This is a genomic window from Mesorhizobium australicum WSM2073 (assembly GCF_000230995.2).
Classification (GTDB): domain Bacteria; phylum Pseudomonadota; class Alphaproteobacteria; order Rhizobiales; family Rhizobiaceae; genus Mesorhizobium; species Mesorhizobium australicum.
The window spans coordinates 5983461-6200534 of record NC_019973.1; the positions used below are offsets into that span (position 1 = coordinate 5983461).

Consider the following 217074-nt stretch of genomic DNA (forward strand, 5'->3'; position numbering starts at 1 on the left):
TCGTGCTGCAAAGCATCTCCTCAATCACCCGGTTGCGCCAGGACCCGCGGGATCAATCGGTCTGCCGACGGCCCCTTCGAGACGCTCTGCTTCGGCGGGAGCGCGGCAGAGCACGCTCGCGTAGGTGATCCTCCACTCCGGTGCGCGGTCGGTCACAAATACGACAACGAAGCGGGGACATCGGGGCGCCAGAGACACAACCGGCGGCCGCTCTGCCAGGCAAAGCAATTACTGCACGGCGCCCTGTCAATCCTCTTTCTTCTACCGGACCGTATTGCTTCGACCCGGCACAATTCCGAGCCTAAGTGCGGGATTTCGCCCAGGATGAAGGCAGCCAGTGCGGAAACCCGCACAAACGTCAGGGACACCGGTTGACCGAGCGTCTGAACCTGCACGATTGGGCGCGGGATTTCCACTTGGCACGACGCTTGCAGCCGAGACGACAGCAGCGCTCGACCGGAGCGCCGCGATGGGAGAAGCGCGGGAAGGGAGGCGGCCCACCCCGATCCGGTCAGGGAGAGAAAAGCTGTTGGCTCCACCGATTCGAAGCGCCGGTCCCCCAGCCCGCAAGGCCTTCTACGCCCAACTGTACGTGCAGGTGCTTACCGCCATCGCCCTCGGTGTCGCAGTCGGCTATTTGTATCCGGGCACCGGAGAGGCTCTGAAGCCGCTGGGCGATGCTTTCATCAAGCTCGTGAAGATGATTATCGCACCTGTGATCTTTCTAACCGTAACGACCGGCATTGCGGGCATGAACGATCTCAAGAAGGTCGGCCGGGTCGCCGGCAAGGCGATGATCTATTTCCTCACCTTCTCGAGCCTCGCATTGATGGTCGGTCTCGTTGTCGCCAATGTCGTTCAACCCGGCTCTGGCCTCGATATCGATCCGGCCTCGCTCGATGGCCAGGCCGTGCAGGGCTATGTGGCCAAGGTCCACGATCAGTCGGTGACCGGCTTCCTCATGAACATCATCCCGTCAACTATCGTTGGTGCCTTCGCCGAAGGCAACATCCTGCAGGTCCTGTTCTTCTCGATTCTGTTCGGCAGCGCTCTGGCGATGGCCGGAGACACCGGGAAGCCTGTGCTTTCCTTGCTTCAAGCGCTCCTCGCGCCGGTGTTCAAGCTGGTCGGCATCCTGATGCAGGCCGCGCCCGTCGGCGCTTTCGGCGCCATGGCCTTCACAATCGGCAAATATGGCATCGGTTCAGTGGTCAACCTCGCCATGCTGGTCGCGACGTTCTATTTCACCGCATTCGTCTTCGTGTTCGGGATTCTCGGCGCGGTTTGCCGATACAACGGTTTCTCAATCTTTTCTCTCGTGCGATACATCAAGGAAGAGCTGCTGCTGGTCCTGGCAACGTCCTCCTCGGAGGCTGCGCTGCCCTCGCTCATGGAGAAAATGGAGAAGGCAGGCGCCAAGCGTTCCGTCGTGGGTCTCGTCATCCCGACGGGATATTCCTTCAATCTGGACGGTACCAATATCTATATGACGCTTGCCGCCCTCTTCATCGCCCAGGCAACGAACACGCATTTGTCGGTTGCCGATCAGATTCTCCTGTTGGTCGTCGCGATGCTTTCCTCGAAGGGTGCCGCAGGTATTACGGGGGCTGGCTTCGTCACGTTGGCCGCCACGCTTTCCGTAATACCAACTGTTCCCGTTGCTGGGATGGCTCTGATCCTTGGTGTGGACCGCTTCATGTCCGAATGCCGAGCGCTGACGAATGTAGTGGGTAACGCGGTGGCTGCGCTCGTCGTCGCCCGCTGGGAAGGCGAATTGGACGAAGCGCGCATGAAAGCCGCCTTCTGCGGGAGCTTGCCGAGAGATTAAACCGGCCACCCCGCCCCAGCAAGATTGCTGCAGCGCGACCAATCAAGTCGCCGCGCTGTCATCAGCACGAAAGAATCGGCTCGCGGCTCTAAACAGCGCGTCGCGAGACACAAGATCAGAAGCGCCAATGCGGTGAATCAAGAAACATGGATGCCTTACGCAAACGAAACCGAGAGCGACGAATGCTCGGTTGCTCCTTGAGCGCTGTTCATTGGATAGGTTGCCGATCGTGGAGCATGTCGAAATCTTCATGTTGCCGCCCGGAACCGTCGCCGGGACAGGGCCGATGACACAGGGACAGCCGATCAGAATTGGCGCGACGGCCAAGCGCCCCACAATTGCCGATCTCGCCCGCGAAGCCGGAGTGAGCGTAGCAACGGTCGATCGCGTCCTGAACGATCGTCTTCCGGTGCGGGAGCGGACCGCGCGGCTGGTCCATGAAGCCGCCCACGCGATCGGCTATCATGCGGCGGGTCTCATCAAACAGCGCTTGCAACGGGACCTGCCGCAGTACCGGCTAGGCTTCATCCTGAGAAAGCCGGCCCAGCATTTCTACCAAGATTTCGCGCGCGAGGTCAAAGCAGCGGTTACTTCGGCCGAGACCTTCTATGGCATTCCGGTTATCGAATTCGCGCCTTCGCATTCGCCCGGGGAGCTGGCGGCTAGCCTCAAGAATCTTGGTAGGCGCTGTCACGCGATCGGCATGGTGGCGCCAGACCACCCTAAGATCACGGCGGCAGTCGAGGAGCTCAAGGCAAAAGGCATCCCGGTTTTCTCGCTGCTTTCTGACTTCGCCGCTGGCGTGCGCGAGGGCTACGTAGGTCTCAACAACCACCGGGTCGGGCGCACGGCAGCTTGGATGTTCTCCAAAGCCGCTAAACGGCCTGGCAAAGTGGCGGTGTTTGTCGGCAGCCACCGTTTCCAGAGTCATGAGCTGCGGGAAAGCGGCTTCCGTTCCTATTTCCGAGAGAACGAGCCAGCATTCGAGGTGCTCGATACGCTCTTGAACTTTGAGAAACGACAGATCACTTACGAGGCGCTACTGCATCTTATGCAGCGGGAACCTGAGCTCGTCGGGTTCTACGTGGCCGGCGGTGGCATGGAGGGTGCCATCTCCGCGCTCCGGGACGAGTGCAACGGTCAGGATCTCGTCGTGATCGTGAATGAAATCACGCCGGAGTCACGGGCGGCTCTCGCGGATGACATCGTCACGATGGCGCTCGCCACACCACTGCGCCGACTTTGCCATGAGCTGATGCTGCTGATGGACCGCGCCCTCAAGAACGGCACGGCGGAGACATCGGGCCAGACATTTCTGCCGTTCGATATCTATGTGCCGGAGAATATCTGAATGATGTGATTCCATCAGTGCGTGCTAATTTCCTATCATAAATGCAAGAATCGCTCGATTGACTAGCCTGCTCTAATCAGCTTTGTGCATCCGCCTGCGGTGGGGCGCGCGGAGAAGCCAGACAAGACTGGCGCCGCACTTGTTGAAGGAAAAGCCAAGCCCATGCGCCAGGTATCTCCCCGCTTTGCGCTGCAAGACATGGCGGCGCCTTCTGTCGACGTCAGTGCCATTTTCGCAATTGCGCGTGATCAGGGCCTGACCGATGTTCAAATCCGTGACCATCGTTTCAGCAATCCTGTTGCACGCGCCATTCCGGCTGCTGAGGTCCGCTCGGCCGCTACCGAAGCCGGCGTCACGATAATTTCGATGAACGCTTTGCAGCGCTTCGACGACTGGACTGCCACCCGCCGGGCGGAGGCGAGCAAGCTGGCCGACTACGCTGCGGCCTGCGGGGCCAAGACGGTCGTGCTGGTGCCAGTCAACCACGGCTCGCGCGCCAGCGCTGGCGAGCGCCATGACGGTCTCCGCCTCGCTCTAAACGCGCTCAAGCCGATCCTCCAATCGCGCGGGCTTATCGGCCTGATTGAGCCGCTGGGCTTTCGAACCTGCTCGCTCCGATCAAAGAGGGAAGCGGTCGAGGCCATTGCCGCGGTTGACGGCCAGACCGTGTTTCGCCTGATGCACGATACGTTCCACCACACGCTCGCCGGCGAGACCTCCTTGTTTGGCGAGCTTACCGGACTCGCGCACATTTCAGGCGTGAACGACCCGATGTTCTGGATTTACCCGGATCGCCTTCCTGGAGGTTCTGACAATGCCAGTCAGATCCAGGCGCTGCTTGATCATGGTTATGCGGGACCCTTCTCGTTCGAACTGGTAGAGGAAGTGTGCACGATGGACGAGCTCGCTGGCGCGCTTGCCGCCAGTATTGCTTTCATCCAGCGCGTGCTGTCGACGCGAAAGCAGTTGGTCGAAGAGGTAGAAAGCGAAATGGACGTGTAAAGCCTTGCGTGTTGTCACAGCGGAACAGCCATGCGAGCTGCCTCCTGTATCATTACCTCGCGCATCCAGACGCTTGCCGGATCGGTATTATGGAGTGCTGGCCATTGGACCGCTTCGGTGAAAGCAGGAAGCGGCAGCGGAAGTTCCACAATCTGAAGGGGGAAGGTTTTTTCGAAGTACTTAACCAGCCGGAAGGGCATGGTCGCAATACGAGCCGTGCCGGACACCATGGGTGGGATCATGCTGAAGCCCTGCACGGCCACCTCGACACGTCTTTTAAGACCATGCTCGAGTAAGAACCATTCCTCGACGGACGGCATCAGCGAACGTCCGAACCTGACCGAGACGTGCCTCATCGACAGGTATCTCTCGAATGTAAGCTGCCGTCTCAGCTGCCTGTTCGTGGGACAGCCGACGCATACGAGCCTCTCGTCGAACAAGGCCACGCTCGAATGCGCGCTCGACGTGAACAAATCTGGAAGAACTACAAAATCGACGTCGCCGCGCCCGAGGAGCTCATCGGGGCTATCGTTGACAGGCAGCAATTCGAAACTGACGGCGGGGGCTTCCCGGGCAACACGTTCCACGACTTTCTCAAAAAAAACGAGCGTGGCGAAATCGGAAATAGTGATCCTGAAGCGACGATCGGATCGAGCCGGGTCAAACGGATCGGAAGAAATAATCGTACGTTGGATGTGCAGCAGAGCGTCGCGGACTGCGGGGCCAAGTGCTGCCGCACGTGACGTCAGAATACGTTCGCGGCCGTTCATGCTGAACAGTTCATCGCCGAAAAAATCGCGCAGTCGGGCGACGGCCGCACTCATCGCCGGCTGACTGAGATTGATCCGGCGTGCCGCCGCCGAGAGATTGCGCTCGGCCAGCAATGCGTCCAGCACGACGAGAAGATTGAGATCAAGCCCCCTGAAACGCATTTCTGCGGCTATCCATCGAGTGGATACCTTCCATCGAAACAAACGATTTTATCATTGTGCTGAAATCTCGCATGGACAAACACCTGACGCACCGATCACCCGCTGCCTCTATGCCGTGATGAGCGTCTTAAGGACAACCCGAAAGGAGAAATTCTTCCATGCGCTCTGCCGTGCAGTGGAGGTTATGCTGGGAAAATAACTTGCAAGTGGCCGACCATGTCGAGCTCTCCGATTTCTTCCGAAAGACCTATGGACGAAACGGGGCCTTCGGCGCAAAGCCATTCGAAGGTAGCCGCAGTTGGGCCGGCGCAAGACCCGAACTCCGCCTTATTGCCAGCGACCCTGAGGGCGTAGCGGCACACATCGGCATACTGCGCCGCTTCATCAAGGTTGGCGACGTCGATGTTCTTGTGGCTGAGTTGGGCCTGTATGGCGTTCGTCAGGATCTTGAGAAGCTTGGAATCAGCTTTTCTATGCGCGCCGTATATCCCGTCCTGCAGCAGATGGGGGTTCCCTTCGGTTTCGGCACGGTTCGGCACGCCATGCGGAATCATGTTGAGAGGTACTGCAGAGAGGGCATAGCCACCATTGTGCCAGGCGTCCGGGTCCGTTCGAGCCGCGCAAATGTGCATCACGACCTGCCGTCCACGCGCCTGGATGACGTGCTCGTGTTGGTATCGCCAATTGGACGCTCGATGGACGAATGGCCTTCCGGCACGCTGATCGACCGCAACGGTCCGGAGCTGTGAACTTCGGGGCTGCATATCCGTCCCGAGTGGCTACGGCCTCCCAGCAACATTCTTCGCCATCGCAGCCTGCGCCGCAGGCCAGCCGGACTTATCCGGCTCTATGGGCGTTAAGCTTCTTCAGTTGCAGAAGTTTAATGGCTGGTTCCCCGACGCGCGGCTCAAGGAGTTATGTCGCGCACGTAAAAAACAAGCTGAAATGGAAAGAAACAAAATGTCTGATCAACTTATAACGGAAGTCATTGAGATAATCAGGAAGCGCATCGAATCGGAGAACGCCGAGGGAACGACTGCAGCATCCGTCGGCGAAATAACCACTGCGACGGAAGTGACTTCGCTCGGGATCGATTCACTGGGGTTGGCGGACGTGCTCTGGGACCTCGAGCAGGCGTACGGCATCAAGATCGAGATGAACTCGGCCGATGCGTGGTCTGATCTCCAAACTGTCGGGGACATGGTGGAAGCCATCCGCGGCTTGCTCAACAAGGCGGCTTGAATGGATCGCCGGGTCGTCATCACTGGACTAGGCGGGCTGTGCGGGCTGGGCACCGATGTCGGCTCCATCTGGAAAGGCATGCGCGAGGGCCGATCGGCCATCGGTCCGATTATCAATGCACAGCTTCACGGGCTGGAGGGCGCGATCGGCGCCGAGATCAAGACGCTGCCTGAGCACGACATTGAGCCCCGGCAGCTGCTCTCCATGGGACGTTTCAGCCTGCTTGCCGTGCTTGCAGCACGCGAAGCCATGCGACAGTCCGGACTCTCCTGCGATGAAGGCAATGCCCATCGCTTTGGCGCAATAGTGGGTGCCGGCTTCGGCGGCTACGATGCGACCGAGAAAGGCTACCGCGACGTCCTTTTGGGGGGAGCGTCCCGCGTTGAACTGTTCTCGGGAGTAAAGGCGATGCCGAGCGCGGCTGCGTGCCAGGTCAGCATGAGCCTCGGCCTTCGCGGGCCGGTCTTCGCCGTCACCACCGCCTGTGCATCGGGCAATCATGCGATTGCCTCGGCCGTAGACCAGATCAAGTATGGCCGAGCCGACGTGATGCTTGCGGGAGGCAGCGACGCGGCGTTCGTGTACATGATGATGAAGGCATGGGAAGCCATGCGCGTGCTCGCTCCGGACACTTGCCGGCCCTTCTCCGCGGACCGGAAGGGAGTGGTGCTGGGCGAAGGTGCGGGCATGGCCGTACTGGAAAGCTATGAGCATGCTACCGCCCGGGGTGCAACGATTCTTGCCGAGGTCGCGGGCATCGGTCTGTCTGCCGATGCCTCCCACATCGCCGCGCCGGCAGTTCACGGGCCGGAAGGCGCGATGCGCGCCTGCCTTGCCGATGCGAAACTGAATCCAGAGGACGTCGAGTACCTGAACGCGCACGGCACCGGCACCAAGGCCAACGATCAAATCGAAACGGCGGCGATCAAGCGAGTCTTCGGTGAGCATGCTCATTCGATGTCCGTCTCTTCCACCAAATCCACCCACGGTCACTGCCTAGGTGCAGCCAGCGCGATTGAAATGATCGCCTGTGTGATGGCGATTCAGGAGGGCGTGGTACCTCCGACCGCCAACTATCGCGAGCCAGACCCCGATTGCGATCTCGATGTCACGCCCAACGTGCCGCGCGAGCGTAAGGTGCGTGTGGCCATGAGCAACGCGTTTGCCATGGGGGGCACGAACGCAGTTCTAGCGTTCAAGCACGTATAGTGAGCGTCCATGTCGCCGCAAAGTCCTTCCGCGCGCCTTGCTGGACAGTCTGAACGCTCTCCCAGTGTCCACCAGTCAGCTCCAGGTGGTCAGATCGGTCGAGCCGCGTCTGGTCGTGCGGCCGATGCCGCCGCAACCCAATTGGTGCGTGAACTCACCAAGGCCGTTTGGCCAGGAAGCCAACCATCGAGCCGTTCCGGAAAAGGCGAAACCGAATTCGCCGGCCTGAAGAGAAGAGGACAAGATATGTTCGAACTGACCGGCCGCAAGGCGCTCGTCACCGGGGCATCGGGAGGCATCGGCGAGGCGATCGCCAGGATACTGCATGCGCAGGGCGCCATTGTTGGCCTGCATGGTACGCGCATCGAGAAGCTGGAGACGCTGGCCGCCGAGCTTGGGGACAGGGTCAAGCTGTTTCCGGCCAACCTTTCGAACCGCGACGAGGTCAAGGCGCTTGGCCAGAAGGCGGAGGCCGATCTCGAAGGGGTTGACATCCTGGTCAACAATGCCGGCATCACCAAGGACGGCCTGTTCGTGCGCATGTCGGACACAGACTGGGATACGGTGATGGAAGTGAACCTGACCGCAGTGTTCAGGCTGACCCGGGAACTGACCCACCCGATGATGCGCCGCCGCCATGGCCGCATCATCAACATCACTTCAGTTTCGGGTATCACCGGTAATTCGGGCCAGACCAACTACTCAGCTTCCAAGGCCGGCATGATCGGTTTCTCCAAATCGCTGGCGCAGGAGATCGCCACCCGCAACATCACGGTCAACTGCGTCGCCCCCGGTTACATCAAATCAGCGATGACCGACAAGCTCAACGACAAGCAGAAAGAGGCGATTATGGCAGCGATCCCGACCCGGCGCATGGGCACCAGCGCTGAAGTCGCGTCCGCGGTCGCCTACCTCGCCTCCAACGAAGCCGCCTACGTCACCGGCCAGACCGTCCACGTCAATGGCGGCATGGCCATGATCTGAGCACGGGGTAACCGGAGCCTACCTTGTCGTAGGCATCGCGCGACAGGCCTCACCGCCGGGGTTTGCAGGGCAAGTGCTGCTGCATGCGGATCAAACGTCTGCGGCGCTTGTCGTAGACGGTTTATCCCGCAGCCGGGCCACGGCTGCACTCATGGCCGGGCGAATGAGTTTGATACGCGTGCCGCGGCAGCGCAACAGGGACTCAAAGCCAGGCCACAGGCCTTTCCGGTCGGCATGGCGACCAAGATCCTTGCGCTCACCGATCCGCTCGGCACTTGTGTGCTTCGTCCCCCCTGTCAGGAGGCCGCTTCGATACGGGGTTTCGCCCGTCCATCGAGGGCGTCGCCTTCGGCGATCCGACGCCGACAAGGGTTCAACATCAACACCATCATTGCCGATCTGAACGACCGCGTCGCCAGGATCGTAATCCAGCACGATCCGAGGCGCGCCTTGCCGCCTCCTCTCGATCTGGAAGCGTCTGATCGAGAACTTCTTCTGCACCCAAGCGTATGCCAGGACAACTCCAACCAGAGCTTCGAAGCGAGCATCGACCGCAACCGCGGCATAACCCACCATGGGGCTCAGCAAACCTAGACCAAGGCCAGCCAAGCTGCGAATCCGGATGAGGTACCGACCCAAGACATGCACTTCGAGCTCCGCTCCTCGCTTCGGGCGTCTCACAGTCTGCAAGCGCAACACCTGCCGATCAGCTGACGATCCGTCGCCTCAGGCAACATGAGTGTGGGCGGTAACGGCCGACACAAGTCCAGGAGCGCTGGGGGCCTCTCGTGGATTCGCAGGAGTAGCAAGCCGGGATGCTTCCTGCACCATTATCTCCCGCATCCAGATGCTGGCCGGATCGCTGTTGTGGTTGGCCAGCCATTGGACGGCTTCGGTGAAAACGGGAAGCGGCAGTGGAAGTTCGACGACCTTAAGGGGGAACGTTCTTTCGAAGTGCTTAACCAGCCGGAGGGGCACGGACGAAATACGAGCTGTGCCGGACACCATTGGCGGCACCATGCTGAAGCCCTGCACCTCGACTTCGACACGTCTTTTTAGGCCGTGCTCGAGCAAGAACAGTTCCTCGATAGAGGGCTTGCGCCAACGTCCGAACCTGACGCAGACGTGCCTCATCGACAGGTATCTCTCAAATGTAAGCTGCCGTGGCAGCTGCTTGTTGGCGGCACAACCCACGCATACCAGCTTCTCATCGAAAAGCGCCACGCTTGGATGCGCGCCCGACATGAACATATCCGGAAGAATTACAAAGTCGATGTCGCCGCGCCGGAGGAGCTCGTCCGGGTTGTCATCGAGTGGCAGCAATTCGAACGTGACGGCGGGGGCTTCACGAGCGACACGCTCCACGACTTTTTCAAAAAAAACGAGCGTGGCGAAATCGGAAATAATGATCCTGAAGCGTCGATCGGATCGAGACGGGTCAAACGGATCCGAAGAAATAATCGAGGACTGGATACGCAGGAGAGCGTCGCGGACTGCGGGGGCAAGTGCAATCGCTCGTGAGGTCAGGATGCGCTCTCGACCGTTCATACTGAACAGTTCATCACCGAAAAAGTCGCGCAGCCGGGCGACAGCCGCACTCATGGCCGGCTGGCTTAGGTTTATGCGGCGTGCCGCCGCCGAGAGATTGCGCTCGGCCAGCAATGCGTCCAGCACAACGAGAAGGTTGAGATCAAGCCCCTTGAAACGCATGCCTGCGGCCATCCATAGAGTGGATACCTTTCATCGAAACAAACGATTTTACCAGTTTTGCGGAACGTCGCATAGGGACCTCACAAGAGATGTAAGCAAGCCCTAAAGGAACTTGATGCTTGCGTGGGTGCCGGACAGCATTTCTGGCGTACGCCTTCCGGTGTCGACCGGATCGCATGTCCAGTGCGGCTAAAGTTCACCGTGACCTGCGAAAGCCATATCGCGCCGGCTCGACGCGACAAGCTCCCCGTCATTACGCGCTTACCTCAGGAAAACAGGAACGGACAGAGGTCTTTCCATGCGCTCTGAAGTGCAGTGGAGGTTGTGTTGGGAAAACGAGTTGCAACGGCATGAGCATGTCGAGCTCTCAGACTTCTTGCACAAAACCTATGGAGGGACTGGCACCTTCTCCGCAATGCGATTCGAAGGCGGGCGGAGTTGGTTCGGCGCGAGGCCAGAGCTCCGAGCAATTGGTAGGGACACGCACGGTGTAGCGGCACATCTCGGTCTACTGCGCCGTTTCATCAAAGTTGGCGCAATCGACGTGCTGGTGGCCGAACTCGGATTGTACGGGGTGCGTCGGGATCTTGAGGGCCTCGGCATCAGCTTGTCCCTGCGCAGTCTGTATCCGGCGCTGCAGCAGATGGGCGTTCCATTCGCTTTCGGCACGGTTCGGCACGAAATGCGAAATCACATCCAGAGGCTCTGCAAGGTGGGGCTTGGGAAGATTGTGCCGGACGTTCGCATCCGCTCAACCTTGGCAGACATGCATCCCGACCTGCCGCCCACGCGCTTGGAGGACGATCTCGTCTTTGTCTCGCCGATTGGGCGGTCGATTGACGAGTGGCCGTCCGGCACCTTCATCGAGCGGAACGGTCCGGAGCTATGAAACATCTGGACTGCATATGTGAAATGTCCAGTCACTGCGCAGACGGCACCCAAGAGCGCAGCGTCTATCTCACGTTTGACGACGGTCCCGATCCCGTTTGGACACCGGAGGTCCTCGACGTGCTGGCGCAACACCGGACACCGGCGACATTCTTCCTGATCGGTGACGCGGCTGTAGACCGGCCGGAGCTTGTCCGGCGAATTATTGCGGATGGGCATGAAGTGGCCAATCACACGATGACTCATCGGGATCTGTCCAGATGCGAACCCGGCGAAGTTGAACGTGAAATAGTTGAGGCGAACAGCGCCATCAGGATGGCGTGCCCGCAAGCTGCGGTGCGGTACTTTCGTGCGCCCTATGGGAGCTGGACCAAAGAAGCTCTCAAAGCCTCGGCGAGCACTGGATTGGCACCCCTGCATTGGTCAGTCGATCCGCGAGACTGGGCTCGCCCCGGAGCGGACTTGATTGTCGATGCAGTTCTCGCCGGGGTCCGCCCGGGCGCGATTGTGCTCCTTCACGACGGGTGTGAGTGCTCTCGAAGCGATCCGCGCGACCAGACCGTTGTGGCGCTGTCCCGCCTGATCCCAGCGCTCCACGACCGCGGATTCACAGTCCGACCCCTTCCTCAACATCATTGAACAAACGAGATCCTATGGACCCGCTTACCACAGCCAGTACCGTCGCCGTTTCGTGTTACGCGCTGCTCTCGACCGTTTATAAAGGCATGCAAGCGGTTTATGCGCAGCCGGGACACGTTGCCTCGAGCTCGGACGACTTGCTCGCCTTCGACCTTTGGCCGAGCGTGGATGTCATTATCCCCTGCTACAACGAGGAGCCGCGCACACTTTCGGCCTGTCTGGCTTCGGTTGCAAACCAGGAATACGCCGGAAAGCTGCATGTCTATGTGGTTGATGACGGTTCTGGAAATCGCAACGCCCTCATGCCGGTGCATCACGCCTACGTGGACGACCCCAGATTCACCTTTATTCAGCTCCCCCACAACGTCGGCAAACGCAAAGCACAGATCGCCGCGATCCGTGGTTCGTCTGGAGATTTCGTGCTCAGCGTCGACTCTGACACGACTCTCGAGCCCGACGTGATCGCGAAACTTACGGCACGGATGCGGGATCCAGCGATCGGCGCCGCCATGGGCCAGCTGACGGCATCCAACCGGAGCGACACTTGGTTGACCCGGTTGATTGACATGGAGTACTGGCTCGCTTGCAACGAGGAACGGGCTGCGCAGGCCCGCTTTGGTGCGGTCATGTGCTGTTGCGGCCCCTGTGCAATGTACCGCCGCTCTTGTCTGATGTCGCTGCTGGATCAATACGAAACCCAGCTGTTTAGGGGCAAACCTAGTGACTTCGGCGAGGACCGCCATCTTACCATCCTGATGCTGAAAGCAGGCTTTCGGACCGAGTACGTTCCGGACGCCGTCGCAGCGACAGTCGTTCCGGACAAGATGGGGCCCTATCTGCGCCAACAACTACGCTGGGCACGAAGCACTTTCCGCGACACGCTGCTGGCACTGCGCCTGTTGCCGGGCCTCGATCGCTACCTCACGTTGGACGTGATTGGACAGAATGTCGGTCCATTGTTGCTCGCGGTCGCTGTACTAGCCGGGCTCGCAGAGCTCGCATTGACAGATACGGCGCCTTGGCCAACGGCAATTATCATTGCCGGCATGACGATCATTCGATGCACCGTGATAGCTTTCCGTGCACGCCAAGTCCGATTCTTCGGCTTTTCTCTGCACACGTTCATCAACATCTTTCTCCTACTTCCCTTGAAAGCTTATGCGTTGTGCACCTTGAGCAACAGTGATTGGCTGTCGCGCAAAAATGCCATCCAGCCCCATGGGAGCAAGAAGCCGATCATCGTCGCAAACCCGATCACCAGGGCAAATGGTACAGGCAGTCCGGGAATTGCCGGCTCGAATCGTACGGATCGTTCTCGCGATTCTGCACAGCTGGTTGAGCCTGGCGTTCTTCACAGCTCCGAGTGACCGAGTACTTGGGTAGAGAATACGTCGTGAGCTTAGGCATACATCCACGATCAGACCGAGAACCAGCCGAAAGCGACCGTAGCCTTCGACCCTATTTTGCGCGGCTGCGACACTCGTTTTCTCTCATTCCTCAAGGACCAGCACAGGTACCAGCTGCTCTGGACCAGAACCTCGAAAGTAAGCTGCCGGCCGGCCGATTGGCCTGTTTTCAGCCTGAGATAGACGTATGTCCAATGTAGCAATCGACCTTGACCAGGTAACCAAGTCATTTGGCAGCAAACTCGTTGTGAACGGGTTGTCCTTCACTGTGGGTACGGGAGAGTGCTTCGGCCTGCTGGGGCCGAACGGTGCAGGCAAGAGCACCATTGCGCGCATGCTCCTCGGCATGACCCGGCCCGACTCCGGTAAGATCACGGTGCTCGGAGTGCCGGTGCCGGGTCGAAGTCGCTTGGCCCGCAAGGGCATAGGTGTCGTTCCGCAGTTCGACAACCTGGACCTGGAATTCACGGTCCGCGAGAACCTGATGGTGTTCGGGCGGTACTTCGGCATGAGCACACGGAAGATTCAAGAGGTCGTTCCATCTCTCCTTGAGTTTGCCCGCCTTGAGAGCAAGGCGGACGCACGTGTGGGCCAGCTATCAGGCGGCATGAAGCGGCGTCTAACGTTGGCGCGCGCGCTGATCAACGACCCCCAACTTCTTATAATGGACGAGCCGACTACCGGCCTCGACCCGCACGCCCGCCACCTGATCTGGGAGCGGCTCCGTTTTCTGCTGGCGAGCGGAAAGACAATCATTTTGACCACCCACTTCATGGAAGAGGCTGAGCGGCTATGCGATCGGCTGTGTGTACTGGAGCGGGGACGCAAGATTGCCGAGGGCAGCCCTCATGCTTTGATAGACGAACATATTGGATGCAATGTGATCGAGATCTTTGGCGGCAATCCGCAGGAGCTGACTTCGCTAATCAAGCCGTACGTTCAGCGCATTGAGGTAAGCGGTGAGACCCTCTTTTGCTATGCGCCCGATCCAGAGCAGGTGCGTGTCCAGCTTCGCGGGCGCGCAGGTCTGCGGATTCTGGAGCGTCCACCAAGTCTGGAGGACGTCTTCTTGCGGCTAACCGGACGCGAGATGGAGAAGTGAAAAATGCGTGAAGGTCTTGCGGCGGCACTGCCCGCCAACGCGTGGAACTGGATTGCGGTGTGGCGCCGTAACTATCTGGCGTGGAAGAAGGTCGCATTTGTGTCGCTTCTCGGCACTCTTGCCGATCCTATGATTTACCTTTTCGGGCTCGGTACGGGGCTTGGACTGATGATAGGTCGGGTTGAAGGCGCCTCGTACATTGCCTTCTTGGCAGCCGGGATGGTCGCGACAGGCGCGATGACCGCATCGACCTTCGAAACAATATACGCGGTTTTCAGTCGCATGCGCGACCTGGGCACCTGGGAAGCAATCCTTCATACACAACTCACCCTGGGCGACATCGTTCTTGGTGAATTGGCATGGGCAGCCACCAAGGCCTTTCTGGCAGGTACCGCAATTACCATTGTTGCTGTTATGCTAGGCTATGCCGATTGGACGTCCCTGCCCTATGTGCTGCCGGTAGTCGCTCTCACCGGCTTCGCCTTTGCCAGCCTGGCAATGGTCGTCATCGCGCTCACCCCCAGCTATCACTATTTCATATTCTATCAGACGCTCGTCATCACACCCATGCTGTTCCTGTCTGGCGCGGTCTTTCCAGTCGGCCAGTTGCCAGGCGCCTTTCAGCGCGTGGCGGCCTTCTCCCCCCTGGCGAACTCTATCGACCTGATCCGCCCGGCAATGCTTGGCCATGTGGCAGACAACGTCGGGCTGCATATCGGCGCACTTTGTATGTACACGGTTTTGCCGTTCTTCCTCTCTGCTGCGCTCTTTCGCCGACGCCTGATGCGTTGACGCTGCTTACGACGGCACGAGAACGAGGGCCGCAATGCATCTTGAATTGGCCACCATCAAAGCTGTAGCCGAATTGAGTCCGCGTTCAAGACATAGCAGCCGAATTTCTGGTGCCCTGGTCTGCCCTAACCCTCGCGACCGCTACTAGCTGGAACCACATAGCAATGACACACCGCACGCCGATGCCTCAGCCTTTTGTTATCCTTGCGATGCCAAGGACTGGCACACATTATTTGGAGGAACTGCTAAACGAGCATCCGACCGTGCTGAGCAACGGTGAGTTGCTCAATGAGTACGACACCAATTGGCCCGGAAAGGATCGCCTGCTACGCACGGATCGTGAGCTCCTCGAACAAGCTTATTGGCGTTATCCCACGCCAGACTACAAGAACGTGACGCATATTGGCTGCAAGATCAACGAGCCCCAATTTCACGAACGTCCAGGTTTTTTTGCTGAACTGACCCGTTGGCCAGCACTCAAGGTCATACTCGTAACTCGAAACATATTGGAATCGCTTCGGTCCTTTGCACAGGCAAGGCAAAGCGGCCAATGGCTGAAATTCAGTTCGGACGCCGCTCGGCCGCCGCGCGTAAGATTGTCAATCGCTGATTGCGAGGCTTACTTCAAAGCCGCGGACAATTTCCACGCTCGCATCGAGCACTCCTTCACGACGAGCCAGCTGCTTGTAGTCGAATACGAGAGCCTCCTTCACGAACCCGCTGCTTGCTTGGGAAAGGTTTGGCATTTTTTGGGCGCACCGGCCGTTGGGCTCTCTGATCGCGCCGTCCTTCAGCGCCAGGAAACGCGAGCGCTGGACCAGACAGTGCAGAATTTTGATGAGTTGCAGCTCCACTTCGCGCATGGACCATACGCCCGGTTCTTTGACGTGGGTGGTCTGTGATTGGCCCGCTACGCCGACGGCAGTTCGCTTGCTGCGGGGCCACTCGATCCCTTCCATTGAAGGTTGAAATTACGAACCACCCGATGGCGCCTGCCGCAGTTCTCAACAGGAACGGCGGCCTTAGCGGTGCTTCCCTTCCTTGGGCATACCGCGTCGGCACCACGCGGCTTTTTCTCGTCAGTGGGCCCACGCTGGCAATTTCGAAACGTTGGGCCGGATTTTGGCACTGACGACACCCCTGCCAGAGTTTGACGATGTCTGATTGCGGTTGCAGGCGAGAAAGATAATGGAGCCCGTTCTAAGTCGAACGGCCTTGAGCCGGGCCAGCCGGTCCTTTTTGTCATAATAACATGGAGATCGAGATGTTGTGTCTAGGAGTGAGTGGCGGATTGGACAAAGTCCATGAAAACCGATTCCAGTTTGCGAATACATTTTTGCACGATGGTGCTGCGGTGCTCGTCCGAGACGGACACGTAATAGCGGCCGTTGAAGAGGAGCGCCTCAACCGGATCAAGCACTCCAACAAGCTCGCGAGTGGTGCGATTCAATACTGCCTCTCAGCCGCTGGAGTTCAGCTCAAAGACATCGATCGTGTAGCGTTTTACGCTACCGAAGCCTATTGTAACGCCGCCCTGGAGAAGATGCTTATTTCCCAGCCGGACGCCTCCATCCCTGTGGACGCTAAATTGATGGTACAGAAGCTGTTCGCGCAGGAGTTCGGCACCGAACTGGAGGCTTCGCGTATCTCATTCGTAAGTCATCATCAGGCGCACGCGGTAAGTGCTTTTGCAATGTCGGGCTTCGAACAAAGCCTGATTTTCGCGATTGATGGCTCTGGTGATTTCTTGTCGGGCCTCTTGGCGGTCGGGTCTGGCACAGAAATCCGGCAGCTCGAGAGTTTCCCAGAGAATAACTCTCTAGGCCTGTTCTATATAGAAACTATTCGTCATCTGGGCTACGGCATGTTCGACGAATATAAGGTAATGGGGCTTTCCCCATACGGCGATGCAGTTCCCTATCGCGAGCTCTTCGAGCAGTTCTATGAACTCTTGCCCAACGGTGGCTACCGCGTCCATCTGGACCGCATCGGCCCGACACTGCTCCGCAACATCAGTGTCAGGCGAAAGGGAATGCCATTCACACAGCAACATCGTGATGTGAGTGCCTCATTGCAGGAAGCGCTGGAGCGGATCGTGTTCCACATTCTCCGCCATCATCGTGAGGCGACCGGGATGAAGCGGCTGTGCCTCGCTGGAGGCGTAGCCCACAACTGCTCGATGAATGGCAAACTGCTGTATTCAGGGCTTTTCGAAGATATTTTTGTTCAACCCGCAGCGCATGATGCTGGGTGCGCATTGGGCGCCGCACTCATGGCATCTGCTGAGCTGGGGCACCCTGCGCCTCGCAAGCGGTTGCGGGAGGTCTATTGGGGGCCTGATCTCGGAAGCGACCAGGCCGTCGAGCAGGAACTTATTGCATGGGCCGGGCACATCGAGGTCGAACGCACCGATGATGTGGCCAGCAGTGCAGCCGACTTGATGGCCAATGGCGCGGTGATCGGCTGGGTGCAGGGCCGTTCGGAGTTCGGTCCACGTGCGCTTGGCAACCGAAGCATTCTTGCAGATCCACGACCTGCCGCAAACAAGGAGCGGATCAACGCAATGGTTAAGAAGCGCGAAGGGTATCGGCCCTTCGCGCCATCGGTGCTGGAGGAGGATGCGGCCGAATTTTTCGACCTGCCGGACACTGAATGCGAATTCCCTTTCATGAATTTCGTCGTTCGTGTGCGCGACTCTATGCGTGGCTTGCTCGGCGCCATCACACACGTCGACGGTACCGCGCGGCTGCAAACCGTATCGCGCAAAGCCAACCCGGCCTACTGGGACCTTATTAATGCTTTCAAGAAGCGGACGGGCATCCCAATTTTGCTGAACACATCCTTCAACAACAACGCCGAGCCGATCGTAGATTCAGTTGCAGACTCGATTGCGACCTTTTTAACGACAGAATTGGACGGACTTGTGGTCGGGCCGTTCCTCGTCAAGAAACGGGCTACCGCGCTGGAGGACTGGACTGCGCTCGCGGTTTCATTGCCTCCTCAGTTTAGTCTGCATCAAGTACGTGCTTATACAACGCAAGATCGCCAGGAGACGGTCTGCGAGATTCGCGCAGTCCACTCCCCTCGCGACGGTGTGCGCATTTCAAGTGAAGTGTACGCTCTGCTCATTCAGATCGAGGGCGAAGCCGTGCTGGGGGATCTCCTCAATCCAATCACGCTAGATGAAGCTAAGCGTCAAGCTCTCACAAAGGAGCTTCGTCAGTTGTGGGAGCAGCGCTGCATTCGGCTGCACCCCTCACAAGCTGTTCGCGTCCGTCAAGGCCCCGATCGTTTGCTGGAGCAGGCATAACAGGCCCACCAAAATGGCTCTTTTGGCTCCATGCCTTGGTCTGAACAGGAGCGGTGCGTTGTCCAGAATCGGACTGCTCACCAATGGGTGAGGCGACACCAAAGCCGGTTGGGGGTCAGTTTTTAGTGCCCTTTAACAGCAATGCTTGCTGATGCCTTGTGAAGGCGCCCGTGGTCGCCTGGTTGCCGGAGAGGCAACCAGGCGCGCGTCCTTCAGCATTCCCAAGCCCGACCGTCGACATCAACGCCAATCGGCCTTGAGAACGCGCCATCGATCGAACGCGAAAAGCAGGCTGGCCGGCCTTCAGGAGAAGGCCAGGGTAGCAAACTCGCACAAGAGGTGAAGCGGACGACTAAAGGCTCAGTGAATTCATGTGCGTACCATGCCACTAAGTGAACTCGCAAGATTTCCTCGGTCAGTACCGGGACCACGTTCCGACCAAACCAGATGACCGCCGCGGTACTCACGGAAGAAGGATTGGCCCCAGCGGTGGCCGCGGCGAGGAGTAGCTCCGGTCGGCCTCCGTACCACGCTCTGCCGCTGCCGGACGAAGCTCGATGCGAGTTCGACTCGGCTCGTGCCCTCCACTCTCCATGCGCGCCATTCTGCGCAGCTGTCCGCTCTTCGCCGCCAACTCAAGTCGGTTCACGTTTTGATAAGCCGGGCTAGCGTCGCTAGCCGGCCTTTCGGATGTAAGCCGTCCTGCACTGCCAGCGCAGATTGGATCGGCGCACTTGAGCAGCTCCTTTCAGTCCGGATGCCACCCGTCGCTGCGCCGTCGAAAACCAGGAAGATAGCTTTTGCATGCTGCGAGGAAGCACCACCTCCTCGGTTCGAGATGAAATAGCCTGCTTGCTTTTAGGTGCTCGTAGGCTGTTTTAGGATGTGCGTCGCCAGCAGGGCTTGCTCAAGCGATCGGATGCATATAGCTCGGCTACAGAAGAGCCGGCCAGACCTTCATTCCGTCGTCTGCCGCGACTTCCTGTACAATTCGTCTTCAACAAGGAACGACCTATGAGGCGGCAGCCCCGAGCATTCACGGTGGAGATCAGACAGAAGCGCAGTTCTCAAAAACGGAGTCTTTCAATCTGGAGCGATGTCGATCTCACCGCAGCAATGGCCGAGACAAGAAGGGAACTCGAGAAGATGGAGTTGCCAAATGGTCGCCCTGTTGACTCGAGTGTAGTATCGCTCAATGCTGAACACATGCACAAACCGCGAGCGGAGCATCTCATGACGAATTCCCTGGACGCAGGATCAGGAACAACTGCAACGCAACCGGCAGCCAAAGTGGAGACGCCTCTGAAGAAGAAAGCACAACGGTCGCCGAGAGCTAAGGTTGAGCCCAGGCCGCCTGCTCGGAAGAACGCGCCCAATGCGGCGTCGCAGGCGCAGCAAATACCAGCGGCGGCCGTGCGGACCGGACGCAAGATCTACTCTGAAAACGAGCGCGCTCAGATGCTTGCCCTTATACAGAAGTCTATCAGTGGCGGCGCCACCCATAAGAGCGCGGTCAAGCAGGCCGGCATCTCGGAACAGACCTACTATCAATGGAAGAGAGCTGCGCTGCCTGCATCGGTTGGTGATGATCTGAAGGACCTCGTCGCGCTTGAGGAAGAAAACAAGCGACTGAAGAGCCTGCTCGCGGAACGGCTGCGCAAGGAGAACGCGGAACTGAAGAGGAAGCTGGAGCTTGAATAACGCTGCGGTTGGGGTGGGCCACTCGCCCTTGGTCCGCCATCAGTTGCTCTTCGTCCGAAAACCGATAGCTCGCCGCCCTCCGCATCAGATCCGATCTTCGCCTTGCCGCCCATCGAACTGCCGCGGCCGCCCAAGGCGGTCCAATGGCCAGTTTTGACAATGGTGATGCGGCAAGCGCCTGCATCAGCGAGATACAGCGATCTCAAATGACTTCTCGGCTCAATCGCCTGCGCGAATTAGACTGGCACTCGCCTGAGAAGCCCGCGTCGGATGAGATCGATGCTGGAGGCAAATGCGCCTGCAAAGTCATTTAACGCATGGACCTCCTCCACAAGCTCAAAGGAGAAGGGGCCCGAATAGCCGCCATCGAGTAGCGTCCGGATTTGGCTGCAATTGTCCGAGCCGCCCAGGATGCGATCCGGGCGAATCCAGAAGGTTGGATCGTTTATGCTCGAAATGTGCACGAGACCGGTCAAGTCGCAGAAGAAGGACGTCTCGCGGGCAAGCGTGTGGTGGAATGTATCGTGGACAAGCCGGAAGGCGGACTGGCCATCAACCGAGGCAATGGCGATAGCCGCTTCTTTCTTCGACCGAAGTGAGGAGGTCTGGAACCCAAGCGGCTCGATAAGCCCAACAAGACCTCGCGACTGAAGTATTGGCTTTAGCGCCTTCAAGGCGACGCGGAGATTGCCTTGGCGCTCGGCATTGGCGGACCGCGAACCGTCGTTCACCGGCACCAGCATGAGCGCCTGGGCGCCGCAGGCGGCCGCATAATCGGCGAGCTTGCTGGCCTCGGCTTTGCGGGCGTGAGTCCACTCGTCGAATCGCTGCAAGGCGTTGACTGAGATAATCGTGACTCCCGCTTCGGCAGCGGCAGCCCGGACATCCGCCGACGGCTTGCCGCGCGCAACAGCCTTACTGCAAGGATCAGTCCTGACTTGCACGTCGGTTAGACCGAGATCGCGGGCGAGTGCGAGGAACGTCATGACGTCAAGCCCAGGTGTCGCCATATGGTCGAGTGCAAACCGAAGCGGCGCCACGCGCACGGATTGGCGTTCTTTCATCAAGGCGGCCGCCATTCGCGGCTCACTGGCCGTTTGGCGATTTTCAAGGCCGAAATGTTCGGCATAGGGAGGCGAGCCGGTCGAAGTCACCCGCTCTTTATTCATAGGATTGTCTATCATTGTGAGCCGACTTTCACGCAACGGGTACCACCGCGCCTCTTGAGACATTCATCTGCTAAGCGAAATGACCGAAGATGGATCCAGCCTACCCAGCCGCTTCTGCAGAGTGAGTACCAGGCCGCAAGGATGCTGAACCGCTCCGGAGCCAAACTGATGTGGCCGGCTGCTCCGCCGTAGCGAGGTGGACTGCCAGTGCAATCATAGCGCCTCCCCGACCTCTCCCTCAGGCGCTGATTCAATCCAGGACGCGCTGCTGTGCGGCCTTCAATGCCGCTGGGCACAAAGCCAACATGTCGGCGAGAGTATTGAACGCAATTGGGGCGACCGCCGGCGAGACTGCGGGCGACAACATAGAGTCGCCGAGCACCAGGCGTTATGGCGAGCACAAAAGCCGCGGCAAGGCGTAGGGCGAGTTGCGTCAGATTTGTCATGGGGTCGATACCAACGAAGTTTATGTTGCTAAGGGATGAAGGAGGCGACCTCACGGTCAGATGCCCGCTCGCTCGCTGCGAGGCCCGCAGCCACTCCGGCACGGTCGGCCGCGTTCCGATTCTGGCTCATCTTGCGCTTGCCCTCGATCCTCGTGATCGACATGCGCAGACCCACAATTCCGCGGAGTTGGGCCTGCACGAAATCCGACGGCGCATCCGACACCGCCCAGGGCGAGACGCGCTCACCCTCGTGGTGGTCGGTCAGGCGATTCACGGCCTCCAGCAGCCTCCCGGTGTCCTCGAAGAACTCGACCGGGCCATAAGCGTGGACGGTGACGTAATTCCAGGTAGGCACAACCTTCCCGGTTTCCTGTTTGGTCGCGTACCACGCCGGGGTCACGTAAGCCTCCGGCCCCATGAAGATGGCCAGACCGTCGCCCAGCGGGGGAACACGGCACTGTGGATTGGCCTTGGCGAGGTGGCCGTAGATCACGCCGTGCTCGCCCTCGCTTTCATCAAGCAAGAGGGGCAGCGGCGAGGCGAAGAGTCCTTCGGCCGTCGCGGTGACGAAGTTCGCCAGAGGAGATGCGCGGACGCTCGCCCGCAGGAAATCCATATCATCATCGCGGAAGGCGGGAGGGGTGTACATCGGGGAACTCCGTGTGTGCGCTGCAGGTCGGGATACCGGCAATCTGACCCTCAGGAAACAGCCAGTTAATTACAATTGAAGTCGTCCAGTTGGTGAAGTGACTTGGCGAGCCCAGATCATCGGGCCAACTATCTTAGTGGCCCAACAGTCGTAGAGGGCCGTGTGTCCAGCTTGCCCAGCAGGACCTGGGTGACGCCGAGCTGGCGCCGTCCTCCAGGGTTGGCGAAATCATGACACAGCATGTGCCGCCGAGCCGCTGGCGGCGTCGGCGGCAAGGTCGCGACCCGCAGATATGGCTGCGTACCGATCCGCTCGGGAAGTTAGCCTTCGAAGGAGGCGGAGAGCTCCCCCGACGGGTGAGCATGTGCCTCTCGATCGACATCTCTGATAGGCTTCCGTGCCGCCGGCCTGCCTATCAGGCGGCGCATGCAGGCCAGCTCAGCCTCGATGACAGGGACGGCACGTTCCTCAACCGACCCGCCTGGCGGAACTGGCGACCGAGGCTTTAGCGGTGGTGATTTCCTGTTCGTAGACCTTACACCCTGGTGCAAGCTCTCTCAGACCGCTCACGAGCATCTTAGCTGCGTCCTCGAGCGCTCCTTCCGGCATCGCTGCTAAGCTTTCCAAAATAAACCACATGCGGCCGCCCACCGTCTCCAACCGGGTGCGCGTGCCCTGCCGCCAGTTCCAGCGGCGACATGTAGCTGCCAGATCGTCGCGCCAGATGACCTCCCCCTTGGAAGGCTTTTCGACGACCGCTTCCCCATTCAAAACAGTGTGGAAGCACTCCGTTCCTTCCGCAATTGTCAGCCGTGGTTTACCGACATATGCATCGAAATTTTCGCCGCCGACGGGTATTGCGAAACGCAGGCTCACTGCATTGTAGAGGTCAACGACAGGATTTATCGATGGGATGCGGCCGTCCCTCTCCACCCGTTTTTTCAATGCGTGCGCCGAGCACGGCGTCCGGTTTGGTTTCGCTCCGAATCGGACGTATGCCTCCGCCCAATTGGCCAAGTGCGCTTCTCCCCATGCGGGTCCTCCCGCTCGGACGAAATCGCAAGCCTCTCCCAACACGTCTCGAGCCATGACGCCTCGCGCACTGTCCTGTGCATCAACAAGAATGCTGATAGCGCGAAAGTCAGGTGCGATCTCTGCTATTTCCTCGTCGATCAGCGGAAAATCCATCAACGCTTTCTCCTTTAAGCCGGCCGCACGGCGCCTTGCTTCCAGTGGATGTAAGAGTCTCGTCGAGAACTCTCTTCGCCAGGTCGCAGGGTCAGAGTACTGCCCGGGACCCGGAATGGCCGACAGGGCCAGTCACGGCAAGTCTTGCTGATCCAGTCTGCGATCGCTGCCGGCGTGACTCTGGGGTCACGAGCCAGGCCTGTGCACCGTCAGGCCGGTTATTGAGGATGTTGCCGAGTGCTCGCAAGGCTTTTTACCCGTTGGACAGCGCCAGTAAGGAGCCGAACGCCATTCTCGATCTGCCGAATGGTCAGGGCGGAATAGCCCATCACCAGTCCAATCCGGTCAGCACGGCCTTCATCTCGAATGTACAGTGATGAAATCGGATGGATGCCCACCCCGACCCGCCGCGCCTCTTCAACCAGGATGTCCTCCAGCGACCGAGAAAGATCCTTGAACCAGACGACGACATGCAGCCCTGCATCAGCACCCTCGATGACAATACCGTCTGCGAACGCGCGTTGAAGGACGGCAAGCAGCGCCTCACGGCGCTCGCCGTTGAGACGGCGGACGCGTCGCACATGGCTTTCATAACCACCGCTCTCGATAAGTGAGGCCAGGGCCTCCTGTTCGGCAACCGGAGAATGCCTGTCGAGAAGCTGCTTGGCCGTCGCAAAGACATCTTGCAACTCGGCCGGAACCACCAGGTAGCCGATGCGCAGCATCGGCGACAGTGTCTTGGAGATCGTCCCAACATAGATGACGGAACTGCGGTCTTCCAGCTTGTGCAACGGGGGCACCGGACGAATGTCGTACCGGTACTCGCCATCGTAATCGTCCTCGATGATATAGGCGTCGTTGCGCCGAGCCCATTCGAGGAGTTGATAGCGCCGCGAAATCGACAAGACGCCGCCGAGCGGGAACTGGTGCGACGGGGTGACATAGGCCAGCCGCGCCGGAATTTCCTGCAGCAGCTCCGTCTTTATGCCCTCGCTATCGACGGCGACGGCCACTGGAGTGGCTCCTGTGCTGGCAAAGACTAGGCGCGCCATTCTATAGCAGGGATCCTCGATCACGAAGCTGTCAGCAGGATCTAGCAGCAGACGCGCGCAAAGGTCCAGGCACTGTTGTGATCCACTCACGACGAGGATCTGCTCGACCCGGCAGCTAAGCGTTCGGGCGCGCCACAAATATCCCTGCAACGCCTGGCGCAAGCGATGCGAGCCGCGTGGATCGTGATAGGCCAGCCTTCCGGGACTTTGTGACATCGCCGCGTTCATCGCGCGCTTCCACGTCAGTGCAGGGAAATCAGATGGTGCGAGGTCGCCGTAGCGGAAATCGACCTTGAGACGGTTCGGGAGGTAGTCGGGCCGTGGCGGACTGGCGCGCAGTCGCTCGCCGTAACTGGAAAGGTGAATCGGGCCAGTCCTTTTCGGCACCGCGCTAGTCGCTTTACTCCCGACTAGCGAAGCTGCAACGCGAGGTCTTGCGCCTTGGATGACCTCAATGAAACCCTCGGCGACCAGCTGGTCATATGCCACCGTCACCGTGGTTCGCGACACACCGAGTTCATTTGCGAGGCCCCGGGACGACGGCAGCTGGCTGCCCGTTTCATAGATGCCGCCCAGGATCTGCTCGCGAAGAGCTTCGCAGATCTGGCGCGCGCCCAGACCTTGAGGGCGAGCTGTCGAAGCGGCAGGAGAAGGCTGGACCATTTCTTTCATCGCCAACTGAACGTTCCATCTGAGTTAGTGTGACGGCATTGTTCCCGAAATCAAGAGGGCTAAAGCCGATGGCCAGCGCCGAAGATTCGCTTGAAAACGAGGCAATATCAATGCCGTTCCGGAACGAGGTCGACCTCGCATTTGCCACCCGGGCCATACATCACGGCTACGATCCGGCCGGCTTTTCCAATTCCGTTCAGACGACTGTGTTTCTTACATTGACCTACGGATTTGAAAGCGTGGCAGCAAACGAAGCCGCCGCAGCAGCGGAAGACTCTACGCACGCGAATACAACCCGACGACTGAGGTCCTCGAAAAGCGGCTCGCCAATCTCGACGGAGCCGAAGCTGGGCTGGTACTCGCCTCGGGGATGGCGGCCTTCGGCACGCTGATCCTTTCGCCGCTTTCGCAAGGTGACGAACTCATCGTCCACAACACCGTTTATGCCAATACACTCGCCATGGTCGAACAGGGCCTGCCGCATTTTGACTAAGGTCGTTGCCCTCGACCTGTCAAATCCCAGTAATTCGATGGGGCCATCACCCGAAAGACTCGGCTCGTTTTCTTCGAGACGCCGATCAACCCGCTGAGCCGTATCCTCGACATCGCTGCCATTGCCGAACACGCCCATTCTCGCCGGGTGAAGGTCGCGGTCGACAGCACCTTCGCCTCGCCCGCCCTCCAGCGTCCACTGGAACTCGGAGCTGACATCGTGATCCATTCCCTGACCAAGTACATCAACGGACATGGCGATGCGCTTGGCGGTTTCATACTCGGCGATGCGAAGACATTGCACCTGTTGCGCGAAACTGGCCTGCGCTATCTCACCGGGGCAGCGCTCTCGCCCATGTCCGCATTCCTGATCTTGCGCGGGCTGAAGACACTCACGCTGCGTATGGAGCGTCACAGTGCCTTTGGGCTCGCGGTCGCCCAGGCGCTCGAGGCGCACCTGGCTGTGGCTTGGGTTAGCTATCCGTTTCTCCGCTCTCATCCCGAGCATAAGATCGCGCGCAGACAGATGTCGAACGGCTCAGGCATGTTGGCTCTCGGCCTCCAAACGGGGTTCGAGGGCGCGCGCCGTATGATGGACGGTCTCACGTTGATCACCAGGTCAGTCAGCCTTGGCGATGCTGACAGTCTCATTTGTCATCCGGCAAGCCTAACCCGCTCGCGCAAGTCAATCCATCTGCAAGGACGCGCCTTTGCCTGAAGCAGTCGGCGACGACCTCATGTGCCTGTCGGTAGGCTTGAAGACGCCGCCGATTTGATCACCGATCTCAACGCTGGAGGGGGTCTGATGCCCAACGCTTCACGCAATCTAACAGCGGGAGCTTCAGCATGGCTTTCCTGAGCGGCCTTTGGCCTTCCCAATAACGCCAAGCGATAGTGACGGCAGCGTCGATATCCTCGCGCTTCGAAAGCTCAAAGCGCGGCTTTGTGCAGCAAAGGTGGATTCCATCGGCCTGCTCGGCAGCACCGGCACTTACATGTATCTGTCGCGCGAGGAACGCCGCCGGGCAATTTCTGAAGCGCTGGACGAGACGGTGGACGAGTCCCGCTCGTGGTTGTGGGCGCTTTGCGCACCGATGAAGCGGTAAAATATGCAAGGGATGCGAAGGCCCTCGGCGCAGCCGCGGGATTGCTCGCCGCTGTGTCATACAGTCCGCTCACTGAGGACGAAGTTTTCGAGCATTTTTCGACAGTGGCGCGCGAAAGTGGCCTTCGTATCGTGATCTACGACAATCCTGGAAACACGCATTTTCGCTTCACGCCAGCACTCATCGCGCGTCTGGGACAGTTGCCTGAGATCCTCGCTATGAAAAACTCAGCGGACCGGGGCGATGCTATCGAAGGCCAACTTGCGCACCAGAAAGAAATTCTGCCGAAAGGATTCTCGATCGGCTACAGCGGCGACTGGAACGCCACGGCGGCCCTGATCGCGGGCGCCGACACATGGTACAGCGTCCTCGGTGGCATCTTGCCGGAGCCCTGCCTGGCGATCGTCAGAGCGGCTCGGCACGGCGACCACACAGAAGTACACCGGATAGACGCCACGCTGGCCCCGGTGTGGGAGCTTTTTAAAACGTTCTCGAGCCTTCGCATTGTCTACGCTATCGCCGAGCTCCTCGAAATCTGTTCCGCCCAGCCCCCACGGCCAATCAAGCCGGTTTCAGCGGCCGCGAAGTACCAGGTCGCCGAAGTCCCGGCCCGTTTAGGATCAGGTCCCCAATCGTAAGCCCCGCTTTCGAGCGGTGTGCTGACCACCGACGGATTACAGCTCTCGACCCCTACCCAGCGCGCTCACCGTGTGTGCCGAGGGAGCGCAGCACCTCCCGTCCCTCGGGATATGTGACCACATCCTTGCTCCAGCGGCTTGCGAGGCCAGCTCTCACTGCGGCACAGTGCCGGCAAAATGTCATCGTCCGAGCATGCTACTCCTCCTAATTGTGTCAAGTTTAAATCAAATTGTCCTGTGTATGTTGACCGTTGCGCGACACTGACCTCGTAGAGGGCTGACGCGGCGGCTACTGAGAGGTTAAATGAAGAGCGATTTTTCCGCGGCCCGGGTGCATTTAGATCGGGCATACCACTATCTTGGTGGTGATGACCCGATGAGCCAGACGGGGCGTGAAGCCTTGGACGCTATAATTGAGGCGGTCGCCTTCGAAGAATTCAAACAGCCCCGCCAACAGGCGGAGGTGCTACCATTTCCGGATGTGCGTCGCTTCTGAGACGATCGCTCTAGCTATTAACCTGGGGAGCAAATCCTCCCTGCTCCCCAGGCATAACCCGATGGGTAATAGCCATGAAGGCCTGGGGCGCGCATCCACGATGCCGGGCAGGCAGCGAACTCCATGGGCGGGGAACACGCGGTCGATTGGGCCAAGGTCCTGTCCGAAGCGCGGTGTTACGGCCCCGCGTTAGCCACGCGGTCGGCGATCTTTCTGTTGTGAATTTTACTATGCTTCCTGCGAGCGCCGAGATCGAGCGTTCAACCCGTAGGCCAAACTTCATCTTAGTGTTCGCTACAAAAAGAAGACGGAGCGCCCATGGATGCGCCGCCTGTATTGCGTTCGGAAAACGCATGTGAACTGCTGGGCTAGGGACTGGGCGGGTCTCGTAGATCGTCGATGTTAGGACTTCCTCTTCGGTTGTGGAGCGCGGGGCTCACAGCTGCGTAGTCGTAGGCTGCGATGAATACGAATATTTTGAGCGGCGCCGTCGGCCTGCATGTTGGACCTGATCGTGTCGCCCTCCGCCGCCGGAATGACGGCGCCACGTAGGACCGAGAATTTCGGATAGGCATCGACGAAAGCGCCCCGAAGGCCGTGTGATCCATGTGATGGCCCCGCCTCATCGACTCTACAAGTCCCGTTGTCGGTACGCGGGTGCGAGCCATCGTCCCGTCATTGTCCAGGGGGCAGCCCGTGATCTTTCCGGCCGGCGCGTCCGATGAATTCGAAGTGCGCATTTGGCTCGATGCGCCGCCTAACCAATGCAGATGTACTGAACGTTCCACCACAATGGTTGGGTCCGGAGCCTCGCCCCTCCAGATGACCGGCGGGGCGTCTCGTTGGTCCGTTTGGCGGCGACCTCGCCTCCGGTAGTCATGCGATATGCCGCGTAAGGCATAGCCAGATCGACGATTTCCTGCCTGGCTACGTCAACAAGCCCGAACTCAAGGCTTGGCCCTGAGAAACGCGTTGGGTAGTGGGTCAGTTTGAAATTCAGGCCGCATTTTTAGCGTAAAGGGACATCTAGAACCCGCTCTCGCTCGGCGACTTCGGCATCTGTCAACGATCCCATATAGAGACAGTTGGCAATTCGGTTCTTCTCCGTAGGGGAAATGCCGAATGCCTTATTCAATTTTGCCAACTGATCGACGCAATCCTCACGAAGGACCGCTTGCAGCTGCTCCTGCTCCGCCTCGTCTTTCTGACGCTGGTAATTGCGATATTCGCCGAAAAGGTAATAGCCGACGCCAACGATCACCGCGATGCAGGCGCCGGCAATTAAGAGGCGCAAACCAGAGTCGGCCTTGTCCATTTCTCGCCCTCCCCAAAACCGCTAGGAACGCTTTTTATATGTTCCGCGAACCATCGGCTTTTCGGCTTCCTTCGCTTCGATCAGCGCAACGATATCGCCGATCTCCCAAAGTTTGCCAGTGACGCCAGCGGCCATCGCCGGGGTCATTCGCAAGGTGGCATGGATGCGAACAAAATTGTAGTCCATGAAGTGAAGCGCCACGGCGTTGGCGTGGGCTTCCACCTTCTTGGAAAAGCCGTTGGTCAGCCGAGTGAAGCGGCGCATATGCATCCGCATGGTGAGGTTCTGGCGCTCAGCAAATGACGTGCTGACATGCTTGATGTTTGGATTGCCTTCGATCCGCTCTTTGTTCGCTCCGGTGCATTCGGCGGGGCTGTAACGGCCCTTTGCGCTGTCAGGGGAGGCGCCATAGAGCTTGATCAGCATGGCGTAGTCGATGTCGCCACCGAATGCACCTTGAACAGCCTCTAGATAGGCCCTGTGGCCATCGCTGGTCAGCTGGACGCGATTGGCGAGGCGGCGCGAAAGATCGTCCATGAAGCCCATCGCGTATTCGCTGTCGCGACCGCCGACCAGCCACGACATGACAAGCTTGGTGTCGGCATCGATGGCCGTCCATGTCCATGTGTCGCCAGCGCCTTCCGGGGCAGCCTTGGCCGTCGCGACGTTCTTCTGCTTGGCGTAGGTGAAGCTCCAGATTTCATCGACCTGCACTCGCTTGCTGGTCAGGTTGCGAAGGGTTTCATCCTGATACTGTGCGCAAATCGCGCCAGCGTCAGAGAGAAGTTTTGCCACCGTATTTTTGCTGGTACCCATGATGCGGGTAATCGAACGGATCGACTGACCTTCGCAGAGCATGTGAAGGATACCAGACCGGGCTTGGGCGTCCAACTTATTCATACTGACCATTATGCATAAGCGCTCTTGCTTTGCAACTATTATTACGCTATCCGGGATAAAGGGTATTGAGATTTTTTCTCCGGCGCTATATAAAAGGGACGTGAGGCATGGAGATCGAATTTGCCGATGATGACCTCGACAAACTGGACCATGATCCGAGTTTCGATGCGGGCTTTGGCCCTGACATTGTGCGTGGATTCTGCAAAGCGCTATGGGCATTGCGCGCTGCCGTCGACCAGCGGGACCTCTATCGCGGCGGACTCCGATTCGAGAAGCTTCAGGGGAGAAGGGGCCACCAACATTCGGTGCGGCTGACCAAGCAGTGGCGGCTCATCATTGAGATCGTCACCGACAACGAAGGCACCCGACTGCGGGTAATTGAAATAACGGATTATCACTGATGCCAAGGAATATGACCGATCGGACGCCAGCTTACACTTTCCCACCGGGCGAGTTCCTTAAGGACGCCTTGGATGAGTTGGGTTGGTCGCAGACAGAGTTTGCGGAGATCATCGGCCGCAAGGCCAATGTGGTGAATGAGATCATCATGGGTAAGCGCTCGATCACGCCAGACACGGCGCGAGAGATCGCTGCGGCGCTGGATACGACTCCGCAGTATTGGTTGAATTTGGAATCCGCTTATCAGCTGGCGAAAACGTCGCCGGCTGACGAGCGGATCGCTCGCGAGGCGGAGATGCGGAAGCGCTTTCCCGTCCGAGATTTGGCGAAGCGTGGCTGGCTTCCGCAGCGGCCCGGCGAGAGTATGGAAGCATCGGTTTGCCGCTTCTTCGGAATCGCTTCGATTGGCGATCCTATCACCGGATCGTTCGCCGCATGGAGGAAGAACAACGAAGATGTTTCCACTATCCAACTGGCTTGGCTTATCCGCGTAAAGCGCCTTGCGGAAGCGATGGTCGTGCCGAAGTTCTCGGAAACGCTACTGCGCGACGCGCTTGTCCAGCTTGAAGCCTTGATGGTTGACCCGGAAGAGGTCCGCCATGTCCCGCGCATCTTGCATGACTGTGGTGTGCGGTTTTTGGTTGTCGAACCGCTTCCCGGCTCGCGTATTGATGGGGTGTGTTTCTGGCTGGACAAAAACAGGTCGCCGGTCATTGCCCTGTCGCTTAAGGGTGGCGACCAGATCGACCGCTTTTGGTTTAATCTGCGGCATGAGATCGAGCACATTCTCAGGCTTGAAGGTCGCGATAATCCGGTCATCGACAACTTCGAAGATGACGACCGACTTACAGACGAATCCGAACGTGCAGCCGATGCGGCGGCGGCGGATTTCTGTGTGCCGAGACTGAAGATGGAAAGCTTCATTCGTCGGCATGACCCGATCTATTCCAAACCAGGGTTGATCGGTTTTTCGAAACTAGTGAAGCGCCATCCCGGCATCGTGGCCGGGCAAATACAAAAGCACCTCAACAGATGGGACTTATTCAAGCAGTACCAAGCCAAGGTGCGGCATGTCCTCATACGTACGGCGATGACCGATGGGTATGGGGTGACACCGCATCTGAAGGAGATTTGAAGCATGACTTACAGTAAGCAGATGCAGAAAATCGTTGCAGAGTACCGCATGTCCGGCGAGCCGTGGCCGGCAGGCACCAGAACAATGGCCGCTTGGGCTATCCGAACCGGACGATGGGAATTGCCGGAGTCGGCAGCAATCTCCAAATGCGCCGAAGATTTGCAGTCGGCCATGCGCGAAGATTACATCACCGACAAGCGCGGAAGAAAGGTTCGCAAACTGCATCCCGCCACGACCAAGTCAGGCGGAATGCAGATGGTTCTGTGGGACGATATTCGAACCGCCCCACGACACCATATGCAGATGTCGTTCCAGCAGCGCCGTCGCGGGATCGTCGGTGACGTTCGGCAGTTGAAGATCGATGTCGATAGCTACAATGATGCGAGGTCGGACGAAGAGCCTATCCAGATGGATTTCGACTTCACGATGGACTTGGCGGAAATCGAGGCAGCAGAAGCTGCCTAGTCGTCGCGCTTTCTCCAACGGGCCGATGCAGCTAGCCTTGCTGCATCGGCCCTTTCTTCTGCCGACATGCGGTCAGCCCGTACGCGGCCACCGATCTTACCGCCACGTCGCCCTAGCTCCACAGCGGCCTTGTTCTTATGATCTTCTTTGGCCGGCGCTTCGCCAGTCGCGATGTCAACAATCGACCTTGCCAACTGGTTAGGATCGCGCGGGCGCTTGGGCTTAGGTCCGGTTGGCATACTGGTATCCTTCTAGCCTGCGCAAATCCGCCTCGATTTCCTTAAGAATTTTCTTTCGCTTGGCGATCTCCTTAGCGTCGGCAGGCTTTAGGTCCATGCCTTCCACCCGCTCGATGCTATGGCGGACCGTGTCGCGCAACCAAGTCATTTCCTTAATGACGTCGAACATGCCAGTTCCTCATGCTTCGCGTTGAGCATATATAGGAGTTCGGCCTATCGTGCGACAGTCGGTTGACGTCGATTGACGGCATGGCAAATTTCAAACTGACCCACTACCACGCGTTTGCGGTGGATCGCCACGCGCGACAAGGTGATCGAGGCCGCCATGGCGGTCGGCGCACCACTTCGTCATGAATCTAACCGGCGGGTATGAAGCCCGGACCGAACAGGAGCTGCAGATCATTGAGGAGAGTTTCCTTTCGGGCGAGACCGTGACGTCTGTCGCCAGACGACGGGGCGTGCGCCGGCGAGCCTCGGCGTGGCGCGCCGAAGCGGTGCCGTACGCCGTTCGGCGGCCTTGTTTGTTGAGAATGCCGGCGATGACGGCGTCGGGGTATGCGGCGCCAGCCCCCGCAGCAGCACCAGCGTATGCTCGTCCGTACGACGAGGAGCGGGCCAGCGGGCCGACGCACATATCTATCTTGAACGCTCCGGCTGGCCCCCGGTCTGGACAGATTCCCGAAAATTGGCGCGATCGAAGCTTTTGAGCGGTGTTCGCTATAACCTTCACATCAATCACCGCGCCAATCCGTCAGGCGCGAGGCTCGCGCGGGCAAGTGGATGTTGAATTTAGTTAATCCTCCGGGGAATCAGCAAAAGCGCCGGCAGCAACAGCAGCAAAAGTGAGCCAGAGCCACATCTCGGTGGAAACCGCCGGTCAGCTCTCGTCGAAATTCGACAGCAATGTCTTCAACCAGCTCTCTTTCGTATCCCCGGCACGAAGATTACCCTCCAGCACAAGCTCGGGGACGTTTTCAATTATCGCACTGAATTGCCGACCAATATTTGCGATCACCCCATTTTTGTCTTGCTTGTCAAGAAGCTCTACAAGCTGTCTCATATCACTTATAATACATGATAGACGCTCCGGCCGTTGCAAATCCAAAAGACGTACATATCTCGTTCGGATGTTGAACTCATGAACGAGATCCAGCATTTTTCCATTGTTTCCACCCTCTGCGATCTTCTCATAAAATACCTCGAGGAACTCCCCAAACAAAATACAGTCGTTAGAGCTGGGGATCGTAGGAAGCGTTGACCACAGCTTGGAATGCTCATCTGGGCCTTGCCTGAAAACACCCTGAAGTATTGCGTTGGCAACACCATACTCATCTGATAATTGCTTTGTATCCAGCTTTCTTGTGTAGTAGCCATTGCGAGGAGATCCGACGATGTACTTTTCGGTTTCGATCTGAATCAATGCCTCGCGTAACGGGGTAACGCTCGTTTTCAGAGTAACGCTGATTAGACGGGGGTCGAGTCGCGTATCGGGGGGTACCTTAAAATCGACGATAAGCTTCTTCAATGCTTTATAGAGTCGATTGGCCTTGGACCGATCCCACCCTGGTGTATCTTCGTGCTGCCTATACATGCCTTCTCCTGGGAGAATGGTTTCTGCTATTCAAAGAAGCTTGGGCTGCAGCCCCACTCCTGGTGTCCCTCGCCCGCCCGATCTGCCCTTACAACCCGGGGGAGCCGGTTAGATGGGGCTGATCCTCGTGCGCGCAAGTGACATTTTTGCCCCCCGGGGGCATTTGAACCTCGCCGCCACATCAAACGGTGAGCCAAAGCGGCCGCTTTAAAGCTGGCCTCACCGACTTCGCCATGCCATCGGTATCGTTCTTGTTTCGTTAAGTTTCGCTGAAGGCGCACCAGAACCTGGTCGTCACCGGCCAGACCGGGATCGAAAGTCATGGCTGGCCTGTGCCTTCGACCGTCAGGCGGCACGGCTCGATCATTCCGTGCTCTACCTGCGCGTTTTACGGCTCTCCGAGGGCCTGGCGTTCGCCCGCATTGATGGCCGCTGCCGCCGCCTCATCTACAAGCTCACGCGCGTGCGGCTCCTCATCCTCGACGACTTCGGAACGCACTCCCTCTTGGGGAGCAGCACTTCCATCTGTTCGAACTCCTCGAGAAACGCTATCGGCGCAAACCACCCTGATCACCGCCTGTGGCCAGATGGCATCATCGCCGAGCTAAATATCAGGGGCCGCGGCCATTCTCGACAGGCTCGCTCAGAACGCCCACCGCAGCGCTCCAGTGCGAAAGCAAAGCCGCTACGTCTCCTAGTGCGCGTCGCAGCCTCACTTTGCCAGAGCGCCGCCTCTATTCACTTCCCATGTATCTTAGTGAACAAATGTCCGCCTACTAAGCATCACGTCGTTCGCTGCCTGCAGTGCCTGCCCGTCACCTTCCGCCCTTCATTGTGGAGAATCTGATCCAAATGGCCAGCCGAGGTGTTCATGGGGCGCGCGATTGCGGGTAATCCTCTGCGCTCCACTCGTGATTATTGCACGTCCGATAGCCAAGGCAATTCTGGGCAACGCTGACATTTCCGCAAACACGCGCCGCACGATTTCCTCGGCGATCCGCTCCGGGGATCGACGTGGGCTCGTCTTCGGCCGGTACGAACGATGCCATGCCGGCGAGGCATTCGCGCAGCATGCGCCACGACCTTCGCCGCAGCGGGAACTGGCTTCATGTACATGCGCGAATTAGCCCTAAAGAAGATTGAGCGCGCGATCAAAATCATCGTTGCCACCAGACGCGGGCACCAAGCGCTAGATTCCTTCCACCGTCATGAGTGCTGACAACGGCCTTTGGCGTAGAAATTGGCCCGCCACTCGATCGGCGATCGAGGCACTTGGACTGCGGATATCAGGTGCAAGAGGCGGACTTGACGCTCTGACGGGCCGCATTTTTGCCTGGACGCGCCGGCGCGTCTGGAACGACCCGATCGCGAACGACGTGTGGCAGCGCTTCGATCGGGTCGACCTTGCGCCGGCCGATGCGGTCTGATCCTGTAAGCTCAGGCGCCCTCGACCAACGCGCGCCGGGCATGGTGTTGCCGGTCGTTGTGATGCGGCCCGCGCCAGACGGTCTCGCCACTCGATTGCTCGCCAGGGACCAGGCCGAAGTAGGCCATGAGCCGGCGTGGATTGAAGAAGCGGGTGAAGTCGCCGACTTCCGCGACCAGCACCACGGCAATGGCTGACGCGATACCGCGTATTGCCTACAGGCATCACCCACCGGGCGCCGGTTCGTTCCGGGATCGGGCTGAGTATCTGTTCCTGGACCTGCTGCAGGCGCCGTTCCGCATCCATGACGGCATCGACGTAGTCCTGAATCCGACCTGCTGAGCGGGATGTTCGAAGGCCAATGTCAAAGCCATCGGCAGTAAGCCATTCGCCAGGCCGCCCCACGCTCTTGCTTATGCCCGTGACGCAGCAGAAATCGCGAAGACGTTCATGCGCTCGCGTCAATATCTGTCGCACGACGGGGCTACACAGGCGATCAGGTCGCGCATGGCTCTTCGTGATCGTTATGGGCACCCAGACGGGGGGGTCAACTCTCCGGCCCGATTGCGGCGGGCGAGCATGGTGGCATCGCGACGGTTTATCTTCACCCGATCGGCCGGCCGCCTCGGAATCAGCGATGACGCCACCACGTCGCAGCGATGACTCAGGCTTGTGAGTTGGCGATAACGGCCATAACCGCACGCGCCGGTCTCATAGCCAAACGCCAGCGGCTTGCCGGAATACCCAGACGGTTGCAGAGCTTTTTGATGCATCAGTGTCATTGGGAATCTCGCCGAATATTCCAGCGATCCGCCGCGTCAGCTCGCTGCCACCGCGATCGAAATCCGCTCCTTGTGAATATCCACATAGGGCCCGCCTCTTGTGCATGAGGCACTGCGCCGGCCAGCTGGCTTAACCCTCGGCCGTTGCTTATCGGATGACGCCCCCCCTCAGGCCCAGCAGTCATAAGGAGTACGTGGAGTCGCCGCGGCTCCCGACACCGTCACATCAATCCAGAAATTGAACAATAAGTTGGACTATATTATTAAATATATGTTAGTATACCTCTTCACCTGTGGGCGACATGCCCGATTGCATCATGTTCCCGCAAAATACTGGGATATATTCGGAAATATACTTATATTCTCTTGCCTTCTAACTGGCACAAACCTATCTGGTGCAAATGCCGGTTCTACTGATCCAGGCATTCCACTCGACCAACATTCAAAGGAATATGTTTATGGCCGAACCTGAACCCTCTGCGTGGCAGAAACTTCGTCACCATTTCTCCCGCGCTCCGAAGTCGAAGAACTGGGGCAAGCGCATCGCAATCGGCGGCATTGCGGTCGTCACGCTTGCCAGCGTCGGCGTCTCTGGCGCGCTCAGCCAGGGTTACGGACGCGTGCAGCGCTTCGACGTCGGCGGCGGCCACGCCGGACCCGACATGCACATGCAGACCAGCCTCCGCCATGGGACGGGCTACTGCGCGCATGACTTAGAGTCCAAGCTCGCTGATCTTGACATCACGCCCGAGCAGGAAGAAGAGTTGGCGGCGATCACCGACGAGGTCCATAACCATATGCGCCTCATCGAGCAGGGCTTAATCCAGGCGCACAATGATCTCGCCGAGCTGCTCAACGCGCCAACCCTCGACCCCGACGCAGTGGAGGAGGTGCGCGCCGAGATTGTCGAGTGGGCCGGCGAGGCTTTGCGCGCGCTGACGACCGATCTGCTGGATGCCACCGAGGTGTTGACGGCCGAGCAGCTTGAGCAGTTGCTCGACGATTTCGAGGATCTCGAAGATCGCGGATAAGCTCTATACGAGCACAGGTTCGAATCGGAGCTGACAAACGAGCATGGCGGACCAGGTCCTCATCGTCGATGAGGACAGGCGCCTGTCCGCCATGCTCGCGGAATATCTGACGGGTTACGGGTTTCGTGTACTAACGGCGGACACGGCGGGGTGGGCATTGCCGACATCGCGCGGCAGTACGCCCCAAGCCGTAATTCTCGATGTCAGGCTGCCTGACATGGACGGCTTAGAGGCGCTCAAGCGCAGCCGCGCGAACTCCGACGTGCCGGTTCTGATGCTGACGGCGCGGGCCGACGAAACCGACCGCATCGGGGCTGGAAACAGGCCCGGGCGATATTGGAGGCGCAGGCCAAGTAGACCTGTGGAAGGTTGTAACTCTCATCTGCATCCTGAAACGCCCACCTCAGAAGGGAAAGCTGATCCGAACCCTCATGCGGCGGGGCGATCAGGATGAGATTCGACCTGTCTCCCAAATAGTCTCGCCATAGAGCGCTCAAGCTCAACCTGCAACGCGAATAGTTTTCGACAGAATCGGAAAATAAGGCAAACATGTGATGCAACGACTGTTACTGACATCTGTGGCGCTTTGTGGCCTGACGGCGGGCGCTACCGCCACAGTGCCGGTGAACGCCGAGTCCGCGTCTATAGCCTGGGCAGGTCTATAGCCTGGGCAGCGGCCCCTCCAGTTTTTTCCTTCGAAGGTGGCCAGCGCTATTTCTACAGTACCGGCAAAACATCGAAGGACCTTTACAATCATGAAGGCACGTCACTGCTCTCGCGGCTTACCTATGACGATTTAGACGCGTATTCAATTGAAGTCTTCTTCAACGCGATCCACAATCCGACTGGCATTTTCGTCAAGGGCCTCGTCGGTGCGGGCTGGATTACCTAGGTTCTCTCGTCGACGAGGACTTCAAAAACGGCTTCTCATAATGCGGATAGAGTTGCGTGTACCGCGCCAATGCAAACAAGGCGGTTCAAAACATCCGAAAGTCGGCTTCTGTTACTACATTGTCAGCTATTAGACATCGCCGAAGACGCCGGCCGACAATCCCAGCGAAGAGAGGGGCCGAGTCGTTCTCGGCATCAACCTGGCCCGTGAACAGGTACCAGCCCACACATCGTAACCAAGGTGACGGCGGCTACACGGAACGTTGGCAGCCTGACGTATCGCGCGGACTAGCACGCCGGCACGAACAAGGGTCTGGCCCGGATACGCCGCCCCATAAACGTTGATCTCATCAATGCGCTACGGAGCTCAGCATTCCTCGGAGAGCCGGTCGAGGGCGGGGAGTTCCCGCGAAAGACGACCGACATAATCGCGCAATTCCTCCTTCGGCACTTCTGAGCTCAGGTTTTCATGCATGGCCACAAGACCGCACATGCTCGACAGCGCATTGCTGAATGTCGTTGGAGCGATCGGATACCGAGCAGGGGCGTGCCGGCTTGTGCCATTTCTCCGAGCCGGTGCCCCCGGCATGAACAGCCTCGGTAGATGAACAACAGATCAGCTCCCGACAGTCTGGTCCGACGAACTATTCGACGCAAATCAGCAGCACTTCCGTACCGCTGGTCGCTAATGTCAGGCTTGCCCTTGGCAAGTTGTGGCGGGCGGAGGAGCTATCATGAAGACTGGTGAGACTCATAGCAAAGCAGCGTACGCCAAATCCCGGAACCAGTCGGTGTTTTCAGATGAAGACGCCTTGCTCTCTAGAAAAGGTAGAAGCCAGATTGAAGTCGAAAATGCTTCTGCAAGCGCGTGCGGCAGATAACGATCCACGCGCGACCTTTTGCGACCGGTGGATCAATGATCGAGGCCTGCTTCTTGACGATGATGCCATTGATATCGCCAAGGCAGCGTACCTAGCTTTTTTTCAGCAAGAACAACTCGTATCCGCCGATTATGAGGTTCGAGCACGAGCTGGTGACCATGGCACTCGAGTTGTTTCACGCGAGGCCAGAAGCCGTTAGAAGCTTTATTGCATCGGGTTGGAGGGCGTCGAGCATGGCGGCGGCGGGCTTGCCTTCATGTGCCTGTCCGGCCGTCGGGACAAGGTCGATCGCCCGGCCTTCGGCATCGACGAGCGCGGGGATCTTGGTCGTGAGCCCGCCGCGGGAACGTCCCATGCAGCCATCGTCAGCGCCCCCCTTTTTTGCCGTGGCAGCGTGCAGGTGAACGCGGACACAGGAGCTGTCGATCATGATGATCTCGCCGTCAGATGCCTTGGAAACCGCCGCCAGAAGCCGATCCCAGGCCCCGGTTTTGCGCCATCGCACGAACCGGTTGTAGAAGGTGGTGTAGGGGTCATAGCGTTCCGGCACATCGGCCTAGGGTGAGCCGGTGCGGAAGCGCCACAGGATGCCGTTGAGCACCTTGCGGTGGTCAACGCGTGCCACAGCGCGGACCTTGGCGGGGAGATGAGGCGCGATGATGCCCCATTCAAAATCGCTCAATTCATACCGACGCATCAAAGCCTCCAAAAGAAGCCCTGAATCAGACTTACATCAGCACGATACCCAGTTTATGAGTGGCCTAGCGCTGTCGAACAGCCGATCGGCGCGTTGAGGCGCCAAGGGCTGCTGACCGGCAGTTGCCAGCAACCAAATGCTGAAGGTGGCGTGCGGGTCGCCGTCACGAGAGGACGCAGACGGCAAGCTTGGCTCGGGTGGCTTGCTCAACAGAGCGCTGGGGCTCCGTGTCCACCATCTTCTAGATCACGCGGCAGACCTGATCATTCATCGCGCGGATGCCTCATATCCAAACAATCTAATTTACCGGTCCCGCATCATAGCGCATAGCGCGACATCGAACCCACGGCTTTTTCTCAGCCGTTTTCAGCGGGTGCTCTACTGGCACCTCGACAAGGATCTACTATGCGTATTTGCGGTATTAAGCTGACGCACGACGGCGGGATTGCTGTCGTGGAAGACGGCAGATTAATCTTTTGCGTCGAGCAGGAGAAGCTTGAAAATAACCCACGGTACCAACATATCGAGCGGCTTGAGACGGTCGTAGCTGTTCTGGCTGAAAACGGGCTGGCTCCGGGCGATATCGACCGGTTCGTCATTGACGGATGGGACGGTGAGATCCAGTCGGAATTCCATGTTTTGAGCAAGGGCTCCCCGATCACTCTCAACGGCGCGCCATATGTGGAGTGGGACGCCGAAAACCCACTGAAGGCCTATGAAGGTTCCGGTCTCGTCCTCGACAATGGGGTATTTTCCTACGAAAGCTACCCGCATGTTCTTGGGCACGTGGCTTCTGCATACTGCACCAGTTCATTCGCGAAAGCAGAAGAACCGGCGCTTTGTCTGGTATGGGACGGCTGCATTTTTCCGCGGCTTTACTACGTCGAGCCAAGTGGAGTGAGATTTGTTGGCAGCCTGTTTCCGATGATAGGCCATGCCTATGCCGCCGCCGGTCAACATTTCGGTCCTTACAGGCAAGAACTGCGGGCTGGCTGGAATCTGGGCATCGCCGGCAAGTTGATGGCTTATATCGCGCTTGGAGTAGTCCGTGAACACATCGTGAATGTATTTCAGGAGCTTTACGATGACCGTTTCGCCGGGGATACGGACCACGCGTCGGAATACAGGAACAACACCCACAGCGAAGAGGCGCTGCTCACTGCTGTACACAACTTCTTCGATGCTAGCGCCTCGGCACTAATTTCCGAAACTCCCGAGGACATACTTGCTTCTTTCCATGCCTTCGTAGAGCGTCTTCTCGTCCGGGAACTGAAAAGCGCACTGCGTCGGTACTTGGTTCCGGAAACCCGAAACCTGTGCATCGCCGGCGGATGCGGGCTGAATATCAAATGGAATAGCGCCCTTCGGGCGAGCGGTTTATTCGACGCAGTCTGGGTACCTCCGTTTCCAAACGACAGCGGATCGGCGATTGGTGCCGCTTGCTGCGCGCTGTCCGCCGACAAAGGTTTCGTGCATCTTGACTGGTCAGTCTACAGCGGGCCGAATGTGGGCCGTGGCAAGATTCCCCCCGGTTGGCAATCTGCTGCTTTCAGCCTGAAAGATCTTGCCGGTTTGCTCGCCGACAACAAGCCTGTGGTGTTCCTTGCAGGCCGCGCAGAGCTTGGTCCGCGTGCCTTGGGAGGCAGAAGCATTCTGGCGGCTGCAACTTCGCCGGAAATGAAGGACCATCTCAACAAGATCAAATTGCGAGAGCACTTCCGGCCGGTAGCGCCAATATGCTTGGAGGATCGTGCACCTGACATGTTTGACCCCGGCACGCCGGATCCTTACATGCTGTTCGACCACCGGACCCGTTCAGAGTGGAAAGAAATAATCCCGGCGGTCGTCCATCTCGACGGAACTGCGCGACTTCAGACGGTTTCAAGAGCTTCCGAACACCCAATTGCAGAACTTCTCATAGAGTACGAGAAACTCACGGGCATTTCGCTGCTCTGCAACACGAGTGCAAATCTCAATGGACGTGGTTTTTTTCCGGATGCTGCTGCCGCCTGTGAGTGGGGCTGCGTAGACCACGTTTGGTGCGATGGGTTGCTTTTGACCAAGACAAGTCAATTCGAGGGCTGACCGAGCCGCAGCCAAGGTTCCTGCATCGCCGGCGTGGAGCGCGGCTGCGACAATCATCGGGTCGCACATCCATGGAGCTGTTGCTCCTTGGCTGGCGTCGATCACCACATAAGGTCAAGGTGGGCACATAGGCTACCGTGCCGTCTCCTTCCTGAGCCGCCGGGGTGACATGCGACCGATCATTCCAACGTCGTAGTTGGCGTCATCGCAAAGTATCCGGCGGCCTGAATGGTCTAGATCACAGCCTCCTCGAGGAACGGTTCGTTGCACGAAATTCGCTCGTAGGAAAATGGCGACAGGTCCAGTGTCTGAAAACCGCCGCGGATGCATCAATAACGTTCAATGGAAGAAACTGACCGGTTAGGTTCGTTGCCTGCCATACCTCAGGGGTGAGCATCCGACGCCTCCCGATGCGCCGAAGGCCGACGGAAGCCACTTTAGCAACGTTGGACGGATGAACGAGGTTCGATATCCCGAAGCTTGCGCTTCCTCTTGGTTTCCGCACTCCTGACAAGATGCGACTTTCGCGTATTGCTTTGCGCTGGCAACAGTTCGGTTGGGCCAAAAGCCCGCCGCTGCGGTTGACTGGAAGCCGCCATTGACTGCCCCTGCGCCGCGACCGTCCTCGAGACGCGTGAGAACACTAGGCGCGCGATAGACACGCTACAGCCTTCATCGCCGCTGAGTTGGAGAGAGCAAAACTGCGCAGAGAACGGCTCCAAACCCGACAGTGACGCGCAAATCCTTTGCTGAAGAGCTTGAAAGTGACTCGCAACCGAGGATGCGCTCATCAGCATTGCTGCGGAGATGAAAGTGGGCGGTCGGAGGTCATTCAAATCGTGTTGCGCAAGTGGGAGCTCAAGCGGCTGTAGAAGCGAACACCCGGCTAAGGACACTGCACGATAACAGGCGTTTCGTGCTCCGCGATGCCAAACAGTTTCAATTCGACAATCCCCAGTTCGAATGCGACCGGGATGCCCTTTCCGGCACCAAGTGCTCGGTAGAAACCCGTGGCGAACGCGATCGCCGCTTCGTCACTGATCGTCGTGTGCATGCCGATGACGAAGGGGACATGCGGGGCAATCGCAAGAGCCTGGTTTTCAGAAAAGCAAGCGTTGAGCAGGACACACTGGACTTTCTCGCCCGCCGCCGCGAACAGCGCGGCCAACGCGTCGGGGTCGATTTCGTGGCTCGTCCCATCGGATGCTTCCACACAGATTGCACCATCAGCAGTACCGTGGCCGGAGAAGTGCACATAGGCCGGTTCGAGCTCAAGCAGTGCCCGCACCATGTCCTTGGCACGGACTGCTCCGCGTGTTTGGAGGTCAAACCGCTCGCGGTATCCTGCCATTGCCAGCTCTTCTCGAATGTCCCGCAATTCCCTGTCGAGCCGCAACCGTGTTCTGTCCGAGGGATTGGCCGCTAGAAAGAGTATCCGGAGCTTCGTAGCCGTCTCGACAGCTAGTCCGCTCAGAGAGGTCACATAGTCCATTGTACTGTCGGCCCAGAGCGCGATACCATCGAAGAAATCGGCTTCTGCGCGTTCGTAGCGACGCTGCGCTTCCTCCGTCCCGAAATGTTCACGTGAGACAGGCGGGTTGCGCGAATCTCTGATCGCCTGCGCGAACTCACGGCACCCCTTCCACTGCTGGCTGGGATCCCCTCCGGTTACCCGTCTGGCCTTCTCCCGCACAAGGCTTTCAATCAGCTCGACCTCCGCGTCCCTGGGCCATTCTTCGGGCGTGATACCAGTGTCTTCCTTACGGTAGTGTCCAGCGGTACGCTTCGCCCTGGCCTTGAGCGAGCCAATAAGGCTTTTTAGCCCACTTCCGTTCGCGTCGATTTCCATCTTAGCCACGCTAATCCCCAATGCAGCGCCGTGCCGAGCAATGTACCCGTCGTGAGGCGCGAGCTTCACCTTAAAGCGAGCTGTGTTCGCCTGAACCGATTCGAGCCGAGGTCTCTTGCGATCCGCTGCCGCCACCACCTGCCGATGGGATCGCTGGGATCTTCTCGGCGGAGGTGCGCTTCCTAGCCCCAATGCCGCTGCCCGCTCGACCGCTGTTCGGTCGCCACGACTCGACCATACGTCGCCTCGTGGGTCGACAATTGGTAGGCAAGTTCATACGGTTTAGCTTCGAGTTCAAGAGCAGTGATGGAGAATTGCATGAATCAGCCAACTCTGCCGCCCTCTGAGCAGGAATTACTTGAACTTTGTCCTCAGAAACGCGAGCCAGGGAAGCGAGGAGGCCTAGGTCCGATGTTTCAGGCGCCACTGTTTGATTGCCCCCGGACAGCCCTTGCTCTTGGCTCGACCGCACCCATTCTGATTTCGGAGTAGACAATGTCGCGCATCGATAGCCTGCGCAGCGAACTCGCTCGGCTTAAGCAATCGGAAGGGCGGCTTCGGAAGGAACTCGCCGGGCACGAGGCAACAGTTGCTGTGGCGCGGAAAGATGCCGGTTCGAAGCGTCAGTCGGCGGCGCGGTCCCGCAATGCGTCGTCGATCAATTCCTATCTCCGCTCGGCTGTGTCACTCGACCACAAGGCCACCGAAAGCGGTAAGAAGGCTGCCGCGGTCGCCGAGAAAATCGGTCGCAACGCCAAGGACCAAGCGAGCAAGCAGGCAGCGATCGCTAGCGCGGAAGAAGACCTGCGCAAGGAACGCGAGCGCGCCGACAAGAAGCGCCGACGTGAGGAACTCACTCACGCGCGTCAGGTTCACGGGCTCCTGCAGTCGGCCCCGCATCTCGCGCGTATCCCCGAGCCCAAACCCGAACGGCTCCGAGTCCTCTACGTCACAGCCAATCCCGAAGCGACCGAACGCATCTACCAGCGCGACGACGGGTCAGTCGTCGAGGAGGGCCGGTGGCTCCAGACCGACCGTGAGGTGCGGGACGTTCGCAAGGCACTCAAGAGTGCGCTGCATCGCGATCTCATCGATCTCGAGCATCTTCCGGCAGCGACGTTCGCCGATCTGATCGATGGGACAAACGAACGACGTCCGCATGTTATCCATTTTTCGGGTCATGCCGCCGAGGGCGCCTTGCTATTTGACGACGGGCTTGTCCACAGTACTCAAGCACGACCGATACCGCTGCAGTGGATTGCCGATCTGCTGGCGGCAACGACAACGCCACCGATTCTCGTTGTCCTCAATGCGTGCGACAGTCTCGTCGGCGCCGAAGCGCTGCTCGAAACGGTCGCTGTTATTATCGGAATGCGTGGTGAAGTCGGGGATATTGGCGCCAGGGTATTCGCAGTGCGTTTTTATGCAGCGATCGCTGAGGGGCAGCCGGCGGGGATGGCTTTGCAGCAGGCCAGACTTGGCCTCAAGGACGCTTTGCTGCTGGACGACGCCTCCTTGCTCGAGTCGTTGTCACGATCGGGGACAGACCTTGATCAGGTTGTGTTGGTGAAGGGGCAAACGCCCGCCGCCTGAGACTGATAGTTCGTGCCGGCGCGTCCGGACCAAAATGGAACTGGGGGACTGATGAGTAGCGACGACAACGCTGAACGCGACAAGGGTCTCGTCTTTGTGGATACCGCTTTCGACCGACGGCCCGCGACCCATGTGATGATCATTGGCGTCGGCGCGTTTCAGAGCAAGAAGCTGAAGCCGGTTACTTCACCGCCGATCTCGGCACGCGCTATCGCCGACTGGTTTCTCGATCAGAAGGCCGGATTCACCAACCCGGAGCGGCCGCTCGGGAGCCTTGCACTGGCCCTCTCTGAAACGCCCCCTGGGCAGGCTGGCGCCCAATATGCAAGCGTAACCGTGCCACGAGCGACGTTTGCCGAGGTGAAGGCTGCAGTGAAGGACTGGGTCAAGCGGGCCAATACGCACAAGGACAACGTGATGGTGCTGTTCCTTTCAAGCCACGGCGAGAGCTTCGGTCGGAGGACAGCCTTCTTACTTGAAGACTACGACACAGACCCGCTTGAGCAGACCGCCGGAATGACCGAGATCGAGCAGTTCATTACAGCGCTCGAGAACGCTGTGCCGACGTCGCAGCTGTTATTGTTCGATTGCTGCCGTTTGAAGACCTCGTTGGGGCTGCCTGCCGAAGAGGAGTTCGGCACCAAGCTGATCTCGCTTTCACGAGCGCGGGACGACCACGGTGGAACGCGCCACCAATGGGCGCTCTGCTCAACTAGCCTCTATGAGGAGGCCGACGGTCGGCGCGATAAGACAACTGTCTTCACCGACAGTTTGCTCCGAGCGCTCAACGGTGCCGCGGCCGACGTGTCGGGGGCTCGCTGGCCGGTTCGACCCGGCATTCTCGTTGACCGGCTCACTCAGTTTCTAAGGCTCTTTGCTCGACCAGACGGGTCGTTGCAGACGCCGGCGGGCCGAGCCGCTGGAAGCTTTGCGATCACCTATCCTGGCGGCCTTGATCGGGTGAAAACCTATGTCAGTCTTTCCGATCGAGCCCGATGGCCACGCTGTCGCACCGTCATCTCAGACCATCGGGAGGTCGTATCTACGAAAACTGCGGGCGAGGCCGCGCCCTTCTTCGCGGAGTTTGACCTCGAAGAACTGAAGACAGTGACGATTTCAATTGATCGGGACGGCAAGGCTCTTGGGTCAGAGATACTTACCCCTCGCGCTCCCGTGGCATTCGTCGAAATCGGAGCGGTACCGACCGTCGAAACCGCCTCGCCAGTCCCGCGTCGCGGCCCCAGCGCCGAATTGGTTTTTGAGTTTACTGCCGCAGCGGAGGTAGGGGCCGGCTTCGTCGTCGCATTGTCGCGGCGCGACGGCAACAACCCCGGTCCACTGAAACCAGTAGTCGGCGGCACTCGCGAAAAGCTGCGCCTTGACGTCGAGCCGGGTGCCTACAGCGCCGTCATTACGCTTCCCGACGGGACGAGCGTCAGCAGGGAACTCCAAGCCGAGCAAGGCGCGAGTGTCCATAGCCTGATTGTCAGCGGCCCTTCCCTGCATGAATGGCTGGGGTATGCGACCTTAGCCGGCGCGCTTCTTGCCAGCACCTCAATATCCCAGGGGCCAGACGCGGTCAGCGCACCTCGATTTCCACAGCAGCCTCTCAATCCTAGAGGACCGACGGTCACCAGTGTCGCCCGTTCAATGCCGGCCCCCTCGTTCTCCGAACTCGTCGGGGTAATGGCCAAGCCGCGCGACGCAGCCCGCCTAGGTGCGGCAGGCCCGCGAACACCCGCCTTGCGGGAGGCAGCGGGCGACCGGGACTTTCTTCGCTTTGATGTGCCCGAGCACAATCCTCTGGTCTTCGAAGACGCCTACACGCAGCGCCGCGGGCCGCTCTGGGCCGTCCTTGGATTCGGTACCCGCATCGAAGCGGCCTTTGTGCCGCAGTTGGGCCGGCCGAGCGACCCAAACGAATGGTCCGCTCACCTAATCGTCGCCGCCGCTCCAGCAGAAGGGCGAGCCGCGACGTCGGGCATCGTCGAGTCATACCGATGGTCCGGCCTGCTGGCGTTCCTCGCTTCGCGCGACTTTGAGCGTGGCTCCGAGGTTCTCAAGGTCATGCAAGGAGAGGTCCGCGAGGCCGTCCGCAGCAAGATGACCAACCCGCTAGCGGCCGTGGCGGGTGCTCTAATCGCAGTGGGAGCCGGAGCATCGGAGCTTGTGCCACGGCAATGGCTCGAGAACATCACCAACCGGTTTCCGCAAATCCCCGACGGGCCTATTATCCTGGCGCGTCGCCTGATGACCGAGAGGTCGCCCGACTTCGATCGCATCTCCGAATTGCTCGAACAAGGGTTCAGCCGCGGCGTGCCATTTTTCTCGCTCACCTGCGACTGGCTGGCCCGCGGTCTTGAATCGGTTCCTGGGTCGCAGGAGGAGTCTTCACAGGAGCGAGGGCTGGTCCGACGGGTCGCGGCTCGCGTCGATCCGCAACAGGCCTTCACAGTGGTCAAGCTTACTCCATGAGGTAGCTCAATGTTCACACTCACCATGAATCCGGCGTCTGAGGGCGATGCGCTTGTCCTCGCCTGGGGCGATGAGGACCATTCGTATCACGCCCTGGTCGATCTCGGCCGCACAAAGGACTACGGCACTGCCCGGCCTGCGCTAAAGGAGATGAGCAACTGCGAACTCTTCGTAATCAGCCACATCGATGCCGATCACATCGAAGGAGCCATGCCTTTGGTGCGCGAGGCCGCGGCGCCGTTCAATCCCAAAGAGGTGTGGTTCAATGCCTACCATCACCTTGTCGAAGCGCGCGACCGCATTACAGCGGGTCTCGAAACCGAGCCGCTCAACGCCGAGCAGGGCGAAAAGCTTTCGTCCGGCATCGATAAGTTCAATTGGAAATGGAACTCCCGCTTCGCCAGCCGCATAGCCTCACGTGGGAGCCCGGAGGCAAGTGGCGAAATTAGCTTCGCCGGGCTCGCGATTCGCCTACTCTCGCCCAACGATGCAGATCTTGCCGCGCTGATCCCGCGTTGGATGGACGAACTTGAAGCCAATGGACTCCGCCCATTCGACCCTGACCACGGAATGGGCGAACCTGGCTCAGATCGCGAGCCCTTGTCCGGGCTGGACGTCGAGCAACTCGCCTCCAAACGCTTCAAGGAAGACACCGCCGCGCCTAATCGCAGCAGCATCGCCTTCATTGCCGAGTTCGGCGGTCGCCGCGTCCTTTTGGGCGCCGATGCCCATCCGGGCATCATGGAGCGCGCTTTGCGGGAGCTCGGAGCGAGCGAGGCCGAACCCTATCCCCTCGCTTGCTTCAAAGTCTCCCATCACGGCAGCAAGGCCAATACCTCGCCAGAGATTCTTAGGATTCTCGATTGCACGGCATTCGCCTTTTCGACGGATGGCTCGCGCCACAACCACCCCGATCCCGAAACTATCGCAAGAATCCTTGTGAATGACCCGGTGCGTCAAAAGGTTCTGTATTTCAATTATGCGCAAGAGAACACCACGATCTGGAACGACCCCGAGACAATGCGCCGCTTCAATTACCACTGCGTGTTTCCTGCCCAAGGCGAGCAGGGCTTGGTCATTTCTATCTGAGGGGAGTGGTCGCGTTCTCTTCCTCAGGGCAAAATCTGGGCACGGTCATCGGTCTTGTGATGACCATTACATGCCATGTTGCCGCATCGCGATCTGTTGGCCAAATGAGGTTGGAGCGGGCGTGAAAAAGCCATCGCAACCCCTGCCTTCCTATCGACCGCAGCCATACGAAGGCTGTTCAGGACCCAGTGATAGCAAGTTCCTCGTGCAATGCGGCGTACAACATATTCCCTCTCGCGTTCAACAAGGATACGAGTTCGGCTTCGGTTGCATGTTCGACTTGCTCTCGACTTCCATATCCGTTTCTCCACAACTCGAGGATTTCGCCGCGCGCTAAGACGATAGGTAATTCAGTCAAGGAGAAGGCTGCGCCGGGTATTCCAAGGTCAAGGCGTTTAAGCAAAGTACTCACCTCATCCGGATCATCAGCTCGACCAAGAACGATCGCAGCTATTCGGAGCACCGAGTCCAACAGGAAGCGGGTACCGTCAGCAAAACCCCTTATGTCGCCATGACGAATGGGCGAAAACGGATTGGTGGTGTAGCCAGTCTCAATATCCGTGATTGTAACGCCTTCGATCCAGTCCGAAACGATGAGCGCACGTTTGCAGCGACCGTAATATTTCACATCGCTTTCCGCACGATGCCATAGGGCACGCGCCACATGTTGGCCAAAGCGTTGCGAAACTTGTTGCTGCCGTTGCGGCTCACCGCGTCTTGTTTGAGGCGTGTAGTCTTCATCGCGTTCGGGCAGTGCTTCCAATAAAACGAGAACCGTCTCTAGCCCTATCGAATCCGGCGGCAATTGGCGTAGCAGCTCAACAGCCTGCATACTGGATTCCAAGCTGAGGGGTGACTCGCCGCAGGCGCGCCCTAGAGGCGTTAGCCTCAGCCTTCCATCGCGCTCATCAATCAACCCATCGTGCTGCATCCTCGTCATCAAATTGAGGAGCCGGGTTGACATGCTGCCGCGCCAGGCGGGATCTCTCAGCGAGGCAACAAATCCTCCATAGGTGTTTGCCACCAGATCGACAACCGCATTGCTTGGAATATCCTTTACCTGCGCCAGAAGTCTAACGACCCACGTGCCCGGGCTTCTTTCGTCGAAGGAAGACTGGATGCGTTCGGGACTTCCCTGAACGTAGCGCCGGAAGAGATTCTCTCGCTCCATGCCGGTGTCGGCGAGAACTATGGCTTTGCCTTCTGTCTCGTAGCCTAGGCGACCTGCACGGCCCGCCATGTTCTTATACTGAGCGACAGTGTAAGGCTGCGGCTCCACTCCGCGAAATTCCGTTTCGGCCACGATGACGGTCGAAGCCGGCGTGTTTACGCCGGCAGCTACGGTGCTTGTCGCCACCAAGACCTGAATCCCACCGTTTGGATCGCGAAAGCCTCTCTCCACGATCATGCGTTCTTCGCGATTAAGATCACCGTTGTGAAAGGCAACGCCGCCGTTGAGCGCGCGGCGAAGGCGTTCGGACATATCCGAACGATCCATTCCCGGCAGCATGTCCGCGATTGCTTGTGCTGGCGGCAAACCCAACTCGGCCGCGAGATATTCCGCGCAACCGGCGGATGGTCCTCTCGCGTTACGAAAGACGATGACCTTTTCGCCCTGACCGGCGAGATGCCGAACCAGCGGTACGAGAACGTCTTGGGAAGATGGCTTATCCCGGCGCTGCCGTATCTCGCAGCGTGCGAACAACTGCGCGACCTCCACCTCACCATTAGGACGCTGCAACTTCCACACGCCGCTCCGATCAATGACACCTTCTGTCAAGGGAACCGGACGCTCGGTCGTAAGGAGAAGTTCGCAATCAAGCCAGCGCTCAAAGTTGTTTGTGTCGCCGATTACCGCACTCAGGGTCGCCAACTGAGGTGCAATCCCCCGCTCGCGTGCACTCAAAAGATTGGTGAGGATTAGCTCCACAACCATCCCACGACCCGGCTCTGTGATAAACTGTCCTTCGTCAATCACCACAAGACCGATTTGGTGAAGGATGTGTGGAGAGGAAACTGACAGAGCCAAAAACTTCTCGTAAGTGAAGAAGGCTATGTCGTACTTACCCCTTAGAACGTCGCCAACCTGATCTTGCCAATCGCCGCTGCATCGGGCGATGCGCAGATTCAAAAGGTCGCCATAGAGCGCAGAGAAATCTTCGAATTTTTCATTGACCAGCGCTTTGTAAGGGAGGAGGAAAACCGCCTTCTTTCCCTCGCCGATTGCTTTCAGTGCTGCCATCTCGCCGACAAACGTTTTGCCGGCACTTGTCGGCGCTACGACGAGAAGAGATTTTCCATCGAGCACGCCATGGCTATTCACAGCGGCGATCTGCAATGAATTCAGACCGGCGGGGAAACGATCGCTCCAAGCGTTCAGCGCATTCTGAGGAATTCCGTAGGCCGAAAGCTCCCCAATTGGACCTGTAACAGTGACCGTGCCTCTTTCTGGATAGAGCGCGCGGTAGCATTCACCGCGCATACCTTTCGGCAGGGTTAGCTCTCCTTCGACATGACCGAACATCACCGGAGTCTGTTCGTAACCGAATCGGGCAGCGTTGGCGCGGACCATTTGCACAACGCGGTCCACCATCGCAACCACGCTCACCGGTCCATCACTCTCCAGTATGCAATCCAAAATCGCCTTCGTAAAAAGACCGTGGCGTGTTTGGGGGTCTTCGAGGGCCTCCTCGTTTGGATTGCATGCAGCGAAAAGAATACGGCCCTGTCCACCAACTTCGGCGAGCGGCATCCCCGCTGCGCGCGGAATGTATCCGACATCCAGAACGCGTGCCGGCGCGCCACCGCTAAAGCAGCAATCTAGCAAAAGCAGGACAGCGCGCGCTCGCGAAGTCCGAAACTTCGCGGCAATCTCCGTCATGTCTATTGTCGTTCCCGGAACGTCGTCAGAGCGCGTATCCGTCAAAACTAATCGGTGGTCTTGCGTGCCGTGGCCGGCAAAAAACAGGATGACGACGTCATCTTCTGATGCACCGTCGAGCACATCGTCAAAGATGGCCGAAACCCTCGCATAAGTCGCGTCGTGGTCAGTGATAAGCGTTGGCTGAAACCGGTCAATAGAATCCGACAGCACCGCGCACAAAGTCGAAGCATCACCCACAGCGCCGCTCAGTTCCCGCGCAAGCGGATCAAGATGTTTGTTGATTCCAATAAACGCTGCGCGGATCATGGTTAGGCTCTGTGCACCGCAATCGATCCGGTGGCGGGGCGTTCGTATTTTTTCAGCGCCACCGGCGGAAAAGTTTCTCTTTGAACGACTTGCTTGTTTCCGATCTTTTCGAACCACACGCACCACACGCCGTCCTCGTCCGTCATGCTCGTCTTGCCTACTTGCTCAACAGTCATTTGAGGACCCTCGGATTTCAGTTAAACAACGTCACCCGCTGCAAATTCAGACATTTTCGTCTCCTTGTTCGTGATTTGTTCAATCATAACATTTTTTTGCGGTAGGCACTCCAGCGACTCGTTCTTTGAACAATTATCAACAGGTGATGCACCAAGTCTTTACGGATTGAGTGAATTCGGTCGCGATGGCGAACTTGCATAGACAGCGGTGCCGCCCATCAAACAAGCGGCAATCATATGCGTCAGCGAGTGCAGTCCACAAATAGGTCTGCAACATAGACGTTTCCGCCGTCCCGTCGAGACGCCACCAAATTAGTCAAACGAACGGAATATCCTCCCGCAAAACCGATCAGCGCTTCGATCGCCGCCAGCCCGCTGTCATGGCCTCCGCTTCTGAACAGAACCATCTTTCGCCTTTGGCTTCGGTGATTTTGGTGACGTTGTAGTACTTCTGTCCAGGCACGTGATAGATGCGCTCGCCGTTGGCTGATATGTTGCCTTTGATATTGCAGCCGGAGTTGCCGTTGCCAATCGCAAAAAGCGGTGCCGGCGGCGCTTGCGCATCGTCGCTATGCTGCGCCCGCTAGTCCCATGGCGGCAGAAGCGTTCCGACCCAAAGATCGGTCTTCGGCCTTCGCTTTGGCCTGTTGTTTTGCATAGGCGCCATCGCTGTATTTTGGACAGTCGAGCGCTTGGCCGTGCTCGAGCATCCAGGCGGCGACGCTCGACCGTCGGCGCGCCTGCAGTCACCAACAAACCGGCCGTAGCGACCAAGTCCCGAGCGTACAGTTGACCGGCCTCGAGGCTGCTAGGAAGCCGTCCAGCGCTTCGGCGGAACGGCGCCCGCATGGATATTCGAATCCCTTGGCGTCGTCGCAGTATTGCCGGCTCTCGGGCGCGTCGATGCCATTGAAGCGGACACGCTGCCCATGGATCTCGATCGTGTCGCCATCGATGATGGAGGCGACACCGGCAATCGGCGCTGGAGCCGGCTTGGTCAGATTCTGTAGGTGACCTCGGGCAATGAGCCGCTGTGTTGCATGAAGAACTGCGCCACCAAAGCCGAAGCCGCGGCTACCGTCACGTAGATCACTCGCAAAGGCATGCCAGCCCACCGGCGCGGGCGATATTGCTTGGCTCCGGCGCGGTTCAGCTTGTCGGACCGATTGTCGTAGCGAGATCGTTCCACCGTCCTGGCCGCTTTCACTCGCACCCGATGCCGTCGCGATCGCGATCTAGTCCGTTAGGATCACCGTTGGTGATTTTCACCCGATGGGGTGCGACCGGATTGTTTCCCTTGCCGCCTGCGCAGTCCAAATCAGCACCGCCAGATGGCACAGCTGCGGCAGTTGCGGCCACGTCTCGATACCTGTTGACGATTGCTGCGGCGCGTACGCCGTCGCCCTCGATATGGGTGTTGTTGCTGTTGGGATTGAATGGATCGACCGTCTGCAAAAGCATGTTGGCGTGGTACGCATCGCCAGCGGCGAGCGTCACCGAATCGAAATTGTTCAAATAGTCGGCTGCGCAGCCCGAGATAAGCACCACGGACAACACGCACGAAAATTCGTGCACACGCATGAATGAATTCCCCAACCCAAGACGGATCATGCGCTATTTGTCTTTTGTTGTCGAATCCAGAAGAGGTTTCGGTCTTCCGTGCAGGCACCTTGTCTCATTGCCGTGTCGTCTCAGCGATGTTGGCTCTGGGGAGGAATACATGCGTGGCGCGCTCGTCTTTGGTTCCGTTCTTTCATGATCCTATCATCGGCTCCCGCCTTGGGCCTGGTGGGACGGCGGCCCCATGCAGATCGCCGCCGTGGCCTACTCAAAGCTGAGCGCACAGGCGAAGGCCAAGGCCGATGCCCCGATCAAACTGAACCCCGACTATCAGAGCTGGGTTGCCGGCGTGCCGGACGACAAGAAGGCGCAGTATGCTTTCGTTCATGCGGCGGTTTGGGCTGATGACATCAAAGACCCTGCCCACGGCTACACCAAGGACGACGACACGCCAACGGGGCAGAACATCGGCTATGCCGACAAGAACATGCATCGCTACTGGCACTTCAAGGACATCAGCTTTTCGACCGACGGGACGCAATTCTCCGACACGCGGTCTCGCAGATGAAACTCTTCGTCGCCGCGCTGCCGGCGTCAGCCGCTACCGACGACGTGCGCTCTCTTCTTTTGGTTTCAGCGCTTTAAGGGCGGCGTCCGTCAGCATCCCAATGGTCTCCTGAAAAAGACCGTACGGTACAATTTCAAGGCTCGGCAGCAGGAAATCCCTTTTTTTCAGTGCCTTAACGGGCAAAAAAGTACCGTCACGAGCCTCATTGGTTGTGACGGTACCCAGAAAAATTCGGGTGGGCAATATGTGGGAGGTCCGTCAAACGGTCCGTCAGAGCTGATCTCTGCGTACCGATTGTCGCTGATTGTCCATGATAGGATTTATTTTTTGTTATCAGAACGTCGCAGATCGGCGTGTTTTCGGCGGCGTTTGAGTGGGCCTGAATCATCCCCATGGAATCGAACCAGCCCTCATCGCGAGCGCCCCACGAGCCGCCGCCAGGATCACGCACGTTCAGCCACGGAAACTGTTGCTTTAAAGCGCCGGGCTCGAGGAACACGGTGTGGGCACCGAAGCTGCGCTGCAAGTCGACCCGTTCGCGCGCCGCTTGCACGCCTTCTGGCGAGCAGCAGTAAAGATATCCGTGTTCCTTGAAGCCGAGATCGGGCGCCGGCACAGGCGTAGAATGGCACCATTCGCTCCTGGAACCTCCGGATAATCTCGATGCCGAACTGGCTGACTTCACGTTGATCGGATTGGAATATTGCTGGCGGATCGCACTGGTGGAAAGCGCCGTCGAAGAGGATTCATAGCTGCTGTCCCGTTCGACGAGGAGGATCGAGGCGTCCTTGCCCAGTGCCTGGCTCAGCCAATACGCCGTCGACGAGCCGACTACCGCGTCACCAACGATCACGATATCATAGGCATTGCGCGAAAGGAGCTGTGTAAGGAGGGATTGCCATCACTGCTCTCCGTTTTCGAGGTTGAAGACGGCAATCAGACCGTCCGGGCTCGCGCCAGCAGGCCGACATCAGGATCCATCCGAAGAAGGCGCTCGAAGGCGCGTGACGCTCTGTCGGTGGCCATGCGTGTCCAGCGTTCGACTTCCTAGCAGCAGTCTGGCCGTCTACTTATCTGGGGTGGCGGTGGATCACCCTGCCCTGGATCAGTTCGCGACCCGCCTTGCCCGTCTACCGTTCGACGCTTAAGCAGGGACGGTACTTTCTTCCACAGATAGCCAGTGACATGACAGTGGCTCAGGAAGAGAAATTCAAGGCCGCTCAGCTCCCGTCATTCGCTTCGAGTATGGAGAGCAGGTCGTGCGTCACGCCAATGGCACGATTTACGGGGTTGCCGCCCAAGAACCGTATCCGTCCTGTGGCGGAAGCTTTGGAACAAGGGAAGTTGGGATCAACACCGAGCGAATGTCTTCAAAGCAACTCCGTTGGTGGTTCGAAGCAGGCGGTGTCGGGCGCGAGGGTGTCCGCCATGCGTCGAGGTGATCTTCAAATGAACCCTCTGCACCGGTCGAGGCGCCCTTCGGGAGTTCCAGGCGGCATTTCTGTTCAATAGCTGAGCTAAGTCTGCGGGCGTTGGAAGCTGTTAAACCTAGATCACCGGAGGCATGCTCCGCGCCATCCTGCTTGATCGCGCCATGATCACGCAGAGGGACTTCCCATTCTATGCTTCGATCGGGAGGAGGATTGAACCTGAATGGATATCCGGCCGACCTTCGCGCTAGTCTAATCGCCGCGTAGAATCTTCGCCTCGAGCGCGGCCGCAACGAATGCCCGCCTTGCAGTTGGCGGATGAGCCTCACCACGCAACACGTGCAGACAGGCATCCATCGCTGCATTCCGCTTCTTGGTCTGAGAACGAAGATCCCGCATCAAAATAGTTGCCGCGTCATTCACCTCAAGCACGATGCGTTCAGAGCTGTTACGGTTGACCTGAACGACGACTGGTCTCTCAAACCTGCTTAAGCCCATCGCCACGCTCCCCTCCACCCGGCGACGACAGGCCGCACTGTTTTCCTCAACCGAAATCCGCCTGAATCACCGCAGCTAATTTTCGGTCCCAGGCGACCCGCTGCCTGGCCGTAAAGTCTCGAGAATGGTCGGTTCACGCTGAATAAAGTAGAGTGGGATAAGCAAGCCGAATGCAGCGACACTAGAAACAGGTATATGGTCATATAGCCCCCCGGCCATTTTCATAAACCATACAGCCATGCAAGTTCGCTAAAAGCAAGCGACCCCGGCGCGCGCACCTGCGTATACACGGCAATGTCATGTCGCCTCGTTCACAGCCGGGCGCGGCATGCTAGCCAGTGCCTACAGCACTCGTGATCTCGGACCGTGCCCATGCGTCGCGGACGCCCGATAACCACGGAAGTGCGGTGCGGCGACATTGAGGCCGAGCCTGCACAACATTCTCGCGGCAGCGCGAATGTAGATTGGCCGGGTGAATTCGCCAAAGTACCTCATGCTCCGTCATCAGCGGAAACTGAGCTCGAACAAAGGCAAGTCCGAACGGCCGCCCATCCTGCAGGATGTGGTGACGGCCAGTCGCCACAACATGATCATCGATGAGTTGGGATTCGGCGCTATCCGCGCGACATTGGACCAGACGGCCCCGGGCTGACATCACTCGATCCGCAAACGTGTCCCCGCACAGAATAAATCCGCCAGCCGCCACTAGGGCATTTCTATCGGACACGCTGAGTGTTGCTGACGTCCCGCCGACGCAACTTTCCGAGCAATCGTAGATCCGAGCGATCGGCGACGACAACATAAATCCTCCGCCCCCCAACGCGGCCGACCGGACGCGCTGCGGCATTGGGGAGTGGTTACATCTAGCGGCATCCCCGAGCGCGAGGTGTCGTTCTCAGTGAACAGTTACGATTTGAAAGCGCGCCGGCTCTAAATGCCGGAGTTCGTGCGATTATCACGAAGCTCAAGGGAATCGGCGCGCTAGGACGACAGGTAACGGGAAAGAGCTGGGACTTCAGAATGTCGGTTTCGTACAAAGCTGAGTTTGGTACGTTTCCCACTCTGACATACTTCTCGCGTCTTTTGTAATCACGCGGCGGGGGCTCGCCGTGCATCGATTCGCATTCCGCTGTCATTGTCGTACCAAGGCGCGTAGTGTCACAAGATCGTCTGCACGTTTTTACGGGCGCGGACGGCAAGGAGATTGGAATGCTCTTGCCCCAAGTGGGATTGAGCCATGACCAATCCAGTGAATGCTTCCTACAAAAACGAATTGCTGCGACGGCTTAACGCGGACGACCTCGCGCGTTTGGAGCCGCATTTTGAGCGATGTGCCCTTGATCTGAGAATGCCGTTGGAGACTGCCGGTTCAAGGATAGAGGCGATTTACTTCCTCGAGGAAGGCATCGGCTCTGTTGTCGCGATGACTTCGGACGGCAAGGATGCCGAAGTTGGCCTCATTGGCTTAGAGGGAATGACTAGTTCCGCGCTGGTGATGGGTGCCGACTATGCCGCGCACGATTGTTACGTGCAATTCGCAGGCAATGCAGTGCGAATCGGAGTTGAGCCATTCAAGACGATTCTGGTGGACAGCCCGACGTTGCGTCTCTTCCTCTTGCGCTATGTCCACTATCTTCACATTCAGGCGAGCTATACGGCCCTTATGAACGCACGGGCGAGTCTTGAAGAGCGCCTGGCGCGGTGGCTGCTGATGTGTGACGACCGAATTCACGACAAACGCATTACGATCACACACGAGTTCTTGTCTGTTATGCTCGGCGTAAGGCGGCCGGGGGTCACCGTTGGGCTCCAAGTGCTCGAGGGCCGTGGCCTCATCCGTTCGCGACGAGGTGAAATCGTCATTCGAGACCGCCATGGCCTCGTTGCCCAAGCAGCTGGCACATATGGGCAACCGGAAGGCGAATATGTTCGGCTGATTGGGGAAATCGCCCGACGGTGACCATGGGGTCTGTCGGGGTCCGCAAGCTCGGTCCTCGCTAGCAGCTAAGCAGAATCTTGCTTCGAGTGCGGTCAGATGGTGTAAGGGATTCCTGGCTTGGACGAGCGTGCGACGGTTTTGCTTTCCCAAGAATGGCTTGCCATAAAGGAGAGCAGCCCTCCATCATGCACGGATTCCCAGTTCCGTTTTTTGCAAGCGCAGGTTGCGATTGGCAGCACGAATCGGGACGCCGACCACTAGGAGAAGGAGAAACCATGCCTTCGTATCTACTCGACGGGCCAACTCATTGGACGCAGAGACGGTCGCCCGTTTCATTCACGCGCTACTCGATGAACTCTCTGGCGGGAAAGCGCCCACGCCCGACTTCGTCGGCGACAGTGCTTGCCAACGCTGGCGCGGTCGCTGTAATCGCAAGTGAAGGTGGCGAGCCGGCCGGCATAATCGTACTGAATGAGTGCACAGCGATCTATGCAGGAGGCAAGTTCGGCCAGATCTCGGAGCTGTATGTTCGACCCGAGATGCGCTCCAAAGGGATTGCCCCTTGTCTGCTCGAGGTCGCCTTGCAGGAAGGCCGCGCTCGTGGTTGGAAGCGACTTGAGGTTGGAGCACCCGCGCAACCAAAATGTAAACGCACGCTCGATTTCTACTTACGGGACGGGTTCGAGGAAGTCGGCCCTCGGCTCCGCCGGACTATTTAGAAAATCTGTCCCAACCTACGCCAAACTACACAGGTGTAATGCAGGGTCACTTCGCCAGAAACGGTCGCGTGGGCGAGTTCGAAGCCGGCATGTGGCAGATCAAGTTCGGCTGCGCATCTTCACCCTTGGACGAGGCGCGCTGCCTCGCGTACCGATATCACTCGCGAGCCACTCCCAGAACTGTTCCTGGCGCCCCTGATTGGTTGGAGTTGAGAAAGGTCAGCCACCGTCTGGTCTGGCCGACGGAGCCGATCCTACCGGGGCGGCTCTAGTGTGAATCGACCGCGCCATGTCCATTCTGAGGGCGTCGGGTGCCGCGGCAGATTGAGCGCACCTGATGAGCTTGGCAGCGACAAACCGCTTGCCGACTACCAGCACTGCGAGTGGGTTTGTTCCCGAATGGACTTCCTCGCGAAGCGCACCTGTGCGCAGGTGCGGTGATGCGGCGACAGCCGTGGTGGGCTGGCCGACCAATTGTAAGTTAAGCGGCAGCAACCCCTGCGTCCTGGTTTTGAGCAAACCACAAGCGAGATACCCCTTCAATCCGAATGCCTCCTCGCCCAAGCAGTTCGCAAGTCTCGCTGCCTGATCAGCCCCCGCGCAGCATGCAGGCGTTGCAACGGATTCTTCAAAGAAATTCACAGGCTCTTAGCCCTCCAAAGCCGCTGGGGATGGTAGGCGAACATAAATTGTCAAAACTTGTCGCACTGCTGAGAATGCCAAATGACGAAGTCAGCAGGAGTGTTCAACTGTTTCAATCGGCGGATGGGCAGATCACAATGGGCACGAACAATCCGCCGCTTTCGCCCGAGGACGTCGAACGCTTCGGGCCTAATCCCCTTACCCGCTTCCGCACCAATCTGGCGTCGGTTGAAGAGCGCATCACGCTTGCTTGCGCACGGGCCGGGCGCGACCGAGCCTCCGTGCGTTTGCTGCCAGTCACCAAGACGGTGCCGGCCCAGATCCTGCGATATGCCTTCGAGGTCGGCATCAGCACCTTCGGCGAAAACAAAATCCAGGAGGCAATGTCAAAGTGCGAGGCGCTTCACGATCTCGCCATCGACTGGAGCATCGTATGTACCGAGGCGGTTGTCGCGGCTGTCGAGATCGGCGGCCGCCAGTTGGCCGTCGCCTGCTTCTGCACCGGCTCGGCTGATGTTGCGGCGCCTATTCAGGCGCGCTTGTTTCCCTTGAGGAATCTCCGGCCGGCTGCTGCCAGCTTCGCTCACGTGCCGTGGTCCCTTGCCTGAGAGCTTGATGAACTTTTGCTCGTTCGCCTGCCCTATTTCGTCTTGACTATCTCCGGCTTACCCCTTAATCCTCCCGTTGTTAGCACTCACTCGTGATGAGTGCTAACAACGAGTCCGGCAAAGCCGGGCTTTGCAGTTTGTCCGGCGTGGGCCGGACGGTGTTTCTCACCGCTCTCACCGAGGAAGAAAAAATGGCAAAGTCGAAGTTCCGCCCGCTTCATGACCGCGTGGTCGTTCGCCGGGTCGAATCCGAATCCAAAACCGCGGGCGGGATCATCATCCCGGACACGGCAAAGGAAAAGCCGCAGGAAGGCGAGATCATTGCCGTCGGTTCCGGCGCCCGCGACGAAGCCGGCAAGCTGGTCCCGCTGGACGTCAAGGCTGGCGACCGCATCCTGTTCGGCAAGTGGTCGGGCACCGAAGTCAAGCTCAATGGCGAAGACCTTCTGATCATGAAGGAATCCGACGTGATGGGCATCATCGGCTGACACGCCGTCGCCTTTCATCACATCCAATCTGAATTTAGGCCGAATTGCCCAGGAGCAAAAAAATGGCTGTGAAGCTCGTCAAATTCTCCCGTGATGCCCGCGAACGCATGCTGCGCGGCGTCAACATCCTCGCCGACGCGGTGAAGGTCACGCTCGGCCCCAAGGGCCGCAACGTCGTCATCGACAAGTCGTTCGGCGCCCCGCGCATCACTAAGGACGGCGTCACCGTCGCCAAGGAAATCGAGCTTGAAGACAAGTTCGAGAACATGGGCGCGCAGATGGTCCGCGAAGTTGCTTCGAAGACCAACGACATCGCCGGCGACGGCACGACGACCGCGACCGTTCTGGCGCAGTCGATCGTCCAGGAAGGCCACAAGGCCGTTGCCGCCGGCATGAACCCGATGGACCTGAAGCGCGGCATCGATCTGGCCGTGACCGAAGTCGTCGCGACGCTGATCAAGAACGCCAAGAAGATCAAGACCTCCGAGGAAGTTGCCCAGGTCGGCACGATCGCCGGTAATGGCGACGAGTCGGTCGGCAAGATGATCGCGGAAGCGATGCAGAAGGTCGGCAACGAAGGCGTCATCACCGTCGAGGAAGCCAAGACCGCCGAGACCGAACTCGAAGTCGTCGAAGGCATGCAGTTCGACCGCGGCTACCTCTCGCCCTACTTCGTCACCAACGCCGACAAGATGGTTGCCGAGCTCGAGGACGTCTACATCCTCCTGCACGAGAAGAAGCTCTCCAACCTCCAGGCCATGCTGCCGGTTCTCGAAGCCGTCGTGCAGACCTCGAAGCCGCTGCTCATCATCTCGGAAGACGTCGAAGGCGAGGCTCTGGCCACGCTGGTCGTCAACAAGCTGCGTGGCGGCCTGAAGATCGCCGCCGTCAAGGCGCCGGGCTTCGGTGATCGCCGCAAGGCCATGCTTGAAGACATCGCCATCCTCACCGGTGGCCAGGTCATCTCGGAAGACCTCGGCATCAAGCTCGAGAACGTCGGCCTTAACATGCTCGGCCGCGCCAAGAAGGTGTCGATCTCCAAGGAGAACACCACCATCGTCGACGGCGCCGGCAAGAAGGCCGAGATCCAGGGCCGCGTTGCCCAGATCAAGCAGCAGATCGAGGAGACCACCTCGGACTACGACAAGGAGAAGCTGCAGGAACGTCTGGCGAAGCTCGCCGGCGGCGTTGCGGTGATCCGCGTCGGCGGTGCGACGGAAGTCGAAGTCAAGGAAAAGAAGGACCGCGTCGATGACGCCCTCAACGCGACCCGCGCGGCCGTCGAAGAAGGCATCGTTGCTGGTGGTGGCGTCGCACTGCTGCGCGCTTCGCTGAGCATCAACGTTGTCGGCGTCAACTCCGACCAGGCCGCTGGCATCAACATCGTTCGTCGTGCGCTGCAGGCTCCGGCCCGCCAGATCGCGGCCAACGCCGGTGCGGAAGCATCGATCGTTGCCGGCAAGATCCTTGAGAACAAGGGCGCGACGTTCGGCTACAACGCCCAGACCGGCGAATATGGCGACATGATCGCCATGGGTATCGTCGATCCGGTCAAGGTCGTGCGCACGGCTCTTCAGGACGCGGCCTCGGTCGCCGGCCTGCTGGTCACCACCGAAGCCATGATCGCGGAGGCTCCGAAGAAGGAGTCGGCTGGCGGCGGCGGCATGCCTGGCGGCATGGGCGGCGGCGGCATGGGCGGCATGGGCGGCATGGGCGGCATGGATTTCTAATCCACGCTACCTGCGCAATACGGAAAGGGCGGCAGCGATGCCGCCCTTTTTTTGCACAACTTCGCGGAACCACAGCTACATCGTCGTACTGGCCGCTTTATACCGCCTATTACCTCATGTCCATTTCCAGCACCCATCTCGTCCTTTGACGCTCTTCTTGATGCAGTCAGCAACAGCTGGTACCGGTCACAACTCTTTCGCGTGCTCCTTTACTGCAAATTCAAGTGATTGGGGCAGAGGGACCCCCGCTGAGAATAGGAAGCCCTGAGCGGTTCTGCAGCCAAGCTTGTGCAGAATTTGTCGGCTGCCTCTGTCTCCACGCCCTCGGCCATGACCTCGATCCCAAGCACAAGCAGCCGGTCGTCTCGAGACCTTGCCAGACCGCGAACGAAGCCTGCTCGCCGCATCACTGCTGTGAAGGGCGGGCCATTGGACGGTCAGCGAATCCTCCTGTGTCATCTAGGACCGGATCGACTCGGCCAGAGGCTTCTGACGACTTTATGCATGCGATTCCCACTTTTGTTAGCATTCGGCGCGAACCCGCCCCCTGCACCAAACCTGCGAAAGGACCTGATTCTCGCCTAAAGCTTGTTGTCATCGACTTGAGCGTTCTCTGCTTCTCATGGAAGATGCTAAATCCGCTCGTGCGTTATTGCCGGCCAGCAAAGGCTGCGGCTCGGCGGTGAGGGTGTCGGGAGGCGGCAGTTCACCTTGAGTCATTGGTGCCGCCGGCGCCTGGATGGTTTCCACGACGCCGCCCCCGCAATCATAGCGGTTGGGACGATCATCGTGCATGCGCTGCGCTGTTGGGGGCATGCTGATGGCGGTGCCGGAAGCACCGGAGACATGTGACATCTCGGTAGCGGGCGTCAGGGCGGCTTCTCTCTCCCTGCTGCACAGAAAATCGTGGAGCGCCTCCACGCAAATGCCGGCGTTCTTCTTGTCTTTTCTAAAGGTCGGGACCACCTTGATATCGGCCTGTTGGTAGTCTGGCCCGCGCTTTTCTAACATGTTTTCGAGCTGCTGCTTTATGTCGGGGCCTTGCAGCAGCGGCCGGCCGGTGTCGCCCGTGGAGCGCTGCTGCAGGTGGAGGCGCCTGCCTATCTCATCCAGATCGGTGTTGAGCCAGATTGACACCGCCTTCTCGCGGATCAGGTCTCGATTGGGCTGCTTGACAAAGCCGCCGCCGCCGGTTGCGATGACCATGGGGCCTTTCTTCAGCTGCTCGGCGAGCTCTCTAGTCTCCAGCTCCCTGAAGTAAGGCTCGCCACTGCGCTCGAATATATCCTTAATATCGCCGTGCCCTTTGATGATAAGCTTATCGATGTCGACAAACTCCACCCCCAGCTCCCTGGCAAGGCGGGGGCCGATGCTCGACTTGCCGCTCGCCGGCATGCCGACGAGCACGACCGGCCTCGTACCGAGGGCCGCGAGGATCTTGCCGGCATGCGGCGAGAGAATGACCGCACTCTGTTGTCTTGCGACGATGGGCGACCTGGAGGTCCCTGCCGCCCTCGACCTGCTTTCTCCTGACGAGCCCCAGTGTAATATGTCCCAGGCACCACGGGGAATGGGGACCAGCTCGCATTCGCTCTGCGCGCGCTGCGCGAGCTCGGCCCGGTAACTGGCCGGCGTATGGAACTCGACCTCGAAGCGATAGTTCTGTGCGGTTGTGAACGCCGTGTGAACGCCGCGTAACCCCTGCGTGTCCATCCTGATGAACCAGTTGGTGGTCTCGACCTCGTTGCAGTCACGCTCCTCGAAGGCCAGTGCCGCCTTCCTGAAGGCGCGCGTAAAAGCCTCGTCCGGGATCTCAAAGACATGGCGCACTGCACTGGTGACCAGTTGGGCCTCCGGCGCCGCGCTCACGCCCTGGCCGGTCAACTCGTTGGCTGTCCAGATCTGCCCACGCGACCGTTGATCAAGATGCGGCACCTTCACCTCGATGCCGTCCTGCCGCAAAAGCTCGGCAACCGCATGCACAGTTTCGGTAATCGCGCTTTCTTGCGCTTCGGCGAGGGCGGCTTCGAGCCTGGCGCGCTCCAGGGCCTGTTCGCTGTTCAGCGCTATCCTGCTGGCGGGGTCGTCGTAGGCCGGAATTGCTAAGGCGCTGGGCAGTATTCGGTTTTCGACGGCGAGTCTGATCGAGGCCTCCATGACCGAGGCCGCCAGCGTGGGGTTGTCCTTCAGATCCGCCAGGCTGCCATCGACGTCGAACCGGCCCTGGTGGAGCTTTGCCGCCTGCGACTTGACATAGGGCGCCGACTTGAAGCCCGGCCTCTGCTCTATGAGCCGCTGCAATTCGGTGGTTTTTTGCATGAACACTCGCGCACCGGTTTCGGACTTGTAGGCGTCCGTGCCGACCTTGATGCCGACGCTCAACAGATTGATCGCGCTTTCATGCAGATCGACCGGGTTGTAGCCGTCGGGCCGCGGATCAATGCGCGCCTGATAGCGGTTGAGCAGGAAGTCGATGCGTTTCCTGGCATCAGCGGTTGCCGGATAGGATTCGCTGAGTTTCGGGAAGAGCGCGGCGGCCTCGGCGCTGACGGCAGGCTTCGCGCCGGTTGAGGCCACGGATCGCGCAAACTTCTGCTTGACGTCCGAATGCTCATGAGCCGGCTCGCTATTGAGCTGCAGGTTCCAGTCCTGGAGCTCGGCCACTAGCAACGCGGCCAGTTCGCAGGCCACCGGATGCCGGGCGGCCTTGCTGTCTTCCCCCGCCCTGGCGATCAGCTCATGGAGGGTCTGGCCATTCGGCCGATCTTCCTGCAACAATGCACGGATGTCGGCCTTGAGCTCTTGATGAATGCCCTCGTAGGTGCCGAAGATGGCACGCTCAGCAAACCAGCGTTGCGCCTCCAGCGGCTGCGCCAGCACGTTGCGCTGCAGGCAGCTGTAGGTCTCCAGCACCAGCCCGGTGGCCGACAGGATCTGCTTGGACCGGCTGAACTGGTAGCCGCCTTTCTCAATGGCCGGCGTGTGCGACTTCGGCGGCTTCATCGAGGCGATGCCGCGCGCCTGCAGCTGCGCGTCGAACTGGCGCACATGCTCGTAAAGGCGAGGCTGGTCGCCGATGATGATGACGGCGTCGCCATCAAAATCGCCGTCGAGCATTTTTTGTTGGGCGGTCGGAACCGCAACCAAAGAGCCGGGCGCGAACACCTCCGTCGCCTGCAGGATGCCGACGCACTCGAGCGCGGTGTCGGTCTTGACCCGGTCCTTTTCCTCCAGCCAGCGCGAATGGCACTTTACGTCCTCGGCAGACATCACAATCCCGCGGTCGGCGAAGTCCGCCGGCCACATTTCGTCGGGCACAACGATCAAGACGCCTTTGGCAAAGAAGGTCGGATCGTCGGCGGCAAGCCTAGCCCCCGACCTGTGCGCGACGTTGAAGCTGTATTGGAAGGCCACGCACCGATCCAGGAACGCCGCGGTGCGGTCGCCATCGCGCGCCGACCTGACCCGCTCGGCGGCGAACGGGCGCAGGTTGGGCTTGTCATAGGGGGAGCGTCCGACAAGTACGCCAGCGTCACGGGTCAAGGTCTTGCTCTTGCCCGTCGGCACATACAGGCATTCGTCACTGGACGGCACGGCGATAGCGCTCGAACCCTCGATATGCCCGCCCGTGACCGTCCGAAACAGCTCCTCGGTGGTGAGGCTTTGATGGGTTTCGAGCCATGCCAGAGCCTTCTCGCGGGTCTCCTGTGCCACCTCGACGCTGCGCGGATAATGTTGCAGCGCCGTGGGCGGTACCGCCGATTGCCTTTTATCGGCAAAGGCAGGCATCCGCTCGGGAGCGTCGTGGCGAGCCCGGGCAACGGACGGCATGCGCTCGGCCAGCGACGCCCTGATGAAGCCGCAGCCGTCATGCGGCCGCAAGGCGATCTCGCCGTCTCGCCCCTCGAACCGGAAGGGATGCACCGCGCCTGCGGGGCGGTCGGGCAGAAGGGACAGCTTGAAGCACCCTTCCAGCGCATAATCATGCGGGCCAACGTCGGGGACGCCCGGCGGCGCGGCAAATCCGCGGCGCTGGGTATAGTAATAGGCTTCCTTGAACGGCGCCCAGGCCCGCGACAGCTGCTCAAAGGCCGTACCCGGAGCCGTCTCGGCATAGGGGATCGCCAAAAGCTTGCCGCTTGGGGCCTCTGCGGCCGTGAAGGGCAGGTCAGAGGCAAGCTGGTTAAGGCTCCTTTGCGGCGGCTTCAGTTTGCTGCCGCCGAACAGGTCCATGCGGTAGGGCACGCCCTCCACGGCCACCGTGCGTGTCAACATGGCGCCAGTCGGAGTTCCCTTTAGCTGCACCGCCACCACCTTCACCGCGCCCGAGGTCAAGCGATGGAAAATGGAATAGCGCAACTCGGCTTCGCTGGGCAGCGGCTGGCCTTGCATGTCGACCACCGGCAGCCGCATTAGTCCGGCATCGCCTTGCGGCGGTCTCGGGTCTTGATCCATGGCCTGAAGCACCCGATGAACATCGAAGCTGGCGGCTGCATGCTGGGCCTGGATCATCGATGCGTTCTGCGCCATGAAGGTGTCGAGCGCTTCGAGCGGTTCCTTCGCCTCGATATGGGCGATCACGTTCCAGCTCTTGTAGGAAAGGTCGGCGTCGATGAGGGTGCGGGCGCTCTTCAGTATCTGCCTAGTCTTGCCATGCAGCTCTTCCTGCCTGGCCCGCAATGCGAGCTCGTCGCCGTCGACATAGGGCCGCCGGTAGAGCGTCTCCAGCACCGCCCGGGTCTTGAGCACCTGATGGATCGAAAGCGCCGGGCTGCGGCTTGCATTGGCGCCGCTGGTACGCTCGGCCTGGCCTGCTTTGAGATAGGCATCGATCTTGTGTTCCACCACGGGCTGGATGGCGTTGAGCAGGTTCAGCGCCGACTTGCGGTGCCAGCGCAACGCCGGCTTCGGGCTGCGAGCTAGTGGCAGCAGGGAGCTGCAAAGATTGCCCATCGTCTCGAGGTTGTTGTCGAGCTTAAACCCGGGAGCGGCACGTAACACCTCGAGCCTGTCCAGCCCCGGCTGTGCCAGCATACCGAGATCATCCATCAACTGCGCCTTGCCCAACGCCTTGAATATACTCGCGACGGCATGGACATCGGCCTGCTGGAGCCGATCCTCGGCATATTGCAGGTAGTGCGCCAGCTGATGCAGCCGGTCCTTCAGCAAGGCCGGTTCGGCGACCTCGCCGGCGGTCTCTCCCGCCTCGATACCCCGCGACAGGCCATTGGCGATCCTGACTAGTGCAGGCGTGCCGAAAGCACTGAAGCGACGGCCCTTGGAACCGAGCTCGCTGGCGATGGCAACGATCGCCTTGCGTGCTTTTTCTTCTTCCGGCCACTTGCCGAAACCGTTCACCAGATTGGCCAATTCTTGGCCCGAGAATCCGTCGAAATTGCCGTCGCGGGCAACCACCGCGCCGGCGATGGCAAGCGTCGCTTCGCGCGTCTCCTGCTGGTCCGGCCATCTGCTGAAGCCGTTCACCAGATTGGCCAACTCTGAATCCGAGAATCCGTCGAGATTGCCATCGCGGGCAACCACCGCGCCGGCGATGGCAAGCGTCGCTTCGCGCGTCTCCTGCTGGTCCGGCCATCTGCTGAAGCCGTTCACCAAATTGGCCAACTCTGAATCCGAAAATCCGTCGAGATTGCCGTCGCGGGCAACCACCACGCCGGCGCTGGCAAGCGTCTCTTCGCGCGTCTTCTGCTGGTCCGACATTGCGTCGGAGACGCGGTGCGGGCCTTCTTCGCTATCAGGACGCCCTGCTTGTCCGACTAACTCTCCGGTGCTGCCCATATTCCCTCTCCGATCCAGCAAAACGCATCGCCTAAGCCTGTCAACAACAGGGCGTCATTGGTTGAGTGCGGTCACGCGAACCTGCAACGGCATGCTTGAAAGCTGCGGCATTCACGCGGCGGCAACTGCCTCGACAACGCCCCAGTGAAAAGCTTCCTCACCACTCGTTCTTCCGACATAAAGCGGAAGCACAAAGGGCTGAGCGCTGTACAAAATGCCAGTAAATCACTATGACCCCACGGGGTGGATCTACGGTTCCTTCATTTGAGCGATCTCGATCAGGCAGCGTTCGAAATCCAGTTCAAAAGAGCTGTCTTCGGTTTGGCGCCGACCGAGAAATCGGCCACTTCGCCGCCCTTGAAGATCGCAAGCGTCGGAATGGAGCGCACGCCCAATTGGGCGGCGAGTTCCGGGTTTTCATCGATGTTAAGCTTGGCGACCTTGATCTTGCCTTCCATCTCGACGGAGATTTCCTCGAGGCTCGGAGCAATCATCTTGCAGGGATCGCACCATTCGGCCCAGAAATCGACGACGACGGGTGCTGCGGATTCCAGAACTTCCGACTGGAAGTTATCGATATCGACTTTCACGGTAGCCATGGCTGCTCCTTTGACCGAAGAAGATGTTAAATCAAATGTGACGGTTTCCGGCTTAGCCGAACGCTGTTTCCACTTTGACTGAGCCCGAGTGAGATGATGTAAGTTTTGCGAGCGGCAAATGGACCTTCGTTCAACATCGAATGCGCCGATTGGAGCGTGTCCTGCAATGAAGATCCAAAGTTCTGAAGCGTCAACGTCGAAACGGGTTACATTCGTAATGTGGATAGATCGGACATGCTGGACCGGCTCGCAAGCATGGGATCTCCGAAGCGACGATCTACAATTGGAAGCCAAATTCGGCGGCATGGAAAGCGACGCACATCCCAAAGGCCGCGCAAATTGCGCATCACGCCGCGTTGCTCAGCGAGCGGCAAGGCCTGGCAGATAGTCTGCCCCTGTCGCCGGACGGCATCGCGCACGATAACCATGACTGACAGCGCAACCCGACGGTGCGACCAGATGATCTGCGAGGGGAAACGCCACGCCGGCTTGGCTTGCCAATACTTCAATGCCAACCCACGGCATAGAGTGGTCCGCTAAGCTTGGCGCCATTGTCATTGGCGAAGCCGTCGGCGAGCACCACGATTTGGTCGAGGACCGGCCGCGATAGCCCGCTCTATCGGAGTGGAACGCAGGGCAGCGGCGTTGCGACAAAAAAAGCTCGCGGCCTGCGGCCCGCGCCCGTCATCCCGTTCTGCCAAGCGAAATGTCGTCGAGATCCTCTTCGATCACCCCAGCCGCGTATAGCTGATCGAGCAGGTCGGCGACGGCAAGGACCTCGCTGCATCCGTGACCCCCATAATCAGCTCCGAGGCTGTACAGTTCCCGCTCGCGATTAGATGACCAATGGGAATCGGAACCACCCCGTCGAGCACTCGATGCTCAAGGTTCCGTGAGCGGAGATGGAAGCAGTGGTCCCCCGCCTCGTGTTGCAGGTCTCCGCGGAAGCGAATTGGCCGGTTGGGAGGCGGGTTTTCGAGCATATTCTCGTCGACGATGCTATCGAGACCCTCCCGGAACTCGTCGGGCGTGCTGAAGACACGTTGAGACATTATTCGGTACCCGAGAGGCCAGCGTTCGTTACCCGGTACCGGCGTCACCAGTTGTAAACGTCCCTGCCGCATATTTACCAGAAGGCCAGAAACACAGGCGATAGTGGGACAGCCCTCCGGCACGGCGATTGCGGCATCTTTGCCGGACGCCCTTCTCCGCGCGTGGGCGCCCGGTGAAAGCCTTTGCGATCGGCCCTCCCCCTGCAGGATGAATTCGACCCCATCAGGTCCTCGGGCGAAAACGCCGCGTGTATCTGATTAAGGTGGTCCGTGCTTAGCACCGAGAAACGATTGGTCACGCGACCGTGGCGTTCAAACAGTTCGAGCACGCGGTTGGCAGTTCGCCCGTGATTGATGGTAGTCGAACAGAAAACGGTCATACTCCGAGTTGTCGATCGGGTCTGTGGCCCAGCAACAGAATCCAGCGCGGCACGCGACATGGGCCGAATTGCTGCCGATCACCATCACCATCGCAACGCGAGTTGGCGATCAGGTTGATCGTCAGGGAAAGTACGGCTCGAGTGAGGCGTTAGGCACTTCGACATCCCAGGTAAGAGCCGTCCATTGCCGAATTTGGTCTACGTGTCCGCGTCCAGGTGACCAACAGCCTCACTTTAATGGCTGCGATGAGGGGCGAAGCAGTCGTTCAGAATGTTGTCCGCAGGGGACACTCTGTCCAAGTTGCAACATCGCATGGCAAATACATGTGACCTGATTGTCGATGGATAGGTGATAAGTCGCTGCGATGCTCGACTGCATCTAAGGTCCGGTGGCGTCGGACCGAAAGGCAATGTTCGGGAACCGAACCAATCCACAGAAATATTTTGTTGGTATTTATGTTGGTCAGCGCTGCTGCTGCTTCATAGCTAGGCGATTGAGAAACCAAGTGCTATTTTCTCTGCTTGGATTCCGCCTCTGGGCACCATCATTTTAAAAATCCAAGCGCTTATGGCGTGACCACCTGATCGCTATCATCGCATGCGCCTATTGCACGGCGTTCGCGTGTCGTCGCTTAGGTTTTCTTGTCGCCATCGGGATTTGGTGCCGGTGCCTCTCGCACGTCTCGTGGTGGCGGATCGACATGCTCAGGCTCTGACGGTGCTTCCTTGTCCGGCCGACGGACGGGTGGCTGCGGGCCGGGCTTCGGCCGTGGTTCTTGGATCTTGGCTGGCATATCCAGTTAACCGCAACCACAGGCTCTTGTTCCCTTGTGTCTTAAAGAACCGGGAGGCCGAAGCCTTCTGTCGGCTTGGTGCGGGTGCCCGCCCTGTCACAAAGATCGATGGACGGAACGACTTTGCCTTCGCCGGGCTTGTGGAGGATTCAATTTGCTTGGTGATCCCACAACCCTAGGGCAAACTCCCTGCCGGGGCTGCAGGAGGTGAAATGAGAGCACGCGCAGCAACGCTTGGGGATCTCGAGGATGTCTTCCATGGCCTGTCCAAGCGGATGTCGGACGAGTACGCGGCGGCCGGCAAGGACAGCAAGATCGCCTACGACAATCTGATGATGAATTTGAAGGAAGGCCGCGCGCACGCGCTTGTCGAGGGCGAGAAGGCCGTGGCGATCATCGCCTGGCATGAAAACAGCGACGCCGCCGATACGCTGTTCGCCGCGCGGGAGGATTTCTTCCGCGGCTCGACCGTCCGTTTCTGCAAGCGGCATATCAGGCATATCCAGGCGCTTGCCGGCAACCTTCCAATCCACTCGCGCAGTTGGCTCCAAGGGCCCGACGTCGCCAGGTGGTTCGGCATTATCGGCTATGTCGAGCGCGGCCAGGAAAACGGCGCAAAGCTGTTCGAACTGCCGCCTGCGCGCTGAATAGAAATTCTACCGCACCGCGAACGCCGCCTGCACCGCCCGGTTGACCGTCACCGGCAGGATCGACATGTGGTTTTCGCCGGCATGGAGTTCGAAGCTTGCCCGCAGGCCCGGGAGCGCGTCGAGGCGTTCTGCCATCGCCTTGGCGAATTCGTCGGTAAGGATGAGCTTTTTCTGCGCCAGGCGCTTTTCCTCGTCTTCCGCGCCGACCTGGAACGGCGCCAGCTTTTCGGTCTCATACTCTCCGGCCGACAGGATTACGTCGGCCTTCAGGCCGTCGGGAACAGCGGCTTCGAACCTTTCGAGAAAGCGGTCGATAACGCGATCTTCCCAATAGATGGCAGGGCTGGCCGCAATGAAGGTGTTGAATGAGAGCGGGCGGGTAAACAGGGCGTAGAGCGCGAACAGGCCACCGAAAGAGTGGCCGTAAAGTGCCTGGCGGCTCTCGTCGATCCTGGTCCGGGTGGCGACCCACGGCTTCAGCTCGGCTTCGATGAAGGCCAGAAAATCCCCCGCCCCGCCGGTCCTGACTTCCGGCGTGCCCTCGTGGAAGGGCGGATAGGTCCTGCCCGGCGGTGGCCCCAGATCCCATGAGCGGCGCAGCGGGTCATAGGCGCCCTCGACGGGGTAGCCGATGGCGATGATGACGCCCCAGCCGACATTGGTGCCGGCGGGATAGAAGGCCTGCGCGCGCATCGCGTCGACCGCAGTGCCGATAACGGCGTTGCCGTCGGTCATGTAGAGCACCGGCCAGCCGGCCTCGGGCATTGGCCCCGACGGCACATGGATGAAGACCCGCCAGGGATCGCCTCCGCTTTTGCCAACGAAGTCGTGGACGGTGGTGTCGGCAATCAAGGCTGGCGTCGCCATCGGCTTGGATATCTCCACGGGACAAGGCTCAGCGGCGGCGCAAGAGCCACATCAGGACGGGGCCGCCGATCAGCGTCGCGACGAGGCCGGCCGGAATCTGGCGCGGGAAGATGGCGGTGCGGCCGATCCAGTCGGCGCAGACCATGATCAGCGCGCCGGCAAGCATCGCGCCGATCGCTTGCGGCAGCGCACGCGACAGGCCAAGGCGCCACGCCAGGTGCGGCGCCATAAGGCCGATGAAGGTCAGCGGCCCGACGACCAGGGTCGAGGCGGCGGTGAGCGCTGCCACCATCAAAAGCACCAGCAGCCGTGTTGCCTTGAGGTTGACCCCGAGGCTTTGCACCGCGGCGGAGCCGAGCGGCAGCATGTCCAACCAGCGCAGGAAGAACGGTGCGAGCAGGAACAGGCAAAAGGCAAACGTCGAGGTCAGAAGCGCCGAGCCGGCGTCGACGCCGTAGGTCGAGCCGGTGAGCCAATTGAGCAAAAGCATGGCGCGCGGATCGCCCGTGGCGGTGAGCACCAGGATCAGCGCGTCGAACAGGGCCGTCAAGGCGACACCGGCAAGCAGCAGCCGCTCTGGCGCATAGGCGGTACGGCGACCGATCGCCAGCGTCACCAGAAGGGCGGCGAAGGCGCCGATCGCGGCGGCCAGGGTCTGTACCGGGCGGCTGGCATCGGCGAGCGCGAACAGCGCCACCATCATGCCGAGCGCAGCGCCGGCGCTGATGCCGAGCACCTCGGGGCTGGCCATCGGATTGCCGGTCAGCCGCTGCATCATCAGCCCGGCCAGCGCCAGCATGGCGCCGGCGGCAAGTGCCGCGGACACTCGAGGCAGCCGCCAGGCCAGCAAGGGCCGCAGCTGATCGCCGGACGCGAATGTCCAACCATCGGTGCCCGGCCCGTAGAGCAGCGCCAGCACGAGCAGCAAAAGCAGGAGGCCGCCGATCGCCGCCAGCACAAGGCCGGGCCTTTTCGTTCTGGGCAAGCGCTCGGCGGCGAGTGCCGGTGCTTCCGCGCCAAGCGCGAGGCGCGGCAGAAGCCAAAGAAGCAGAGGCGCGCCGAGAAGCGCCGTCATCGCGCCGGTCGGCAGCAGGTCGCCCTGTGGCCCGGTCGCGACCTGCACTCCCTGGTCCGCGGCCCACAGCAGTGCCGCGCCGATCAGCGGCGCCATCACCAGTTGCTGGCCTAGCCGGCGGGCGCCGCCGATGCGCGCGAGCGTGGCGGCGGCAAGGCCGACGAAGCCGATGACGCCGATGGCGGCAACGACGAAAGCGATCAGGGCGACCGCCGCCGCCAGTCCGGCGAAGCGATAGGCACCGAGCGGGACGCCGAGGCTGCGCGCGCCTTCGTCGTCGAGGCCAAGCAGAGTCAGCGGCCGCACCATGAGGCCGATCGCCAGCGCGGCACCGCCAAGGCGCGGCAAGAGCCACCGCGTCACCGACCAGTCCTGCTGGCCGAGCGAACCGGCGCCCCAGAGGAACAGGCTGGCCAGCCATTCATGCCGAAGCACCACAAACGCAGCACCGATGGCGCCGGCATAAAGGCTGACGACCAGCCCGGCCAACACGACCGAAAGCGGCGACAGGCCCTTGTGCCAGGAGAGCGCCAGGACCGCCGCAAGGGCAGTGAAGGCGCCGGCAAGCGCCACCCATTCGCGGCCGAAGGCAAGCAGCGACGGCGCCAGAAGCGTCGCCAGCGCCAGCGCCAGATAGGCGCCGGCCGAGACGCCGACGGTTTCGGGCGAGGCGAGCGGATTGCGCAAAACCTGCTGCAGCACCGTCCCGGCCAGTCCGAGGGCCGCACCGCAGAGAAGGCTGACGGCGAGCCGGGGCAGGAAAGCGTAGTGGACGAGCACCTGCCTGATATCCTCGACATCGGGGCTTGCGAGCGCCCCCAGCCAGAGTGCCGGCGGCAATTGCACGCTCATGTTGGAGAGGGTCGCGGCGCCGGCCGCGCAGAGAAGCACGACGCAAAGCAGGATCGCGCCCAGGGGATATCCGCCTGGTATGCGAGGCGACGGGGTGCGACCGCGGACGAGGACGGCATCGTCGGGCAAGATCGCTTCCTGCTCAACCACGGGCGGTCTCCGCCGTCAGCGCCGCGGCCAGCAGGCGGGCAAAACGGCTCGCCGAGGGCAGCGTGCCGAACATCAGCACCGCAGGCAGGCGCATGATCGAGCGCTTGCGCACGAACGGCATGGCATTCCAGACCGGGCTCTCGGTCAGCGTTCCGCCCGCCCCTTCGGGCAAGGGTTCGAGATAGGCAAGGCGCGCATCATCAGACGTTGCCAGCCCGTCGATACCGACGGTTGCAAATCCCCAGTAATTAGTCTCTCCGGCCCAGGCGTTGCGGATGCCGATGCGGTCGAACACCGCCTGAAACAGGCTTTTTTCGCCATAGACGCGCACATTGCGCGGATCGAGGAAGCTGACGACATAGATCGGCCGCGCCGAAAGCGGTTCCAGCTGCTGCTTGATGGTCGAAAAATGCGCCTCCGTCGCCGCTATCAGCGCCTCGCCCTCCCTTTCCTTGCCGACAAGCCTGGCCAATTGCCGGGTCGCCTCGATGGCGCGCTGATAGGGCTGACCGCCCGGCGTATAGATGCCGATCGTCGTCACCGGTGCCACGCGCTCGAGCAGCGGCTTGATGCCGTCGAGATAAGGGATGGAGAGGATGATGTCGGGACGAAGCTGTTGCAGGAATTCGAGATTGGGCTCCAGGATCGTGCCGATGTCGGCGACTTGGGGCGGCAGCGGCGGCTCGACCACCCACCTTTCCCAGACCTCACGGTCGGCGATAGCGACCGGCGTGATGCCGAGCATGAGCAAGGTCTCCGCCAAGCCGTCATCGAGGCAGACGATGCGCGGCGGGCTGGCCGCGGCTGGCGTCACGACGCCGGTGAACGGCAGAGTGAACAGCGCGAGCGCGTGGCGACGCGTGATCCGGACGCGCGGACGATTGACCTCTCCTGGCCGGGGTTGATGATCTGTATTCAACTTGGCTTGCCTGTTGCCCGGGGCCCTGGTCTCCGGCGACCAATCCGAGTTGACTATTAAACAGGATATTCTTAGTCAAGTTTTAAGACGAGGCCGGCGGCGACAAACCCCAAGAAGGCAGGTGACGCGATCCGGCAACAGCTCCTAAAATCCGTCAGCAAACTATCCCCGAAAAGGGGCCGGAGGCGGTGCCGGGCGCATCCGCCACAGCGTGATCGGGTTGCGCTCGGCAGGCGTTGATGGTTTGTTGCCGGTCAGCGGAGATCAAGTGATGCGAGAATCCATGGGTCAAGACGAATACGGGTCGGCGAACCCCTTCGATCCGGACGACCTGCCGAATTTGAACGCGATCGGACCAGGGATCGGCAATAACGACTTCGAGAAGTACGCGGTCGCCGTGATCATCGTGTTCGGCGCCCTGATCATCGGCGGCTTGATGGCCGCGTCGATGACTTTCGGCCACCGCAACGGGTTCCTGTTTGCGCTGGGCGGTGCCACGTCGGCCTGGATATCGGGAAACGCGCTGCTGCTCGACCGGCCACGCATCTATGCGCTGTTCGTCGGCATCGCCGCCTTGATGCTGATCGCGTCGACCATCACGCTGGTGACCTGACGGCTCCCGGGCCATGAGGCGGAGGCCGGTCCCGAAAGGCGGAATCCGGCCTCATCCGGAAAGCAACCGTCTTGCGGCCTGTCAATATCCGAGCGCCTCGCCCGATGCCGCGCGGCTGTCGATGGCGCCATTGTAGCGGGCGCCGCCGCCCTTCTCGATTTCCACCAGGCTCTTGCCGCCGACGAGAATGCCCGCCGCCTGGCCCCAGCCCTGGTCACTGAGATCAAGGCGATAGCCCATCCCGGCCAGCAGTCTTTCTGTATCCGGCGAAAGGCCGAACGGCTCGACATAGACGGTATCGGGCAGCCATTGGTGATGAATGCGCGGCGCGTCGATCGCCTCCTGGATGTTCATGCCGTGGTCGATCACGTTGACGATGGCTTCCAGCGTGATGGTGATGATGCGCGAGCCGCCTGGGCTGCCGATGACCATGAACGGCTTGCCATCCTTGGCCACCACGGTCGGGCTCATCGAGGACAGCGGCGTCTTCTTCGGCTGGATGGCATTGGCTTCGCCCTGGACGAGGCCATAGAGGTTGGGCACGCCGGGTTTCTGGGTGAAGTCGTCCATCTCGTTGTTGAGCAGGATGCCGGTGCCGTCGGCGACGACGCCGGCACCGAACGAACCGTTCAGCGTGTAGGTGACCGCGACCGCGTTGCCGTCCTTGTCGATGATCGAATAATGCGTCGTCTCCTTCGACTCGCCGAAGCCCTTCGGCATCAGATCCTGCGACACGCCGGCGCGGAACGGATCGATCTTGTCGCGGATGTCCTTGGCATAGGCTTTGTCCAGCAGCCTGGAGACGGGGTTGTCGACGAAATCGGGATCGCCGAGCGCGGAGTTGCGGTCGACATAGGCGTGGCGCATCGCCTCGACCATGACGTGGACGGTCTCGGCCGAGCCGGCGCCGAGATAGGACAGCGGATAGCCTTCCAGCACGTTGAGGATTTCGCAGATGATGACGCCGCCTGAGCTCGGCGGCGGCGAAGAGATGATCTCGTAGCCGCGATAGGAGCAGGTGACGGGCTTCAACTCGCGCACCGCGTATTGTTCGAAATCACCCTTGGCCAGGATACCGCCCTTGGCGCCGCTCGCCTTGACGATGGCGTCGGCGATGGCGCCCTTGTAAAAGGCATCGGGACCTCTCTCGGAAATGGCCGAGAGCGACGCGGCAAGGTCGGGCTGAACCAGCTTCTCGCCGACGCCATAGGGCTTGCCATCGATTTTGAGGAAGGCCGCCGCCGCCGCTGGGTCCTTCGCCAACCTTTCGGCGCTGCCGGCGAACGAAGCCGCATCGCCCTGGTTGAGGACGAACCCATCTCTGGCATAGGCGATCGCCGGCGCCATCAGGTCCTGCCTGGACAAGGTGCCATATTTCTGGCGCGCCATCTCGAAACCAGCCACCGAGCCTGGTACGCCGACCGCGAGATAGCCGTCCAGGCTAGCGCCCTTCACCGGGTTGCCGTCCTTGTCGAGATACATGGTCTTGGTCGCGGCAAGCGGCGCCCGCTCGCGGAAATCGAGGAAGGTCGATTTGCCGTCCTTGAAGCGGATGGTCATGAAGCCACCGCCGCCGATATTACCGGCATTGGGATAGACGACGGCCAAGGCATAGCCGACGGCGACCGCCGCATCGACGGCATTGCCGCCCTTTTTCAACACCTCGACGCCGACTTCGGAAGCCAGATGCTGGGCCGTGACGACCATGCCGTTCTCGCCCTTGGCCGGTGCCGGCGACGCGGCGAAAGCCGATGGCGAAAAGGCGAAGGCGATGGAAAGACCGAGGGCGATCAATGTCCTACGGGTGAGATGCATGGCGGGTTCTCCAAGTGGTGCTTGCCTAGAAGAGCTACTTGGAGCGATCGAGTCCATCTTCAATAAAGACATTCACGGGTTGGTGACTGCTCGCTTGTGGTGGAGATGCAGGGCAGAGGAGGCGTGAAGGATCGCCAACTTTCGGACGTCGGCGCGACAGCGTCCCCTCTGTCCTGCCGGACATCTCCCCCGCAAAGGGGAAGATCGGCTCTACCTCAAACGATCCCGCCGGAACCACCTGCGACGGCTGGCCGCTCCGCCGCGATCTTGGCGCGATAGCCCGCCGCCCGGTATGCGGCGACCGGATCGATGGCGCCACCTGTCTTCAGCCGTGCCATGGCAAGGATCGGCTCGACATCGGTTCGGTAGGCCGCCTTCAGAGTCTGCGTCGCCATCAGCGCGTCATTGCCGTCCTGGAACCCTTCAAGCGCCTCTCGGTCGACCAGCAGCGCCTGCGCGTAGGCGCGCTGCACCTCGACCGCCGACAGCATCAGGCTTTCGATCGGATCGGTGACATTGTGGCTCTGGTCGAGCATATGGGCGGGGTCGAACCCCTCGGGGCCTGACAGCTCGGCATCGACCAATTCGTTGAAAACCAGGAACAGCCGATAGGGGTCGATCGACCCGGCATCGAGGTCGTCGTCGCCATATTTCGAATCGTTGAAGTGGAAGCCGCCGAGTTTTTTGAACTGAATTAGCCGTGAGACGATCATCTCGATGTTGACGTTGGGCGCATGATGGCCGAGGTCGACCAGGCAGAAGGCCTTGTCGCCGAGCTCCCTTGATATGATGTAGTTGGTGCCCCAGTCCTGCACGACGGTGGAGTAAAAGGCAGGTTCATACATCTTGTGTTCGGTGAACAGCTTCCAGTCGTCCGGCAGCCCGGCATAGATCTCCTTCATGGCATCGAGATAGCGCTCGAACGCCTTGGCGAAATTGACCTGGCCGGGGAAGTTGGAGCCGTCGCCGATCCACACCGTCAGCGCCTTCGACCCAAGCGTCTTGCCGATCTCGATGCATTCGAGATTGTGCTCGACCGCCTGACGACGCGTGTCGGCGTCGGCATGCGACAGCGAACCGAATTTGTAGGAAAGCGTCTGGTCCTTCGCGTCGGAAAAGGTGTTGGAGTTCATCGCATCGAAGCCAAGCCCGAAGCGGGAGGCCGCCTGCTTCAGCCGGTTCGGATCGGCCTTGTCCCAAGGAATGTGCAGCGACACGGTCGGCGTCGCCTGCGTCAACTGCTGGATGACAGCGCAATCCTCGATCTTGTCGAAGATGTCGCGCGGCTCACCGGCGCCGGGAAAGCGGGCGAAGCGGGTGCCGCCGGTGCCGACGCCCCAGGACGGGATCGCGACCGCGAACTTTTCCACCTTGTCGCGGATAGAGTCGATGGCGATGCCGCGTCGGTCGAGGCGCTCGCCGAGCGAGGCATAGTCACGCTCGAGGTCAATCTTGCGCGCGGCGTTACTGCTGGCGACGATGTCGGCGGAAATGATGGATTCTGACACTGCTGTTCCTCCCAGAATGCATTCGGTCGGCGGCGCCCCTCATCCGCCTGCCGGAAACTTCTCCCCGTATAGCGACGGGAGAGAAGGGGCCAGCGTGAGCGCCGGCGAGCGGCTACCGCGTAAAGCTCTGTGCGTTGCCGGCGTCGACGTTGATGATGTTGCCTGTCGACTTGGCCGACATGTCGGAGGCGAGGAAATAGATCGCCTCGGCGATGTCTTCCGGGAAGACGGAGCGCTTCAGCATCGAACGCGAGCGGTAGTGCTCTTCCAGATCGTCGGTCGACATCTTGTAGGCGGCGGCACGCTGTTCCTTCCACTCGCCGGTCCATATCTTCGAGCCGCGCAGCACCGCATCCGGGTTGACGACATTGACCCTGATCTGGGCTTCCGCGCCCTCCAGCGCCAGGCAGCGGGCGAGATGAATTTCGGCGGCCTTGGCGGTGCAGTAGGCGGCGGCGTTGGGCGATGCCGCCAGGCCATTCTTGGAGGCGACAAAGACGACGTTGCCGCCGATCTTCTGTACCCGGAACAGCCGGAATGCTTCTCTGGAGACCAGGAAATAGCCTGTGGACAGGATGTCCATGTTCTTGTTCCACAGCGCCAGGGTCGTCTCCTCGATCGGCGCCGACGATGCCAAGCCGGCATTCGAGACCAGAATGTCGATGCCGCCGAACTCGACGGCCGTCTCGGCGAAGCCGGCGACGACCTGGTCCTCCGAGGTGACGTTGATGAGAACTGGGCGGACGAAATCCCTGCCATAGGCTTTTGCCAGTTCCTCGTTGGCGCCGGCGAGTGCCGCCTCGTCGATATCGGCCAGCACGACGCAGGCGCCTTCGCGCAGCAGGCGGTTGGCCGTGGCGCGGCCGATGCCGCCGGCGCCGCCGGTGACCAGCGCGACCTGGCCGGCGAGAGACTTCGGCTTCGGCATGCGCTGCAGCTTCAAATCCTCGAGCAGCCAATACTCGATGTCAAAGGCCTCCTGCGCCGGCAGGCCGACATAGGACGAGACGGTCGACGCACCGCGCATGACGTTGATGGCGTTGACGTAGAATTCGCCCGAGATGCGCGCTGTCGCCTTGTCGCCGGCGAAGGTGAACATGCCGACGCCGGGCATCAGATAGACCACCGCGTTGGGGTCGCGGATAGCAGGCGAGTCCGCATGCTTGCAGCTGTCGTAGTAGGCTTGGTAGCCGACACGATATTCGGCAATGTCGTCGGCGAGTCGCGCGATGACGGCATCGACGTCGGGCTTTGCGGGATCGAATTCGATCACCAGCGGGCGGATCTTGGTGCGCAGGAAGTGGTCCGGGCACGAGGTGCCGAGGGCTGCCAGCGGGCGCAAATCCCTGGAGTTCACGAATTCGAGCACGGCGGGCGAGTCATCGAAGTGGCCAAGCTTGTGGCTCTTTTCCGAGACCAGGCCGCGAATCCTGGGCATCAGCTTGGCGGCAATCGCTCGGCGGGCAGCCGCATCGAGCGACTTCACTACCTCCCCACCGAAGATCGCCACGCCTTCGGAGCGGCGCTCGAACCACTCTATCGCTTGGTTGATCACCGAAATCGTCGTTTCGTAGCACTCCTTCGGCGTATCGCCCCAGGTGAACAGGCCGTGGCTTTCGAGGATGACGCCCTTGGCGGTGGGGTGTTCGACGCAGAATTTCTCCAGCCACAGGCCGAGTTCGAAGCCCGGCCGCTTCCACGGCAGCCAGCCAATGGCACCGCCGAATATCTCGTTCGTCAGCACCCTGGAATCCTTGGCGGCGGCGATGGCGATGATGGCATCGGGATGCATGTGGTCGACAAAAGGCTTCGGCACATAGGCGTGCAGCGGCGTGTCGATCGAGGCCGCGCGCGGATTGAGGTTGAAGGTGCAGTGGGGAAGATAGCCCACCATCTCGTCCTCGTGCTCGACGCCGCGATAAAGCCCCTTCAGCGCCCGCAGCTTGTCCATGTAGAGCGTTGCAAAGCCATCAAGCTTGATCGAGGCGCTGTCGCCGCCCGACCCCTTCACCCACAGCACTTCCACATCCTGGCCGGTGAGCGGATCCTTCTGCCATATCTTCGAGGAGGTGTTGCCGCCGCCATAATTGGTGACGCGCTTGTCGGAGCCGAGCGTGTTCGAGCGATAGACCAGCAGCTCGGGCTCGCTCATCCCCTTCGCCTTCGCGTCGTCCCACAGATTGGCGAGGCGCGAGCCGGAGCGCTTGTCGAGCATAGTAATCCTCCCTTTGGAGCGCGCACCATGCGCTCCTTTTTCGCTCGGGAATGTCTACGCAAGAGGCGAGCTTGTCAATCACAAACGATCAATATCAATCATATTGCACTGCACAATGAAATTATATGATCGGAAATGATTGACACTGCTCGGTTTGGGTGCCTAGATGCTCAGGCAGGGAGGAACCATGCACGAAAAAGAGCGCCACAGGATCATTCTGTCCGCCGTCCAGGAAAAACCTGTGGTGACGGTGCAGGAAATGGTCGACCTGACGGAATCGTCCGAGGCGACGATCCGGCGCGACATCGCGGCTCTCCATGTCCAAAAGCGCCTGCGCCGTGTACGCGGTGGTGCCGAGGCGATCTCGCCGCCGCAGTTCATCGGGCTGGCCGGCCGCCCCTTTTCCGTCAACGAAACCCTCAACGCGGCGCAGAAGCGGGCGATCGCTCGTGAAGCGGTCGAGTTGTGCAAGGACGGCGAGCCGATCATCATCAATGGCGGTACCACCACCTTCCAGATGGTGCATTTCCTGACCGGCTTCCGCATGCCGATCTTCACCAATTCGTTCCCGATCGCCGAGCACCTGCTCAAGCACTCCAAGAACACGGTCATGCTGTCGGGCGGCACCATCTATCGCGAGCAGAACATCATCCTGTCGCCCTTCGACAATGACGTGACGCGCAATTTCTACGCACGCCGCATGTTCATGGGCGCTCAGGGACTGGGGCCGCTCGGCCTGATGGAAGGCGATCCACTGCTGATCCAGGCGGAGCAGAAGCTGATCGACCAGGCCGACGAGTTGGTGGTGCTGGTCGATTCCTCGAAATTCCGCAAACGCTCCAGCCTGATCCTGTGCGGTCTTTCGCGCATCGCCACCGTCATCACCGACGACGGCATCGAGGACCGCGAAGCCAAGATGCTGGAAACCGCGGGGGTGACGCTGATCGTCGCCCGCAAGTCGACAAAGGAAGAATCTTCACTGCAGGCCTGAGACACCCTCACGCCCGCAGCGGCGATGGAATGCAACGCTCAAGGGAGGAAATTCGATGAGCTTCTTGAAGAAATTGATGGTGACGGCGGCCTTCTCGGCCGCCATGTTCGTGAATGCCGCCTACGCGGAAAACGTCAAGATCGCGCTGGTGGTGAAGTCCCTCGGCAACGGCTTCTTCGATGCCGCCAACAAGGGCGCGCAAGAGGCGGCCAAGGAACTCGGCGACGTCGACATCATCTACACCGGCCCGACCAAGGCGACCGCCGAGGCGCAGATCGAAGTGGTCAATTCGCTGATCGCGCAGAAGGTCAACGCCATCGCGATTTCGGCCAATGACGCCGACGCGCTGGTGCCGGTGCTGAAGAAGGCGATGGAACGCGGCATCACCGTCATCTCCTGGGATTCAGGCGTCGCCAAGGAAGGCCGCCAGCTTCACCTCAACCCGTCCGACACCGGCCTGATCGGCGAGACCATCATCAAGCTTGCCGCCGACTATCTGCCGGAAGGCGGCGATGTCGCCATCCTGTCGGCCTCCTCGACCGCGACCAACCAGAATTCCTGGATCGAAGCGGCCAAGAAGGTGCTGCCGGAGAAGTTCCCCAAGATCAAGCTGGTCGCCACCGTCTATGGCGATGACGATTCGGCCAAGAGCACCGACGAGGCCAAGGGCCTGTTGAAGTCCTATCCGAACCTCAAGGCGATCATCGCGCCGACCACCGTCGGCGTCGTCGCCGCCGCCCAGGTCGTCACCGACGAGAACCTGATCGGCAAGGTCAACGTCACCGGTCTGGCGCTGCCGTCCGAGTTCAAGAAGTTCATCGACAACGGCGCCAGCCAGGCCGTTGCGCTGTGGAACCCGATCGACCTCGGCTACTCCGCCGTCTACCTCGCCCACGACCTGGCGGTGAAGAAGGAAGAGGCCAAGCCGGGTGCGACGCTGTCGATCGGCCGCGTCGGCAAGGTCACGCTCGACGACACCAACTCGGCCGCGATGGCTCCGCCCTTCCAGTTCGACAAGAGCAACATCGAGAAGTTCTCCAAGATCTATTGATCTCGGAGCTTTCAAGTTGCCGCGGCGGGACTCACATCCCGCCGCGACTTCAAACGGACCTAGTTTCAGGGCTTGATACGGATATGGACACGACGGCCCGACATAGCGAGACCGACGAGCGGCTTCCGGCCTCCGCTCCCCGCCTGGCGCTGTCCGGCATCTCCAAGAGCTTCCCCGGTGTCCGTGCCCTGCACAATGTCAGCCTGTCGCTCTATCCCGGCCAGGTGACCGCGCTGATCGGCGAGAACGGCGCCGGCAAGTCGACGCTGGTCAAGATCATGACCGGCATCTACCAGCCCGATGCCGGCACGATCAGCATCGACGGCCAGGCCGTCGCGCTGCCCAGCGCGCACGCCGCCTTCGGCCATGGCGTCACCGCCATCCATCAGGAAACCGTGCTGTTCGACGATCTCAGCGTCGCCGAAAACATCTTCCTCGGCCATGCGCCGCGCACGCGCTTCGGCACCATCGACTGGCGCACGATGCGCAAGAATGCGCACGAAGTGCTCGACACCATGCATGCCGGCCATATCGATGCCGATGCGCGGCTCAGGGATCTCGGCATCGCCAACAAACATCTCGTCGCCGTCGCACGCGCCATGTCGATCGACTCCCAGATCGTCATCATGGACGAGCCGACCGCAGCCCTTTCGATGAAGGAGATCGAGGAGCTTTTCCTTTTGATCGAATTCCTCAAGGAGCAGGGCAAGGCGATCCTGTTCATCAGCCACAAGTTCGACGAGATCTATCGCATTGCCGATCGCTACACGGTGTTCCGCGACGGCGAGATGGTCGGCGAAGGCCTGATCAGGGATGCCGGCCAGAGCCAGATCGTGCGCATGATGGTCGGCCGTTCGGTCGACCACATCTTTCCGCAGCGCAAGGCCGAGATCGGCGCGCCGGTGCTTTCCGTTTCCGGCCTGTCGCATCCGACCGAGTTCAGGGATATCGGCTTCGAACTGCACAAGGGCGAGATTCTTGGCTTCTATGGCCTGGTCGGCGCCGGGCGCAGCGAGGTGATGCAGGCGATTTCAGGCATTACCCGCATAAGCGCCGGCACGATCACGCTGGATGGCAAGGCGATCGCGCCGAAATCGGCCGCGGATTCGATCGAGGCCGGCATCGTCTACGTCCCGGAAGAACGCGGCAAGCAGGGCGTGGTTATCGGCCTGCCGATCTTCCAGAATGTTTCGCTGCCATCGCTCGCCCGCACCTCCAAATCAGGCATGCTGCGGCTGGCGGAGGAGTTTTCGCTGGCCCGTTCCTACACGGAACGGCTCGACCTCAGGGCCTCCTCGCTCAGCCAGGATGTCGGCACGCTATCGGGCGGCAACCAGCAGAAGGTGGTCATCGCCAAATGGCTGGCGACCGCGCCCAAGGTGATCATCCTGGACGAGCCGACCAAGGGCATCGATATCGGCTCCAAGGCCGCCGTGCACGGCTTCATGGCCGAACTGGTGGCGCAGGGCTTGTCGGTAATCATGGTGTCGTCCGAACTGCCTGAAATTCTCGGCATGTCCGATCGCGTCGTCGTCATGCGCGAGGGCCTTGTCGCGGCGGTCTACGACAACAAGGGACTGGATGCCGAGACGCTGGTCAGGACAGCAGCAGGGATCGCGGCATGAAAGCTTTCCTCAAATACCGCGAAATCTGGCTGCTCGCGGCCATCGTCGCCTTGATCGGGCTGATCTCGACGCGCTTCCCCGCCTTTGCCGACCCCGGCAATCTGCGCCAGGTGTTCAACGACACCTCGATCCTGATGATCCTGGCGCTCGGCCAGATGGTCGTCATCCTGACGCGCTCGATCGACCTGTCGATGGCGTCGAACCTCTGTTTCACCGGAATGGTGGTGGCGATGCTGAACGCCGCGCACCCGGCGATCCCGATCCCGCTGCTGATCGTCATCGCGCTCGCAGTCGGGCTGGTGCTCGGCGCCATCAACGGCCTTTTGGTGTGGCGTCTGAACATCCCCTCGATCGTGGTGACGCTGGGCACGCTCACCATCTATCGCGGCGCCACTTTCGTCCTGTCCGGCGGCGCCTGGGTCAACGCCGACAGGATGAGCCCGGATTTCATCGGCTTCCAGCGCGCTGCTTTCCTCGGCATTCCGGTTCTGTCCTGGATCGCTATCCTGGTGATCGCGCTGTTCTTCGTGCTGATGACGCGCACCGCGCTCGGCCGCTCGATCTATGCCATCGGCGTCAATCCGACGGCGTCCGTCTACACCGGCATCGATGTCGGGCGGACCAAATTCATCGTCTTCTGCATCTCCGGGATGATCGGTGGCCTCTGCGGTTATCTCTGGATCTCGCGCTATGTGATCGCCTCGGTCGAGGTCGCCAACGGCTACGAGTTGAACATCATCGCCGCCTGCGTCATCGGCGGCATCTCGATCGCCGGCGGCATCGGCTCGGTCGGCGGCGCCGTGCTCGGCGCGCTGTTCCTCGGCATCATCTCCAACGCTTTGCCGGTCATCAACATCTCGCCCTTCTGGCAGATGGCGATTTCGGGCAGCGCCATCATCCTGGCGGTCGTGCTCAACGCGCGCGGCGAACGCCAGCAGGGCCGCATCATCCTCAAGAAAGTGGAAGCGGTGACATGACCGACGTCCCCGCCCCTCGCCACATTCCCGACCGGCTCGACAAGCCGCTCTCTTCGGCGATCTTTTCCTGGGAAGCGCTGCTGGTCGTGGTGGCCATCGCCATCTTTGCCGTCAACAGTTTCGCCTCACCCTATTTTCTCGATCCGTATTCGCTGTCCGATCTGACCTTCAATTTCACAGAGAAGGGCCTGATCGCGTTCGCCATGGCGCTGCTGATCATTTCGGGCGAGATCGACCTGTCGGTGGCCGCCATCATCGCGCTCGCCTCGACCATGATGGGCATGGCGGTGCAGGCCGGCGCCGGCACGCCAGTGCTTGTCCTGATCGGCATCGTCGTCGGGCTCGGCTGCGGCGCCTTCAACGGACTGCTGGTCACGCGCCTCGGCCTGCCTTCCATCGTCGTCACCATCGGCACGATGAGCCTTTTTCGCGGCATCGCCTTCATCACTCTCGGCGACCAGGCCTACAAGGGCTATCCCGAAAGCTTCGCCTTCTTCGGCCAGGGTTATGTCTGGTGGGTGGTGTCGTTCGAACTGGTGCTCTTCCTCATCGCGGCCGTCATCTACTGGTTCCTGCTGCACCGGACTAGCTTCGGCCGCCGGGTCTTCGCGATCGGCAACAATCCGGTCGCGGCGCAGTTTTCCGGCGTGCGCGTCGGCCGTATAAAATTCATCCTGTTTTGCCTGACCGGCCTGATGTCGGGCATCGCCTCGGTGCTGATCACGTCGCGGCTCGGCTCGACGCGTCCGTCGATCGCGCAGGGCTATGAGCTGGAGGTCATCACCATGGTGGTGCTCGGCGGCGTCAGCATCCTCGGCGGCGCCGGCAGCATCGTCGGCGTGGTGCTTGCCGCCCTGATCATGGGGCTGGTGACCTTCGGCCTCGGACTGCTCAACGTGCCCGGCATCGTCATGTCGATCTTCATCGGCCTGCTGCTGATCACCGTCATCGCGCTGCCGATCGTCTGGCGGCGGCTGCGCGGGGGGCGCCTGGCCTGATGCCCGAGAAATACGCATTCAAGATGATGCTCAAACCCGGCATGAAGGCCGAGTACAAAAAGCGCCACGATGAAATCTGGCTGTCGCTGGTCGCGTTGCTGAAGCAGGCCGGCGTCTCCGACTACTCCATCCATCTCGACGAGGAGACGAACATCCTGTTCGGCGTGCTGTGGCGGCGCGATGGTCACGGCATGGACGATCTGCCTAAGCATCCGGTGATGCAGCGCTGGTGGGCTGAAATGGCCGACATCATGGAGACGAAACCGGATAACGAGCCGGTGGCGGTGCCGCTGGAAATAATGTTCCATATGGAATGAGCGCGGTCCGCCACATCGCCGTCATTGACATCGGCAAGACCAACGCCAAGGTGGCGCTGGTCGATCTCGCCACATTGAGCGAGGTGACGCTGCGCCGGATGGCGAACGCGCCGGTGCGACAAGCGCCCTACCCGCATCATGATGTCGGAGCGCTATGGGCGTTCATCCTCGACAGCCTTGCCGACCTCAATCGCGAACAGCGCATCGACGCCGTGTCGATCACCACGCATGGCGCGACCGGCGTGCTGGTCGATGCCACGGGCGAGCTGGTGCTGCCTGTCCTCGATTATGAATACGATGGGCCCGATGAGCTCGCGTCCGACTATGACGCGATCCGCCCGCCCTTCTCCGAGACCGGCACGCCGCGCCTGCCGCTCGGCCTCAATCTCGGCGCGCAATTCTTCTGGCAGCAGCAAAGTTTCCCGACGGAGTTCGCCAGGGCCGCCGCGATGCTGATGTACCCGCAATACTGGGCGCTGCGCCTGACCGGCGTGGCCGCCAACGAGGTCACCTCGCTCGGCTGCCACACCGATTTGTGGAACCCCTGGACGGGGGATTTTTCGGCGCTGGTCGATCGCCTGGGCTGGCGCGAGCTGATGGCTCCCGTACGGCCGGCCAGGGACCGGCTTGGCTCGATCCTGCCCGCGCTTGCGGAGCGGACCGGGCTCGATCCACAAACCCCGGTCTTTTGCGGCCTACACGATTCCAACGCCTCGCTGCTGCCGCATCTCCTGTCAGATGCGCCGCCCTTCTGCGTGGTCTCGACCGGCACCTGGGTGGTGTCGATGGCGGTCGGCGGCAAGACGGTAGCGCTCGATCCGGCAAGGGATACGCTGGTCAATGTCAATGCGCTCGGCAACCCCGTGCCCTCTGCGCGGTTCATGGGCGGCCGCGAATTCTCGCTGCTGACCGAGGGCTCGGCGCAGAGCTGGAGCGACAGCGATGTCGCCGCGGTGCTGGCGCGCAAGACGTTGCTTTTGCCTTCGATCCAGCAAGGCTCGGGGCCGTTTCCGCATCACACCGCCGCCTGGCGCAAGGGCGAGGCGATCCCACCCGGCCAGCGCTTTGCCGCCATCTCCTTCTATCTGGCGCTGATGACGGCGACCTGCCTCGACCTCGTCGGCGGCGATGGCCCGACGACCGTCGAGGGGCCTTTCGCGCGCAATCAATTGTTCACGCGGATGCTCGCCGCGAGCACTGGCCGCGCCGTCATCGCATCGGAAGCCGCTACCGGCACCAGCATCGGGGCCGCCCTGCTTGCATCGGACCAGCGCGCGGCGCATGGCAAAGGTCAAACACTGGAGCCGCCGGCCGATCCGGCCTGGGCGGAATATATCAGCGCGTGGCGAGCAGCCGTCGAGGCTATTGGCTGATCAGAGAATTCGCTTACCGAAGGCCGACATGACGAAGTTGACCGTGTCGCTACCGATCCTGGGCTCCAGATCGGTACTCAGGCCGGAGACATCCATCGACAGCAGCCCGCCGGAAAGCGCTATCGCCTCCATCGCCTGATGCGTCTCGCGCACGGTGAGGCCGCCGGAGCCAGCCGCCCAGCCGGCGAATTCGGTCGCAGTGGGCGAATAGCTGACATGAAACCCTTGCGTGCCCGAGGTGGCGATGCGGATTGCCTCGTGCATCAGGTCGCGCATGCCCATGGCGTCGATATCGGTCATCGTGAAGGCCGAGACGCGCGAATCCTTCAACACCCGCACTTCCGCCGGGTCGGCATGGCGCAGTCCGATGACGACGACGTTTTCCGGCGACAGCTGCGGCTGCAGCGCGCCCGGCTTGTGGTCGAGGCCAAGCGAGCGCGCCAGTACCGACACTTCCGGCAAGTCGATGCCATCTTCGTCCTCCGGCATCAGCGCGGCGATGGAATCGATCCAGATCAGGCCGAAGGAGTGGGTCGCGCGGGCCGTTGCGGTCAGCGCCTTGTGCGCGATGCGACGATCGGCGCCCGCGGCGAACCGGATCAGGCCCGAGGGCGGCCGATCGACATCGGCCAGTTCGACGACGTCGAAATTCATCGCCTCCAGCCGGGCGCCGGTTGCTTCGCGCGCGAGGATGCGAGCCGCTTCCGCTTCGGCCGAGATCGACACCATCTTGCGGCCGGAGAAATCCGCGACATCGTGCATCGGTGCTTTTTCGACATATTCCGAGGTCATCGCCAGAAGCATGGCGCCGTAGCTCATGCGGAAGGCGACGCGGTCACCAACGGCGAGCGGCGGGTCGGCATCCTGCACATCGAGCAGCAGATGGTCACTGGAGGCGCCGAGCACCCTTATCCCCTTGGCGATCGGCGCCAGTCCCTCGACCAGTACGTCCTCGCGGCCGATATTGGCGATGGCGCGCAGCCTGTCGCCTTCGTCGGGAAAGACCGGCTGGTTGCCGAAGGCGTCGTAGCCGGAGGTGCCGATCGGCCGCGACGGCTTGAGCTTGACCTCGATGACGTCGCTGGTCAGCCGGCAGGCATCGGGTTCGAGTTCCGCCCATGGGACATCGCGGAAGGTCTCGACACCGCCCTGCAGGATCGCCTCGCCGATGCGCAAATTGTTGATGCCGGCCGGCAATTTGCCTTCGAGCAGCAGCGGCAGCGACGACGACGCGCCGCCGGAGATGAAGTCCAGGCTTTTCCCGGACAGGCGTTCGGTCTTGTAGGCATGAGCGACGAGCTGGCCGAGATTTTCCTCCGTCGGCATGATGGCGCCGAAGCAACCGAGATTGGTGCCGATGCCGGCGATGCGCACGCCCTTCATGTCGAGAATCCGCTCGACGGTGGGGATGAGGTCGTTCGGCCAGATGCCTTCGCGGAGGTCGCCGAGATCGATCATCAGCATGATGTTGTGGACGCGGCCCATACGCTCGGCGATGCGCGAGATCTCGCGGATGATCGTCAGCTCCGACTGCAGGCTGACGTCGACGGTGCGCACCACCTCCTCGACGCGCGCCATCGGCGGGCTGCGCAACAGCATGATCGGCGCGCTGATACCGCTGTCGCGCAGCCGGCGGATGTTTTCGAAACGCGACTCGGCGATCCCGGAGACGCCGCCGCGCAGCATGGCGCGCGCCACTTGCGGCATGCCGCAAGTGCCCTTGGTGACGCCGAAAACCTTGATGCCCGAAAGCGCGCAGCGGTCCACGACGGTGCGGGCATTGCGCTCGATGCGGCCAAGGTCGATGGCGACTTGCGGTCCCGACATCCTATCCCCTGTAGACCAGGCCTTGCGGGTCGATCTCCGGCTTGCGGCCGGCAATGAGGTCGGCGAGAAATTTTCCCGAGCCGCACGCCATGGTCCAGCCGACATGGCCGTGGCCGGTGTCGAGATAAAGGTTGCGGTATTTCGCCTGGCCGATGACCGGCACCGAGTTCGGCATCATCGGCCGCAAGCCCGCCCATAGCTCGGCCTTCCTCTCGTCGAAAGCACCGGGGAACAGGTCCTTGCCGGTTCTGAACATGGTGGCGAAGTCGCTGGGTTTGTGGGTGCGGTCGAAGCCGGTGAATTCGGCGGTCGAAGCCAACCGCAATCGATTGCCGAGGCGCGAATAGGCCATCAGCTGATCCTCGTCGGCGCCGCCCATGGTCGGGCCTTTGCTCTCATCCTCCAGCGGAATCGTCGCGGTATAGCCCTTCACCGGATAGACCGGCAGGTCGATGCCGTAGCGCCGGCCGAGCAGGCCGCTCTCCGGCCCCATCGATATGACCACCGCATCGCCGGCGATCGGTCCGGCCGAGGTCATCACGGCGCGCACCCGGTCGCCCTCGATATCGAGGCGCTCGACCGTCGTCCCATAAAGGAATCTCACGCCGAGCTTTTCGGCGGCATAGGCAGCGAGGTTTTCCACGAACTGCCGGGAATCACCAGTCTGGTCGATCGGCGAGTAGACACCGCCGGCGATCTTTTCCTTCACCCCGGCAAGACCTGGTTCAAGCTCGACCAGCCGGTCGCGGCCGACGATCTCGATGGGCAGGCCATGCTCGGCCAGATAGCGGTAATTGTCGGTGCCGGTGTCGAGACTGTGCTGCGAGCGGAAGAAGTAGAGGATGCCCTTCTTGCGCTCGTCGTAGTGGATGCCGGTATCGGCGGATATGGCGTTGATGCAGTCGCGCGAATAGAGCGCCAGCCGCAGCTTGACCTGGCTGTTTGCCCGCAGGCGGGCCACCGTGCACTGGCGAAGGAAGCGCAGGCTCCAGGCGAGGAAATAGGGATCGAAGCGCAGCCGCACCTTGATGCCGAGATCATGATTGTAGAGCCCGCGCAGGAACGTCTTGAGTGCCGCGGGCGAGGCCCAGGCGGTGGCGTCACCTGGAGACACCAGCCCGGCATTCGACTGGCTGGTGCCTCGCGCCGGCGCGGCATGACGCTCGATGACGGTGACCTCGTGGCCGTCGGCGGCCAGATAGTAGGCTGCCGCCGTACCGACGACGCCGGCTCCAAGCACCGTTATCTTCATGCCATCCCCCAAAGCTCATTGCGGCACCGCGCCTCCACGCTGTGTCGCGAATACTTGCATAGCGCGTCGCCGCGCGCCTTGCGAGCCCTGGGCTTGTGAGCCCCTGGGGAAAGCGCGCTCAGCCCCGCGCGGAGTTCTTGCTGGTCAGGATGCGTTCCCAGGCCAGCGCGTCGTTGACGATCTGGTCTAGATCGTCGCGCCGCGGGGTCCAGCCCAGTTCCGACCGGGCGAGATCGGAATTCGCAACCACCGCCGCGGCATCCCCGGGACGCCGGTCGCCCATCCTGACCTCGAAATCATGGCCGAAGGCGCGCCGCACGCTTTCGATCACCTCGAGCACCGAATAGCCATGGCTGTAACCGCAATTGGCGACGAGGCTGGCGCCCCCGGCGCGCAGCCGCTGCAAAGCCAGGCGATGCGCGGCGGCCAGATCGCTGACGTGGATATAGTCGCGCATGCAGGTGCCGTCCGGCGTCGGATAGTCGGTGCCGAAGACCTGCATGAAGGGTCGCTTGCCGAGCGCGGTCTCACAGGCGACCTTGATCAGATGGGTGGCGCCCGGAGTGGATTGGCCGGTGCGGCCCTTCGGGTCGGCGCCGGCGACGTTGAAATAGCGCAGCGCCGTGTAGCGGATGTCGTGCGCAAGACCCGCGTCGCGCAGCATCCACTCGCTCATCAGCTTGGACAGGCCATAGGGCGATTCCGGCGCCAGGCGGGCATCCTCGCGCACCGGCTCCAGCCCGGCGCCGCCATAGACGGCGGCTGTCGAGGAGAAGATGAAATTCGGCACGCCTTCGCGGACCGCGGTTTCGATCAGCGTGCGGGTCTTCGAGGTGTTGTTCTCATAGTAGGCGAGCGGATCGGCTACCGATTCCGGCACGACGATGGAGCCGGCGAAATGGATGATAGCGTCGACATGATTGTCCCGGATGGTCCCGCCGACCAATTCCTTGTCGGAGACATCGCCGACAATCAGCTTTGCCTCCGGCGCCACTGCCCATTCGAAGCCGGTGGAAAGGCGGTCGAGAACAACCACGCTTTCGCCCGCATCCAGCAATTCCCAGACCATATGGCTGCCGATATAGCCGGCGCCGCCTGTCACCAAAACCGTCATCCCAAGTCCTCGCTTACCCAAGATTTATCGGAAACTGTCTCAACAACCGCCTTACTGGAAAGCCCGGCGGATGGCCATTAGAACGAGAGGTAACCGGCGTTCACTTGATGTGGCATCGTGCGGAAACAAAAGTGATCCACTGAGCGTGTCGTGAAGCGGAATAGGCCACGATCCGTCAACGTTAGGAACAGGTGTGGGGCGTGGCATTTTGACCAAAATGGCCCGGTGGACGGCCAAAAGGCCAATGATTATGATGCCGCGCAAAATTGGGAAGTCGACATGAACTATCAGCGGTTTTTCGAGGAAGCGATCGATCAGCTCCATGCCGAGCGTCGCTACCGCGTCTTCGCCGACCTGGAGCGTATCGCGGGCAAGTTTCCGCGCGCCATCTGGCGTTCCAACGGCCGCGCCGAGGAAATCACCGTCTGGTGTTCCAACGACTATCTCGGCATGGGCCAGCATCCTGACGTGATCGCCGCATTCCAGAACGCGGCCGGCAAGATGGGTTCGGGCGCCGGTGGCACCCGCAACATCTCCGGCACTTCCAACCCGCTGGTCGAGCTCGAGCATGAGCTGGCCGACCTGCACGACAAGGAAGCCGCCTTGGTCTTCACCTCCGGCTTCGTCTCCAACGAAGCCTCGATCTCGACCATAGCGCGGCTTTTGCCCAATTGCCTGATCATCTCGGACGAGCTGAACCATGCCTCGATGATCGAAGGCGTGCGGCGCTCGGGCGCCGAGAAAAAGATCTTCCGCCACAATGACGTCGCGCATCTGGAAAGCCTGCTGCAGACCGCGGGGCGCGAACGCGCCAAGCTGATCGTCTTCGAAAGCGTCTATTCGATGGATGGCGACATCGCGCCGATCAAGGAGATCGTCGAACTTGCCGAACGCTACAACGCCATGACCTATATCGACGAGGTCCACGCCGTCGGCATGTACGGACCGCGCGGCGGCGGCATCACCGAGCGCGAAGGCCTGGCCGACCGCATCGACATCATCGAAGGCACGCTGGCCAAGGCGTTCGGCACGCTGGGCGGCTACATTACCGGCACCAGCGCCGTCATCGACGCGGTGCGCTCCTACGCGCCGGGCTTCATCTTCACCACCGCGCTGCCGCCGGCGATCGCCGCGGCCGCCACCACCTCGATCCGTCACCTGAAGCGCTCGCAGGCCGAGCGCGACGCCCAGCAGCAGCAGGCGAGCCGAACCAAGCAGATCCTGTCGGCGGCCGGTCTGCCGGTGATGGAATCGCCGACACATATCGTGCCGGTGCTGGTTGGCGATCCTGAACTCTGCAAGATGGCGAGCGACCGCCTGCTCGGCGTCCACGGCATCTACATCCAGCCGATCAACTACCCGACGGTGCCACGCGGTACCGAACGGTTGCGCATCACGCCGACGCCGTTCCATTCCGATGCGCTGATCGCCGAACTGCAGGACGCGCTGGTCGAAACCTGGGACGCGCTCGGCATCCCCTACGGTTCGGCGGGACGGCCCTCAGTGACCAAGAGCGACCGCATCATTCCACTGCTGGTGCCCAAGTCGGGCGGCTGAAGTCAGGTGGCGGAAGCCGCCGCCGCTCAGACAGTCTTCATCCACCTTGCCAGCCGGTTTGCCGCATCCTCGAGCTGGTCGAGCCGGCGGTGGAAGCACAGCCGCAGGAACGCTTCGCCACCGGGCCCGAAGGCGGTGCCGGGCGCCAGGCCGACATTGGCCTTGTCGACGATTTCGAAAGCGGCTGCCCGCGAGTCCGTGATGCCGTCGACGGTGAAGAACAGGTAGAAGGCGCCCTGCGGCACGGTGAAGCGCGCCTTGCCGGTTTCGCCCAGAATACCGCAGACCAGGTCGCGCGCTTGCCTCGCCCGCTCCACCTGTTCGGCGACGAAGGCATCGCCCTCGTCGAGCGCCGCGACCGCGCCGCGCTGCATGAACTGGGCGACGCCCGAGTTCGAATACTGGATCAGGTTCTCGAACACCTGCTGCAGGCCTGGATGCGTCTTGATCCAGCCGACGCGCCAGCCGGTCATCGCCCAGTTCTTAGAGAAACTGTTGACGAACAGGATGCGGTCTTCCGCCTCCGCGATGTCGAGGAAGGACGGCGCGCGGCCGTGCCCATAGTGGAACAGCGAATAGATCTCGTCGGCGATGATCCACAGGCCTTTGGCGCGGGCGAGATCGAGGATCGCCCGCAAGGTCTCGTGATCGGCGGTCCAGCCGGTCGGATTGGACGGCGTGTTGATGAACAACGCCTTCGTGCGCGGTGTGACCGCCGCCGCTATTTTCTCGACGTCGCATGACCAGCCATTTCCGGAATGGTCGAGTGTGACCGGCACCGGAACGGCACCCGCGATGGCGGCGGCGGCGTCGAAATTCGGCCAGGCGGGCGACAGGTAGATCACCTCGTCGCCGGCTCCCGCAAGCGCATCGAGCGCCAACTGGATGGCATGCATGCCGGAGCCGGTGACGATGAATTGCTCCTCGGCGAAGGTCTTGGCGAAGTGCCTTTCGTAGTAGCGTGCCAGCGCCTGCCTGAGATCGGGAATGCCCCTCTGCCAAGTGTAGAACGTCTCGCCGCCGGCCAGCGCCTTCGACGCCGCATCGGTGATGAAGGACGGCGTCGGCAGGTCGCCCTCGCCGGCCCAAAGCGGGATCAGGCCTTCGCGCAATCTACCATAGTTGACGACGGCGACGATACCGCTTTCGGGCGCGGCCAGGGCCTCGGGGCGCAGGGTCTGGATCAAGGTCATGGGCAGGTCCATTGTCTCGGGGCGTTCGCAGGTGCTGTTTACCAGATGCGAAAACAGAAAACCCCGGCCGCGAACGACCGGGGTTTTGGTCCAGAAGAACCCTATCCGTCTATCGCCTGGCCAGCAGATCGCGGATTTCGGTCAAAAGCTGCACATCGGCCGGCGGTGGCGCGGCCGCTGGAGCCGGCTTTTCCCTTTCCAGGCGCCTGCGCATGTTGTTCACGGCCTTGACCATGAGGAAGATGATGAAGGCTAGGATGATGAAATTCAGCACCACGGTGATGAAGCTGCCATAGGCAAAAACAGCACCTTGCTTTTTGGCTTCCGCCAGCGAGGTGGCGTTGACGGCCGAGGAAAGCCCAAAGAAGTAGTTGTTGAAGTCCAAGCCGCCGAAGATCGCTCCGACAATCGGCATGATGATGTCGTTGACCAGGGAATCGACGATCTTGCCGAAGGCAGCGCCGATGATGACGCCGACGGCCAAGTCCATCACATTGCCCTTGGAAATGAATTCCTGGAATTCTTTCAGCATTCGACCCTCCTTATCATGGCGGGCCGCGCAGCCGTCCCATCCCGGAAGCACCGCCCCGGCGACACCATAACAAAAACCTCAAGTTGCAACATGGGCAAAAAGGAGAAAACAACCGGTTTCGCCTTACCCTGCGTTACCTCTTTGAAATCAGGTGCCCAAAGCCGTGATGGACTTGACGCCCAAGCTGTGATTGCGTCTGACCCGGCCAGGTGAAAATCGGCACAGGGAGGATCTTGCCGGCGTGCAGGGCTTGTTCATCGTCATCATCGCGATCGCCTATGTGACGCTGCTGTTCGCCATCGCCAGCCTGGGCGACCGCCGCTCGGCCTTGTCAGGGCCCAGCAGGGCGCGACCTTTCATCTATGCGCTCAGCCTTGCCATTTACTGCACGTCCTGGACCTTCTTCGGCTCGGTCGGCCTTTCCTCCGAACGCGGCCTCGAGTTCCTCGGCATCTATACCGGCCCGGTGCTGGTGTTCGTGTTCGGCTTTCCCTTGCTCAACCGCATCGTGCGGCTGGCCAAGACCGAGAAGATCACTTCGGTCGCCGACTTCCTCGGCGCCCGCTACGGCAAGAGCTTCACCGTGGCAGCCATCGCCACGCTGATCGCCACGATCGGCGCCGTGCCCTATATCGCGCTGCAATTGAAGGCGATCTCCGGCTCGGTCAGCCTGATGGTCGAGCATTATACGGGCTCGCCGCCGTCCTTCGATCCGTTCGTCAGCGACATCTCGCTGGTCGTCGCCATGCTGCTTGCGCTGTTCGCGGTCCTGTTCGGCACGCGCCACGCCGATGCCACCGAACACCAGGATGGGCTGGTGCTGGCGGTGGCGGTGGAGACCGTGGTCAAGCTCGCCGCCTTCCTGGCCATCGGCCTGATGGTCACCTTCCTGATCTTCGGCGGCCCCGGCGACATGTTCGACCGGCTGGCCGAGAATGGCCAGGTGCGGCAGGCAATGGGCTATTCGACATCGCTGGCCACCTGGCTGGTGCTGACGTGCCTGAGCGGCTTTGCCATCATCCTTTTGCCGCGGCAGTTCTACGTCACCATCGTCGAGAACCGCAGCGAGGCCGAACTGCGCACCGCGACTTGGGTGTTCCCGCTGTATCTCGTGGCGATCAACCTGTTCGTGCTGCCGATCGCCTTTGCCGGCCTGACGCTGGTCGGCGCGAGGACGAGCAGCGACCTTTACGTGCTGTCGCTGCCGCTGTTCAGCGGCCACGATTTCCTGGCCATGGCCGCCTTCATCGGCGGCTTGTCGGCGGCAACCGCCATGGTCATCGTGGAGAGCGTGGCGCTGTCGATCATGATCTCCAACGACCTGATCATCCCGCTGTTCGTGCGCCGGCTGTTGCGGACGACCACCTCGGAGAACGAGGATTGGTCGACGCTCATCCTCAATGTGCGGCGGGCGTCGATCTTCATCCTTTTGTTCATCGCCTTTCTCTATTATCGCGAGAGCACCAACAGCGCCCGGCTGTCCTCGATCGGCCTGATGTCCTTCGCCGCGATCGCGCAGTTCGCCCCTGCCCTGGTTGGTGGGCTGATCTGGCGCGGCGCCAATGGCCGGGGTGCGGCACTCGGCATGGTCGCCGGCATCCTGGTCTGGGGCTATACGCTGCTGGTCCCGTCGCTCGTCGCGCCCGATACAGGCATCATCGTCCACGGACTGTTCGGCTTCGAGGCACTGCGGCCGCAGGCACTGTTCGGCACCGTCGCCGAGCCGCTGAACCACGGCGTGCTATGGAGCCTTTCGGTCAACGCGCTGTTTTTCGTCTTCGGGTCACTGTCGCGCGCGTCGGTACCGCTGGAGCGCATCCAGGCATCGATCTTCGTGCCGCGCGAAGCCGGACCGATGCCGAGCCTGCGCCGCTTCCGCACCGCCATCACCGTCAACGACCTCAAGGATACGATCGCACGCTATCTCGGCGTCGAACGAACCGAGCGGTCGTTTCAATCCTTCGAGAAGAGCAATGGTACCTCGCTGCATGGCAACGAGCAGGCCAGCATGGACGTCATCCGCTTTTCCGAGCAGCTTTTGGCCAGCGCCGTCGGCTCCTCCTCGGCACGGTTGATCCTGTCGCTGCTGTTCCGGCGCCACGACCGCGAATCCCGCGACGCCTTCCGCCTGCTCGACGACGCCACGGAAGCGCTGCAGCACAACCGCGACCTGCTGCAGATCGCGCTGGACCAGATGGAGCAAGGCATTACCGTCTTCGACCGCGATTTCCGGCTGATCTGCTGGAACCGCCAATACCGGGCGCTGTTCGACCTGCCCGACGAGATGGGCCAGGTCGGCGTTTCGCTCGACCAGATCCTTCGCCATCTGGCCGAACGCGGCGACATTCCCGCCGACCAGCGCGTGACGATGCTCAACCGGCTGACCAGCTTCGTCAGCCCCTGGCAGATGGAGCTGAAGACCAGCGGCCGCATCCTCGAACTGCGCTCCAACCCGATGCCTGACGGCGGCATCGTCGCCACCTATGCCGACATTTCCGGCCGCGTCGAACAGGATCTCGCGCTGAAAAGCGCCAATGAATCACTGGAGCAGCGCGTCAAGACCCGCACCATCGAACTGACTGGGGTCAACGAGGAATTGACCCGGGTCAACGAGGAACTGGCGCAGGCCCAGATGCTCGCCGAGGAGGCCAATCTCGGCAAGACGCGCTTCCTTGCCGCCGCCGGTCACGACATCCTGCAGCCCTTGAACGCCGCCCGGCTCTATTGCTCCTCGCTGATCGAGAAGGCCGGCAAGGGTCCGGCCGGCAAGGCGGCCATCAACATCGAATCCTCGCTGGAATCGGTCGAGACCATTCTCGGCGCCGTGCTCGACATTTCGCGCCTCGATGCCGGCGCCATGAAGCCGGACGATACCGCCTTCAACCTCGACGGCCTGCTCAGCCAGATCGGCAATGATTTTCGACCGATGGCCGCAGCAAAGAAGCTCGAGCTGACCATCATTGCATCCTCACTGACCGTGATGACGGACCGCAACCTGTTGCGCCGCCTGATCCAGAACCTGGTTTCCAATGCCATCAAGTACACCCGCCAGGGCCGCATCCTGGTCGGCGTGCGGCGGCGCGGCGAACTGGCGGAGATCCAGATCATCGACACCGGCATTGGCATCGCCGGTGACAAGCTGAACACTGTCTTCCATGAGTTTACCCGACTGGACGAAGGCGCACGCGAAGCAGAAGGTCTTGGTCTTGGCCTGTCCATCGTCGACCGTATCGCCAGGGTGTTGCGGCTTGAGATCCGTATCTTCTCCAACCCGGGCAAGGGCACGCGCTTTTCCGTCATCCTGCCCGTGGCGGCCGCGCAGGTGCCGCGACGCGAGGTCGAGACCAGGGCGCCGGCCCGCGCGGCGGCTTCGCTCTCCGGCCTGCATGTGCTGTGCATCGACAATGACATCCGTATCCTCGAGGGCATGCGGCTGCTGCTCGAGGGCTGGGGCTGCAATGTCGCTACGGTGACCGGCTCGGAGGATCTGGAGAGGGCCGCGATCGACCGTCCGGACATCGTGCTTGCCGACTACCATCTCGACCGCGAAACCGGTCTCGATATCATTATCAGGCTGCGAGCCACCCACGGCGATGACTTGCCGGCCGTGCTGGTCACGGCCGACCGTTCCAACGAGGTACGAGCAGCCGCGGCAGGCCTCGACATCCCGATGATCAACAAGCCGTTGAAGCCGGCGGTGCTGCGTTCGATGATGGCCAGGTTCAGGCCGATGGTGCGGGCGGCGGAGTGACATCGAAGCGCCTGAATCAGGCCTGGTGCTCCAGGGCTTCGAGATAGGCGCAGAACATGTCGGCGAGCGCATCGGAACAGGTCGATGCGGCGAGCCGAAGTTAAAAGTTCCGACTGAGCCAAGCAGCCGGCACTCAGCCCGCCGGCTGCAGCGGGTCGCTGCCTATCTTGGACAGCAGGATCACCGCCTGGGTGCGACTGTCGACGCCGAGCTTTTGCAATATGGCCGAGACATGCGCCTTGATCGTCGCCTCGGAGACGCCGAGTTCATAAGCGATCTGCTTGTTGAGCAGACCCTCGGCCAGCATGCCGAGCACGCGGGTCTGCTGCGGGGTCAACGTCTGCAATCGTTTGATCAGGTCCGATATTTCGGGATCGCGTTCGACGCCGAGATCGACGCCGACAGGTGCCGCGATATCGCCGGCAAGCACCGACTGCACGGCGCCGCGGATTTCCTCCATGCTGGCCGACTTGGAGATGAAACCGGAGGCGCCGAGATCGAGCGCGCGCCGTATGGTCGCCGGGTCGTCATGCGCCGACACCACGACCAGCGGCACCGCAGGATGGATACCGCGCAACGAGATCAGGCCGGAGAGGCCGCTGGCGCCGGGCATCGACAGGTCGAGCAGCACCAGATCGACATCTTCATTAGCCACGACCAGCGCCTTGGCGCTTTCGAAATCACCGGCCTCATGGATGGCGGCGACATTGCCGATGCCGGCAAGCGCCTCGCGCAGCGCGCCGCGAAACAGCGGATGATCGTCGGCGATCACGAAAGAATAGCCTGACGGCAAATGTCCCTCCCCGAATCCCCGATTTACTGCTTTTTGCGGGATCAGTTGGACGATTATGAGGGGCTGCGCACTGTTTTCAAGCGGCAAAGCCAGCGCGCCGCGTTTTCCCTCGTCTATGGCGCTCAGGTCTTCTGCGAGTTGGGCCGGGCGCCGTCGCCGCTGTCCTTGTCCATATCCTTGACGATGCCCATGAAGCTCTTCAGGAAGCGCTCCATGTAGCTCATCGTCGTGTTGAAATCCTCCTCGCTCGGCAGTTTCGATTCGAGACGGGCGGAGAGCGAATTCTCCAGCTTGGTGACGCGCTCGTCCATCGCCTTCATCGAGGCTTGCAAGCGATCGACCTCGTCCTGGTAGGCGGCGCGTTCGTCGGCCGCCATCTTGCAGACGAGCTGGCCCGAACGCTCCTCGCAGATCGACATCGCGCCGGTCTGCGTATCCATGCGGATATAGCCGGTGGCCGATTTTTCCAGCCGGTAGCGGTCCGTTTCTTCCGAATAAGCTGAAGCCGCGACCAGCGAAACGAGCGCGGCGGGGATCAAGATGTGCTGCAGACGCATGTTGTCCTCCATGGCCAAGGCCTCAAATATCGCATGTTTGCGCCGGAAATGGGGAAGACCCTTGGCCTGGCCTTCCCCGCGCGACTGGTTCGGATTATAGCGCAACCATGTCACAGATTATCTACAAGATAACTCCGCAAGCGCCTTGGCGCGAGGCCGAAGCCAAAGGCCGCTTCGCCGGAGCGCCGATCGACACCGCCGACGGCTTCATCCATTTTTCGACGGCGGCGCAGGCCAGGGAAACCGCGGCAAAGCATTTCCAGGGCCAGACCGACCTTCTGCTGGTCGCCGTCGACGGAAACCGCCTGGGTGATGCGCTGAAATACGAAATCTCGCGCGGCGGCGCGCTGTTTCCGCACCTCTACGGCGTGCTCGACCTGAAAGCGGTGCTCTGGGTCAAGCCGCTGCCGCTTGGGGCCGACGGTACCCACCAGTTCCCGGCCCTGGAGGGGCAATGAGCGTGCTCGACCGGATCGGCCAGAAACTGCTGTTCACCTTCGATCCGGAAACCGCGCATGGCTTGTCGATCGCGGCACTGCGCTGCGGCCTGCCGGGCGGCGCGCGGACGGTACGCGATACGAGGCTGAAGGTCAGCCTTTGCGGTCTCGATTTCCCGAACCCACTTGGCATGGCGGCTGGCTACGACAAGAACGCCGAAGTACCCGACGCGCTGCTTGGCCTCGGCTTTGGCTTTGCCGAAGTCGGCACGGTGACGCCGCTGCCGCAGGCCGGCAACCCGAAGCCGCGCATCTTCCGGCTGACATCGAATGAAGCTGTCATCAACCGGCTGGGCTTTAACAATGAGGGCCATGCGGCCGCCGAAAAAAGGCTTGTGGCGCGCTTGGGGCGCGGCGGCATCGTCGGCGTCAACATTGGTGCCAACAAGGACAGCACCGACCGCGTCGGCGACTATGAGAGCGGCGTTTCCCGCTTTGCTCCTTATGCCAGCTATCTCACCGTCAACATTTCCTCGCCCAACACACCAGGCCTGCGCACCATGCAGGCGCGCGAGCAGCTCGGCGAATTATTGTCCCGGGTCAGGGCCGCGCGCACTGCAGCGTCCGCGCAGCCGCCGATCTTCCTCAAGATCGCGCCTGATCTGGTCGAGGCCGAACTGGAGGATATCGCCGCCGAGGTCATCGAAAAGCAGATCGACGGCATCATCGTTTCCAACACAACCATTTCCCGCCCGGCGCTGCGCAGCGACGATGCCGCGCGGGAGACAGGCGGGCTTTCGGGAAAGCCGCTATTCGAGCGCTCGACCATCGTGCTGGCCAGGATGCGCAAGCTGCTCGGGCCCGAAATGGCCATCATCGGTGTCGGCGGTGTCAACTCAATGGAGACGGCTCTGGAAAAGATCCGCGCCGGCGCCGATCTCGTCCAGCTCTACACCGGCATGATCTATGGCGGACCGGCGCTGCCGGGCCGGATCGTCGCCGGGATGGCACGTTTTGCCGAAACGGAAAAACTCAAGTCGATGCGCGAGTTGCGCGACAGCCATCTCGACCGATGGGCGTCGAAGCCGCTCAGCTGAACGCGGTTTGCATCCGCAGCCGCAGAATTGTCAGCAGGCTCAATCCCCGCACCAGCAGAAAGACGTGCAGCGCCGCCCACAGGCCGCGATTGCCGAAGGTGGGCGCCAGCGTGATCAGCGCGGCGGCAAAGGCGAGGAATGACAAGAGCATCATGTTACGCATGTCGCGCGACCAGGTCGCGCCGATGAAAACACCATCCATCTGGAAGGCGAGCACACCGCTCAGCGCGGTGAACGCGGCCCAAGGCAGGTATGTGTCGGCCACGGCGCGGACCTGCTGCGACGTCGTTACGACGGCAATCAGGTTGGTGCCGGCCATGAGCAGCACCAGCGTCGCGGCACCGGCCAGACCAAGGCCCCAGAACAGGGTCAGCCGCACCGCCTGCCGGAAGGGCTGTTCGGAGCGCGCGCCGACGGCGCGGCCGGCGAGTTGTTCGGCGGCGGTGGCGAACCCGTCGAGGAAATAGCCGGCGACGAGAAAGAAGTTCATCAGCACTGCATTGGCGGCCAGCGTCACCGTGCCGAACTGCGCGCCCTGGCGGGTGAACAGCGCGAAGGCGGCGAGCAGCGAGAACGAGCGGATCATGATGTCGCGGTTGAGCGACAGCATGCGCAGGAAGGCGCCCATATCGAGCAGGCGCTGCCGAGGCAAGGGCGGGGTGGATCGGAACCGGCGAACCACGATCGCGAGACCAAGCAGCATGGCGAGGAATTCGCCGGTGACGGTTGCCCAGGCGACGCCGGAAACACCCCAGCCGAGCTCAAGGCCGAGCAGGAAGCACAGCGCGATATTGGTGCCGTTCAGCACCAGTTGGAGGATCAAGCCGAGCCCGCCCTCGCCGCGCCCCAGCACGTAGCCGAGGATGGCGTAGTTGATCAGCGAGAACGGGGCGGCAAGCAGCCTGATCCTGATGTAGACACCCATCGCGTCGCTGACGCGTGGCCCGGCGTCCATGAACCACTGGCCGCCAACGGCGATGAGTGGTGAAAGCGCTGCCAGCACGACGCCGGCAACGACCGCGATCAGCACGGCACGCCAGAACACCGCTTGTTCCTCCAGCGCGTCGCCACGCCCGAAGGCCTGGGCGACGAGACCGGTGGTGCCCGAACGCAGAAAATTGAAGGTGGTGAAGACGACGTCGAAAGCCAGCGCGCCGGCGGCCAGGCCGCCAAGCAAGGCGGCGTCACCGAACTGGCCGACAACAGCCGTGTCGACGAGGCCGAGCAGCGGCGTCGTGAGATAGGCGAGCGTCATCGGCACGGCGATGGCAAGCACCGACCGGTTGGTGACGGAAAATACTTTGGTGTCGGCTGGGATGGCGCCCTTGTCCAAAGGATTGCTGCCTTGCTGATTTGCGGCTTGATCGGGGAACCGATGTGCCCCATTTTCCGGCCGCCGCGCAATCGCCCTTCCGCGGCGGCCAACCGAAATCCCGCTCTGGCGCGAAACCGTCCGATCCAGTTCATGCCCCTGCAGATCGTCCACCATCCCGACTACGACGCCGGCTTCGCGACCAGCCATCGCTTTCCGATGAGCAAATATCCGCTGCTGATGGAGGCCTTGCGAGCACGCGGCCTGGCCGGAGCCGGGGCGCTCAACACAGCCGAACCCGCGCCTGCGTCGTGGCTTAAGCTCGCCCATGCGACAGATTATGTCGAGCAGGTTCTCGGTTGTTCGGTCCCGGAAAAAATCGAGCGCGAGATCGGCTTTCCGGTCGGCCCGCGCGTCTCGTTGCGCGCGCAGCTTGCCGCCGGTGGCACGGTGGCGGCGGCGCGGCTTGCCCTGCGTCACGGCATCGCCTGCAACACCGCCGGCGGCAGCCATCACGCGCGGCGCGCGCAAGGCGCCGGCTTCTGCACTTTCAACGACGTCGCCGTCGCCTCGCTGGTGCTGCTTGAGGAGGGCGCGGCACACAGTATCCTGGTGGTCGATCTCGACGTGCACCAGGGCGACGGCACGGCGGATATTCTGGGCGACGAGCCGCGCGCCTTTACCTTCTCCATGCATGGCGAGCGCAACTACCCCGCGCGCAAGATCGCCTCCGACCTCGACGTCGCCCTGCCCGACGGCACGGGCGACGCCGCCTATGTCGAAAGGCTCGATACCATCCTGCTGGAGCTGTCGGCCCAGGCGCGTTGGGACATCGTCTTCTACAATGCCGGCGTCGACGTCCATGCCGAGGACCGGCTCGGCAGGCTGTCGCTTTCCGACAAAGGCCTGCGCGCCCGCGACAAGATGGTCATCGGCCATTTCCGGGCGCTCGGCATTCCCGTCTGCGGTGTCATCGGCGGCGGCTATTCCACCGATGTGCCGGCACTTGCCGCGCGCCACGCCATCTTGTTCGAGGTCGCATCGGACTATGCCTGAAGGTCACTTCCGGTAGTTGGCGATCCTGAGCAGGATGAAGGCTGGCACGACGATCGCGGCACCGAGCAGGATGTAGCCGAGGAAACGGTCGATGGCGTGGAAGCCGAGATTCCATAGATCAATGAAGAACTTCTGGATGCCGTAGAACACGTCCATCGGCGACCAACCGAAAGCGTTCATGACCAGGCCGACGAGAAAGGATACCACTAGCAGCTTCAGAATAATCCTGAGCGGCGAGTCGCCGAGAAAGCGCGTCAGTGCGGACAAGGCCGTCTCCCGATTGAGATGCCCCGATTCATGGGCACGGCGCAGAGATACGTGCTTGGCGGCCATCCATCAAGCCGCCAGGGGCCGGTGCGGGGGAATTGATAAGCCGCGGCAGATGTTGGGCGCCATCGGCAGGGCGCTCTGCCCTGCCACAGCTGGTGAAAGCCGGATCCTGGCGGGCTTATGGCGCGGTGCCCGCATCCGCATGGAACTGCCAGTTCGTTCGTGACACGTGCCATCGGCGCCGCCAAAAGCGTGGCGGCCGCACGACCCCCGGCTTACCTGTTTTCTGTTTTCTAACCAATTGCCGCTATTGCCATTCCCAAGCGGGAGCCAGGCTTTGGTGGGAACGGGAAAAATCGGCGCGCACCGCGCACCCATGTTGTCGGTCGTCGTGCCTTGCTACAATGAGCGCGACGGCGTGGCGGAGCTTCATCGACGCGTCAGCGCGGCATGCCTCGAGCAAAGCCTCTCCTACGAGGTCGTGCTCGTCATCGATGGAGCGACCGACGGAACCCGTGATGCCGTTTTCGAACTGGCCGAAAAAGACGACCATGTGGTCGCCATCGACCTTGCCCGCAACTACGGCCATCAGATCGCCTTGAGCGCCGGGCTGGAATTCTGCCGCGGCCAACGCATTCTCATCCTCGACGCCGACCTTCAGGATCCGCCCGAACTATTGAGCGCAATGATGGCGAAAATGGATGAAGGCTTCGACGTGGTCTACGGCCAAAGGGTAAAACGGGAGGGCGAAAGCTGGTTCAAGCTGGCCTCCGCCTCGATGTTCTACCGCCTGCTCGGCCGGATGGTCGATGTCGAGATCGCGCCGGACTCCGGAGATTTCCGGCTGATGAGCCGGCGCGCGCTGGACCATCTGATCGCGATGCCCGAACGCTACAGGTTCATTCGCGGCATGGTGAGCTGGATCGGGTTGAGGCAGGTCGCCTTTCCCTATGAACGGCAGCGGCGCTTTGCCGGCGCAACGCACTACCCGCTGAAGAAGATGGTTCTTCTGGCGGTCGACGCCATGACCAGCTTTTCGATCGTGCCTTTGCGCTTCGCTTCGCTGCTGGGCATGATGTTCGGCCTGCTCGGCCTGGTCGTGCTTGGCTATACGCTGTTCGAATGGTCTATCGGCAATGTCCTGCCGGGCTGGACGAGCCTTGCCGCGATCATGCTTATCCTGGGCAGCGTCCAGCTTCTGGTGCTGGGCATTTTCGGCGAGTATCTCGGCCGGATGTACATGGAGACGAAGCGGCGACCGCTTTACTTCGTCAACGAGATCGTTTCACGAAGCCAGGCGGCGGCCGAGGACCAGGACCTGCCGGTCCACCGCCTCCAGGAAATAGTGAAACGGGCGGCGCGTCGTTGAGGTAAGGGTCGACCGTGGGTAACGGGAACGCCATGGGCAGGATATGGTCGACTGTTCCGGCCGGCTTTTCGCGGATGCTGCGGTTTGGCGCGGTCGGGCTGCTCAACACAGCACTGGGCTATTGTCTTATCCTGGCTGGGCTGAAGCTGGGCCTTGGCGACATCGCCGCCAACATGACTGGCTATGCCGGCGGCCTTGTCCTCGGCTTCTTCCTCAACCGCCGCTGGACCTTCGGCCGTGCGGGTGGTTTTCGCTCCGGCACGGCCGTGCGGTATGCGCTTGCCTTCGTTGTGGCTTATACCGCAAACCTGACGATAGTGGTCGCCGCCATGTCCGCCGGCGTCGTCGAAAATCCGTTTGTCCACCTGGCGGGAAACTGCCTCTACTCGGTCCTCTTCTATCTCGGCTCGGTCCGTTTCGTCTTCGTCGGCGCGGCAAAAGACGCTGTCTTGGTCGCGATCGACATGAAGTCCCCTGGAGCGGCGACATGAACAAGGTCGAGGCAATCGTTCCAGTGTTCTCGCCGCTCGAGGACGCACAGCGCGCCAGGCTGATATTCTGCCTGATCGGCGCGGGTGTCATGGCGACGGTTCTGGCAACCTTTGCCAGCGCAACCCTGCAGGACCCCGACAGCTGGTGGCATGTCAAAGTGGGGCTGGATTTCCTGGCAAACGGAACGCTTCCGACCGTCGACACGTATTCCTACACCTTCGCCGGCCAACCGTGGATTGCCAAGGAATGGCTGGGGCAGGTTCTGCTGGCCCTTGCCTACAGCGCGGGTGGCTGGAACGGCGTCGTCACGCTGATCATCGGCACGATCTGTCTCGCGGTCTTCCTGTCGGGATGGTTCCTCAGCGCGCACCTGAAACCGGTCCTGGCCGTAGCGCTGGCATTCGTCGCGGCCTTCCTGATCAGCCCGATCTATACGGCGCGCCCGCATGTCTTTACCTTGCCGATCATCGTCGTCTGGACGACGATGCTGTTTCGTGCCGCGCAGGACGAGAAGGCGCCGCCGCTCTGGCTGCTCGGTCTGGTCGTATTGTGGGCGAACCTGCATGCCACGTTCACCCTGAGCTTCATCATCGCCGCCTTCGCCGGCCTCGATCTCCTGGCGCGCACCGGCCTGTCGAAACCCGCACTTTTGGCGAAGTGGGTGGCGTTTGGCCTGCTCTGTCCGTTGGTCAGCCTGATACACCCTTATGGCGTGCAGGCCATCCTGGCCACGCTCACCGTCGCCTATGGCAATGAGGCGGTGCCTCTGATCCTGGAGTGGCGGCCGTTCAATGCCCAGGAACAGGTCCTCCAGGAAGCCGCGATACTGCTGGCCTTTTTCGGGCTTCTGACATCGAGGCTACGGATCGGCTGGGCGAAGGCGTTGTTCATCGTCTTCACCTTGCACGTCTACCTTTCGCATCTGCGGTTCGTCTATCTGTTCTTCCTGCTTGTTCCCCTGGTGGTCGCGGTCGAGGTCGCGCGCCAATATCCCGCCCTGTCCGCAGGCGCCTGGCTGAAAGAAGAGCGCGACGGACTGGAAAAATTCTTCGCCAGCCGGTTCCATCTGCTCCGCGGCGCGACGGCGGTGTCGCTGGTCGTTGCGATGCTTGCGCTCAACAACGCCTACCAGGTCGCGCCGAGCCCAAAGACATCAGCCAGCGGCGCCCTTGCGTTCGCCAGGGATCACTACCTCGCAGGCAATGTGCTGAATTCCTATAATTTCGGCGGCACATTGATTTTCCACGACATCAAGACCTATGTCGACGGCAGGACGGACCAGCTGTTCCTGGGCGGGTTCACGAAAGCGGATGAGGCGACGGGGCAGACGGGCGGAAAACCACTGCTCGAGGCGCAGTTGAAGAAATACGCCATCGGCTGGGCACTGCTTACAGCCGCGGATACCCGCATCCCCTTCTTCGCCGAGTTGGGCTGGAAGCGGGCCTATGCCGATGACTATGCCGTGATCTACCTGCCGGCAACCTGATCGGGTGCTTCCAAACCGGCTTCGCCGGCGTTCAAGGCATGGCGTTCCGGCTTGACACTCATGTTGCAGTGCAGCAAAATCGTTTCGCAGAGGAGAGCCTGTGAACCCCACGCGTCACGATTTTTCGCACAACCAAGGCATCGCCGCATGAGCGGCGTGGCATGCTTCGCACGAGATCGGCGGGCCGCGAGCCGCGGACTGTCCGAATGAACTACAGGCGCGACATTGACGGCCTGCGGGCCGTTGCCGTGCTGCCCGTGGTGCTCTTTCATTTTGGCGTGTCCGCCATCCCAGGGGGATTCACCGGCGTCGATATTTTCTTTGTCATATCGGGCTATCTGATCAGCGGCAGCTTGCTGGATGATCTCGAGCGCGGCCAGTTTTCGATCGGCCGCTTCTACTGGCGCCGCGCACGGCGCATCCTGCCGGCGCTGACCTTCGTCATCCTGCTTGCAAGCATCGCGGCATGGTTCATCCTCCTGCCGTCGGACCTGCACGAATTCAGCCTCAGCGTGATCGCTGCCTCGACCTTCTGGTCGAACATCTATTTCTGGAAGACGACGAACTATTTTTCGATCGACGCCGAACTGCGGCCGCTGCTCCACACATGGTCGCTTTCGGTCGAGGAACAGTACTACATCTTCGCGCCGATCCTGGTTTATCTGATCTACCGCTATGCCTCGAAGCGCTGGCTGACGATACTTCTGCCCATCACCATCGGCAGTTTTGCCCTGGCGGTGATGGCGACCACGCTGGCGCCGACCGCCGGCTTCTACCTGCTGCCGACACGCATTTGGGAACTGGCGCTGGGCGCCATGCTGATGCTGAAAAGGCCGCCGCCACTTGCCAGCCGGCCGGCGACGGAACTGATCGGCCTGGCCGGCTTTGCACTGCTCGGCTTCGGCTTCCTGACGATCTCGGAGAGCGACCCGTTTCCGGGCTATAACGCCCTGTTTCCCTGCGTCGGAACGGCCCTGCTGATCTATGCGGGCCAGAACCATGCGAACCGACCCGTGCCCCTCGCCACGCGTGTGCTTCAGTTCGCCCCGATGGTCTGGATCGGCCTCATCTCCTATTCGCTCTACCTTGTTCACTGGCCGATCAACTCCTTCGTCCACTACCTCTCGCTGAAGGCCATCTCGGTGCCGATGATCGTCGCGATGACGGTGGCCAGCGTCGCCCTGGCGACCTTCTCGTGGAAATATGTCGAGCAGCCTTTCCGACGGAAGCGGGCCTTCACCGCCCCGCTGCCGATCTTCGCCTTTTCGGCGACGGCGATCGCCCTGCTGTGCGTCGGCGGTCTGGCCGGTGTGCTGGGCAAGGGCTTTCCGCAGCGGTTCCCGGATTTCTCGACGCAACGGATCCTGGTGGGCGACTGGCGCAACGGTGTCTGCTTCAATGAGGGTGCGAGCCGGATCGAGGATTGGAACCTTGCCGGCTGCACGCGCACGCACGGCTTTGCCACCAATGTGCTGCTGTGGGGCGATTCCTTCGCGGCTCACTACGTATCGGGCCTGGAAGCCAACGCGCAGAAAATCCAGGCCAACGTCGTCCAATATACCTATGCCGGCTGCCCACCCAACCTGAGCTATTTTTCCTATGCCCGGCCGGCCTGCACCCGCTTCAACGAACGGGCGCTGTCGATCATCCGTGATGCCAATATCCATGCGGTGATCCTGAGCGGTCGATGGACCGACTACCAGGCCAGGGGCTTCGACGGCCTGCAGACGACGATCGACCGGCTGCGCGACATGGGTGTCAAGGTCTATGTCATCGGCCAGTCTCCGGAGTTCATCGCCGACGTCCAGAAGATCGCTTTCTTTGCGAAACACGAGGGCGCCGCAAATACATCCTGGCCGATGGCCATGGATCCCGACATCAACAAGCAGGTGCAACTCTTCGCCAACGGCGCGACCTTCATCGACCCGCTCACCTATCTATGCGACGCAACCGGTTGCTCCTATGCGGATGCCGGCAGCAAGCAGTTTCTCTATTTCGACTATGGCCATTTCTCTTCCGCCGGCGCGACGCTGGCCATCTCGAAATACTGGCCGAGCTTCGCCGCCGGCGGCGAAGTCGCAAAGGCCAGGGAACCAACGCCGACCGTCACCGGTGAGCTGGCGAAGCCCGCCTTGTGAGACCGGTTTGCGATTGCCCGAGGTCATGCCGTCATGATAACGAGGCTGCAGCGCGGGTATGATGTAATGGTAGCCTGTCAGCTTCCCAAGCTGAACGCGCGGGTTCGATTCCCGCTACCCGCTCCAGTCTTGTCGGACGACATAGAAGTGTGGACTCCGTCGCAGAAGGTTGGACCCGTGATCGCGGCGTGCTTTTAGGCTGATTCTGCAATTTTCTGTACGCTGTCGCAGATAAATCGGCCAAAGCGCGGACCGAATGGCGCCGGCTAGGCTGGGCGCCTTTGGCCGATCTCCGACGCAACGCGCCGAGCAACCTCCTCCGCCTTTCGCTGGGATCCCAGTTCGCACTCCCAGGCGACGATCACTTTCCAGCCAAGCTCCTCGATGGCCGCAGTGTTTCGCTGGTCGCGCTGGACATTGCGGTCGAACTTCTCCTGCCAGAATGGCGTCTTGCTCTTCGGCGTCGACGCGATCTTGCATCCAGCATGGCGATGCCAGAAGCAGCCGTGTACCAAAATGACGGTCTTGAATCTCGGGAGGGCGATGTCCGGCTTCCCTGGCAGGCGCCGATAATGCACACGGAACCGCAAGCCAAGTGCATGGAGCGCCCGCCTCAGTGCCAGTTCCGGCGACGTGTCCTTCGACCGGATGCGCGACATCCGTTCCGAGCGTTGCTCTGGGGAAAGGAAGTCGGCCACCGCTGTCGCTACTCCTCTCGAGGCAGTCGGGTCTGCAGAAGCTCGAAGAACGGGAAACCGCGGATGATCTCTCCCGGAACGTCGAACGACTTGTACAGGCACTGGTGGTTCGCTAGCGTCTTCACGCGCTCTGCGACCTCGCCCGCGCTTGCCGCTAGCCCGAGCGCGGACAGCTCTGCCGCCGTGACGTTTGGGACCTTGTGCACGAACCAGGTCAGCAACGGCTCGCGATAGTCGGTAGCACCCGCCTTGAAGTGCCGCAGGTATTGCGAGGCTAGGATTATACCAGTGCCGAACTCACGACCCTGGAGAAGTAGCTTTCGGAGTACGTCGAACTCATAACGCATGATGTTGTCAGCTTCGTCGACCAGCAGGTACGAGTCGATTGCCCGGAGCTGCGGGTTGCTTCCGAGGAATGGCCGCTTCGGCGTCCTCAGCATGTTCTCGTAGAACATGTTCAGCATCACCGCCACGAGCATGTTCTTGCTGTGATCGTCCTGCCCGAGGGCATCCAGCGCGATCACAACGACGCCGTTGAGGAACTGGTCGAACGGTACGGTCCGCGTCTGATCCGGCTCGAAGATCTCCATATCCATGAGATCGTCGATGATCGCCATTGGCGAGTCGGACTTTCCGTCCAGAATCGCAGCATAGGCCGCGTGGACGTCGCGGAGCGTCGGGGGCGCCCCTTGCGGAGCTGCGTCATATGCTTCCCGCACCGCGCGCTTGAGCTTATCCCTCTGGACCGGGCCGATGCCGGGATAGATCTTGCCAAGCACGTCGGCGAAGAAGCGAAACCGGTCGAGCCAAGGTGTGGGGACGTCACCGATGGTCCTAGTGTCAAAAAGGTTCAACGGCAGGCGGTGGGGGCGCACCACGCGCGCGCCCGTAGCCGCGACGAAATCCTCGCTGCTGTAGTCCCGCTTGTAGTCGAAAATGAGGAAGCGCGGTCGTATCCCTCGGTTCGCTGGACCTGCAGCAGAAATCTGCGCGATGAGCGACTTCAGCAACTGTGTCTTGCCTGTCCCGAGGTCCCCGACCACGCCCATGTTCAACTGGTTGAGCCTCGTGTCCGAGATATTGAGCGATAGCTCCCTCGGTTTGAAGCCATCGACGGCCTTTCCAACCTCAAGGACGACCCCGCTGCCTTGCTCCTCCGCGTTGCAATCCACGGCCGCCGAGGGCGAATTAGTGACAATGGAGATGGCTGGCGGCAACGTCGGTGAGGCCGGATCGCTTTCCGGTCCATTGCTTTCATCTGGTGGCGCTTCGACCGGGGGCGACGCCAGTGTCGTTGGCTTCCCGCTCTCGTCGGAGTCAGCCTTCGCTACCTGGCCAGCGGGCACGGGCATGAGCGCCCAGTCGCCCACGCGGGCCTTGACCATGGCGTAGAAGCTCGAAGGATCGCCCGCCACGATCTGGCCCGCGTCCTCGCGCCCTATGACGATCGTCTCATCGAACCCATCACCATCATGGTCGCGCGGCGCGCTCGATGGCGATTCGTCTACAATGACAAGGCGGCCACGCTGGTCGATCTCGACACAGTCATCGCCGTCGAGGATCGCTTTCGCGACTCGTTCATGCAGTTTCGACCATTCGGCGGAGTGCCCTTTGACATCGTCCTGTTGGCTGTAGACCCGCATGCCGAATCCGATGATCGAAAGCATCAGGTGCTGGAAAGCCAGCCCCCAAAGTCGGGGCTGATCGGGATGGGGTGCCATCGCGTGAAGCAGCGATGATAGTGCCTTGGCCTGCTCGAGCGCCTCGACGGCATCGCCTGCCGCAAAGGAAGCCGTGGGCCTGCACTTGACCTCTATCGGCGTCAGCTTGATGCGCAGCCCGCCGGCGAAGTCGATGCCTAATACCATCAAGTCAGGTCTTAGAAGCGTCAGGTCTTTCCGGTCCTTCCCGAGAGTACGGCAAAGGTCCCCGATATATCCTCGGAATGGATCGACTGGGACCACGATCGCGATCGCCGGCTCGTCCTCGCTTCCCTTGAGCACAGGGAGCACTCCACCGGAACAACCAGCCTCCGCCCGGAACTTGTCCTGAAGGAGCCGGACGGCAACGAGGACGCCAAGGTCACCCGTCGCGCCCGCATCGTCGCCTGCGAGGCCCTTGATCGTCGGAATGCCCCGCCGAGCCACCTCGAGCAGCACATCCTTGACCTTGGCTGGTTCTATGCCTTTGCAGCCCGGCAGGCGGTCGAGGGCTTTGGCAAGCGCTTCCCGGTCGGCATCGGTCACTTGCGAAATGAGATAGTAGCCATTTGTGTCGCCGGAGCGGTGGGAATAGGACGGCAACTCATAGTCCCAGAGGTAGGCTCCATCGAGCCAGCCCCCCAGGAAGCATGCGGGATCGATCGCCGATGATGATACTGCCACGAAGTCGGTCCGCCGTCCCTGCAGCATGTGCCTTACCTCGTGCACATTAGGGGCGAATTGCAGGCCGACTCGGGTTGCCGACAGGTTCTCCATTGCTGCGGTCAATCCACCGATCTTGTCGGCGAGAACATCGCCGGACTGTGCCGGCGGAGTGGATTGGCGGGACTCATTGAGGAATATGCGCGGCAGCTGCCGGCGGATCCGGTGCCGTGATAAGGCGCCGAAGCCGAGCGGGGTCCGCTGATCCACTGCCGCGATCCCCGGTTCGGTCATGTCGAGCTGCGCAATGATCCCGAGGTCAGGGATGCTGCGGGGTGGCTGGACGCTGTACCAGCGAACGGCATTCCGCGTATCTTCGGATAGGTTAGCGATCTTGGCATCATCCGGGCGGGCATCATCCGTTCTGTCGTCGAATATCTCGACCAATCTTTGTCCTGTTGCTCGCGAGCGCGGCCGCTTCGCTTCCGGCTGGAAGCGTGTCGTGCACCATTCGATGAGCCCGTCGTTGCACGCATCCGTGGCGCCACCGGCACTTGACACAGCGATCGAGAATACCGGCTTGGCGGCAAGCAGCTCGGAGACGTCATCTAGCGCCCTGACGACCTGGGCGGCGCTGAAGCCGACCGATATGCCGCCAACGCTGATTCCGAACTCGTCGCCAAACGGGGCGCCCATTGACCGGCGAGCAAGGCTCGCGAGGTTCGACCCGTTCCAAAGCACTGACCAATAGTCGGTGCCATTTTCGACCGCGAGGTACTCGACCTGATCCACCCCCGATGGCGATCGCACGAACAAGGTCATGATATCGGGGACGCAGTCAGGGTCGAGCACACTGGCGGCAGGGCATGGCTTGCCTTGCTCGTCGGCGTCAGACAGGACACCCTGCGCCACCACATGCCAGCCCACCCGCAGTGGATGGAAGGGAGAGAGCAGGATGGCATCCGGCACCCGGGTCAGGCTGCGACCGCTTCCATCAAGCGAGGACACGGCGACGACATCGCACCAGGAAGCGACCTCGGGTGCTGCAGCTAGCCAGGCATGATATGCATCAACATACCGCTCGACGACCGCTCTGAACCCTTCATCGCGCGCGGCCCACTCGCCAAGTCGGGCGATCTCGAAGACCCCGGACTGGTCGCCGTCCCCACGCACGCGATTGGCAATCTCCTCGCGCAAGGCGAGGAATTCCTCCGGCGGATTGAATTCGTCAGGCGCGGGGCGCGGGTCGCAGATGAACTTCCCTCCGGACATGATGGGCCCAGTCTCGAATCCCCACCTTGGCGGCGCCCAGTGCTCGCCATAGTCCTCCGCTAGCACAATTGGCTGGTAGGAATGCCGAACGGATTCGGGCGCCAGCAGCCAGTCCTGGAGCATCGTCGATCGGACCGCGCGGTTGACCTGGATAACCGCCTTGGCGTCGAAAGGCTCGATCGGGCGCCTGTTGGCCCGTATGAGGCGTTCGAACTCGCTTCGGCACCCAACTTCAGGCACGTCTTCGCAGGTCAGGTAGACGCGGCAAGTCTCATTGGAGAACGAGCCATCCCGGATCGGGCGGCCAAACCTGAAATCGACCTGCAGGTTCCCTTCCGCCTCGACCTCGAGCTGGAAGATCGAATCCCGGAGGCCGCGCACCACCAGTTGCGTAGCCGCCTCGGCCCGCCCGTCCGCTTGCTCCGCAGTGCTCGTCGCCGATAGCTCTAGCTCAATTCCGGGCGAAACAAAGACGAGGAGCTCATAGCGACCTTGACCTGGCAATGTAAGGCTCGATTCCCAGTCGGCTCCATTTCGCGCGGCACCCCTCGCGGGCTTGCGAGGACCGGTGAACTTCCTTGCTAGACGACAACCTACGAGTATTCCGGGTTGCCACGTCGCTAGCGACACGACCTTAATCGAGCCCGGCTTGAATCCCTCGGCCGTCGCCTTGTAGCTAATCGGATTCTTGTGCTGCGGCGGAGCCGCGTCCGACAGAACCTTGTCGGAGTCGGCCTCGATCTCACCTATCCCCTTTGATCCACCGGCCGGTGTGCGCTGCACCTCGACTCGGGCACCGCTCTGATCGCTACCCTTCGTTGTGAACTTCAGGTCGACCCGATCCGTTACAATGGCAGGCATTGCCTTCCCAAGCGCAGCAATTGCGTTGACGCATTCCATGACAATGTCGCCAGAGACCGCCGGCTCCTCGGCGAGTAACTCCGACCACTTCTCGACGTCCAGAAAGCTCCACCAGTCTGGCGGACGGCCAAGCTCCAGGCCCTGCATCGGCGCATAGAAGGCCGCGGTCGCACGATCGAAGGCGCTCTGGACCTGCCAGCCTGCCCTTATATGGGCGTGGAACTGCTCGAGCGCGGCCCGCTCATCGTCCGTGGCACCGTCTGCCAGACGGTCGATGCCATTGCGGAACCCGTCAGCCATCGCGTCGGCAATCTTGTCCAGCGTTCCAAGCTGGTCGCGAGCCGACAGGGACCCATCGCGCCGTGGAGGCACCCCGCACGCTAGGCTCACTCCAAATCCAGCCGAGAGGCTGAGTCCCCGGTCGATCGCGAACAGCCGGGCGACGACGTTCCACGCCCCCTTGCGGACAGAGCGGTCGGGGTCCACTTCGTCGGCCGCGCGAGCAGCGGCTTCGACTAGCAGGCGACCTTCTTCCACCATTGCCTCGGTCAAGCCGGCGCGCGCGAGGCCATCGGAGACGACGCGTTGGACGAAGGCGTCGTCCCACCAGCTCTCGAAAGTTGCGTTTCCTCCGTTGCTGGCCTCCGCGACCCCAAACCTGTCGGTCGTCGACGACACGGACAGGATACTGTGCTCGCCCGGCGGCACGAGTGCCACGAAGCTCGGCAGCTCGGGTAGGTTCCTGAGGTCCAGCAAATGCGTTTCGTCACATCTGCCCGACTCACCGATACCAGGGTTTCCCCCTGGCAGCTGTGCACGCGGAACCTGCAGAAGATAGGGCGGCCGCGATCCCGCAACAGACTCGGCTTCGCGGACGAGATGGTCGAACACCTTCGAGAGGATCTCGAGCGGCGGCCCGTGGAAGACAAGCCTAACCTCAGCCTGCCCCGTAGTCCTGCGATCCGGTGGCGCGATGCCTACCTGCGCAGAAACATAGTCGGCAAGCGCTTGCGCGATTGCATTCATGGCTGCCCCCTTCCGCTAACCGGCGACAACCGGAACGGCGGCACGAGCAGCATGCCGCTCTCAGCATCAGGGCTGTCGAGCACGAGGCCGAGCATCCTCAGCTGCTGGCCGAGGTCATTCTGGGGGATGTCCCTGTGGGCCATGCTGACACCATATTGCGCCAGATGCTGGGCGAGCCGGTGGACCGATCGAGGGCCGCCAACGCCAGCAAGGGAACAATGCACCAGTGCAAGTACGGCCACCGGGCCGAGAGACACGATCCACGGGCTATTCGCACTGGCGCCAGCCTTCTTCAGGACGTAACCTTGGTCGTAGCCCCTGAGCGTGGGATTAGCTGTTTGGCGCTGACCAAGCACGTGTCGGACGAACTCGTTAATATTCGAGCCGATGCCTTTCCGGCAAAGGAGCGTGCGCGTTTCCCTGTCCTCTAGACTGGCAACGACATCCCGAACCCCGGTCCCTTCGAGGCGAGTCCGGTTTGCGCGGACTTGGTCGCAAAGTTCCGCCAGGCCATGCGAGGACGACAGGCCATCCGCTGGCGCGATCCCTAATGAATCCAAAGCCCACAGGGTTGTATTAATACCGAGGCGCGCAGCAAGGAAGCGGGAGACGCTGTCTCGGATCGAGGGCAAGGCCTTGTTTCCGTAGGGAAGACAAGCGAGGCGCTCGGGGTACAATGCAACGCGCGAGGCCTCCGCGCCCTCGGGACCTTCTCCGTCTAGGGCCGAAGACAGCGCTATCCACGCGCGAGAGTGGACCTCGCACAGCCAAACGACGTGGGCGACCGCACCTAGGCGAATGACAGCCTCCAGCAAGCTGGTCCACTGGCGGCGCGTCATTGCCGACTTTGCCGCGATCACGGCCCGGACGTCATGGACGAACTGGCGCGCGGGAAACACGTCGATGCTGGCGTCATCCCTCGCCATTACGGGGTCGGCGCGCGGGGTTGCTAGATGCCAGTTGGGCTTCGGCACCCACGCCTCCACCTCAGCTTGCAGGAACCGGGCAAACACATCATCCTCGTTGCCAACTGACAGCGCCTCGAAGAAGGCTCGCCAGATAGCCTCTGCTGCAGCCGAATCGCTGGACCCCAGCCAAACCATTCGCTTGACAAGCTGGCCGGCGGTCCAAGGATTGCCAGCCAGTCGCGCCGACCCAGAGAAGACGCTCAGCTGCGGCACCAGCGGCATCACCTGGAGGAAGCGCTTGGTCGATTGGTTCGGGAGCTTTGGGCTTTCAAGGATAGAGCCGAGCAATGAGCTGAAGGAATCCGGGTCAAGAGTGGAGCGGTCAGGTCCCTTTCCGCGTTCCCGAGCACGCTTGATCGCGCGGTCGAGATCGCGGCCGCTCTGTGGCACCGTACGTTCGGTCGCGCCCTCGAGGCCGATCACCCGGTACACGGAGGAGAGGATCACCTCCGAGCTGGCGTATTCCGGCGCTGGCGTCATCGCTAGCCGTGCCTTCGAGTAGGCTTCGTGCGAGTTCGCCCATGGTGCATCGCGGAACTGCGCAAACGTCATCGCCGCCCAGTCTCCCTGAGCAAGCCAAATCCCTCCCGCCGCTGCTGGACAGTGATTCCGCCAGTGCCGAGCCTGATCTCGGCGCGAGGTAGTACCACCGCATCCCGGACGATCGGACCGCCAAGGCGAGCGCCCGTTGTATCAAGTAGCGCAAGGACGGACCGCGGAAGGGACGCGACCGACATGCCGCGATCGACCTCCTTCACTGCCTTGAATAGGTCGTAGGTCAGGGCGATCTTCTGGGCTGACGCGCCATCGCCGACTTCCAGGAAGCGGAGCGGCGAGCGTGGGCGTCCCTCCTGCACGGTATCTGTTGGCTGAACGTGGCGCCGTTGGACGACAAGCGTCGCGCGCCTCGTCGGTGGGGGCAATGGCTGCCCGAACGTCGTCGTAAGTGACACCTCAAAGTCCTGATTCTTGTTAAGGAGCCGCTCTACATCCCGCGCCACTTCGAAGACCCCATCGCCGCCATCGTCCACGATCTTCTGGAATTCACGAAGCACCTCAGCATCCAAGACAGTAGCGGTCCTTGCGCCAATGCTCCGCCGTACCAAGCGGCAGGCAAAATCACGGACTAGACGCTGCACGCGAGTGGCGACGGCAGGTTTTTTCCGGCGCACCTGCTGCTTCGAGAGGAAGGAATCCAGCTCAGCAAGCCTACCGAGGAGGTCGGTCTCGATGCCGGAGAGCACGCGCGACTTCTTGAGGTGGTCCAGCCCCTCAGCGACCGAGCGGCTAAACCGTGTGTCGAAGTCACGGAGCACGTAGGTCCTTCCGTGCGTTGCCGCCGCCTCGCTTTCTGGGCTTGCCAGCGCCGGGTCGAGCAGCTGGTCGAAACCGTCAAGTAGGCCGGAGATCATTGTTGGCAAATAGGAAGCTCTACGAGACGCAAGGAACCATTGCAGACCCATGGCAGTGTTGTTTTCCTTGAGGCCGAGCTCGGTGAGGTCGCGCAGCAGGGCCTGACCCGCCTCCTTGTCCCAGCCGTGGAAGAGGGCGTGCTGGTATTGCGAGCCGACGAGCCGGAAGAGGGCGGTGGAGCTGTCCTTGCGCGGGCGAGCGTTTGCCACGGCCTCCTGGTCAAGCTGCAGGAGTGACGCCGCCCATTCGCATGGGGAACTTTCGTCGAGGGAAGCATCCTCGCGATGCCCTGCCAGCAGGTATGAAACGAGCGAGAACAAGTCACGGAAACTCCACCGCTTCCCACTCCCTATCTCGAACCACCTTAGCATCTGCTGCAGCGCTGCTGCCGGCCGCTCCTGCGCGAGATGCGACCGGCTTCCGCAAAATGGGCAATGCGCTCCGGCGGCACACGTGCCCGGCTGCGGCCAGAGACTGGCGTCAATGGCCTTCCGGAAGATCTCGACGGCCGGAGCCGGGTCGCCGTTCTCGGTACCAGCGAGCAGCGACTCCATGTCCATCGGCCACACTGCAACGTCCGGATAATCGTCGAGAGGCCAGCAGGCAGGAGCGTCGGGCGACAGGCTTACCGCCTGGCTGGTGCATTCCAGAAGCCTGCGCGCTTCGTCCGCGCCTGCCTCGATGGCAGTTATAAGCGCATCGTCGAGCACGCCTCGGTTTACGCAGCAAAGGTAAAGCTCGCGCGAATCCGTGGTTGCGGATGCCAGCTCGCTAAGGAGCATCATGGCCGGCGACTGGCCCGACGAGCCTGCGATGACCGAGGCGTCCTGAACAATGGAAAGTGGCAGGCTTCTGGTCCGCGATGCAAACGCCCCTGCATCGATCGTGATCGTCCGCGGTACTTTCTCTCCCTCGGGTCTGAAGGCGATCTCAAGTGCGCTGAGCAGCTTACCGTCGCAGCCGAGGGCAGCGTCGAGCCAGATCATCGTCGACTCGATTGCTTCGGTCTTGCCGTTGCCCGGCCCACCGACGAGGAGAATGACCCGCGGCGTTCCCTCCTTGCCGGCGCCAATGTCCGCGCACCATTGCTGGAGGCGCGATAGCAGGTTCGTCTTGAAGACCGCAGCACCCGGCCGGCCGCTTTTCTCATCGAACAAGCGTCGGACACCGCCGGAGCGGTTTCCCGCCCACCTGAGCAATTGCGCAGGGTAAGTCGCCGCGGTTTCGGTGATCTCCATGCGCTAGCCTAACGCCGCCATGGTCGGGCGCTTTCGGGCCTGCCCGAAGACCTTCCTGCCAATCTCTATCTCGTCGAGCGCCTTGCAGAGTGCACTTCCGATTGCCCGCGCGAGGTAGGGCGGCACCGCGTTACCGACCTGGGTATAGCGAGGGCATTCCTTGGTTCGGCGATCGCCGCCAGTGGTGAACTTGCCCTTGAACTGGAACCAATCCGGGAAGGATTGCAAACGCGCGCTCTCACGGACCGTCAGGATGCGAGGCTCGGAATAATGCAGCACGTCGTCTGGAAGCGTCGTAATCGTTGGCGCCGGTTCAGTCGGAGACATCGGGTAGATGCGGTGTTTCTTCAGTCCGTAGCCGCGCCGCGCTTCGTCGTCCATGCGGACACCACGCCGGCATTCCGCAAGGATTCGCCCAAAGCGCTCGCGCACGTCGTCGCGGTGCCGGGCGAGGCGCATGCTATCAGGCTGGCGCTCGTGATCGCCGCGCATAAGGCGTTGATAGCGAGTTGCAGGCTCGCCCCGGCGCGCCTCCTGAAAGCCGCGAGGGGACTCAGGATCTTCGCAAGGGCGTAGTTGCACTCCGGCGATTTCAAGATCCGAGATCGCTTCCCTGGCGGATATAGCGTCAGGCAGGCCGAGCTGCTCGAGCTGGGATGCGCGAACCTCTTCGAGCAGTTCGAAGAGGCGACGAACACCCCCTTCCAGCCAGCCTGCCAGATCCTGCCGGACTCCAATGGCAATGAGGCGAGACCGCTTCTGCGGCACCCCGAAGCGAGAGGCGTCGACCAGCTCTGCCTCGACCCTGTAGCCAACACCATCCAGGCTCTCGACGAGCCTGTCGTAGAAGGAACGCTTCTTGGGCGCGGGACCGACCTGCAACTCGACGACGTTCGAGGGCCGATGCACGACGCGCATCCCGGGTACGTTCTCTAGGATGAGGGCCGCGGGCCGGATCGCGTCGACCGCTTCGACATATTTGTGGAAAAGCTGGTTTCGCGGGTCATCCTCGACCCGCCGCCCGGCGAAGCTGAAGCCCTGGCACGGCGGCCCACCCGCGAGCACATCGACCTTGCCGCGCAGCTCCAACAGGTCGGCCTTGTGCTCCTCCAACAGTTCGTCAATGCCCCAAGCACGTTGTTCAAGCCAAGTCGGCCATTCAAAAGCATGGCCCCTATTGGAGGACTTGGAAACGAAGTTCGCATGGAAGGTCCGGAATGCCATATGGTCGCGCTCAACTGCGAACAGGCCTTGCATGCCGGCCATCGAGAGCCCGAGCGACAATCCACCGCATCCAGAGAACAAATCTACGAACCTACGGTCCTTCATCGGCAACGCTCATCCAATTCTTGCCCAGCACTTTGCGGGCAAGCTAAAACGAGGAACCGAACTTCGTTCTTCTTGGGCTCGATAGACGCGAATCTTTCCCCATGCGAGGCCAAGGCATAGCAAGGAATGCCAGCCACTTCCACCGAGATTGTGATTGATCTAGCACGATTACACGCGCCGAGACCCGGCGGCCTTCTGGCTCCTCGTCCGTCCTTTGCCTCGCCTAACGCGTGGGCCAAGGGCCAAGAGGGCACCCCCTTCGTAAAGCCGCCCACTTAGACCGGATACGCGCGGCGAAAAGAAAGTTACATTGTAGCTGCACTGGGCTATGTCGCCTCCCACACTTGGTTCAATATCCGCGCTGCGAGAGCGGCCTTGTCCTGGGGCAGGAAACGCCCGTAATGATGCGCAACCATATCGGGAGTGTCCTGATGGCGTAGCTCGCTTGTTCATAAGAGCCTGTCCGCTTGAGGATGCTCGTAGCCAACACATCACGGACATTGTGCGGCCCGTGAGGGAGCAGGCCAGCAATTGCGCCCCGTCCAGCGAATGGATTGTAGATACCATATCGTTGGATTGCGAGGCGCCAAGCCTCGTAAAAGTGTTCTGATCGTATGACGCGTCATTGCTCGTCGCTTTCATCGTCTTGATAGAGGACGTGCCAGGGTCGTCAGCTTTTCCCCGGAAGCGTGCGCCGATACCCGATTCTTGGCTTGACGGCGCTTGCGCTTCGTCGGCGCCTACCTCGACAACTCGGTCAGCCGTTCGATTCGGCCCAAAACCACCATGTCCGTCCTGCTTGGACGCCGGTTAGACCGGCGGGTTTCGGCTGCGTAAAACTAGTTAGCCGCGGCAAACGCGAGGGGCTCAGCGCCGCATCCGATACCTTAATCCCAGCCTTCGACGACCACAGTCAGTTTCCAAAACCTACCCCCCAACGTTCCGCATTTGGCTTTAGGGGTAGAAAGCAGACAGGCTGTCGGCTGCTACGACACTCAACGCAAAAAGCGGACCTCCGTCATTCTATGCCAAGTGTGAAAATAGCCCGCTGCGCCCGATGGCAAAGAGTAAGGCCATACATGACGACGACCTGACGACTGTGTCGTGTTAGAGCTTAGGGCCGGTTATAGTCAAGGAACACTGTTTCTGATACTTGCGGCCCGATAGATGCGATTTGGTGCCAGCTGTGGGGCTGAAAATGACAAAAATAACAGACTGGTGCACAATCAAAAGCGAGAAGGTAGGAAAACACCACCTCACGGTTCTTGAGCTGGAAAGCGGCAAGTTTGACGTTGCTAGTGATACAGTAGCGGCGGTTGTGCCTTCACATTATGCGTCAGATGAACGCACAGCGAAGCTGCTGAAACGTCTGGGGAAGACGAAGGCCGCTGCACACCTCAAAGAGAAGCTTCCGAAGTCCCCGCAGGTGCGCTCCGGCGACCTTGGTGAAATCCTGGGTGCGACCTATGTGCAGGAATCGACACCATTTGGAACCAGTATCAACAAGCTGCGCTGGAAAGATCACCGCAACATGGCGATGCGCGGTGATGACCTGGTTGGCATACAGCCGGCCGCCGGCGCAGGAAATATCCGCTTCCTGAAGGGCGAGGTCAAAAGCGCCGCCAACATAACGGCAAAGGTTCTGGATACCGCGCGCACGGCACTGAAGAAATCCCATTCACGTCCTTCGGCGCACGCCCTCGGGTTCATTGCAGACCGCCTGCACGAGGAAGGAAACGATGAGCTTGCGGACCTTATAGACGACGCGCTCTGGCGGGATGGCATCAGGCTTTCGCAGGTCTCGCACATGATCTTTGCCTTCACGGGCAACGATGCATCGAACCTGCTGGGCGCGAACGTACAGACCTACACTGGACAGGTTGCGCAGAGTGTTGTCGGTCTTCGTGTCAAGGACCACCAGAAGTTCATCAGATCGGTATTTAGAAAGGTGATCAAGAATGCCGACGGGAAATGAGGCCATCGAGTCTGCGGTCCGTACCGCCACCGAGGGTGGCTTCCGCGGCCGTCTGCTGGCACGTGGCCAGGCCCGGTCGCTGATCTGGCGTGACGGACAACTGCCGCCGGATGCTCCGAACTTTGCGGCCCAGCTTTCCTATGACCTGCTGTCCTACGGATATAGTCTTCTGGATATGGGCCTGCGTCTCCTTGACGGAGACGGAAACCCCGATGTTGCCCGCAGCGCTTTTGAGCAGGCCGGCGAAGCCCTGGAATCCCTCGTGGCGCACGGTGCGCCGAATCCGGATCGGGATTTTCACCGCTTTGTAGCGGCCGCCGCCTATCACCTTGGCCGTTACTCTGCGCGCGCGTATTCGATGCTGCGGGCCACCATCGACGATGCCAATCTTTCGCGTGGAGAACGCTGCGTTGCGCTTCTGATGCTGCGCGACCTCGATCGGGCGCAGCAAGAAATTCTTGAGTGGCGACGGGAAGGCAGTGCTGAAGACGGCCATCTGACGGAGATGCTGGCTGCCATCCCGACCGGCGACGAGATTACCGATGATGGTGGCGATGACGACGAAGACGTCGGTGCCGATGTCATCGATCTGGCACTGACCGACAATCTGCTGGGCGCGCTTGCGATGGCTTTCCTTGCACTCGAGCGCGGAGATGCAGAGCTGATGGGACAGGCAGTTGACCGCGTCGATATTGGTCGCGAGGAAGCAGCCGGGGTCAGCATGGTTCCGCAGTGGTGGTGCCACCGTCTGACCGCCCATCTGCTACGCGATCTGTGGGATACGAGTTTTCATCAACGCCTGCCGCTAAGTCCAAACAATCTAGATAACGCGGAGGGATGGAAGCAGCTGCGTGAGCTCTTCGTCGCCTCGGCCATACGGCGTTCGCGTGCCGAAATCGAGCTTTGGCCTTCACAGCTGGACGCGGTTGAGCAGGCGATCAGCAGCAATGGCAACATGGTTGTTTCACTGCCCACAAGCGCCGGCAAGACCCGTGTCGCAGAGCTGTGCATTCTTCGCGCCCTTGCGAAGGGCGAGCGTGTCGTCTTTGTAACGCCGCTGCGGGCCCTCTCAGCCCAGACCGAGGTATCGCTGCAGAAGACGCTGGCCCCGCTGGGCAAAACAGTGTCAAGCCTCTACGGCAGCATTGGTGTATCGGAAACGGATTCCAGTTTCTTCGAGGACCGCGATGTGATCGTAGCCACGCCCGAGAAACTGGATTTCGCGCTGCGCAATGATCCATCGCTGCTGGACGATGTGGGGCTCGTCGTTCTCGACGAAGGCCATATGATCGGGCTTGGCGAGCGTGAAATCCGCTACGAGGTCCAGATCCAGCGGCTGCTGCGCAGAAGCGATGCCGGCAGCCGACGCATCGTGTGTCTGTCCGCCGTACTGCCCGATGGCGACCAGCTTGATGACTTCTGTAACTGGCTGACGGGTGACGCCAAGGATGGGTTAATTCGAAAAAACTGGCGCCCCACAAGACTGCGCTATGGCGAGGTCACTTGGCGGGGCACACATGCGCGCCTTGATGCGCGCATTGGCGATGAAGCTCCTTGGGTCGAGAATTATATTAGCGGCTTTGTTCCGAAAGGTCGCAGAACGCAGTTTCCGCGTGATCAGCGCGAGCTGTGCCTTGCAACAGCTTGGCGGTCGGTAGAGGAGGGTCAGTCTGCGCTAATCTTCTGTCCGCTACGCCGATCGGTCCAACCATTTGCTGAAGCTGTGGTGACCCTGCATCGCCAGGGCGCGCTTCGATCTCTGTTCAAGGGGGATAAGGCTGTCCTGGCCGATGCGCTCGCGATCGGTGCGGAGTGGCTTAGCCCGAATCACGACCTGCTAAAATGCCTGGAGCTTGGGGTTGCGGTACATCACGGCGCATTGCCCACGCCCTACCGCAAGGAAGTTGAGCGGCTGCTACGGGAAGGTATTCTCCCCGTGACAATATCTTCGCCAACGCTGGCACAGGGCTTAAACCTATCTGCATCTGCCGTGATTTTCCATGGCCTCAAGCGAAACCGCAAAGAGCTGGCCTCGTCGGAATTTAGGAACATCGTGGGTCGCGCGGGTCGCGCCTATGTCGATGTGGAGGGGCTGGTGCTCTTCCCTATGTACGACAATCAGATGACGGGAAAAGCCGAGTGGAACGCGCTTATCGCAAACCAGGCCGGTCACGAGATGGAAAGTGGTCTGCTTCGCCTGATTTTTACCCTGCTTGCGCGCCTGGCTCTTCGGACCGGTGACAAATCGGTCAAGGGCTTGAGTGAATACGTGCTCAATAACACGTCAGCATGGGATTTTGTACGACTGAGAGCGGAAACTGCTGAAGCAGCCGCCGCAGGACAGGTGCAGTGGAACAGTCATCTGGCCAGTTTGGATACGGCCATCCTCAGCCTGCTGAGCGATGGCGATGTTGCAGAGGCCGATCTGGAAGATGCGCTGGACGATGTGCTGAACTCGTCGCTGTTCCAGCGTCGGCTTGCGCGTCGGAGGGCCAATCAGCATGAGGTGTACCGGGCCGTCCTTCTAGGCCGCGCAAAACTCATCTGGGCTAACAGCACGCCTAAGCAGCGCAAAGGCTACTTCCTATCTGGTGTCGGGCTTACGACGGGCAAGGCGCTTGATGCGAACTCGCCCAAGCTCAACCAGCTGCTAGTTGAGGCTAATGGCGCGATCCTGAGCAAGGATGACATTAAGGCGATCAAGGCGATCACTGATTTTGCAAAGATCGTTTTCGCGATCGTGCCTTTTGTACCGGATAATCTTCCCAAGAACTGGAAGGCGATTCTCGATGCCTGGCTTCGTGGTCAGGCGCTGCAGAGCTTCGTAGCAGAGGATCAGGACTCCGTGCTACGCTTTGTCGAGCAGGGGTTTGTCTACATGCTGCCCTGGGCGATGGAATCCGTTCGTGTGCGAGGGATGGCCAATGGTGACATCCTTGCGCCGACCAAAGGGCTGCCCGACACGACGCTGGAGGATATGGAACTTGGCGTTGCCGTAGCAGCTGTTGAGACCGGTTCGCTTGATGTGAGGGCAGCGCTGATCATGCGCACCGGCTTTGCATCGCGCAGCGCGGCCATAAAGATCATTGCGGACATGGACCCGAATTTTGATTCCACACAGTCGTTGCGTCGGTGGCTGCGAATCCCTGAAGTCCGGAAAGCCACGGAAGACGAGGCGTTCCCGACGCCAGAAACGCACCGGCTGTGGCTCGAGTACATCCAGAGCGTCATTCGTACATCTTCTGCACGCTGGTCTGCCGAACAGGAAGTCTGTGATGTCACATGGACAGACGACGCGCCGTCAGAAGGCACCCCGCTACGCCTGATCGAAGATGAAGAGGATAGTCAGACGATTGTGACCGATGCCGAATTTCGGCCTTTGGGCACCGTCGCTCGTATCTTGAGCCCGGGACGTTGCGGCCTCCTGAGAACCACCGTGATGAAGGGCGGGAAGGTTGCGCTGCGCTATCTGGGGCCGGATGATCTGTGGGCTGAAGTATGAGGTGGCTATTCGGATACGGCTCGCTGATGTGGGACGGCTGGGAGGCGCGGTTTGAGTGCGCGGAGCGCCAGGTCGCCGACCTAAAGGGATACAGCCGCGCTTTCAACAAGGCATCGGTTCGGAACTGGGGAACGAAGCTGCAGCCAGGCCCCACACTGAACATCAGGGAAACAGAGGGGGCAGTATGCACTGGCATTGCGTTTGGCTTTGCCGACGATGCCGATGCACTCGCCTATCTGAAAGAACGCGAGGGTGGTTTCCTCTTTTTCACCGTTGCCCTTCGGCTTCATGACGGACGGCAAGTGAATGCGATCACGTCGCTGTATCGCGGCAAGAACCTGCTTCCTGATCTTCCCGCGAGTGAACTCGTCGACATGGCTGTCCGCGCGCGTGGCACAGACGGGAAAGCAATGGACTACGTCCTTAATATCGAGCACCAGCTGATTGAACTAAACATCTCTGATCATGTTGTCACTGCTCTCGCGGATGCGATCAGGGCGAACGGTTCCGTCATGCACAAATAAAGCGCAGCCACCCGCTCGGTTTGATGCGACCTGGCCGTAGACCAGCTTCGCCAAATCACAAGCCAAACGTGTAGATAGCCTTGCCTCGCACCACGTCATCGAAGGGCGGATCGTCTCCCTTGAGCCGCGTTGCAGCAATACCTGCCATCAAGATGAGCGGCCTTTCAAACATTGGATCCGCAATTTGAATATCAAATCCGCCACGAAGTCCGCGCAGGCGTGTTATGTTAAACGCCAGTCACCAAATCCTCAGGCGTTATCTGCCACCCCCCGATGTTGCGTCATTATTCCAGACCGGAGAATGCCAAACCTCGCAATAAATCTCTGTGCTGCTCCCGCTCACGCATTGCGGAAATGAAAGCTGCCGTACCCTCCAACTGCCCATCTGGCGAAATCATGAACTCGCCGCCTGGCTGCACGGATTTGAAAATAAACCCATTTGGTTTGGAAGTGTCATACTCGAACAGGTCGATCTCGCTGTGGTGATCGGAAGCGTTTAGCCCCCAAAGGTACCATGGGGCAAGGTTGATCGCCGTTCCATTCTTTGGATTGGCAACATAGACATCCTCGTCAGAGAACGGGACGAGGCCCTCGTATTCATGCACATGAATGAACGTCTGTGACGGACCTCGCAACTCTCGGAACAGCCCCTTGAAACTTCCCTGGCTAAATCTTTTCGGGGTTACTCCCTCGAATACGCCTAGACAACTGTCGCTAAACGCCTTGGCAATAACGTTACCCAGCAGACCCAAGAAGCTTACATAGTCTACGTTTGAGCTACGTCCATGTTTTGAATTGGCAATCTGATCAATCCACTGGTTTATTGTGGGCAAGTGCTTTTGGGTTAAGGGCAGCAACGCTGAACAATAGGGCAGATCGGTGCGTGCGGTCTTAAGGCAATTCTTCAGAATCGCCCAAAGGGGACCTGCCGAACGATGTCCCATCCCCTTAAAATGCGAGCTGTTCACCTTCGCTAAGGTACAGTGCTCTGCCAGGACCAAGTAGGCTGACAACGTCAGCATTGCTTCGACCGCTTCTCTACCTCGGTCAAGCCGCCGGAGTGCATCCTTCTCGGACATATACCTGGCCAACGGTGCTGCTGCGGGATAGGGCAGCTCACTCACAAGCTCGGCTAGCTCAAGCCAATTGGCGCTTTTTGATCGCTCTTCAATCCACTGGATGTCAGCACTGCTCACGAATGAACAGGCTGACGTGCTCGTTCCAAAATCAAAGCCGAGATATGTTTCCCCTTGTACTTCTTCGGCAGCAAACGTCATGTCCATGAAAAATGGGTTGCCAACGGCACTGCTTCCGTCTCTCAGATTGTCCTTCCCATAAAAAAAGCGCGGCTCAGCTGTGCCGTCCTCCCGCACGATCAACTCGATTTCGATCCCTTGTTGGAATACTGCACCCCGTGGAGTTTGCACCTTAGTTTCGACAATGTTATGGCGCGATTCCAAGTCATCGGGGTCGAAAGACGACCGCATGAAATAGTAATTCAAGTTGTGCTTGGGCGGTTTGGAAAGGCGGACCTTCCAGCGCAAAGGTTGGCCCATAAGCCCCCGCAGGCTACTCGCTGCGGGAAGCAATACCGCCTCGTCATATTCCTTTGGCTCGCGCCCGTCATCTTTTAGGTTTTCGCTGACTGGTCTAAAGCGCTTTCTCTCAAGCTCTCCTTCATCAGGTCTGAGGAGCAAGCAAAGGCGGTTGTAGGTTACAGCACGAAAATCACCTTGGCCGCCGGTGTAGTACCGGCGCGCGCATTCAGTCGCCAGGCCCTTCGCCACTATTTCCGCGAAATTCTCGTTTAGCTCCAATATCTGAGCATTAACAAGCTGAGACTTCAGATCTCGTTCAAGCAAAGATCGGAGCCACCGGATGTTTGACGATCCTCCTGATAGCAAAACGACCGATATATCTTGCCCGGCCAGGTCGTCCTTTGACCTGTCAATTGTTCGAGACACCGCATCTCGAAGCTTCTCTGACCACACGCGATCCGTGTAAACTTTCTGTATTTTGGCAGCATCTAGCCTCTTGTTCCCACGAGCTGAGCGCTCATCGAACGGATCTACCGGAATTGAAATAGGATAAGGGGCTATCCCCGACAAGTCAGCCGAAAGACTCCAATTTGCAATACTGTTACAAATCGCTATCTTCGCGCGCTCAACCTCCTGAAGCAATACCTTCATATGTTTGAAGAACGCCCTCTTCTCCTCGCTCCATTCACCCATTTCTTCTTCATCGGCATTCTTGTGCTCATAGAAGAAGGTGAGCGCCTTCCGCACCTTGGATTTCTCTACGCGAGGTCCGATTACCGAGAATAATAGGTCCTCGGCCAGAATCCTGTTGATGAAGAAACCTCCAACCTGGATAGAGGTCGCGCCTAGAGGCCGTGAGTTGACCCCGCCGCCACTGATGTCGCCAGCTTTCGTCGTTTCAACCACGGAAACATCAAAAGTTCCGCCACCAAAATCAAGAACCAGTGCGACGTGCTTTCTTTGCTCCGCAACAGCCGGATGGCGTAGACCATATCGATAGTACTGGAAGACCGCGAAGGGCTCCGGCATGAAGTCAATCTCTTCGAATTTCCCGTAAAGAGCCTTCTTGATGGATTTTCGATAATGAGAGAGCCATGACTCGTCTGCGAGTTCAGAGCCCCCGAGGGAGAGAGGCTCGGCGATTAGAATCCGCGTCGGGACGGGCAACCCTTGCGAAGCAAGCCAGCCGTTTATCTTCTTTAGTGTCTCATCGAAGAAGTCTTTGGCTAACCCTACCGGCGTGCGTCGCGGAACATTAGTCAAGCTGGAACGGCTGACCAAACGGTCTGGGTCATTGTTGCCGAGTTCGATCTTGAAATCTTCGATCAGCAGTTCAGGAGAGGTGCAACGTTCGCGCGCGTCTCGGCCGACATGCGGCTTTTTCCCTTCGTAGAACAATGCAGTCGGAATCACGTGGCTCTCGTCAATCCGCGCCAACTGCACCGAACTGACAAATGGTAGTTTCTTCAAGGACATTCCAGCACTCCCCGCTGGATGACAACCACATCGAGGCGTTATCTTCAAGAGGGTTTAAGCAGCGTGAGAATCCGAACCCTTGTTATACACACAAAGCACTAGTGCTGCTCGTGAGAGGCGCCAAGAATGTGCGGAAATAATGCAAGCCGGCTAGCCGACGCGATGTTAGGGCGCTGGTCAGTGACCAGGTGAGATCGGGCGCTTCCGCCGGCATTCACCTGCAATCGACCCTAGGATTGCAATCCTCGCCGCGGTCTCCGGGCTTATCGCGGTTCACTCCAGGTCACGCTGCCTTCTGCACTTCCGCGATTTTCTGGAACTCCGCGAGAATGTCCGGATGGCGGTGTGCCAGGTGCCGCACCACCCTGGCGTTTTCGAGTAGCCGGGCCACATAGCCGGTGGCGAGGATTACATCCAAATGATCGCTTCCATAATCCTGCTCAATCGCTTTGAACTCTCGGTCGAGTGTGGCGGATTCGCCCTCCATCATGTCGATCTGCTGTTGGCTTAAGCCCTTTACCGTCTTGGTGCCCCTCACCAGCTGGCTCTCGGGCGTCGCGGCGACCAAAGATTTCGCGTAGCTGATCGAGTATTTGTTCATTGCCATCATCAGCTCGGCTGCCTCGATTTGCCGGATCGATTTCAGTTTTTTCAACTCTCCGAACGTGTTGATCGGCACGTGTCTGTCCTTAAGCAAGTCCACGACTTCCGGACAGATGCCCTCCAGCAGGCTGCGTTTGTGGCGGATGCTGGTTATGTTGACGTTCAATGCCCGCGCGAGCCGCTCCTCAGACACGCCTTTCTCTATGGCCTTCAGGATCATTTTGTGTTCTTGGATGATAGCTATCCGGCTAATGCGCTTGTGGTATGTGAATGCCTCGTCTTCGGTGGCCACGAGGCACACGACTTCGGTCTCGCCACGCGCTCGCAGGATGTCTACGCGTATGTGGCCGTCAAGCAGGTGGAAGCGATTTCTGTCGGTGCTGTCCCTAACCACCACCGGCGGCTCGATGATGCCGACCTCGGCAATGGAAGCAGCGATCTGGGCATACTTCACGGACTTTAATACCGAGGGGGTGAGTTGCCTAAGAGGCAGTATCTCATCGATCGAAATACGGAGGCTCGCTTTTTCGAACGCGATTTTCACGAGAGCTGTTTTTGCCGCTGTGCTCATGGATGTAATGCCTCTAACCGATCTAGACGCTTCGCCAAATTCTTGGGCAAGCTCGTTAGCCCCTCGTTGGTGAGAAGGTCCCGGAACTCTTCGTCTTGCAGCAGCCTTCGCAGGGCTTCAGCGATAAAAATGAGGCGGTTGCTCGCCGCCTGCGCACGCCTGATCAGCAGGCGTTTCCTATCAGTGTCCTGTTGATACGCACGAACGAGGGCATCGGTCGACAGCTTCCTTGGCTTCAGATGAAGGTTGCTCTTCAGGCGCTTGCCCTGAACGCGCCGTTGCTCCACAAGCCGTTTCGCTGCAAGGAGTTTTCGTCCCCGAAGTAGGTTCTTCTCATAAGCATTCTGCAGCGCGCTCTGTATATCCTGGTCATCCGCCTCCGCGATATCAAGCGCGACGCTGAAGGGGATCTGGCCAGATTCAACCGCTCGCAGAAGGCGTTGCTCACCCTTCTCAAGAAGCTTGACCACTGCATGAACGTACTCCGTCGTAAGTCCCGTCTTCCTTGCAATGTCAGCTATCGGGTGCCCTTGCTGTTTCATTCTGCCGATATCGTTCAGAAGATCGATGGCTTGATGTTTACGCCGAGCGCAATTCTCCACCAGGCTGGCTACGAGACAGTCTTCGGGGTCGGCAGTGACGACAAGAGCTGGGACCTGCTGTTGGCCAAGCGCCTTGTAAGCCTCCAGCCTACCCTGTCCGCAAACCAGATCGTAATACGGTCCACCCGCCTCGGGCCGGCGCGCGACTGTAATCGGCCTTTTCAGGCCGATTTCAGAGATGTTGTCGACGATATCTCTGAAGACTCGTTTGTTGCGTATTCTGGGATTGACGACCGCAATCCTATCGACTGGGATCATCTCAACCCGCTGCGCCGGCATTGCGGTCATCACGCTGCCTCCTCTATGGGAGTTCGTTGCGACATTGCATAGAGGGTTTCGAGAGTATCGAAACGGTATGCATCGAGTGACAGCCCGTTGTGCTCGCAGAGGCGCAAGACGGCTGTATGCATATCCAAGCGGGGAAGCAGATAGTAGTCTCGCGGCTGCGCGTTTGTTGGGTCCATGCGTATTGCGACGGTCAAATCTGGATTCAGCGCCGTATCCAACCGCAGCTTCCAGCGAAGTGAACCCGCCCCAGTATGGAAGCACCTGACGATCACAATGCAAGTGGTGAACTCGTGGTTCACCGTCAGCATGTCCGTTGACGGTTCCTGTTCGACAGTTCCCCCGGCCGCCCTAATTCCCTCGATCACTTCTGCCACCACATTGGGATGCAGGCGTCGCAGGGCTCGGTTTGTCTCCAGATAGCGATAGTCGTGATCCGGAACGAACCCAACGAGAGCATAGGCGCGAAGCAAGCTGCCGAAGCGCGACAGATACGAGCTGCTCGAGGGGCAGTCCTCTGCTTCGTCAATAATGATCCCGGAGAGATAGCCGTTCCTGGCCAGAATTGTTCCGAGGAGGCCCAGCATGGCCTCGTCCGACAGACGCTCGGACCTTGCTGCTATAATGGATTGTGCCCGGATGAAGGAGTCTTTGTCGACAATCGGCTCGAACACCCCATTGGCGCGTATCCAGGCATCATCTGGATTCTGAACATGCGACTGTTTGAGCTTGAACGACGTGCGCCCCCACACGTTGTTTCCGATGTATTTCTCGTTAATGAGGAGCTGATGGACCGTTCCTCGCGTCCAAGGCCGACCTAGGTCTGACATGACGCCCCGAGCGTTTAAAGCCTGGGCAATTTCGAGCTCGGAACGGTCCTCAGCTACGAACTTGCGATAGACTTCTCGTACGATGTCGACCTCATGTTCCGGTCCAGGGATCAAGATGACCCGGTCGGTCGCGATACTTTTTTGTTCGCCGCGGTCAAGTTGCGCTTTCCGACTATGGTTCTGATCGACGAGGACACGCCGCAGACCGTATCCGGCGGAGCCGCCTTGCCGAAATCCAAGGCGGATCAAATTAGCCTGGCCTGCGAAAACTTTCACGGAGAGTTCGCGGCTATATTCGCCGGCCATCGCCCGCTTGACCGTCTTCACTATCGAAGAGCCAATGCTGCCGTCGTTCTCAAACTGCTCGGCGCAGTAGTGCACGCGAATTCCCGCGTGCTTGCATCTAAGCTCGATAGCAGCCGCTTCGTCAGGGTCTTGAAAACGTCCCCATCGGCTGACATCGTAGACAAGGATTGCTGCGTAGTCCGCGCGACCGCTTTCAATGTCACCCAGCAGGGATTGCAAGGCGTCCCTTCCAACGAGGCGTAGGCCACTTTTGCCCTCGTCCGCATAAGTTCGAACGATCACGAAGCCGCGCGCATCGGCGTACCGCTGTATTGCCGACGCTTGGTTGTCGGTCGAATACTTCTGGTGTTCGGTCGACATGCGAACGTATTGGGCGGCTCGAATCCTGGAACGCGGGGCCCGGGCTTCGCTCCCACCCGTCTGGTTCCAATTGATTACCATCTCGGGCCACGTGCGGAAAAGCAGGAAGCTGCAAGATACTTTAGCTCAAGGAGCCGGAAATATGTTTCCGAAAAGCGGCAATAAACTTCCAGAGGGACCCGTTCACGCGACCGAAATCGCCTATGCGGCTGCAGTCGCCAAAGCATTGGCATCTGAGGTCGGCACCAGCCGGTTAGCGACGAAAACCGTAATGCTCTGGACGGGTGCCAGTGACCGTAGTGCAAGGCACTGGTTGAACGGACATCATGGCCCGGGAGGCTTGCACCTCATCCTACTGGCTAGGAACTCGCCAGCGGTAATGAGGACGGTAATGCGGCTGGCCGATCGGCAAGGGTTCGAATTGGCAATTGAACTCTCCGCCGCTCGCACAGCTCTCATTCGAGCCACCGCCATCATCGAAGCCCTTTCATCCGATGGCGGGGAAATTTGATAGATTGTTTGGCATTCCCGTGGACCCGTCTGCCTCTCTTCCGATTTCAGTCTTGTCCAAAGTGATCCGACGCGCTCGGTCAGCCGATTTGCGTGTCCGCTCCGCCGGGCGGTATACCGACACAACGAGGGGCTGCCGCAACCGACCTGCGATAGTTCTAGCAATGCGCCGCAAGTCCAGCGTAACGTGGGCGCGCGAACCATCGGGAAAGCGCGACTGGGCCCGACCAGCTAGCTGGATGCACATGCCATACTGAAGCAGTGCAAATCGATACGGTTCGTGATCCAAAGAAGCCGCGAATGCGTTTGCCATGATCCCCATATGGCGGGGAGCATGGACCAATTTGCCATGCGCCCCCTGCCTCTGGGTCGCTATGGCTTTTGGGCAGACGTCGAACACGTGGAATACAAGGTGTTCCGACACTAGTTTCGTGAAGCGCAAGAGCCACCCGTCGCGGACACCAACCTCAGCTAGAATTGCGGCGGCTGCTGCGTCGATCACCGCATATACGTTCGATTCCTGCACCACCACTTTCTGATCCACCCACTTCTCAAGCTGAGCCTCGTCCACCCCGGCCAAACGTGCGATCTCGGCCTGGTCGAACTCTACAAACTCATTTTCAATAACGCCTTCACACATGAGCGTACTCCTTACGTTGAAATTACTGCAGCGTCGGCAAGCCGATCATCGATGCCAAATCGTGTGGCTCGTATTCGCGTCGCCTGGGCAAGCGGATCACCATCTGCGCGAGGAAGGTGCCTGCCCGCTCGGCAAGGCGTTTTCCGGCGGCATCGAGATCGAGGACAACGGCCCTCGCATGCTCGTCATCCGAAATCCGCCTCCTAAGCTTAACCGCAAGGTTTGCCTGCTTGATAACCGCGAATTTTCCGGTCCGTTCGACAAAGGCGCGGCTTAGGATCGCCTCGTCGGTTCCCAGACTTGAAGCAACTGTTCGAAACATTCCTGTTTCAGATTCCTTGATCACGCGGGTGAGCGGCGCTGACCGCCGCAGCGCATGATATAGGATGCTTTGGGAAACCTTCCCGGCGATGTTCGCTGCGTGAAGGAGCGGGACATCGAGAGCCAACATATCGCGGATAGCGCAGAGTCTGGCGACATCGGAGGAGCAAGGCCGCCTTTTGCCTTCCGGCATAATACGGATCCCTGATTTCGCCCAATCGTCCAGAGTTTTCGAGTCGATTTCGGTCAAGTCAGAGAGACGATCACGAGCGAAAGAACACTCAAGAAACTGGATGAACCTTCCACCCTTATACGGGATTTCGTTGGAAGCCATAGAAGGCCCCAAGGACAGGTAATACCTGAAGAATTCCTCCTCAGAATCAAAGATCGCGAGCTGCAGATTTTGCAGAATTGCGTACGCATTCATTTGCAGGGCCTTTTCAATCGGGTGAGTCAGTTCTGGATGTCAGTTTCCGCGCAGCGTGAAGCGGCCTAAGTGCCCCGACAGCGCGCCTGTGCCCACCTCAGTGAATTGTCGTCGCCATGGCAGGCGGCCGGAAGCCGGCCCCAGCAAAGGATATTCCTGAAAGTCGCATTCCATTTCAATAATCCATGTTGTCGGGCCGACTCCTACCACATTTATGCGCCGTTGCAAGTATAAATTTCTATTAACGATAACCTTACTTGGTTAATTCCGGATATCTATGGACGGCATTGTCTGTCCAGCAATTCTTTACATCGGCTTTTAAAAAGTCGACCTTATGAAATCATTTGACATCGTTTGGACAAAAATCTTAACCCAGGGAAACTCACCCGCCGCGAAGCAACAAGGTGCGGAGGTGGCAAAGACAACAGGAGGCTGAATGCGGCCGCGATCCTCGATCACGCCCGAATATTTCGGGCTTTGTGAGGCCCCATCCCGAATGCGCCAGCCTCTGAGGTTTAGTCGCCGCGGATTGATCGTCGGGATGTCGTGCGCATCAAAGCTGTTGGGTTCTCGTCAGCACGGATCGTTGCTGGAGCGTGATCTCCACACTCTGCTGGAAGCGGACCCCTCATTTGAGAGTTTCGCGCTTGAGGCACACTCCCTCGTTTACTTCGCTCCTGCGGAACAGGGTCATTTCCAACGGCGCACTTACACTCCAGACGTCGTCGCCCGAACAACTTACGGCGAAATCGTGGTGCTTGAGGGAAAGGCAGCGGCTCTCCGGGCAAAGACGAACTGGGCCGAGAAGGAGCATCTGATCCGCGAAGCATATTGGTATGATCACGGTATTCGCTTCTGCGTGCTGACGGAGTTCGACATCCGGAAGGAGCCGCGACTTTCGAACTGCAAGGTCATCGTCAGCCGCGCACGCGGAGCCGACGACCCTGACCTGGCACTCCGTCTTGGCGATGCAATCCGGCTTCGCCCACACACGCTCGGAGAATTGTATCGCATCATGCTGGCGCCGAAGGCATCGGTCTTCGCCACTCTTATGGCGCTGGTTTACCGAGGTAAGGCCCAGTTCGATCTGGCGCAGCCCGTGAGCGAAACGTCCACATTTTCTGAGGCGCTTTCTCGATGAACGGAAGAGAGGCGGCGCGAGAATTGGGATCCGCATTGAACACGCCCGCGGGAGTGCGATTTTTTGAGATCCCACTTTTCTCCGAGATCAAGATGCATGACCGCCATTATTTCGTGCAGCAGCGCCTAGGAGATCAGTGGGTTTTCATCGACCGGCAGAACGCACGCCCAGCTCTCCTTTCGGACGCGCAGATCGGGGGGCTCATGTCGGCAGGGGACTTTGTGGTCGAACGTATGGCTGCAGGGGCCAAGTCGGTCCCCGTCCCCCGGTCGCCGTTGTTGACAAGTGAGACAACTCACGGCCAGAATCTTCGAAAGCATGCCTACGTAGACGAGTGCCGCAAGCTCGGCGACCATCTCCGGCGGTCCAGATCGATACTTAAACCCGTCATCAAAGACCTGGCGTCGCGACGTGGCGAGAAAGCGCCCGGATTCACAACGGTCCTTTCGTGGCTTGACGAAGCGGAGCAGTTCGGCGAGCACTTTGGCACTGCCGCCTATTCTGATCGTCACTATCTCAAGGGAAGACGAGGACCGCATCTGCCGACTTGGCAGGAAGACGCCATACAATGCGGGATAGAGTTATGGCTCTCAGTCAACCGCATGACCAAGGGCACGGCATACGCAAAAGTTTGCGAAGCCATTCGTGAGTTTGACGAAACGGTCGGACCATCGCTCGACAAGAGCACCCTACCTTCGAAGTTCCTAGCGTCAGACGGGAGCCTGGTACCGCCCTCCGAAAGAACCTTCCAGCGTAGATGCGCCCAGATTGATAGGCAGACCCGCGACCACTATAAGCGCGGCCCGCATTTTGCTGCCAATAATAATCGGACCTACTCCACACGTCCTCGACCCGCGAGGCCATATGAGGACGTCGAGGTTGACCACTGCACCCTTGACGTGATCGTCGTCGACGGAGAGCGCGGCTGCATTTTCGGACGTCCTGATGTGGTAGTGTTTCGGGACCGGGCAACGGCGATGATCGCCGGCTTTTCGATCGGCTTCGAAGCGCCAAGTTACGCTTCATTCCTCGAGGGGTTGCGACATGCAATCTATCCGAAGTCACCGGACAGCCTGGCAGGAGTATCCAGCGATTGGCCCTGCTATGGGCGCATCGAGAACCTCTGGGTCGACAACGCCTTCCATTTCATAGGCAACAACATCGCCGAGGCCGGGCGAGAGCTTGGTATCAATATCGAGCGACTACCGCGACGGTCTCCTTGGATGAAGGGAGCGTTAGAAAGGTTCTTCCGATCGATGGGGGTGGGCCTTCTACACCTCCTGCCCGGAACCACGTTGGAGAACGTCCTCGCGAGACGAGATTATGAGAACCTTGGCACGGCGACTCTGACACTTCCTGAACTCGAAGGCGTTATCACGAAGTGGATCTGTGACGATTATCACCAACGCATAACGAAGGGTCTGGGGGTCATTCGTGGTCACGGCGACATCCCGTCGAAGGTGTGGAACGAGCTTGCAGCAAAATGTCCGGCATCTCTTCCACCCAACCGAGACTTGTTCACGTCGCTCGCTGGAGACACGCAGTACCGAACCGTACAACGCGAGGGCATAGCTTGGGACTACATCAAATATGAGAGCCCAGAATTGTCAGCGCTACTGACAGACCCGCGGCATGGGCTGAGGCGAGAAGGACGAGTCTCGACCAAATATAGGATTGCACGCGATCCTTATCGGTTGGGGGAGATCAGTGTGGTCAATCACCACGCTGGTGAAATCATCCGTGTGCCGGCGACCGCTGCACATCACCAGTATGCATCAAGCGTTACGCTTCACCAGCATCGTGTCATCCTCGCACGGGCCAGAGAACAAATGCGAGGAAGCGTAGACATCCATGCTTTGGTGCGCGTTCGTGCCGAATTGATTGACCTCGTGGCACGCCTCCTCGGCAAACGCCCAAAGACGGTCCAGAAGAAGCTCGCGCGGTTTTTGCAGAAGGAGTCAGCCTACCGTTTGGCAAGTCACGTCGTAACCGTCCCGGATACGGCTGCGTCAGATTTCCTTGGGTCGGATCTACCGCTCTTGGAGACCTCGCGGCCGCTCGCAGCTTCGCTGTCCAGTCAGCCTACGGCTCCGGCCACGGCACAACAGACTCAAGAAGTCGAAGGGGCGGCAATCAAGACGAATTTCGTAAGCCTCGGGTCGGAAACTGCGGGCAAGTCGCTCGACGAAATGGAAGATTTGGAAGAGTTCAAGAAGCGTAAAGCATGGAGCGTATCAGATGGGCGAAACGTCTGACCGGCTAAGAACCGCACAACTGCCTGCGGCAGAGCGGCAGTCAATCCTCAAGAAGCTGATCATCAATCACGACCGGCTCGTCGAAGGGTTGGAAGCTTTGGCGCGATTTCACATGCCGGTCAAAGGCGGCGTCCACGATACGGGGTGCGTGTCCGCGATCGTGGGAGATAGCAGGACCGGTAAATCCTTTGCCGCGTCGGCGTATGTCCGGCGATTTCCACCCGCAGAAGGCGAAAAGGGAATGATCTTTCCAGTTCTCTTGGTCGAAACGGCACCGACGGGAGGCATGAGACCTGTCCTCGAGAACCTCGCCAACGCTCTCGGCATGCTTCACTCCCAGCGCATGAACAATGCCCTGCTGACCAACAACATCCTCGAGGGGCTGAAATATCATCAGGTGCAACTTTTGATCTTTGATGAGTTCCAAGACGTGTGCGACAGCCGGAATATTCGTTTGGCGGTGGACGTGAAGCGCCTGCTTCGTAAAATCCTTAATCTCGACACTCTCAACATCATCTGCATCGGCCTTCCAGAGACCTATCAAATTCTGGCCAACGACAAGCAGCTTGTCGGGCGCGGCGGCTTGCAACATGCCCACCTGCATCCCTACACATGGGATAGTGATGACGAGAGGAAGTCGTTTCGCCTCCTGTGCGACATGTTCGACGACGGCTTGCCCTTTCGCGAAAAGTCAGGCTTAGGATCAGTCGCCCTCGCACAGCGTCTTCATTGGGTTTCCGACGGGACCATCGGCAAGCTAAAGAACTTCCTGTTCCAAGCGGGATGTCTCGCGATCAACGACGGCTGCGAGCACGTGACGTTCGAGCATCTCGCGATGGCTTACAGCGCCATCAAGCCACCAAAGACAACCTTTAATCCCTTTGTCGATGATTGGAGCTTGAAGCCGGTCGAGAAGACCGAACTGCTCTTGTCATCCGCGCAACGCTCGCTCTCCAAGAGGAGCGTTGCGCATGCTTGACCGAGTCGATTCAGAAAGGCTCGTGCCTGTTATCAGCCGCTGGGGTATTCAGCCTCTTGCCGATGAACCCGCACACGGGTTCTTCCTGAGACTAGCCGCGCTAAACGGCCAAGTATCAATACGACCCTTTGCCATGGCTCTTGGCATCAATGGGCGAAACATTAAACCCCAGGAGATGCTGAGCTTCTGTGCGGAGCTTCCTATTCCCGGGCTCGATATCTTACGCGACGCAACGCCGGTGCTGGGTGATCGTGGATCAGTCTACATTCGCGGAGAGCGTCTCAGAGTCGGTCGCGACTGGTCGACGCGACATCGCCGGTACTGTGCCAAATGCCTCGAAGAATCGTCGCATCACAGGTTCTGGTTCGACATCCTGGCAATTTCACACTGTCCGTTTCATGGCCAGGAGATGTCGGTCGAGAAAAATGGTATGGTGTGGGCCCAGGGCTACTCGGCGAACGCCATGCGGACGCCGGCGACAAGCAATCTCGCGAAAATTGGGCTAGCGCAATATCTGGCTGGTCGTTTGGGGGTCCTTCCGCGCGTACGGGTGGCATTGCTCGACGCCATGGAACTCACCGATGCGATCTTTCTCAGCGCCGTCATTGGAGACATGATCCAAGTGGGCTGGCGATCGCGCAAGCCAGACGCTGACCGCACCCAGTCGACGCAACAAGCCGCTGATCGAGGGCTTTGCTTCTTACTGGATGGCAGATCGCTGATCGACTTGTGCAGCGAATATATTCGGGCCGGCCGCTTTTTCATCGATGGAAAACTTACCTCGCGAAAGCCAACTCACGTACTCGGTTGGCTCGAATCGCCAATGAGGAACCAGATCCATCATAAAGGCATCGCCCCACTGCGGGATTGCATTCGAGCGCTTCTCGGCGAGTTGAGGCCTCCGGCGCGGCGGAAGCGTGTTCAAATCAATGCCGAATTTGATCGCGGCGTAGACGTCATCGCGAAATCCCTTAGGCTAAGATCATCTGCAGTTCGGCAACTTGCAGTCGCGTGTGGTCAGCTAACCTGTCGGGATCTGAACGCCGACGCGATTGCCAATATGGCGACGAGGGCCTGCAGTCCAGAGACTGCAGCAGAATTGCTCGGCGTCAGCGACAAGCGCCTTGCGACCCTTCGGGATTCTCAGCTCATCCAACCCCTTATTAAGGGCTGTGCCGGCAATCCGGCGAAATACGACGTGGAGGCGATACACTCGCTGATCGATCAATTGAGTGCCCGGTATCCCACTGCTGGAGTGCCTACAGCAGGCCTGACGTTGGAGCAATATCAACGGAAGATGCTATGCTCCTATCCGACCGTCGCAAGGCAAGTACTAACCGGGCAGTTGCCAATATCGGGATTGGATTTAACCAAGAATGGTTTCTCCGCAATCCTTGTGCCTCAGCCATCGGTTCACCGGATCAGACGGACAGCTCTCGACGATGGGTATGTGACCGCCGAACAGGCTGCTGCGCGTCTTTGCGTTCAGCCGAATGTCATCAAGAATTTGGTCAAGCTGCGTATAATTCACGGCCTGGAGAAAGGCGGCAAAGCCTGGGCCGTCGACGTTCAGTCGCTTGAGAGGTTCGCAAGCGACTTTGTCCCCGCAAAAGTCTTGGCTGAGCGCTTGCAATGCCCTGTTTGCAAGCTGCCAGCCAGACTCCAATCTCTGGGGATTTCAATTGCTTTCAGCACCCGTCAAATTGGCGTGACGATCGTCCGTAGATCCGACGTCGCCCGTGTGGTGCCTGTCTCTTCGGATAGCAGTGATCTAGCCGATCAGTTCTTCAGGGCAATGAGAGCGTATTTTTTGACGTCGAGATATGGCCATGGCCTGCGTTGGGTCGAGGGGGAGAGCAACGCGATAATTCTCGGGATCGGAGGACGGGTTCGTCTGTCGGTGGAGTATCAGGCCAAGCAATCCGCAACTGATGCGACGCTGGTTATCTCGAGTTCGGCCTCCGAAAGGAAGTTCGCTCTTGCTGATGACAAATTTCGAGCTTTGTGGCCGGAATCAACGATGGGCATTCGTTCGGGTGGAAGGGCAACTGTCAGCCAAAGTTGTGCATTGGATGGCCAAACTTCATCCCACGAGCCAACTTTTAACTGGCTCGAAAGTTGCGCCTTGTCGCTGCGATCTCTTGTAGGTCAGCCGTGTAAGTGGGGATCAAAGCCCGTTCAGAGCATAGCCGACTGATAGCATAGCCGATTGATAGCGACAGTGCGTCCTGCACGCTAGATGAGCCACTTCCCCGATTTCCTTGACTTTCGACCTCGAAGATAGGATTATTTGCCTATCAACAGCAAGGAAACATCTATGGATACCTATAACAAGCTTGGTCATCTCGAGGACTCGCTCGTTTCGTTGAATCCATTGCGACTCGCCGGAATGAGTCGTTTGACGCTGGCAAAGATCGAGAAGGCGCGTGTTCGTCATGCTGAACTTCTTCAGCAGTTGCGCGACCTCGACAAGCAGCACGCTGCAGCAGAAAATTCACATTTGCAGCATCACATCTCTCAGCTCATCGAGCATTTGCGCCCTCAGATTCAGCACGCGTTTGATACGATCGCACCGTACAGAAGGTAGTGACGGGCCAGGTCCGTCGCGAGTCCATTAATTGTTGGCGCCTTGGGACGAACGTCCAATCTTTTGTGGCCAAATCAGTCCATGAAAATGACGCTACAGGGAGCTAACCTGTTGATTTTTATACGGCGTCTGTCCAGGATACCTTGTCGCCCCACAAGTCTGATGCGAAAAGCCGATTGCCTAGCCCGGCCCCTGTCCGATTGGCAGCACTATCGGGATTCGCCTAGGCTTGTCCGGTTAGCATCTGCTTCTTGAGGAGGAACCGGGCGAGGTTGTTGATGTTCCGCGGCGCCACCTTTCTGGGCAGATGCGCCAGGAGGTCTTCCGATTTGACGTCGTTGCGGAACCGCTCCGCCCAATCTTCGGTGAGATCGTCCCGCTGCAGGCGTAAATTCGTCTCGAACCCTCCGTCCGGCATTTCAACCGACAACTGCCGGGCCACCGACGCGACGTACGGCCGAGGATCGTCCAACAGATCCTCATAAAAAAAGTGATCGTAGGCCAGATCGGCCAGCCGCAGGTAAGCTTCCCAGAAAGCATAGCTCTGCTCGATCAGGAAATAGGCCTGGCAGATGCCGGCGAAGTCGTATCGCGGAACCAGATCGGCGCCGTCCATCGTGCTTTTCCAATGCCCCGACGCCTTTGCCCGGCAATAGGAAATCGCCTGGCGAAGGCGGTCCCGCCGCTCCAGCAGGACCAAGCCCATGGCATGGCGCCGGCTGCATTCAGCGAGGAAGTCAACTCCATATCTGGCCTGCGACCAGTGAAGATGCCGCGGAAACAGTTTCACGGCGAACGTGCCGTTTGCGGTTCCGCCGCGATCGATCACGGCGGACATCAGGTCATCGAAGGATTTCGGCTTGCACCCCAGATTGGCGGTGTCGAGCCACTCGGCCGACTTGCCCAACAATCCCGTGCTGTTCGTGAGACTGCCAAGCCATTCGGAGCCGCTGCGGGCTTCGGTCAGTATGGCGACGCCCTTCATGCGTGCCGCTTCTCCGCGGCACGCATGATCTTGATTGCAGAATGCCGTTCTTCTTGATGGTCCCTCGGCATGGTCAAAGCTCCGCTTTAAACAGGCTTCAACGGACAAAGGCTTATATGGTTCCGCCGATTCGGCGGCAGCTAGGCAAAAGTGCGAGTCCCAAAAACGTTACAGTTGGGTAATCAACGCCGGACTTAAAGAGCCTGAACACAGGTGCCGGCCACCTGCGGTGGCCGGCCTATGCGTCAGCAAAAAGCGATTACAGCCATACGCGGAGCCAGACGCGCTCGCGCCAGCAGCGGGTACGGCGGCGGCCATGGCGCCAGTAGCTGCGGCAAACTCGTCTCCAGCCGCGGCGACGCCCGTGGCGACGACGCCAGTAGCCATCGTGGCCATGATGGCGGCGAAAATGCCAGTCCCGATGCGAGACCTGCTCCAGCTCGACCGCGTCATCCCCTTCGAAGACAGCCGGATCCGGCTTGTCCAGTTCATCAAGAATTCCGTTTCCCTGGGGAACACCGGCTACCGCGCGGCCGGGTCCGGCCACGCTCGCAAACGCCGCTGCCCCCGCGAGGCCAAGCATTCCAGTAAGAAACAACCGACGTTCCATAAAAACCTCCCGAGTTGTTAATCGTCGACACCTCGTTTCCTCGCCCGCAACGGGCTCCAGCGCGCATGCCGAACGGTTTGAACGCGCGGCAGCGGTTCTCGTTCCATCACCCCACTTCGCGCAGGATGAAATCATGCAGCATTTTGGCAGCCGGCGACAGTACGCGATTCCTGACGGTGATCAGGCTGTAAGGCCTGACCTCGATGTCGAATTCGGTTTGGACGACATCGATGGCGCCGGCAAGCCCGTCCGGGTTCTGGATGAACTTCGCCACCTGCACCGAGACCGGCGCGATGGCATCGGATTGCGCGACCATGACCAGCGTGAGCAGCAGCGAACTGGTGTTCAAGATCCGGTCCGGCAGCGCGATGTTGCGGTTCAAGAAGTTGCTCTCCATCGCCTGACGCAAGGGCGAACCGCCCGACTGGAAGACCCAGTCATAGGCTGCGGTGTCTTCCAGCCGCACCACATTGCCTCCAGCGAGCGGGTGGCCGCGGCGCACGATCAGGCAGGCCTTCTCGACGCCGATCACACGGGATTCGAACAGTCGTGGATTGAGGTCGTCGGGAATGCGGGCGATGATGAAGTCGTGACGCGAGGCGATCAGCTCGCGGGCGAGCACGTTCGACGTCTCGACCTGCATGGTGATCTCGATGCGCGGATAGATGCGGCGGATTTCACGGATCGCCGGCACCGCCAATTCGATCGCCGGCGCGGTCACGGCGCCGAGGAACACCGAACCGCCCTTGCCGGCCTTGAGCTCGGCAATCTCGCGGTCGGCTTCGCGCATCTCGAGCAGGATCGAGCGGGCCCGCCTGGCAAGCGCCTGGCCATAGGGCGTGAGGGTCACTCCGCGCGGCAGCCGTTCGCACAGCTTCACGTCGAGCACCGCCTCCATCTCGGCGATCATGCGCGAAGCGGCCGGCTGGGAGATGTTCATGACCTGGGCCGCGGCGCTCACCCGTCCGTGATCGTCGAGGGCGGCGATCATGCGCATGTGGCGCAAGCTCAAACCACTGCGCAGGAGTGTCTCACCGTCTCCCGGGAGCTTCTCGTAACTTACTGGAATCGCATCGGGATCGCGCAATGCCGCCATGATCTCCAGCTTTCTCGCCGATTGCTTTCCGGATGCTAGATCATACCGGTTTCGATATAGCAACCACCAAAGATCGCATTTGACAGTTATGGCAAAGGGACCCACCCTTCGCGCGTTCCGGGACGCAAGGGTCGGTGGCGATCAAAATCGTATCGATTGAAACTGCGTCGCGGAGCCGATTGGGAGGATACCGGAGATCGATAATGCCGACAGCGGCGCGTTTGCGCTCCTGTCTGGCTGCGCGGCCCGCGAAGCCCCGAGGTGTCGCGTCCATCAACCAGGGAGAGTAATGTGAAGATTATCAAGACGCTGGCCGCCGTGGCGGCCCTTGGCATCGCTGCCATGACCTATCAGGCGCACGCGGCCGACAAGGGTCTTGTCGGCGTGCTGATGCCGACCAAGACCTCGCAACGCTGGATCAATGACGGCGACGCCGTCAAATCCCAGCTCGAGGCGCTCGGCTACACTGTCGACCTGCAATACGCGCAGGACGACATCCCCAACCAGCTCAGCCAGCTGGAAAACGAAATCACCAAGGGTCCGAAGGCGCTGATCATCGCCTCGATCGACGGCACCACGCTGTCGGATGCGCTGCAGAAGGCCAACGACGCGGGCGTCGTCGTCGTCGCTTATGACCGCCTGATCAAGAAGACCAAGAATGTCGACTATTACACCACCTTCGACAATTTCGGCGTCGGCGTGATCCAGGCAAATTCCCTGGTCAAGGGCCTCAAGGAGCGTTTCCCGAACACCAAGCCGTGGAACGTCGAACTGTTCGGCGGCTCGCCCGACGACAACAACGCCTTCTTCTTCTACAATGGCGCGATCTCCGTCCTGCAGCCGCTGATCGATGACGGCTCGATCAAGATCAAGTCCGGCCAGACCGGCATGGACAAGGTCGGCACGCTGCGCTGGCTCGCCGCCACCGCCCAGGCGCGCATGGACAACCTTCTGTCGGCCAACTACTCGGACGGCAGCCGCGTCGATGGCGTTCTGTCACCCTATGACGGCCTGTCGCGCGGCATCACCGCCTCGCTGCGCGCTGTCGGTTACGGCACCGACGCACAGCCCTGGCCGATCGTGACCGGTCAGGACGCCGAGACCGCCTCGGTCAAGCTGATCATCTCGGGCGAGCAGTACTCGACCGTGTTCAAGGACACCCGCGAACTGGCCAAGGCCACGGTGCAGCTGGTCGACAAGGTGCTCTCCGGCGGCAAGCCGGAAGGCCTCGACGAAAAGACCTACAACAACGACGTCAAGGTGGTTCCCTCGATCCTGCTGACGCCGCATGAGGTCGACAAGTCGAACTACCAGGCCCTGGTCGTCGACTCCGGCTACATCAAGGCCGAAGACCTGAAGTAATCCCGGTTACAAAGGCAGGGGTCCTGCGCGACGCAGGGCCCCTTTTCGTTCACAAGCGGCCCCGGTATTGTCTCTGCCGGCCTAGAGCCATTCCCGGAAAAGTGCGCAGCGGTTTTCCGTCAGGAATCGCCTAAAAAAGAAAGTCTAGGAGGAGCTTGCCCTGATGACCTCGACGATTTTGGAGATGCGCGACATCACCAAGACGTTCCCCGGCGTGAAGGCGCTGTCGAACGTCAACCTCCGCGTCGAGGAAGGCGAAATCCATGCCGTGGTCGGCGAGAACGGCGCCGGAAAATCGACACTGATGAAGGTGCTTTCGGGCGTCTATCCCTCCGGCACCTATGATGGCCAGATCATCTTTCAGGGCCAGGAATGCCAGTTCAAAGGCATTCATGACAGCGAACACAAGGGCATCGTCATCATCCACCAGGAGCTCGCGCTGGTGCCGATGCTGTCGATCGCCGAAAACATTTTCCTCGGCAACGAGCAAGCCAGATACGGCGTCATCGACTGGGACGCCAACGAGGCGCGCACGGCCGAGCTTTTGAAGAAAGTCGGGCTCAAGGAAGACCCCAAGACGCTGATCACCCATATCGGCGTCGGCAAGCAGCAGCTGGTCGAGATCGCCAAGGCGCTCAGCAAGGAAGTGAAGCTGCTGATCCTCGACGAGCCGACAGCATCGCTCAGCGAGAAGGACAGCCAGGCGCTGCTCGATCTATTGCTCGAGTTCAAGCGGCAGGGCATGACCTCGATTCTGATCTCCCACAAGCTCAACGAGGTGAACCGCGTCGCCGACAAGGTGACGGTGATCCGCGACGGGCGCACGATCGAGACATTGCCGAGGAAGGACATCAGCGAGGACCGCATCATCACCTCGATGGTCGGCCGATCCCTCGACGATCGCTACCCGCCGCGCGAACCTAGCATCGGCGACGTCATTTTCGAGGTCAAGGACTGGTCCGTCTACCACCCGATCCATGCCGAACGGCAAGTGATCAAGAGCATCGACCTCAAGGTGCGCAAGGGCGAAGTTGTCGGCATAGCGGGACTGATGGGCGCCGGTCGCACCGAATTCGCCATGAGCCTGTTCGGCCGCTCCTATGGCCGGCGCATCAGCGGCGAGGTGCTGCTCAACGGCAAGCCCGTGGACCTTTCCACAGTGGGCAAGGCCGTGCAGAACGGCATCGCCTATGTCACCGAGGACCGCAAGACCTACGGGCTGAACCTCATCGACCATATCAAGCACAATGTGACGCTGGCCAACCTCGGCGGCGTTTCCAGTGGCGGCGTGATCGACGATATGCGCGAAATGAGCGTCGCCAACGACTATCGCAAGAAGACCAATATCCGCGCCTCCAGCGTCTATCAGCTGACCGGCAACCTCTCTGGCGGCAACCAGCAGAAGGTGGTGCTGTCGAAATGGCTGTTCGCCGACCCGGAAGTCCTGATCCTCGATGAGCCGACGCGCGGCATCGACGTCGGCGCCAAGTACGAAATCTATACAATCATCGCTCGCCTTGCTGCCGAGGGCAAAGCGATCATCGTCATCTCGTCTGAAATGCCGGAATTGCTCGGCATCACCGACAGAATCTATGTCATGAACGAAGGACGCATCGTCGGCGAGATGGCGGCAAGCGACGCCAGCCAGGAAAAAATCATGCGCGCCATTGTTCGCGGAGAAGGAAAAGCATCATGAGCACAGACAGCGCTCCCGCACCTCAAAGCGGCACCGCCGAGGACGTCAAGCAGGGTCCTCGCGTCGCCGTCTCGGCGCTGACGACGAACCTGCGCGAATACGGCCTGATCATCGCGCTGATCGTCATCATGCTGTTCTTCCAGTACACGACGTCGGGAACGCTGTTCAAACCGGTCAACCTCAGCAACCTGGTGCAGCAGAACTCGTTCATCATCGTGATGGCGCTCGGCATGCTGCTGGTCATCGTCGCCGGCTACATCGATCTCAGCGTAGGATCGGTCGCCGGCTTCATCGGCGCGCTTGCCGCCATGATGATGGTCATCTGGCCGCTTGGCATATTCAGCAATCCGCTCGTTGTCTCGATCGTCTGCCTCATCGTCGGCGGGTTGATCGGTGGCGCGCAAGGGTACTGGATCGCCTATCACCGCATACCAAGCTTCATCGTGACGCTCGCCGGCATGCTGATCTTCCGCGGCATCTGCCAGGCGCTGCTTGGCGGCGGCTCCTCGGTCGGCCCGCTTCCCGACAGTTTCAAGGCGCTGAGTTCCGGTTTCATCCCCGATGTGATCGGCCCGCTGACCCTGATCCCGCCGACGGTGAACGCGGCCGGCAAGACCGTTTTGGGCAGTGGCCTGACGCTTCACATGACGACAGTCGTGCTGGGCCTGATCGCGGTGCTCGCCTACGCCTATTTCGGCTTCAGGACGCGACGCAAGCGCGAACTCCACGGTTATGAGGCCGAGCCTTTCACCCTGTTCGTCATCAAGACCCTGGTCGGCAGCGCGCTGGCGCTCTTCCTGGTCTTCCAGTTCGCGACCTATCGGGGCCTGCCGATCGTGCTGCTGGTGATGGGCGTGCTGATCTCGCTGTTCGTCTTCGTCACCAAGCGCATGACCATCGGCCGCCGCATCTACGCCATGGGAGGCAACGCCAAGGCGGCGCAACTGTCGGGCATCAACACCGAAAGGCTGACGCTCTGGGTGTTCGTCAATATGGGCGTTCTGTCGGCGCTCGGCGGGCTGATCATCGCCGCACGTCTCGGCCAGGCCGTGCCGGCGGCCGGCCTCGGCAGCGAGCTCGACGTGATCGCGGCCGTCTTCATCGGCGGCGCCTCGGCGATGGGCGGCGTCGGCCAGGTCATCGGCGCGGTGGTCGGCGGCTTCATCATGGGCGTGATGAACAACGGCATGTCGATCATGGGCGTCAATGTCGACTGGCAGCAGGTGGTCAAGGGCCTGGTGCTGCTCGGGGCCGTGATCTTCGACGTCTACAACAAGAACAAGGCTTGAGGGCCGGGGGCGAGGACTAGGAGGCATACGGGTTCTAGATCGCGGGGCTGCCGGCAGCCCGTCGGCACCAAGAAGTCCGGGGAAGGACCAGGCTCGCGAACGCAATCCGGACGAAGCGTTTCAACCGTGGCGCGTTTCCGCGCCGCGCCGGTTAGGATTTGCCCATCGGCAGCCGGATACAGATAAATGAGAGAGGACTGATCATGCTGATCTCGCAGATTCTCGACGACGCCGAGACGATCCGTGTCGTTGCCCGCAGCGGCGGGAAGACCCGGATCATCAACGGGGCGCGCAGCGTCTATTCGCTGGCGATGGAGGCTGCCCGCACCGGCGTCGGCCTGGCCGCCCTGATCGAACGCAAGGGGCTTGGCGAGACGATCGATCTCGACGCCGCCTACAAGCGGGGGCGCCTGCTGTCGCCGATCAACCACCCCGACCCGGCGCATCTGCACTTGACCGGCACCGGGCTGACGCATCTGGGGTCGGCCGCGACGCGCGATTCCATGCACAAGAAGCTCAGCACCGACGGCGAGGAGCAACTCACCGATTCCATGAAGATGTTCCGCATGGGACTGGAAGGCGGCAAGCCCGCGAAAGGCCAGGTCGGCGTGCAGCCGGAATGGTTCTACAAGGGGAACGGCACCATGGCAGTCGCGCCTGGCGCGGCGCTCATGTCACCGGCCTTTGCCAAGGATGCCGGCGAGGAACCAGAGGTCGCCGGGATCTATGTCATCGGCGATGACGGGGCGCCATTCCGCGTCGGCTTCACCTTGTCGAACGAATTCTCGGACCATGTGACCGAGCGCGTCAACTATCTCTTCCTAGCCCATTCCAAGCTGCGCAATGCCTCCTTCGGCCCGGAGATCCTGATCGGAGACCTGCCTTCGGACATCCGCGGCACGTCGCGTATCCTGCGCGACGGCAAGGCATTGTGGGAGAAACCCTTCCTGTCGGGTGAAACGAACATGTCCCACACCATCGCCAATCTCGAACACCACCACTTCAAATATTCGGCCTTCCGCCAGCCTGGCGACGTGCATGTGCATATGTTCGGCACCGCGACGCTATCCTTCGCCGACGGCATCAAGACGGAGGCCGGCGACGTGTTCGAGATCGAGGCCGGGGACTTCGGACTGCCGCTGCGCAACCCGCTCGAGATCGAAAAGCCGGTGAAGGTGTCGGTGAAGGCGCTTTGAAGCCATGAGCGCGTGATTCCCCTCTCGTGGGGAATGGCTGGCAAGCCAGAGCGGGGCGCTGTCCCGCCGATCTAGCAATAGGTTCCAGTCACGCCTTCGGCTCTCAACAGATCGCGGGATGAATGAGGGCAGCAACCCTTCGCGTCCGCTCTGCCCTGCCGGGCTTCTCTTCCACAAGGCCCCTCGTGGGGGGATCGGCAGCTTCGACCTTAGCGCACGGCGCGGAAATGCTTCGACAGCTTCAGGCCCTGCGCCTGGTAGTTCGAGCCGAGATCGGTGCCGTAGAGCGCCTGCGGTCGCTTCAGCATATGCTCGTAGACCAGCCGGCCGACGATCTGGCCGTGGTCGAGAATGAACGGCACTTCGTGGCTGCGTACTTCGAGCACCGCCCGGCTGCCGGTGCCGCCGGCCGCCGAATGGCCGAAACCCGGATCGAAAAAGCCGGCATAGTGGACACGAAACTCGCCGACCAGCGGATCGAATGGCGTCATCTCGGCGGCGTAGAGCGGCGGCACATGCACCGCCTCCTGGCTGACGAGGATGTAGAATTCGTCGGGATCGAGCACCAGTTCGCCGGCGCGGCTCTTGTGGATCGGCTCCCAGAAGTCGAGGACATCCTGCGCAGCGCGCTTGTCGACATCGACGAGGCCGGTGTGGTGCTTGCCACGATAGCCGACCAGCCCATCCTTGTCGCCATTGAGGTCGATCGACAGCGCGATGCCGCCGCCGGAAATGTTCGGTGGCTCCGTGGCGACCAGCATCTCGGCACGATGCAGTTCATGCAACTCGGCTTCCGAGAGCAGCGCGTTGCCGGTGCGAAAGCGGATTTGAGACAGGCGCGAACCCGTGCGCGCGATGATCGGAAAGGTGCGCGGGCTGACCTCGAGATAGAGCGGACCGTTGTAGCCGGCGGCGATCTTATCGAACTCGTGGCCCCGATCGGTCATGACGCGGGTGAAGATGTCGAGCCGCCCGGTCGAGCTCTTCGGATTTGCCGAGGCCGAAATGTCAGCCGGCAGGGCCAGACTTTCGAGCAGCGGCACAATATAGACGCAGCCGGTTTCGAGGACCGCGCCTTCGGTCAGACTGATCTCGTGCAGTTGCAGCCGATCGAGCTTTTCCGACACCTTGTGGTTGGGACCGGGCAGGAACGAGGCGCGAACCCGCCAGGCCCTTTCGCCCAATCTGAGATCAAGGCTTGCCGGCTGGATCTGGTCGGCATCGAGCGCGCGCGGCGACTTCAGCGCGCCGGACCGGAACAGCGCCGAAATGTCCTGATCGGGAAGAATGCCTGTCTGCCGCAAAGTCTGGCTCCGCCCCAAGACTGGTCTCTTTCGTTGCAGGTTCTTGTTTGTTGCAGGATCTTGCCGCAAAACCGCCGGGCACTTCTGCGGAACCTGCCTTGGTACAAACGTCTTAATGAAGCCGGCAATTGACGCAAGCGTGGCGCGGGTCTAAAGGGTCGTTATCCCGTGGTGATTTGGCCGGTCGGCTTGCAGCCACGTTAAACAAGTCGCTAAAGGACCGTCGGGCCGCAAGGCCGTATGGACCGGTTGCGACTTTCGCGGCCGGTTTTTTTGTGTCTGGAACAAAGCGATGAGCACCAAGAAGCGCAACTGGAAACCTCAGACGGCACTCGTGCATGGCGGAACCCTGCGTTCCGGCTTCGGCGAAACCTCCGAGGCGATGTACCTGACCCAGGGTTATGTCTATCAGACGGCGCAGGCCGCCGAGGCCCGCTTCAAGGGCGAAGAGCCTGGTTTCATCTATTCGCGCTACGCCAACCCGACCGTCGACATGTTCGAAAAGCGCATGTGCGCGCTTGAAGGCGCCGAAGACGCGCGCGCCACGGCGTCGGGCATGGCGGCGGTGACGGCTGCCCTTCTGTGCAGCGTCAAGGCCGGCGACCACATCGTGGCCGCGCGCGCGCTGTTCGGCTCCTGCCGCTGGGTGGTCGAGACGCTGGCGCCGCGCTATGGCATCGAGGCGACCTTGGTCGACGGCACCGAGATCGCCAATTGGGAAAAGGCGGTCAGGCCGAACACCAAGCTGTTCTTCCTGGAAAGCCCGACCAACCCGACGCTCGAGGTCGTCGACATCGCCGCCGTCGCCTCGCTTGCCAATTCGATCGGCGCGCGGCTGGTCGTCGACAATGTCTTTGCCACGCCGCTGCAACAGAAGCCGTTGCAGCTTGGTGCGCACATCGTCGTCTACTCGGCCACGAAGCACATTGACGGCCAGGGCCGCTGCCTGGGCGGCGTCATCTTGTCGGACAAGAAGTGGATTGACGAGAACCTGCACGACTATTTCCGCCACACCGGTCCCAGCCTGTCGCCGTTCAACGCCTGGACGCTGCTGAAGGGCCTGGAAACCTTGCCGCTGCGCGTGCGCCAGCAGACCGAGAGCGCCGGCAGGATCGCCGACTTCCTGGCCGGGCAGCCGCAGATCGCCCGCGTCATCTATCCCGGCCGCGCCGACCACCCGCAGGCCGATATCGTCAAGAAGCAGATGTCGGGTGGCTCGACGCTGATCTGCCTCGACGTCAAGGGCGGCAAGCCGGCGGCCTTCGCCCTGCAGAACGCCCTCGACATCGTGCTGATCTCGAACAATCTGGGCGATGCCAAGAGCCTGATCACCCATCCGGCGACGACCACCCACAAGAACCTCAGCGACGAGGCCCGCGCCGAACTCGGCATCGGGCCCGGTACGCTCAGGCTGTCGGTCGGCCTGGAGGATACGGACGACCTGCTGGAAGATATCGCGCAAGCCTTGAAGGCCGCCAAATAGGTTTCGTCCAGGCAGCGTCGTCAGCAGCGATCAAGCGCTCGATGGCGTCTCCTCCAGTTCCGCCGTCTTGGTGCGGATGGTCATGGCGTTGCCGCGCCAGTCGACGGCGCCGCCGAGCCAGCCGCGCGCCCAGATGGCCGGGAGCATGACGTCCCGCGCGACCGTCGCCGCGATCATGCCCGTCGAGACGTGCCAACCCTTGGCCAGGGCCAGAGCGCATTCCGGAAGATAGAATGCCGCCAGCACGGCAATCGCGGTTGCCCAGAGGCTGACGCCGGCGCTCGCCGCGGCAATCAGCGCAAGAGCCAGCGGGACCGCCGCACCAGTCAGGATCTCGGGCGCGAAGAACAGCGGGAAGGTGACGCGACGCAGGCGCGCCCAGCGGGCCTGGCGCGACCAGATCTCGCCAAACGTGCGCTGGCCGAGCGGCTGCTCGAAGGGCGCCGCAACGAGGTTGACACGCAGGCCGAGGCCGTTCACCAGCTTGGTTGCGGCGGCGTCCTCGGCGATCTCGGCGGCCAGCGCGCGTATGCCGCCATTGGCGTCCAGCATCGGCTTGTTCCACAGCATGCTCTTGCCCTGGGCGAAGCCGAGGCCGAGCGCCGCACCGGCATACTGCCAGCGGGCCTGCAATGTGTTGAGGAAGGCGCATTCGACGTCGGCCCAGAAACCATCTGGCCTGGAGCCGATCGGCGTCGAGCAGACAAGGCCGGTACCGTGCTGCCACGCCGCCATCATGTGCTCGACATAGTCCCTCGGCATCAGAACGTTGGAATCGGCAAGAATGATCCAGTCGTGGCGCGCCGCTTCCCAGCCTTTGACGCAATTGTTGAGCTTTGGATTGGCACTGACACGGTCGTCGCCGATCAACAGCCGGGCCGGCACCTGCGGAACCCGGGCAATCGCCCTGTTTATCAGTTTGACCACCGGGTCGTCGGCATGGGCGACGCAGAAGATCAGTTCGTAGCGCGGCCAGTCGAGCGCGAAGGCGCGTTCCAGCGTCTCATGTGTGAATGGCTCGACGCCGCGCGACGGGACGACAATCGACACCGCCGGCGATCTGCCCGCCGGCGGGGCAATCGTGGTGCGCCGTTTCAGCTGTGAAGCGGCAAGCAGGATGCTGGCAGCGTTCGAGAGGATGAGTGCGGTCGAAAGCGAGGCGGATATGAGAGTGAGTTCCATCGAGATCTGGTCACTCCGGAAGTCGGCCCGCGTCGCGGCCGTTTTCAACAGTTCGACAGAGGGCCGAGTCGCCCGGTTCGCGCACACCACCATTGTCGTGTGTCACTTAAATGACATTCTTTGCCGGCACCTGCGTTTCAATCCCAGGCGCGACAAGACGCGCACGTTGACCTGCTCACCGCGAGCGTCGAAAGTCGTCGGATTGTTTTGGAGCCGCTCATGTACCGCGCCGTGACGCGCAACATCGAAGTGCAGGTCAGGCCGTTCTATCTGGAGGATCGTTCAAATCCCCAAGAGAACCGCTACGTCTGGGGCTATCAGATAACGATCGACAACCAGTCTGACGAGTTCGTGCAGCTTCTGTCGCGCTATTGGCACATCACCGATGGTGCCGGCCGGGTCGAGGAGGTGCGCGGGCCGGGCGTTGTCGGCGACCAGCCGGAACTCAATCCCGGCGACAGCTATCAGTACACGTCCGGCTGCCCGCTCTCGACACCCTCCGGGATCATGGTCGGACGCTACACGATGCGCAACAAGCGCGGCGAGACGTTCGACATCGCCATCCCGGCCTTCTCGCTCGATCTGCCGGGGACAAGGCGCACGGTGAACTGAGCGCCGACGGTCGCGCCGCCCCTCAGCCGCCCTTCGGGCACCTTCTCCCCGCGGAACGAGGAGAAGGAAAGGCTTTACTGAGCCGCAAACTCGGCCGGATCGAAGTCGTACTGCGTCGAGCAGAATTCGCAGGCGACATGGATGCCGCCATCCTCTGTGCTGTCCTTGATCTCCTGCGCTGAGAAGCCTTCGAGGATGCCACGGATCTTGTCGCGGGAGCATGAGCACTGGTCGGCCACGGGAACGCCGCCGAAGACGCGCACGCCATGCTCGTGGAACAGACGATACAGCAGCCGCTCGGCGCCTATGGTCGGGTCGATCAATTCGGTCGGCTCGATGGTGCCGAGCAAGGCCAGGAGTTCCTGCCAGGAATTATCGGCCGGATTGTGGACTTCCTCGCGCGGATCGCCGTCCCCACCCGGCAGGTCCGGAATGCGCATGCGCTCGGGCGATTGCGGCAGGAACTGCGCCAGGATGCCGCCGGCGCGCCATTGCTCGCGCGCGCCGCCGATCCCGGGCGTCAGCAGCTTGGCGACCGAGAGCCTGATATCGGTCGGGATCTGTTCCGACTGACGGAAATAGGTGCGCGCCGCGTCTTCCAGCGTTTCGCCGTCGAGCTGGACGATGCCTTGGTAGCGCTGGGTATGGGCGCCCTGGTCGATGGTCAGCGCCAGCACGCCGCTGCCAAGCAGCGTCTGCTGGGACGTCTCGCCTGCCGCGACCAGTGCTTCGAGCCGATCCGCATCGAAGCGTGCATAGGCGCGCAGTGCCGAGGGCGTGGAGAAGTCCGCGACCAGCATGTCTACAGGCCCGTCGGTACGGGTCTGCAGGATGAACTTGCCTTCGAATTTGAGCGAGGTGCCGAGCAGAACGGTCAGCACGCAGGCTTCCGCCAGCAGGCGGGCGACCGGCTCGGGATAATCGTGGCGGCCAAGGATGGCGTCGAGCATCGGCCCAAGCTGGACCGTGCGGCCGCGCACGTCGAGCGGACCGACCTCGAAGGGAACGACGTGATCGTCGCCGGCGTAGCCGAACTCGCCGAGTTTGGGGTGATGTTCAGTCACTTGATGGCTTTCCAACATGACAAAGCTCCAGGGCGCGGCCATGCGGCCCTGGTGGGCACATGCGTCCAAACGCGCTTGATTTGCGTGATGCGGCGCAGATAGGCATCGCGCCGCCGCAGATCAAGCGCCTGGGCATTTCTGGCGCCTGGGCATTTCGGGCGCCCAAGACACTTCAAGCCCCAAGACACTTCAAGCACCAAGACACTTCAAGCACCGAGGCACCAGGCAAGCACTGCCTTCTGGGCATGGAGCCGGTTCTCGGCCTCGTCGAAGACCACCGAATGCGGCCCGTCGATGACCTCGTCGGTCACTTCCTCGCCGCGATGGGCCGGCAGGCAGTGCATGAACAATGCATCCGGCTTGGCCTTGGCCATCAGCGCCGCGTTGACCTGATAGGGCGAGAAGACATTGTGCCCGCGAGCACGGTGTTCCTGTCCCATCGATACCCAGCAATCGGTGACGATGCAGTCGGCCTGGTCGACGGCTTCCTCGGGCGAGCGGGTGAAATGCAGCTTGCCGCCATGCGCCTTGGACCAGTCGATATGCTTCTGCGCCGGTTCGCTGCCTTCGGGCACGGCGACGTTGAGATTGAAGCGGAACCGTGCCGAGGCTTCGAGCAGCGAGTGCAGCACATTGTTGCCGTCGCCGGTCCAGGCAATCGTCTTGCCGGCCACCGGACCGCGATGCTCCTCGAAGGTCATGATGTCGGCCATCAGCTGGCAGGGATGGGTGTCGTCGGTCAGCCCGTTGATCACCGGAACGGTGGCATTCTCGGTCAGCTCCAGCAGCCGCTCATGCGAAGTGGTGCGGATCATGATCGCATCGACGTAGCGCGACAGCACCTTGGCGGTGTCGGCGATTGTCTCGGAGCGGCCGAGCTGCATCTCGGTGCCGGTCAGCATGATGGTCTCGCCGCCGAGCTGGCGCATGCCGACGTCGAAAGAAACGCGCGTGCGCGTCGACGGCTTGTCGAAGATCATGGCCAGCACCTTGCCTTCGAGCGGCTTGGTCCGCTCGCCGGCCTTGAGACGCGCCTTTCGCGTCACCGCATCATCCAGCATGAAGCGCAAATCGCCTTCGGAAACGGTGGAAAGATCAGTGAAATGGCGAACTGACATCAGGAATGGTTCCGGATTACTTCGCGGCGGCGGAGGCGATCGCCTCCGACAGGCCCTTGGCGCCGGCGCGGATGCGGTTGAGCGCTTCGTGAATCTCGGCGTCGGTGACGGTGAGCGGTGGCAGCAGGCGAATGACGTTGTCGCCGGCCGGAACCGCCAGCAAATGCTGGTCGCGCAGCGCCATGTTCACCTTGCCGTTGGGCATCGCGCATTTGAGGCCGAGCATCAGCCCGGTGCCCCTGATATCCTCGACGATTTCGGGGAATTCGTCGGCTATCGAGGCTAGCCCCTGCTTCATCAGCAGCGCCTTGCGCTGGACATCCTCCAGGAAGCCGTCTTCCAGAACGACGTCGAGCACGGCGTTGCCGACCGCCATTGCCAGCGGATTGCCGCCGAATGTGGTGCCGTGCACGCCGGCGGTCATGCCGACGGCCGCCTCGTCGGTGGCAAGGCAGGCGCCCATCGGGAAGCCGCCGCCAATGCCCTTGGCGATTGCCATGATGTCGGGCGTCACCGCGGACCACTCATGCGCGAACAGCTTGCCGGTACGGCCAATGCCGCACTGGACCTCGTCGTATATCAACAACAGGCCGTGCTGTTCGCAGAGCTGCCGCAGCCGCTTGAGCGACTGTGTCGGTACTGGGCGGATACCGCCCTCGCCTTGCACCGGCTCGATCAGGATCGCGGCGGTCTCGGGCGTGATCGCCTTCTCGGCGGCGTCGATGTCGTCGAAGCCAACCTGGTCGAAGCCTTCGACCTTGGGTCCGAAGCCTTCGAGATATTTGTACTGGCCGCCTGCCGCGATGGTCGCCAGCGTGCGGCCATGGAAGGCGCCCTCGAAGGTGATGATGCGGAAGCGCTCGGGATGTCCCTTGACGAAGTGGTAGCGCCGCGCCGTCTTGATCGCGCATTCCAGCGCCTCGGCGCCGGAATTGGTGAAGAATACCTTGTCGGCGAAGGTGGCATCAGCCAGCCGCTCGCCAAGCCTGCTCTGCCCCGGAATCTCATAGAGATTGGAGACGTGCCAGAGTTTCGCCGCCTGTTCGGTGAGGGCCGCGACAAGATGCGGATGGCCGTGGCCAAGCGAGTTGACCGCGATGCCGCCGGCGAAATCAAGATATCGCTCGCCCTTGTCGGTAACCAGCCAAGTGCCTTCCCCATGGTCGAAGGCCAGGGGTGCGCGAGCAAAGGTCTCGTAAAGCGCCGAACCGCTCATTATATGCGTCTCCGGTACCGGAAAATCAAAAAAGCCGCCAAAGCGGCGGCCTTCTGCGGCTTATCGTGTTTTTCGGCCATGAAGTCAACGAAAACGTCGCGTAGTGGCGCGCGGCAAGCTCCCGACGCAACGCCGGCTCATGAGCGACCGGGCAAGTTGGGGAAAACCGAAAAAACCGATTCGTGTTGCACTTGGGACTCTTGTCACCGAGTCAGCGCATAGAGTAGTTGTAGTCGAGAAATAACTAGATTTCGTGCGGCGGACCTAATCACCAGATATATGTGGTGTCTGCCCCAGCAGTGGTGCTGGGTCGGGAATGGATTCTGATTGCCGCACGCTTATAAGGAGCGCGGTCATGAACTGGACTGACGAGCGGGTAGAACTCTTGAGAAAACTGTGGTCGGAGGGTCTGAGCGCAAGCCAGATTGCTGCGCAGCTTGGAGGGGTCAGCCGCAATGCCGTCATCGGCAAGGTGCACCGGCTGAAGCTGTCGGGTCGCGGTCGCGCAACAGCGACGCCGGCGCGCCAGAAGAAGGCTACGCAGGGATCGACCGCCCAGAAATCGGTGGCGCGCGCCGCAAGCACGGCACGCCACGTCACGACTTCGATCGGCGCGACGGCCCTTCAGACGCAATTCGACGCCGAACCGGTGGCGCGGCACTACATCCGTCCGGTCGAGAACGTCGTAGTGCCGATCTCACGGCATCTGCAGCTCGTCGAACTGACCGAGCGCACCTGCAAATGGCCGAACGGCGATCCACTTTCGGAGGACTTCAATTTCTGCGGCAACGAAGCCGCTGAAACCGGTCCCTACTGTAAATACCATGCCCGCGTGGCGTTCCAGCCGGCGGCGGAGCGGCGGCGCAATCGCTGAGAGTGAGTAGTGAGTAGTGAGTAGTGAGTAGTGAGTAAATAAGCGCTCCCACAACCGACTACTCACTAATCACTACTCACTACTCACTACCGACTTCCTCACAGCCAGCCGTTCTTCCTGAAGCGCCAATACAGGAAGCAGCAGATCAGCGCGATGGTGGCCAGCACCATCGGATAGCCATATGCCATCTTCAGCTCCGGCATGTCGGTAAAGTTCATGCCGTAGATGCCGGCGAATGCGGTTGGCACCGCCAGGATGGCCGCCCATGAAGCGAGTTTCTTGGAGATCGCCGTTTCCTGGCTTTGGCCGACCAGAAGACTGGCCTCGAAGGCAAAGGCCAGCACCTCGCGCAGACTGTCGATCTTCTCCTGGACGGTACGGATATGATCCGTAACGTCGCGGAACAGCGGGTGCATGGCCGAATGGATCTGCGGCAGGTCGGCGCTGGTCAGCCGGCGACAGACTTCCACCAGGGGCAATGCCGCGTTGCGCAGGCGCAGGAGGTCGCGGCGCAGCATGTAAAGGCGTTCGATGTCGGGGCCGGTCATCGGCTTCAGCAGGACCTTGTCCTCGATCGCCTCGACCTCATCCTCGATCTGCTCGAGCACGGGCATGTAATTGTCGACGATGAAGTCGAGAATGGCATAGAGGACGAAATCCTCGCCCTTGGCCAGCGAGTGCGGGCAGCTTTCCCAGTGCTGCCGCACGGCGGCATAGGATGTCGAAGGACCGTGCCTGACGCTGACGATATAGCCTGAGCCGACAAACAGGTGTGTCTCGCCGAAGGTGACGCGCCCGTCGATCAGCTGCGCCGTGCGGGCGACGATGAACAGCGCATCGCCATATTGCTCGATCTTTGGCCGCTGGTGCGGATGCTCGGCATCCTCGATCGCCAGCTCATGGAGATGAAACTGCGCCTTGACGCGCAGCAGAAGTTCGCGGTCAGGCTCAAGCAGCCCGATCCAGACGACATGTCCCGACTTCTTGGCCCATTCGCCCGCTTCCTCGATCGGAATATCGGCGATACGGCGCCCGGCGGTATAGACACCGCAGGCGATGATGCCCGATGTCGGCGGCGAGGCCTTGAACTCCCGGACATATTCCATGGCAGCCTCCCGAAAGCGTTGCCTTCCCTGGGGAACCGGCAAGCTTATCTTGGGATAGTCTAGCGCAATATGATCAAGCGTTCGAGAGGATGTGCGTTCACTTCACCGGCAGCGCCTCGGGGAGGCCGATTTTGTCGGTCTTGTCGCCTTTCGGCCGGTCGGCGGGCATCTGGTCGCCGGTGACGATATAGTAGATGGTCTCGGCGATGTTGGTGGCGTGATCGCCGATCCGCTCGATATTCTTGGCGCAGAACAGCAGATGCGTACAGGGCGTGATGTTGCGCGGATCTTCCATCATGTAGGTCAGCAATTCGCGAAACAGCGACGTGTACATGGCATCGATCTGGTCGTCACGGTCGCGCACGAAGCCGATCTTGTCGACTGAGCGCGATGCATAGACGTCGAGGACTTCCTTCAGCTGGGTCAGCGCCAAATTGGCCAGAGCCTCCAGGCCGCGAAACAGGCTGGTCGGCTGCCGGCCGTCGGTAACGGCAACCACCCGCTTGGCGACGTTCTTGCCGAGGTCGCCGACGCGCTCGAGGTCGGCCGAAATGCGGATGGCGCCGACGATCTCGCGCAGGTCAGTCGCCATAGGCTGACGCCTGGCGATAATGATGATCGCCTTGTCGTCGATCTCACGCTGTCCCTCGTCCAGGACGGCGTCGTCTCGGATGACCTTCTGAGCCAGCCCCGGATCGGCATTGACCAGGGCGGCGACCGCCTGCTCGACCATGCGCTCGGCGTGCCCACCCATCGCGGCGATGCGCTTCGAAAGATATTTCAGTTCCTCGTCATAGGCGCTGACAATGTGAACGGACTGCATGGATGAAATGCCTTCCCACGGGATCTTGTCTTTGAGTCGTTTCCTCGAATCCCCGCTGATACGCTAACGGGATGACAGAAAAAAGAAACGGCCCCGTGGAAAACTAGGGCAGTATCAGTGCGCCGGCAAATGGACCGAGAAGGCGGCGCCCTTGCCGACCTCGGACCTGATCGTCAGCCTGGCGTTGTGACGCGTCAGGATGTGCTTGACGATCGACAGGCCAAGCCCCGTGCCCTTCTGGGTCCGGCTGGTCTCGACATCGATACGATAGAAGCGCTCGGTGATGCGCGGTATGTGCTCCTCGGGGATGCCGGGACCAAAATCCCTGATGGTGACGTCGATGCCGGGTTCGGAACCATCATCGCCGCGCGCGATCGACACCACGACACGACCGCCCGACTGGCCGTATTTGCAGGCATTTTCCAAAAGGTTCTCGAACACCTGGAACAGCTCGTCGCGATCGCCCGGCACATCGAGCGGCCCCTTGGCGAAATCGCGCTCGATGGCGACATTGTTTTCGCGGGCGAGCGGGCCGAGCGAATCGATGACGCTGTCGACGGTCTGGCGCAGATCGACTTCGGTTCCCGGCTTGAGATAGGGCTTCATCTCCAATCGCGACAGCGACAGGAGGTCGTCGATCAGGCGCGCCATGCGGCCGGTCTGGTTCTGCATGATCTGGAGGAACTGCTCGCGCGCCGCCGGATCGTTGCGGGCCGGTCCGCGCAGCGTTTCGATGAAGCCCGCGATCGAGGCCAGCGGGGTGCGCAATTCGTGGCTGGCATTGGCAATGAAATCGGCGCGCATGCGGTCGATACGCCGCGCCTCGCTCTGGTCCTTGAAAACCAGCACATAAAGATCGGTGCCATGCCCGACCGAGGATGCGCTGACGCGGTAGGCCCGTTCGACAGGCAGTTTCTCCGTGTAGTCGACGACATCCGAGGCGACAGTGCCCGACAGCACACTGTCCAGCAGCGCCTGCATTTCCGGCGCCCGGAATTTCAGCGGCAGCGATATGCCGGGCGCGATGCCGCCAAAGGCGGCAAAGGCGGCGGCGTTGGCGTGGACGATGGTGGCGGCGTGGTCGAAGATGATGAGCGGGTCGGCCACGGCGGCCGCCAGATATTCACCGGACAGGCGCTGCAAGCCAATCGCCTCGATCGCCGCGGCGTTCCCCGCGGAATGGCGGGCGCCGGTGACCGGCAATATTGCCGCGGCCGGCAGCAGGAGCAGCGCCGGCACCAGCACGTAGGCGGAAAAGCCCGCGAAGCCAAAGGCGATCAGAACCGCCACGACACCGGCCGCAAGCAGCCAGCGGCTGTGCCACAGCCGAGCGGCCACAGCTTGCCCCGTGCTCTTCTGCTCTGCGCCCAGCTCGGTCATTCGCGCGCCCAGCCTCCACCGGTCAGACGGCGGCGAAAACTTCCGCTGGACCGCAAATCAAAAGTGCTACAGCCTCCTTTGCGCGTCCAAACGGAGGCGCGGCGCTGTAGTGGCTCCCAATAGCATGAGTCCAGACACTTAAAAGGGTTCGTCTGCATGAAAAAAGCCAACGACAATTCGGTCACTCCAACCTCAGGCCCGCTGAAAATCAGGATCGGCGGCAAGGAACGGGAGTTCGATATCGAGAATCCCGAGCTTCCGGACTGGGTCGAGGAGAACAAGCTGACCGCGGGTGGATATCCTTACGACAAGAAGATGAAGAGCGAGGAGTATGACGAGACGCTCGAGAAATTGCAGATCGAGCTCGTCAAGGCGCAGGCATGGCTGCAGGCGACCGGCAAGCGGATGATGGCGCTGTTCGAGGGTCGTGACGCGGCCGGCAAGGGCGGCACGATATTCGTGCTGCGCCAGTATCTTAACCCACGCACGGCGCGCAACGTCGCGCTGACCAAGCCAACCCCGACGGAACTGGGGCAATGGTACTACCAGCGCTACGCCGACCATTTCCCGACAGCGGGCGAATTCGTCACCTTCGACCGCTCCTGGTACAATCGTGCCGGCGTCGAGCCGGTAATGGGTTTTTGCACCCCCGAACAGCACGAGAAGTTTCTCGACGAGACGCCGCATTTCGAACGCATGATCGTCAATGACGGCATCTATTTCTTCAAATTTTGGCTGAACATCGGCCGGGAGACGCAGCTCGAGCGCTTTCACGATCGCCGCTACAGTCCGCTGAAGAGCTGGAAGTTCTCGCCGATCGACATTGCCGGCATCACCAAGTGGGACGATTACACCAAGGCACGCGACACCATGTTCGAGCGCACCCACAAGGAGTTCGCGCCATGGATCATCGTGCGGGCCAACGACAAGCGCCGCGCGCGGCTGGCGGTGATGCGCCGCATCCTGCTGTCGCTGCCCTACGAGGGGCGCGATCTCGACGCTATCGGTAAGGAAGATAAGAAGATCATCGGCGAAGGGCCGTCATTCCTGGGCAAGCAGGACTGACACTTTTGGCGCCGCGCGGCCAGAAAGGCAGCGCGGCGCGGTTGATGCAGGTCCTTTCTCTCGGCCTTTCGACTCAGGCCGCCAGACGCGCGATCCGCTGCAACCGTCGCAACGTGGCGTCGTCCTGCAGCGCCTGCTGGAACAGCGATATCTCCTCATCGATGCGCTCGCAAAGCGCGGCGGTGTTCCCCTTGAGCAGGCCCCGTGTCTGCAGCAAAGCGGCAACGGGCTTTTTGGCGAGCTGCCTGGCCCGGCCAAGCGCCGCTTCCTCGACGCTGCCTTCCGCGACGATCTCGGCGACGAGGCCGAGCGCCCTGGCGTCTTCGGCACCAAGCGTGTCGCCGAGACAGAAGAAGCGGAAAGCACCGGCATAGCCGAGTTTCTGCGGCGCCAGGATGCTGGTTGCCGCGTCCGGCACCAAGCCGAAATCGACGAACGGCACCCGGAAGGTGCTTTTTTCAGATGCGATCACCATGTCGCAATGGAACAGGATGGTGCAGCCGACGCCGACGGCATCGCCGTCGACACAGGCCAGGATCGGCTTTGGAAACGTCGCCAGCATGCGGAACATGTCGGTGACGGCGGCGATCAGCTTCTGGTGCTTGGCGGCATCCAGGAATTCGGAAAAGTCACCACCAAGGCAGAAGCAGCCGGCCAGGCCGCGCAGCACGACAACCCGCACCTCGTCATTCTCGGCGGCTTCATGGAACGTCCCGGCAAGGCTCTCATAGGCCCTCCGGTCGAGCACCGGCCGGCCGTCGTTCGACGACACGGTGACGATCAGTGTGTGGTTGCGCAGTTCGGGTTGCGGGTGCGCGTTCATGACGCCCTCCTTTGACCGAACATGTCGGGATATCCCCTGGCCAGGACGGGTGCATGATGATTGCGGCGCGAACGCACCACGTCCAGCGTGTGCTCGTTGAAGGTGAGCAGCGTCGCCACGACCTGCTGGTTGCCATAGGTGCGCTGATAACCGAGCGGCGTCGCCAGGAAGTGCAGTTGCAATGCGCGCAGCACCCACATCGGCTCGAACTCGATGATCACCTTGTCGACGCCGCGCTTCAGACCCCACTCGACGAAACCGGCTATCAATTCCGTGCCGACGGTCGAGACGCCGCGACGCCCATCGCGAAAACCCGGAGCCACCGCATAGCGGGTCAACTCCCAGATGTTGGGACCCGCCGGCGGCGTTCCTTCGGAGAGATCGGTCAACACCTCGGTCAACAAATGCGGCCGTGTGGTCGGCAACATCCTCTGATAGCCCGCGACTTCATTGCCCCTGATGACGATCTGATGCACCGCCTCGTCATGATCGAACTGGTCGACTTCAAATCCGTCGGGGCGCCGAAGGTCCTCCCATCCCATCTCCTCGACGAATATCCGGTAGCGCAGCCGATGGACGGCCTCCCAAAGGTCGGGACGTTCCATCAATTCCTTGGTCGTAAGACAAAAAAGCATTCCGTAGTCTCCTGTGGTTCAGGGGAAGATACGGCCGTGCTTCGATGCGAAAATTGCGTGATCACGTAGGCAAGAAGTTCTAGGCCTGCACGGCCGACCTAGCTAATGTAGCCGCGCCTTATCGCCTCGGCGACTGCCTGGACCCGGTTGACGGCACCGAGTTTGCTTTTGGCGTTAAGAAGATGTTTCTCCGAGGTGTGCTCGGAGATGCCGAGGATTTGGGAAATCTCCCATTCGGACTTGCCGACGGCAGCCCATTGCAGGCATTCGCGTTCGCGCGGCGTCAGCTCGATGTGATCGATCGTCGTGGTCGCCATGGTGTGGAGTTGCATGGCGCGGCCGACGGCATAGGTCGAGACCAGGGAGACCAGGCCGAACTCGGCCGCCGACAGTTCCACGGCCTCGCCCCCCAGCGACACCATGACGATTTCGCCGTCGAGCGTGATCAACGGAAAGGCCAGCCCGTCGCGCAACTTGAAGGCGCCGGCGTCGCCCATCACTTCGCCGCTGCTCTTGTCGATGCGGATGCCCTGGGCGGCTTCCCGCCACTGGAACGGCGCTTGCAGCTGTTTCATGTGACTGACGACGGGATCGTGATCGACATAGTTGCGCGTCACGTAGCGCTCGAGCCATTCGACCGGCCAGTCGCAGAGCAGCACATGCTGCTTCTGCTGGCCCGTCGGTGTGCCCGGCTGCGGAACGGTTCCGGCCATCAGCGCGGTCAGACCGAACTCCGACGTTACGCCCAACAGTTTCTCGCAGACCGCGGCCGCCGTTGCGGCGTGCTGCAGTTGATCTATGTATTCCAGCGTTCGATCGAACTGACTCATCGCAACATCAACCCCATGTTGCCTCATGCATTAAGTCCATGGTCCGCGCCTTCCCGGCACTTCGCCACCGACCACGGATTGCAAAGCGCCCGCTTCCGGTTGTGGTTCTCGACCCTGGTATTCCCACCAGGGCAGCCACCGCTGTTTGCAAACCGACCGAACCATATCCTGAAATCGAAGCGTTGAAATCAAAAAGCATTGTGCCTGTATCGTTTTCGTACCAAAACCGGCACGAGCACGGGTGCGGGAGTTTTATCGTGGCGTTCCAATGGAGGTCCCATGTCCTGGCAGCGGCGCTCATCGCCGCATTGTCATGGGTTTCCGGCGCGGGCGCGGCCGAGCCGCAGGTGCCGGTGTTGTGGGATGCCAAGGAGCGGCTTCCGAAGCCCGACCTTGCGGCGCTGCCGCGGCTGCGGTTCCTGACGACCACGGATTTTCCGCCCTTCAATTTCCTCGACGGCGCGGGGAAGCTGTCCGGTTTCCACATCGACTTGGCGCGCGCCATCTGCGCGGAACTCGGCATCGTCGACAAATGCCAGATCCAGGCCTTGCCTTGGGCGGAGCTTCAAGGCGCGCTTGAGAGGGGCGAAGGTGAAGCTGTTATCGCCGGCATTGCCCCGACGTCACAGTCGCGCCAGACATACGCCTTCTCGCGCGCCTACCTGCAGTTCCCGGCGCGCTTCATCACCGCGAGGAACAAGGCGCTGGCGGAACCGCTCTTCGACAAATTGCACGGCAAGCGAGTCGGCGTGATATCGGGCTCGGCCCATGAACGCATGCTGCGCGATTATTTCGGCACGGTCCAGGTCGTCCCCTTCGACAAGCCGGAAGCCCTCTATGGCGACCTCAAGGCCGGCAAGATCGACGCGGCTTTCGGCGATGGCATGCGCTTCGCCTTCTGGCTCGGCGGCTCCGATGCCGCCGGCTGCTGCCGCTTTGCCGGCGGCCCCTACCTGGCGCCCGAATATCTGGGCACCGGCATGGCCATCGCCACGCGAGCGGACAATCCGGCGCTGGCCGCGGCCCTCGACTACGCTTTGCAAGAGATTTCGATGAAAGGCACCTTTGCCGAATTCTACCTGCGCTATTTCCCGGTCAGTTTCTTCTGATCCGGTCCGGTCAGCTTTTCTGATCCGGCCGTAACCTCGTCAGGTCAGAGTTCGCAGCCTTGCCTTGGCCGCACGGCCGATGGCCGCCACGGTCAGCGTGTCGAGATCGAGCTGGCGACGGATCAACTGCAGCACCCGCACTTCCTCCAGCCGCATCTCCAGATCGACGGCGGCCACTTCGAAGGCCGCGGCATAGGCGGTGTCGCGCAACCGCTCCGGCAGCGCCTCCGAGACCTGGGTCAGGACACCTTCGAGCCCACCCTTCTCATGCAGCATCTTCTGACAGGCTTGGGCCACGGCAACGAGACGGTCCTGCTTGAAATCCTCGAACACCGGCCACGAGCGAACAACCTCACCGATCCTGGCCAGTTCGACATCGGTCATGTCCCGGTCGGAGGCCGAAGTGATGACCATCAGATAGATCAGGGCTTCGTGCGGGGTGGGCGACAGCATTCTTTGCTCCTTGAACGGGCTCCGAAGGTAGGAAGGGGAGCCTGAGGCCGCAAGGAAAAAGCGCCCGACGCGTTGACGCTCCGGCCACGCACGCCTAGAGACCGGTTGAAAATGCACTTGCGGCTATTGCCGGGATACAATCTGGAAAACTGTGACATGGCGGGATCAAACATCATCGATCTCAATCCCGAACTGCTGACGGCCGCGGCCGAGAGCAAGGCATGGCCGTTCGAGGAAGCCAAAAAGATCATCGAACGCTACAAGGGCGCCGATTTCCCCGAAACGATCCTGTTCGAGACCGGCTATGGACCGTCGGGCCTGCCGCATATCGGCACGTTCGGCGAAGTGGCACGCACCTCGATGGTGCGTCATGCGTTCCGCGTGCTGACGCAGGACAAGGTCGCGACCAAGCTGCTGTGCTTTTCCGACGACATGGACGGCATGCGCAAGATACCCGACAGCGTGCCGGATCGCGCAGCGCTCGAGCCATATCTGCACAAGCCGCTGTCATCGGTGCCCAACCCCTTCGGCGGCGACTATGCGAGCTTCGCCGACCATAACAATGCGATGCTCTGCCGCTTCCTCGACACGTTCGGCTTCGATTACGAATTCGCCAGCGCAACGCAATACTACAAGTCAGGCCGCTTCGATGCGATGCTGTTGCGCGCCGCCGAACGCTACGACCAGATCATGGCGGTCATGCTGCCGACGCTCGGACCTGAGCGGCAGGCGACCTACAGCCCCTTCCTGCCGATCTCGCCAAAGAGTGGGCGCGTGCTTTACGTTCCCATGAAGCATGTCGACGCCAAGGCCGGTACCATCACCTTCGACGATGATGGCACCGAAACCACGCTGCCGGTCACCGGCGGCCGCGTGAAGCTGCAGTGGAAGCCGGATTTCGGCATGCGCTGGGCGGCACTCGGCGTCGATTTCGAGATGTTCGGCAAGGATCATCAGACCAATGCAGTGGTTTACGACCGCATCTGCAACATACTGGGCGGGCGGGCGCCGGAGCATTTCGTCTACGAACTGTTCCTCGATGAGAATGGCCAGAAGATCTCGAAGTCGAAAGGCAACGGCCTGACCATCGACGAATGGCTGACCTATGCACCGACCGAGAGCCTCGGGCTCTACATGTACCAGCGGCCGCGGCAGGCCAAGAAACTCTATTTCGACGTCATCCCGCGGGCCGTGGACGAATATTACACCTTCCTCGCCGCCTATCCCCGCCAGGAGTGGAAGGAGCGGCTGGGCAACCCGGTCTGGCATATGCATGACGGCAACCCGCCCGCCATCGACATGCCGGTGCCGTTCTCGCTGCTGCTCAACCTTGTCAGCGCCTCCAATGCGCAGAACAAGGAGGTGCTGTGGGGCTTCATCTCGCGTCACGTCGCGGGTGTGACTCCGGCGACCCATCCCGAGCTGGACCGACTGACGGGCTACGCGATTCGCTACTTCGACGATTTTGTGAAGCCGACGAAAACCTTTCGCCCGGCCGACGAGGTCGAGCGCGAAGCGCTGGTGGCTCTCGAAAAGGCACTTGGCGACTTGCCGGCGGGCGCCAGCGGCGAAGCGATCCAGAACGCTTCGCTCAACGTGGCGCGCAAGATCGAACGCTATCAGGATCATTCCAAGCAAAGTCCTGAAGGTGGCCCGGGTGTCTCAGGCGCCTTCTTCCAGATGATCTACCAGGTGCTGATCGGCCAGGAGCGTGGTCCACGCTTTGGATCATTCGCCGCCCTCTACGGCGTCGCCGAGACCCGCTCGCTCATTCAGAAGGCGCTGGCTGGTCAGCTGGCTTGAGGACGCCGCCCTCCTCTTGCAGGATCGAGTCCTCCTCCAGGATCGAGCCCGGCGCCTGAGGCGCTGGGGTGGGTGCGGCCGGCATCGCCGAGATGCCGGCAAGGTTCGGCGCCGACCCGAAAATGCCTTTCTTCGCGCCTTGTGCCTTGTCACCGGCCTCGACATAGGGTCCGCCCTTGGCGGCACGCGCCCAGCCGTTTTCGACCAGCCATTGACCGACATCCTGCTTGCCGATCCGGCATTCCGCCGCAATCCGGTCGCGTCCGCCTTCCGGCGGCACCGTGCAAACCACGGCGCGGCCGCGCAGAAAGGCGCGGAATGCCGTGCGCGCGCCGATGCCGCACGGCCAGGATTTCCCGTCGGTGGTGCAGGTCTCGTCCTGCCTGACGACATCGATGCCGGAAATCGCGACCGAATACCCCTTCGCCTCGATCAGGCCGGCGGCCGGAGCTACCGGCTGGAACAGCTTCGTGCCGTTCCAGTCGTCGGGCATTTTAGGCTTGGGCGGCACGGCGAGCGCCAGCTTGCTCAACGGCGCACGCGGCTCGACCCGCTCGAGTTCGCCGGTGGGCAGTTCCGGCGGCGCGACCACGTCCGGGTCGATCGCCCGCGAATGCACCGCCGGATTTGGTGGCTGCGCCGGTGCACGAATCGCTGAGGTGGACGGTTCCTCGGGCGTCGCATCCCTATCTGCCTCAGCGGTAGTGTCGGCGCCGGGATCGATCTGATCCACCGCAACAGTGCTTTCGCTGCCTTTCAGCGTGCGTCCGCCGGCAACGACCAGCGCCGCCATCGCCGGGATCATCAGAACCGCCAGGACAAGATGAGGAAGTCGCACCCGTTGCACCTATTGGCTTGCCCAGACGATCCGCGCCACCCACTCGACCTCGAGCATGGGGATATCGCGGTCCGGATGCTCCGGATTGAGCGAGACCAGCGCGATCGACTTGACTGTCTGGCGCTCGAGCACCTTGGCCATCACCTCGCCCGAAGTGGTCTTGACGACGACGCGGTCGCCCTTACGGGTGGCCGCACCCGGCTCGACGATGAGGACGTCGCCGTTGCGGTAGAGCGGCAGCATGGAATCGCCCTGCACCTGCAGCGCATAGGAACTTTCGGTCGATTGCGCCGGCAATTCGACGAGATCCCAGCCCTGCCCCGCCGGAAAGCCGGCATCGTCGAAGAAGCCGCCGGCGCCGGCCTGGGCGAAGCCGAGCAACGGCACCGCGCGCCGGCTGGCGGGCGATGCGCCACGGCCTTCGATCAGCCCGGTGAATTCGTCCAGCGAAGCGCCCGTCGCCTCGATGATCTTGGCCAGCGATTCGGTCGAGGGCCAGCGCGGCCGACCGTCCGAGGACAAGCGTTTGGATTTGTTGAAGGCGGTTGAATCAAGTCCCGCGCGCCTTGCCAGACCCGAAGCCGAAAGCGAATAGCGCTCGGCAAGAGCATCGATGGCAGCCCAGACTCGGTCGTGCGAGAGCATGACGTGCTCTCCTTCGAAACAGGAAAAAATGCCTCTTCCTGTCTAACGCGCAACGGCTGCGTTGTCCACCAGCGGGCCGGCGGATCACGAACAAAGCTGTGTGCCGCAACGACGGCACAGTGTCATGGCCGAAGCCGCTATCCGGCCAATGCCGCCATCGCCCTCGGCAGGCCTTTCTGGAGCTCGTCGACGTTCATCACCGGGATGAGCTCGACAGTGGCATTGAAGGCGAAGAAGAACCGCTCGGCGACATAGGGCATGTCCGAACTGTCCTTTACCTCCAGGAAAAGGTAGGCCGTCCGCCAACCACCGTCCGCGGTAAAATAGGCAGCCTCCGGCTTGAGATCGGACAGGGTTTGCTCGATGATCTTGCCCATGCTGCCGTCCTTGATCGCCTTATTGCCTTCCTCGGCCGGGATGGAAACTCTCAGCATCATACGCATGATGATTACTCCTCCGCCAACATCATGTTAGCGACACCTAATATATCATCCGCGCCTGGTTTGGGAAAGTCGATCGAATCCTGCTTGCCAACGGGTTGATCAGCCGGACGATTTGGCCAGGCCGCGCAGTCCCTGGTGCGATGTCATGAAAATGCGTTCTGCCTCGGTCGGTGGCCGCGGTTCACCGCACGGCCAAGTGCGGCGACAACCGCGTCAATGTCGAGGAAGCGGCGCGCCTTGCGGTCATAGTCGGTCGGCAGGCAGCGACAGGCCAGCCGGCCTTCACCGCCCAGCATGTAGGGGCCACGGCTTCGCGCCGTGGCCAGCATGCGCGCCATGCGCGCTCAGACATAACATGACGCTCTGTCAGGCTGCCTGCTTCACATCGCCCTTGGCATAGGGGTCGAAGCGTTCGTAGAAGGTCTCACCCTTCTCGGCCATGTCGAGGAGCAGCTTGGGCGCCTTGAACTCGGCGCCATACTTCTTCTGCAGCGCCTTGGCGATCTTGACGAATTGTTTGGCGCCGATGCCGTCGATATAGGACAGCGCGCCACCGGTGTAGGGCGCGAAGCCGAAGGCCAGGATCGAGCCGACATCGGCCTCGCGTGGATCGGTGACGATGCCCTCTTCCATCACGCGCGCCGCTTCGAGCGCGATGGTGACCAGCAGGCGCTGCTGCAGCTCCTCATAGTCGACCTTCTCGGCCGCGAGCTGCGGATAAAGGTCCTTGAGGCCGGGCCACAGCTTCTTCTTGGCCGGCTTGGCCGGATAGTCGTAAAAACCCTTGCCGTTCTTGCGGCCGAAACGGCCGTGATCGTCGACCATGGTGTTGATCAGCGCCATCTGCCTGGGGTCGACGGCCTTTTCGCCGAGATCCCTGATGGTCTGCTTCATGATCTTCTGGGCAAGGTCGATGGCCGTCTCGTCGGTCAGCGCCAAGGGACCGACCGGCATGCCGGCGGCCTTGGCCGCATTCTCGATCATCGGCGCGGGCACGCCTTCGATCAGCATCTTGTAGGCTTCCGACATGTAACGCAGCACGCAGCGATTGACGTAGAAGCCGCGCGTGTCGTTGACGACGATCGGCGTCTTTTTGATGGCCCGCACGAAGTCGATCGCGGTGGCCAAGGCCTTGTCGCCGGTTTTCTTGCCAAGGATGATCTCGACCAGCATCATCTTGTCGACCGGCGAGAAGAAGTGGATGCCGATGAAATTCTTCGGCCGCGCCGAATTCCTGGCGAGGCCGCTGATCGGAATGGTCGAGGTGTTCGAGGCGAAGATCGCCGACGATTTCAACACGGCTTCCGCCTGTTCGGTGGCGGCCTTCTTGACGGCGGAATCCTCGAACACGGCTTCAACGACGAGATCGCAGCCGGCGAGGTCGGCATAGTCTGCCGTCGGCGTGATCAGAGACAAGAGCTTGTCCTTGTCCTCGGGCTTGGCACGGCCCTTCTTGACCTGATCCGAGATCAGGCCGTCGGAATGCGCCTTGCCCTTTGCGGCCGCCTCCATGTCCCGGTCGAGCAGCACCACCGGAATGCCGGCCTTGGCCGTGACATAGGCGATGCCCGCGCCCATGAAACCGGCGCCGAGGATGCCGATCTTCTTGAACTTGGTGTCCGGCACGCCGGCCGGGCGGCGTGCGCCCTTGTTCAGTTCCTGCAGCGACACGAACAGCGAGCGGATCATCGCTGCCGCTTCCTTGGTCTGCATGATCTCGGTGAAATAGCGCTGCTCGATCCTGAGCGCCGTGTCGAAGGGCACCAGGAGGCCCTCATAGACGCATTTCAGGATCGCCGCGGCGGCCGGATAATTGCCATGGGTCTCGCGGCGCAGGATGGCGATGGCCGGCGGCCACAGATTGGCACCGGCCGCCGAGTAGATCGGGCCGCCGGGCAGCTTGAAACCTTTCTCGTCCCACGGCGCCACCGGCTTGAGGCCGTTCCTGATCATTGCCTTGCCGATCTCGACCAGCTTGGCCGGTTCGGCGATCTCATGGATCAGGCCCATCGCCTTCGCCTTCTGCGGCGACAGGGTCTGACCGGAGGTCAGCATTTGCAGCGCCTGCTGCTGGTCGGTCAGCCGCGGCACACGCTGGGTGCCGCCGGCACCGGGGAAGATGCCGATCTTCACCTCGGGGAGTGCCATCCTGACCTTGTCGGAATCGGCCGCGACGCGGCCATGGCAAGCGAGCGACATTTCGAAGGCGCCGCCCATGCAGGTGCCGTTGATCGCCGAGACCCATGGCTTGCGGCAAGTTTCCAGCTTGCGGAACAGGCCGGTCATGATGCCGGCATTGTCGAACAGCGCCTTGGTCGCCTTTTCGACATCTTTGACCTTGTCGGTGGCGAAGGTGGTCAGCATCCTCTGCAACAGCGTGATGTCGGCACCGCCGGAGAACGTGTCCTTGCCGGAGGTGATCACCGCGCCCTTGATGGCGGCGTCGCCGGCCACCTTGTCCACGATATCGTTCAGCTCGCGCATCACCTCTTCGGTGAAGACGTTCATCGAGCGGTCCGGGCTGTTCCAGGTGACCAAGGCGATGCCATCGGCGTCGATGTCGAGGGTGAAATTGGTGTAGCTCATCGTTCTCTCCCCGTCAGACGCGTTCGATGATGGTTGCAGTGCCCATGCCGGCGCCGATACAGAGCGTCACCAGCGCGGTGTTGAGGTCGCGCCGCTCGAGTTCGTCCAACACGGTGCCGAGGATCATCGCGCCGGTGGCGCCGAGCGGGTGACCCATGGCGATGGCGCCGCCATTGACGTTGATCTTGTCGTGCGGAATTTCGAAAGCCTGCATGTAGCGCAGCACCACCGAGGCGAAGGCCTCGTTGAGCTCGAACAGGTCGATGTCCGACAGCTTCATCTTGGCGCGCTTCAACAGTTTCTCGGTGACGTCGACCGGGCCGGTCAGCATCAGCACCGGCTCGGAGCCGATGTTGGCGAAGGTGCGGATGCGCGCGCGCGGCTTGAGACCCATCGCCTTGCCGGCCTTCTTCGAGCCGAGCAGCACGGCCGCCGCGCCATCGACGATGCCGGACGAGTTGCCGGCGTGGTGGACGTGGTTGACCTCCTCGACCTCCGGATGCTTCTGCACCGCCACCGCGTCGAAGCCGCCCATTTCACCGGGCATGACGAAGGACGGGTTGAGCGAGGCGAGCGACTGCATGTCGGTCGACGGCCTCATATGCTCGTCATGATCGAGAATGGTGAGACCATTCTGGTCCTTGATCGGGATGACCGAGTTCTTGAAGCGGCCATCGGCCCAGGATCTTGCGGCGCGCTTCTGGCTCTCGACCGCGTAAGCGTCGACGTCGTCGCGCGAGAAGCCGTATTTGGTGGCGATCAGGTCGGCCGAAATGCCTTGCGGCACGAACCAGCCGGGCAGGCCGACCGAAGGATCCATGAACCAGGCGCCACCGGACATGCCCATGCCGACGCGCGACATGGATTCGACGCCGCCGGCGATGACGATTTCATCGGCGCCTTGCGCGATCTTGGCGGCGCCGAAATTGATGGCGTCCAAGCCGGAGGCGCAGAAGCGCGAGATCTGCATGCCGGGTGCCTTGGTGTCGTAGCCGGCCTCGAAGGCGGCGGCGCGTGGAATGACGGAACCCGCCTCGCCGACCGGGTCGACGCAGCCGAAGATGATGTCGTCGACGTTTGCAGTGTCCAGCCCGTTGCGATCGCGCAGGGCCTCGAGCGTCCTGGCGGCGAGCCGTACCGCCGGCACTTCGTGCAGCGATCCGTCCTTCTTGCCCTTGCCGCGCGGCGTGCGCACGGCGTCATAGACATAAGCTTCGGTCATTTTTCATGCTCCCTGGGGTTCGCTGAAAAGCTGCTCAGAGCGAGCGTCCGATCAGCAATTTCATGATCTCGTTGGTGCCGCCATAGATGCGCTGGACGCGAGCGTCGCGGAACATGCGGGCGATCGGATATTCATTCATGTAGCCATAGCCGCCATGCAATTGAAGGCATTCGTCGACGACTTTGCCCTGGAGGTCGGAGAGCCAGTACTTGGCCATCGAAGCGGTCACCGGATCGAGGCCGCCATTGATGTGGCGGGTGACGCAGTCATTGTAGAAGACGCGGCCGATGGTGGCCTCGGTCTTCAGCTCCGCCAGTTTGAACTGTGTGTTCTGGAAATCGATGATCGCCTTGCCGAAGGCCTTGCGCTCCTTGACGTAATCGATGGTCAGCGCCAGCGCCCGCTCGATCATGGCGATCGCCCCGGTGCCGATCTGCAGCCGCTCCTGAGGCAATTGCTGCATCAGCTGGACGAAGCCCTGTCCCTCTTCATGGCCGAGCAGATTGGAGGTCGGTACACGCACGTCGTTGAAGAACAGCTCCGACGTGTCGTTGGCCTTCAGTCCGATCTTGTCGAGGTTGCGGCCGCGTTCGAACCCCTCGACCTCGTCGGTCTCGATGACCATCAGCGATGTGCCCTTGGCGCCCTTCTCCGGATCGGTCTTGGTGACGACAATGATCAAGTTGGCCAGCTGGCCGTTGGTGATGAAGGTCTTGGAGCCGTTGATCTTGTACTGGTTGCCGTCCTTCTCGGCACGGGTCTTGACACCCTGCAGGTCGGAACCGGCGCCGGGCTCGGTCATGGCAATGGCGCCGATCAGTTCGCCAGTGGCGAGCCTGGGCAGCCACTTCTTCTTCTGCTCTTCCGAACCGTAATGGAGGATGTAGGGGGCGACGATCGAATTGTGCAGGCCGATGCCGAAACCATCGACGCCGACATGGCCGATCGCCTCGATGATGGCGCTCTCATGCGCGAAGGTGCCGCCGGAGCCGCCATATTCCTCCGGCATGGACGCGCAGAGCAGGCCGGCGGAACCAGCCTTGAGCCAGCTTTCGCGATCGACCATCTCGTTCTTCTCGAACTCGTCGTAGCGCGGTGCGATCTCCTCCGACATGAAGCGGGTAGCCATGTCGTAGAGCATGCCGACCTCGTCGGCCGCCCAGGCTGGTTTCGGCAAAGAGAGCACTTCGGCGGGATTTGTCGCCACGATTTCCTCCGCGTATCGACAGACAGAAAGGCTAGCTAGACGGAGCTTAGAACGCTTCCGCCGGCAGGGCCATCAGCGTATCGGCACCACTCGAAATACGGGCGAGGTGCGCCGAGCTCTCCGGCATGATCCGCTCCATGAAGAAGCGCGCCGTCACCACCTTGTTATCGTAGAAAGACTGGGAGCCGTTGGCATCAGTCTTGCCCTGTGCCGCCTTGGCCATCCGCGCCCACATGTAGCCCAGCGCGACGAGGCCGAAGAGATGCATGTAGTCGGTCGAGGCCGCACCGGCATTATCGGGCTTGGCCATGCCATTCTGCAGCAGCCACATGGTCGCCGCCTGCAAATCGTTGAGGCCCTTCTTCAGACCCTTGGTGAAGGGCGCCATCTTCTCGTCGGTGCGGTTTTCCTCGCAGAACTCGCCGACCTCCTTGAAGAAGGCCTGGATGGCTCGGCCGCCGTTCAAGCCGAGCTTGCGGCCGACGAGGTCGAGCGCCTGAATGCCGTTGGCACCTTCATAGATCATGGCGATGCGGGCATCGCGCACGAACTGGCTCATGCCATGTTCTTCGATGTAGCCGTGACCGCCGAACACCTGCTGCGCCATGACGGCGTGATCAAAACCCTTGTCGGTCAGCACGCCCTTGACCACCGGCGTCATCAGGCCGGTGTAGTCGTCGGCCGCCTGGCGATCCTTGTCGTCGGCGGAGCGGTGCGCGATATCGGACTTGATCGCGGTCCACAGCGCCAGCGCGCGGCCGGCCTCGTTGAACGCCTTCATGGTCATCAGCGAGCGGCGGATGTCGGGATGGACGATGATCGGGTCCGCCTTCTTGTCCGGCGCCTTCGGACCCGACAGCGAGCGGCCCTGCAACCGGTCCTTGGCATAGGCGGCGGCATTCTGGTAAGCGATCTCCGACAGCGACAGGCCCTGCAGGCCGACGCCGAGGCGGGCCTCGTTCATCATCGTGAACATCGCCTTCAGGCCGCCATTGGCCTCGCCCAGCAGCGTGCCTTCGGCCTCGTCATAATTCATGACGCAGGTCGAGTTGCCGTGGATGCCCATCTTCTCCTCGATCGAGCCGCAGGAGACAGTGTTTCTCGTCCCCGGATTGCCCGAGGCGTCGAGCTTCAGCTTGGGCACGATGAACAGCGAAATGCCCTTGACGCCCTCCGGCGCGCCTTCGATGCGGGCCAGCACCAGATGGACGATGTTGTCCGACATGTCGTGCTCGCCGGCCGAGATGAAGATTTTCTGGCCTGAAATCTTGTAGGTACCATCGCCGTTCGGCACCGCCTTGGTGCGCAGCAGGCCAAGATCGGTGCCGCAATGCGGCTCCGTCAGGTTCATGGTGCCGGTCCAGCTGCCCTCGACCATCCTGGGCAGCCAGGTCGCCTTCTGCTCGTCGGTGCCGTGGGTGATGATGGCGGCGATCGCGCCCTGGGTCAGGCCCGGATACATCATCAGCGACATGTTGGCCGACACCATGTATTCAGCCACCGCCGTGTGCACGGCATAGGGCAGGCCCTGGCCGCCGAACTCGACGGGCGCCGCCAGGCCCATCCAGCCGCCTTCGCGATACTGGTCGAAGGCTTCCTTGAAGCCCCTGGGCGTGGTCACCGAGCCGTCGTCATGGCGCACGCAGCCCTCCATGTCGCCGACACGGTTGAGCGGATGCATGACGTTCTCGGCGAGCTTGGCCCCTTCGGCGAGAATTGCCTCCAGCACGTCAGGCGTTGCGTCGGCGAATCCCGGAAGGTTCGAATAGCGCTGATAGCCGAGCACCTCGTTGAGCACGAACAGCGTGTCCTGGACCGGGGCCCTGTAGATCGGCATGCTTTTCCTCCACCATGCGGATTGACCCCGAAATCAAGCCGTGCGCGGCAAGCGGGCCAATGTCGAAGCCGCAATAGCAAATATTGACGTTTGCGTAAACGTCAATATCTGCGCTGCGGCAAGATTTCCGCCACACGGGCGCAATCGGCCAAGCGTCACGGCAATGCGCAAGCCAGCGCGAAGCAGGCAGGCCAGACAGCGAAAAGCCGCGCGGCATGGCCACGCGGCTTTATGGTGAAGGGTCCGACAGTATCGGAGGGCGGCTTAGCTCGCGACGCTCGCTTGCGGCGCCGAACGCTCGGCCAGCATCTGACGCACCGCCGACATCGAGCCGCCGAGCTCATTGATGGCGTCGTCGATCAGCGCCCGCTGCTTCTGCAGGCGAGCGAGCTGCTTTTCCGACTTATCCAGCGCCAGCCGCAACTGCTTGGTGTTGGAACCGGTCGGATCGTAGAGGTCCATCATCTGCTTGACGTCGCGCAGCGAGAACCCAACCTTTCGGCCGAGCAGGATCAGCTTCAGCCTCGCCTTGTCGCGGCGCGTATAGAGACGGGTCGAACCGTCGCGCTGGGGGTTGAGCAGGCCCTTGTCTTCATAGAAACGCAGCGTGCGCAGCGTCACGCCGTACTTCTTGGCCATCTCGCCGATGCGGGAGAGATCCTCGCCGGCTTCAACGGTTGCATTATTGGTGTTGGCCGCGGTCTCGCCGGCCGAGATAAGCTTCATGGTCACTGGCTTCCCCGTCTGGTGGCGTCGCGGTCCCGGACCATGCGTCGCCTGACTGGAAGCGGGGGCGTGCTTCCGGCCGTGGTTTCGACAAACAAATCGAAAACAGCGCAGTTGATACGCCATTTACGTTTACGTCAATTCTATACCGGTAGCCGCCTCATGACGCAAGGGCGTTCTGAGAACGATGCTTTATGCCGCACCGGAAGTCGCGTCAGCCAACTTCCTTGAAATTTCTTAAGCTTGGTTAACGCGTTGTTTACCACGTTGGGCGAAATGTGCGCGTGTCGGCTACCCGTGGTTATCCTGTATCGAATTTTCACGGTTTTTCGGAGCGCGGGGAAACCCGGGAAGCTTGTCTTCCACCGTGGCATCGAAGCGCGGTCGCCTCGTTCCGGCAGGGACTTGGGGAGCTGGCGGCAAGCCGGCCAATCTGAAAGACGGACGCACCGATGAACAGCAAGCGGTCCTACCTCGATACACTCAATGTCGGCAGGCAGCGCAAGCCGCAGACCACGCTAGAGCAGTTGAACCGCTCCCTGGAGACGCTGGAACAGCGCCTGGGGCAGACGCGCGAGGACGCGACGGCACGACCCGCGCCTCGCCAATATGGCGCCGAACCGCGTTACCCCGCCTCCGACCCGCGCTATCCCGCTGCGCAGCCGACGGCCCAGCAGCGCTGGTACGAGGATCCGCAGCCGGCACCGCGTGCGCACAACCCGGCGCCCTCCCCTGCACCCTTCGACCAGAATTATCAGGCGATCGCGCGTGACATCGACCGCGTGCGCGGCCAAGAAGACAGCGTCGCCATGGTCGGCAAGATCGCCGGCGAACTGCGCGGCATGCGCGAGGAACTGCGCCACCAGGTGACTTCAGGGCTGCAGCGCGAATTCGACGCGCTGCGCAAGGACATCGACCGCGCCTTCCAGTCGAACGCCAAGTCCGGGACATCGGGCAAGGGCAGCGCCGAACTCGGCGTGGAATTCGAGCGGCTCTCCGGCGCCATCAAATCGCTGTCGGAGAAGAGCGACGACAGGAGCGTCAACCTGCTGCGACTGGAACTCGAACAGGTCAAGGCCGCGCTCGACACGCTGGCGCGCGAGGAGAGCGTGCAGAAGGTCGACCGTCGCTGGGACGAGTTCGATCGCCGCTGGACGGCCTTCGAGGACCGCGTCGACGCCGACCAGCGCAAACGCTCCGACGACCCCGCCCTTGCCGCCTTGACCGACCGGCTGGAGCAAATCAGCAACGCCGTCAACAACCTGCCGGAATCGCTGTCCCTGCGCTCGCTGGAGGAGAAGGTCCGCACGCTGGCCGGGGCGGTCGACCATTTCGCCAGCCAGCAGGACAATCGCGGCGGCGGCACGCTGGCCATGATCGACGAGCGGCTGGACGAGATTTCCCGCGCCATCGTCGCCTCGACAGTCGCCGCACAGGCGAATTCAGTCGACCACGAAGCCTTCGAGCGCATCGAGAAGCGGATCGACTCGCTCGCCCAGCAGATCGAGGAAGTGGCGCAGGACCGTCCCGCAAATGTCGTGATCGACCGGCTGAACACGCTGTCGAGCCGGGTCGACGACCTCGCCGGCCGCGCCAACCTGCCCGAGCAGGCGATGGAACGGCTCGCCAAGCAGATCGCGCTGATCGCCGACAAGATCGATCAGGCGCCGGCCATGCCCGACGCCGACTACATCTTCCACGGGCTGGAGCAGCGCTTCGACGTGCTGTCGGGCATGATGGAGCGGCGCCAGGGCGACGCCATCGAGCAGGGCAACATGCTGTTTCGCGATCTCGAGCGCCGGCTGGACGAGGTTGCCGACCGGCTGGACCAGCGCAGCATGCCGCAGGTCGACAGTGCCGGCATCATGGACGCCATCGACGCTCGCTTCACCGCACTGGCCAAGCGCATGGAGACACGCGCTCCCGATCCCGCCGGCGAGGCGGCGATCCGGGGCCTGGAAAGCCGGCTCGAAGATATTTCAAGCCGGCTGGACGCTTCGGCGGCCCAGGTGGCCGGCATCGATCCGGCGCTGATCCGCAGCCTGGAGGCGCAGGTCGCCGGCCTGTCGGCGCATCTTTCCAAGCCCAGCACGCCGCTGCCGGACTTCGAGGACATCAGCCCACGCCTCGACGAAATCGAAAAAGCGCTGGCCGGGACCCGCGATTCCATCCTCGGCGCGGCACGTGAGGCGGCCGAGAACGCGGTGCGCTCGCTGGCCGGAACGAGCACCAATACGGCCGCGGTATCCGGCCTCGCCCAGGATCTGAAGACCCTGGAGACGCTGACGCGGCGTTCCGACGAGCGCAATTCGCGGACCTTCGAGGCCATTCACGACACACTGCTCAAGATCGTCGACAGGCTGGGCTCGCTGGAAACCAGCGACCCGTCCGAGGCGGTAAGCGAGCTCCTGGACGCGGCCTCGATCGAACCCAGTGGCTGGCGTGGCTTGCAGCGGCCCAAGATGGCCGTGAACGCACCATCCATGACCATGGACGAGCTGCCGCTGACTGGCGACATGGCCGATCTGGACGCGCGTGCCGCGGCCATAGTGCGCACCGAGCCCGGCGAGCCCGCACTGCACGTTGGAACGGGCTTGTCTCCCCGGCCGGGCACGCGCTCGCCGGCGGAAGCCGCCGCCGCCGCCGCGATGGCCGCACTCGGTTCCGACACCACCGCCGGAAAGGACCAGCCGGCAGGCCGCAAGTCGATGTTCGGCGGTCTGGCGCGGGCCTTCAAGGGCAAGAAAGCGGCGGATGTTCCGCCGCTGGCCGGCTCGGCGCCGAGCGCCGACATCCCGAGTGTCGATCTCGACGAGCCGCTCGACCCGAAGGTCGCCAACCGCCCGCTGGAGCCGGGCTCCGGCGCGCCTGACCTCAATGCCATCATGAAGCGCGTGCGCGACGAGCGCGGACAACCGGCAAAGCTCGGCGACAGCGACGCGGCGAAATCGGATTTCATCGCCGCCGCCCGGCGCGCGGCGCAGGCGGCCGCGGCCGAGGCCGACGCCCTGAAGCGCCAGTCGACGATGAAAGGCCCGGTCAAGGCGCTCAGGATAGGCGACCTGCTCAAGGCGCGGCGCAAGCCGATCCTGATGGCGGCGGCAGCGATCATGCTGGCGCTTGCCGGCCTGCAGCTCGGCAAGGCGTTCCTTTCGGATCCCGCCCAGGTGGCAAGCAACGACGCATCCCCGATCGTCGCCCCGCAGCCGGTTCGGACGGCATCTCTCGATACCGCCAGCCAGCCGAAGACCGAAGTTCAGCCGACGACGATGAACAGCGCGCCGGCCCGTCCGGCCAGGCAGGCCGAACAATCCGCGCTCGCCAGCAAGGACGATATGGCGGCGCGGACCGTCGTGGCCATGCCGTCTGATACGGACGCGATGCCGGACACAGCGCCCACGGCCGACCCCGCTTCGCCGGTCACGTCGGCCATGGCTTCCGGCCCGAGCGCCCCCGACGCGATGGCTTCGGCCGCGCCGGTTGCTCCGATGACCGCTGCCCCGGCCATGACGGATCCGGCAGCAGCCGCCGGCGCTACGCAGGCGACGGATGCCGATCTCCAAGCGGCCCCTGCCGCGCCAGTGGCGACCGAGGCGACGACCAACGACACGACTGGCGCCGTTGCGCCCATGGACAAGCCGGCGGCGACAGCCGCGATCAAGTTCGACATTCCGGCCGATGCCGGCCCGGTCGCCTTGCGTGACGCCGCCGCCGGTGGCGACGCCAAGGCGCTGTTCGAGGTCGGCTCGCGCTACGCCGAGTCGCGCGGCGTCAAGGAAGACATGCCGGCTGCCGCCAAATGGTACGAGAAATCGGCGGAACTCGGCTTCGCGCCGGCTGAATACCGCATCGGCAATTTCTACGAGAAGGGCATCGGCGTCGCGCGCGACATCAAGAAGTCGAAGACCTGGTACCAGCTCGCCGCCGCGCAGGGCAACGCCAGCGCCATGCACAATCTGGCGGTGCTGTTCGCCATGGCCGCCGACGGCGCAACCGACAATGAATCGGCCGCGCATTGGTTCCAGGCGGCCGCCGACCTCGGCGTCAAGGACAGCCAGTTCAATCTTGGCATCCTCGCCGCCAAGGGCGTCGGCATGAAGCAGAACCTGGAGGAATCCTACAAATGGTTCGCGCTCGTCGCCAAGACCGGCGACAAGGATGCCGCGGCCAAGCGCGATGAGATCGCCAACGCGCTGCGGCCCGAGCAGCTCGAGCGCGCGCGCGCGGCGACCGAATTGTGGAAGGCCAAGCCGCTCAACGCGGCGGCCAATTCGGTGGACATTCCCGAATCCTGGCAGGAAGGCACGCCGCAGACGACGGCCGGCATCGACATGAAAAAGGCGGTCAAGAACATCCAGCTCATCCTCAACAAGAACGGCTATGACGCCGGCGGCGCCGACGGCGTGATGGGCGGGAAGACCAAGAACGCGATCATCGCTTTCCAGACCGACAACAAGCTGCCAGCGACGGGCGCGGTCGACGAGAAGCTGGTCAAGGCATTGCTGGCGCGCAAATAACGGCAGAAGCGTCGTTTCCACGACGCCCTTGCCTTACATTTGCCTGTTAACTGATTGAGTTGTTTTTTGTTTCGGCGCGGTGACGGGGTTTGGTCCCGCTGCCGCATCGGCGCAAGAGAAAATTGGCTTTTCGATGCGATAGTGCCCGCAGCGGCTTTATTCGCCGACAGGCAAACTGATCGAGACAGACGGGTGGGCATCTATCTCCCGATCGCGGAAATTTCCGTCAACGTCTTCGTGCTGCTGGCCATGGGCGCCGCGGTGGGCTTCCTGTCGGGCATGTTCGGGGTGGGCGGCGGCTTCCTAATCACGCCGCTCTTGATCTTCTACAACATCCCGCCGGCGATCGCGGTCGCCACCGGCGCCAACCAGGTCATTGCTTCTTCCGTCTCCGGCGTGTTGTCGCACATGAAGCGAGGGACGCTCGACTTCAAGCTCGGCAGCGTGCTTCTGGCCGGCGGCGTCGTCGGCTCAACCGGCGGCATCTATGTGTTCGGCTTCCTGCGCAGGCTCGGCCAGCTCGACCTGTTCATCTCGCTGCTCTACGTCGTGCTGCTCGGCACCGTCGGCGGGCTGATGCTGGTCGAGAGCATCAACGCCCTGCGCGCCACGCGCAGCGGCGCGGCGCCGGTGCTGAAGAAATCCGGCCAGCACAACTGGATCCACCGCCTGCCGCTGAAGATGCGCTTCCGCGCGTCGAAGCTGTTCGTCAGCGTCATTCCGGTGCTCGGGCTTGGCGCCGGCATCGGCTTCCTGTCGTCGATCATGGGTGTCGGCGGCGGCTTCATCATGGTGCCGGCGCTGATCTATCTCTTGAAAGTGCCGACCAATGTCGTCATCGGCACCTCGCTGTTCCAGATCATCTTCACCTCCGCCTATACGACGCTGGTCCACGCCACCACAAACCAGACCGTCGATGTGATGCTGGCCTTCCTGTTGATGGCCGGCGGCGTGGCCGGGGCGCAATATGGCGCCAAGGCCGGCCAGCGGCTGCGCGGCGAGCAATTGAGGGCGCTGCTGGCGCTGCTGGTGCTGGCGGTGGCGATCCGGCTTGCCACCGATCTGTTCGTCACGCCGCCCAACCTTTATTCGCTGTCCGGCCTGGGCCTCAACTGATGAATGGCCTGAAAGCGCTCGCAGCCGTCGCTCTCCTGTCCCTGACCGCCGCCGCGCCGGCGAAGGCGCAGACGCCGCTGACGGAAGGCATCCAGATCGGCCTTTCCACCGACGCGGTGTCGATCACCGCCGGTTTTTCCGGGGCCGACCTGACCATCTTCGGTTCGCTGGAAAATCCCGACCCGCTGGTCGCACGCCAGGGCCGTTACGACGTCATCGTCGTGCTCGAAGGGCCGCCGAAACCGGTGGTCGTGCGCCGCAAGGACCGGGTGCTGGGCGTCTGGGTCAATTTGGATTCCGAGACCTTCGAGAACGTGCCGGTGTCCTATTCGGTCGCGACGACGCGGCCGCTGCAGGACATCACCGAACCCAACAGCTACAAGCAGCTGTCGCTCGGCGCCTCCAACCTCTACATGCAGCCCGCCGAAGCCGGTGACAGCCCGGCGACGATCGAGGAATTCACGGCCGCGTTGCGCGAACGCAAGGCCGCCGCCGGCCTCTACAGCGAGAATGTCGGCGGCGTGCAATTCCTGTCGCAGAACCTGTTTCGCGCTACCGTCAGGCTGGCGCCTGATGTCTCGGTCGGCACGCACAAGGCGCGCGCATTCCTGTTCAAGAGCGGCCTATTCGTCAAGGAGAGTTCGGCGCAGCTCGAAATCCGCAAATCGGGCTTCGAACAATCGATCTTCCGCGTTGCCCACGACTATTCGTTCCTCTACGGCGTGTTCGCCGTATCGCTGGCCATGGTGACGGGCTGGCTCGGCCGGCTGGTGTTCCGCAAGGATTGATGCCGCGGGAAAAGAGGGGTTCCCCTTTTCGCCGCCATGCGATAAACCGCCGCCTCCCAACCCAGGGGCAAACAAGCACATACCGTTCGCCAGGAGCGGTCCGGCCATCCCGATGACAGCGCGACGCGTCGCCGCTGTTTTGCCGCCACGAAACAATGACAGGAGGCTGCGATGCATCAGGCATTCGGCGGCATCGACTTCGGCACGTCCAATTCCACGGTAGGCGTCATCCGGAACGGCAAGGCGGGGCTGGTCCCGCTGGAGGGCGGGCAGCCCACTTTGCCAAGTGCCGTGTTCTTCAATTTCGAGGATGGCCATACCTATTTTGGCCGCCGCGCTATCGGGGACTATACCGACAGCATCGAAGGCCGCCTGATGCGCTCGTTGAAGAGCGTGCTCGGCAGTTCGCTCGCCCACGAGAAGACGCGGATCAAGGCACGCCAGATCGGCTTCATCGACATTATCGGCCTGTTCATCGGTCATCTGAGGACGCGGCTGGAAGAGGACGCCGGCGGCGTGGTGGAGAGCGTGGTGCTCGGCCGCCCGGTGCAGTTCGTCGATGACGACGCGCAAGCCGACGCGGAGGCGCAAGGCGAACTCGAGAAGGCTGCCCGTGCCCAAGGCTTCAAGCATATCGCTTTCCAGTTCGAGCCGATCGCGGCGGCGCTCGATTACGAGCAGAAGGTGACACGCGAGGAACTGGCGCTGATCATCGACATGGGCGGCGGCACGTCCGACTTCTCCATCGTGCGGGTCTCGCCGGAGCGCGCGCGATCGACCGATCGCAAGGACGACATCCTGGCCAGCCGCGGCATCCATATCGGCGGCACTGATTTCGACCGGCTGCTGAGCATCGCCCATGTCATGCCACAGCTCGGCTACCTCTCCGCGACCAAGGACGGCAAGCGCAATCTGCCGGCCAGCTACTTCATCGATCTCGCCACATGGCAGCGCATCAATCTGGTCTACACCGCCAAGGCGATGACGCATCTGCGCCAGATCCGCTACGAGGCCGCGCGCGCCGACCTGGTCGACCGCTTCATCCATATCGTCGAGCACCGCTACGGGCACGCGCTGGCGGCGCTGGTCGAGAAAGCCAAGATAGAGCTGACCGACATGTCATCGGCGGACGTGGCGGTGAAGCTGCCGGGCGCGGCGTTCGCCGCCGGGATCACACGCGACGGGCTGGAGGCCACGATCGCTCGGGACATTGAGCGGGTTACCGAAACGGTGGCGCAGACCATCCGCGACGCCGGGGTCAAGCCCTCCGACATCACCGCGGTGTTCCTGACCGGCGGATCGACGGCGATCCCGCTGGCAAGGCGGGAAATCCTGTCGCTGGTGCCGCGGGCTTCCGTCATAGAAGGCGATATGTTCGGGTCGGTCGGACTCGGCCTGGCGCTCGATGCGCAGCGGAAGTTCGGCTGAACCTACCCCTACGTAGTCCCGTTCGCCTCCGCGGCCAGATGCGCCTTCAGCGCCATCTGGGCCAGGCTTGCCTGACGGTCGCGATGGGTAATCATGGCGAAGTCGCGCTTCGGCAATTCGATCGGCACGGCTCTCAGGCTCCCCTCGGCGACCGCGCGCCCGACGACCAGCTCCGAAATGATGGTCGCGCCGGCACCCGCCTCGACAGCTTGGCGAACCGCCTCGTTGCTGGGCAGCACCAGGAATATCCTGAGGTCGGCAAGCGAAATCCCCTCGCGGCGCGCCAGATCCTCCAGCACCTCGCGCGTGCCGGAGCCGCCCTCGCGGATTATCCAGCGCAGGCCGGTGATGTCAGGGCGGCCCGGCGCGGTTTCGGCGATCTCTGGATGGGAGCTGGCAACGACCAGCATCAACCGGTCGGTATCGACCTTGACGCGGCGCAATAAGTCGGACTCGGTGCGCCCTTCGACCAGGCCGAGATCGGCGGTTCCATCCAGCACGCTGGCCTCGACCTGCCTTGTGTTGCCGATGGTGACGCTCAGCCTGACGGCCGGATAGGCCTCGTGGAAAGAGGCCAGCCGGCGCGGCAGCCAGTAACTGGCGATGGTCAGGCTGGCGGCGATGGAGAGGCTGCCGGCGACCGTCTGCGAAACATGTTCCAGGACATTGCGCGCGGCGGCGGCCCGCTCCAGCACGGCCTTGGCCTCCGGGAGGAACCGATGGCCGGTCTGAGCCAGCTCGATGTTGCGGCCGACGCGGTTGAACAGATGGACACCATGCTGCTCTTCCAGAGCGCGAATGGCCGCCGACGCGGCCGATTGGGAAATGCCCAGAAGCTCCGCCGCCTTGGTCATGTGGCCGCGCTCTGCGACGGCGACGAAAATGCGCAACTGGTCGAGGGTCATGCCTGTATTAAGAACCAATATCGATCGAATTTACAAGAACAACTGATTAGACGGATCGATAGCTTTATTCTACTTTTCCTGCGGAATTTAGAAAAAATTAGCCTGCAGGTCGCAAAGAGCAAAATGATCGGGCGGTTCAGATCCCTGCTTGCGCATTGGAGCCGCGGTATAAGGCGACGGCTGGCCGGCGACCGCTACCATCCCGAAGAACATTATATGCGCGGCCCCGGGCCGAAGACGCGAGCCAAATCCGCTGACCGCGCGAGCACCACGGGATCATGATGCAAGGACCGCCGCGCGGCGCCAATTCAGCCCCCTCGCAACGCCCGCTTGCCGACACGCGGGCGCCCGATGAAGGCGACGGTGTCGACACCTCGCCTGATGTTTCCGACAGCATCGCCAAGACGACCTGCTACATGTGCGCCTGCCGCTGCGGCATCGACGTGCACATCAAAGACGGCAAGGTCCGCTACATCAACGGCAACAAGGATCATCCGGTCAATCGCGGCGTGATCTGCGGCAAGGGCAGCTCCGGCATCATGCAGCACTACAGCCCGGCCAGGCTGAAGAAGCCATTGCTGCGCACCGGGCCGCGCGGCTCGGGTGAGTTCCGCGAGATCGAGTGGGAGGAGGCCTTCTCGATCGCCACCGAGCGGCTGTCGAATATCCGCCGGACCGATCCTAAGAAACTCGCTTTCTTCACGGGCCGTGACCAATCACAATCTCTTACAGGGTGGTGGGCGAGCCAGTTCGGCACGCCGAACTTCGCCGCTCATGGCGGCTTCTGTTCGGTGAACATGGCGGCGGGCGGGCTCTACACGATCGGCGGCTCGTTCTGGGAGTTCGGCGAGCCCGATTGGGACAACACGAAATACTTCATGCTGTTCGGCGTTGCCGAGGACCATGATTCCAATCCGATCAAGATCGGACTGGGCAAGCTCAAGGCGCGCGGCGCCAAGGTGGTGTCGATCAATCCATGCCGGACCGGCTACAATGCGATCGCCGACGACTGGATCGGCATCCGGCCCGGCACGGACGGCCTGTTCGTGTTCGCGCTGATCCACGAACTCTTGAAAGCCGGCCGCGTCGATCTCGATTATCTGCTCCGCTACACCAACGCGCATGTCCTGGTTATCCAGGAGCCGGGCGCGGCCGATGACGGGCTGTTCATGCGCGACAGCGACGGCAATCCGCTGGCATGGGACAGAGTGGCGACGACCTCCGTCAACGCAGTCGATTCAAATGCCAAACCGGCACTGACCGGCAGCTTCACAGTCGACGGGCGCAGGTGCCTTCCCGTGTTCCAGCTGATCGCGGACCGCTACATGGACGTCAGCTATTCTCCCGATGCGGTCGCGGAGCGTTGCGGCATCTCCGCCGGAACGATCCGCCGGATCGCCGCCGAACTGGCCCATGTCGCCTTCGAGCAGGCGATCGAACTGCCGGTGGCATGGACCGATTGGGCCGGGCGCCGGCATCAGACGATAAAGGGACGGCCGGTTTCGATGCATGCCATGCGCGGCATCTCGGCCCATTCCAACGGCTTTCACACCTGTCGCGCCATCCACCTGCTGCAGGTTCTGCTGGGCACGGTGGATGTGCCGGGCGGCTTCCGCTTCAAGCCGCCCTATCCCAGGTCGGCGCCGCCCGGCCCGAAGCCCTGCGGCAAGGATGTCAGGCCGATGACGCCGCTCGACGGCATGCCGCTCGGTTTCGTCTGTGGACCCGACGATCTGCTGGTCGACGAAGCGGGTACGCCGCTGCGCATCGACAAGGCCTATTCCTGGGATTCGCCGCTTGCGGCGCATGGGCTGATGCACACAGTCATCCGCAACGCCTGGGCCGGCGATCCCTACCCGATCGACACGCTGATGATGTACATGTCGAACATGGCCTGGAATTCCTCGATGAACACCGTCGAGACCATGGCCATGCTCACCGACCATGACGAAGCGGGCAACTACAAGATCCCTTTCATCATCTATTCCGATGCCTACTACTCCGAGACCGTGCCGTTCGCGGACCTGGTCCTGCCCGACACCACCTATCTAGAGCGTCATGACTGCATCAGCCTGCTCGACCGGCCGATCAGCCATGCCGACGGGCCGGGCGACGCCATTCGCCATCCGGTCGTCGAGCCCGACCGCGACGTCAGGCCCTTCCAGTCGGTGCTGATCGACCTCGGCGCGCGGCTTGGCCTGCCCGGCTTCGTCGATGACGAAAGCTCGCCGAAGTACCGCGACTATGCCGACTACATCGTCAATCATGAACGCACGCCCGGCATCGGCCCGCTCGCAGGCTGGCGCGGCAAGGACGAAACCTCGGTCGGCAAGGGCGACGTCAACCCCAACCAGTTGCAACGCTACATCGACAATGGCGGGTTCTGGCACCACGATTTCACCCAGGACCAGCGCTACTACAAGATGGCTAACCGCTCCTATCTCGACTTCGCGGTGCAACTGGGCTTCATCCCCAACGCCGAGCCGATCGTCTTCCAGCTCTATTCCGAACCGATGCAGCGTTTTCGGCTGGCCGCGCGTGGTCATGGCCGGGTGGTGCCGCCCGAAAGCGAACGCAAGCGCGTCGAGACCTACATGGACCCGCTGCCGTTCTGGTACATGCCGTTCGAGGAAGCGTCCGTCGACCAGGAAGAATACCCGCTGCACGCGCTGACGCAGCGGCCCATGCACATGTACCATTCCTGGGGTTCGCAAAATGCGTGGTTGCGGCAGATCACCAGCCAGAACCGGCTGTTCGTGCATCAGCAAACCGCCGCCGGGCTCGGCCTTGGCGACGACGACTGGGTGTGGATCGAGAGCATCAACGGCAGGGTCAAGGGGCAGATCAAGCTGGTCGAAGGGGTCAACCAAAGCACGGTGTGGACCTGGAACGCGATCGGCAAGCGACGCGGCAGCTGGGGGCTGAAGGACAATGCCGCCGAAAGCAATCGCGGCTTCCTGCTCAACCACATCATCGGAGACCAGACCTTGGCCGACGCGCAGGGCAAGCGTTATTCGAATTCCGATCCGGTCACGGGCCAGGCGGCGTGGTTCGATCTGCGCGTGCGCATCGTCAAATGCGCGGCGGAGGAGGCCGGCTTCACCGAACCGCAATTCGAGCGTTTTCAACAGCCGCCGCATTTCGAACCCTCGCCCGACAAGCTCACTTTCGGCGCCGGGTTTCGGCAGGCAAGAGAGGCGGCCGAATGACCTGTCTTTCAAATCCAGGCGGCAAGAAGCTCGGCCTCGTCATCGATCTCGACACCTGTGTCGGCTGCCAGGCCTGCGTTACCGCCTGCAAGGAGTGGAACACCGGCGGCCACATGGCGCCGCTGACCGACATCGACCCCTATGGCGGCCATGTCGACGGGGTCTGGTTCAACCGCGTGCACAGTTACGAGCACATCACCGAGATGGGTGGGCGCACGGTCAACTTCCCGCGTTCCTGCCTGCATTGCGAGACGCCGGCCTGCGTCACCGTCTGCCCGACCGGCGCCTCCTACAAGCGCGCGTCGGACGGCATCGTGCTGATCGACGAGGACAAGTGCATCGGCTGCAAATTGTGCAGCTGGGCCTGCCCTTACGGCGCGCGCGAATTCGATGGCGATGTCGGGGTGATGAAGAAATGCACGCTCTGCGTCGACCGCATCTATAACGACAATCTGGCCGAGGGGGACCGCGTGCCGGCCTGCGTCGCCGCCTGCCCGACCAGCGCCCGGCATTTCGGCGACCTCGGCGATCCCCAATCCCCCGTTTCGCAACTGGTGGCGGAGCGCGGCGGTGTCGACCTGATGCCTGAACTCGGCTATCGCCCGACCAACAAATACCTGCCGCCGCGCGCTCACACGCAACGCGCCGCATCGGTGACCGCTCCCGCGCTGGAGCCGCTACGGGCCGAGGGCGGTTTCCTTGGCTGGGTCGACCGCATGCTTTCGAGCTGACCATCCATGCATCCAGCTTTTTCGGTCGTCTTCTTCACCACCGCCACGGGTGCCGGCTATGGGCTGCTCGCGCTGCTCGGCGTGCTCGGCCCGCTCGGCTTCGTCGCGCCCGATTTCTGGCCGGGCTTCGTCGGCATGGGGCTGGCGCTCGGCCTGATCGCCGCCGGCCTGTTGTCATCGACCGGCCATCTCGGCAGGCCCGAACGTGCCTGGCGGGCGTTCTCGCAATGGCGCAGTTCATGGCTGTCGCGCGAAGGCGTTGCCTCGGTCGCCACCTTCATTCCCGCAGGCGTGTTCGGCGTAGGCTGGGTCTTCCTTAGCCGCCTCGATGGCTGGGTGGCGGCCGCCGGCGTCCTGGCCGCCGTCGGCGCCATAGCCACGGTCTGCATGACAGGCATGATCTATGCCTCGCTGAAACCCATCGCCCACTGGCACAGCCCCTACACCTTGCCCGGCTATCTCATCTACTCGGCGATGAGCGGCAGCGTGCTTCTGAACGCTGTGCTGCAAGCATTTTCTCTCGGCTCGAAAATGCTTCTGGCGGCTTCCGCGCTGCTCACTTTGCTTGGCTGGGGCTGGAAGCTGGCGACCTGGCGCCACAACGACCGGCTTGAAATCCCGACCAATGCCAACACCGCGACGGGGCTGACCGGTGGCACGGTGCAGTCGCTGGAGTGGCCGCATACGGAAGAAAACTACCTGCTCAAGGAAATGGGTTTTCGCATCGCGCGCAAGCACAGCGCAAAGCTGCGCCGGATCACGCAGGCGCTGGCCTTCGGTTTGCCGATCCTGTTGCTGCTTGCCGCCTTCGCCTTGCCGTGGCCGCTCGCGGCGGCGCTATCGGCGCTGGCCGCGATCGCCCAGTTTGCCGGCATGCTGGTCGAACGCTGGCTGTTCTTCGCCGAAGCGAAGCACACGGTCATGCTCTATTATGGGCGATAGATCTCAGCCTGGCCGCAGCATCGAGTGCGAGATGGCGAAGATGCGCTCGGTGCCGAGCATGTAGGCCATCAGCGACTCCAGGCGAAACAGCCCGGCATAGGCGCGGTCGAGCACGTTGAGCGAACCGGTATAGGCGCCGAAAGCCGGCATGATCATGCGGCCGCCATCGCCGGCAAAGCAGCGCCTGCGCACCGAGCGGCCTTGTTGCACAATGCGCGCGCAGGGGTGCAGATGACCAGATATTTCGCCCTCGACCCTCACCTTCGATGGCTCATGCCTGAACAGCAGCGAGCCTATGGCCAGTTCCCGCACGGTCTCGCCAGGCAGATCCGCCGGCGCTTCGGGGTCGTGATTGCCGGCGACCCAGAACCAGTCACGGCCTGCCATCTGCGCTTCCAGCCGTTCGCGAAAGCTCGAATGCATGCGCGCTGCGCCGCCACCGTCGTGGAAGGAGTCACCCAGGCTGATGACGATCGACGGCTGGTAGTCCGATATGACCGCCTGCAGCCTGAGCAGGGTCGCGCCAGTATCGTAGGGCGGGATGAGCGTGCCGCGCCTTGCCAGGGACGACCCCTTCTCCAGATGCAGGTCCGATACCGTCAGCAGCTTGAGCTCGGGGAAATACAGCACACCGCGCGGATCGCAGACCGCGCGCTCGCCCGCGATGCCGACGAGATCGGCCTCGGCGATCAGCGATGCGCGCGCCAGCGAAAAACTCATTCCTCAGCCATTCCCAGGCCCCATGGCCTCTTCGACCAGCGTCGCCGCATCCATCAGCAGCGTTTCATCGGCCTCGCCGTTCACCGGCATCTTGCCGATCTCGAGCATGATCGGCACGGCAAGCGGCGATATCTGTTCGAGCGCCTTATGCATGATTCGACCCTGGATGCGCGAGAGCATGTCCGCAAGTCTGCTGACATCGAGCAGGCCGGTCGCTGCGTCGGCACGCGTCGCCTGAAGGAGGATGTGGTCCGGCTCATGGCTGCGCAGCACGTCGTAGATCAGGTCGGTCGACACGGTGACCTGCCGGCCGCTCTTCTCCTGGCCGGGGTGGCGTTTTTCGATCAGGCCCGAGATCAGCGCGCAATTGCGGAAAGTGCGCTTGAGAAGCCAGCTGTCGGCCAGCCAGGCTTCGAGATCGTCGCCCAGCATGTCCTGATCGAACAGCGCGCTCAGTGAAGGTTTCCTGGCTTTGAACATCGCGCCCATGTCGCCCAGCGACCATATGGCCAAGGCATAATCAGTGGCGACAAAGCCGAGCGGCCTGACGCCCGCCCTGTCGAGGCGACGGGTGAGCAGCATGCCAAGCGTCTGGTGCGCCAGCCTGCCCTCAAAGGGATAGGCGACCAGATAATGGCGATTGCCACGCGGAAAGGTCTCGATCAGCAAATCGTCGCGCTTGGGCAGCATGGATTTGTCCGACTGGAACCGCAGCCAGTCGGCCACCTGCTCCGGCAGCTTCTTCCAGCGCTGCGGATCGTCCAGCATGATGCGGACCTGCTCTGCGAGGTAGGTCGAGAGCGGGAACTTGCCGCCGCCATAATATGGCACCTTGGCGTCGCTGCCGGGCGCGTTCGACACGAAGCACTCATTCTCGCGGATGCCCTCGAAACGCAGCACCTTGCCGGCGAACATGAAAGTATCGCCATGCGTCAACGTTTCGAGGAAGGCCTCCTCGATCTTGCCGAGCACGCGGCCACCGTGCGACGCCGCGCCTTTGCTGCCGGCCTTGACGTAACGCACGTTGAGGGCGGGCACCTCGATGATGGTGCCGACATTGAGCCTGTATTGCTGGGCGACGCGCAGATTGGAGACGCGCCACAGCCCGTCATTGTTAAGGCGGATGCGGGCATAGCGCTCATAGTTCTTCAGTGCATAGCCACCGGTGGCTACGAAATCGATGACACGGTCGAAGGTCGGCCGATCGAGGCCGGCATAGGGTGCCGCCGTTCGTACCTCCTCGTATAGGTCATCGGCGCGGAACGGTGCGCCGCAGGCGCAGCCGAGCACATGCTGGGCCAGCACGTCGAGCCCGCCATTGACCAGTGGCGGCGTATCCTGCGCGCCGAGATAATTGGCGTCGAGTGCGGCCCGGCACTCCAGCACCTCGAAACGGTTGGCGGGGATCAAAATCGCCTTGGACGGCTCATCCATGCGGTGGTTGGCACGGCCGATGCGCTGTGCCAACCGGCTGGCGCCCTTCGGAGCACCGACATGCACGACCAGATCGACATCGCCCCAGTCGATGCCGAGATCGAGCGTCGACGTGGCGACGATGGCGCGCAGCGCGTTCTCGCCCATTGCCTTCTCGACGCGCCGGCGCTGGGCGACGTCGAGCGAACCATGATGCAAGGCGATCGGCAAGGTGTCCTCGTTGACGCGCCACAACTCCTGGAACAGCAGCTCCGCCTGGCTGCGTGTGTTGACGAACAGCAAGGTCGTCTTGTGGCGCTTGATCTCGCGGTAGATTTCCGGCGTGGCGTAGCGCGCCGAGTGCCCTGCCCACGGCACGCGCTCCTCGGAATCGAGGATCGAGATTTCGGGCTTGGCACCACCCGTCACAGTGATCAATTCCGCCATGTCACCCGGTGGGTTCTGGCTGACAAGCCAGCGCCGCAACTCGTCCGGCTCGGCCACCGTCGCCGACAGGCCGATCGTCTGCAGGCCAGGGACAAAGCTGCGCAACCGCGCGAGGCCGAGCGCCAAAAGATGGCCGCGTTTCGACGTCACCAGCGAATGCAATTCATCGAGCACGACATAGCGCAGATCCTCGAAGAAGCGTCTCGCGTCGCCTGCCGCGATCAACAGCGCCAGTTGCTCCGGCGTGGTGAGCAGAATGTCGGGCGGCGCAAGCTTCTGGCGCTGGCGCTTGTGGGCGGGGGTGTCGCCGGTGCGCGTTTCGATGGTGACGGGCAGACCGATCTCCGCGACCGGCTTCCCGAGATTGCGCTCGATGTCGACGGCCAGTGCCTTAAGCGGCGAGATGTACAGCGTGTGAATCCCGCGCCGCGCCTGGCCTGGTTTTCGCCTTGGCCTGACGGCCAGTTCGGTCAGCGACGGCAGGAAGCCGGCCAGCGTCTTGCCAGCGCCGGTCGGTGCGATCAGCAGCACCGATTGCCCCGCCTGGGCCTTCGCCAGGAGCTCGATCTGATGAGCGCGCGGCGACCAGCCTTTCTCGCCGAACCATTTTAGGAATGGCTCGGGCAAGACGACTGCGGCATTCTGGTCGGCGAGGCGGGGCTCAACTGTCACGCGCCAGAGGTAGCGCGGCGACAGTCAATCGCCAAGCAGATTCGGAACAAAAGGGGATCGAAAAGGGTTACGGGCGCCGGAACCCTGTAGGCCCGCCATAGAGATAGCCGATGCGGGCGATTGCTTCCTTCAGCCCTTCGCGCGACACAAGCATGGTGTGGCCGTTGGCGTGGATCATGGTTTCGGCGTCGGTCATGATGGCGACATGCCCTTTCCAGAACACCAGGTCACCACGTCGCAGCCCCGAAAAATCAGGGCCCGCATCGAGCGGCTCGCCGATCGAGGCGGCCTGCATGTCGGAATCGCGCAGCACATTCCTGCCCGCCATGCGCATGGCCAGTTGCACCAGGCCGGAGCAGTCGATGCCGAAGCCGGAAACACCGCCCCATAGATAGGGCGTGCCGAGAAATGTCTCGGCCACAGACACATAGTCGCCGGCCACTTCGCCGATTGGCTGCAGATGGCCAGCGATCACGGCTTTACCGGAGGGCAGCAGCGCATAGTGCGTGCCCCGTGTTTCAGCGGCACCCGTAACGGCTACGGTCGATCCCATGGACAATTGCCCGGCAATCGGAAAGCGCAGGTCCGGACCGGGATAGAGAAACGTGCGTGGCACCGAAACGATATGAGTGGACGCATGGTCGCGCCCGCCCAGCACGGCATCGGCGACATAGCCGACATAGCCATCGCGTTCGCCCTGGACCCAGGCCCAGCCTTCGGTTTGCTCGAAGACGAGGACATCGTCGCCGAACAGGAACTGCGTGTTGATGCCGGCATCCGGGCGTGGCGCCTTGCGCACTTCGGCAACGGATGCGGAAATCCGCGCCGGCCAGCCGGCGACGAAACGCTCCGCCGTGACCTCGCCTATCAGGCGCGAATCGGCAAGGTCGGAGCGGAAAGCGTGCAGGCGGGCGTCGTGGGCGGTCAAATCGGCAATCCAGTTAGTTAGACAGAGCACTTGTCAGATCGGCAGTTCGTGGGCCTTGGCGATGATACCATCTCCGAAACGCTCGACAAAGAGCGCGCCTTCGACGGTGCGCTTGATCAGGACGTTGCGCTTGTCGAGCTCGTCGCGATGGCGCGACACCAGTTTCAGCGCGCCCATCGTGTCGAGCGCGCGCGTGATAACCGGCTTGGTGACGTTGAGGCGGGCGGCGAGCCCGCGCACGGTGTGCGGCGGCGGATCGAGGTAGATGGTGAACAGGATCGCCGTCTGGCGCATGGTGAGATCAGGCGCGTCCTCGCGCACCTGCGACAGCATCACTTGCTGCCACAGTCGCAGGGCCTGGCTCGGGCGCATCGCAATCGACATCGCGCCAGCATGACGGCAAATTGTTTCGGTTCCGTTTCAGTTCTCGAAATCGCCGACTCTGCTTGCGGCAATCAGCCATAGCGCGTCGAGATGATCCGCTCCAGCGCCCGGATGCCCTGCGCCTCACCGCCGGCCGGGCCATGCGGGCGATCGGCGGGGTTCCAGGCGAAGATGTCGAAATGCGCCCAGCTTGCCGTCTTCTCGACGAAGCGCTTGAGGAACAGCGCCGCGGTGATCGAACCGGCGAAACCATCTGATGTGACATTGTTGATGTCGGCTATCTTCGACGACAGTTTCGCGTCGTAAGGCCGCCATAGCGGCATGCGCCACAGCGGATCCTCGACCGCCAGCGACGACGCCGCCAGCTCCGAGGCAAGCGCCTCGTTATCGGTGTAGAAGGGCGGCAGGTCGGGGCCAAGCGCAACGCGGGCGGCGCCGGTCAGCGTCGCCATGTCGATGAGAAGCTGCGGCTCCTCGTCGTCGGCCAGCGCCAGCGCGTCCCCCAGCACCAGCCTACCCTCGGCGTCCGTGTTGCCGATCTCGACCGTGATGCCCTTGCGGCTCGCCAGCACGTCGCCCGGGCGGAAAGCGTTGCCAGCGATCGAATTCTCAACCGCGGGGATCAGCACGCGCAGCCGCACCTTGAGCCCGGCGGCCATGATCATCGAGGCCAGGCCCAGCACATTGGCGGCGCCACCCATGTCCTTCTTCATCAACAGCATGCCCGATGACGGCTTGATGTCGAGGCCGCCCGTGTCGAAGCAGACGCCCTTGCCGACCAGCGTCACCTTCGGCGCGCCCTGCTGCCCCCATGTCAGGTCGATCAGACGCGGGGCATCGGACGAAGCGCGGCCGACGGCGTGGATCATCGGGAAGTTCTGTGCGAGCAGGTCGTCGCCCTTGATGACCGAGACTTCGGCCTTGTGAGCCCCGGCCAGGGTCCGCACCGCCTTCTCCAGATCGCCCGGCCCCATATGGTTGGTCGGTGTGTTGACCAGGTCGCGCGTCAGGAAAACGCCCTCGGCAACGCGGCGAACGCGCCGCGCATCGACGCCGGCCGGCAGCTCGAAGCGCAGCGCCTTGCCCGGTTTCTTGCCGTAGCGGGCAAAGACATAACCGCCGAGCACGATTGCAAGAGCCGCCAGTTCCGGCTCCGCGGGCCTGGAGGCAAAATGCCAATCGCCCTCCGGCAAGGTTTTCGCCAGCGCACCAACGGCAAGCGCGCCCTCGCCCTCACCGAGGCCGAACATGGCGCCGCCAAGCTCTCCGTTCTCGCCTGGCAGGACCAGCGTCCTGCCAGCCTCGCCGGAAAAGCCGTTTGCCTTGGCCCATGCGACAATAGACGGCGACAGACCGGCTGCCTCCAGTCTGTCCCTGGCGACCAGATGGATCGGCAGCGGGTTCTTCGGCTTGCTCTCGACCAGTTCAACGGACATCAGATGTTTCTCCTGCCGAGTTTGCGAGTCGGCGCGTCTTAACCCTCCGTTAGGGTTAACAGAATATTTCTGCTGGAGGGAAGATGGCCACGCAATGGCCACGCATGAATGGAGGCCCAGGTGCCGATGCCGACCAACCGCACGATAGACATCCGGGGAAAACGGCTCATTACCACGGCATTCATGCTAGCGCTCGCGGCGGGCGTTGCCGGTTGCGCGACCGACAAACTCACCACAGGCTCGATCGGACGCACCAGCGGCAAGCCGCTGGAAACGATGTCGGCGGGAGAATTGCACAACGCCACGGCCGCACTTGGCCAATCCTACGCGAGGAACCCCAACGACAAGCGGATAGCGACCAACTTCGCGGCGGCGCTGCAGATGGACGGCGATGCCGACCAGTCGCTTGCCGTGATGCGCAAGCTGGCGATCGCCTACCCCAAGGACCGCGAAGTTCTCGCCGCCTATGGCAAGGCATTGGCCGCCAATGGCCAGCTCGAGGCAGCGCTCGACGCCGTGCGCCGCGCACAAACGCCGGAATACCCCGACTGGAGGCTGGTGTCGGCGGAGGCGGCCATCCTCGATCAGGTCGGCCAGAAGGACGAAGCGCGCCAACTCTACCGCAAGGCGCTTGAACTCAAGCCGAACGAGCCGTCGATCCTTTCCAATCTCGGCATGTCCTATGTGCTGGAAGGGGATCTGCGCACCGCCGAGACCTATATGCGCTCTGCCGCCCAGCAGCCGAATGCCGACAGCCGGGTGCGTCAGAACCTGGCGCTTGTTGTCGGGCTGCAAGGTCGCTTCGACGAAGCCGAGAAGATCGCCTCGCAAGAACTTTCCCCCGAACAGGCACAGGCCAACGTCGCCTATCTCCGGCAGATGCTGGCCCAGCAGAACGCCTGGAGCCAGCTCAAGGATCAGGACAAGGCGAAAACGGCGAAAACCGCCAACAACTGATCGTCGCGCGGGGCGCCCGATCGCGCCAAACGAAAGAGCCGCGTGGCATTTTCCGCGCGGCTCTTTCGCTTGGATTGTGCGGATGCGCCTACTGGGTGCCGTTGCTTTGCGACTGGCCGAAGATGCCGCGCTGGCTGACCTGGATGCCGGCAGGACCCAGGATGATGGCGAACAGCACCGGCAGGAAGAACAGGATCATCGGCACGGTGAGCTTGGGGGGCAGCGCGGCGGCCTTCTTCTCGGCTGCGTTCATGCGCATGTCGCGGCTTTCTGCGGCAAGCACACGCAGTGCGAGCGCCACTGGCGTGCCGTAGCGCTCGGCCTGGACGAGCGCCTGTGACACGGACCTGACCGATTCCAAGCCGGTACGGCTCGCAAGATTCTCGTAAGCCTGCTTACGTTCCTGCAGGTAGGAGAGCTCGGCGTTGGTCAGGATGAATTCTTCCGCCAGGGCCACCGATTGCGCGCCGATCTCGTCGGCGACCTTGCGCAGGCCGGCTTCCACCGACATGCCGGATTCCACGCAGATCAGCATCAGGTCGAGCGCATCCGGCCACGCCAGCTGGATCGACTGCTTGCGCTTGGTCGCGCGGTTGTTGACGTAGAGGACCGGCGCATAGAAGCCGCCATAGGCAACGAGGATGCAGACGAAAAGCCGGATCACCAATGGCTTATCGGGCAACCCTCCGAGCACGAAAATATAGAACAGACCCAGCGCGAAACCGACAAAAGGAAGCACCAGACGGAAGAACAGAAATCGCGTTAGCGGATTTTGCCCGCGAAAGCCGGCGACCTTCAGCTTTTGCAAGGTGGACTCGTCGGCCAACGCACGGCGCAGATCGAGCCGGTCGACAATGTTGCGCATACCGACCGACTGCTGCTCGCGCAGGCCCTTGCGGCGGCGATCGGCCTCGTTCGCAAGCCGCGCGCGCTGCTTGGCGCGAAGCTCGTCACGCTCCAGCGCGACCGACTTCATGCGCGCCTTGAGCTGGTTTCCGCCAAGGGCCGGCAGCAGCGTAAAAACGGTTGCGAACACGGCGACAGCGACCAGCATCGCAATCAGGAGGCTGGGATCCGTCAGTGATTTGATGACTTGTTCGGTCATGCCACGGCCTAGACTTCAAAATTCATCATCTTGCGCATCACGAAGATGCCGATCGACATCCAGATGCCGGAAACACCGAGGATCAGATGGCCGACGCTGGTCGTGAACAGCGGCATCAGGTAGTTGGGACTGGAGAGATAGACGAGAAAGGCAACGATGAAAGGCAAGGCGCCGATGATGGCGGCGGATGCTTTCGCCTCCATCGACAGGGCCGCGACCTTGGCCTTCATCTTCTTGCGGTCGCGCAAGACGCGCGAAAGATTGCCTAGCGCTTCGGAGAGATTGCCACCGGCTTGCGACTGGATCTGGATGACGATGCCGAAGAAGCTCGCCTCGGTGCATGGCATGGTTTCGGGCATGCGCAAGGTGGCGTCGGGGATCGACAGGCCCATCTGCTGCGAATCGACGATGCGGCGAAACTCGGTCTTGACCGGTTCAGGGGATTCGTTGGCGATCAGGCGTATGGCATCGTTCAGCGGCAGGCCGGACTTGACCGCCCGCACGATGACGTCGAGCGCGTTTGGAAATTCGTTGAGGAATGACTTGACGCGCCGGCTACGACGAAAAGAAACGAACCAACGCGGCAGGCCAAGCGCTCCGGCGAGCAGCACACCGGGCAAGACAATCATCGGCGCACCGGCCACGAACGCGACCACCGTCAGCGCGAGACCGCAGATGGCCGAATAGATATAGAAACGTTCGATCGACACCTTCATCCCAGCCTGGCGAAGCTGCGCTTTCAGCGGCGGCTTCTTGACGGCGATGTCCTTGGATTTCTGCTTTTCGTCGAGATCCTTCAGTGAATCCTGCACCGATTTGCGGCGCTTGGCGGCGTCGGCCGCCCGGTCGCGGGTGGCCTTGACGACGGAACGGTCCGTCTCGGCGGCCTTGATCGTTTCCAGCCGCCTGCCGGCCTGTTTCTCGTTGCTGATCTGGTTGAACAGAAATACATAGGCGACCGCGCCGGCGCTGAAGCCGGCGAGTACGACAAACGCCAGTACGGTGCCGTCAATTCCAAACATCGACCAGAACCTTCACGCCTGTGAGTGCGTCAGTCAGCACGTTTCTCCATGGCCTCGAGCGCTATTGCGAGGCGCTGCTCTTCGCCGTAGTAGCGCGCGCGTTCCCAGAAATGCGGGCGGCCGATGCCGGTCGAGACGTGTTCTCCCAGCAGCCTGCCGTTGGCGTCCTCGCCCTTGATGTTGTAGAGGACGATATCCTGGGTGATGACGACGTCGCCCTCCATCCCGATCACTTCGGTGATATGGGTGATGCGGCGCGATCCGTCGCGCAGGCGTGCCGCCTGGATGATGACGTCGATGGAGCCGACGACGATTTCGCGCACGGTTTTCTGCGGCAGCGAATAGCCGCCCATGGCGATCATGGATTCGATACGGTTCAGGCATTCGCGCGGGCTGTTGGAGTGGATCGTGCCCATCGAGCCGTCATGGCCCGTGTTCATCGCCTGAAGAAGGTCGAAGACCTCGGGTCCGCGCACTTCGCCGACGATGATGCGTTCAGGCCGCATGCGCAGGCAATTCTTGACCAGGTCGCGCATCGTCACCTCGCCCTCGCCCTCGAGATTGGGCGGACGCGTTTCCAGGCGCACGACATGCGGCTGCTGCAGCTGCAGTTCGGCCGAGTCCTCACAGGTGATGACGCGCTCGTCGCGGTCGATGTAGTTGGTCAGGCAGTTGAGCAATGTCGTCTTGCCGGAGCCGGTGCCGCCCGAGATGACGATGTTGCAGCGGACACGGCCGATGATCTTGAGAACTTCTGCCCCTTGCGGAGAGATGGCGCCGAACTTGACCAGCTGATCGAGCGTCAGCTTGTCCTTCTTGAATTTGCGGATGGTGAGCGCGGTGCCATCGATAGCCAGCGGCGGCGCAATGACGTTGACGCGCGACCCGTCGGGAAGACGAGCGTCGCAGATCGGGCTGGATTCGTCGACGCGGCGGCCGACCTGGCTGACGATGCGCTGGCAGATGTTGAGAAGCTGCTGGTTATCGCGAAACCGAATGCCGGTCTGCTCGACCTTGCCGTTCACTTCGATGTAGACGTTCTTGGACCCGTTGACCATGATGTCGGCGATGTCGTCGCGCGCCAGCAACGGCTCGAGCGGCCCATAGCCAAGCACGTCATTGCAGATGTCCTCGAGCAGTTCTTCCTGCTCGGCGATCGACATCGCGAAGTTCTTGATCGCGATGATGTCGTTGACGATGTCGCGGATTTCCTCGCGCGCGCTTTCGGGATCGAGCTTGGCGAGCTGCGACAGGTCGATCGTATCGATGAGAGCCGAGAACACCTGGCTCTTGGTGTCATAGTAGGTTTCGCTCTTTTCGCGGCCCCTCCTCGGTTCCGGCGCCATGGGTGGCGCTTCGACCGCGCGCCTGGCCGGCGGCGCGACAGGTGCGCTCGGCTGAGGCGTGGCCGCGGGCCGGGCAAGCACCGCGGTGTCGGCCGGACCCGCGGCGGCCGGCGCAATCGTAGCCGGTGCCGATGCCGGCTGGCGGAATTCCGGCGTGAACCGGTTGCCGTCGTCGTTGCCTCTTTTACCGAACATGACCGACTACCGACCCCATTGCGTCACTTCTTGTTGCGCGAGAGCTTGCCGAGCAGACTGCCCAGGCCAGCTTTCTTCTTCGCCCGGATTTCGCTGCGGCCCGTCAGCACATGGGCAATCTCGTTGATCGTGGCCACAACCGGATTCTTGGCATCCATCTCGCCCAGCATGCGCCCGTTGTTTGCGGCATTGCCGAACAGCAGGGGATCAAAGCCGATGACCGACATTGGTGTCAGGCCGAGCGGTTCGGCGAAATCGGATGCCGAGATCTCGGGCCGCTTGGGCACGCCGGCCTGGTTGATGATCAATTTCGGCGGCGGGTCGTTCGGACGAAGCCGCTTCAACATGTCGACCAGGTTCTTGGTGTTGCGCAGATTGGCCAGTTCCGGAGTCGCCGTGATGACGATCTCGTCAGCCTTGACCAGCGTGTTCTTGGCCCATCCCGTCCAGACATGAGGAACATCGAGCACAAGCAGCGGCACGCTGCGCTGCGCGGTATCGACAAGTTGCGCGAAGGCATCGGGATCGAAGTCGTAGACGCGTTCCAGCGTCGAGGGCGCCGCAAGCAGCGACAGGTGCTCGGCGCATTGGGTCAACAGCCGGTCGAGATAGACTTCGTCTATGCGCTCGGGCGAGAACACCGCCTCGGCAATGCCCTGGGCCGGATCCTGGTCGAAATTGATGTTGGCGGTGCCGAAGGCGAGATCGAGGTCGGCGACAACGACCTCGGATTTGAACAGCGAGGACATTGCCCAGGCGACGTTGTGCGCGATCGTGGAAGAGCCGACACCGCCCTTGGCGCCGACGAAGGCGACCGTGCGGCCGAGCGGTTCGGCATCCGGATCGACGAAGATCGACGACACGACGCTGACGATGTCGGCCATCGACACCGGCGCGATGACATATTCGGAGATGCCGGAACGGATGAGTTCGCGATAAAGACCGACATCATTGTAGTGACCGATCACCACCACTTTCGAGGATGGATCGCAGTATTCCGAAAGCTGGGCGAGCTGCTCCAGCAATTGCTTGGGTTCGCTGCGCGATTCCAGCAGGATCAGGTTGGGCGTCGGCGCCGACTGGTAGAATTCGATTGCGGTGGCGACGCCGCCCATATGGACCTTGAGATGCGCCTTGGTCATGCGACGGTCCTCGCCGGCGCGCTGGACCGGATTGGCAACGCCCTCGGTCTCGCAGAATGCCTGGATCGAAATGCGCGGAACCGGCCGCAACGCCTGCATCGCGGCGACGTCCTGCGGCGAGATATCGGCGCCCTCGACGGTGGCGTCATAGGCAAGGCTGCTCATGGTTGGTTGCCCCTAGACTTTGCAGTCATCAGTAATCGACTTCTTGGCTGACCGGAGGCACTGCCAACGGAACTTTCCGATAGTCATCTATGACCTGACCACGCCGTTCCGCATCGATGGTGGTCTGCTTGCGCGGCCCGAGAAGATCATTTGGATTGGCCATCTGAGCGGCAAGATTGTTCTGATAGGAGCAGCCGAAATCGGCGTAGTGTTTGTTTTCCGACGTTTCCACCAGGTCATCGGGCCAACGCCCGCATTTGTCGGTCTGTGCCCTCACCGCGATATAGGAAACGCGAACCGGGGCTGAGGCCTCGCTCGATCCAGCCTGATAGGAGACCACGACGATCCGGTCGCGCTTGATACCGGCGGCGACCGCGAGCCGGGCGAAATCGCGGCCAGCCGCCGTCGCGGCGACTTCGTTGGCCGATCCGCTTGGAACCTGGATCGTCAATGTCGGAGCGGCAGACTTATCATAGCCGTCGAGGAAACCCAGAAGCGTGTCGCGCTGCGAGCCGGTCATGCCACGGTCGCCGGCGCCGACGGGAAGATCGATCTTCTGGTTCTTCTCCGCGATGACGATCGGATGATTGGTGCGATAGTCGTCGGGGATGGCGCCCACGGTGATGCTGTCGCGCTGGGCGCAACCGGCCAGGAGAGCCGTCAACGCTGCCGCGAGGATCGGAAGGGCCTGCAGGCCTGTTCGAGAACGGCCGGAGCGCATCGCCATGGTCTTTGCCTTCAATGCTGACTGAGACATGTCCGCTTTCCCGTTCACTTGTAGATGAAGCCGACAACGCCGTGATAGCGGCCGTTGGGTCTGTCGGTCTGCATGGTGCCGTAGACGCGATTGACCTTGCCCAGGAACATGGCGGCACCATCACTGGCAGCGTTGAAATTGTCGTCCGGCTTGGCGAGGTCATTGCGTGCCACCGGCTTCACCAGATAGGGCGTGATGATGATGACGAGCTCGGTCTCGTTGCGCACGAAGTCCCTGCTGCGGAAGAGCGCGCCGAGCACTGGAATCTTTGTCAGTCCAGGCAAGCCGTTGACGGCTTGCCTGACATCGTCGCGAACCAGGCCGGCGATCATCATGGACCCGCCCGAGGGCAGTTCGACGGTCGTATCGGCAAGACGCTTGCGCAGTGATAGGGCATTCATGCCGATACTGTGATTGTCCGTGGATGACGTCACGGACCCCTCGGTCGTCGGCTCGGAAACAGAGGTCCTGACTTTCAGGCTTATCCGGCCGGGCGATAGAACCACCGGCTGAAATTCCAATCCGATTCCGTATTCGATCTTATCGACGGAATAGGTCTTCAAGCCCGTCTGGTTGTCTTGCGATACATTCGCGGATACCCCGGTCACCATGTTGTATTCGCCACCAACCTTGAAGGTCGCCTTCTCACCAGACACGGCGGTCAAGGTCGGTTCGGCCAATGTCTTCATGACCCCTGACTGCTCCATGGCGTTTATATATGCCTGGAGCGCGGAGGAGCCGATGCTCAAACCCGCGTTCGAGAGCGGCTTGCCAAGACCCGTGAAAGGGTCACTGAGCGCGCCATAGCTGATGCCATTGCTGCCGCCACTCCCGACCATGTTGACGCCGAGTTGCTTCATGACGGAGCGGCTGACTTCGGCCACCGTCACCTTCAGCGTGACCTGATCATCGCCGATAATCTGCAGCAGGTTGACGATCTTGCTGGTGCGGCGCTCCTGGTCCGGATTGTTGATGTCGACACCGCTCTGGGCCGAGCCGCCGGCGGCGGTCTGCGAATACTGTCCCGTCGTCGCCTCACCGCCCGAGACGAAGATCGTCGCCAAGTCGACCGCTCGTTTCGCGTCCAGCGGCGTGTCGACGGTGCCGGTCAGAATGACGTTGTCGTTCAGCAGTTCCACCTTCACGGTCGAGGTCGGAAGGAAGCGCTTGATATAGTCTTCCAGGCCGGCGACGTCGCGTTCGATGGCAAGATCCAGGCTTGCGATCTGTTCGCCGTTCGGTCCAAAGACGAAGACGTTGGTCTCGCCCACCGACTTGCCAAAGAGATAGATACGCCTTGCGGTACGGGTCACGGCGTCGGCAACGGAGGGATTGGCGACAAGAATGTCATAGGCATCGCTCGGCAGGTCTATGACCACCGACTTGTTGAGGCCAAGCTTGACGCGCTGGGTGGCTGTCGTGGCCGACACCTGCGTGCTCTTCGCCTCGACGCCCTGTACATTCGCTCCGACCAGCAGCAGGCCGAATGCCATGGCTACGATTGCCGGCAGTTTAGCGCTTAGCCTCATTTCCTTGCCCCTACCTCGGAGACTTCGCCCGACTTGATCAGCCTCACCGTTCCCCTGCGACCATTGCCGGAAACGAGATAGTCGGCCTCGCCCACATTCTTTTCCTGGGTGTCCGTGATCGCCCGCAGCGCCAGCGTCAGGCGATCCGCCATCTGCTGGGCAACGGTGATGATCTCCGCCTGTTTGGGTGTCAGCTCCAGCGTGGCGGTCTGGCCTACCCTGGTCTTCTTGCCTTCCTCGTCTTCCTGGATGGTCTGATCGATTGCCAGGACACGGATATTCTTCAGGATGGTCTCGGTGCTGAAGCCGGCCCCGGTGTTGGCATCGGCCCTGCGGGTCATGATGACGTCGACGAAATCGTTTGGAAGAATGAAGCCGCCGGCCGAGGTGTCGGCCGATATGGTCGTGGCGACCGCCCGCATGCCGGAAGGCAGGATGGACGACATGAAGCTTTGCCCCTCGCCGATCAGCTTGGAGCGCCGCACGGGCTCGCCCGCATACATCGGCACACGGGCAATCGACCCTTTCAGCTTCTCCAGGGCATCGGGAGCGGTGGCCTTGGTGATGAAATTCGCGTTGATGCCGTCAGCGGGCCAGGATTGCCAGGCGATGCTGTTCTGGAGCGCGTTGCCCATCGCGACATCGCCCGAAAGCACGAGCACGTCCTGCAGGGATACCGCTGGGGCCTGGGGGCCAGAATCGACGACGATCTGAGGCGGCGGAGCGACCATGTTTTTCGCGACATAGCCAGCACCGCCCGCCGCGGCCACCGCCACGCTCAGAATAATCAATCGGGATGCTGGCATCTGTCCGAACCCTCGCCCTTGGCAAACCACCTAGCCAAGTCGGACTTTGCAGCGGCAATCGTCAAAACAAGGTTAATGCAATGCTTACGATCGTGATTAATTTAAGGTTTACATAAATTGGATTAGATCGCGCCGAGATGCACGGAAATGCTGGGCCGCCGCTTCGCAAAGCGGCTTGCAAGGCATGCCAGCCGACGAAAATTTGATGAATTCAGTTCGCCAGCCTTGCCAGCGCCCATACCATCATGGGGGAATCGGGAAAGGTCAGCAGTCCGCCCAGGCCGAGCGCGATCCCGTAGGGAACACCGGCCGACTCTTCGGCGAAATGACGCAGGAATGGATTGCGGCCGGTGAAAACCGCCAGCGTCGACTTCCGGTAAAGCAGGATGGCGATTGTCAGAAGGCCGCCGATGAATGTCGAGACGACCAGATATTCGACGAGATGCACGTTGAGCCCCATCCACACGGCCGTGGCGGCCAGCAGTTTGGCGTCGCCGCCGCCCATGCCACCCAAGGCGAACAGGCCGAACGTCACGGCAAGGACGATGGCGCCGGCGGCGAAATGTCCGCCATAGGCTGCCCAGTCCATGCCCGTCAGCGGCGCCACCAGCGCGAAGACGACGACAAGCAGCACCGGCACGCGATTGGCGATCGTCATCGACAGCATGTCGGAGATCGCGGCAAACAGCATGCAGAACGGGAAGACGACGAAGATCAGGGCTTCAAGCATCGGCGCTTATGCCTATTGTGCGGATTTCCAGGATACTCAATCTAGGTCGGTTCGATTAACGATTGATGAGGTCCGCATGAAAAGACGGTCGTTGTCGGCAGCACTCTGGACCGGTCACAGAGAAACAGGGGCCGCAATGTGGCGGCCCCTGTCCAGAATGGAATCCAGGTGATCAGCAAATAAGCAGATCAGCTGCCGCTGCTGTTCAGCGTTGTACCGATGGCCGTGAATTTGGCGTTGATGGCATTGCCGAGCGCGCCTGCGCCGGTGATGATGGCGAGCGCGATGAGAGCGGCGATCAGACCATATTCGATGGCGGTCGCGCCGGATTCGTCCTTCACGAAACGTGCGATGAGATTAGACATTCGAGAGCTCCTACTCCACGTGTTACAGCACTTCCGTCAACTTCTGTGATGGTTGATCGGATGCTGCAAATCTAGGGAGAAGCTCTTTCGATCGGCTTAATAAACAGCCTTACCGATTCCTTTCCCGGCTAGAACATGTTGCGTGGTTAACTCCACACTAAGCGCTGGCTAATGTTCTGTTTTGCAGGTCGACGCCGCAAACGGCAAGGGCTTGGGCAGGCTTGCGACGCCTGCACGAGTTTGGTGATGCGCTCGGCCATGCCGACCGCCATATCTGGGCGCAACAAGTCAACTTAACCGTTGGTTCACCAATCTCGTTCATGTTCCGTTGAACAGTCCGCTGCGTGGAGCGCCTTGATGGCCGTGCCGAGATCCTCAATTCTGATTGCCGTGCTTCTTGCCGCCAGCTTGACCGCGCCCGCCAGGGCCGGCGCCGGGATCGAGGTCACCATGAACCAGGCCAAGATCGTGAAATTGTCGCGCCCCGCCGATACGATCGTCGTGGGCAACCCGGCAATCGCCGACGCCTCCGTCCAGGATGCCTCGACGATCGTGCTCACCGGCAAGGGTTTCGGTGTCACCAATCTCGTCGTTCTCGACCCAGAGGGCAGCCCGATCGTCGACGCACAGGTTACCGTGGTCCGCCAGGCGGTCTCGTCGGTTCGCATTTACCGGCGCGCGGAGGTCCAGACCATGTCGTGCACGCCCTATTGCGAAAGCTCCTACAAGAGCGACGCGGAGAAATCGTCCGAAGCCGAGATGAGCGTCAGCAAATAAGCCATGCGGGCCGTGCCAGCGCCCAGGTTACTGCCTGGTTAAAGCGCCTGCGCCGAGTTTAACGATCATTCAAACCGGACCTCAATTGGTTTGCACTAATACACCTGTCAGCACCGTCCAGGATGGCAGGAACATCGCATGAGCAAGGAAATCGGCTCGACAGATCAACGCAAGATCGAGCGCGCCAGGCCTTTCCAGCGCTTCGTGCGCGACCGGCGCGGCGCCACGGCGCTGGAGTTCGCGCTGCTTGCGATGCCGTTCGCGCTTCTCGTCTTCGCCATCCTCGAAAGCTGCATCTCGTTTGCCAGCCAGGAGGTGATGGCCAACATTACAGATGATGTCGCGCGCCGGCTGCGCACCGGCCAGTTGAGGGCCGCCGACGTCGCCGGAGATAATTTGAAGAACATGATCTGCGGCAAGCTGGAAATCATCGTTTCGCAGGATTGCCCCAATCAGCTGAGCGTCGATCTTCGCCAATACACTGCATTCGCCGACGCGGCCCAGGCCGGCTTTAGGATTCAGGGCGGTAACATCCAGCTGACGAATAGCGGCGCCGATGTGCCCTTTACCGTCACGGCGGGTGCGGCGGAGTCAAGGAACATGCTGCGGGTTTTCTACAAATGGCCCATCATGACCAACCTGATGGCGCAGTCGATGGGCGGCAACAAAACGCTGCATTTCGCTTCGGTGACCTGGCAGAACGAGCCGTTCGACAATTGAGACAATCACCGAAGCAACAACAAGAAAAAAGGCAGTGAATATGATGCGTGCGGGGGCACATCAGGGAATTGCTGGGCCCTGGGGCAAATCAATGCTCTGGGGCAAATCAATCCGGTTCTGGTCCAATCGTCGTGGCGTCGCGGCGGTCGAGTTCGCGCTTATCGCGCCTATCCTGCTGGTCATGTATTTCATGACCATGGAGGCTTCGCAGGCCATCGAGACGAGCAAGAAGGTCAGCCGTGTCGGCAGCATGGTCGCCGATCTCGTCACACAACAGCCGACCATCGCCAAAGTGGACCTCGATGCCATCATGAAGATCGGCACCTTGACCCTTCAACCCTATAACCGCTCCGTGCCGGACATCACCATCACGGCCATACAGGTCACCACCGATGCCACGCCGCAGGTCCTGGTGGTGTGGTCGCGCAAGGTGGTCAACGGTGTGAACGGCGTCGGGGCCACCGCCGGCACCGCCACCACGGTTCCGGCAAGCCTCAGGGTCCCCGGAACCTTCCTCGTCCGCGTCGACAGCACCCTGGCCTATAAGCCGATCATCAGCTGGACGACCGACAGCCAACAGAAGCTCGGGTTTGTCGAGACGCTCGCCAAAGGCATGACGATGGGCGAAACCTATTATCTGCGTCCCCGCAGAAGCGTCACGATCCCTTGCAGCGATTGCTGAAGGACTTGTTGCCGCCCATCGACTGATACCATCCGCACGATGGCCTCCGCCGCCGCATAGTCCTTGGGAGCCACGGGCATGAAGCCGCCAGCATGCTTCGGCTCCAGAAGGTCGTAGACATCCGGCGTCGTCGATTTAAGGTTGGTGAGGAACACGGTCAGCCGACGCTTGGCTTCCGGATCGAGGTCGCCGCGCACCGCATGGGGACCGTATCTCAGCAGACCCGACGTCCACACGACCTGAAGGGCCGACGCCGAAAGGTCTGATGCCTCGAGCCTTGCCTGCGTGCCCCCAGGCAGTCGCGGCTGACCATCGGCCGCTGCCTTCACCCAGCCGAACATGGCGTCGGCCTCGCCGTCGACGAGCATGGTTTCAGCCGCCGACGCCGACGGGGCATGGACAAGGAATGGTGCGTCTTCGGCGATCCTGACATGTTCGGCGGCCAAGCCCGCCAGCGGCAAAAGCGAACCGCCGACGCTGTCCGGCGGCGGCATGGCGATCCGGCGGGTCTCCATGTCAGCCAGGCCGGGCAATTTGCCGTCCCTGGTCAGCAGTACCGAGCGGATGCCGGCCGCACCGTTTGAATCGACCGGAGCTACGAGCGGCTCGACGCATTCGCAGCGTTGCAGCGCCGCGGCGTAGGCGGTCGCCGAATAGATGGCGTATTCGATCCGCGCATTGGCCTGTGCCTCGATCAGTGCCGCGTAATCGCGGGCAACGACGAATTCCACCTTCATGCCGAGCGCATTGGTAAAGGCTTGCGTCAGCACGGCCAGCCCCGGAACGGTATTGCCGGCGCCGGGTTCGGCGACGATACCGATGCGAAATGTGCCGATATCGTCGCGCCAGTCTGCCCACGCCGGTCCACAACAGAACGCACCGTTCACAGCCATGAGGGCAGTCCATGTCTTGAGCGCAGCCTTCATGACAGGACCGCCTTGCCTCTTGTTTGTCCGTGGGCGCCCAACTGGTCGCGACACCTGATCTTTGTGCCTGTATTGCCGTTTGGTTTCCGAATTGCCAAGGCCGCCGTGGAACCCTATGTCTTGAGGTCCACACTGGCAACAAATGACCCGATGGCGCGTGCATTCCTCTTTGTCCTGGATTCCTTCGGCATCGGCGGCGCGGCCGACGCAGAACGTTATGACGACGCCGGTGCAAACACGCTGGCGCACATCGCCGAAGCTTGCGCGGAAGAGCGCGCCGATCGCGACGGGCTTCGTCAGGGACCACTGTTCGTCCCCCACATGGCATCGCTGGGACTTGGCAAGGCGGCCGAGACGGCGACAGGACTGGGTTTTGCTCATTTCGGGACGGACCTGCTCGCCAATGCCTTCCATGGCGCGGCGCAGGAGATTTCGAGCGGCAAGGACACGCCTTCCGGCCACTGGGAGATCGCAGGCCTGCCAGTACGCTTCGACTGGGGTTATTTCCCGGATACGGTTCCCGCATTTCCGGCCGACCTGACCGAGGCGATCATCCGCGAGGGCAAGGTTTCAGGCATCCTCGGCAATTGCCATGCGCCAGGCACCGAGATCATCGAGCGGTTCGGCGAGGACCACATCCGCACGGGCAAGCCGATCTGCTACACGTCGGTCGATTCCGTCCTGCAGATCGCCGCGCATGAGATCCATTTCGGCCTGGAGCGGCTCTATGAATTGTGCCAGGTGGTGCGCCGGCTGGTTGACCCGCTGAGGATCGGACGGGTGATCGCGCGCCCCTTCGTCGGCGAGACGTCAGCCACCTTCGAACGAACCTACAACCGCCACGACTACGCCGTGCCGCCACCCGAAGCGACATTGCTCGACCGGCTGACGGCGCGCGGCAGCCGCGTCATCGCCGTCGGCAAGATCGGCGACATCTTCGCCCATCGCGGGATTTCGCAGGTGCGCAAGGCGGCGGGCAACATGGCCATGTTCGACCAGGCGCTGGGCGCCATGGACGAGGCTGGCGACGGTGACCTCGTGTTCGCCAATTTCGTCGATTTCGACACCGAATTCGGCCATCGCCGCGACGTCGCCGGTTATGCCGCCGCACTCGAGGCCTTCGACCGGCGTCTGCCGGAGGCGTTTGCGAAGCTGAAGCAGGGCGACCTTCTCATCCTGACCGCCGACCACGGCAACGATCCGACCTGGCGCGGCACCGATCATACGCGCGAACGCATTCCGGTCATCGGCACTGGACCCGGCCTCAAAGGCGGCGACATAGGGCTGAGGGCGACATTCGCCGATATCGGCGAGACGGTTGCCGAACATCTGCGGCTGGCGCGCGGCCGTAACGGCACGTCCTTCCACGCCACGATTCGCGGTCATGCCTGAATTGCCCGAAGTCGAGACAGTCCGGCGCGGCCTGCAGCCGGTCATGGAAGGTGCTCATCTGGCCAAGGTCGAGATGAGACGACCCGATCTGCGCTTCCCCTTTCCCGAACGGTTCTCGGAGCGGCTGACGGGCAGGACGGTCACGGCGCTTGGCCGGCGCGCCAAATATCTGACCATGCATATGCAGGGCGGTCCGGTTCTGATCTGCCACCTCGGCATGTCGGGCTCCTTTCGCATCGAGACCGGCGACAACGACGAGACACCGGGCGTGTTCCATCATGAGCGTTCGAAGAGCGCGGCGCACGATCATGTCGTGTTCCATGTCGTTTCCGCGGCCGGCGCGCGCTCCCGGGTGATCTTCAACGACCCGCGCCGCTTCGGTTTCATGCTGTTTGCGGAAGAGCCGCCGGAGACGCATCCGATGCTGGGCGGACTGGGTGTCGAGCCCACCGGCAATGCGCTGGACGGCGTTCTGCTTGCCTCGCTGCTGAAAGGCCGCAGAGCGCCGCTCAAGGCAGCGCTTCTCGACCAGAGGCTGATCGCCGGCTTAGGCAATATATACGTCTCGGAGGCCCTCTGGCGCGCAGGGCTGTCACCCCTGCGCGAGGCAGGCACCATCGCCAAGCCAGGCAAGAAGGCCAGGGAACAAAGCGAAGGCCTCGCCGAGGCAATCCGTTCGGTCGTCGCGGACGCCATCGCGGCCGGCGGGTCTTCACTGCGCGACTATGTGCGCACCGATGGGTCGCTGGGTTATTTCCAGCATTCCTTCGCCGTGTACGACCGCGAGGGTGAGCCTTGCCCCAAGCCCGGCTGCAGCGGCCATGTCCAACGTATCGTGCAGAGCGGACGCTCGACCTTCTATTGCCGGACCTGTCAGAGGTAAGCTAGACCGCCGTCGAGCAAGGAGAAGCAGCCCATGGACTATGAGACGATCATCACCGAGACGCGTGGCAAGGTCGGGCTGATCACGCTGAACCGGCCAAAAGCGCTCAATGCGTTGAATTCCCGGATCCTTGCTGAACTCGTCTCGGCCGTGAACGGTTTCTGCGCCGATCCTGGCATCGGCGCCGTGGTTGTTACCGGTTCCGACAAGGCCTTTGCCGCCGGTGCCGACATCAAGGAAATGCAGGCGATCTCCTACGCGGATGCCTACAGCCAGGACTTCTTCGTTGGCTGGGAAGAGTTCACGCGGGCACGAAAGCCGATCATCGCGGCGGTGGCCGGCTATGCCCTGGGAGGCGGCTGCGAACTCGCCATGATGTGCGACTTCATCATTGCCGCCGATACGGCCAAATTCGGCCAGCCCGAGATCACGCTCGGTGTCATTCCCGGCATGGGCGGGTCGCAACGCCTGACCCGGTTCGTCGGCAAATCGAAAGCAATGGACATGTGCCTGACGGGACGAATGATGGATGCCGCCGAGGCCGAACGTTCGGGCCTGGTGTCGCGGGTCGTTCCGGCCGCCGAGCTGGTCGAAGAGGCCGTCAAGGCGGCGGCCAAAATCGCGGATTTCTCGCTGCCATCGGTGATGATGGCCAAGGAAGCGGTGAACCGGGCCTATGAGACGACGCTTGCCGAGGGATTGCGCTTCGAACGCCGCCTGTTCCACTCGCTTTTCGCGCTCGAAGACCAGAAGGAAGGGATGGCGGCGTTCGCCGAAAAGCGGAAGCCGAATTTCACCAACCGGTAGGGCGTGGCGGGCCAGCGTCCGAAACCCGTGGCATCGGCAAAAAGAACGCCCGTCGGCGTTGACGCGCCGGAAAAGCTGAACTATAAGCCGCACCAACCGAGGCGGCCCCGTGGCTGCCCGTTTGTTTTTTGCGCCCTGCGGCACGCCGCGTGCGCCGACCAGATCAGAAGAGAGGCATCATGGCCAACACATCCTCGGCCAAAAAGGCAACGCGCAAGATCGCCCGCCGCGCAGCGATCAACAAGAACCGCCGCTCGCGCGTCCGCACCTACGTGCGCCAGGTCGAAGAGGCACTCGCCTCCGGCGACAAGGCCGCCGCACAGGCCGCCTTCAAGGCAGCCGAGCCGGAATTGATGCGCGCCGCAACCAAGGGCGTGATGCACAAGAACACAGCGTCCCGCAAGGTGTCGCGCCTCGCCCAGCGCCTCAAGGTGCTGTCGGCCTGACATCGCCTTTTCAGGACGATCTTCTTCGAACCCGGCCGATCGCGCCGGGTTTTTTCGTTTGCCGGCAAGTACTTAAAAAGAATAGCCGCAGACAGCCCCAAGTGCAGATTCCCGAGTGCGAAATGATTTGCCGGCACATACATGCCCGCTGATGACCGGCACGCTTGAAAAGCGCCGACTGAAAAGACTACGCTCCGCACAAATAGCTATTTTTTTTCAAGCG

Annotated in this window: 170 protein-coding genes, 1 tRNA gene, 5 pseudogenes and 1 riboswitch; of the genes and pseudogenes, 88 read left to right on the forward strand and 88 right to left on the reverse strand. The window is 61.2% G+C overall.

Translation table 11 applies throughout. The features are described 5' to 3' along the window. Positions 1-526: 526 nt before the first annotated feature. The 3 genes and pseudogenes from MESAU_RS28665 to MESAU_RS28675 form a co-directional block, all read left to right on the forward strand. Positions 527-1939, forward strand: a pseudogene (locus MESAU_RS28665) (dicarboxylate/amino acid:cation symporter); the annotation flags it as partial. Positions 1940-2114: 175 nt separating this feature from the next. Next, positions 2115-3179 (forward strand): LacI family DNA-binding transcriptional regulator, encoded by a 1065-nt coding sequence (locus MESAU_RS28670; RefSeq protein WP_015319223.1) that lies wholly within the window; start codon positions 2115-2117, stop codon positions 3177-3179. A 162-nt stretch (positions 3180-3341) separates the two neighbouring features. Next, positions 3342-4181 (forward strand): TIM barrel protein, encoded by an 840-nt coding sequence (locus MESAU_RS28675; RefSeq protein ID WP_013533525.1) that lies wholly within the window; start codon positions 3342-3344, stop codon positions 4179-4181. 14 nt (positions 4182-4195) lie between these two features. Here MESAU_RS28675 and MESAU_RS28680 read toward each other — a convergent pair whose 3' ends face one another. Continuing rightward, positions 4196-5113, reverse strand: a complete 918-nt coding sequence (locus tag MESAU_RS28680) for a LysR family transcriptional regulator (RefSeq protein WP_013533526.1) — start codon at positions 5111-5113, stop codon at positions 4196-4198. 158 nt (positions 5114-5271) lie between these two features. On the opposite strand from MESAU_RS28680, the gene MESAU_RS28685 reads away from it, so the two are divergent. The 5 genes from MESAU_RS28685 (at position 5272) to MESAU_RS31720 (ending at position 9142) form a co-directional block, all read left to right on the forward strand. Next, the gene (locus tag MESAU_RS28685) at positions 5272-5862 is read left to right on the forward strand and encodes a NodA family N-acyltransferase (protein WP_013533527.1); all 591 of its coding nucleotides are present in this window, start codon (positions 5272-5274) and stop codon (positions 5860-5862) included. Between the two features lie 211 nt (positions 5863-6073). Beyond that, entirely contained in the window at positions 6074-6355 is a 282-nt protein-coding gene (locus tag MESAU_RS28690) for an acyl carrier protein (protein ID WP_013533528.1), read from the forward strand. After that, positions 6356-7564, forward strand: a complete 1209-nt coding sequence (locus MESAU_RS28695; RefSeq protein ID WP_013533529.1) for a beta-ketoacyl-[acyl-carrier-protein] synthase family protein — start codon at positions 6356-6358, stop codon at positions 7562-7564. A gap of 246 nt (positions 7565-7810) precedes the next feature. Then, a complete protein-coding gene (gene fabG / locus MESAU_RS28700) occupies positions 7811-8548 on the forward strand; it encodes a 3-oxoacyl-[acyl-carrier-protein] reductase (protein WP_013533530.1) in 738 nt (245 codons plus the stop codon). A 234-nt stretch (positions 8549-8782) separates the two neighbouring features. Beyond that, on the forward strand, positions 8783-9142 hold the full coding sequence (locus tag MESAU_RS31720; RefSeq protein ID WP_172832180.1) for a hypothetical protein: 360 nt from the start codon (positions 8783-8785) through the stop codon (positions 9140-9142). Positions 9143-9274: 132 nt separating this feature from the next. Here MESAU_RS31720 and MESAU_RS28710 read toward each other — a convergent pair whose 3' ends face one another. Beyond that, positions 9275-10258, reverse strand: coding sequence for a LysR family transcriptional regulator (locus MESAU_RS28710; RefSeq protein WP_013533532.1), 984 nt, complete (start codon positions 10256-10258; stop codon positions 9275-9277). 298 nt (positions 10259-10556) lie between these two features. Here MESAU_RS28710 and MESAU_RS28715 point away from each other — a divergent pair, with 298 nt between their 5' ends. From MESAU_RS28715 to MESAU_RS28750, 8 genes are all read left to right on the forward strand, one after another. Continuing rightward, positions 10557-11147 carry a NodA family N-acyltransferase gene (locus MESAU_RS28715; RefSeq protein WP_013533533.1) on the forward strand — a complete coding sequence of 197 codons (591 nt, stop codon included), beginning with the start codon at positions 10557-10559 and terminating at the stop codon, positions 11145-11147. Next, on the forward strand, positions 11144-11785 hold the full coding sequence (nodB, locus tag MESAU_RS28720; protein WP_013533534.1) for a chitooligosaccharide deacetylase NodB: 642 nt from the start codon (positions 11144-11146) through the stop codon (positions 11783-11785). Before MESAU_RS28715 ends, nodB begins: the two co-directional genes overlap by 4 nt. 14 nt (positions 11786-11799) lie before the next feature. Beyond that, complete coding sequence (gene nodC / locus MESAU_RS28725; RefSeq protein ID WP_013533535.1) at positions 11800-13152, forward strand: chitooligosaccharide synthase NodC; 1353 nt, start codon at positions 11800-11802, stop codon at positions 13150-13152. A gap of 226 nt (positions 13153-13378) precedes the next feature. Continuing rightward, positions 13379-14293, forward strand: a complete 915-nt coding sequence (gene nodI, locus MESAU_RS28730; RefSeq protein WP_013533536.1) for a nodulation factor ABC transporter ATP-binding protein NodI — start codon at positions 13379-13381, stop codon at positions 14291-14293. Between the two features lie 3 nt (positions 14294-14296). After that, positions 14297-15085 carry an ABC transporter permease gene (locus MESAU_RS28735; RefSeq protein WP_013533537.1) on the forward strand — a complete coding sequence of 263 codons (789 nt, stop codon included), beginning with the start codon at positions 14297-14299 and terminating at the stop codon, positions 15083-15085. Between the two features lie 164 nt (positions 15086-15249). Beyond that, the gene (locus MESAU_RS28740; RefSeq protein ID WP_015319224.1) at positions 15250-15987 is read left to right on the forward strand and encodes a sulfotransferase domain-containing protein; all 738 of its coding nucleotides are present in this window, start codon (positions 15250-15252) and stop codon (positions 15985-15987) included. A gap of 362 nt (positions 15988-16349) precedes the next feature. Beyond that, positions 16350-18395 carry a carbamoyltransferase family protein gene (locus MESAU_RS28745; protein WP_013533539.1) on the forward strand — a complete coding sequence of 682 codons (2046 nt, stop codon included), beginning with the start codon at positions 16350-16352 and terminating at the stop codon, positions 18393-18395. A gap of 1014 nt (positions 18396-19409) precedes the next feature. Further along, complete coding sequence (locus MESAU_RS28750; RefSeq protein ID WP_245262924.1) at positions 19410-20096, forward strand: transposase; 687 nt, start codon at positions 19410-19412, stop codon at positions 20094-20096. Positions 20097-20332: 236 nt separating this feature from the next. Here MESAU_RS28750 and MESAU_RS28755 read toward each other — a convergent pair whose 3' ends face one another. From MESAU_RS28755 to pdxR, 4 genes are all read right to left on the reverse strand, one after another. Next, positions 20333-21175, reverse strand: a complete 843-nt coding sequence (locus MESAU_RS28755) for a TIM barrel protein (protein ID WP_013533541.1) — start codon at positions 21173-21175, stop codon at positions 20333-20335. A 564-nt stretch (positions 21176-21739) separates the two neighbouring features. Continuing rightward, positions 21740-22360, reverse strand: coding sequence for an FMN-binding negative transcriptional regulator (locus MESAU_RS28760; protein WP_013533542.1), 621 nt, complete (start codon positions 22358-22360; stop codon positions 21740-21742). Positions 22361-22828: 468 nt separating this feature from the next. Further along, positions 22829-23551 carry a B3/B4 domain-containing protein gene (locus tag MESAU_RS28765; RefSeq protein ID WP_172832179.1) on the reverse strand — a complete coding sequence of 241 codons (723 nt, stop codon included), beginning with the start codon at positions 23549-23551 and terminating at the stop codon, positions 22829-22831. Positions 23552-23766: 215 nt separating this feature from the next. Continuing rightward, complete coding sequence (gene pdxR / locus MESAU_RS28770) at positions 23767-25272, reverse strand: MocR-like pyridoxine biosynthesis transcription factor PdxR (RefSeq protein ID WP_013533544.1); 1506 nt, start codon at positions 25270-25272, stop codon at positions 23767-23769. Between the two features lie 595 nt (positions 25273-25867). On the opposite strand from pdxR, the gene MESAU_RS30800 reads away from it, so the two are divergent. The 3 genes and pseudogenes from MESAU_RS30800 to MESAU_RS28785 all read left to right on the forward strand — a co-directional run bounded on the left by MESAU_RS30800 (position 25868) and on the right by MESAU_RS28785 (position 28004). Continuing rightward, positions 25868-26482 carry a trans-sulfuration enzyme family protein gene (locus MESAU_RS30800; RefSeq protein ID WP_425339448.1) on the forward strand — a complete coding sequence of 205 codons (615 nt, stop codon included), beginning with the start codon at positions 25868-25870 and terminating at the stop codon, positions 26480-26482. Between the two features lie 128 nt (positions 26483-26610). Beyond that, positions 26611-27508 (forward strand): annotated as a pseudogene (locus tag MESAU_RS28780) (dihydrodipicolinate synthase family protein). Between the two features lie 304 nt (positions 27509-27812). Continuing rightward, positions 27813-28004, forward strand: coding sequence for a hypothetical protein (locus tag MESAU_RS28785; RefSeq protein WP_013533545.1), 192 nt, complete (start codon positions 27813-27815; stop codon positions 28002-28004). A 1009-nt stretch (positions 28005-29013) separates the two neighbouring features. Here the strand turns inward: MESAU_RS28785 and MESAU_RS28790 are convergent. Both MESAU_RS28790 and MESAU_RS28795 read right to left on the reverse strand, forming a co-directional pair. Continuing rightward, positions 29014-29319, reverse strand: a complete 306-nt coding sequence (locus tag MESAU_RS28790; protein WP_013533546.1) for a hypothetical protein — start codon at positions 29317-29319, stop codon at positions 29014-29016. A gap of 21 nt (positions 29320-29340) precedes the next feature. Continuing rightward, on the reverse strand, positions 29341-30219 hold the full coding sequence (locus MESAU_RS28795; protein ID WP_081285673.1) for an IS1 family transposase: 879 nt from the start codon (positions 30217-30219) through the stop codon (positions 29341-29343). Between the two features lie 107 nt (positions 30220-30326). Between MESAU_RS28795 and MESAU_RS28800 the strand changes: the two genes are divergently transcribed. From MESAU_RS28800 to MESAU_RS28810, 3 genes are read left to right on the forward strand one after another with little or no spacing between them, the layout of a single operon-like run. Continuing rightward, positions 30327-30620: a type II toxin-antitoxin system RelE/ParE family toxin gene (locus tag MESAU_RS28800; protein WP_013533548.1), complete on the forward strand. Its 294-nt coding sequence runs from the start codon at positions 30327-30329 to the stop codon at positions 30618-30620. Further along, positions 30620-31753: a HigA family addiction module antitoxin gene (locus MESAU_RS28805; RefSeq protein WP_013533549.1), complete on the forward strand. Its 1134-nt coding sequence runs from the start codon at positions 30620-30622 to the stop codon at positions 31751-31753. The genes MESAU_RS28800 and MESAU_RS28805 overlap by 1 nt, the downstream gene beginning before the upstream one ends. A gap of 3 nt (positions 31754-31756) precedes the next feature. After that, positions 31757-32218, forward strand: a complete 462-nt coding sequence (locus tag MESAU_RS28810; RefSeq protein WP_013533550.1) for a hypothetical protein — start codon at positions 31757-31759, stop codon at positions 32216-32218. A gap of 222 nt (positions 32219-32440) precedes the next feature. Here the strand turns inward: MESAU_RS28810 and MESAU_RS28815 are convergent, their stop codons facing one another. Both MESAU_RS28815 and MESAU_RS28820 read right to left on the reverse strand, forming a co-directional pair. After that, the gene (locus MESAU_RS28815) at positions 32441-32626 is read right to left on the reverse strand and encodes a hypothetical protein (protein ID WP_013533551.1); all 186 of its coding nucleotides are present in this window, start codon (positions 32624-32626) and stop codon (positions 32441-32443) included. Between the two features lie 708 nt (positions 32627-33334). Further along, positions 33335-34048, reverse strand: coding sequence for a GntR family transcriptional regulator (locus MESAU_RS28820; protein ID WP_013533552.1), 714 nt, complete (start codon positions 34046-34048; stop codon positions 33335-33337). 370 nt (positions 34049-34418) lie between these two features. Here MESAU_RS28820 and MESAU_RS32285 point away from each other — a divergent pair, with 370 nt between their 5' ends. Beyond that, positions 34419-34895 (forward strand): hypothetical protein, encoded by a 477-nt coding sequence (locus tag MESAU_RS32285; protein WP_276325686.1) that lies wholly within the window; start codon positions 34419-34421, stop codon positions 34893-34895. A 590-nt stretch (positions 34896-35485) separates the two neighbouring features. Here MESAU_RS32285 and MESAU_RS32505 read toward each other — a convergent pair. Then, positions 35486-35659, reverse strand: coding sequence for a transposase (locus MESAU_RS32505; RefSeq protein ID WP_157163674.1), 174 nt, complete (start codon positions 35657-35659; stop codon positions 35486-35488). On the opposite strand from MESAU_RS32505, the gene MESAU_RS31430 reads away from it, so the two are divergent. The 3 genes from MESAU_RS31430 (at position 35601) to MESAU_RS30830 (ending at position 37741) form a co-directional block, all read left to right on the forward strand. Then, positions 35601-35816, forward strand: a complete 216-nt coding sequence (locus tag MESAU_RS31430; RefSeq protein ID WP_150111244.1) for a hypothetical protein — start codon at positions 35601-35603, stop codon at positions 35814-35816. The genes MESAU_RS32505 and MESAU_RS31430 overlap by 59 nt on opposite strands. An 898-nt stretch (positions 35817-36714) precedes the next feature. Further along, the gene (locus tag MESAU_RS28830; protein ID WP_013533554.1) at positions 36715-37287 is read left to right on the forward strand and encodes a Spy/CpxP family protein refolding chaperone; all 573 of its coding nucleotides are present in this window, start codon (positions 36715-36717) and stop codon (positions 37285-37287) included. A 43-nt stretch (positions 37288-37330) separates the two neighbouring features. After that, the gene (locus MESAU_RS30830; protein WP_081285670.1) at positions 37331-37741 is read left to right on the forward strand and encodes a response regulator; all 411 of its coding nucleotides are present in this window, start codon (positions 37331-37333) and stop codon (positions 37739-37741) included. Between the two features lie 1517 nt (positions 37742-39258). On the opposite strand, the pseudogene MESAU_RS28850 reads toward MESAU_RS30830, so the two are convergent. Then, positions 39259-39756, reverse strand: a pseudogene (locus MESAU_RS28850) (IS5 family transposase); the annotation flags it as partial. Between the two features lie 405 nt (positions 39757-40161). On the opposite strand from MESAU_RS28850, the gene nodU reads away from it, so the two are divergent. After that, positions 40162-41841, forward strand: a complete 1680-nt coding sequence (gene nodU, locus MESAU_RS28855; protein ID WP_013533556.1) for a nodulation protein NodU — start codon at positions 40162-40164, stop codon at positions 41839-41841. A gap of 886 nt (positions 41842-42727) precedes the next feature. Here nodU and MESAU_RS28860 read toward each other — a convergent pair. Next, the gene (locus MESAU_RS28860) at positions 42728-43690 is read right to left on the reverse strand and encodes a CHAT domain-containing protein (RefSeq protein ID WP_013533557.1); all 963 of its coding nucleotides are present in this window, start codon (positions 43688-43690) and stop codon (positions 42728-42730) included. A gap of 495 nt (positions 43691-44185) precedes the next feature. On the opposite strand from MESAU_RS28860, the gene MESAU_RS28865 reads away from it, so the two are divergent. The 3 genes from MESAU_RS28865 to MESAU_RS28875 are packed head-to-tail and all read left to right on the forward strand — an operon-like array spanning position 44186 to position 48847. Beyond that, positions 44186-45283 (forward strand): CHAT domain-containing protein, encoded by a 1098-nt coding sequence (locus MESAU_RS28865; RefSeq protein WP_013533558.1) that lies wholly within the window; start codon positions 44186-44188, stop codon positions 45281-45283. Between the two features lie 51 nt (positions 45284-45334). Continuing rightward, complete coding sequence (locus tag MESAU_RS28870) at positions 45335-47758, forward strand: caspase family protein (protein ID WP_013533559.1); 2424 nt, start codon at positions 45335-45337, stop codon at positions 47756-47758. 9 nt (positions 47759-47767) lie between these two features. Continuing rightward, positions 47768-48847, forward strand: a complete 1080-nt coding sequence (locus MESAU_RS28875) for a ComEC/Rec2 family competence protein (RefSeq protein ID WP_013533560.1) — start codon at positions 47768-47770, stop codon at positions 48845-48847. A gap of 178 nt (positions 48848-49025) precedes the next feature. On the opposite strand, the gene MESAU_RS28880 is transcribed toward MESAU_RS28875, so the two are convergent. From MESAU_RS28880 to MESAU_RS28890, 4 genes are all read right to left on the reverse strand, one after another. Beyond that, the gene (locus MESAU_RS28880) at positions 49026-52037 is read right to left on the reverse strand and encodes a DEAD/DEAH box helicase (protein ID WP_013533561.1); all 3012 of its coding nucleotides are present in this window, start codon (positions 52035-52037) and stop codon (positions 49026-49028) included. 2 nt (positions 52038-52039) lie between these two features. Next, positions 52040-52234 (reverse strand): DUF2158 domain-containing protein, encoded by a 195-nt coding sequence (locus MESAU_RS30835; protein ID WP_276325708.1) that lies wholly within the window; start codon positions 52232-52234, stop codon positions 52040-52042. Between the two features lie 328 nt (positions 52235-52562). After that, the gene (locus MESAU_RS32520) at positions 52563-52745 is read right to left on the reverse strand and encodes a sunset domain-containing protein (RefSeq protein ID WP_476738568.1); all 183 of its coding nucleotides are present in this window, start codon (positions 52743-52745) and stop codon (positions 52563-52565) included. 671 nt (positions 52746-53416) lie between these two features. Continuing rightward, a complete protein-coding gene (locus MESAU_RS28890) occupies positions 53417-53794 on the reverse strand; it encodes a calcium-binding protein (RefSeq protein ID WP_013533563.1) in 378 nt (125 codons plus the stop codon). 223 nt (positions 53795-54017) lie between these two features. Here MESAU_RS28890 and MESAU_RS29705 point away from each other — a divergent pair, with 223 nt between their 5' ends. Further along, the gene (locus MESAU_RS29705) at positions 54018-54341 is read left to right on the forward strand and encodes a phospholipase C/P1 nuclease family protein (protein WP_013897122.1); all 324 of its coding nucleotides are present in this window, start codon (positions 54018-54020) and stop codon (positions 54339-54341) included. Positions 54342-54543: 202 nt separating this feature from the next. Here MESAU_RS29705 and MESAU_RS30845 read toward each other — a convergent pair whose 3' ends face one another. Together MESAU_RS30845 and MESAU_RS28905 are read right to left on the reverse strand one after the other, a co-directional pair. After that, entirely contained in the window at positions 54544-55194 is a 651-nt protein-coding gene (locus MESAU_RS30845) for an FAD-dependent oxidoreductase (protein WP_157163676.1), read from the reverse strand. An 829-nt stretch (positions 55195-56023) separates the two neighbouring features. After that, positions 56024-56269, reverse strand: coding sequence for a DUF982 domain-containing protein (locus tag MESAU_RS28905; RefSeq protein ID WP_041163934.1), 246 nt, complete (start codon positions 56267-56269; stop codon positions 56024-56026). Positions 56270-57506: 1237 nt separating this feature from the next. Here MESAU_RS28905 and MESAU_RS28910 point away from each other — a divergent pair. From MESAU_RS28910 to groL, 5 genes and pseudogenes are all read left to right on the forward strand, one after another. Continuing rightward, entirely contained in the window at positions 57507-58229 is a 723-nt protein-coding gene (locus MESAU_RS28910) for a Crp/Fnr family transcriptional regulator (protein ID WP_013533564.1), read from the forward strand. Between the two features lie 329 nt (positions 58230-58558). Then, on the forward strand, positions 58559-58927 hold the full coding sequence (locus MESAU_RS28915; RefSeq protein ID WP_245262926.1) for a GNAT family N-acetyltransferase: 369 nt from the start codon (positions 58559-58561) through the stop codon (positions 58925-58927). 1073 nt (positions 58928-60000) lie between these two features. Continuing rightward, positions 60001-60177, forward strand: a pseudogene (locus MESAU_RS32145) (alanine racemase); the annotation flags it as partial. Between the two features lie 191 nt (positions 60178-60368). After that, entirely contained in the window at positions 60369-60665 is a 297-nt protein-coding gene (gene groES, locus MESAU_RS28930; RefSeq protein ID WP_013533567.1) for a co-chaperone GroES, read from the forward strand. Between the two features lie 62 nt (positions 60666-60727). After that, entirely contained in the window at positions 60728-62395 is a 1668-nt protein-coding gene (gene groL / locus MESAU_RS28935; protein ID WP_013533568.1) for a chaperonin GroEL, read from the forward strand. 594 nt (positions 62396-62989) lie between these two features. Here groL and MESAU_RS28945 read toward each other — a convergent pair. Together MESAU_RS28945 and trxA are read right to left on the reverse strand one after the other, a co-directional pair. Then, positions 62990-68191: a shikimate kinase gene (locus MESAU_RS28945; protein WP_013533569.1), complete on the reverse strand. Its 5202-nt coding sequence runs from the start codon at positions 68189-68191 to the stop codon at positions 62990-62992. Positions 68192-68469: 278 nt separating this feature from the next. Then, positions 68470-68790: a thioredoxin gene (gene trxA, locus MESAU_RS28950; RefSeq protein WP_013533570.1), complete on the reverse strand. Its 321-nt coding sequence runs from the start codon at positions 68788-68790 to the stop codon at positions 68470-68472. 2438 nt (positions 68791-71228) lie between these two features. Here trxA and MESAU_RS28960 point away from each other — a divergent pair. After that, on the forward strand, positions 71229-71663 hold the full coding sequence (locus MESAU_RS28960; RefSeq protein ID WP_015319225.1) for a hypothetical protein: 435 nt from the start codon (positions 71229-71231) through the stop codon (positions 71661-71663). A 9-nt stretch (positions 71664-71672) separates the two neighbouring features. On the opposite strand, the gene MESAU_RS28965 is transcribed toward MESAU_RS28960, so the two are convergent. Genes MESAU_RS28965 through MESAU_RS28975 form a run of 3 tightly spaced genes read right to left on the reverse strand, consistent with a single transcriptional unit; the run spans position 71673 to position 75529 of the window. Further along, positions 71673-72533, reverse strand: a complete 861-nt coding sequence (locus MESAU_RS28965) for an alpha/beta hydrolase (RefSeq protein ID WP_051041316.1) — start codon at positions 72531-72533, stop codon at positions 71673-71675. A 28-nt stretch (positions 72534-72561) separates the two neighbouring features. Beyond that, positions 72562-74610: a Fe(3+)-hydroxamate ABC transporter permease FhuB gene (gene fhuB / locus MESAU_RS28970; protein WP_015319227.1), complete on the reverse strand. Its 2049-nt coding sequence runs from the start codon at positions 74608-74610 to the stop codon at positions 72562-72564. Continuing rightward, positions 74603-75529, reverse strand: coding sequence for an ABC transporter substrate-binding protein (locus MESAU_RS28975; RefSeq protein ID WP_015319228.1), 927 nt, complete (start codon positions 75527-75529; stop codon positions 74603-74605). Before MESAU_RS28975 ends, fhuB begins: the two co-directional genes overlap by 8 nt. A gap of 271 nt (positions 75530-75800) precedes the next feature. Here MESAU_RS28975 and MESAU_RS28980 point away from each other — a divergent pair, with 271 nt between their 5' ends. After that, positions 75801-76142 (forward strand): hypothetical protein, encoded by a 342-nt coding sequence (locus MESAU_RS28980; RefSeq protein WP_015319229.1) that lies wholly within the window; start codon positions 75801-75803, stop codon positions 76140-76142. 81 nt (positions 76143-76223) lie between these two features. On the opposite strand, the gene ggt is transcribed toward MESAU_RS28980, so the two are convergent. The 3 genes from ggt to MESAU_RS28995 all read right to left on the reverse strand — a co-directional run bounded on the left by ggt (position 76224) and on the right by MESAU_RS28995 (position 81680). After that, positions 76224-77957, reverse strand: a complete 1734-nt coding sequence (gene ggt, locus MESAU_RS28985; protein WP_015319230.1) for a gamma-glutamyltransferase — start codon at positions 77955-77957, stop codon at positions 76224-76226. A 215-nt stretch (positions 77958-78172) separates the two neighbouring features. Then, positions 78173-79465, reverse strand: coding sequence for an L-rhamnose catabolism isomerase (rhaI, locus tag MESAU_RS28990; RefSeq protein WP_015319231.1), 1293 nt, complete (start codon positions 79463-79465; stop codon positions 78173-78175). A gap of 112 nt (positions 79466-79577) precedes the next feature. After that, positions 79578-81680 carry a bifunctional rhamnulose-1-phosphate aldolase/short-chain dehydrogenase gene (locus MESAU_RS28995; protein ID WP_015319232.1) on the reverse strand — a complete coding sequence of 701 codons (2103 nt, stop codon included), beginning with the start codon at positions 81678-81680 and terminating at the stop codon, positions 79578-79580. A 187-nt stretch (positions 81681-81867) separates the two neighbouring features. Between MESAU_RS28995 and MESAU_RS29000 the strand changes: the two genes are divergently transcribed. The 7 genes from MESAU_RS29000 to MESAU_RS29030 all read left to right on the forward strand — a co-directional run bounded on the left by MESAU_RS29000 (position 81868) and on the right by MESAU_RS29030 (position 89012). Beyond that, positions 81868-82671, forward strand: coding sequence for a DeoR/GlpR family DNA-binding transcription regulator (locus MESAU_RS29000; protein WP_015319233.1), 804 nt, complete (start codon positions 81868-81870; stop codon positions 82669-82671). A 55-nt stretch (positions 82672-82726) separates the two neighbouring features. After that, positions 82727-83722 carry a rhamnose ABC transporter substrate-binding protein gene (gene rhaS / locus MESAU_RS29005; protein ID WP_015319234.1) on the forward strand — a complete coding sequence of 332 codons (996 nt, stop codon included), beginning with the start codon at positions 82727-82729 and terminating at the stop codon, positions 83720-83722. Between the two features lie 83 nt (positions 83723-83805). Then, positions 83806-85347 (forward strand): sugar ABC transporter ATP-binding protein, encoded by a 1542-nt coding sequence (locus MESAU_RS29010; RefSeq protein ID WP_015319235.1) that lies wholly within the window; start codon positions 83806-83808, stop codon positions 85345-85347. After that, entirely contained in the window at positions 85344-86324 is a 981-nt protein-coding gene (locus MESAU_RS29015) for an ABC transporter permease (protein ID WP_015319236.1), read from the forward strand. The genes MESAU_RS29010 and MESAU_RS29015 overlap by 4 nt, the downstream gene beginning before the upstream one ends. Next, positions 86321-87322 (forward strand): ABC transporter permease, encoded by a 1002-nt coding sequence (locus tag MESAU_RS29020; protein WP_015319237.1) that lies wholly within the window; start codon positions 86321-86323, stop codon positions 87320-87322. Before MESAU_RS29015 ends, MESAU_RS29020 begins: the two co-directional genes overlap by 4 nt. After that, positions 87322-87639 carry an L-rhamnose mutarotase gene (locus tag MESAU_RS29025; protein WP_015319238.1) on the forward strand — a complete coding sequence of 106 codons (318 nt, stop codon included), beginning with the start codon at positions 87322-87324 and terminating at the stop codon, positions 87637-87639. The genes MESAU_RS29020 and MESAU_RS29025 overlap by 1 nt, the downstream gene beginning before the upstream one ends. Further along, on the forward strand, positions 87636-89012 hold the full coding sequence (locus MESAU_RS29030; RefSeq protein ID WP_015319239.1) for an FGGY-family carbohydrate kinase: 1377 nt from the start codon (positions 87636-87638) through the stop codon (positions 89010-89012). The genes MESAU_RS29025 and MESAU_RS29030 overlap by 4 nt, the downstream gene beginning before the upstream one ends. Here the strand turns inward: MESAU_RS29030 and MESAU_RS29035 are convergent, their stop codons facing one another. The 3 genes from MESAU_RS29035 to galE all read right to left on the reverse strand — a co-directional run bounded on the left by MESAU_RS29035 (position 89013) and on the right by galE (position 93205). Further along, on the reverse strand, positions 89013-90839 hold the full coding sequence (locus tag MESAU_RS29035; protein WP_015319240.1) for an alanine racemase: 1827 nt from the start codon (positions 90837-90839) through the stop codon (positions 89013-89015). 1 nt (position 90840) lies between these two features. Then, a complete protein-coding gene (locus tag MESAU_RS29040; protein ID WP_015319241.1) occupies positions 90841-92091 on the reverse strand; it encodes a D-amino acid dehydrogenase in 1251 nt (416 codons plus the stop codon). Between the two features lie 118 nt (positions 92092-92209). Further along, entirely contained in the window at positions 92210-93205 is a 996-nt protein-coding gene (galE, locus tag MESAU_RS29045) for a UDP-glucose 4-epimerase GalE (RefSeq protein ID WP_015319242.1), read from the reverse strand. Positions 93206-93484: 279 nt separating this feature from the next. Here galE and hemA point away from each other — a divergent pair, with 279 nt between their 5' ends. Beyond that, positions 93485-94762 carry a 5-aminolevulinate synthase gene (hemA, locus tag MESAU_RS29050; protein WP_015319243.1) on the forward strand — a complete coding sequence of 426 codons (1278 nt, stop codon included), beginning with the start codon at positions 93485-93487 and terminating at the stop codon, positions 94760-94762. Positions 94763-94788: 26 nt separating this feature from the next. On the opposite strand, the gene MESAU_RS29055 is transcribed toward hemA, so the two are convergent. Both MESAU_RS29055 and mscL read right to left on the reverse strand, forming a co-directional pair. Further along, positions 94789-95955, reverse strand: coding sequence for a pyridoxal phosphate-dependent aminotransferase (locus MESAU_RS29055; protein ID WP_015319244.1), 1167 nt, complete (start codon positions 95953-95955; stop codon positions 94789-94791). Positions 95956-96064: 109 nt separating this feature from the next. After that, complete coding sequence (gene mscL / locus MESAU_RS29060) at positions 96065-96487, reverse strand: large conductance mechanosensitive channel protein MscL (RefSeq protein WP_015319245.1); 423 nt, start codon at positions 96485-96487, stop codon at positions 96065-96067. 241 nt (positions 96488-96728) lie between these two features. On the opposite strand from mscL, the gene MESAU_RS29065 reads away from it, so the two are divergent. After that, on the forward strand, positions 96729-100238 hold the full coding sequence (locus MESAU_RS29065; protein ID WP_015319246.1) for a PAS domain-containing hybrid sensor histidine kinase/response regulator: 3510 nt from the start codon (positions 96729-96731) through the stop codon (positions 100236-100238). Positions 100239-100371: 133 nt separating this feature from the next. On the opposite strand, the gene MESAU_RS29070 is transcribed toward MESAU_RS29065, so the two are convergent. Both MESAU_RS29070 and MESAU_RS29075 read right to left on the reverse strand, forming a co-directional pair. After that, positions 100372-101031: a response regulator transcription factor gene (locus MESAU_RS29070; protein WP_015319247.1), complete on the reverse strand. Its 660-nt coding sequence runs from the start codon at positions 101029-101031 to the stop codon at positions 100372-100374. 122 nt (positions 101032-101153) lie between these two features. Beyond that, complete coding sequence (locus tag MESAU_RS29075; RefSeq protein ID WP_015319249.1) at positions 101154-101588, reverse strand: hypothetical protein; 435 nt, start codon at positions 101586-101588, stop codon at positions 101154-101156. A 107-nt stretch (positions 101589-101695) separates the two neighbouring features. Here MESAU_RS29075 and MESAU_RS29080 point away from each other — a divergent pair, with 107 nt between their 5' ends. Both MESAU_RS29080 and MESAU_RS29085 read left to right on the forward strand, forming a co-directional pair. Beyond that, positions 101696-102046, forward strand: coding sequence for a DUF952 domain-containing protein (locus MESAU_RS29080; RefSeq protein ID WP_015319250.1), 351 nt, complete (start codon positions 101696-101698; stop codon positions 102044-102046). After that, a complete protein-coding gene (locus MESAU_RS29085; RefSeq protein ID WP_015319251.1) occupies positions 102043-103122 on the forward strand; it encodes a quinone-dependent dihydroorotate dehydrogenase in 1080 nt (359 codons plus the stop codon). The genes MESAU_RS29080 and MESAU_RS29085 overlap by 4 nt, the downstream gene beginning before the upstream one ends. Here the strand turns inward: MESAU_RS29085 and MESAU_RS29090 are convergent. Beyond that, positions 103115-104455 (reverse strand): MATE family efflux transporter, encoded by a 1341-nt coding sequence (locus MESAU_RS29090; RefSeq protein ID WP_015319252.1) that lies wholly within the window; start codon positions 104453-104455, stop codon positions 103115-103117. The genes MESAU_RS29085 and MESAU_RS29090 overlap by 8 nt on opposite strands. A 132-nt stretch (positions 104456-104587) precedes the next feature. Here MESAU_RS29090 and MESAU_RS29095 point away from each other — a divergent pair, with 132 nt between their 5' ends. Further along, positions 104588-105490, forward strand: coding sequence for a histone deacetylase family protein (locus tag MESAU_RS29095; RefSeq protein WP_015319253.1), 903 nt, complete (start codon positions 104588-104590; stop codon positions 105488-105490). Positions 105491-105493: 3 nt separating this feature from the next. Here MESAU_RS29095 and MESAU_RS29100 read toward each other — a convergent pair whose 3' ends face one another. Further along, positions 105494-105757: a DUF6460 domain-containing protein gene (locus MESAU_RS29100; RefSeq protein ID WP_023770995.1), complete on the reverse strand. Its 264-nt coding sequence runs from the start codon at positions 105755-105757 to the stop codon at positions 105494-105496. A 343-nt stretch (positions 105758-106100) separates the two neighbouring features. On the opposite strand from MESAU_RS29100, the gene MESAU_RS29105 reads away from it, so the two are divergent. The 5 genes from MESAU_RS29105 (at position 106101) to MESAU_RS29125 (ending at position 111371) form a co-directional block, all read left to right on the forward strand. Continuing rightward, on the forward strand, positions 106101-107129 hold the full coding sequence (locus MESAU_RS29105) for a glycosyltransferase family 2 protein (protein ID WP_015319255.1): 1029 nt from the start codon (positions 106101-106103) through the stop codon (positions 107127-107129). 32 nt (positions 107130-107161) lie between these two features. Next, positions 107162-107620 carry a GtrA family protein gene (locus MESAU_RS29110; RefSeq protein ID WP_015319256.1) on the forward strand — a complete coding sequence of 153 codons (459 nt, stop codon included), beginning with the start codon at positions 107162-107164 and terminating at the stop codon, positions 107618-107620. Then, positions 107617-109107, forward strand: a complete 1491-nt coding sequence (locus MESAU_RS29115) for a hypothetical protein (protein WP_015319257.1) — start codon at positions 107617-107619, stop codon at positions 109105-109107. The genes MESAU_RS29110 and MESAU_RS29115 overlap by 4 nt, the downstream gene beginning before the upstream one ends. A 206-nt stretch (positions 109108-109313) precedes the next feature. Beyond that, positions 109314-111245 carry an acyltransferase family protein gene (locus MESAU_RS29120; RefSeq protein ID WP_015319258.1) on the forward strand — a complete coding sequence of 644 codons (1932 nt, stop codon included), beginning with the start codon at positions 109314-109316 and terminating at the stop codon, positions 111243-111245. Between the two features lie 52 nt (positions 111246-111297). Next, positions 111298-111371: transfer RNA gene (locus MESAU_RS29125), tRNA-Gly, on the forward strand. Positions 111372-111511: 140 nt separating this feature from the next. Here the strand turns inward: MESAU_RS29125 and MESAU_RS29130 are convergent. The 6 genes and pseudogenes from MESAU_RS29130 to MESAU_RS32150 form a co-directional block, all read right to left on the reverse strand. Then, positions 111512-111943, reverse strand: coding sequence for a very short patch repair endonuclease (locus tag MESAU_RS29130; RefSeq protein ID WP_015319259.1), 432 nt, complete (start codon positions 111941-111943; stop codon positions 111512-111514). Positions 111944-111951: 8 nt separating this feature from the next. Further along, a complete protein-coding gene (locus tag MESAU_RS29135; RefSeq protein ID WP_015319260.1) occupies positions 111952-117465 on the reverse strand; it encodes a hypothetical protein in 5514 nt (1837 codons plus the stop codon). Further along, entirely contained in the window at positions 117462-118985 is a 1524-nt protein-coding gene (locus tag MESAU_RS29140) for a hypothetical protein (RefSeq protein WP_015319261.1), read from the reverse strand. The genes MESAU_RS29135 and MESAU_RS29140 overlap by 4 nt, the downstream gene beginning before the upstream one ends. Further along, on the reverse strand, positions 118982-121084 hold the full coding sequence (locus MESAU_RS29145; RefSeq protein WP_015319262.1) for a hypothetical protein: 2103 nt from the start codon (positions 121082-121084) through the stop codon (positions 118982-118984). The genes MESAU_RS29140 and MESAU_RS29145 overlap by 4 nt, the downstream gene beginning before the upstream one ends. Before the next feature lie 3 nt (positions 121085-121087). Next, entirely contained in the window at positions 121088-122413 is a 1326-nt protein-coding gene (locus MESAU_RS29150; RefSeq protein WP_015319263.1) for a DNA cytosine methyltransferase, read from the reverse strand. 326 nt (positions 122414-122739) lie between these two features. Next, a pseudogene (locus MESAU_RS32150) lies at positions 122740-123094 on the reverse strand (hypothetical protein); the annotation flags it as partial. Positions 123095-123611: 517 nt separating this feature from the next. Between MESAU_RS32150 and MESAU_RS29155 the strand changes: the two are divergent. From MESAU_RS29155 to MESAU_RS29165, 3 genes are read left to right on the forward strand one after another with little or no spacing between them, the layout of a single operon-like run. Next, on the forward strand, positions 123612-124388 hold the full coding sequence (locus MESAU_RS29155) for a Hachiman antiphage defense system protein HamA (RefSeq protein WP_015319264.1): 777 nt from the start codon (positions 123612-123614) through the stop codon (positions 124386-124388). Further along, positions 124372-127890, forward strand: a complete 3519-nt coding sequence (locus tag MESAU_RS29160; RefSeq protein WP_015319265.1) for a DEAD/DEAH box helicase — start codon at positions 124372-124374, stop codon at positions 127888-127890. The genes MESAU_RS29155 and MESAU_RS29160 overlap by 17 nt, the downstream gene beginning before the upstream one ends. Then, positions 127887-128414, forward strand: a complete 528-nt coding sequence (locus MESAU_RS29165; RefSeq protein ID WP_015319266.1) for a gamma-glutamylcyclotransferase — start codon at positions 127887-127889, stop codon at positions 128412-128414. Before MESAU_RS29160 ends, MESAU_RS29165 begins: the two co-directional genes overlap by 4 nt. 284 nt (positions 128415-128698) lie before the next feature. Here the strand turns inward: MESAU_RS29165 and MESAU_RS29170 are convergent, their stop codons facing one another. From MESAU_RS29170 to MESAU_RS29195, 6 genes are all read right to left on the reverse strand, one after another. Continuing rightward, the gene (locus tag MESAU_RS29170) at positions 128699-131428 is read right to left on the reverse strand and encodes an Hsp70 family protein (RefSeq protein ID WP_015319267.1); all 2730 of its coding nucleotides are present in this window, start codon (positions 131426-131428) and stop codon (positions 128699-128701) included. 283 nt (positions 131429-131711) lie between these two features. Then, entirely contained in the window at positions 131712-132602 is an 891-nt protein-coding gene (locus tag MESAU_RS29175) for a plasmid partitioning protein RepB C-terminal domain-containing protein (RefSeq protein ID WP_015319268.1), read from the reverse strand. Then, a complete protein-coding gene (locus MESAU_RS29180) occupies positions 132599-133492 on the reverse strand; it encodes a plasmid partitioning protein RepB C-terminal domain-containing protein (RefSeq protein ID WP_015319269.1) in 894 nt (297 codons plus the stop codon). Before MESAU_RS29180 ends, MESAU_RS29175 begins: the two co-directional genes overlap by 4 nt. Further along, the gene (locus MESAU_RS29185; RefSeq protein ID WP_015319270.1) at positions 133492-135066 is read right to left on the reverse strand and encodes a recombinase family protein; all 1575 of its coding nucleotides are present in this window, start codon (positions 135064-135066) and stop codon (positions 133492-133494) included. The genes MESAU_RS29180 and MESAU_RS29185 overlap by 1 nt, the downstream gene beginning before the upstream one ends. A gap of 406 nt (positions 135067-135472) precedes the next feature. Beyond that, positions 135473-136135: a hypothetical protein gene (locus MESAU_RS29190; RefSeq protein WP_015319272.1), complete on the reverse strand. Its 663-nt coding sequence runs from the start codon at positions 136133-136135 to the stop codon at positions 135473-135475. 22 nt (positions 136136-136157) lie between these two features. After that, positions 136158-136883: a hypothetical protein gene (locus MESAU_RS29195; RefSeq protein WP_015319273.1), complete on the reverse strand. Its 726-nt coding sequence runs from the start codon at positions 136881-136883 to the stop codon at positions 136158-136160. A 436-nt stretch (positions 136884-137319) separates the two neighbouring features. Between MESAU_RS29195 and MESAU_RS29200 the strand changes: the two genes are divergently transcribed. The 5 genes from MESAU_RS29200 to MESAU_RS29220 all read left to right on the forward strand — a co-directional run bounded on the left by MESAU_RS29200 (position 137320) and on the right by MESAU_RS29220 (position 143845). After that, on the forward strand, positions 137320-138024 hold the full coding sequence (locus tag MESAU_RS29200) for a PDDEXK family nuclease (protein WP_015319274.1): 705 nt from the start codon (positions 137320-137322) through the stop codon (positions 138022-138024). After that, positions 138021-140279 carry a Mu transposase C-terminal domain-containing protein gene (locus tag MESAU_RS29205; RefSeq protein ID WP_015319275.1) on the forward strand — a complete coding sequence of 753 codons (2259 nt, stop codon included), beginning with the start codon at positions 138021-138023 and terminating at the stop codon, positions 140277-140279. The genes MESAU_RS29200 and MESAU_RS29205 overlap by 4 nt, the downstream gene beginning before the upstream one ends. After that, complete coding sequence (locus tag MESAU_RS29210) at positions 140263-141258, forward strand: TniB family NTP-binding protein (protein WP_015319276.1); 996 nt, start codon at positions 140263-140265, stop codon at positions 141256-141258. The genes MESAU_RS29205 and MESAU_RS29210 overlap by 17 nt, the downstream gene beginning before the upstream one ends. Next, the gene (locus MESAU_RS29215; RefSeq protein ID WP_015319277.1) at positions 141251-143455 is read left to right on the forward strand and encodes a TniQ family protein; all 2205 of its coding nucleotides are present in this window, start codon (positions 141251-141253) and stop codon (positions 143453-143455) included. Before MESAU_RS29210 ends, MESAU_RS29215 begins: the two co-directional genes overlap by 8 nt. A 120-nt stretch (positions 143456-143575) precedes the next feature. After that, the gene (locus MESAU_RS29220) at positions 143576-143845 is read left to right on the forward strand and encodes a hypothetical protein (RefSeq protein ID WP_015319278.1); all 270 of its coding nucleotides are present in this window, start codon (positions 143576-143578) and stop codon (positions 143843-143845) included. A gap of 223 nt (positions 143846-144068) precedes the next feature. On the opposite strand, the gene MESAU_RS29225 is transcribed toward MESAU_RS29220, so the two are convergent. From MESAU_RS29225 to MESAU_RS29235, 3 genes are all read right to left on the reverse strand, one after another. Beyond that, positions 144069-144830, reverse strand: coding sequence for a Stf0 family sulfotransferase (locus tag MESAU_RS29225; RefSeq protein WP_015319279.1), 762 nt, complete (start codon positions 144828-144830; stop codon positions 144069-144071). 259 nt (positions 144831-145089) lie between these two features. Continuing rightward, positions 145090-145440 (reverse strand): hypothetical protein, encoded by a 351-nt coding sequence (locus MESAU_RS30865; protein WP_083883123.1) that lies wholly within the window; start codon positions 145438-145440, stop codon positions 145090-145092. 106 nt (positions 145441-145546) lie between these two features. Further along, entirely contained in the window at positions 145547-146536 is a 990-nt protein-coding gene (locus MESAU_RS29235; RefSeq protein ID WP_015319281.1) for a LysR family transcriptional regulator, read from the reverse strand. A gap of 291 nt (positions 146537-146827) precedes the next feature. Here MESAU_RS29235 and chvE point away from each other — a divergent pair, with 291 nt between their 5' ends. From chvE to araD1, 4 genes are all read left to right on the forward strand, one after another. Continuing rightward, positions 146828-147898, forward strand: coding sequence for a multiple monosaccharide ABC transporter substrate-binding protein (gene chvE / locus MESAU_RS29240; RefSeq protein ID WP_015319282.1), 1071 nt, complete (start codon positions 146828-146830; stop codon positions 147896-147898). A 163-nt stretch (positions 147899-148061) separates the two neighbouring features. Then, positions 148062-149594, forward strand: coding sequence for a multiple monosaccharide ABC transporter ATP-binding protein (mmsA, locus tag MESAU_RS29245; protein WP_015319283.1), 1533 nt, complete (start codon positions 148062-148064; stop codon positions 149592-149594). Continuing rightward, entirely contained in the window at positions 149591-150883 is a 1293-nt protein-coding gene (gene mmsB / locus MESAU_RS29250) for a multiple monosaccharide ABC transporter permease (RefSeq protein ID WP_015319284.1), read from the forward strand. The genes mmsA and mmsB overlap by 4 nt, the downstream gene beginning before the upstream one ends. Positions 150884-151086: 203 nt before the next feature. After that, positions 151087-152079: an AraD1 family protein gene (araD1, locus tag MESAU_RS29255; protein ID WP_015319285.1), complete on the forward strand. Its 993-nt coding sequence runs from the start codon at positions 151087-151089 to the stop codon at positions 152077-152079. A 209-nt stretch (positions 152080-152288) separates the two neighbouring features. On the opposite strand, the gene MESAU_RS29260 is transcribed toward araD1, so the two are convergent. Then, entirely contained in the window at positions 152289-153383 is a 1095-nt protein-coding gene (locus MESAU_RS29260; RefSeq protein ID WP_015319286.1) for a 2'-deoxycytidine 5'-triphosphate deaminase, read from the reverse strand. 158 nt (positions 153384-153541) lie between these two features. Further along, positions 153542-153619: riboswitch (SAM riboswitch) on the forward strand. Between the two features lie 56 nt (positions 153620-153675). On the opposite strand from MESAU_RS29260, the gene MESAU_RS29265 reads away from it, so the two are divergent. Beyond that, positions 153676-154866 (forward strand): O-succinylhomoserine sulfhydrylase, encoded by a 1191-nt coding sequence (locus MESAU_RS29265; protein WP_015319287.1) that lies wholly within the window; start codon positions 153676-153678, stop codon positions 154864-154866. A 30-nt stretch (positions 154867-154896) separates the two neighbouring features. Here MESAU_RS29265 and MESAU_RS29270 read toward each other — a convergent pair whose 3' ends face one another. Next, on the reverse strand, positions 154897-156048 hold the full coding sequence (locus MESAU_RS29270; protein WP_041163566.1) for a ceramide glucosyltransferase: 1152 nt from the start codon (positions 156046-156048) through the stop codon (positions 154897-154899). Positions 156049-156267: 219 nt separating this feature from the next. Between MESAU_RS29270 and apaG the strand changes: the two genes are divergently transcribed. After that, positions 156268-156660 (forward strand): Co2+/Mg2+ efflux protein ApaG, encoded by a 393-nt coding sequence (gene apaG, locus MESAU_RS29275; protein ID WP_015319289.1) that lies wholly within the window; start codon positions 156268-156270, stop codon positions 156658-156660. Positions 156661-156734: 74 nt separating this feature from the next. Here the strand turns inward: apaG and MESAU_RS29280 are convergent, their stop codons facing one another. The 3 genes from MESAU_RS29280 to MESAU_RS29290 all read right to left on the reverse strand — a co-directional run bounded on the left by MESAU_RS29280 (position 156735) and on the right by MESAU_RS29290 (position 160058). After that, positions 156735-157766: an Hsp33 family molecular chaperone gene (locus tag MESAU_RS29280; RefSeq protein ID WP_015319290.1), complete on the reverse strand. Its 1032-nt coding sequence runs from the start codon at positions 157764-157766 to the stop codon at positions 156735-156737. Positions 157767-157930: 164 nt separating this feature from the next. Next, positions 157931-158842, reverse strand: a complete 912-nt coding sequence (argF, locus tag MESAU_RS29285; protein ID WP_015319291.1) for an ornithine carbamoyltransferase — start codon at positions 158840-158842, stop codon at positions 157931-157933. A gap of 16 nt (positions 158843-158858) precedes the next feature. After that, positions 158859-160058, reverse strand: coding sequence for an aspartate aminotransferase family protein (locus tag MESAU_RS29290; protein WP_015319292.1), 1200 nt, complete (start codon positions 160056-160058; stop codon positions 158859-158861). Positions 160059-160413: 355 nt separating this feature from the next. On the opposite strand from MESAU_RS29290, the gene MESAU_RS29295 reads away from it, so the two are divergent. Then, positions 160414-160932, forward strand: coding sequence for a GcrA family cell cycle regulator (locus MESAU_RS29295; RefSeq protein ID WP_015319293.1), 519 nt, complete (start codon positions 160414-160416; stop codon positions 160930-160932). 98 nt (positions 160933-161030) lie between these two features. Here the strand turns inward: MESAU_RS29295 and MESAU_RS29300 are convergent, their stop codons facing one another. From MESAU_RS29300 to MESAU_RS29310, 3 genes are all read right to left on the reverse strand, one after another. Then, on the reverse strand, positions 161031-162038 hold the full coding sequence (locus MESAU_RS29300) for a magnesium and cobalt transport protein CorA (RefSeq protein WP_015319294.1): 1008 nt from the start codon (positions 162036-162038) through the stop codon (positions 161031-161033). Positions 162039-162135: 97 nt separating this feature from the next. Next, on the reverse strand, positions 162136-162861 hold the full coding sequence (phoU, locus tag MESAU_RS29305; RefSeq protein WP_015319295.1) for a phosphate signaling complex protein PhoU: 726 nt from the start codon (positions 162859-162861) through the stop codon (positions 162136-162138). Positions 162862-162975: 114 nt separating this feature from the next. Then, positions 162976-164241 (reverse strand): ATP-binding protein, encoded by a 1266-nt coding sequence (locus tag MESAU_RS29310; protein ID WP_015319296.1) that lies wholly within the window; start codon positions 164239-164241, stop codon positions 162976-162978. A gap of 156 nt (positions 164242-164397) precedes the next feature. Here MESAU_RS29310 and ppk2 point away from each other — a divergent pair, with 156 nt between their 5' ends. Next, on the forward strand, positions 164398-165306 hold the full coding sequence (gene ppk2 / locus MESAU_RS29315) for a polyphosphate kinase 2 (protein WP_015319297.1): 909 nt from the start codon (positions 164398-164400) through the stop codon (positions 165304-165306). Between the two features lie 73 nt (positions 165307-165379). On the opposite strand, the gene MESAU_RS29320 is transcribed toward ppk2, so the two are convergent. From MESAU_RS29320 to MESAU_RS29330, 3 genes are all read right to left on the reverse strand, one after another. Further along, positions 165380-166129, reverse strand: coding sequence for an enoyl-CoA hydratase-related protein (locus MESAU_RS29320; RefSeq protein ID WP_015319298.1), 750 nt, complete (start codon positions 166127-166129; stop codon positions 165380-165382). Continuing rightward, complete coding sequence (locus MESAU_RS29325) at positions 166126-166764, reverse strand: acyl-homoserine-lactone synthase (protein WP_015319299.1); 639 nt, start codon at positions 166762-166764, stop codon at positions 166126-166128. The genes MESAU_RS29320 and MESAU_RS29325 overlap by 4 nt, the downstream gene beginning before the upstream one ends. 98 nt (positions 166765-166862) lie before the next feature. Continuing rightward, the gene (locus tag MESAU_RS29330) at positions 166863-167594 is read right to left on the reverse strand and encodes a helix-turn-helix transcriptional regulator (protein ID WP_041163567.1); all 732 of its coding nucleotides are present in this window, start codon (positions 167592-167594) and stop codon (positions 166863-166865) included. Between the two features lie 257 nt (positions 167595-167851). On the opposite strand from MESAU_RS29330, the gene MESAU_RS29335 reads away from it, so the two are divergent. Continuing rightward, positions 167852-168703, forward strand: a complete 852-nt coding sequence (locus MESAU_RS29335; protein ID WP_015319301.1) for an ABC transporter substrate-binding protein — start codon at positions 167852-167854, stop codon at positions 168701-168703. A gap of 39 nt (positions 168704-168742) precedes the next feature. Here MESAU_RS29335 and MESAU_RS29340 read toward each other — a convergent pair whose 3' ends face one another. Next, positions 168743-169156, reverse strand: coding sequence for a tellurite resistance TerB family protein (locus MESAU_RS29340; RefSeq protein WP_015319302.1), 414 nt, complete (start codon positions 169154-169156; stop codon positions 168743-168745). 156 nt (positions 169157-169312) lie between these two features. On the opposite strand from MESAU_RS29340, the gene MESAU_RS29345 reads away from it, so the two are divergent. Continuing rightward, positions 169313-170959: a lysine--tRNA ligase gene (locus MESAU_RS29345; RefSeq protein WP_015319303.1), complete on the forward strand. Its 1647-nt coding sequence runs from the start codon at positions 169313-169315 to the stop codon at positions 170957-170959. Here MESAU_RS29345 and MESAU_RS29350 read toward each other — a convergent pair. The 9 genes from MESAU_RS29350 to MESAU_RS29390 all read right to left on the reverse strand — a co-directional run bounded on the left by MESAU_RS29350 (position 170925) and on the right by MESAU_RS29390 (position 180463). Beyond that, positions 170925-171797 carry a thermonuclease family protein gene (locus MESAU_RS29350; protein ID WP_348641162.1) on the reverse strand — a complete coding sequence of 291 codons (873 nt, stop codon included), beginning with the start codon at positions 171795-171797 and terminating at the stop codon, positions 170925-170927. The two genes, MESAU_RS29345 and MESAU_RS29350, sit on opposite strands and share 35 nt — an antisense overlap. A gap of 9 nt (positions 171798-171806) precedes the next feature. Further along, positions 171807-172442, reverse strand: coding sequence for a S24 family peptidase (locus tag MESAU_RS29355; protein ID WP_015319305.1), 636 nt, complete (start codon positions 172440-172442; stop codon positions 171807-171809). A 137-nt stretch (positions 172443-172579) separates the two neighbouring features. Continuing rightward, a complete protein-coding gene (locus MESAU_RS29360) occupies positions 172580-172885 on the reverse strand; it encodes a hypothetical protein (protein ID WP_015319306.1) in 306 nt (101 codons plus the stop codon). 143 nt (positions 172886-173028) lie between these two features. Continuing rightward, entirely contained in the window at positions 173029-173223 is a 195-nt protein-coding gene (locus MESAU_RS29365; RefSeq protein ID WP_041163568.1) for a hypothetical protein, read from the reverse strand. A 28-nt stretch (positions 173224-173251) separates the two neighbouring features. Next, positions 173252-175471 carry a 3-hydroxyacyl-CoA dehydrogenase NAD-binding domain-containing protein gene (locus MESAU_RS29370; protein WP_015319307.1) on the reverse strand — a complete coding sequence of 740 codons (2220 nt, stop codon included), beginning with the start codon at positions 175469-175471 and terminating at the stop codon, positions 173252-173254. Between the two features lie 13 nt (positions 175472-175484). Next, a complete protein-coding gene (locus MESAU_RS29375; protein ID WP_015319308.1) occupies positions 175485-176693 on the reverse strand; it encodes an acetyl-CoA C-acetyltransferase in 1209 nt (402 codons plus the stop codon). Between the two features lie 34 nt (positions 176694-176727). After that, positions 176728-177900: an acyl-CoA dehydrogenase family protein gene (locus tag MESAU_RS29380; RefSeq protein ID WP_015319309.1), complete on the reverse strand. Its 1173-nt coding sequence runs from the start codon at positions 177898-177900 to the stop codon at positions 176728-176730. A gap of 46 nt (positions 177901-177946) precedes the next feature. Continuing rightward, positions 177947-179737 (reverse strand): acyl-CoA dehydrogenase, encoded by a 1791-nt coding sequence (locus MESAU_RS29385; protein ID WP_015319310.1) that lies wholly within the window; start codon positions 179735-179737, stop codon positions 177947-177949. Positions 179738-180001: 264 nt separating this feature from the next. After that, positions 180002-180463 carry a MerR family transcriptional regulator gene (locus MESAU_RS29390; protein ID WP_015319311.1) on the reverse strand — a complete coding sequence of 154 codons (462 nt, stop codon included), beginning with the start codon at positions 180461-180463 and terminating at the stop codon, positions 180002-180004. A 452-nt stretch (positions 180464-180915) separates the two neighbouring features. On the opposite strand from MESAU_RS29390, the gene MESAU_RS29395 reads away from it, so the two are divergent. From MESAU_RS29395 to MESAU_RS29410, 4 genes are all read left to right on the forward strand, one after another. Further along, positions 180916-184980 (forward strand): peptidoglycan-binding protein, encoded by a 4065-nt coding sequence (locus MESAU_RS29395; protein ID WP_015319312.1) that lies wholly within the window; start codon positions 180916-180918, stop codon positions 184978-184980. Positions 184981-185172: 192 nt separating this feature from the next. Beyond that, complete coding sequence (locus MESAU_RS29400; protein WP_015319313.1) at positions 185173-186096, forward strand: sulfite exporter TauE/SafE family protein; 924 nt, start codon at positions 185173-185175, stop codon at positions 186094-186096. Further along, entirely contained in the window at positions 186096-186884 is a 789-nt protein-coding gene (locus MESAU_RS29405; protein ID WP_015319314.1) for a TIGR02186 family protein, read from the forward strand. Before MESAU_RS29400 ends, MESAU_RS29405 begins: the two co-directional genes overlap by 1 nt. A 171-nt stretch (positions 186885-187055) precedes the next feature. Continuing rightward, positions 187056-188312, forward strand: coding sequence for an Hsp70 family protein (locus MESAU_RS29410; RefSeq protein WP_015319315.1), 1257 nt, complete (start codon positions 187056-187058; stop codon positions 188310-188312). An 8-nt stretch (positions 188313-188320) separates the two neighbouring features. On the opposite strand, the gene MESAU_RS29415 is transcribed toward MESAU_RS29410, so the two are convergent. Continuing rightward, entirely contained in the window at positions 188321-189217 is an 897-nt protein-coding gene (locus MESAU_RS29415; protein WP_015319316.1) for a LysR family transcriptional regulator, read from the reverse strand. 278 nt (positions 189218-189495) lie between these two features. Between MESAU_RS29415 and MESAU_RS29420 the strand changes: the two genes are divergently transcribed. The 3 genes from MESAU_RS29420 to MESAU_RS29430 are packed head-to-tail and all read left to right on the forward strand — an operon-like array spanning position 189496 to position 194099. Then, positions 189496-192426, forward strand: coding sequence for a molybdopterin oxidoreductase family protein (locus tag MESAU_RS29420; RefSeq protein WP_041163569.1), 2931 nt, complete (start codon positions 189496-189498; stop codon positions 192424-192426). Further along, complete coding sequence (locus MESAU_RS29425; RefSeq protein WP_015319319.1) at positions 192423-193157, forward strand: 4Fe-4S dicluster domain-containing protein; 735 nt, start codon at positions 192423-192425, stop codon at positions 193155-193157. The genes MESAU_RS29420 and MESAU_RS29425 overlap by 4 nt, the downstream gene beginning before the upstream one ends. 6 nt (positions 193158-193163) lie before the next feature. Further along, positions 193164-194099: a dimethyl sulfoxide reductase anchor subunit family protein gene (locus MESAU_RS29430; protein WP_015319320.1), complete on the forward strand. Its 936-nt coding sequence runs from the start codon at positions 193164-193166 to the stop codon at positions 194097-194099. A 3-nt stretch (positions 194100-194102) separates the two neighbouring features. Here MESAU_RS29430 and pdeM read toward each other — a convergent pair whose 3' ends face one another. The 5 genes from pdeM to MESAU_RS29455 form a co-directional block, all read right to left on the reverse strand. After that, on the reverse strand, positions 194103-194819 hold the full coding sequence (pdeM, locus tag MESAU_RS29435) for a ligase-associated DNA damage response endonuclease PdeM (RefSeq protein WP_015319321.1): 717 nt from the start codon (positions 194817-194819) through the stop codon (positions 194103-194105). Between the two features lie 3 nt (positions 194820-194822). Continuing rightward, positions 194823-197351 carry a ligase-associated DNA damage response DEXH box helicase gene (locus MESAU_RS29440; protein ID WP_015319322.1) on the reverse strand — a complete coding sequence of 843 codons (2529 nt, stop codon included), beginning with the start codon at positions 197349-197351 and terminating at the stop codon, positions 194823-194825. A 67-nt stretch (positions 197352-197418) separates the two neighbouring features. Further along, on the reverse strand, positions 197419-198279 hold the full coding sequence (locus MESAU_RS29445) for a C40 family peptidase (protein ID WP_015319323.1): 861 nt from the start codon (positions 198277-198279) through the stop codon (positions 197419-197421). Between the two features lie 33 nt (positions 198280-198312). Further along, complete coding sequence (locus tag MESAU_RS29450) at positions 198313-198663, reverse strand: MarR family winged helix-turn-helix transcriptional regulator (protein ID WP_015319324.1); 351 nt, start codon at positions 198661-198663, stop codon at positions 198313-198315. A 71-nt stretch (positions 198664-198734) separates the two neighbouring features. Next, positions 198735-200099, reverse strand: a complete 1365-nt coding sequence (locus MESAU_RS29455) for a leucyl aminopeptidase family protein (RefSeq protein WP_015319325.1) — start codon at positions 200097-200099, stop codon at positions 198735-198737. Positions 200100-200225: 126 nt separating this feature from the next. On the opposite strand from MESAU_RS29455, the gene MESAU_RS29460 reads away from it, so the two are divergent. After that, a complete protein-coding gene (locus MESAU_RS29460; protein WP_015319326.1) occupies positions 200226-201056 on the forward strand; it encodes a tetratricopeptide repeat protein in 831 nt (276 codons plus the stop codon). 88 nt (positions 201057-201144) lie between these two features. Here MESAU_RS29460 and MESAU_RS29465 read toward each other — a convergent pair whose 3' ends face one another. The 9 genes from MESAU_RS29465 to MESAU_RS29505 form a co-directional block, all read right to left on the reverse strand. Continuing rightward, a complete protein-coding gene (locus tag MESAU_RS29465; RefSeq protein ID WP_015319327.1) occupies positions 201145-202161 on the reverse strand; it encodes a type II secretion system F family protein in 1017 nt (338 codons plus the stop codon). A gap of 8 nt (positions 202162-202169) precedes the next feature. Beyond that, positions 202170-203183 (reverse strand): type II secretion system F family protein, encoded by a 1014-nt coding sequence (locus MESAU_RS29470; RefSeq protein ID WP_015319328.1) that lies wholly within the window; start codon positions 203181-203183, stop codon positions 202170-202172. A 29-nt stretch (positions 203184-203212) separates the two neighbouring features. Beyond that, positions 203213-204724 carry a TadA family conjugal transfer-associated ATPase gene (locus MESAU_RS29475; RefSeq protein ID WP_015319329.1) on the reverse strand — a complete coding sequence of 504 codons (1512 nt, stop codon included), beginning with the start codon at positions 204722-204724 and terminating at the stop codon, positions 203213-203215. 23 nt (positions 204725-204747) lie between these two features. Further along, on the reverse strand, positions 204748-206031 hold the full coding sequence (locus tag MESAU_RS29480; RefSeq protein WP_015319330.1) for a CpaE/TadZ family protein: 1284 nt from the start codon (positions 206029-206031) through the stop codon (positions 204748-204750). Positions 206032-206059: 28 nt separating this feature from the next. Beyond that, on the reverse strand, positions 206060-206788 hold the full coding sequence (locus MESAU_RS29485) for a CpaD family pilus assembly protein (RefSeq protein WP_015319331.1): 729 nt from the start codon (positions 206786-206788) through the stop codon (positions 206060-206062). Positions 206789-206802: 14 nt separating this feature from the next. Then, positions 206803-208317 (reverse strand): type II and III secretion system protein family protein, encoded by a 1515-nt coding sequence (locus MESAU_RS29490; RefSeq protein ID WP_015319332.1) that lies wholly within the window; start codon positions 208315-208317, stop codon positions 206803-206805. After that, positions 208314-209123, reverse strand: coding sequence for a Flp pilus assembly protein CpaB (gene cpaB, locus MESAU_RS29495; protein WP_015319333.1), 810 nt, complete (start codon positions 209121-209123; stop codon positions 208314-208316). The genes MESAU_RS29490 and cpaB overlap by 4 nt, the downstream gene beginning before the upstream one ends. Before the next feature lie 211 nt (positions 209124-209334). Further along, positions 209335-209853 (reverse strand): A24 family peptidase, encoded by a 519-nt coding sequence (locus tag MESAU_RS29500; RefSeq protein WP_015319334.1) that lies wholly within the window; start codon positions 209851-209853, stop codon positions 209335-209337. Between the two features lie 188 nt (positions 209854-210041). Continuing rightward, positions 210042-210218: a Flp family type IVb pilin gene (locus MESAU_RS29505; protein WP_015319335.1), complete on the reverse strand. Its 177-nt coding sequence runs from the start codon at positions 210216-210218 to the stop codon at positions 210042-210044. Between the two features lie 357 nt (positions 210219-210575). Between MESAU_RS29505 and MESAU_RS29510 the strand changes: the two genes are divergently transcribed. The 3 genes from MESAU_RS29510 to MESAU_RS29520 all read left to right on the forward strand — a co-directional run bounded on the left by MESAU_RS29510 (position 210576) and on the right by MESAU_RS29520 (position 212397). Then, the gene (locus MESAU_RS29510; RefSeq protein WP_015319336.1) at positions 210576-210995 is read left to right on the forward strand and encodes a pilus assembly protein N-terminal domain-containing protein; all 420 of its coding nucleotides are present in this window, start codon (positions 210576-210578) and stop codon (positions 210993-210995) included. A 138-nt stretch (positions 210996-211133) separates the two neighbouring features. Further along, a complete protein-coding gene (locus tag MESAU_RS29515; protein WP_015319337.1) occupies positions 211134-211715 on the forward strand; it encodes a TadE/TadG family type IV pilus assembly protein in 582 nt (193 codons plus the stop codon). A 40-nt stretch (positions 211716-211755) separates the two neighbouring features. Then, entirely contained in the window at positions 211756-212397 is a 642-nt protein-coding gene (locus MESAU_RS29520) for a TadE/TadG family type IV pilus assembly protein (protein WP_015319338.1), read from the forward strand. Here the strand turns inward: MESAU_RS29520 and MESAU_RS29525 are convergent. Next, positions 212349-213323 (reverse strand): phosphate/phosphite/phosphonate ABC transporter substrate-binding protein, encoded by a 975-nt coding sequence (locus MESAU_RS29525; protein WP_015319339.1) that lies wholly within the window; start codon positions 213321-213323, stop codon positions 212349-212351. The genes MESAU_RS29520 and MESAU_RS29525 overlap by 49 nt on opposite strands. A gap of 150 nt (positions 213324-213473) precedes the next feature. Here MESAU_RS29525 and MESAU_RS29530 point away from each other — a divergent pair, with 150 nt between their 5' ends. From MESAU_RS29530 to rpsT, 4 genes are all read left to right on the forward strand, one after another. Next, complete coding sequence (locus MESAU_RS29530) at positions 213474-214715, forward strand: phosphopentomutase (protein ID WP_015319340.1); 1242 nt, start codon at positions 213474-213476, stop codon at positions 214713-214715. Then, entirely contained in the window at positions 214708-215598 is an 891-nt protein-coding gene (gene mutM / locus MESAU_RS29535) for a bifunctional DNA-formamidopyrimidine glycosylase/DNA-(apurinic or apyrimidinic site) lyase (RefSeq protein ID WP_015319341.1), read from the forward strand. The genes MESAU_RS29530 and mutM overlap by 8 nt, the downstream gene beginning before the upstream one ends. 33 nt (positions 215599-215631) lie before the next feature. After that, entirely contained in the window at positions 215632-216405 is a 774-nt protein-coding gene (locus tag MESAU_RS29540; RefSeq protein ID WP_015319342.1) for an enoyl-CoA hydratase, read from the forward strand. A 179-nt stretch (positions 216406-216584) separates the two neighbouring features. After that, positions 216585-216851 (forward strand): 30S ribosomal protein S20, encoded by a 267-nt coding sequence (rpsT, locus tag MESAU_RS29545; protein WP_015319343.1) that lies wholly within the window; start codon positions 216585-216587, stop codon positions 216849-216851. Positions 216852-217074 lie beyond the last annotated feature (223 nt).

Coding starts and splice junctions, on each gene's coding strand:
- MESAU_RS29000 (WP_015319233.1), top strand. CDS start 81,868: ATGCACGAAAAAGAGCGCCACAGGATCATTCTGTCCGCCGTCCAGGAA.
- MESAU_RS29300 (WP_015319294.1), bottom strand. CDS start 162,038: ATGGAATATGTCCGGGAGTTCAAGGCCTCGCCGCCGACATCGGGCATC.
- MESAU_RS29520 (WP_015319338.1), top strand. CDS start 211,756: ATGATGCGTGCGGGGGCACATCAGGGAATTGCTGGGCCCTGGGGCAAA.
- cpaB (WP_015319333.1), bottom strand. CDS start 209,123: ATGCCAGCATCCCGATTGATTATTCTGAGCGTGGCGGTGGCCGCGGCG.
- MESAU_RS29370 (WP_015319307.1), bottom strand. CDS start 175,471: ATGAGCTACACCAATTTCACCCTCGACATCGACGCCGATGGCATCGCC.
- MESAU_RS29345 (WP_015319303.1), top strand. CDS start 169,313: ATGGCGGGATCAAACATCATCGATCTCAATCCCGAACTGCTGACGGCC.
- nodU (WP_013533556.1), top strand. CDS start 40,162: ATGCGTATTTGCGGTATTAAGCTGACGCACGACGGCGGGATTGCTGTC.
- MESAU_RS29155 (WP_015319264.1), top strand. CDS start 123,612: ATGACAAAAATAACAGACTGGTGCACAATCAAAAGCGAGAAGGTAGGA.
- MESAU_RS29540 (WP_015319342.1), top strand. CDS start 215,632: ATGGACTATGAGACGATCATCACCGAGACGCGTGGCAAGGTCGGGCTG.
- nodI (WP_013533536.1), top strand. CDS start 13,379: ATGTCCAATGTAGCAATCGACCTTGACCAGGTAACCAAGTCATTTGGC.
- MESAU_RS29405 (WP_015319314.1), top strand. CDS start 186,096: ATGAATGGCCTGAAAGCGCTCGCAGCCGTCGCTCTCCTGTCCCTGACC.
- MESAU_RS29325 (WP_015319299.1), bottom strand. CDS start 166,764: ATGCTTTTTTGTCTTACGACCAAGGAATTGATGGAACGTCCCGACCTT.
- MESAU_RS31430 (WP_150111244.1), top strand. CDS start 35,601: ATGAGCCGGCGTGGATTGAAGAAGCGGGTGAAGTCGCCGACTTCCGCG.
- mmsB (WP_015319284.1), top strand. CDS start 149,591: ATGAGCACAGACAGCGCTCCCGCACCTCAAAGCGGCACCGCCGAGGAC.
- MESAU_RS29355 (WP_015319305.1), bottom strand. CDS start 172,442: ATGCTCTCGCACGACCGAGTCTGGGCTGCCATCGATGCTCTTGCCGAG.
- MESAU_RS28875 (WP_013533560.1), top strand. CDS start 47,768: ATGTTCACACTCACCATGAATCCGGCGTCTGAGGGCGATGCGCTTGTC.
- rhaS (WP_015319234.1), top strand. CDS start 82,727: ATGAGCTTCTTGAAGAAATTGATGGTGACGGCGGCCTTCTCGGCCGCC.
- MESAU_RS29420 (WP_041163569.1), top strand. CDS start 189,496: ATGATGCAAGGACCGCCGCGCGGCGCCAATTCAGCCCCCTCGCAACGC.
- MESAU_RS28905 (WP_041163934.1), bottom strand. CDS start 56,269: ATGGGCTTAAGCAGGTTTGAGAGACCAGTCGTCGTTCAGGTCAACCGT.
- MESAU_RS29415 (WP_015319316.1), bottom strand. CDS start 189,217: ATGACCCTCGACCAGTTGCGCATTTTCGTCGCCGTCGCAGAGCGCGGC.
- MESAU_RS29500 (WP_015319334.1), bottom strand. CDS start 209,853: ATGCTTGAAGCCCTGATCTTCGTCGTCTTCCCGTTCTGCATGCTGTTT.
- MESAU_RS29270 (WP_041163566.1), bottom strand. CDS start 156,048: ATGGAACTCACTCTCATATCCGCCTCGCTTTCGACCGCACTCATCCTC.
- fabG (WP_013533530.1), top strand. CDS start 7,811: ATGTTCGAACTGACCGGCCGCAAGGCGCTCGTCACCGGGGCATCGGGA.
- MESAU_RS29290 (WP_015319292.1), bottom strand. CDS start 160,058: ATGAGCGGTTCGGCGCTTTACGAGACCTTTGCTCGCGCACCCCTGGCC.
- MESAU_RS29470 (WP_015319328.1), bottom strand. CDS start 203,183: ATGTTTGGAATTGACGGCACCGTACTGGCGTTTGTCGTACTCGCCGGC.
- MESAU_RS29135 (WP_015319260.1), bottom strand. CDS start 117,465: ATGAATGCAATCGCGCAAGCGCTTGCCGACTATGTTTCTGCGCAGGTA.
- MESAU_RS28735 (WP_013533537.1), top strand. CDS start 14,297: ATGCGTGAAGGTCTTGCGGCGGCACTGCCCGCCAACGCGTGGAACTGG.
- rpsT (WP_015319343.1), top strand. CDS start 216,585: ATGGCCAACACATCCTCGGCCAAAAAGGCAACGCGCAAGATCGCCCGC.
- trxA (WP_013533570.1), bottom strand. CDS start 68,790: ATGGCTACCGTGAAAGTCGATATCGATAACTTCCAGTCGGAAGTTCTG.
- MESAU_RS29110 (WP_015319256.1), top strand. CDS start 107,162: ATGGGCAGGATATGGTCGACTGTTCCGGCCGGCTTTTCGCGGATGCTG.
- MESAU_RS28870 (WP_013533559.1), top strand. CDS start 45,335: ATGAGTAGCGACGACAACGCTGAACGCGACAAGGGTCTCGTCTTTGTG.
- MESAU_RS29195 (WP_015319273.1), bottom strand. CDS start 136,883: ATGAATGCGTACGCAATTCTGCAAAATCTGCAGCTCGCGATCTTTGAT.
- pdeM (WP_015319321.1), bottom strand. CDS start 194,819: ATGAGTTTTTCGCTGGCGCGCGCATCGCTGATCGCCGAGGCCGATCTC.
- MESAU_RS29505 (WP_015319335.1), bottom strand. CDS start 210,218: ATGTCTAATCTCATCGCACGTTTCGTGAAGGACGAATCCGGCGCGACC.
- MESAU_RS29460 (WP_015319326.1), top strand. CDS start 200,226: ATGCCGACCAACCGCACGATAGACATCCGGGGAAAACGGCTCATTACC.
- MESAU_RS28820 (WP_013533552.1), bottom strand. CDS start 34,048: ATGTATAGGCAGCACGAAGATACACCAGGGTGGGATCGGTCCAAGGCC.
- MESAU_RS29180 (WP_015319269.1), bottom strand. CDS start 133,492: ATGACCGCAATGCCGGCGCAGCGGGTTGAGATGATCCCAGTCGATAGG.
- MESAU_RS29465 (WP_015319327.1), bottom strand. CDS start 202,161: ATGACCGAACAAGTCATCAAATCACTGACGGATCCCAGCCTCCTGATT.
- MESAU_RS28830 (WP_013533554.1), top strand. CDS start 36,715: ATGGCCGAACCTGAACCCTCTGCGTGGCAGAAACTTCGTCACCATTTC.
- MESAU_RS29015 (WP_015319236.1), top strand. CDS start 85,344: ATGAAAGCTTTCCTCAAATACCGCGAAATCTGGCTGCTCGCGGCCATC.
- MESAU_RS28945 (WP_013533569.1), bottom strand. CDS start 68,191: ATGGGCAGCACCGGAGAGTTAGTCGGACAAGCAGGGCGTCCTGATAGC.
- MESAU_RS28980 (WP_015319229.1), top strand. CDS start 75,801: ATGCGAGAATCCATGGGTCAAGACGAATACGGGTCGGCGAACCCCTTC.
- MESAU_RS28690 (WP_013533528.1), top strand. CDS start 6,074: ATGTCTGATCAACTTATAACGGAAGTCATTGAGATAATCAGGAAGCGC.
- MESAU_RS29375 (WP_015319308.1), bottom strand. CDS start 176,693: ATGACCGAAGCTTATGTCTATGACGCCGTGCGCACGCCGCGCGGCAAG.
- MESAU_RS29025 (WP_015319238.1), top strand. CDS start 87,322: ATGCCCGAGAAATACGCATTCAAGATGATGCTCAAACCCGGCATGAAG.
- MESAU_RS29485 (WP_015319331.1), bottom strand. CDS start 206,788: ATGTCTCAGTCAGCATTGAAGGCAAAGACCATGGCGATGCGCTCCGGC.
- MESAU_RS29385 (WP_015319310.1), bottom strand. CDS start 179,737: ATGCCGATCTACAGGGCCCCGGTCCAGGACACGCTGTTCGTGCTCAAC.
- MESAU_RS29215 (WP_015319277.1), top strand. CDS start 141,251: ATGCTTGACCGAGTCGATTCAGAAAGGCTCGTGCCTGTTATCAGCCGC.
- MESAU_RS28810 (WP_013533550.1), top strand. CDS start 31,757: ATGACTTACAGTAAGCAGATGCAGAAAATCGTTGCAGAGTACCGCATG.
- MESAU_RS28880 (WP_013533561.1), bottom strand. CDS start 52,037: ATGATCCGCGCAGCGTTTATTGGAATCAACAAACATCTTGATCCGCTT.
- MESAU_RS29075 (WP_015319249.1), bottom strand. CDS start 101,588: ATGCGTCTGCAGCACATCTTGATCCCCGCCGCGCTCGTTTCGCTGGTC.
- MESAU_RS29330 (WP_041163567.1), bottom strand. CDS start 167,594: ATGAGTCAGTTCGATCGAACGCTGGAATACATAGATCAACTGCAGCAC.
- MESAU_RS29395 (WP_015319312.1), top strand. CDS start 180,916: ATGAACAGCAAGCGGTCCTACCTCGATACACTCAATGTCGGCAGGCAG.
- MESAU_RS29310 (WP_015319296.1), bottom strand. CDS start 164,241: ATGACCGAGCTGGGCGCAGAGCAGAAGAGCACGGGGCAAGCTGTGGCC.
- MESAU_RS28815 (WP_013533551.1), bottom strand. CDS start 32,626: ATGTTCGACGTCATTAAGGAAATGACTTGGTTGCGCGACACGGTCCGC.
- MESAU_RS29340 (WP_015319302.1), bottom strand. CDS start 169,156: ATGCTGTCGCCCACCCCGCACGAAGCCCTGATCTATCTGATGGTCATC.
- galE (WP_015319242.1), bottom strand. CDS start 93,205: ATGACGGTTTTGGTGACAGGCGGCGCCGGCTATATCGGCAGCCATATG.
- MESAU_RS29510 (WP_015319336.1), top strand. CDS start 210,576: ATGGCCGTGCCGAGATCCTCAATTCTGATTGCCGTGCTTCTTGCCGCC.
- MESAU_RS28760 (WP_013533542.1), bottom strand. CDS start 22,360: ATGTACACCCCTCCCGCCTTCCGCGATGATGATATGGATTTCCTGCGG.
- MESAU_RS29295 (WP_015319293.1), top strand. CDS start 160,414: ATGAACTGGACTGACGAGCGGGTAGAACTCTTGAGAAAACTGTGGTCG.
- MESAU_RS29020 (WP_015319237.1), top strand. CDS start 86,321: ATGACCGACGTCCCCGCCCCTCGCCACATTCCCGACCGGCTCGACAAG.
- MESAU_RS29390 (WP_015319311.1), bottom strand. CDS start 180,463: ATGAAGCTTATCTCGGCCGGCGAGACCGCGGCCAACACCAATAATGCA.
- MESAU_RS28790 (WP_013533546.1), bottom strand. CDS start 29,319: ATGGACAAGGCCGACTCTGGTTTGCGCCTCTTAATTGCCGGCGCCTGC.
- MESAU_RS29160 (WP_015319265.1), top strand. CDS start 124,372: ATGCCGACGGGAAATGAGGCCATCGAGTCTGCGGTCCGTACCGCCACC.
- MESAU_RS29200 (WP_015319274.1), top strand. CDS start 137,320: ATGCGGCCGCGATCCTCGATCACGCCCGAATATTTCGGGCTTTGTGAG.
- MESAU_RS30865 (WP_083883123.1), bottom strand. CDS start 145,440: ATGGAACGTCGGTTGTTTCTTACTGGAATGCTTGGCCTCGCGGGGGCA.
- apaG (WP_015319289.1), top strand. CDS start 156,268: ATGTACCGCGCCGTGACGCGCAACATCGAAGTGCAGGTCAGGCCGTTC.
- MESAU_RS28715 (WP_013533533.1), top strand. CDS start 10,557: ATGCGCTCTGAAGTGCAGTGGAGGTTGTGTTGGGAAAACGAGTTGCAA.
- MESAU_RS29095 (WP_015319253.1), top strand. CDS start 104,588: ATGCCCCTGCAGATCGTCCACCATCCCGACTACGACGCCGGCTTCGCG.
- mscL (WP_015319245.1), bottom strand. CDS start 96,487: ATGCTGAAAGAATTCCAGGAATTCATTTCCAAGGGCAATGTGATGGAC.
- MESAU_RS28910 (WP_013533564.1), top strand. CDS start 57,507: ATGACCAATCCAGTGAATGCTTCCTACAAAAACGAATTGCTGCGACGG.
- MESAU_RS29165 (WP_015319266.1), top strand. CDS start 127,887: ATGAGGTGGCTATTCGGATACGGCTCGCTGATGTGGGACGGCTGGGAG.
- MESAU_RS29515 (WP_015319337.1), top strand. CDS start 211,134: ATGAGCAAGGAAATCGGCTCGACAGATCAACGCAAGATCGAGCGCGCC.
- MESAU_RS28995 (WP_015319232.1), bottom strand. CDS start 81,680: ATGCTCGACAAGCGCTCCGGCTCGCGCCTCGCCAATCTGTGGGACGAC.
- MESAU_RS29190 (WP_015319272.1), bottom strand. CDS start 136,135: ATGTGTGAAGGCGTTATTGAAAATGAGTTTGTAGAGTTCGACCAGGCC.
- nodB (WP_013533534.1), top strand. CDS start 11,144: ATGAAACATCTGGACTGCATATGTGAAATGTCCAGTCACTGCGCAGAC.
- MESAU_RS29320 (WP_015319298.1), bottom strand. CDS start 166,129: ATGAACGCGCACCCGCAACCCGAACTGCGCAACCACACACTGATCGTC.
- MESAU_RS29185 (WP_015319270.1), bottom strand. CDS start 135,066: ATGGTAATCAATTGGAACCAGACGGGTGGGAGCGAAGCCCGGGCCCCG.
- MESAU_RS29490 (WP_015319332.1), bottom strand. CDS start 208,317: ATGAGGCTAAGCGCTAAACTGCCGGCAATCGTAGCCATGGCATTCGGC.
- MESAU_RS29430 (WP_015319320.1), top strand. CDS start 193,164: ATGCATCCAGCTTTTTCGGTCGTCTTCTTCACCACCGCCACGGGTGCC.
- pdxR (WP_013533544.1), bottom strand. CDS start 25,272: ATGAAAGAAATGGTCCAGCCTTCTCCTGCCGCTTCGACAGCTCGCCCT.
- MESAU_RS28685 (WP_013533527.1), top strand. CDS start 5,272: ATGCGCTCTGCCGTGCAGTGGAGGTTATGCTGGGAAAATAACTTGCAA.
- MESAU_RS28800 (WP_013533548.1), top strand. CDS start 30,327: ATGGAGATCGAATTTGCCGATGATGACCTCGACAAACTGGACCATGAT.
- MESAU_RS28965 (WP_051041316.1), bottom strand. CDS start 72,533: ATGGCGACGCCAGCCTTGATTGCCGACACCACCGTCCACGACTTCGTT.
- phoU (WP_015319295.1), bottom strand. CDS start 162,861: ATGCAGTCCGTTCACATTGTCAGCGCCTATGACGAGGAACTGAAATAT.
- MESAU_RS28915 (WP_245262926.1), top strand. CDS start 58,559: ATGAACTCTCTGGCGGGAAAGCGCCCACGCCCGACTTCGTCGGCGACA.
- groL (WP_013533568.1), top strand. CDS start 60,728: ATGGCTGTGAAGCTCGTCAAATTCTCCCGTGATGCCCGCGAACGCATG.
- MESAU_RS28675 (WP_013533525.1), top strand. CDS start 3,342: ATGCGCCAGGTATCTCCCCGCTTTGCGCTGCAAGACATGGCGGCGCCT.
- MESAU_RS28865 (WP_013533558.1), top strand. CDS start 44,186: ATGTCGCGCATCGATAGCCTGCGCAGCGAACTCGCTCGGCTTAAGCAA.
- MESAU_RS29235 (WP_015319281.1), bottom strand. CDS start 146,536: ATGGCGGCATTGCGCGATCCCGATGCGATTCCAGTAAGTTACGAGAAG.
- MESAU_RS28670 (WP_015319223.1), top strand. CDS start 2,115: ATGACACAGGGACAGCCGATCAGAATTGGCGCGACGGCCAAGCGCCCC.
- MESAU_RS29425 (WP_015319319.1), top strand. CDS start 192,423: ATGACCTGTCTTTCAAATCCAGGCGGCAAGAAGCTCGGCCTCGTCATC.
- MESAU_RS29120 (WP_015319258.1), top strand. CDS start 109,314: ATGAACTACAGGCGCGACATTGACGGCCTGCGGGCCGTTGCCGTGCTG.
- MESAU_RS29225 (WP_015319279.1), bottom strand. CDS start 144,830: ATGAAGGGCGTCGCCATACTGACCGAAGCCCGCAGCGGCTCCGAATGG.
- MESAU_RS30830 (WP_081285670.1), top strand. CDS start 37,331: ATGGCGGACCAGGTCCTCATCGTCGATGAGGACAGGCGCCTGTCCGCC.
- mmsA (WP_015319283.1), top strand. CDS start 148,062: ATGACCTCGACGATTTTGGAGATGCGCGACATCACCAAGACGTTCCCC.
- ggt (WP_015319230.1), bottom strand. CDS start 77,957: ATGCATCTCACCCGTAGGACATTGATCGCCCTCGGTCTTTCCATCGCC.
- groES (WP_013533567.1), top strand. CDS start 60,369: ATGGCAAAGTCGAAGTTCCGCCCGCTTCATGACCGCGTGGTCGTTCGC.
- MESAU_RS29220 (WP_015319278.1), top strand. CDS start 143,576: ATGGATACCTATAACAAGCTTGGTCATCTCGAGGACTCGCTCGTTTCG.
- MESAU_RS28860 (WP_013533557.1), bottom strand. CDS start 43,690: ATGGAAATCGACGCGAACGGAAGTGGGCTAAAAAGCCTTATTGGCTCG.
- ppk2 (WP_015319297.1), top strand. CDS start 164,398: ATGAAAAAAGCCAACGACAATTCGGTCACTCCAACCTCAGGCCCGCTG.
- MESAU_RS29480 (WP_015319330.1), bottom strand. CDS start 206,031: ATGAGCAGCCTTGCCTATGACGCCACCGTCGAGGGCGCCGATATCTCG.
- MESAU_RS29040 (WP_015319241.1), bottom strand. CDS start 92,091: ATGAAGATAACGGTGCTTGGAGCCGGCGTCGTCGGTACGGCGGCAGCC.
- MESAU_RS29115 (WP_015319257.1), top strand. CDS start 107,617: ATGAACAAGGTCGAGGCAATCGTTCCAGTGTTCTCGCCGCTCGAGGAC.
- MESAU_RS29280 (WP_015319290.1), bottom strand. CDS start 157,766: ATGGCCGCGCCCTGGAGCTTTGTCATGTTGGAAAGCCATCAAGTGACT.
- MESAU_RS29175 (WP_015319268.1), bottom strand. CDS start 132,602: ATGAGCACAGCGGCAAAAACAGCTCTCGTGAAAATCGCGTTCGAAAAA.
- argF (WP_015319291.1), bottom strand. CDS start 158,842: ATGTCAGTTCGCCATTTCACTGATCTTTCCACCGTTTCCGAAGGCGAT.
- MESAU_RS29450 (WP_015319324.1), bottom strand. CDS start 198,663: ATGTCGATTGCGATGCGCCCGAGCCAGGCCCTGCGACTGTGGCAGCAA.
- mutM (WP_015319341.1), top strand. CDS start 214,708: ATGCCTGAATTGCCCGAAGTCGAGACAGTCCGGCGCGGCCTGCAGCCG.
- MESAU_RS29010 (WP_015319235.1), top strand. CDS start 83,806: ATGGACACGACGGCCCGACATAGCGAGACCGACGAGCGGCTTCCGGCC.
- MESAU_RS29210 (WP_015319276.1), top strand. CDS start 140,263: ATGGGCGAAACGTCTGACCGGCTAAGAACCGCACAACTGCCTGCGGCA.
- MESAU_RS28795 (WP_081285673.1), bottom strand. CDS start 30,219: ATGAATAAGTTGGACGCCCAAGCCCGGTCTGGTATCCTTCACATGCTC.
- MESAU_RS28710 (WP_013533532.1), bottom strand. CDS start 10,258: ATGCGTTTCAAGGGGCTTGATCTCAACCTTCTCGTTGTGCTGGACGCA.
- MESAU_RS28890 (WP_013533563.1), bottom strand. CDS start 53,794: ATGCGTGTGCACGAATTTTCGTGCGTGTTGTCCGTGGTGCTTATCTCG.
- MESAU_RS29475 (WP_015319329.1), bottom strand. CDS start 204,724: ATGTTCGGTAAAAGAGGCAACGACGACGGCAACCGGTTCACGCCGGAA.
- MESAU_RS29410 (WP_015319315.1), top strand. CDS start 187,056: ATGCATCAGGCATTCGGCGGCATCGACTTCGGCACGTCCAATTCCACG.
- nodC (WP_013533535.1), top strand. CDS start 11,800: ATGGACCCGCTTACCACAGCCAGTACCGTCGCCGTTTCGTGTTACGCG.
- hemA (WP_015319243.1), top strand. CDS start 93,485: ATGAACTATCAGCGGTTTTTCGAGGAAGCGATCGATCAGCTCCATGCC.
- MESAU_RS29080 (WP_015319250.1), top strand. CDS start 101,696: ATGTCACAGATTATCTACAAGATAACTCCGCAAGCGCCTTGGCGCGAG.
- MESAU_RS28680 (WP_013533526.1), bottom strand. CDS start 5,113: ATGCGTTTCAGGGGGCTTGATCTCAATCTTCTCGTCGTGCTGGACGCA.
- MESAU_RS31720 (WP_172832180.1), top strand. CDS start 8,783: ATGGCGACCAAGATCCTTGCGCTCACCGATCCGCTCGGCACTTGTGTG.
- MESAU_RS29455 (WP_015319325.1), bottom strand. CDS start 200,099: ATGTCCGTTGAACTGGTCGAGAGCAAGCCGAAGAACCCGCTGCCGATC.
- MESAU_RS29525 (WP_015319339.1), bottom strand. CDS start 213,323: ATGAAGGCTGCGCTCAAGACATGGACTGCCCTCATGGCTGTGAACGGT.
- araD1 (WP_015319285.1), top strand. CDS start 151,087: ATGCTGATCTCGCAGATTCTCGACGACGCCGAGACGATCCGTGTCGTT.
- MESAU_RS29140 (WP_015319261.1), bottom strand. CDS start 118,985: ATGACGTTTGCGCAGTTCCGCGATGCACCATGGGCGAACTCGCACGAA.
- MESAU_RS29530 (WP_015319340.1), top strand. CDS start 213,474: ATGGCGCGTGCATTCCTCTTTGTCCTGGATTCCTTCGGCATCGGCGGC.
- MESAU_RS29705 (WP_013897122.1), top strand. CDS start 54,018: ATGCAGATCGCCGCCGTGGCCTACTCAAAGCTGAGCGCACAGGCGAAG.
- MESAU_RS28750 (WP_245262924.1), top strand. CDS start 19,410: ATGAGGCGGCAGCCCCGAGCATTCACGGTGGAGATCAGACAGAAGCGC.
- MESAU_RS29150 (WP_015319263.1), bottom strand. CDS start 122,413: ATGAAGGACCGTAGGTTCGTAGATTTGTTCTCTGGATGCGGTGGATTG.
- MESAU_RS29085 (WP_015319251.1), top strand. CDS start 102,043: ATGAGCGTGCTCGACCGGATCGGCCAGAAACTGCTGTTCACCTTCGAT.
- MESAU_RS29360 (WP_015319306.1), bottom strand. CDS start 172,885: ATGCGTATGATGCTGAGAGTTTCCATCCCGGCCGAGGAAGGCAATAAG.
- MESAU_RS28745 (WP_013533539.1), top strand. CDS start 16,350: ATGTTGTGTCTAGGAGTGAGTGGCGGATTGGACAAAGTCCATGAAAAC.
- MESAU_RS28805 (WP_013533549.1), top strand. CDS start 30,620: ATGCCAAGGAATATGACCGATCGGACGCCAGCTTACACTTTCCCACCG.
- MESAU_RS29170 (WP_015319267.1), bottom strand. CDS start 131,428: ATGTCCTTGAAGAAACTACCATTTGTCAGTTCGGTGCAGTTGGCGCGG.
- MESAU_RS29035 (WP_015319240.1), bottom strand. CDS start 90,839: ATGTCGGGACCGCAAGTCGCCATCGACCTTGGCCGCATCGAGCGCAAT.
- MESAU_RS28695 (WP_013533529.1), top strand. CDS start 6,356: ATGGATCGCCGGGTCGTCATCACTGGACTAGGCGGGCTGTGCGGGCTG.
- MESAU_RS29055 (WP_015319244.1), bottom strand. CDS start 95,955: ATGACCTTGATCCAGACCCTGCGCCCCGAGGCCCTGGCCGCGCCCGAA.
- MESAU_RS29145 (WP_015319262.1), bottom strand. CDS start 121,084: ATGGAGATCACCGAAACCGCGGCGACTTACCCTGCGCAATTGCTCAGG.
- MESAU_RS28755 (WP_013533541.1), bottom strand. CDS start 21,175: ATGGCGGCCGCCTTGATGAAAGAACGCCAATCCGTGCGCGTGGCGCCG.
- MESAU_RS29030 (WP_015319239.1), top strand. CDS start 87,636: ATGAGCGCGGTCCGCCACATCGCCGTCATTGACATCGGCAAGACCAAC.
- MESAU_RS29265 (WP_015319287.1), top strand. CDS start 153,676: ATGAGCACCAAGAAGCGCAACTGGAAACCTCAGACGGCACTCGTGCAT.
- MESAU_RS28740 (WP_015319224.1), top strand. CDS start 15,250: ATGACACACCGCACGCCGATGCCTCAGCCTTTTGTTATCCTTGCGATG.
- MESAU_RS29365 (WP_041163568.1), bottom strand. CDS start 173,223: ATGGCGCGCATGCTGGCCACGGCGCGAAGCCGTGGCCCCTACATGCTG.
- MESAU_RS29205 (WP_015319275.1), top strand. CDS start 138,021: ATGAACGGAAGAGAGGCGGCGCGAGAATTGGGATCCGCATTGAACACG.
- MESAU_RS28960 (WP_015319225.1), top strand. CDS start 71,229: ATGAGAGCACGCGCAGCAACGCTTGGGGATCTCGAGGATGTCTTCCAT.
- MESAU_RS28785 (WP_013533545.1), top strand. CDS start 27,813: ATGAAGAGCGATTTTTCCGCGGCCCGGGTGCATTTAGATCGGGCATAC.